We start from the raw sequence: 224,910 nt of genomic DNA, 5'->3' as shown, positions 1-224,910 counted from the left end.
GATCCATTCGTCGATGCGCAACAAGCCGCTGCCGCGCGGGCTGGTGGTCTTTGGCGAAGTCGGCCTGGCCGGCGAAATCCGGCCCAGCCCGCGCGGCCAGGAACGGCTGAAGGAAGCGGCCAAGCTGGGGTTCACGCTGGCCGTGATCCCCAAGGCCAATGCGCCCAAGCAGAAGATCGACGGCCTGGAAGTGATCGCGGTGGAGCGCATCGAGCAGGCAATCGACCGGGTGCGCCACCTGGACTGAGGCATGGGCGCCGGCGGCTTGCTTATGGAAACTCGCGCAGGCGTTGCGCAGCCGATGTGGCGTCCAAGGCGGGGGCGGAAAAATCGGTAATAATGCGCAGCAATGCCGCGCCCCCGAACTAAACACACCTGACGGCACCCGTTTGCCGGATCACCCCGGATCACCACGGATCACCATTTATCACCGCTATGCAAGCCAATTCCCGCGCCTATTTCCTGCTGATCGCCCTGGTTTCCTTCGGCCTGGTCGGCGTTGCGCTCTACCTGCAGTTTGAAAAGGGCTACCAGCCCTGTCCGCTTTGCGTGATGCAGCGCTTTGCGTTTATCGGCATCGGCATCTTCTCGCTGCTCGCCGTGGTGGCGCAGAACACGCGCTCTTTGTGGCAGGGCCTGGGCATGCTGTCCGGCATCGCCGGCATTGCCGTGGCGGTGTATCACGTGTCGCTGTTGCTCAACCCGAAGGCGACCTGCGGCATCGATCCGCTGGAGAACTGGGTCAACGCGCTGCCGACCGCCAAGGTGCTGCCGCAGGTGTTCTACGCCGATGGCCTGTGCGCGGCGCCGCTGCCGCCGGTGCTGGGCCTGTCGGTGCCGGCGTGGTCGCTGATCTGGCTGTTTATCCTGACGCTGACGCTGGCGGTGGGGTTGATCCGGCGGGAGAAGAATTTCCGTTGAGTGGTAAGGGCAAACAAAAACCGGCCTAAGGCGCTGCGCTAAGGCGCCGTTTTTTTACTACGGGAAGGTTGAAGTCCAGCGGGTTTGCTGCCCTCTCCCACTTCGCGGGAGAGGGCAGCGTCCGCAAGGGGTGTAAGGCTATGCAGGCGCTGTTGGCGTTGAGGGGCTCCTCACGCAATCTGCTCGATTTGCTCCTGTAACTCCAGCCACTTCTCTTCCAGCGTCTCCAGCTCGCCATTGACCTCGCCCTGGCGCTTCAGCATCTCCATCAGCTTCGCCTTGCTGGCTTCGGCATAGCTCGATTCATCGGCCATGAATCGGTCGATCTCCTCCTTGGCGGTTTGCAGCACTGCCATCCGCTTCTCGACCTTCTCCAGCTCCTTCGTCAGCGGCTTGCGCAGCGCCGACAGGCGCTGGCGCTCGTCGGCCTCGGCGCGGCGCTGGTCCTTGCGGTTGATCGTGGCGGCGCCATCGCCGCCATTCTCTGCCAGGTGCGCGGCCGCGGCGGCGTTGCGCTTGGCGGCGGCCTGCTGCAGCAGCCAGTCGCGGTAGTCGTCCAGGTCGCCGTCGAAAGGCTTGATGGTGCCGTCGGCAACCAGCATGAACTGGTCGGCGGTGGCGCGCAGCAGGTGGCGGTCGTGCGAGACCAGGATCAGCGTGCCTTCGAACTGCGCCAGCGCCATGGTCAACGCCTCGCGGGTATCGAGGTCGAGGTGGTTGGTCGGTTCGTCGAGCAGCAGCAGGTTGGGCTTCTGCCAGACGATCAGCGACAGCGCCAGCCGCGCCTTTTCGCCGCCGGAGAAAGGCTCGATCGGCGAGGTGGCCATGTCGCCGCGGAAATTGAAGCTGCCGAGGAAGTCGCGCAGCTCCTGCTCGCGCACGTCGGGCGCGAGCCGCGCGAGGTGCTGCAGCGGCGAGTCGTGGTCGCGCAGCGTCTCGAGCTGGTGCTGGGCGAAGTAGCCGATCTGCAGGCCCTTGCCCAGGCGCAGCGTGCCGGTCAGCGGATCCTGCGTGCCGGCCAGCGTCTTGACCAGCGTCGACTTGCCCTGGCCGTTGGCGCCCAGCAGGCCGATGCGCTGGCCGTTCTGGATCGACAGCGCCAGGTTGTGCAGGATGGTGACCGGCGGCTCGGCCTCGGCGTAGCCGCAATCGACGCCGTCGAGCACCATCATCGGATTGGGCGCGGCGTCGGGCTCGCGGAATTCAAAGGCAAAGCCGGCGGCGACGTGCACCGGCGCGAGCCGCTCCATCTTCTCCAGCGCCTTGACGCGGCTCTGCGCCTGGCGCGCCTTGGTCGCCTTGGCCTTGAAACGCGTAATGAACGACTCCAGGTGCGCGATTTCCTTCTGCTGGCGCACATAGGCGGACTGTTGCTGCGCCATCTGCTGCAGCCGCAGGGTCTCGAACAGCGTGTAGTTGCCGCCGTAGCGGCGCACCTGCTGGTTCTCGATATGCACGGTGACGTTGCAGATCGCATCGAGGAATTCGCGGTCGTGCGAAATCATCACCAGCGTGCCTGGGTAGCGCGCCAGCCAGTCTTCCAGCCAGACGATGGCGTCCAGGTCCAGGTGGTTGGTCGGCTCGTCGAGCAGCAGCAGGTCGGAGGGGCACATCAGCGCCTGCGCCAGGTTCAGGCGCATGCGCCAGCCGCCGGAGAACGACGATACCGGCTGCGTGACCTGGGGCAGCGTAAAGCCGAGGCCGAGCAGCAGCGCCTCGGCGCGCGCGGGGGCGGTGTAGCCGTCGGCGTCGGCATAAGCGGCGTGGGCTTCGCCTTCGGCGGTGCCGTCGCCGCTGGCCTGCGCGGCCGTGATGGCGGCTTCGATCTCGCGCAGCCGGGTGTCGCCGTCGATCACGTACTCGACCGCGCTGCGGCTGACCGCCGGCGTTTCCTGCGCCACATGCGCCACGCGCCATTGGGCCGGCACGCTGACATCCCCGCCGTCCGGATGCAATTCGCCGCGCAGCAGCGCGAACAGCGTCGACTTGCCGCTGCCGTTGGCGCCGACTAGGCCCACGCGCTCGCCCGGGTTGAGCGTCACGCTGGTGTGGTCGAACAGCACCTTGGTGCCGCGCTGGAGGACAAGCTGGTCGATTCGGATCACGTGCGGGGAAACTTCTGAACGGGGTACTGGCAACTACGCGGAAAAGCCGGCCAAGGCGGGTTGGCGGCGCTGGCCGGCATTGTAGCGTTTCCGGTGCGGGGCATGCCCGCGAATGGCGAAACACCAGAAATGCCAGGGCATTGCGCACCGCCCCGGTGCCCCGCATGGCGGCGGGTCCTAGGGATTACCCTCGAACTGCGAAAACTCTATTTTCTTTGTGGGTGGGTTGCGTGTAAATTCATTTTCATTCGTTTTTCAGGATGTAACCGGCAGCGTCGCCCATGCGCATGCCGTCCCGACCCGACATGACCCAAGGCCATTCGATCTCCGACCGCATCGCGCGCAGCCTGCCCACGCTGACGCCGGCGCACCGCCGCATGGCGGAATACGTGCTGGCCAACCTGTTCCGCGCGGCCACGATGCGCATCGACGAGTTTGCCGCGGCGGTGGACGTGTCGGTGGCCACCGCCAACCGCTTCGCGCGGGCGCTGGGCTTCGACGGCTATCCGCAATTCCGTACCGAGCTGGTGCGCGGCTTTGAGGCCACGCTGGCGCCGGTCGAGCGGCTGCGCAGCGAACTGGAGCGGCCCGCCACCGTGGCCGAAGTGTTCGCCGCCTCGCTCGAGGATGCGGCCGCCAATGCCGAAGCCACCCGGCGCGGCATCGACGCGCAGGCGTGCGAGCGCGCGGTCGCGGCGATCCTGGGTGCGCAGCGCGTCTACGTGGCGGGCTTCGGCGCCAGCGGCTTCCTGGCCGGCCTGCTGCAGCACGGGCTGGAAATGCATTGCCGCATGGTGACCTCGGTCGCCGGCGCCGGCGGCGCCTCGCACGCGGCGCGCCAGCTGTTCAAGCTGCAGCCGAGCGACCTGCTGATCGTGATTGCCTTCCCGCGCTATGTGACCGACAGCATCGAACTGGCGGAGCGCGTCAAGGCGCACGGCGGCCGGGTGCTGGCGCTGACCGACGGGCCGACCTCGCCGCTGGCGCCGCTGGCCGATATCGCGCTGTACGCGCAGGCCGCCAACCGGCTCTCGGCCAACTCCGACGCGACCGTGCTGGCGCTGATCGAAGCGCTGTGCGGCGCGGTCGCGCATCGCGCCGAGCGGCCGGTCAAGGCCGCCGCCGAAATGACCGAATTCCTGCTGCCGTGGCTCTATGGCGCGCCAGGCGCGGACCGCGCCGGCCGTGCCGGGCCAGCCGAGCCGCAGGCTACCGAAGAGCAGGCGGCGGGCACCACGCGCCGCCGCGCCTCCAACCTCAAGAAGCCCTGAGCTATCCCATGCAACAAGCAGTCATTGCCATCCACGGCGGCGCCGGCACCATCACCCGCGAGGCGATGGATCCCGCGCGCGAACGCGAATACACGGAAGCGCTGGAACACGTGCTGCGGGCCGGCCAGCGCATCCTGGCCAACGGCGGCAGCGCGCTCGACGCGGTGACCGAAGCCGTGCGCCTGCTGGAGGAATGTCCGCTGTTCAACGCGGGCAAGGGCGCCGTGCTGACCCACGCCGGCACCTATGAACTCGACGCGGCCGTGATGGACGGCGCCACCCGCGATGCCGGCGCGGTCGCCTGCGTCACGCGGCTGCGCAATCCGGTGCTGGCGGCGCGCGCGGTGCTCGACCACAGCGAGCATGTGCTGTTTGCCGGCACAGGCGCCGAAGAATTCGCCGCCGCCCAGGGGCTGGAGCTGGTGGAGCAGGACTACTACTTCACGCAGGCACGCCATGAGCAATGGCAGCGCGCCCGCGGTGCCGCCGGCATGGCGCTGCTCGACCATGATGCCGCCGCACTGGCGGCACGCAACAACCCGGCCGACCCGATCGACCCCGACAGCAAGTTCGGCACCGTCGGCGCGGTGGCATGCGACAGCCGTGGCAACCTCGCCGCGGCAACTTCCACCGGCGGCGTGACCAACAAGCGGGTGGGGCGCGTCGGCGATACCCCCGTGATCGGTGCGGGCTGCTATGCCGACGACGTGGTGGCGGTGTCGGCCACCGGCACCGGCGAGATGTTTATCCGCACCGTGGCCGCTCACGATGTCTCGGCGCAGATGCGCTATGCCGGCCTGCCGCTGGAGGAATCGGCACGGCGCGTGGTGATGGAAAAGCTGGTCGCCATCGAAGGCCGCGGCGGCCTGATTGCGGTAGACCGCGACGGCAACGTCACGCTGCCGTTCAACACCGAAGGCATGTACCGCGGCTTTGCCCGCGTGGGCGAGGCCGTCAGCGTCTCGATCTACGGCTGACCCGCGCCGCACCGGCAAGTCTCAGCACTCGCAGCAAACAAGGAGTACCTAGTGGCCACTACCCCTGCGCAATCGCGCGCTTCCGCCTCCGGCATCATCCTGCCGCCCGAGCGCGTCGTCTCGGTCGACGGCCTGAGCGTGCGCTTTGCCACGTCCGAACGTACCGTCGAGGCCGTGCGCAACCTGTCGTTCCATGTCGACCGCGGCGAGACGCTGGCGGTGGTGGGCGAGTCGGGCTCGGGCAAGTCGGTCACGTCGCTGGCGCTGATGCGGCTGGTCGAGCATGGCGGCGGCAAGATCGCCAGCGGCAGCATGCTGCTGCGCCGGCGCGGCGGCGAGGTGATCGACCTGGCGCGCGCGGATAACGCGACCCTGCGCAGCGTGCGCGGCGCCGACGTGGCGATGATCTTCCAGGAGCCGATGACCTCGCTCAACCCGGTGTTCCCGGTGGGCGAGCAGATCGCCGAATCGATCCGGCTGCACCAGGGCAAGAGCCGCGCCGCGGCGCGCGCCGAAGCGCTGCGCATGCTGGAACTGGTGCGCATCCCCGAGGCGCGCCGCGTGCTGGAGCGCTATCCGCACCAGCTCTCCGGCGGCATGCGCCAGCGCGTGATGATCGCGATGGCGCTGTCATGCAAGCCGGCGCTGCTGATCGCCGACGAGCCCACTACCGCGCTGGACGTGACCATCCAGGCCGAGATCCTGCAACTGGTGCGCAGCCTGCAGGCCGAGATGCACATGGGCGTGGTCTTCATCACCCACGACATGGGCGTGGTGGCCGAGGTGGCCGATCGCGTGCTGGTGATGTACCGCGGCGAGAAGGTGGAAGAGGGCAGTTCCGACGACGTGTTCCGCGCGCCGGCGCATCCGTATACGCGCGCACTGCTGTCGGCCGTGCCGCGCCTGGGCGCCATGAGCGGCACCGACCTCCCGGCCAAGTTCCCGCTGCTGCGGCTGGACAGCGCCAGGGCGGAGCAGGCCGCGCCGCAGGACACGGTCAAGCCCGGCATCGCGCCGATCCTGCGCGTGCAGGACCTGGTCACGCGTTTCGACGTGCCCGGCGGCCTGTTCGGCCGTGTCACGCGCCGCGTGCATGCGGTGGAGAAGGTCAGCTTCGATCTCTATCCCGGCGAAACGCTGGCACTGGTGGGCGAGTCCGGCTGCGGCAAGTCCACCACGGGGCGTTCGCTGCTGCGCCTGGTGGAAAGCCAGAGCGGCACCATCGAGTTCAACGGCCAGAACATCAGCAAGCTGGAAGGGCCGGCGCTGCAGACGCTGCGCCGCAATATCCAGTTCATCTTCCAGGACCCGTTCGCGTCGCTCGATCCGCGCGTGCCGGTGGGCTATTCGATCATGGAGCCGCTGCTGGTGCACAAGGCGGCCAGCGGCAAGGAGGCCGAGCAGCGCGTGGCCTGGCTGCTCGACAAGGTGGGGCTGGATCCGTCGCACGCGGCGCGCTATCCGCACGAGTTCTCCGGCGGCCAGCGCCAGCGCATCTGCATTGCGCGCGCGCTGGCGCTGAACCCCAAGGTGGTGGTGGCCGACGAGTCGGTGTCGGCGCTGGACGTGTCGATCCAGGCGCAGATCGTCAACCTGATGCTCGACCTGCAGCGCGAGCTGGGCATCGCCTTCCTGTTTATCTCGCACGACATGGCGGTGGTCGAGCGCGTCAGCCACCGCGTGGCGGTGATGTACCTGGGCCAGATCGTCGAGATCGGCCCGCGCCGCGCGATCTTCGAGAACCCGCAGCACCCGTACACGCGCAAGCTGATGTCGGCGGTGCCGATCGCCGATCCGGCGCGGCGCCACCTGCGGCGCGAGCCGCTGAACGATGAGATTCCCAGCCCGATCCGCGCGGTCGGCGACGAGCCGGTGGTGCAGCCGCTGGTGCAGGTCGCCGGCAGCGGCGCGCTTGGCCACTATGTCGCCCGGCATGCCGTCGGCGGCGCCTATTGAAGTCCTGGAAATAACGAAGCTACCAAGGAGAATCGACGATGTCTGCACGTATGGTTTCGCCCCGATGGATGGCCGGCGCCTTTGCCGCCGGCACGCTCGGCATGCTGGCCGCCGCGCCGGCCTTCGCGGCCAAGGATGCGGTGATGGCGGTGTATTCCACCTTCACCACGCTGGACCCGTACGACGCCAACGACACGCTGTCGCAGGCAGCCAGCAAGTCCTTCTACCAGGGCCTGTTCGGCATGGACAAGGACATGAAGCTGGTCAACGTGCTGGCCGACAGCTATGACGTCAGCAAGGATGGCCTGGTCTACACCATCAAGCTGAAGAAGGGCATCAAGTTCCACGACGGCACTACCTTCGATGCCGCCGCCGTCAAGGCCAACCTGGACCGCGTCACCAACCCGGCCAACAAGCTCAAGCGCTATACGCTGTTCAACCGTGTCGCCAAGACCGACGTGGTCGATGCCAATACCGTCAAGGTCACGCTGAAGGAGCCGTTCTCGCCGTTCATCAACGTGCTGGGGCATCCGTCGGCGGTGATGATCTCGCCGGCCGCGCTGCAGAAGTACGGCAAGGAAATTGCCTTCCATCCGGTCGGCACCGGCCCGTTCGAGTTCGTCGAATGGAAACAACCCGATCACCTGAAGGGCAAGAAGTTCGCCGGCTACTGGAAGACCGGCTACCCGAAGATCGATTCCATCACCTGGAAGCCGGTGGTCGACAACAACACCCGCGCCGCCATCATGCAGACCGGCGAGGCGGACTTTGCCTTCAGCATCCCGTTCGAGCAGGCCGCGGTGCTGAAGAGCAGCGCCAAGGTCGATCTGATCTCGTCGCCGTCGATCATCCAGCGCTACCTGAGCCTGAATACCACGGTCAAGCCGTTCAACGACCCGAAGGTGCGCCAGGCCATCAACTACGCCATCAACAAGGACGCACTCGCCAAGGTGGCGTTCGCCGGCTATGCCGTGCCGGCCGAAGGCGTGGTGCCCCCGGGCGTGGACTTTGCCGAGAAGCTGGGCCCGTGGCCGTATGACCCGGCCAAGGCGCGCGCGCTGCTGAAGGAAGCCGGCTACCCGAACGGCTTCGAGACCACGCTGTGGTCGGCGTACAACCACACCACCGCGCAGAAGGTGATCCAGTTCGTGCAGCAGCAGCTGCAGCAGGTCGGCATCAAGGCGCAGGTGCAGGCGCTGGAAGCGGGCCAGCGCGTCGAAAAGGTCGAGAGCGTGCAGAAGCCGGAAGACGCCGGCGTGCGCATCTACTACGTGGGCTGGTCGTCGTCGACCGGTGAATCGGACTGGGCGCTGCGTCCGCTGCTGGCTTCCGAGTCGATGCCGCCCAAGCTGCTGAACACCGCCTACTACAAGAACGACCAGGTCGATGCGGATATCGCCGGCGCGCTGCGCACCACCGACCGCAGCGAGAAGGCCCGCCTGTACAAGGACGCCCAGGAACGCATCTGGAAGGATGCGCCGTGGGCCTTCCTGGTGACGGAGAAGGTGCTGTTCGCGCGCAGCAAGCGGCTGACCGGGGCGTATGTGATGCCGGACGGGTCGTTTAATTTTGATGAGATTGATATCAAGCAGTGAGGGGTGTGAGGGCAGGCGCTTGCAGCACCGCGAAGCCGCGCTCTGCCACAACCCACCCAACCTAGCAGTAAAGCAGTAAGCCGATGGTGGCCGCCTGCCCGCGTCGCGGGGTCGCAGGCAGGCGGCCTGCGGCCTTTCTTCATGGTGTGCAATGCTGAACTACTTCCTCAAACGAGTGCTGGGCGTGATCCCCACGCTGCTGATCGTGGCAGTGCTGGTGTTCCTGTTCGTCCACCTGCTGCCGGGCGATCCCGCGCGGCTGGCGGCGGGCCCCGAGGCCGACTCGGCTACGGTCGAGCTGGTGCGCAAGGACCTGGGCCTGGACCGGCCGCTGCCCGAGCAGTTCGTCAACTTTTTCTCCAATGCGATCCGCGGCGAGTTCGGCAATTCGCTGCGCACCAAGCGCCCGGTGAGCGAAGAGATCGGCGACCGCTTCATGCCCACGCTGCTGCTGACGGTGGCGTCGATGGCGTGGGCGGTGGTGTTCGGCATGGTGATCGGCATCGGCTCGGCGGTATGGCGTAACCGCTGGCCGGACCGGCTGGGCATGACGCTGGCGGTCTCGGGCATCTCCTTCCCGGCCTTTGCGCTCGGCATGCTGCTGATGGAGGTGTTCTCCGTGCAGTTGGGCTGGCTGCCGTCGATCGGCGCCGACACCTGGAAACACTACGTGCTGCCGTCGATCACGCTCGGCGCCGCGGTGGCGGCGGTGATGGCGCGCTTTACCCGCGCCTCGTTCGTCGAGGTGCTGCAGGAAGACTTTATCCGCACCGCCCGCGCCAAGGGCGTGCGCGAGACGGCGGTGGTGGCCAAGCATGGCCTGCGCAACGCGATGATCCCGGTGGTGACGATGATGGGCCTGCAGTTCGGCTTCCTGCTGGGCGGCTCGATCGTGGTCGAGAAAGTGTTCAACTGGCCCGGCCTCGGCCGCCTGCTGGTCGATGCCGTCGAGATGCGCGACTACCCGGTGATCCAGGCCGAGGTGCTGCTGTTCTCGCTCGAATTCATCCTGATCAACCTGGTGGTGGACATGCTCTACACCGTGATCAATCCCACCATCCGCTACAAGTGAGGCCGGCATGACTGAGCTTTCCACGCCCGCCGCAAGCGAAGCGGCACCCGCAACGGCCCCGGTGCCGGAGGCCGTGCGCACGCCCTGGACCGAGTTCTGGCGCAAATTCCGCAAGCAGCACCTGGCGCTCGGCGCCGGCGTGTTCGTGCTGCTGCTGGTGCTGGTCGCCGTCCTGGCGCCGCATATCGTGCCATACGACCCGGAGAATTTCTTTGACTACGACGCGCTCAACGCCGGCCCGTCGGCTGCGCACTGGATGGGCGTCGATTCGCTCGGGCGCGATATCTTCAGCCGCATCCTGGCCGGGGCGCGCATCTCGCTGGCAGCGGGTTTCCTGTCGGTGATCATCGGCGCGGTGATCGGCACCGTGCTGGGCCTGCTGGCCGGCTACTACGAGGGCTGGTGGGACCGCATCGTGATGCGGATCTCCGACGTGCTGTTCGCCTTCCCGGGCATCCTGCTGGCGATCGGCATCGTCGCCATCCTCGGCAACGGCATGACCAACGTGATCTTTGCCGTGGCGATCTTCAGCATCCCGGCGTTCGCGCGGCTGGTGCGCGGCAATACGCTGATGCTGAAGCGGCTGACTTACGTCGAGGCCGCACGCAGCATCGGCGCGTCGGACTGGACCATCCTGATGCGCCATATCCTGCCGGGCACGGTGTCGTCGATCGTGGTGTATTTCTCGATGCGGATCGGCACCTCGATCATCACCGCGGCCAGCCTGTCGTTCCTGGGGCTGGGCGCGCAGCCGCCCACGCCGGAGTGGGGCGCGATGCTGAACGAGGCCCGCGCGGACATGGTGACCGCGCCGCACGTGGCGATCTTCCCGAGCCTGGCGATCTTCCTGACCGTGCTCGCGTTCAACCTGCTTGGCGACGGCCTGCGCGACGCGCTGGATCCCAAGATCGACCGCCGCTAAAGCCATGCAGACATCGACGCAGGGCGTGCCGCGCATCGGCAATCTGCCGGCGGGACCGCGCGACAGCATCGCCGACGTGCCGGGCGTGACCGTGGGCCACTGCACGCTGGCGCAGGATGCAGTGCAAACGGGCGTCACCGTGATCCGCCCGCATGGCGGCGATGTGTATCGCGACAAGGTGCCCGCTGCGGCTACCGTGCTGAACGGCTTCGGCAAGAGCGTGGGGCTGGTGCAGGTGGAGGAACTGGGCGTGCTGGAGACGCCGGTCGCGTTGACCAACACCTTCTCGGTCGGCGCCGTGGCGCAGGCGCAGATCCGCGCCGCCGTCGCCGCCAACCCGGAGATCGGGCGCGCGTGGCCGACCATCAATCCGCTGGTGTTCGAATGCAATGACGGCTACCTGAACGATATCCAGCGCATGGTGGTGGACGGCAGCCACTATGACGCGGCGCTGGCCGCTGCCGGCCAGGAGGTGGCGCAGGGTGCGATCGGCGCCGGGCGCGGCATGTCGTCGTTCGGCGTCAAGGGCGGCATCGGCACGGCCTCGCGCATGGTGTCGTGCGTCGCGTCGGGCTATTGCGTCGGCGCGCTGGTGCTGGCCAACTTCGGCACGCCGGAATCGCTGACGCTGGCGGGCAAGCTGCTCGGGCCGCAGCTGGTGCAGCGGCTGGCGCAGCCCGACGCTGGGGCACAGCCTGAAAAGGGCTCGATCATCATGGTCGTGGCCACCGACGCGCCGCTGGACGCGCGCCAGCTGCGCCGGCTGTCGCTGCGCGCGGGTGCGGGGCTGGCGCGCACGGGGTCGGTGTTCGGGCATGGCTCGGGTGATATCGCGCTGGCCTTCTCGACCGCCTATACCGTCCCGCACCAGGCGGACCGTGCGATGCCATCGGTCGCCATGCTCCACGAAACGCTGCTCGACCCGCTGTTCCGCGCCGCCGCGGACAGTGTCGAGCAGGCCATCGTCCATGCGCTCTGGCATGCGGCGACGGTGCAGGGCCGCGACGGCCATGCCCGCCGCGCCTTGCTGGAGGCCATGCCAGAACTGCGCCAGTCGGCCTGATGAAGATCCTGATTTCCACCGATATCGAAGGCGTCGCCGGCGTCTTCCACGCCGAGCAGACCCGCCCCGGCAACGGCGAGTACGAACGCGCCCGCGCCTGGATGACCGCCGAGGCCAATGCCGCCGTCGCCGGCGCCTTTGCCGGCGGCGCCACCGAAGTGCTGGTCAACGACTCGCATGGCGGCTTCCGCAACCTGTTGCCAGACCAGCTCGACCCGCGCGCGCGGCTGGTGCTCGGCAAGCCGCGCTACCTCGGCATGATGGCCGGCATCGAGGACGGCGCCGACGGCGTGCTGATGATCGGCTACCACGGCCGCGCGCAGAGCCGCGGCGTGCTGGCGCACACCATCAACAGCAGCGCCTTTGCCCGGGTCTGGCTCAACGGCATGGAACTGGGCGAGGCGGGACTCTACGGCGCGATGGCCGGGGAGCTGGGCGTGCCGGTGCTGATGGCCAGCGGCGACGATGTCTTCGTGCACGAGACCCGGCCGCTGATGCCGTGGGTGCGCTTTGCCGAGACCAAGCGCGCCGGCGGCTTCGGCAGCGGCACCACGCTGTCGCCGGCGGCGGCGCGCGAGGCGATCCAGGCGGCCGCGGCCGACGGCGTGCGCGCCGCGGCACAGGCGCAATGCCTGCGGCTCGACACGCCGGCCGACGCGCGGGTGAGTGCCCGGCTGCAGACCCTGACGCCGGCGCATGCCGACCTGTTTTGCCAGTGGCCGACGCTGGAGCGCCTGGACGGCGTGACCCTGGGCTTCCACGCCGATTCCGTGCAGGCCGCCGTGCGCATGCTCAACTGCCTGTCGGCGATGTCGTTCATGCTGAAGTAGCGCCTGCTCGGCAGCGGATCGTGCGGATCGCGCGGATCGGCGACAATAGCGGGTCCGCAGCCAACCCAGCCAACCGGCGCTACGCATTCGCATGACCCAGGCACACGACGGGGGCTGGATCCCCGTACGCAAGGACTTCGTCGACGTGGACACCCGCTGCCAGGCGCGCGGCAACAGCCGCCGGCACCACGGTTTCCCGCACGGGCAGGCCTATATCCTGCGCGACGCCGCCGGGCACGAGTACCCGTTCGGCGAGGACTGCGCCCGCGCCGCGGTGGCGCATCCCGGGTTGCTGCTGCAGGTGCCGGACTACACCGAGCGCGACGTGGTGCCCCGCACAGCCTTGCCCGATCCTGTCCCCGCCGGCGCCCGGCGCGGAGGGGGCGGACGGCGCAGCGCGGCGGAAACCGCGGCGGCCGAGCGCCTGGCCGCCATCCGCTACCTCGTGCTGCGCATGGAAAAAGTGGCCGCCGTGCCTCGCGTGCAGCCCACCGTGCGCTTTCCCGCGCTGGACCCCGTCTACGAGCAATACCTGCGCACCGGCGACGTGGCCACCGCGCAGGTGCGCCGGATCCTGGCAATCGAGCGTGCGCCCAGCACGCCGCCGCGGCTGCGCGCCACCAACCTGCTCGACGTCTATACCGCCCACGTCAAGCTGGAGCGCCTGATCGCCGCGTCCAACAGCGTCGACAACATCCGCTTCCTGCGCGGCCTGCACGACTGGCTGGCGCGCCACCTGGTGCTGACCGCCGGCCAGCTGGCCGCGGCAGGGATCGAGATGCATCCGCAGGCCTTCACCTCGCCCGGCATCTGGGGCGCGGGGACGGAAGCGGCCGGCCCGGCAGTCCCGGCACACTCGGCGCCGGCCGACCCGAACGGCTCGCTGTTCTAGCCACGGCTGGCAGAACCGGCGGAAAAGGCGTCTAATCTCCAGCATCGCCATCCGCCGGTGACGCCATGAGCCCTTTTTCGCGCAGCTACGCCGAAGCCCGCCAGAAATTCCTCGATGCCGCGCGCGCGGCCGGGGCCGACCTGGCGCAGTTCCCGCATCCGACCCGCCGCGGCAGCGCCGGCGAGGACCTGGCGATCGACGTGGCGCAGGTGGGCGCGCCCGGTGCGCGGCAGTGCCTGATGGTGACGTCCGGCACCCATGGCGCCGAGGGCTTCGCCGGCTCCGGCGCGCAGATTGCGATGCTGAACGACACCGCGCTGCTGGCCGATTGCGCCGCGGCCGGCACCAGCCTGCTGCTGGTCCATGCCATCAATCCCTACGGTTTCTCGCACCTGCGCCGGGTCAACGAAGACAACGTCGACCTGAACCGCAACTTCATGGATTTCTCGCAGCCGCTGCCGCACAACGGGCCCTATGCGGAGATCGCGCCGCTGCTGCTGCCGGCGCAATGGCCGCCGTCGGACGCCGACCAGGCGCAGCTGATGAAGACCGTCGCCGAGCGCGGCATGGCGTGGTACCAGGCCGCGCTGAGCGGCGGCCAGTACCAGGACCCGGACGGCATGTTCTTCGGCGGCAACAAGGCGACCTGGAGCAACTACACGCTGTGCCGCATCCTGGCGCGCTTCGGCGCCGGGCGCGGGGCGCTGCGCTGGATCGACGTGCACACCGGCCTGGGGCCGTGGGGCTACGGCGAGCCGATCCACATGGGCCCGGACACGCCCGAGTCGCTGACGCGCACGCGCGCGATCTGGGGCAGCCGGGTGACGTCGATCTATGATGGCTCGTCGACCTCGGCCAACCTGACCGGGCTGGCCTGGCATGCGGTGCCGCAGACGCTGCCGGGGATCGACTATGCCGGCATCGCGCTGGAGTTCGGCACGCTGCCGGTGGGCGAGGTGCTGGACGCGCTGCGCGGCGACCACTGGCTGCACCAGCACCCCGAGGCGGACGAGAACCAGCGCGCGCTGGTGCGCCGGGCGATGTGGCAGGCCTTCTACGGCGATGCCGACGACTGGCGCGACGGCGTGGTGGCGCAGGTGACCGACGCCGTGCGCAGCACGCTGGCCGCGGCTTGATCGTGGCTAGAGCGCGGCCGGATGGCACTCAGCCTGCGCATTCGAAATCCTTCACTACAGGGCGTAAGCCGCTTCTGGTAATGTCTCGGACTTGGCTGTAGAGTGCCGCCAAAGGCACCGCTGGCGGGTCGCGTCAGCGCGGGCCGGGCAGTCACGACGAAACGCCACAAGAAACGCCACAAGAACAAGACGGAAGGGGTTCCCGGCCTGCCAGCGGCGCCGCTTCCGGCATCAGCTCGGCGGGAGGCCGGCGCGATGACGCTCTACGAACTCAAGCCCAGGTTCCAGGCATGGCTGCGCCCGGTGGTGCAGGACCTGGCCGATCGCGGCGCCACCGCCAACCAGGTCACGGTCGCCGCGGCCGCCGGTTCCCTCGCGGTCGGCGTGCTGGCCGCCATCGGCATGCTGGTGAGCGAGAGCCCGGCGCTGTTCCTGCTGTTTCCCCTCTGGCTGTTCCTGCGCATGGCGCTCAATGCCATCGACGGCATGCTCGCGCGCGAGCACGGCCAGCAGAGCGCGCTCGGTGCCTACCTCAACGAACTCGGTGACATCGTCTCGGACCTGGCGCTGATCCTGCCGCTGGCGGCGCTGCCGGACTTCGGGCTGGCGCAGGTCGGCACCTTTGCGCTGCTGGCGGTGATGGTCGAGGCCGCCGGCCTGGTCGGCCCGCTTGCCGGCGCCAGCCGGCGCTACGACGGCCCGCTCGGCAAGAGCGACCGTGCCTTCGCGGTCGGGGCCATCGCGCTGTGGGCGGGGCTCGGCCTGGGTTTCGGCGGTGCCGCTTCGTGGCTGTGGCTCGCGCTGTCCTTGCTGTCGCTGTACACCATCACCAATCGCGTGCGCCGCGGCGTTGCCGAGGCGCGTGCCCGCACCGCAGGCTGAGCCCATGGACCGAGCCGCTATCCGCCAGCCGCAGGAGCGGCATTTCCAGACCCATGACGGCCAGGCGCTGTTCTACCGCCACTGGCCGGCGGTGGAGGGCCCGGCGCGCGGCGCCGTGGTGCTGTTCCACCGCGGCCACGAGCATTCCGGCCGGGTCGCCCACCTGGCCGACGAGCTGAACCTGCCGGGCTACGACATCTTTGCCTGGGACGCGCGCGGCCACGGCCGCTCGCCAGGCGAGCGTGGCTACAGCCCCAGCCTGGCGGACTCGGTGCGCGACATCCAGACATTTACCCACCATATCGCCGAGGCGCACGGCATCCCGCTGGAGCGCACCGCGGTCATCGCGCAAAGCGTCGGTGCAGTGCTGGCCGCCACCTGGGTGCACGATTACGCGCCGCCGATCCGCGCGCTGGTGCTGGCCTCGCCGGCGTTCAAGGTCAAGCTGTACGTGCCGTTCGCGCGGCCGGGGCTGAAGCTGATGCACCGGCTGCGCGGCAGGTTCTTTGTCAACAGCTACGTCAAGGCGAAGTTCCTGACGCACGATCCCGAACGCATCGCCAGCTACGACACCGACCCGCTGATCACACGGCCGATCGCGGTCAATATCCTGCTCGACCTGTACGAGACCGCCGAGCGCATCGTCGCCGATGCCGCCGCGATCACGGTGCCGACGCAGCTGCTGATCTCCGGCGCGGACTGGGTGGTGCACCACGGGCCGCAGGACCGCTTCTACGAGCGGCTGGGCGCGCGCACCAAGGAACGCATCGTGCTGGACGGGTTCTTCCACGACACGCTGGGCGAGCGCGACCGCAAGCTGGCGGTGGACGCGGCGCGGCGATTTATCGTGCGCGAGTTCGACACGCCGTCGGCGCCGCGCTCGCTGCTCGATGCCGACCAGATCGGCCCGTTCCGGGAGGAGTCGGACCGGCTGGCGTCGGCGCCGGGCGGGCTGGCGGCGTGGTACTGGCGCGCGGCGCGCGCCAGCCTGAAGCTCGGCGGGATGCTGTCGGACGGCGTGCGGCTTGGGCACGAGACCGGTTTCGACTCGGGCTCGACGCTCGACTACGTTTACCGCAATACGCCGTCGGGACGCGGCCCACTGGGCCGGCTGGCCGACGAGCAATACCTCGGCGCCATCGGCTGGCGCGGGATCCGCCAGCGCAAGGTCCACGCCGAAGCGCTGATCGCCCAGGCTGTGCGGCGGCTGCATGCGGCCGGCATGCCGGTGCGCATGGTCGACATCGCCGCCGGGCACGGTCGCTATGTGCTGGAGGCGCTGGGCGCGCTGGACGGCGGTGCGGCCGAGGTGGAATCGATCCTGCTGCGCGACTACAGCCAGCTCAACGTCGACCAGGGCAGGGCGCTGATCGCGGCCAAGGGACTGCAGGGAGTCGCCCGCTTCGAACAGGGCGATGCCTTCGACGGCGACGGCCTGGCCGCGCTGACGCCGGCACCGACGCTGGCCGTGGTATCGGGCCTGTACGAGCTGTTCCCGGAAAACGCGATGGTGCGCCGCTCGCTGGAAGGCCTGGCGCGCGCGTTGCCGCCGGGCGGCTATCTGGTCTACACCGGCCAGCCCTGGCATCCGCAGCTTGAATTCATCGCCCGCGCGCTGACCAGCCACCGCGGCGGCGCAGCGTGGGTGATGCGGCGCCGCTCGCAGGCCGAGATGGACGAACTGGTGCGCGCCGCCGGCTTCGACAAGGTGACCCAGCGTATCGACCCGTGGGGCATCTTCACCGTCAGCCTGGCGCGCAGGCGCGCAGCATGAGCACGCTGCCCGCTGGCGCGGCTGAGGCGGCTGCCGCGGCATCCCGCGGCGAACGTCCGTGGCGGCTGGCCTGCCTGCTGCTGGCGCTGGCCGGCGCGTTTTTCTTTTCCAGCTACGGCTTTGCCAACTGGCTTGCGAGCCAGCGCGCGCAGGTGCCGTCAGTCTATTTCGGCTGGGAGCGCGGCATCCCGTTCCTGCCGTGGACCATCATCCCGTATTGGTCGATCGATCTGCTGTACGGCATCTCCTTTTTCCTGTGGCGCACGCGCGCTGCGCTGGTCGTGCACGTCAGGCGGCTGGTGCTGGCGCAGCTGGTCTCGGTGGCGTGCTTTATCGCGTTCCCGCTGCGCTTCAGCTTCGAGCGGCCGCAGGCGGAGGGGCTGCCGGGGCAGCTGTTCGCGCTGCTGGGCGGCTTCGACCTGCCGTTCAACCAGGCGCCGTCGCTGCATATCAGCCTGCTGGTGATCCTGTGGGTCGCGTACGCGGCGCACCTGCGCGGCGGCTGGCGCTGGCTGCTCCATGGCTGGTTCGCGCTGATCGGCGTGTCGGTGCTGACCACGTGGCAGCACCACGTGATCGACGTGCCGACCGGGGCGCTGGCCGGCTGGCTGTGCGTTTACCTGTTCCCGATGCGGCTGCCGGGCGTTGCGATGGGAGTGCCCGATGCGCGCACGCGCCAGCTTTCGCGGCGCTATGGGATTGGCGCAGTCATGGCACTGCTGTGCGCGGTGCTGGCGGTGGGAGCCTCCGTGATGCTGGCGTTCCTGCTGCTGTGGGCGGCGCTGGCGCTGGCCTGCGTTGCCCGCATCTACGCGCTGGCCGCGCCGGCCTGGTTCCAGAAGCATGCCGACGGCACGATGGCGCAGGCGGCATGCTGGGTGCTGGCGCCATACCTGCTCGGCGCGTTCCTGAATTCGCGCTGGTGGACGCGGCGCGCGCCGCAGGCCAGCCGCATCGCAGACGGCGTCTGGGTCGGCCGCTTCCCGACCGATGCCGAACTTCGCGCACTGGGCGCTGACGCCGTGCTGGACCTGAGCGCCGAATTGCCGCGCGCCGCAACCGAGCCGGGGCTGGCCTATCGCTGCGTGCCGGTGCTGGACCTGACCGTGCCGACCGCGCAGCAACTGGAGCAGGCCGTGGCGCAACTCGACGCGTGGCACGCGCAAGCGCGCCGGATACTGGTGAGCTGTGCGCTGGGCTATTCGCGCAGCGCGCTGGTGGCGGCTGCATGGATGGCGCGCCGGCAGGGACTGCGCGGCGCCCCGGCGGCACTGGCCGCATTACGTGCACACCGACCCGCGGTGGTGCTGGGGCGCGAGCACGCCGAGGCGCTGCAGGCGTGGCTCGACCAATATCCGACCCCGGAGGCTGCCGATGGCCACTGACGCCGCACACAGTGGTTCCTCCGAGGCCTGGATCGCGCACGCCGTCACCGGCGCGCTGTCCGGTGCGCTATGGATCGGCGTGGCCGGACTGGCCTTCGCGCTGGCTTCCGCCTGGCTGTCTGCCGGCCCCGCACTGTCTGCACTGCCGTTGCTGGTGGCACCGGCCCAACTCTGGCTGCTGCTGCGCGTGGCGATCGACCGGCGCCTGTTCGATGCGCTGGCCGCTTCGGCCGACCGCGAGGGCCAGGCGGACCTGGCCGGACTCGACGGCGCGCTGACCGGACTGGGCTGGATCACACCCGGCCGCACTGGCCGTTCGCTGCCCGAACGCGCGCGCGGCGCGATGCGGCTGGTGCGCGCCAGCGTGGCACTGGCCGCAGTCCAGCTGTGCCTGTCCCTGCTGATCTTGCTGCTGAGGTAAACAACACCATGTGGATCGCCCGCGCCACCGCGCGCGCCATCATCGCTTTCGCCCGCCTGCTGACCGGCATGCGCGCCAACTGGCAGGGCTGCTTTCCCGCCGCGGTGCAACGCGTGTACTTTGCCAACCACAGCAGCCATGGCGACTTCGTGCTGATCTGGGGCTGCCTGCCGCCCGACCTGCGCGCCGGCACGCGGCCCGTGGCCGGCGCCGACTATTGGGACTGTTCGCCGCTGCGGCGCTTTATCGGCCGCGACGTATTCCGCGCGCTGCTGATCGACCGCACGCACAGTGATCCCGGCAGCGATCCGGTGGCACTGATGCGCGGCGCACTGGAAGGCGGCGATTCGCTGATCCTGTTCCCCGAGGGCACGCGCAATACCACCGATGCACGGCTGCTGCCGTTCAAGAGCGGCATCTACCACCTGGCGCGCGCGTGCCCGGCGGTGGAGTTCGTGCCGGTCTGGATCGACAACCTCAACCGCGTGATGCCCAAGGGCGAAGTGGTGCCGGTGCCGCTGCTGTGCACCGTGACTTTCGGCCAGCCGCTGCTGGTGGCCGACGGCGAGGACAAGGAGAGCTTCCTGTCCCGCTGCCGCGACGGCCTGCTCGCGCTAGCCCCCGAACTGGACTGATGACCATGCCGACCACGCCAACGTTGCATTGGAGCCATGAAACCTGGCTGCTGTTCGGCGGCCTGTTTGCGGTGCTGCTGCTCGCCTCCACCGTGACCGCGCTGCTGCGCTGGCGCGTGGCCGGCGGCGGGCAGCACGCGGTGATCGACAACCTCGCGCAGCGCGTCAATGCCTGGTGGTGGATGATCGGCGTCATGGGGGCGGCCTTCGCGCTGGGCCGCACCGCGGTGATCGTGCTGTTCTTCCTGCTGTCGTTCTTCGCGCTGCGCGAGTTCGTCACCATCACCACCACGCGCCGCGGCGACCATCGCGCCATCGCCGCCGCCTTCTTCGTGTTCCTGCCGCTGCAGTACGTGCTGGTCTACACCGGCTGGTATGGCATGTTCTCGATCCTGATCCCGGTCTATGCCTTCCTGTTCCTGCCGATCCTGGCGGCGCTGTCGTCCGAGACCACGCGCTTCCTGGAGCGCTGCGCCGGGGTGCAGTGGGCGGTGATGATCTGCGTGTTCTGCATCTCGCACGTGCCGGCGCTGCTGACGCTGCCGATCCCGGGCTTCGAGGGCCGCAACCTGCTGCTGATCGCCTTCCTGGTGATCGTGGTGCAGGGCAGCGACGTGCTGCAGTACGTGTGGGGCAAGCTGTGCGGCAAGCGCAAGATCGCGCCGCTGCTGTCGCCGTCAAAGACGGTGGAAGGGTTTGTCGGCGGCGTGGCCAGCGCCACCGCACTGGGCGCGGCGCTGTGGTGGATCACGCCGTTCACGCCGTGGCAGGCCGGGCTGATCGCGCTGGCGATCGCGCTGATGGGGTTCCTGGGCGGGCTGGTGATGTCGGCGATCAAGCGCGACCGCGGCATCAAGGACTGGGGCCACATGATCCAGGGCCACGGCGGCATGCTCGACCGGCTCGACTCGGTGGTGTTCGCCGCGCCGGTGTTCTTCCATATCACCCGCTACTGGTGGGTGCCCTGAGCCGCGCCTTCAGATCTCCATTTCCTCGCACCACTTGACCACCGCGTCGCGGAAGTCCTGGCAGATCGGCGACAGGTAGCCGCCGGCGCGCCACAGCACCGCCAGTTCATGCTGCCACGACATGCCCGGCCCGGCGATCGCCTGCAATCCCTGTCCCTCGGCCTGCTTCAGGATGCGCGGCGGCATGATGCCGAGCAGGTCCGAGTGCCGCAGCAACTCGCCGAACGCGACCGGCGAGGCCGTGCTTTCCACCGCGACGCGCGGCGGCGGCAGGCCCACCGAGGTGAATCGTTCTTCCAGCCACTGGCGCAGGTACAGCGAACTGGCCGGCACGGCCCAGCGCTCTTCGGTCAGGTCGGCCAGCGTACGGAAGCTGTCGCGGCGCGGATGCGCCGCGCGGCAGACGATCTGCATGGTCAGCGGCCCCAGTGGCAGCCAGTCGATGTCCTCAGGCACGCTGGCCGGGCGCGCGGCCAGGATCAGGTCCGCGTCACCGTTCTGCAGCACCGCCATCAGGCGCGCGCTCAGGTGTGTCTCGATCGAGAACACCGCCAGCGGGCGGCTGACGAAGAACTGCGCCAGCAGCGGCGACAGCAGCGACGGCACCAGGTACGGGATGGCGCCGAGCCGCACGGTGCCGGCGCGCGCCAGGCGTTGCTCGGCCAGTTCGTTGCGCAGGTCGGTCGCCGCCAGCGAAATCTTGCGCGCATGGGCCAGCAGCGTCTTGCCGACGCTGGTCGGCACCAGCCCGCGCGGAGTGCGCTCGAACAGCGGCATGCCGGCCTCGGCCTCCAGCCGCGCCAGCGTCTTGGACAGGCCGGACTGGGTCATGCCGAGCGTGTCGGCCGCGCGATGCAGGTTGCCGTGTTCGCTGACTACCAGGAAGGCTTCTAGATCCTCGAATCGCATGGGATAGGTGCCGGCCTGGCAGCGTGCGGAGAGTGCCGGCCATTGTAGCGCGGCGAGGGGGCCGCGCCGCGGCATTGACGCACTGCGCCATGCCTGGCAGGACTCGAACTGTGCCGCGCAGGAATCGATCGTGCCGCGCTGGTGCCCTAGACTGCGCTGGCATCCCTCGCATCGCCAGCGGCTGGCGGGCAACACAGAAGGGAGCCACGACAGGAGACACCGACCATGCCGACTCTTCGCTCGCGGCTGCGCGCCGCCATGCCCGCCATCGTGCTGGCCACGTTCGCAGTCTCTGCGCACGCGGCCGATGCACCCGATGCCGATCCCTATCCGTCGCGGCCGCTGACCATCGTCGTGCCGTCCGTGGCCGGCAATGTGAACGATGCCGTGGCGCGGCTGATTGGCCAGGAGCTGACCAGGACCTGGGGCCAGCCGGTCATCGTCGACAACAAGCCGGGCGCGGGCACCACCACCGGCACCAAGCACGTCGCGCGCGCCGCGAAGGACGGCTATACCGCGCTGCTGACCTTCACCGCGCACGTGCAGAACCCGTCGCTGTACCCGCGCATCGGCTATGACCCGATCACCGATTTCACGCCAGTCAGCGAGGTCGCGATCTCGTCGACCATCCTCGCCGTGTCGCCGGATTTCCCGGCGCGCACGCTGCCGGAGCTGGTGGCGCTGGTCAAGGCCAATCCCAACAAGTACCCGTACGGCTCGTACGGTGCCGGCACCACTGGCCATATCCTGGGCGAACTGTTCAAGCGCGAGGCCGGGCTGCAGATGGATCACGTGGCCTACAAGGGCGGTGTGCCGCTGGTCACGGACCTGGCCGCCGGGCATGTGAAGATCGGCTTTGTGCCGGTGGGCACGGCGATGGCGCTGCTGCAGGGCGGCAAGCTGATCCCGGTGGCCATGGCCGGGGCCGAACGTTCGGCGCTGCTGCCCGGGGTGCCGACCTTCCGCGAGGCGGGCTACAAGGGCTTCGAGCCGGATGCGTGGATGGGCCTGCTGTTCCCGGCGGGCGTGCCGAAGGCGCGGGTCGAGGCGCTGTCGCGCGAAGTGGCGCGCATCGTGCGCATGCCGGAGATCGCAAAGAAAATGCAGGACCTGAACCTGGTGCCGGTCGGCGGCACGCCGGAAGCCTTTGCCACGGTGCTGAAGAGCGACCGCGACAAATGGAGCCGCATCATCCGCGATGTCGGCATTACGCTGGAATGACAGGACTGACGATGCAAGAGGACGATTACCTGGGGCTGGTCTGCTCGCGCTGGTGCCACTGGAGCGAACTCGAACTGCAGCGCATCCCGCGCCGGCCGCTCGGGCGGGGGCAGGTGCGCATCCGCGTGCGGCATGCGGGCGTCGGGTTTGCGCTGAGCCTGTTCGTGTCGGGCAAGTACCAGCGCAAGCCGCCGCTGCCGTTCACGCCGGGCACCGAGGCGGCGGGCGAGATCCTGGAGGTGGCGCCGGACGTGACGCGGCTGCGCGTGGGCCAGCGCGTGGCGGCGGCGCTGGACTGGGGCGGCTTTGCCGAAGAAGTGGTGACGACTGCCGACACGGTCTATCCGGTGCCGGACGGGCTTGAACTGGCGCACGCCGCGGCGTTGCCGGTCACCTACGGCACAGTGTGGGCCGCGCTGGCGTGGCGCGCCGCGTTGCACCCCGGCGAGACCATGCTGGTGCACGGCGCCAGCGGCGCGCTCGGCACGGCTGCCGTGCAGGTGGGCAAGCTGATGGGCGCGCGCGTGATTGCCACCGCCAGCACCGATGCCAAGCGCGAGGCGGCACTGGCCAACGGCGCGGCGCACGCGCTGCCTGCCGATGCGGCCACGCTGGCGGCCTCGGTCAAGGCGCTGTGCCCGGCGGGCGGGGCCGACGTGGTGTTCGATCCGGTCGGCGGCGACCTGTTCGATGCCTCGCTGCGCTGCGCGGCACCGGGCGCGCGGCTGCTGTCGATCGGCTATGCCAGCGGTCGCATCCCGGAAGTGCCTGCGAACCTGCTGCTGGTCAAGAACCTGTCGATGATCGGCTTCAACTACGGCTACTACATCGGCTGGGGACTGACCGACGAGCGCCAGCGCTTCGCGCCGCGCGTGCAGCAGGTGGTCGAACAGATCATGCAGGCGGTGGCGAGCGGCAAGCTGGCGCCGCCGGTGCTGCAGCACTTCCCGCTGCGCGACTGGCTGGCGGCGGTCGACACCACGATGTCGCGCCGCGCCATCGGCAAGGTCATGCTGGATATCTGAAACGCGGAGGAAGGACCAGATGCAATCCGAACAAGACGCCGCGCTGCTCGACGGCCTGACGGTGCTCGACCTGAGCCAGGGGATCGCCGGGCCGTATTGCGGGCTGGTGCTGCGCCAGCAGGGCGCGCGCGTGATCAAGGTGGAACCGCCGGGCGGCGACTGGTCGCGCAATATGGGCCGCATCCGCGCCGGCCAGACCGCGATCGCGGTCGCGTGCAATGCCGGCAAGCAAAGCGTGCTGCTGGATGCGCGCACCGACAGCGGCCGCGCCGCCATCGCACGGCTGGCCGCACGTGCCGACGTGGTGATCCAGAACTTCCGCCCCGGCGTGGCCGAGCGCATGGGCGTGGGCTACGAGGCGCTGGCGGCGCGCAACCCGGCGCTGGTCTATGTGTCGATCACCGGCTACGGCCATGCCGGCCCGATGGCGGCGCTGCCCGCGGTCGATACCACCGTGCAGGCGGTCAGCGGACTGATGCACCTGAACCGCGACGGCGCGGGCCAGCCGCGCCGTATCCCGTTCTTCCTGATCGATCTCAGCACCGGGCTCTATGCCGCCCAGCATGCCTGCGCGGCATTGTTCAGGGCCGCGCGCCATGGCAAGGGACGCCATGTGAAGCTGTCGCTGCTGGAGACCAGCGCTGCGCTTCAGTCGTACCTGCTGGTGGACGATGCCATGTTTCCCGACGCGGAAATGGCCGCGGCCAATGCGCCGACGGGATTGTTCGCCGCAACGGACGGCATGCTCTATATCAGCATGCTCAACGACGCGATGTTCGTGCGGCTGGCACGCCTGCTGGGCTTTGACGACTGGCTCGGCGATGCCGCGCTGCGCACCTGTGCCGGCCGGTTGCCGCGCGCGGCGGAACTGAACCGGCGCGTGGCGCAGGCGGTGGCCGCGCAGCCGCTCGCGCACTGGGAAGCGCAGCTGACCGAGCATGACGTGCTGTTCGGCCGCGTCAGCCACGCCAGCGATTTCCTGGGGAGCGAGCAATGCCGGCAGGCAGGGGTCTTCGGCCGCCTGGCGCTAGAGGGGATTGGCGAGGTGCCCTGGGCCAACCTGCCGGGGATGGCAGGCATGGTGCGGCCCGAGGGCAATGCGCCCACGCTGGGGCAGCACACCGAAGCGGTGCTGGCGGAGTTCGGCATCAGCGCCTGAACCTCAGCGACTGACATTGCCGCGCGGAAAAAGAAAAACGGACGGTGCGCGATTGCGTACCGTCCGTTTCCTTTGTGCGTTGGTAGGCTCGATTGGACTCGAACCAACGACCCCCACCATGTCAAGGTGGTGCTCTAACCAGCTGAGCTACGAGCCTAGCGAAGCCGCAGATTATAGGTATGCCTCCGCGATTGCGCAAGCACCTTCGCAAACTTTCTGCGATTGTGCTGCGCGCACCGCGTCAGCATGCTTTGCATCGAGAGCTCAGGCCTGCGTCAGCCGGTCGCGCAATTCGCGCTTGAGCACCTTGCCGATGGCACTGCGCGGCAGGCTGTCGACCACGTGCAGTTCGGCCAGCCGCTGGGTCTTGCCCAGCCGCTCGTTGGCCCAGGCCAGCACGTCCTGCGCCGTGGCGCCGCTGCCCGCGCGCAGCGCGACGAAGCCCACCGGCGTCTCGCCCCAGCGCTCCGACGGCACGCCGACCACCGACACCTCGGCGACCGCCGGGTGCTCGCGCACCACCGCCTCGATATCGCTGGGATAGATATTGAAGCCGCCCGAGATGATCATGTCCTTCTTGCGGTCGAGCAGCACCAGGAAGCCGTCTTCATCGAAGCGGCCGATATCGCCGGTGCGGATAAAGCGATTGCCCTGCGCATCGTGCCATTCGGTCTCGGCGGTCTTTTCCGGCTGGTTGTGGTAGCCGTTCATCATCGCCGGCGAACGGCCGACCACTTCGCCGGTGCTGCCCGGCGGCAGCTCGCGGCCTTCGTCGTCGATGATGCGGATGTCGGCGTTCGGCGCAGGGCGGCCCACCGTGTGCAGCTTGTCGGGGAACTGGTGCGCGTGCAGCAGGCAGCTGCCGCCGCCTTCGGTCATGCCGTACAGCTCGGTCAGCCCGCCGGGCCAGCGGCGCAGCACCTCGGCCTTCAGCGCCGGGCTGAACGGCGCGCTGGTGCAGAACTTCTGCCGGAAGGACGACAGGTCGTGGCGGTCGAAGTCCGGATGCGCCAGCAGGCGCTGGTACTGCACCGGCACCAGCATGGTGTGCGTGACGCGGTGCTGCTGCGCCAGCGCCAGGTACTTGCCCGCATCGAACTTGGCCATCAGGATCGCCGTGCCGCCCAGGCCGATGGTCGGGAAGAAGCTGGCCAGCGTGGTGTTGGAGTACAGCGGCGTCGACAGCAGCGTGACCGCGTCGGTGCCGTAGCCCGTGGCCGCGCCGCGCGACACGTGCGCCCAGCGCATGCCGTGCGACTGCACGATGCCCTTGGGCTTGCCGGTGGTGCCGGACGAATAGATGATGTTCAGCGGCATTTCCGCGCGGATCTCGGGCTCCTGCACCGGCGTGCCGGCGGGGGCGAGCCAGTCCGCATACGGCTGGCCGCCATCGCTGCCATCGAGCGTGACGAGGGGCGTGCCCGCCAGTTGCGCGCGTACCGGCTGCAACGCGGCAGCGACCGCGGCATCGGTGAAGAGGATGCGCGCGCCGGAGTCCGCGACCATGCCGGCCAGGCTCTCCGCCGTGGACGATGGCGCCAGCGGTGCCACCACCACGCCTGCGCGCACCGCGCCGAGATAGACCGCGGCGTATTCGATCGACGAGTTCGCGCAGATCGCGATGGCCTCGCCCGGGCGCACGTTGTCGCGCGCCAGCGCCGCGGCGATGCGGTCCATGGCGGCGTCCAGCCCGGCGTAGTCGAGCACGCGCCCGTCATGCATCAGCGCGCGCTGCGTGGGGCGTTCGGTGGCATGCTCGCGCACGAGCACGGACATGGTGGTGAAGGGGCGGGCAAGCGGCGCGGGCTGGGTGGGCTGCGTGGGCTGGTTGGGCGTCTGGGTCATGTCGGCAAGTTCATGTCGCAAGAACGGAGCGGGCGCCGGCATCGCGGCGCCCGCCGGGAAGCGGTTACTGTATCTGCGCGCCGGAGTCCTTTACCACTTTGCTCCAGCGGTTGATCTCGGCATCGATATGCGTGCGCAGCGCCGCCGGCGTGGAGCCGACCGGTTCATAGCCATTGGTTGCCAGCGAGGCCTTCAGTTCGGGCTGGCGCAGCACGGTGGCGATCTCGGTGCTGAGGCGGTCGACCACCGGCTGCGGCGTGCCGGCCGGCGCCAGTACCGCATACCAGCCGGTGATGCTGATGCCCGGCACGCCGGCTTCGGCCAGCGTCGGCACGTCGGGCGCGACCGCGGCGCGCTGGCTGCCGGTCACCGCCAGCGCGCGCAGCTTGCCGCTCTTCACGTGCGGCAGCGTGGTGGAGATGCTGTCGAAGGTCAGCTGGACCTCGCCCGACAGCATCGCCGTCACCACCTGGGCGCTGCCCTTGTACGGGACATGGGTCATCTTGATGCCCGCGACGGAATCGAACAACTCGCCCGCCAGGTGCCCGGTGTTGCCGTTGCCGGCCGAAGCAAAGGTCAGCTTGCCGGGGTTGGCCCTGGCCTCCGCGATCAGCTCCTGCACGTTGTTCGCGCGCAGCGACGAGCTGCCGGCCAGGATCATCGGCAGGTTGGCCACCAGCGACACCGGCGCGAAGTCCTTGCGGGTGTCGTACGGCAGCTTGGGATAGAGGCTGGCATTGATGGCATGCGCGGCCAGGACCATGATCAGCGTGTACCCGTCCGGCTTGGCGCGCGCCAGCGCCTGCGTGGCGATGGTGCCGCCGGCGCCGGGCCGGTAGTCGAGCACCACCGGCTGGCCCAGCTTTTCCTGCAGCCTGGCGGCCACCGGGCGCGCCAGCAGGTCGGCGCTGCCGCCGGGCGGGTAGGGGATCAGCAGCTGGATCGGTCGCGCGGGCCAGGTCTCGGCGCCGGCGGTGAACGGCACGGCCAGCGAGCCGGCGGCCAGCATGCCGGCCAGGCCTTGCACGAGCCATGCACGGCGGCCCCGGACGGGGCGCAGGGATGATGCCATCGATGTGTCTCCTTGTTGTGCGGCCGCGGGCGCGGCCGCCGTCCCATGTTGCGGGCTGGGACGCCGGTGTCACAAACGGTAAAGCGGGATGCGCGGCAGCGGAATTCTTAAATTGATAAGTCTGGCTTTTTGTAGGCGAAGCCCGGGGCGATCGTCCTGGTGATCCGCGCGCCGCGCGGCTGCATCAAGGACGCCGTACGACATGGCGCTCAGTTGGTCGGATGCGGCGGACTGAAGAAATACGGGATCAGCGACACCGCGACCAGCACCGCCGCGGACACAAAGATCGCCGCATAAGTCGATGCCACCGGCCATTGCCGCACATGCCCCGCATTGGCGATCAGCCCGAACGCCCACGATGTCAGCGCCGAGCCGAGGAACACGAAGGTATTGAGCAGCCCCAGCCCGCGCCCGCGCTGCGATGGCGGGATCAGGCCGCGGCCCTGCGCCATTACCAGCGGATGCAGCATGCCAATGGTCGACAGCAGCGCCATCATCGCCACGGCGTAGCCGATGCCGGTGTCCGGCCACAGCGCCAGCAGGATCGCCCCCGACATGGCAAAGCAGGACCAGCCGGCGATGGCGGTCTTGAGCGTGCTGCGGCGGACCAGCACCGGCAGCAGGAATGCCGTCAGGAAGCCGGCCAGGCTCAGCAGCGTCAGCGCCACGCCGCGCGGTGCCGAGCCCAGGCCGAATACCTCGGCCAGGTAGGGCCCGCTCCAGGCATTGCGGAAGGCGGTGCCGGCGGCCATGGCCACGCACAGCGGGATCAGCGTCCACAGCGGCGCCAGTTTCAGCAGCTGCGTGCTTTCCGACAGCATCGCCGGCCACGAGGCGCCGCGGGCCTCGGCATGGCCATGGTCGCGCACGAAGCGCCACACGCCATAGCAGGCCGCAACCATGCCCAGCGCCGATACCGCCATCGACGGCCGCCAGCCGATCAGCGAGATGGCCCAGCCCAGCGGCGCGGTCGCGCACAGCGAGCCGATCATGCCGGTGGCGTTGGAGCGGCTGACCACGCGGGTGTAATCGCGCTCCGAGAGCTGTTCCGAGGCGAAATGCAGCAGGCCCATGAACACGGGCGCGCACGCCAGCCCCAGCCCCACCTGCGCCAGCGTGGCTGCGGTGCCGTTGGGCGCCAGCACGAATACGATCGACGACAGCGCGCCCACGGCCAGCAGCAGCGCGGTCGGGCGGCCGACACCGTAGCGGTCGAACGCAATGCCCACGGGGATCTGCGCCACGGCGAAGGCCAGGAAGAACGACGAAGAGAGTGCGCCGTACCCCGCCGGCGACAGGCCGAAATCGTGCTGCAGCTCCGGCGCCATCACTGCCAGGCAGGAGCGGAAAAACTGGCTGAGCGCGAACGCGAAGGTCAGGATGGCAATGCCGCGCACGGCGTGCGTGGTTGCGGCCCGGGCGGGCAGGGCGTTGGCACCGGGTGGGGACCCGGGGAGGGGGGAGTTGCTGGCGGTCACGGCGTCAGTGGCGCAATATCTGCAGCGAGTGTAGAGCCTGCGCGCGTTGCCTGATCAACGGGTGGCCGGTGTTCGCCCAGATTGCGCGGGTGTCCCGTGCCGAATGTGTGCTCCCTCTCCCGCTTGCGGGAGAGGGAGCACACATTTGGTGAGCTGATTTACCCCGGCAGCGCGTCGTATGTCAGCAAGAACACCTGCTCCTCGCCCGCGCTGACCGGCAGCCAGACGATTTCCAGGTCAGGGAAGGCGGCCTCCACATTGGCATGCTCGTTGCCGATTTCGACCACCAGCACGCCACCGGGATTCAGCCGCGCCTTGGCCCCGGCGATGATCCGCCGCACCACGTCCATGCCATCGTCACCGCCGGCCAGCGCGATGCGCGGCTCGGCCTGGTATTCCGCCGGCAGTGCCTGCATCGAGGCCTCGTTGACGTACGGCGGGTTGGTCAGGATCACGTCGTAGGTCGCGCCATGCGGCAGCGGCGCGTACAGGTCGCCTTCGTAGAGACGGATGCGGTCGTCCATCTTGTAGTCGGCGACGTTGCGGCGCGCCACGGCCAGCGCATCGGGCGAGATGTCGACGGTATCGATCTTCGCATTCGGCCACACGTGCGCGGCCAGGATCGGCAGGCAGCCCGAGCCGGTGCACAGCTCCAGCACCGGGCCGATCTGTCCGGTCTCGCCGACCCACGGCTCCAGCCCTTCCTGCAGCAGTTCGCCGATAAAGCTGCGCGGCACGATCACGCGCGAGTCCACGTAGAAGCGCAGGCCATGCATATAGGCTTCGTGCGTGATGTACGCGGCCGGCACGCGCTCGTTGACGCGGCGGTCGATCACCTTCAGCACGGCGTCGATTTCCTCGGGCAGCAGGCGCGCGTCGAGGAACGGGTCGAGCGTGTCGAGCGGCAGGTTCAGCGTGTGCAGCACCAGGTAGGCCGCCTCGTCATAGGCGTTGGCGCTGCCGTGGCCGAAGGACAGGCGCGCGGCGGTAAAGCGCGAGACCGCGAGGCGCAGCAGGTCGCGCACGGTGCGCAAGGGAGAGGGTGTTGCCATGTCAGTGTCTTTCGGCGAAAAAAATCAGGCGATCAGGCGTTCCAGCACGCCGCGATAAACATTCTTCAGCGGGTCGATGAAGCGCACCTCGACGTGCTCGTCGATCTTGTGGATGCTGGCATTGGGCGGGCCGAACTCGATCACCTGCGGGCAGATCTTGGCGATAAAGCGGCCGTCGGACGTGCCGCCGGTGGTCGACAGCTCGGTGTCGAAGCCGGTTTCTGCCTTGATTGCGGACGACAGCGCGTCGGACAGGTCGCCGCGCGGCGTCAGGAAGGGCTCTCCGCCCAGGGTCCAGTCCAGCGTGTATTCGAGGCTGTGGTGATCCAGGATCGCATGCACGCGCGCCTTCAGGCCTTCGGGCGTGCTCGCGGTCGAGAAGCGGAAATTGAAGTCGATGGTGACGTGGCCCGGGATCACGTTGGTGGCGCCGGTGCCGCCGTGGATATTCGACATCTGCCAGCTGGTCGGCGGGAAGTACTCGTTGCCTTCGTCCCAGACTTCGGCGGCGAGTGCGGCCAGCGCCGGGGCGGCGTCATGGATCGGGTTGCGGCCCAGGTGCGGGTAGGCGATATGGCACTGGATGCCCTTGACCGTCAGCTTGCCCGACAGCGAGCCGCGGCGGCCGTTCTTGACCATGTCGCCGAGCGCGTTGACCGAGGTCGGCTCGCCGATCACGCAGTAGTCCAGGCGCTCGCCGCGCGCGGTCAGCGCTTCGACGACCTTGATGGTGCCGTCATGCGCCGGGCCCTCTTCGTCGCTGGTGATCAGGAAACCGATCGAGCCGGCATGCGCGGGATGCGCCTTGACGAATTCCTCCACCGCCACCACGAAGCCGGCGATCGAGGTCTTCATGTCGGCCGCGCCGCGGCCGTACAGCTTGCCGTCGCGATGGGTCGGCTCGAACGGGTCGGAGTGCCACTGCTCCAGCGGGCCGGTCGGCACCACGTCGGTATGGCCGGCGAACACCAGCAGCTTGCCCGCCGTGCCCTGCGTGCCGCGCCGGACCGCCCACAGGTTGGTCACGCGGAAATCGTCCGGACCGCTGACGATGGCTTCGCAGTCGAAGCCAAGCGCCTTCAGGCGGGTTTCCAGGATGGCCTGGCAGCCTTCGTCGGCGGGCGTGACGGAGCGGCGGCGGATCAGGTCTTCGGTGAGGGCGAGGGTGGCGGTCATGTGACGGCGGCGAAAATCAGGGAAATCGGCAGGGGAATCGGGGGAAATCAGAACTGGCTGGCGTACTGGTCGGCGGAGAAACCCACCATCACCTTGCCAGCATGGGCCAGCACCGGTCGCTTGATCAGCGACGGGCTCTGCTGCATCAGCGCGATCGCGCCGGCTTCTTCCTCGGCGCGGGCCTTGTCCGCATCCGACAGCGCCCGATACGTGGTGCCCTTGCGGTTCAGCAGCGTGGCCAGCGGCACGTGCCTGAGCCAGCCGCGCAGCATGGCTTCATCCACGCCCTGCTTCTTGAAGTCGTGGAAGGTGTAGGCCACGCCGTTGGCGTCCAGCCAGGTGCGGGCTTTCTTGACGGTATCGCAGTTGGGAATGCCGTAGAGCAGGACGGTCATGGCTTGGTCTTTGTTGAATTCGGGCTCAGCGGAACAGCAGGTTCAGCGCAATCACCAGGCTGCCCAGGCCGAGCGCCACGCCACCCATGGCAACGGCGGTCATCAGGCGCAGGCGGCGGTCCAGCCGCGCGGCTTCCTTGCGCAGCGCTTCGATGGTGATGGCGTGCTGCTCGGCCAGCAGCTTGACCGCTTCGGCCTGCTGCACGGCGGCGGCTTCCAGTTCGGCAATGCGGGCGGCGGGATCGCGCGTCTCGGCCACGGCGCCTTCCGGCGCATCGTCCTTGCGCTTGCCTTTCTTGATCTTCTCGATGGTCTTGTTGGCCTGCTCGAGAATGGTGGGCAACAGGGAGAGCACGGTACTGACGGTGGCGGGATCCAGGGCCATGAGTCGCTTGCGGAGGGAAGGCATGTTGAGCCTGGCCAGGCGGGAGGTGACAGCGGGAACAGCGGTAACACGGGTATTGCGGTCCCGGGGACCGGCCCCGGGACGGGCTGGCGCAGCGAGGCCGCGCCAGCGCGGTCAGACCGATCAGACGCGATCAGACGCGATCAGTCACGCAGCAGGTCGTTCAGGCTGGTCTTGGCGCGGGTCTGCGCGTCGACCTTCTTCACGATCACGGCGCAGTACAGGCTGTACTTGCCATCCTTGGACGGCAGGTTGCCCGCCACCACCACCGAACCGGCCGGCACGCGGCCATAGTGGATCTCGCCGGTTTCGCGGTCGTAGATCTTGGTCGATTGGCCCAGGTACACGCCCATCGAGATCACCGAGTTCTCTTCGACGATCACGCCTTCCACGACTTCCGAACGGGCGCCGATGAAGCAGTTGTCTTCGATGATGACCGGGTTGGCCTGCAGCGGCTCCAGCACGCCACCGATGCCAACGCCGCCCGACAGGTGCACGTTCTTGCCGATCTGCGCGCACGAACCGACGGTGGCCCAGGTGTCGACCATGGTGCCCTCATCGACATAGGCGCCGATGTTGACGTACGACGGCATCAGCACCGCGTTCTTCGCGATGAACGAACCGCGGCGGGCCACTGCGGGCGGCACCACGCGGAAGCCAGCCTTGGCGAAGTCGTCGCCGCTCCAGTTGGCGAACTTGGTCGGCACCTTGTCGTAGAACTGGGCGAAGCCGCCGGCGCTCATCGGCGCGTTGTCTTCCAGGCGGAACGACAGCAGCACGGCCTTCTTGACCCACTGGTTGACGATCCAGTCCTTGCCTTGCTTCTCGGCCACGCGCAGCGTGCCGGCATCCAGCTGGGCGATGACGTTGGCAACGGCTTCGCGGATATCGTTGGGGGCGGACTTGGGCGACAGGCTGGTGCGGTCTTCCCAGGCCTGGTCGATCAGGGCTTGCAGTGCTTGCGTCATGTTCGTTTTCTCAGGGTTGAATATTGATGCTTGGGTCTGGCCAATGCGGCGGGCGAGGCAGCGCCTCAGCCCAGCGACTTGCAGAATTCGACGATGCGGCGCGCGCCTTCGAGGCATTCCTCCGGCGTAGCCACCAGCGCCATGCGCACGCGGTTGGCACCCGGGTTGATGCCGTCGGCTTCGCGCGCCAGGTAGCTGCCGGGCAGCACGGTCACGTTCTGCCCGGCCAGCAGGCGCGCGGCGAACTCGGTATCGCTCAGGCCGGTGCGCGAGACATCGGCCCACAGGTAGAAGCCGGCGTCGGGCAGCGCCACATCCAGCACCTCGGCCAGCATCGGCGTCACTTCGCTGAACTTGCGCACGTAGGCCGCGCGGTTCTCGCGCACGTGACCCTCATCGTTCCAGGCGGCGATGCTGGCGCTCTGCACCGCCGGGTTCATCGCGCCGCCGTGGTAGGTACGGTATAGCAGGAATTTCTTCAGCAGCGCGGCGTCGCCGGCGACAAAGCCGGAGCGCAGCCCCGGCACGTTGGAGCGCTTGGACAGGCTGGAGAACATCACCAATCGCTCGAAGCTCCGGCCAAGCCTGTGCGCGGCTTCCAGTGCACCCAGCGGCGCGCGGCCTTCGTCGAAATAGATCTCCGAGTAGCACTCGTCCGACGCGATCACGAAGCCGTAGCGGTCCGACAGCGCGAACAGCTGCTGCCAGTCATCCAGCGACAGCACGGCGCCGGTCGGGTTGCCCGGGGTGCAGACGAACAGCAGCTGGACCTTCTTCCAGACGTCGTCGCTAATACGGCCGAACGCCGGGGCGAAGTTGCGCGCCGGGTCGCTGTTGGCGAACACGGGCGTGGCGCCGGCCAGCAGCGCGCCGCCTTCATAGATCTGGTAGAACGGGTTCGGGCACATCACCAGCGCGCCCGGCCGGGTGCCATCGACCACGGTCTGGGCGAAGGCGAACAGTGCCTCGCGCGAGCCGGTCACCGGCAGCACCTCGGTGGCGGCATTGACCTTGGGCAGCCCGTAGCGGCGTTCCAGCCAGCCGGCGATGCACTGTCGGAGTGCATCGGAACCAGCGGTGGTGGGATAATTCGCCAGCCCCGAAAGCGACTCGGCCAGCGCTTGCTTGATGAATTCGGGCGTCGGGTGCTTGGGTTCGCCGATGCCGAAGCTGATCGCCGGCTTGTCCGCCGCAGGCGTCACCTGCGAAAAGAGTACCCGCAGTTTCTCGAACGGGTAGGGCTGGAGCAGGTCGAGGCGCGGATTCACGGTAGCAGTCGGGGCCGGTTAAAACGACGCATTATAGAGGAACGGCGCGGGTTACCGTGCACCGGAGCCGCCCGCGCGGCCGGCCGGGGCGCGGATGGCGGGAATCACTTCGCAGTGATGCCGCCGGCGCCGTCCGGACTTGTCTGCTCGCCCGTCTCCGCATTACGGCAGCAGGCGCCGGCTCGCCTCAAACAGAATTCCCTTCATGAGCACGAAAACCATTACACCCATTACGGCGCAGGCTGCGCCGGCCGACCGCCATGCGGTCAAGGCGTCTCTTTCCATCCTGCTGGGGGCCTCGGTCTGGGGCATCGCCTGGTTTCCGTACCGCGTGCTGGCCGGCTGGGGGCTGGGTGGCATGCACGCCGCCGCGCTGGTCAGCGCGGTCGCCGCGGTGCTGTCGCTGCTGGCATTCCGCCGCCAGCTGGCCGGGCTGCGCCCGCACTGGCTCTTTGTCGCGGTCGGGCTGGCAGCCGGCGTGACCAACGCCGGCTTTGTCTGGGGCAGCGTCAACGGCCATGTCATGCGCGTGCTGCTCCTGTTCTACCTGACGCCAGTCTGGACCGCGCTGTTCGCCCGGCTGTTCCTGGGCGAGCGGCTCTCGCCGGCGGGGCTGGGCCTGGTGGCGCTGGCCCTGTTTGGCGCCGGGCTGATGCTGTGGACGCCCGAAGTCGGCGTGCCGCTGCCGGGCAACGCCGCGGAATGGTCGGGGCTGATCGGCGGCATTGGCTTTGCCGTCAACAACGTGCTGTCGCGCCGGGCCGGCCAGCGCTTTCCCGACATGGATGCGCGCGTGCGTACCGTGGTGGTGTACCTCGGCTGCACCGTGATCGGCGTGCCGGCGGCACTGTTGCTTGACGGTACCTCGGTGGCGATCGTGCCGGGCGCGCAGGTCAGCGTCGCCATGCTGGTGCTGGGCCTGGCCGCGGTGCTGGTGGTCAGCAACTCGGTGGTGCAATACGGCCTGCAGCGGCTGCCGGCCAACCGGGTGTCGCTGCTGATGCTGTTCGAGGTCGTGATCGCGGCGGTATCGGCGTGGTGGCTGGCGACCGAGGTGCTGAGCTGGAAGGAAGCGGCCGGCGGGCTGTGCATCATCGCTGCCGGCGCCCTGTCGGGGCTGGTGCACCGCAGCCGGCCGGCGCGTGCTTCGGCAGTGGCTGACGCCGGGCTGGCAGCTTAAGCCGTCGCCTTTGCGGCGTATGAATCACTTGCGCACGCGTGCTTTCAGATAGGCGGCAGTCAGCAGCGGCACGTCGAACGGCGGCAGGAACTGTCCGCGTACCGTGGCATCCGGCCCGACCAGGATCAGCGACCCGGGATAGGCTGCGTTGGCGGCAGGCGGCACGCCCGGCCTGGCGCCGAGATCGTCGATCATTCGCGCCAGCGTCTGCGGGCTGCCGGTGGCGCCCATGAAGCGGGCGTCGTACGGGGCAAGGTAGCGCCGCAGGGCGCCCGGGGTATCGCGCTGCGGGTCCAGCGAGATGAACAGCACCTGCGTGGTGGCAAGCTTCTGCGTCGTGCTGATGCGCTGGTACAACCCGGTCAGCGCCGTCAGCGCAGCGCCGCACGGTGCTCCGCAATGGGTGTCGCCCAGCAGCACGAGGGTCCAGCGGCCTTGCAGCTGCGCCTGGGTAAATGCGCGGCCATTCTGGTCGGTGAGGCTGAAATCGCCCACCGGCCAGCCGCGCGACGACAGGTCGGTGTGCTGGGTCTCGTTGTGCGTGGCCGGCGCAAGGCCCGGCAGTGCGACGGCGAAAAGGCACGCGGCCAGCCTGGCCAGCCATCGGTTCATGGTGAAACTCCCTGTCCGGATCGCAATGCAGCGGGATGGCCCGGTGCCGTGGCGCCTGCGCGCTCGGCAGTGCCTGCATTCGCTTCGGCAGTTGCGCTGGCACGCCACGAGCGCATCGCCACGAGCACGCTGGAACCGGCCATCAGCACCGCCGCGAGCACCGGTTGCAGCAGCCCGCCGGCGGCCAGCGCCAGCGCGATCGCGTTGTAGCCGAAGGCCCAGGCCAGGTTGGCCCGGACCGTGCGGCGTACCTGGCGCGCCTGCTGCAACAGCCACGGCAGGCTGGCCAGGCCCGAGCGCGGCAGCACGACGTCCGCGCTTTCGCGCGCCAGGTCGGAGGCGTTGCCCACGGCGATGCCGACGGAGGCAGCCGCCAGCACCGGGCTGTCGTTAAGGCCATCGCCGACCATGGCGACCAGCCCTGTGCCGGCAGCCCAGTCGCGCAGGGCAAGCACCTTGTCCTGCGGCAGCAGCCTGGCCCGCCACGCATCGATATGCAAATCGCCGGCCAGTGCCGCCACCGCGTGCGGATTGTCGCCGCTCAGCAGCAGCGTGCCCAGGCCCTGGCGCTGCATTTCGCCGATCACGTCGCCAACATGCGGCATCGGCAGCGTGCGCAGCGCGATCAGTCCGTGCGCCTGGCCCTCCCAGCCAACCAGTACCAGCGTGCATCCCAGTGGCGCCGTAGCCAGCAGGGCAGGTGGCACGTGCCAACCGAGCGTGCCGAGGAACGCGGGCGATCCCAGCGCGCAGTCCATGCCATCGAATCGACCGCACAGGCCCTCGCCGGCATTGGCCTCGACTTCGTTGGAGGCCACGGGCGGCGATGCCGCGGCGCGGGCCATGGCGGCAATCGCGCGGGCCGCCGGATGGTCCGAAGCCTGCGCCAGCGCAGCCGCCACGCGCAGGACTTCCGCATGGCTGGCGCCTGCTGTCTGCATGCCGACAGGGTGCAGCGTGTCGGCCGTCAGCGTGCCGGTCTTGTCGAAGGCAATGCCCTTGAGCCGTGCCAGCCGTTCCAGCACGTCGCCGCCGCGCACGAGAATGCCGCGTTGTGCAGCCAGTCCGATCGCCAACGCATGCGTGAGGGGGGCTGCGAGTCCCAGCGAGCACGGGCACGCGACCACCAGCACGGCCAGTCCGGCCAGCATCGCGGCGTCCGCCACCTGCGCCGGAGCGCCTGCCCGGCTGCCCCAGAACCACGCGCTGGCCGCGGCCAGCGCCAGCACGCCCGGGATGAACACGGCAATGGTGCGGTCGACGGTGTCGCCCGCCAGCGATTTGCGCACCAGCGCTTCACGCACCTGCCGGCCGATCTGCTGCCACCGGGTCTGCGAGCCGGCCACCGTGGCACGGACCAGCAGCGGGCGGCTGCCGTTGATGCTGCCGGCGTGCACCAGCGCCCCCGGTGGCTTGAACTGCGGCTCGCTCTGCCCGGTCAGGACGGCTTCGTCGCACTCCGAGCGGCCATCGACGACGATGCCGTCGACGGGCACGCGTTCGCCCGGCAGTATCCGCACCAGTTCGCCCGGCCGGATGTCGACGACGGCGCGCCAGCCTTCGGTGCCGCCCTCGACCACGCGCGCCTCGGCGCGTTCAGCCGCCAGCATCGGCGCGAGGCGGCGCGCGGTGCGTACGCGCACCTGCGCCTCAAGCAGGCGGCCCAGCGTAAACAGCAGCAGCACCATGGCGGCGGTGTCGAAATAGACAAGGCTCGAACCGCGCGATACCTGCCAACCTGAGTAGCAGTAGGCGGCGAGCACGCCGATGCAGACCAGGGTGTCGGTCGACAGCCGTCCCTGCCGCATGGCCTGCCACGCGCCTTCGGCAAATGGCCGCCCGAGCAGCAGCACCAGCGGCGTCGCCAGCGCCCACAGCAGCCAGTGAACCGGGCCACGCAGCCACGCTTCGTCGCCGGTAAACGCATCGGCGTAGAGCAGCCAGCTGAACAACATGACGTTCATGGCGAGAAACCCGCCGACGCCGAACCGGATCAGCGCGGCGGCGGCCTGCGGTTCCTCGTGCTCGCCATGGTGAACCTGATAAGCCAGGCAGCAGCCATAGCAGCAGAACCAGTGCGCTTCACCGTCCAGCTCGCGCAGCTGGCCCAGCCGTCCGACCGGCAACTGGCAGTGACTGCAGGCGTGCGAGGTTTCGATGGGCATAGGCGGCCTGTCTAATGCAGGTGGGCGCTCATCGGCACCACGCCGCGCGCGAGCGTGATCAGGCCGAGCAGGACGATGAACGCGCCGGCGGCGCGCACACCCTGCATGCGCCAGCCCGGGCGCGCCGCAGGCGCAGGCAGGAAGCTGGCGATGACGGGCTGCACCGGGATGCCCGCAGGCCGATGCCGCGCGCGCCACCAGAGCCCGAGGCCACCCATCGCCAGCATGGTGGGCAAGGTGCCGAGCCCGAACGCGAGCATGATCTGCAGGCCGCCCAGTGCGGTTCCGCTGGCCGCCGCCTGCGCGGCAAAGGCGTAGACCAGCGGGCAGGGGAGAAAGCCGTTCAGCACGCCAAATGCCAGCGGCGCGCCAGGTCCGGGCCGGCGCAGCAAGGTGCGCAGCGATTGCGCCAGCCACTGCGCGCCCCCACCGCCCAGCGCATGGCCGCCTCGGCCAATGAGCCCGGCCAGGTTCAGCCCGATCAGCAGCATCAGCAGCCCGGACAGGATGGCCAGCCCGCGCTGCACCATGCTGGCCATGCTGCTTTCACCGGAGTGCCCGACGAGCAGCATGCCGAGATAGCCGGCCAGCGTGCCAAGGAACGCATAGCTGCCGATGCGGCCCAGGTTGTAGCCCAGGTGCCGCAGCAAGGTGGCAACGCGTCCGCCGGGCGCGGGGCCCAGGCCGCAGGCAAAGCCGCCGCACATGCCGGCGCAGTGCATGCTGCCGGCGACGCCTGCCAGGAAGACCAGCCACAGGTCGCTCATGGCCTCTCCCGCTACTTGCGTAACGCCAGGTAGGCCACCCAGGCAAAGAAGCCAACCGTCATGATGACGAAGATCCAGAAGGCGATCGCTTCGGCAAGGGTCATGACCGGCTCCGCTTATAGGAACTGCAGGCCGAGCACGTTCAGCGCGAGTTCGCCGAACAGGAAGGCCAGGTTCAGCAGGGCCAGCGCGAGCAGCAGTCTCGGTATCATGGTCGGCTCCGATGGTATGGCGGACGGTCGGCGGGCGGTTGGCTTAGCGCGTCAGGTCCAGCCCTGGCCCGAGCCCGCCCCAGTAGGCATAGCCGTAGTACAACGCCCAGACGAACAACACCAGGTAGACCACCAGCAGCCACACATTGATGCGGCCATGCCGCGCCTGGATATGGCCGCCGCCGTAGTCTTGGGTCTGCCGGTGATGCGGCTCTTCCGGCACGGCGGGCGGGCTGTCGCGTTCATCATTCATGGCCGGATGCCTCCGCTTCGTCGTCCTTGACTTCGGCCCGGTAGGCCTTGTACTTGATGGCTTCGACGTCTTCGAACAGCCCCGACAGCACGGCCCAGATAAACACGCAGACCGCGCCGAGGCTCATGAAGAAGGCCACCACGAATTGCAGCAAGGTGAGTTCTGCCATGCTCGTTCCCTCTGGCTAGCGCTCGTCGGCAAATGCGAAACCATGCCGCCTGGCCCACGCCTCGCCGGCATAGGTGCTTGGCTGGCCGGGCTGTCCCGGTTGGCCCGCCGCCGGCGCGCGATAGGCGTGGCGCGATTCGTCGGCGCGCAGGCCGGGGTCGTTCAGCGCGGCTTTCTGCCCGGGCGGGATCGGCAGCGGCTGGCCGGTCAGGGGATCGGTGTAGGCCGACAGCGACAGGACAAAGTAGGCCAACGCCCAGCGATCGTCTTCGGACACCGTGTCGCTGAACGACGGCATCGGCGTGCCGGACAGCCCCGTGCTCATGGTGCGGAAGATGTCCTTCACCGATGCCCCGGACTTGAACTGCCCGGTGGTCAGGTTGGCCGGCGGGATCGGGAAGCCGAAATCGTCCTCGAGTCCGGCCGCCTTTTCGCCATCGCCCTTGCCGGTGCGCCCGTGGCATTCCCAGCATTTGGCGCGGTCCCAGGCCTGCTTGCCGCGCTGGATCATTTCGGCCGAGGGCTTGGGCGGCACGCCGATAAAGATCGGCGCGAGCGGCGGCTCTTCGAGGAAGTAGAAGTAGGGCTTGTCGGGATTGCTGCGGTCGGCCGCCAGTACGTACTTGATGTACTGGATCACCGCCAGCCGGTCTTTTTCCGGAAGTTCGTGCCAGCTCGGCATCGCGGTGCCGCGCACGCCGCGCGTGATGGTGCGCAGCAGGTCGCCGTCATCCGGCATGGAGCCCGACGGCGTGAGGCGGAACTTGAACACGCCCAGCGTGAAATTGCGCGGGCGGTCCTTCTGCATGAACGCGGCGGCCGGTCCGTTGCCATCGCCCTTGACGCCATGGCAGCCCAGGCAGCGACGCTCATACACGTTCTTGCCGTGCGCGATCCACTCCTCCGAACGCGGGATGCTCGTCTGCGAGGCCTCCATCTGCTGCGGCTCGAAGCGGTCGCGCCACTTGCCGCGGTTGGTGCCCAGCTTTTGCAGGTAGGCCACCAGCGCGCGCAGGTCTTCCGTGTCGGCGATCAGGATCACGGTCTCGCCTGTGAATTCCTTGTTGGGGGTCAGGATCACGGGGTACTTCCCCCGCTCCGGGACATAGAGCAGGCCGGCCTGGTTGGGCGTCAGCGTGATGGTCTCGCTGCTGCCGAAATCGAACAGCTGCCGGGTCGCGGGCGTGTTCTCGACGGTGCGGCGCCCCTGCTGGTCGGTCACCAGCCGTGCGGTGTGCGGCTCGGAGAACAGCGCGGTGAAGCGCGGCATGATCGAGTCGGGCGACAACATGCGCGGATCCCAGAAGTGCGCCAGGTGCCAGGCATCGCTGAACTTCAGGCCGACGCGCGAGAGATCCGGGCCGATGCGCCGCGTCGAGAACAGGTGCGGCAGGTCAAACGCGTATTCGCCGGCCTGGGAGACCGGGCCCCAGCGCCGGGTCTCGCCGGTGACCGGGCGCACGAACTGCGAGTGGCAGTACCAGCAGCCTTCGCGCGTATAGACCTCGCGGCCCCGCAACTGCAGCGGCGTGTAGTCGGTGGCGCGTGCTTCCGTCCATTTCAGTTCGCCCAGGTCGGTGCGCACCACCTGGGTGACCTTGTCGGTGCGCGACTGCGGCTCCAGCATCGGCAGCACGCCCTGCACGAAGGCGGCCAGCGAGAGGCAGCCGAACCCCGCGATCAGTGCATAGAAGCGCAGGCCATAGCGGCCATCGGGGCGGCGCGGGGTCATGTTGACGCTCCGCGTGCGGCGCCCGTGGCGCTCGGTGCCGTGGCGGGCTCGGCCGCCATCACGGTGCGCATCAGGTTGTAGACCAGCAGCGACATGCCGATGTCCATCGAGATGCCGGCAGTCGTGCGCACCAGCCAGTAGGGCCGGATGGCTACCAGCGAGTCCAGCCATTCCACGCCCGCCATCAGCATGTAGCCCTGCTGCAGGCCGGCCATGGTCAGGTCCAGTCCCATCAGGCTGATGCCGAAGGTGATCAGCCAGAACGACCAGTTGCCGAGCCGCGCCGACCATAGCGGCCGCGCCACCAGCCTGGGTATCACGTAGACCGTGCCGCCGATGGCCCACACCACGAAGGTGCCGAATACCGTCAGGTGCGAGTGCGAGATGACGAAATCGCTGAAATGCGTTGGCTGCTGGATCGCGCGCAGGGCCTCGGTCGAGCCCTGGAAGCAGCCCGCGAGGTACATCAGCGAACCCATGATCAGGAATTTGGCGGTCAGGTTCTGGGTAAAGGTGTGCCAGCGGCCCATCATGGTGCCGAAGAAATTCTGCAATACCGTCCAGACCGGCACGATCAGCAGCATCGAGGTGATGATCGCCAGCGTCTCGGCCCAGTCGGCGATGGGGCTGTACAGGTAATGGTGGATGCCGACGAAGGGATAGAACAGCGCCAGCGACCAGAACCCCACCAGCGACAGCTTGTGGCTGTAGACCGGGTTCTGCACGCTCGCCGGCAGGAAATAGTAGATCAGCACGTAGCCGGCAGGCGTGATCCACAGCCCCACGATGTAGTGGATGAACAGGCCGTGGAAGGCGGCGCTGTTGATGCCGGTGATGGTGTACGGCAGGATAAAGCTGCCGAGTACCAGGTTCATCACGGTCCAGACAAAGGCGCCGATCAGGTACCACACTGCCACATAGAGTTGCGGCTCGCGCCGGTGCGCGATCGTCATCAGGAACTGCACGGTGGTGACCGTCACCACGAAGAAGATGATGGCGTCGATCGCAAGCGGGAATTCGCCGGCCTCCAGGCCCTGGTTGTAGCCGAGCATCAGCGACGCCATGCCGGCAACCAGGCCCAGGTTCCACACCCATACCAGCCAGTGTCCCCACCGGCCTTTCCATACCGGCACGCCGCACAGGCGCGGCAGCAGGTAGTAGCACAAGCCGATGAACAGCGTGGAGAAGGCGCCGAAGATCACGCCATTGACATGCATCGGCCGCAAGCGGCCGAAAGTCAGGTATTGCGAGGTCCCCAGGTAGTCTGGGAAGTTGAACAGGCTGGAGATGGTCACGCCGATGCTGGGCGTGAACATCAGCCAGAACAATCCCCAGTAGAGCCACTTGAGAATAAGCCCGCGGTCGATCAGCGAATCCAGGTCAGGAAATGCTTCGGATGGGTCCGATGTCGCGCGGGCGGCAGTCATATGCTTTTATCTCCCTTCGTTATCGCAGCCGGCCACGCGCTCAGTGCCTGCCTGGATCGAGCTTGCTGTTGCGGTTCGAGTAGTAGATGTACGCCTCGAGCGCTTTCATGGCGGGCCCGTTGGGGTCGATCTTCTCGCCTTCGTTGGGTTTCTCGATGCACCAGTTGATCATGTCCCGCAGCGTGGCGAACTCGTTCATCTGTTCCTGGAACTTGGGAAACTCATGCGGATGGGTGTCCGACGCATACGGGTGGCACATGGCGCAGGCAACACCGGTGTTCGACAGCTTGACGTTCAGCCGCTGCTGCGCACCGGAATCGCCGTGGAACAGCTGGTCGCCGACCTTCACCTGTTCCATGAACACCTCTTCAAACGCTTTCAGCTGATCTGCCGTGTGGGGTTCCTTGTGCGCCATCGGCTGGTCGCTGTCGTAGCCGAGCAGCAGCAACACGGCTACCCCAGCCGCCAGGGCCCGGGCATGCCATTTGTCGTTCTTCATCATTCGCTCCTCACGCATTTCTGCGCCGGATCAGGGGTGCCGGCCGGGCTAGATCCGGTCGGCCACGCGCGGGCTGAGCACCTGGTTGCGGTTGTCCTCAGTGCCGGAATCCGCCGGCTGGTCGGCGAAGACCGTCTTGCGCCACATCTTGTATTCGTTCTCCACCCGTCCCTGCGGGGTCATGGTCAGCGTGCTCCAGCCCACGCCGTCGAAGTGATCGCCCGGATCGGCGCGAATCATCGGCTTGGTCAGCAGCGGCACGCCTTCCGGCGCGTAGGGCCATGGCCACGACGTGGCCAGCATGCCGATCGAGCGCACCTTGCCGATCTCGTTGTAGAGCACCTGGTGCGTATGACCGTGGATATTGGTGACGTTGGCGTAGGGCTTGAGGATTTCATGCGCCTCGCGCCAGTCGCGGATCCAGAAATTCCAAGGCGGGTAGTACTCGTACAGCGGCGTATGCGTGAACAGGATGACCGGGCTGCTCTTGGGCCAGTTCGACAGCGTGCTGTTGAGCCAGCGCATTTGCTTTTCGCCGATCGCCGACCAGGCACCACCCAGAGTGCCGTCGAGCGTGGCCATATGTCCCATGCGCTCTTTCGGCGTCATCTTGCGTGCCGTCCAGAAGTCAGGTGCGGCAGCGACCGTATTCAGGCCGATCACGCGCACGCCTTTGTGGTCGAAGGTCCAGGGCGTGTTGCCGAAGGTCTTGTTCCAGGTCGACCCCATGTCGAGGTACCAGTCGTGCTCGCCCGGGATGAAGACCTTGCGGACCTTCACTTCCTTCAGCAGTTCGGCGCCGAGTTGCAGCTCGACAGGATCGCCCAGCTGCGCCAGGTCGCCGCCGAAGATCATGAAGTCAGCCGGCGGATTCATCGCCTGCACTTCCTTGAAGGCGCGCACCGTCTTTTCCACGAAGCGGGAGTTGAGCTCCCTCGGATAAAGGTGCGTGTCGGAGACCCAGGCAAAGCGGAAGCTCTGCCCGGTTTGCCCGTAGGCCACCTCAAGAGTGTTCAGGAGCGGGAAGAACCCGCATGCGGCGGCGCCCGCAACGCCTTTGAGCAGCGCCTGGTGCAGGAATGTGCGGCGCGTCCATACTGCTGCGCCTTCCGGGCGATCGCCCGGACCGGCCAGGGTCCGGTGCAACTCGCGTCGTTCGAGTTGGAATGAGTTCATCTGGCGGTCCTCCGCCCCCCGGGGGATGATGAAGTTGGCAGCGGCGAAACTGAACGCGCTATTTCTTTTTCAGTTCGATCGAGAGTTTCGCGGTCTGGCCGCCGGCTACCGTGACTGGCGTCTCGGTATCGCCGGTGTAGTACTGCGTGGCAACCAGGGTGTAATTGCCTGGTGGAACGTCGTCGATGCGGAAGCTGCCGTCTTCGCCGGTCAGCGCGTAGTACGGGCTATCGGCGACATAGATGTGGGCCAGCATCCAGCCGTGCGCGTCGCACTCGACCCGGACCAGCCCGGGCCGCGGAAGTTCGCGCGTGATCTTGACCCCTTTCTCGGGTAGCGCAAGGTTGAATGCCGTGCGCTGTCCGTAGAAGCCGTGGGTATTGTGCAGTATCGGATCAGAGCTGGTGACTTCAAGCTTGCCGGCTCGGATCACCTGCACGGCAGGCTTGAAAATGCAGTGTTCCTGGTCGAGCACCGGGATCTTGTCGGGGGTACCCCAGGCCTTCCCTTTGGGCACTTCCTTCAGGTACACGACGGCATCCTGGACGCCTTTGCCGGCGCCCACGCGGATCTGTGGTTCATCGCGCGGGCCGCCGCAGACTTCGCGGTCCTTGGTGGGGATGATCTTGCGGATCGGGACGGTGCCCTGGAAAGTGACCTTGCCTTCGATCTTGCCGCCCCCGCTGACCGGGGCGACTTCATAGGCAAAGGTGGGGACGCTGAACAGGCTGAGTACTGCCAGTTGCATGCAGCAAGCTTTGCGAAGAAAGAAACACATGCTGTTTCCCCGCCTTTCAGCGCCATGCGGTGCGCTCACTCTTGTTGTTCCCCCCGGACATGCAAGGCGCAGCAGGATGCTATGGGTTGTCGCTGAAGCATAGTACGCAGGCTGCCCAATGCAAAGCGCAACGGACATTTGGTGCGGCAGCACGTGATGGGACGGACGCAGCCAGCCAGCGTGCGCTTGACAGTGCGTACTACCGTGGCCCGCTGTAGCTGCTGCAAGTCGCGTACAGCCACCTCAAGGCCTACGAGGCCCATCGGAGCCACTTTCGATAAACGAGGCAGACACCAGCAGGGTAGAACAGGCGGCGGTCACCGCGGACGCGCTCTAGCTCGATTGCCGGTTATTGATGTCGCTGATGGACCACGCCCGGGCGGCCGCCGACAGTTCACGCATGCTTGGTCCTCCTGGAAATTGCCGCAAGGGCAGGGCTTCGGGGGGGGCTTTCATGGTGCGCGGCTCCCGGAGCGAATCCGGGATCACGCCGACAGTGCAGAGACTAGCATTTACCCTAATTAGTTTCCCGGCCACGTCACAGGCGTGCCGGCCGGGCACGCCGCCGATGAATGCCAAAGTGCTTGCGGAATCCCCTGTAAGGGACGGAAAAGCAAGGGAAATCGGGGTAGGAATATGGCGCCGGGGCAACCGCCAAACGGGCCGGCGAAGGCATCTGCGATGGTATGATTAGCCCCAATTCTCGGGCCCGGGGGGTATTTTGAGGCGCAGGCGGCACGCCGCGCCGGCTCCCGCGCAGCCCGGCTTCTGAACATTGCTATAGCCCCGATACCAGGCTGCGCGCGGTACCCAAGACGGACCGCTGGCGGCCGATACCACACGAGAAACCGTGCGACTATCCTCGATCAAGCTGGCGGGCTTCAAGTCATTCGTCGATCCCACCAATTTCCAGGTGCCGGGCCAACTGGTCGGCATCGTCGGTCCCAACGGCTGCGGCAAATCCAACATCATCGACGCGGTGCGCTGGGTGCTGGGCGAGTCACGCGCTTCGGAGCTGCGCGGCGAGTCCATGCAGGACGTGATCTTCAACGGTTCCACCGCGCGCAAGCAGGCCGGCCGGGCCAGCGTCGAACTGGTGTTCGACAACGCCGAAGGCCGCGCCGCCGGCCAGTGGAGCCAGTACGCCGAAGTGGCGGTCAAGCGCGTGCTGACCCGCGACGGCACCTCGTCCTACTACATCAACAACCAGCCGGTGCGCCGGCGCGACATCCAGGACATTTTCCTGGGCACGGGCCTGGGCCCGCGCGCCTACGCCATCATCGGGCAGGGCATGATCTCGCGCATCATCGAGGCCAAGCCCGATGACATGCGCATCTTCCTGGAAGAAGCCGCGGGGGTGTCCAAGTACAAGGAGCGCCGGCGCGAGACCGAGAACCGCCTGTCCGACACGCGCGAAAACCTGACCCGCGTCGAGGACATCCTGCGCGAACTCGGCACCAACCTGGAAAAGCTGGAAGGCCAGGCCGAAGTCGCCCAGCGCTTCAAGACGCTGCAGTCCGATGGCGAAGAAAAGCAGCACCTGCTGTGGCTGCTGCGCAAGCGCGAGGCGCAGGTCGAGCAGGAACGCCACCAGCGCGCCATCGAGCAGGCCCAGATCGACCTGGAAGCGCAGACCGCGCAGCTGCGCCATGTCGAGGCCGAGCTGGAAACCATGCGCGCCGCGCACTATGCCGCATCCGACGGCATGCATGCGGCGCAGGGCGCGCTGTACGAAGCCAATGCCGAGGTCAGCAAGCTCGAGGCCGAGATCCGCTACGTGGTGGAGTCGCGCAACCGCGTGCAGGCCCAGATTGCCGCGCTGACGGCGCAACGCGAGCAGTGGCAGGGCAAGGCCGAGCAGGCCACCGACGAACTGGCGCAGGCCGAAGAGAACCTGGCCGTGGCCGAGGGCCGCACGGTCGAGGCGCAGGAGGCGGTGGCGCACAAAAACGACGAGCTGCCGACGCTGGAAGGCCTGTGGCGCGATGCCCAGCAGCTGCTCAACGAGCAGCGCGCCGGCATCATGCAGGCCGAGCAGGCGCTCAAGCTCGAAGCCGCGCAGCAGCGCAGCGCCGACCAGATGCTGCAGCAGCTGGAGCAGCGCCGCGAGCGCCTGTCGGCCGAGGAAAAGGGCCTGGACCGTCCGGATGAAACCCGGCTGGAACAGGGCCGCGCCGAGCTGGCCGAGCAGGAGGCGCTGGTCGAGGAAGCCCAGGCCGTGCTGGCCGATGCCGAAGAAAGCGTGCCGCGCCTCGATGAAGAGCGCCGCGCCGCGCAGGCGCGCGTGCATAGTGAAGCCGCCGCGATCGCGTCGCTGGAAGCGCGCCTGCATGCGCTGCGCCAGCTGCAGGAGAACGTGCAGACCGACGGCAAGGTGCAGCCCTGGCTGGCGAAGCACGAGCTGGCCGAGCTGCCGCGCCTGTGGAAGAAGGTCCATATCGAGGCGGGCTGGGAAAACGCGCTGGAATCCGTGCTGCGCGAGAAGCTGAACGCGCTGGAAATTTCCAACCTGGACTGGGTCAAGGCCTTCCTGACCGACGCGCCGCCGGCCAAGCTCGCGTTCTACTCGCCCCCGGCCGCGGCCCGTCCGCTCGAAACGCCGGCGGGGCTGCGTCCGCTGATGTCGCTGGTGCAGATCACCGAGCCGGGCATCCGCGCAGTGATGCAGGACTGGCTGGCCGATATCTTCGTCGCCACCGACATGGCGCAGGCGCTGGCCACGCGCGGCACGCTGCCCGAAGGCGCGTCGTTCGTGGTGGCCCAAGGCCACCTGGTGGGCCGCAACGCGATCCAGATCTACGCCGCCGATTCCGAACAGGCCGGCATGCTGGCGCGCGAGCAGGAAATCGAAAACCTGCAGAAGCAGGCGCGTGCGCAGGCGCTGCTGTCTGACGAAGCCAAGACCCAGGCAGTACGTGCCGAGGCTGCGTACACGCAGGCCAGCCAGGCGCTGGGCGAGGCCCGCACGCGCGCCGAGCAGGCCACGCGCCGCGTGCATGCGCTGCAGATGGACGTGCTCAAGCTGTCGCAGGCGATGGAGCGCTATTCCGCGCGCAGCGGCCAGATCCGCGAGGAGCTGGAAGAAATCCACGCGCAGATCGAAGAGCAGCGCGCGATCCGTGCAGAATCCGAAGCCAGCTTCGAGCAGCACGACGCCGCGCTGGCCGAGATGCAGGCCTCGCACGAAGACCAGCAGATGGCCTTCGAGGCGCTGGACAGCAAGCTGTCGGCCGCGCGCCACCAGCTGCGTGACTTCGAGCGCGCGGCGCAGGAAGCGCTCTTTGCCGAGCGCAACCTGTCCAGCCGCATCGACGAACTGCGCCGCAATATCCAGGTCGCGGCGGACCAGGCCGAGCGCATCGCCGAATCGCTGGAGAACGCCCGCGCCGAGCTTGAAACCATCAACGAGCAGACCGCGCATACCGGCCTGCAGGATGCGCTGGAACTGCGCGCCGAGAAGGAAGCCAGGCTCACCGTCGCGCGCACCGAACTCGATGCGCTGTCGGCGCAGCTGCGCCAGTTCGACGAGCAGCGCCTGGCCGCCGAGCGCAGCCTGCAGCCGCTGCGCGACCGCATCACCGAGCTGCAGCTCAAGGAGCAGGCCGCGCGCCTGAACCAGGAGCAGTTCAGCGAGCAGCTGACCACGGCGCAGGTCGACGAAGCCGGGCTGGCGCACAAGCTCACCGGCGACCTGAAGCCGTCGTACCTGCAGGGCGAAGTCACGCGCATCAACAACGCCATCAACGCGCTGGGCCCGGTCAACATGGCCGCGCTCGAGGAACTGGCGGCGGCGCGCGAGCGCAAGACCTTCCTCGATGCGCAGTCGGCCGACCTGAACGACGCCATCAACACGCTGGAAGACGCGATCGCCAAGATCGACCAGGAAACCCGTGCGTTGCTGCAGGGCACCTTCGACCAGGTCAACCACCATTTCGGCGAGCTGTTCCCGTCGCTGTTCGGTGGCGGCCAGGCGCGCCTGATCATGACCGGCGAGGAAATCCTCGACGCCGGCGTGCAGGTGATGGCGCAGCCCCCGGGCAAGAAGAACTCGACCATCCACCTGCTGTCGGGCGGCGAGAAGGCGCTGACCGCGATTGCGCTGGTGTTTGCGATGTTCCAGCTCAACCCGGCGCCGTTCTGCCTGCTGGACGAGGTGGACGCGCCGCTGGACGATGCCAACACCGAGCGCTACGCCAACATGGTGGCGCGCATGTCGGACAAGACTCAATTCGTTTTCATCTCACATAACAAGATCGCCATGGAAATGGCTCATCAACTCATTGGCGTGACCATGCAGGAGCAAGGCGTTTCGCGGATCGTGGCCGTGGATATGGACGCGGCGGTTTCGATGGCGGAGGCAGCATGAGCCGTAAGCAGGAGCCCCGAGACCACAATGCTGTGACCAACATGGGCGCTTTGGAGATTGCAGCATGAAGCTGAACATGGACCTGCAGACCGCGCTGATCGTCGCGGGTTTGGTATTCCTGGTGCTGCTGTTTGGCTACAACCAGTGGCAGATCCGCAAGGCGCGCCGTCCGCGCGAGCTGAGCCCCGAGGACGACCTGCCGCCGATGCGCGAGCCGGTGGTCGGCCAGGCCACTGCCCCGGAGACCGCGGCGCGGCTGCACGAGGCCAACGCCGAGTCGGTGCAGCGGCGCGAGCCGACGCTGGCGCCGGGCACGCCGGCAGCATCGTCGCAGCCCAACCACGTGGCCGCCGCGGCCGCGGCCGCGGCCAGCACCGCCGATGCTGACGAGGCCGTGGCCGAGGAAGTCGCGGTGGCTGCCGGCGTGGTGCAGGCCGAGCCCGGCGCCGCGGCCGGCGACGCCGAGGCCGAATCCGCCCCGGCGACGGGCCCCGCGGTGGCCGATGCGCCGGCACCCGCTGCGGCGCCCGTACCCGCCCCAGCGCCGGCACCGATCCCGGCCCCGGTTCCGGCCCCGCTCGCCGCCGTTCCCGACGGCCAGCCCGCGCCGGCCGTGGTCGATCCGCTGATCGACTGCATCGTGCCGCTGCACCTGGAGCGCAAGGCCTCCGGCGACCGCATCCTGCCGCTGACCGGGCGGCTGCGCCGTGCCGGCACCAAGCAGGTCCATATCGAGGGTCTGCGCGCCGAAGCCAATGCCTGGGAACCGGTCACCGCCGGCCACCAGTACGAAGACCTGCAGGTCGGCGTGCAGCTGGCCAACCGCAGCGGCCCGCTCAATGCGCTGGAGTTCTCCGAGTTCATCACCGCGGTGGAATCGCTGGCCGAGGCGCTCGACGCCTCCGCCGACCTGCCCGACATGAGCGAGACCGTGGCCAACGCGCGCGAACTGGATGGCTTTGCCGCCGGCAGCGACGTGCAGCTGGGCGTCAATGTGATTTCCGACGGCGCGCCGTGGTCGGCCGCCTACGTGCAGAACGTGGCCACGCAGGACGGGCTGGTGCTGTCGCGCGACGGCACGCGCTTTATCCGCTATCAGGCCAATGCCGAAGGCGTGCAGCGCCCGCTGTTCACGCTGCAGTTCGGCGATACCAACTTCCTGCGCGACGACCTGACCGTCAAGTCCGGGCGCCAGATCACGCTGCTGCTCGACGTGCCGCTGGCGGACCAGGGCGCCAGGCCGTTCAAGACGGTTTGCGAATACGGCAACACGCTGGCCCAGCGCATGGGCGCGCAACTGGTCGACGACAATATGCGCCCGCTGACCGAAGCCTCGTTCATCGCCATCTTCAGCCAGCTGGAAACGCTGTACCAGAAGCTGGAAGCGCGCGGCATGCCGGCCGGCTCGCCGGTGGCGCTGCGCTTGTTCAGCGTCTAGCCGGAGCCTGCCATGACCGCAAAACCACGCGGCGCGCAGGCTGAAGCCTCCGCGCCCGCCGGCGGCTTGCCGCCCGAAGCCGCGGCCAGGCGCGTCGCCTGGCTGCACGACGAGCTCAACCGCCACAGCTACCAGTACTACGTGCTGGACGCGCCCACCATCCCGGATGCCGAGTACGACGCGCTGTTCGCCGAACTGATGGCGCTCGAGCTGGAGCATCCCGAGCTGCAGTCGCCGGATTCGCCCACGCAGCGCGTCGGCGGCGAGGCGCTGGCCGCCTTCGACACGGTGCGCCACCGCGTGCCGATGCTGTCGCTGAACAACGGGTTCGCCGACGACGACGTGCTCAACTTCGACCGCCGCTGCGCGCAGGGCCTGGGCCGCACCGCACCCGCGGCGGGCGAGGCCGACCTGTTCAGCGCGGCTGACGCGGTGGAGTACTCCTGCGAGCTGAAGTTCGACGGGCTGGCCATGTCGCTGCGCTATGAAGACGGCCGGCTGGTGCAGGCCGCCACCCGCGGCGACGGCGAGACCGGCGAGGACGTGACCGTCAACGTGCGCACCATCAAGGCGATCCCGCTGAAGCTGCGCGGCCAGGCGCCGGCGGTACTGGAAGTGCGCGGCGAGGTCTTCATGTATCGCCGCGATTTCGCCAAGCTCAACGCGCGCCAGGCGGAAGCCGGCGAAAAGACCTTCGTCAATCCGCGCAACGCCGCTGCCGGCAGCCTGCGCCAGCTCGATCCGCGCATCACCGCGAAGCGGCCGCTGTCGTTCTTCGCCTATGGCCTGGGCGAGCTGCAGGGCGTGGACCGCCCGCCCACGCACAGCGCCATGCTCGACGGCTTCGATGCGCTGGGCCTGCCGGTGTGCAAGGAACGCGCCGTGGTCAAGGGGGCGCAGGGATTGCTCGGTTTCTACCGCGATATCGGCGAGCGCCGTGATGACCTGCCATACGATATCGACGGCGTGGTCTACAAGGTCAACGCGCTGGCCGAGCAGGACCGGCTGGGCTTTGTCTCGCGCGCGCCGCGCTTTGCGCTGGCGCACAAGTTCCCGGCGCAGGAAATGACCACCATCGTCGAGGACATCGAGGTGCAGGTCGGCCGTACCGGCGCGATCACGCCGGTGGCGCGGCTGCAGCCGGTGTTCGTCGGCGGCGTGACCGTGACCAATGCCACGCTGCATAACGAGGACGAGATCCGCCGCAAGGATGTCCATATCGGCGATACCGTGATCGTGCGCCGCGCCGGTGACGTGATCCCGGAGGTGGTGGCGGTGGTTGTTGAGCGCCGTCCGGCGGATGCGCGCGCCTTCGTGATGCCGACGGCCTGCCCGGTGTGCGGTTCGCATATCGAGCGGCTGGAAGACGAGGCGATCGCGCGCTGCACCGGCGGCCTGATCTGCGCGGCACAGCGCAAACAGGCGCTGCTGCATTTTGCGCAGCGCCGTGCCATGGATATCGAAGGGCTGGGCGACAAGGTGGTCGAGCAGCTGGTGGACCAGGGCATCGTGCGCACGCCGGCCGACCTGTACAAGCTTGGCGTGGCCAAGCTGGCGGCGCTGGAGCGCATGGCCGACAAGTCGGCGACCAACCTCGTCGCGGCGATCGAGGCGTCGCGCGAGACGACGCTGAACCGCTTTATCTTCGCGCTCGGCATCCGCCACGTGGGCGAGGCCACCGCCAAGGATCTCGCCAGGCATTTCGGCAAGCTCGACGGGCTGATGGCCGCCGACGAAGCCGCGCTGCTCGAGGTCAACGACGTCGGCCCGGTGGTGGCGCAGTCGATCGCGCACTTCTTTGGCGAGCCGCATAACGTCGAGGTCATCGAACAACTGCGCGCCGCAGGCGTACACTGGCCGGAGAGCGAGCCGGCCGCCAGGACGCCGGCGCCGCTGTCGGGCAAGACCTTCGTGCTGACCGGCACGCTGCCGACGATGTCGCGCGAGGACGCCAAGGAATTGCTAGAGGCCGCGGGCGCCAAGGTGGCGGGCTCGGTGTCGAAGAAGACCGACTATGTGGTCGCTGGCGCCGAAGCCGGCAGCAAGCTGGACAAGGCCGAGGCGCTGGGCGTGCCGGTGCTGGACGAGGCCGGCATGCTCGCGTTGCTGGCAGAAGCGGGCGCCGCGCCCGCGCAGGATTAGACCGGGGAAACAGCCATGATCCGCGAGATTCTCAAGATGGGCGATCCGCGCCTGCTGCAGGTGGCGCGGAAGGTCGAGCGTTTCAATACGCCCGAACTGCGCACGCTGATCGAAGACATGTTCGACACCATGGACCACGCCAACGGCGCGGGGCTGGCCGCGCCGCAGATCGGCGTGGACCTGCAGGTGGTGATCTTCGGCTTCGACCGCAACCCGCGCTATCCGGATGCGCCGATGGTGCCCAAGACGGTGCTGATGAACCCTGTGCTGGAGATGCTGTCGGACGAGCTGGAAGACGGCTGGGAAGGGTGCCTGTCGGTGCCCGGCCTGCGCGGGGTGGTGCCGCGGCATGTGCGGCTGAAATACAGCGGGTACGACCTCATGGGCAACCGGATCGAGCGGGTTGCCGAGGGCTTCCATGCGCGCGTGGTGCAGCATGAGTGCGACCACCTGCAGGGCATTCTTTACCCGATGCGGATCCGGGATTTTTCGCGGTTTGGGTTTACCGAGACCCTGTTTCCGGATTTGCCGGCCAATAGCGACGAGTGATCGCCTGCTGCCGGTTTGCTCCCTCTCCCGCAAGCGGGAGAGGGAGCACGCAATCGGTACAGACATGAGGCTGTGGCAATTTGCCAAAGTCTGTCAAAAAAAGCGGCCATCGCGGCCGCTTTTTTCACATCAGAACTTCTCGAACTGCCCCAGGAACCGCCACTTCCCCGGCGGCAGGTCGCCCAGCACCACGCGGCCCATGCGCACGCGCTTCAGGCCAACCACTTCCAGCCCGACCTGCTCGCACATCCGGCGGATCTGGCGCTTGCGGCCCTCGCGCAGCACGAAGCGCAGCTGTTCTTCGTTCTGCCAGCTGACCTTGGCCGGCTTGAGCAGCACGCCGTCCAGCGACAGGCCGTGGCGCAGCAGCTCGAGCTGGTCGGCGGGGAATGCCTCGCTGACATTGCGCTCGACCGCACCTTGCGGGCCGTGCCAGACCACGCGCACCAGGTACTCCTTCTCGACGTTCGAATCCTCGCCGATCAGCGCGCGCGCGACGCGGCCATCCTGCGTCAGCACCAGCAGGCCGGTTGAGTCGATATCGAGGCGGCCGGCGGGCGCCAGGCTCTTGCGTTGCCACGGCGCGAAACGCTTGCGCGACGGGTCGCCTTCCCACTGGTTCTCGGCGGTGAACAGCACCGCGGCGGGCTCGTAGCCGTCCTCGGCCTGGCCGGAGACGTATCCCACCGGCTTGTGCAGCAGCACGGTGACGCGCTCGCCCTGTTCGGAGCGCGCTTCCTGCAGGATCTCGATTTCGGCATCCGGGCGGATGCGGCTGCCCAGCTCGGTCACCGGCTTGCCGTCGACCAGCACCCAGCCGCGCGGAATCCATTCATCGGCTTCGCGGCGCGAGCACAAGCCGAGTTCGGACATGCGCTTGGACAGGCGCACCAGGCCGTCGTCATGGGTAGCCTCGGGCGCGGCATCGGCGCGGGCGGGCTGCTGCGGGCGCGGGGCCGGTGCCTGCGGCCGGGAGGTGCCGGCGGTGCGGATGCGGTCCGCGGCATCGCTGAAGCGGCGCGCCGGCGCCGAGCCTTCGTGGCGGCGTTCGCCGGTGGGGGCAGGGCGACGGGGACGGTTTTCGTCGTCGCCGTAGCGCCGCGGACGGTTGTCGTCATCGCCAAAGCGCCGCGGCGGACGCGACTCATTGCCTTCGAAGCGACGCGGGCGGGCTTCGCCGCGGTCGTCGCCATAGCGGCGCGGACGGTTGTCGTCGTCGCCGAAGCGCCGCGGCGGACGCGATTCATTGCCTTCGAAGCGGCGCGGGCGGGCTTCGCCGCGATCGTCGCCATAGCGGCGCGGACGGTTGTCGTCGTCGCCGAAGCGCCGCGGCGGACGCGATTCATTGCCTTCGAAGCGGCGCGGGCGGGCTTCGCCGCGATCGTCGCCATAGCGGCGCGGACGGTTGTCGTCGTCGCCGAAGCGCCGCGGCGGACGCGATTCATTGCCTTCGAAGCGGCGCGGGCGGGCTTCGCCGCGATCGTCGCCATAGCGGCGCGGACGGTTGTCGTCGTCGCCGAAGCGCCGCGGCGGACGCGATTCATTGCCTTCGAAGCGGCGCGGGCGCGCCTCGCCACGATCGTCGCCATAGCGGCGTGGACGTTTGTCGTCGTCGCCAAATCGCCGCGGCGGACGCGACTCATTGCCTTCGAAGCGGCGCGGACGAGCCTCACCACGATCGTCGCCGTAGCGGCGCGGACGATTGTCGTCGTCGCCAAAACGTCGAGGCGGGCGCGCTTCGCCTTCGGCACGGCGCGGCCGTGCCTGGCGCTCGCCGTCAGCGGGCCGCGGCGGACGCGGCTTGCGCACGTCGCCGCCCGATTGCGCTTCGCCTGGCGCGCGGCGGCCGGCACTCTTGCCGCCGTCATTCTGCTGCGCACGCTTGATGCCTTCGGTCACGGCCCGCACGCGGTTGCGGTTCAGGTCCGAAACCCGCACCGGGCGGTTGCCGGTCTTGCGCGCGGCCGTGCCGGTATCGCTTGCGGCCTTGATGCCTAGCGTCTTGCGCTTCGGCGAATTGCTGTCGGTCATATCGTTGATGCTGTCCGCCGCCTCAGATTGCGAGGGCGGCGAGCAAGTCCTGTTCAAGCTGAATCTGCAATCGGTTGTCGGCGGCCAGGCGGCTGCCGTCTACCAGGAACACGTCTTCGACGCGTTCGCCCAGGGTGTTGATGCGTGCCGAATGCACGGACACGCGATGCCGTGCCAGTACGCGGGCGATGGCGTACAGCAGGCCGGTGCGGTCGTTGGCGGAAAGCGACAGCAGGTAATACTGGCCGCGCTCGTCCGCGCGCAGGTCCACGCGCGGCTTGATCGGGAAGCTGCGCGACTGGCGCGACAGGCGTCCCTGCGTGGGCTCGGGCAGGGCGTCCTGCTGGCGCAGCTTTTCGCAAAGCTCGTGCTCCACCAGCGCGATGATGTCGCGGTAGTTGCCACGGTAGTTGTCATTTCCTGCCATGCCGGGGTCCGTGACCTGGAACGTGTCCAGCGCGTAGCCGTGCCGGGTGGTGTGGATCTTGGCGTCCTGGATCGAAAACGCCTTGCGCTCGAAATAGCCGCAGATGCGCGCGAACAGGTCGGGCTGGTCCTGCACGTAGACAGCCACCTGCAGGCCTTCGCCCGCAGGCGAGATGCGTGCCTTCACTACGGGTGCGGGGCTGTCGACCTTGTCGTACAGGTGCCGCGTGAGCCAGGCGATATCGCGCGCATCGTGGCGCAGGAAGAAGGCCACGTCGAGCTGCGCCCACAGCCGCTTGCCGAGCTCGGGATCGAACGCCTTGAGCCGCAGCGTCGAGATGGTTTCTTCCTTGCGCTGCGCCCACAGCGAGTGCGAATCGACCCTGGCGCCGCCGAGCACGCGCAGCGTGATCCGGTACAGGTCTTCCAGCAGCTTGCCCTTCCACGCGTTCCAGACCTTGGGGCTGGTGCCGCGGATATCGGCCACCGTCAGCAGGAACAGCGCGGTCAGGTAGCGTTCGCTGCCGACCACGCGCGCGAAGGCATGAACCACTTCCGGATCGGTCAGGTCCTGCTTCTGCGCCACGTGGCTCATGGTCAGGTGGTGCTCGACCAGCCAGCTGATCAGGTCGGCATCTTCGCGCGCGATGCCATGCTGCTTGCAGAAGCGGCGCGCGTCCTGCGTGCCGAGCTTGGAATGGTCGCCGCCGCGGCCCTTGGCGATGTCATGGAACAGCGCCGCCACCCACAGCACCCACGGCTTGTCGAAGCTCGCCATCAGCTGGCTGCAGAACGGGAACTCGTGCGTGTGCTCGACGATGGCGAAGCGGCGCATGTTGCGCACTACCATCAGGATGTGCTGGTCCACGGTGTAGACGTGGAACAGGTCGTGCTGCATCTGCCCGACGATGCGGCGGAAGTTGATCAGGTAGCGCCCCAGCACGCTGGTCTGGTTCATCAGCCGCAGCGCGTGAGTGATGCCTTGCGGCTCCTGCATGATGGCCAGGAACAGGCGGCGGTTTTCCGGGTCGTTGCGCCAGCTTGCGGTCATCACGGTGCGGGCGTTGTACAGCCCGCGCAGCGTGCGCGGCGACAGGCCCTTCACGCCGGGCGTGCGCTGGTACAGCAGGAAGGTTTCCAGGATCGCGTGCGGATCGCGCTCATACACGTCGTCGCTGGTGATCTCCAGCATGCCCTGGCGCTCGACAAAGCGTTCGTTGAGCACGCGCGTGACCTGCGACTCGCTCGGGAACAGCATCGCCTCGATGTTCAGCAGCAGCACGCTGTTGAGCTGCGTGACTGCCTTCGCCGCCCAGTAGTAGCGCCGCATCAGCTGCTCGCTGGCGCGCTTGTTGGTGGTCTGGCGGTAGCCGAAGGATTCCGCCAGCGCGGTCTGCAGGTCGAACACCAGCACGTCCTGGCGCCGGCCCGCCACCAGGTGCAGGCGCGCGCGGATGGTCTTGAGCAGGCGCTCGTTGCGCGCCAGTTCCTGCGCTTCGCGCTGCGTCAGCAGGCCGCGCTCGAACAGTTCTTTCCAGCTGTCGCCCAGGCCCGCGGCCTTGGTCATCCACAGGATCACCTGCAGGTCGCGCAGGCCGCCCGGGCTTTCCTTGCAGTTGGGCTCGAGCGCGTAGGGCGTGTCCTGGTACTTGGCGTGGCGCTGGCGCATTTCCAGCAGTTTGGCCTGGAAGAACGCGGCCGGGTCCAGGTCGGCGAGGTAGCGCGTGCGCATCGACTCGAACAGCTTGCGGCTCCCGGTCACCAGCCGCGCCTCCAGCAGCGAGGTCCGGATGGTGATGTCCTGGCGCGACTCGCCGATGCAATCGTCCACGGTGCGTACCGACGAGCCGATCTCCAGCCCCAGGTCCCAGCACAGGCCGATAAAGCGCTCCAGCCGCCCGGTGGTGTCCTGGTCGGGATCGGCGGGCAGCAGCAGCAGCACGTCGACGTCCGAATAGGGCAGCAGCTCGCCGCGGCCGTAGCCGCCCACCGCCACCAGCGCCGCACCCGCGGGCATCTGCAGCCCGCGCCACGCCTCTACCAGCGCGGCGTCGACGGCGCGGCGCAGCCGCGTGATCAGCGTGCCGACGTTGGCACTGGTATTGAAGTCGGCAAACAGGACCTGCTTGTCGGCTTTGAGCTGTTCGCGCACGCGCGTGGCCAGCAGAAGTTCCGGCGTGGTGTCCATGGAGAGGGCGGGGTGGTTCGTGGGCACGGCTGGAAAAATAAGGGCGCCGCTCAGGCGCCCTGGCTGGTGTGCGACCTCAGGCCGCGACGGATTCCGTAATGAAGGCCGGCGGCGCCGGTGTGCCGGCGGAGACCGTCAGCACTTCATACCCGGTCTCGGTGACCAGCACGGTGTGCTCCCACTGCGCCGACAGGCTGCGGTCGCGGGTCTTGACCGTCCACTGGTCGGGCATGGTGCGGATATCGCGCTTGCCGGCGTTGATCATCGGCTCCACGGTGAAGATCATGCCGGCCTTGATCTCGGCGCCGGTGCCGGCTCGGCCGTAGTGCAGGATCTGCGGGTCTTCGTGGAAGTTCTTGCCGATGCCGTGGCCGCAGTATTCGCGCACCACGCTGTAGCCGGCGGCTTCGGCGTGCACCTGGATGGCATGGCCGATGTCGCCGAGGCGCGCGCCATGGCGTACCTGGGCGATGCCCTTCCACATGCATTCGTATGTCACCTGCGCCAGGCGCTTGGCCAGGATCGAGCCCTCGCCGGCGATGAACATGCGGCTGGTGTCGCCGTAGTAGCCTTCCTTGGTGATGACGGTGATGTCCAGGTTGACCGCGTCGCCGCTCTTGAGCACGCGCTCGCCGGGAATGCCATGGCAGATCACGTCGTTGACCGAGGTGCAGATCGCGCCGGGGAAGGGCGGGTAGCCGGGGGGCGCATAGTTCAGTGGCGCCGGCACGGTGCCTTGCACGTCACGCATGTAGGCGTGGCACAGGCGGTCCAGCTCGCCCGTGGTGACGCCCGGCTGGACGAAGGGCGTGATGTAGTCGAGGACTTCGGAGGCAAGGCGGCAAGCCACGCGCATCTGGGCGATGTCTTCGGCGGTGTTCAGGTAAATGCTCATGCTGCGTCGCCAAAAGTGATGGCGGGGCCACTGGCCGCGCCGAATTCGAAAGGTCAATGTCGGATTATCGCACCATCGGAGCCTGATAGCAGCCTGTGCCGAGGCGCTTTTGGACGGCGCCTCTCCAACGCGGGTGCTGCGGTTGCGATCCGGGCGGCTTGAGCGCCCGATGCTTTTCTTGCTAGAATAGCGGGCTGACTTGATTGCGGCGCAGCATTGCATCCGCCAGGCCGGTATTTTGCAGCATCTGCTGCACGGTTTCTTGGAAATCGTTTTTGGAAATCGCTGGCCCGCCTATCCGGGGTGTTCCTTTTCAGGAATGTCGGGGCGGGCTTCAGACCTAACCCTTTGGAGAATCACATGTCCGTTACCATGCGCGAAATGCTGGAAGCCGGTTGCCACTTCGGCCACCAGACCCGCTTCTGGAACCCGAAGATGGCCCCCTTCATCTTCGGCCATCGCAACAAGATCCACATCATCAACCTCGAAAAGACGTTGCCGATGTTCCAGGACGCCATGAAGTACGTGCGTCAGCTGGCAGCCAATCGCGGCACCATCCTTTTCGTGGGCACCAAGCGCCAGTCGCGCGAAATCCTGGCTGAAGAAGCAGGCCGCGCCGGCATGCCCTACGTCGACGCCCGCTGGCTCGGCGGCATGCTGACCAACTTCAAGACGGTCAAGACCTCGATCAAGCGCCTGAAGGACATGGAAGCCGCCAAGGAAGCCGGCGCGCTGGAAACCATGAGCAAGAAGGAAGCGCTGATGTTCGAGCGCGAGATGATCAAGCTGGAAAAGTCGATCGGCGGCATCAAGGACATGGGCGGCGTGCCTGACGCCATCTTCGTGGTCGACGTCGGCTACCACAAGATTGCCGTGACCGAAGCCAACAAGCTGGGCATCCCCGTGATCGGCGTGGTCGATACCAACCACTCGCCGGACGGCATCGACTACGTGATCCCGGGCAACGACGACTCGAGCAAGGCTGTGGCCCTGTACGTGCGCGGCGTGGCTGACGCGATCCTGGAAGGCCGTGCCAACGCGGTGCAGGAAGTCGTTGAAGCCGCCCGCGGCGACGACGAATTCGTCGAAGTGCAGGAAGGCTGATAGCCTCCGGCCCGCTGTTTGAAAGGAACCCGATAGCGCGCACGTCAACATAAGACAGCAAGCATCGCTTGCCGCCCGGCATGCCGGGCAGCGCGCAGGGCGCAAGCCGGGGTACTTCGGCAGCAGGGCAAAAAAAGGGGGCACATCTGGCGCCCCCTTTTTTCGAATTTGAATTGTTGTCATCCGCCGCAGGCAATATCTGCCGCGGGTGCGCTGTAGACCCACCGACCGGGTGCCGCGGGCGACTGCCGGGGCCCGGCGCGAACCATTCAAGGAGTGACAAATGGCGGCAATTACCGCAAGCATGGTTGCAGAACTGCGCGCGAAGACCGACGCGCCGATGATGGAATGCAAGAAGGCCCTGACCGAGGCCGACGGCGACCTGAACAAGGCCGAAGAGCTGCTGCGCGTCAAGCTGGGCAACAAGGCCAGCAAGGCCGCATCGCGCGTGACCGCTGAAGGCGTGGTCGGTTCGTTCATCGACGGCACCACCGGCGCCCTGGTCGAACTGAACTGCGAGACCGATTTTGTCTCCAAGAACGACGACTTCCTGGCGTTCACGGCCAAGGTTGCCGAGCTGATCGCCAAGCAGAACCCGGCCGACGTGGCTGCGCTGTCGGCGCTGGAAATCGACGGCGTGAGCGTGGAAGCCACCCGTGCCGCCCTGATCGGCAAGATCGGCGAGAACATGACGATCCGCCGCTTTGTCCGTTACGCCAACGGCGGCAAGCTGGTTTCGTACCTGCACGGCACCCGTATCGGCGTGATGGTCGAGTTCGACGGCGACGAAGCCGCCGCCAAGGACGTGGCCATGCACGTGGCCGCCATGAAGCCGGTGTCGCTGTCGGCCGAGCAGGTCCCCGCCGACCTGATCGCCAAGGAGCGCAGCATCGCCGAGCAGAAGGCTGCCGAGTCGGGCAAGCCGGCCGAGATCGCCGCCAAGATGGTCGAGGGCTCGGTGCAGAAGTACCTGAAGGAGGTGTCGCTGTTCAACCAGCCGTTCGTGAAGAACGACAAGCAGACCGTCGAGCAGATGCTCAAGGCTGCCAACACGACCGTGAAGGGCTTCACCCTGTACGTCGTGGGCGAAGGCATCGAGAAGAAGCAGGACGACTTCGCCGCTGAAGTGGCCGCCCAGGTGGCCGCTGCCCAGAAGGGCTGATGTCAGGGGCGCGCCGGCCGGCCCTTATGGGACGGTCCGGGCGCCTATAATGCCGCAGGGGCGCCGCAAGGTGCCCCTCTGCATAAGTAGCGCAGTGATGCGTATTGCACTTTGCAGCACGTTGACTGCAGCAGTCAGTTTTCGCGGTCGTCTTCCTGTCGCCTGCCGCCAGGGCGGGGCGACCCCGAAAACCGGCTTTCTCCCGCCGGTGGCGCGCGATCCGCGCCGCCGGTGTCAAAAAATCAATCGTCTCATTTGTGTTCAGTCCCAAACGAGCGACTTGCTCCTGCCCGAGGGTAAACATGCCAGCCTACAAGCGCGTCCTTCTGAAACTGTCCGGTGAAGCCCTGATGGGCGACGATGCCTTTGGCATCAACCGCTCCACCATCGAGGCGATGGTGAACGACATTGCCGAGATCGTGAAGCTCGGCGTCCAGGTCGCGGTGGTCATCGGCGGCGGCAATATCTTCCGCGGTGTCGCGGGCGGCGCGGCCGGCATGGATCGCGCCACGGCCGACTACATGGGCATGCTGGCCACCATGATGAACGCGCTGGCCCTGCAGGACGCGATGCGCCACGCCAATATCGAAGGCCGCGTACAGTCCGCGCTGCGCATGGACCAGGTGGTCGAGCCGTACATCCGCCCGCGCGCGATTCGCCAGCTGGAAGAGGGCAAGGTGGTGATCTTCGCCGCCGGCACCGGCAACCCGTTCTTCACCACTGATACCGCCGCCGCGCTGCGCGGCTCGGAAATCGGTGCCGAGGTTGTGCTCAAGGCGACCAAGGTGGACGGCGTCTACACCGCCGACCCCAAGAAGGACCCGAGCGCCACGCGCTACACCACCATCAGCTTCGACGAGGCGATCTCGAAGAACCTGCAGGTGATGGACGCTACCGCCTTCGCCCTGTGCCGCGACCAGAAGCTGCCGATCCGCGTGTTCTCGATCGTCAAGCCGGGCGCGCTCAAGCGCGTGATCCTGGGCGAAGACGAGGGTACCCTGGTCCACGTCTGAGTCCGGCGCCCCCCGATGCCGCGCCACGGCGCTGGTGTCTGGCCGGGCAAAGAGTAGAATGATTCATTTTCGATCCCGCCCGGCGGGATCATGGTTGGCTGATTTCCGGAGGTTAACATGAGCGTCGCCGACACAAAGAAGAGCGTCGAGCAGAAAATGCAGAAGTCGATCGAAGCCTTCAAGGCCGATCTGGCGAAGATCCGCACTGGCCGTGCCCACACCGGCCTGCTCGACCACGTTCAGGTGGATTACTACGGTTCGATGGTGCCGATCAGCCAGGTCGCCAGCGTCGGCCTGGCCGATGCGCGTACGATCACGGTGCAGCCGTGGGAAAAGAAGATGGTGGGGGCGGTCGAGAAGGCCATCCGCGATTGCGACCTGGGCCTGAACCCGGCCACCATGGGCGACGTGATCCGCGTGCCGATGCCCGCGCTGACCGAAGAGCGCCGCAAGGAGCTGACCAAGGTCGTCAAGGGCGAGGCCGAGGGCGCCAAGGTTGCGGTGCGCAACCTGCGCCGCGATGCCAATGAGCAGTTCAAGAAGCTGGTCAAGGACAAGGCCATCTCGGAGGACGACGAGCGCCGCGGCCAGGACGAGGTGCAGAAGCTGACCGACAAGTACGTGGCCGAGATCGACAAGATGGTCGCCGAAAAAGAGAAGGAGATCATGACGGTCTGACGCCGTCCCGGCATTTGCCGGGGCTGCCGCGACCGTCTGCCATCATGCAGCACATCAGTTCAACACTCGCCGTACCCGATACCTCCTACGTGCCCGGTCACGTTGCCATCATCATGGACGGCAACGGCCGCTGGGCGACCCAGCGGCACCTGCCGCGCGTTGCCGGGCACTCCCGGGGGCTGGATGCTGTGCGCGCGGTGGTGGAAGCCTGCGCCGCGCGCGGCGTGCAGTACCTGACGCTGTTCGCGTTCAGTTCCGAGAACTGGCGCCGGCCGGCGGACGAGGTGTCGTTCCTGATGCGGCTGTTCATGATGTCGCTGCGGCGCGAAGTGGTGAAGATGCACGCCAACAACATCCGCCTGCGGGTGGTTGGCGATCTGGCCCGCTTCAGCCCGCGCATCCAGAAACTGATCAAGGACGCCGAGGCCCGCACCGCAGGCAACACCGGCCTGACCGTGACCATCGCCGCCAACTACGGTGGCCGCTGGGACCTGCTGCAGGCCATGCGCAAGATGCTGGCGCGCTCGCCGATGCTCGATCCGGAGTCGATCGACGAATCGATGCTCGCCCCGCACCTGGCCATGGCCTATGCGCCGGAGCCCGACCTGTTCATCCGCACCGGCGGCGAACAGCGCATCAGCAATTTCCTGTTGTGGCAGCTCGCGTATTCCGAGCTGTATTTCACCGACGTGTACTGGCCGGATTTCGACGCCGCCGAGCTGGACAAGGCCTTTGCCTCGTACCGCCAGCGCGAACGCCGTTTCGGCCGCACCAGCGCGCAACTGGTTGCGCCGGGACTATCGGGCACCGCCTGACACCCTGGCCGATCCGGGCTACTCCAATAACTACCACGGGACCGCAGCGCATGCTCCTCACCCGCGTCATCACCGCCCTGTGCCTGTTGCTGCTGATTCTTCCGATCCTGTTCCTGGCGCCGCCGGCCGGCCTGGCGGGCCTGCTCGGGGTGATCGTGCTGCTGGCGGGCTGGGAATTCGGACGCCTGATCGGACTGCGCGGGCCCTGGCCCTATGTCTATGCGCTGGCCTGCCTGATCGCCACCATCACCTGGCATGACATGCCGCTGCGCCACGCCACCACCTGGCTGCTGGAAGCGGCGGTGGTGTGCTGGGGCGTGGCGCTGGTCTTGCTGGCGCGCGGCGTGCGCACCGCCACGCCGGGCTTTGCCGTGCTGGGGGCCATACTGGGCCTGGTCATGCTGCCCGCGTTTGCCCATGCCACGATGATCCTGCGCGGCGCCGGCATCGGCGTGCTGCTGACGGCGGCCGTGCTGGTGTGGGCGGCCGACATCGGCGCCTATTTCACCGGCAAGGCCATCGGCCGGCGCAAGCTGGCACCGTCCATCAGCCCGGGCAAGTCCTGGGAGGGCGCCATCGGCGGCTGGCTGCTGGCGCTCGTCATCGGCCTGGCGCTGGCCGCCACCCATGCCTTCGCGCCGACGTGGTTCTCGGTGCTGGGCGACCGCGGCGGCCTGGGCTACGTGGCCGCGCTGACCACGCTGCTGGTCGCGGCGAGCGTGATCGGCGATCTGTTCGAGTCGCTGCTCAAGCGGCAGGTCGGCATGAAGGACAGCAGCCGGCTGCTGCCGGGCCATGGCGGCGTGCTGGACCGGATCGATGCCTTGCTGCCGGTGTTCCCGCTGGCGGCACTGATGCTGATTTTTCTCTGAAGCCTTCTCTGAAGCGGTCTGATATGCAGCGCATTACCATCCTTGGCGCCACCGGCTCGATCGGCGAAAGCACGCTCGATGTCGTCCGCCGCCATCCCGACCGCTACACCGTGCACGCGCTGACGGCGCATCGGCAAGTGCGCAAGCTGGCCGAGCAATGCATTGCGTTCCGCCCGGCCCGCGCCGTGGTAGGCAGTGCCGAGGCGGCCGGCGAGCTGCAGGCGCTGCTGCGCGATGCCGGTGTCGATACCGAAGTCAGCCACGGCGAGGCCGAGCTGGAATCGGTCGCCGCCGACGCGCAGACGGACGCCGTGATGGCCGCGATCGTCGGCGCCGCCGGCCTGCGCCCGACGCTGGCCGCTGCGCGTGCCGGCAAGCGCGTGCTGCTGGCCAACAAGGAAGCGCTGGTGATGTCCGGCCGCATCTTCATGGACGCGGTGCGCGAGCATGGCGCCACGCTGCTGCCGATCGACAGCGAGCACAACGCCATCTTCCAGTGCCTGCCTGCCGACGACCCGCGCTATGGCCGTGGCGTGGCCAAGGTGCTGCTGACCGCGTCGGGCGGGCCGTTCCGCACCCGCGATCCCGACACGCTGCATGACATTTCGCCGGACGAGGCCTGCGCCCACCCGAACTGGGTCATGGGCCGCAAGATCTCGGTCGACTCGGCCACCATGATGAACAAGGGCCTCGAGGTCATCGAGGCGCACTGGCTGTTCGGCGCGCCGGCCGAGCGCATCGAGGTGCTGATCCACCCGCAGAGCATCGTGCATTCGATGGTGGCCTACCACGACGGCTCGGTGCTGGCGCAGCTGGGCAACCCGGACATGCGCACGCCGATCGCCTACGGCCTCGCCTATCCCGAGCGCATCGATGCCGGCGTGACGCCGCTCGACCTGACGCTGGCCGGCGGGCTGCATTTCGAGAAGCCGGACCTGCAGCGCTTCCCGTGCCTGGGGCTGGCCTTCGACGCGCTGCGCGCCGGTGGCGTGGCGCCGACCGTGCTCAATGCCGCCAACGAGGTGGCGGTCGAAGCATTCCTGGGCGGAAAAGTGCGCTTCACGGACATTTCGCGTTTGGTGGCTCAGGTGCTCCAGGCGGCACCGGCCGGCGCGGCGGACACGCTAGACGCCATCCTCGATGCCGACCGCATGGCGCGCGCGGCTGCGCGCGCGGCCGTTGCCGGGCTGGCGCTGCGCCACTGATCCGACGGACCGGCCCGCCGCATCTGCGACAATAGCGGTTGCGGCGGCCCCGGACATGCCGGTACCCCCGGATCCGGCGCGCCAGTCCAGCCACTGTTACTGACGTCCCGACGCCATGCAAACCGTACTCGCTTTCATTGTTGCCTTGTGCGTACTCATCTACGTGCACGAGATGGGGCATTACCTCGCCGCGCGCGCCTGCGGCGTGAAGGTGTTGCGCTTTTCGATCGGCTTCGGGCGGCCGCTGCTACGCTGGATCTCGAAGAGCCGCGACCGCACCGAATGGACGGTGGCGGCCATCCCGCTGGGCGGCTACGTGAAGATGCTGGACGAGCGCGAGTTCGACCCCGAGCGCGACGCCCGGATCGATCCGGCCGACCTGCCGCGCGCGTTCAACCGCCAGCCGGTCGGCAAGCGCTTCATCATTGTCGCGGCCGGGCCGCTGGCCAATTTCCTGCTGGCGATCGTGCTGTACTTCGCGCTGTTCGCCGGCGGCATGCGCGAACCCGCGCCGATCGTCGCCGCGCCGGCGGCCGGCACCATGGCGCAGCAGGCCGGCGTGCGCGAAGGCGACCGGGTGCTGTCGCTGACCGCCAACGGCCATACCGAAGCGGTGCGTTCCTGGAACGACCTGCGCATGGCGGTCTTCGCCGGGGGCTTCGGCGATGCGCGCGCCGTGCTGCGCGTGCGCGCCGCCGATGGCACCGAGCGCGACGTCACGCTGGCGCGCCTGCCCAATACCGGCGGCAACCCGGAGCAGGATCCGCTCAGCACGCTGGGCCTGAATCTGAAAGGCGGGCCGGTCACGATCACCGAGGTATTGCCGGACTCGGCCGCCGAGCGCGCCGGGCTGAAGAAGGGCGACCGCATCGTCGCCTGGCAGGGCACCCCGATGACCCAGGCCAGCGCGCTGATCAAGGCGGTGCGCAGCCAGCCGGGCCAGACCGTGACGCTCGGCATCGAGCGCGACGGCAAGCGGCTGGACGTGCCGGTGACGCTGGACGCTGCCGCCCCGCGCGACGGCGAGAAGGATGCCAGCGGCGCGCCGGCGCCGCCCGCAGGCAAGCTGGGCGCGGCGCTCAGCCAGGCGGTGGAGATGGAGACGGTGCGCTACCGTCCGGACGAGGCGCTGGCGCGCGCGTTCGGCCAGGTGTGGGACACCAGCGCGCTGTCGCTGAAGCTGCTGGGCAAGATGCTGGTGGGGCAGGCGTCGCTGCAGAACCTGAGCGGACCGCTGACAGTGGCGGACTACGCCGGGCGTGCCGCAAACCTCGGCCTGCAGGCTTTTGTCAGCTTCCTGGCGCTGGTCAGCGTCAGCCTCGGTGTACTGAATTTGTTACCTATTCCGGTTCTGGATGGGGGGCATTTGCTGTATTATTGCGTGGAATTTTTGACTGGCCGGCCCGTACCAGACCACTGGCAGGCAATGCTGCAGAAGGTTGGCATTGCCTGCATCCTGCTCCTGACCTCGCTCGCTTTGTTCAATGACGTCAGCCGAATGTTTCTGGCGAACGGCTAGAAACGCTTGTCGGCAAGGGGGCGGTCGTGTCGTCGGACACCGTCGCCAGGGGGCGCCATTGCCATGCGCAGTCCCACGAGGCATGGAAAATCCTGGATGGAATCAAAGAGGGGATCAACATTGATCAGACATAAGCGCATTTCGCTGGGCTTGCTGGCGAGTGCCGTTATTGCAGCCTGGAGCCCGGCGGGCTGGGCTGCCGATCCGTTCGTCGTCAGGGACATCCGCGTTGAGGGCCTGCAGCGCGTCGAGCCGGGTACGGTGTTTGGCTACCTCCCCGTGCGCGTCGGTGAAACGTTCACCGACGACAAGGGCGCCGATGCGATCCGTGCCCTCTACAATACCGGCTTCTTCAAGGACGTGCAGATCCGCGCCGAAGACGGCGTGCTGGTCGTGCAGGTGGAAGAACGCCCGGCGATCTCGCAACTGGAATTCGTCGGCATCAAGGAATTCGACAAGGACACGCTGCGCCGCTCGCTGCGCGCGGTCGGCGTCGCCGAAGCGCGCTACTATGACAAGGCGCTGATCGACAAGGCGGAGCAGGAGCTCAAGCGCCAGTATGTCGCGCGCGGCTACTATGCCGCCGACGTGCAGACCACGGTTACGCCGGTGGACCGCAACCGCGTCTCGGTCGTGTTCAACGTCGAGGAAGGCCCGGTCGCCAAGATCCGCCAGATCAATATCGTCGGCAACAAGGCGTTCAAGGAAAGCACGCTGCGCGACGAGATGCAGCTGTCCACGCCGAACTGGCTGTCGTGGTACACCAAGAATGACCTGTACTCGAAGCAGAAGCTGACCGCCGACCTGGAGGCGCTGCGTTCCTACTACCTGAACCGCGGCTACCTCGAGTTCGCGATCGAATCGACCCAGGTCTCGATCACGCCGGACAAAAAGGACATCTACCTGACGCTGAACATCAAGGAAGGCGAGCAGTACAAGGTGTCCGACATCCGCCTGGCCGGCGAACTGCTGGGCAAGCAGGAGGAAATGGAAAAACTGCTGCAGCTGAAGAAGGGCGACATCTTCTCGTCCGAAAAGCTGACCGCCAGCACCAAGGCCATTACCGACCTGCTCGGCACCTATGGCTACGCCTTCACCACGATCAACCCGCAGCCGAACATCGACCAGGAAAAGCGCGAGGTCGCGCTGACGCTGATGGTCGACCCGGGACGGCGCGTCTATGTGCGCCGCGTCAACGTGGTGGGCAACAGCAAGACCCGCGACGAAGTGGTGCGCCGCGAGATGCGCCAAATGGAAAGCTCGTGGTTCGACAGCGAGAAGCTGCAGCAGTCGCAGGCGCGTATCAACCGGACCGGCTACTTCACCGACACCAACATCACCACCGAGGACGTGGCCGGCGCGCCCGACCAGGTCGATGTGAACGTCAACGTGACCGAAAAACCGACCGGGCAGATCAGCCTGGGCGTGGGCTTCTCGTCCACCGACAAGCTGGTGCTGCAGGCCGGCCTGCGCCAGGACAACGTGTTCGGCTCCGGTACCAGCCTGGGCCTGGACGTGAACACCGCCAAGTCGTTCCGTACCATCGCGCTGACGCAGTACGACCCGTATTTCACGGTGGACGGTATCAGCCGCTCGACCGATATCTACTACCGCACTTCGCGTCCGCTGTACTACACCGGCGACCAGGACTACAAGATCGTCTCCGCCGGCGGCGGCTTCAAGTTCGGCGTGCCGTTCTCGGAAGTCGACACCGTGTTCTTCGGTATCGGCTACGAGCGCACCCAGGTCTATACCTCGGTCAACACGCCGAGCCAGTACACGGCGTGGCTGAACGCGATCGGCAAGAACAGCGGCGACGGCATCAACAACTTCCCGTTTACGATCGGCTGGGCACGTGACCGCCGCGACAGCGCGCTGGTCCCGACCAAGGGCCCGTACACCCAGGCCAACCTGGAAGTGGGCCTGCCGGGCGGCGATACGCAGTACTACCGCGCCAGCGTGCAGCAGCAGTACTTCTATCCGATCTCGAAGTCGTTCACGCTGGCGCTGAACGGTGAAGTCGCTTACGGCCACGGCTACGGCAACACGCCGTTCCCGGTGTTCAAGTACTTCTACGCCGGCGGTATCGGCTCGGTGCGCGGCTACCAGACCAGCACGCTGGGTCCTAAGGACCAGAACGGCAACCCGGTGGGCGGTGCATCCAAGATGATCGGTAACGTGGAATTCATCTTCCCGCTGCCGGGCTCGGGTGTCGACCGCACGCTGCGCCTGTTCACGTTCTTCGACTTCGGTAACGTCTACCAGGAAGGCGCGCCGATTTCGTTCAGCGACCTCAAGTACTCGACCGGCTTCGGCATGTCGTGGCTGTCGCCGATCGGCCCGCTGAAGATCAGCATGGGCTTCCCGCTCAACCGGGAAGAAACTGACAAGGTCCAGCGCTTCCAGTTCCAGATCGGGACGGCATTCTGATTCTGTAAAAGGATCTGTTTTCATGATGACAATATCCAAACTGGTCAAATCCCTGGGCGCCGCCGCATTCGCCACCGCCGCGCTGTGCACCGCGATGCCGGCCATGGCCCAGGAGGCGCGCATTGCCGCCGTCAATTCCGAGCGCATCCTGCGCGATTCGCAGCCGGCCAAGCAGGCCCAGGTGAAGCTCGAGCAGGAGTTCTCCAAGCGCGACCGCGAGCTGCAGGACATGGCCCAGAAGATCAAGGGCATGGCCGACAAGCTCGACAAGGACACCGCCGTGCTGGCCGACTCCGACCGCCAGCGCCGCCAGCGCGAGGTGGCCGACCTCGATCGCGAGTTCCAGCGCAAGCAGCGCGAGTTCCGCGAGGACCTGAACCAGCGCCGTAATGAAGAGCTGGCGCAGGTGCTCGAGCGCGCCAACCGCGTGATCCGCCAGCTGGCGGAGCAGCGCAAGTACGACCTGATCGTGCAGGAAGCCGTGTACGTGAACCCGCGTATCGACATCACCGACGACGTGATGAAGGCGCTGAACGCCGGCGCCCGCTAAGCCGCCGCTGTTCGTTTCGTCCCTTTTTTCAGGAAGTACCGCCATGCAGACACCCACACTGGGTCAGCTCGCCACCGAGAACGGCGCGCAGGTTGTGGGTGATCCCGACCTGGCGATCGTTGGCCTGGCTCCCCTTGACCAGGCTTCGGCGGGCGAGCTCTCGTTCCTGTCCAATCCGCTCTACCTGCAGCAGGCGCTGGATTCGCAAGCCGGCGCCGTGATCGTGTCGCCGGCCGACCTCGAGCGCATCCGCGCCGAGGGCCGGGCCGACGGCCGCAACTGGCTGGTGGCGCGCAATCCCTACGTCTGCTTTGCCCGCGTGGCGCAGCGCTTCGATCGCGAAGCCAACCACGATCCCCGCGTCGGCATCGACCCGCGTGCCAGCGTGTCGCCCGACGCGGTGGTGCCGGCGTCGTGCTTCATCGGCCCGAACGTGGTGATCGAGCGCGGCGCGCGGCTGGGCGAGCGCGTCCGCATCCTGGCCAACGGCTACGTCGGTGCCGGTGCCGAGATCGGCGACGATTCGCTGCTGTACGCCAATGTTTCGATCTACCACCACTGCGTGGTCGGCGCGCGCGCCATCCTGCACAGCGGCGTGGTGATCGGCGCCGATGGCTTCGGTTTCGCTCCCGATATCAGCGCCACCGGCGTCGAATACGTGAAGATCCCGCAAACGGGACGCGCGGTGCTGGGTCATGACGTGGAGGTCGGCGCCAATACGGCGATCGATCGCGGCGCCATGGCCGACACCGTGGTCGAGGACGGCTGCAAGATCGACAACCAGGTCCAGATCGCGCACAACGTACGGGTCGGCGCCCATACGGTCATTGCCGGCTGCGCCGCGGTATCGGGCAGCACGCGCATCGGCCGCTTCTGCGTGATCGGGGGCGCCGCCAATTTTGCCGGCCACCTGACCATCGCCGACCGGACCACAGTGTCCGGCGGTACGTCGATTACCAAATCCATTACCAAGCCCGGGGGCCATTTCACCAGCGTCTTCCCGTTCCTGCCGCACGGCGAGTGGGAACGCAACGCAGCCATCGTGCGCGGCCTGAGCAAGCTGCGCGAACGCGTGGTGGCGCTGGAACGTCGCCTGCGCGGCCAGTCCGCCGGGTCCCAACCCACACAAGACTAAGAGAAATCATCATGAGCGCGGCCGAAATCGATATCCGCAAGATCCTCAAGCTGCTGCCGCACCGGTACCCGTTCCTGCTGGTCGACCGCGTGCTGGAGTTCGAAGCGCAGAAGCGGATCAAGACGCTGAAGAACGTCACCATCAACGAGCCTTACTTCCAGGGCCATTTCCCGGAACAGCCGGTGATGCCGGGCGTGATGATCCTGGAAGCGCTGGCGCAGTCGGCCGGCCTGCTGACCTTCGGCGCCGACATGGAGCGCAAGGAAGGCGCGCTGTACTACTTTGTCGGCATCGACGGCGCCCGCTTCAAGCAGGTGGTGTACCCGGGCGACCAGCTGCACATGAATGTGACGGTCGAGCGCTATATCCGCGGCATCTGGAAATTCAAGGCGTTCGCCACCGTGGACGACAAGGTCGCCTGCGAGGCGGAACTGATGTGCACCGTGAAGCAGGCCGAGTGAGGCCGGCTGCCGCGCTCCCGGACGGGCGCGCGGCGCGGACGGGAACCTTTGCCGCGCGCAGGGGCCCATTCTTCACCAGACACACCACAGGACAGGACGTATGACGCAAATCCACCCCACCGCCCTGGTTGACCCGAAGGCAGAGCTTGCAGCCGACGTGACCGTCGGGCCGTTCTCCATCGTCGGCCCCAATGTGCGGATCGGCAGCGGCACCCGGATCGGCTCGCATACGACGGTCGAGGGCCATACCACGATCGGCGAGGGCAACAACATCGGTCCCTATGCCTCGGTCGGCGGCGTGCCGCAGGACATGAAGTACCGCAACGAGCCGACCCGGCTCGAGATCGGCGACCGCAACACCATCCGCGAATTCACCACGATCCACACCGGCACGGTGCAGGACCGCGGCCTGACCAGCATCGGCAGCGACAACTGGATCATGGCCTACGTGCATATCGCGCATGACTGCTCGGTCGGCAACCACACCGTGTTTTCCAGCAACGCGCAGATCGCCGGCCACGTCGACGTGGGCGACTGGGCCATCCTGGGCGGCATGAGCGGCGTGCACCAGTTCGTGCGCATCGGTGCCCACGCGATGCTGGGCGGTGCCTCGGCGCTGGTGCAGGACGTGCCGCCGTTCGTGATCGCCGCCAGCGACAAGGGCGGCAACAAGGCGACGCCGCATGGCGTCAACGTGGAGGGGCTGCGCCGCCGCGGCTTCGATGCGGCCCAGATCGCCGCGCTGCGCCAGGCCTACAAGCTGCTTTACAAGTCCGACCTCAGCTTCGACGAGGCCCGCAACGAGATCGCCGCCTTGCTGGCCCAGTCGGATGCCGGCACCGCGGCGCCGCTGCAGTCGTTCGTCGACTTCCTTGCCGCCACCCAGCGCGGCATCGTGCGCTGAGACCGGGCTGCACATGGTCGACGCCGCGATTCGGGGTGGCCTGCCCACGGGCAACGGTTCTGCCGCCGCCAGGCGCGGCACCATCGCCATGGTGGCCGGAGAGGCCTCCGGCGACCTGCTGGCATCGCTGATGATGGGCGGGCTCAAGGCCCGCCTGGGCGATACCATGGCGTACGCCGGGATCGGCGGCAAGCGCATGATGGCGCAGGGCTTCGTCTCGCGCTGGCCGATGGAAACGCTGTCGGTCAACGGCTATGTCGAGGTGCTGGGCTCGCTGCGCGAGATCCTGCGCACCCGGCGCGAGGTGCGAGACTGGCTGCTGGCCGAGCCGCCGCAGTGCTTTATCGGGGTCGACGCCCCGGATTTCAATTTCGGCCTGGAAGTGCCGCTGCGCCGCGCCGGCATCCCGGTGGTGCATTTCGTCAGCCCGTCGATCTGGGCCTGGCGCGGCGGGCGCATCCGCACCATCGCGCGCGCGGTGGACCACATCCTGTGCCTGTTCCCGTTTGAGCCCGAGATCTACGCCAAGGCCGGCATTCCCGCCACCTACGTCGGGCACCCGCTCGCCGACGTGATCCCGATGGTGCCTGACGTGGCCGGCGCGCGCGCCGAGCTGGGGCTGCCTGCCGGCCACCGCGTGGTCGCGGTGCTGCCTGGCAGCCGGCAGTCCGAGGTGCGCAACCTTGGCGCCACCTTCTTTGCCGCGATGGCGCAGATGCAGCGCATGGACCCGAACCTGGCGTTCGTGCTGCCGGCGGCAAGCGCGCCGCTGCGCGCCATCGTCGAAGACCTGCACCGGCAGTATCCGGAACTGCGCCTGACCATTGTCGACGGCAAGTCGCACCAGGCCATGGAAGCCGCTGACGTGGTGCTGCTGGCCAGCGGTACCGCGACGCTGGAGGCGGCGCTGTACAAGAAGCCGATGGTGATCTCGTACAAGGTGCCCTGGCTGACCGCGCAGATCATGAAGCGGCAGGGTTACCTGCCGTACGTGGGATTGCCTAATATCCTTTCAGGGCGCTTTGTCGTGCCCGAGCTGCTGCAGGACGATGCCACGCCCGAGGCGCTGGCCCGCGAAACGCTGCTGCAGCTCAACGACGAGGGCAATACCGCCTTCCTGTACGAGCATTTCACCCGCATGCACGAGACGCTCAAGTGCAACACCGCGCAGATTGCCGCCGATGTGGTGGTCGATTTGATGCATAGCCGGGGCAAAGTCTGATGGCCCGCCGCAATGCCGTATCCCTGCAGATGGGACTGGACCTGGCTCCTTCCGCATCCGCTGTGCAACGTTTGTGCGGCGTGGACGAGGCGGGCAGGGGGCCGTTGGCAGGCCCGGTCTATGCCGCCGCCGTGGTGCTGGACCCCAAGCGCCAGATCCGCGGGCTGGCCGATTCCAAGATCCTGACCGCCGCCAAGCGCGAGGCGCTGTACGAGAAGATCTGCGAGCGAGCGCTGGGTTGGCATATCGCCTTCGCCACGGTCGAGGAAATCGACACCATCAATATCTTCCACGCCAGCATGCTGGCGATGCAGCGCGCCGTGCAGGGCCTGGCCGCCAAGGGAATCGTGCCGGACCTGGTGCAGGTCGATGGCAACCGCTGCCCGCAGGTGCCGTTCCCGGTCGAGGCCATCGTCAAGGGCGACGCGCTGGTCAAGGCGATTTCCGCAGCGTCGATCCTGGCCAAGGTGGCGCGCGACCGTGCCCTGATGGAGCTGCACGCAACCTACCCGCAGTACGGCTTCGACTCGCACGTCGGCTACGCCACGCCGCAGCACATGGCCGCGCTGGCCGAGTTCGGCGCCACGCCGCATCACCGCCGCTCGTTCGCGCCGGTGCGCGAGGCGCTGGCACAGCGTCCGCTGTTTACCGCGGTGACGGCAGTTGCTGCCGGGGGCATTGACGGCATCGAAGTCGCCGAACTCACCACCCCGATCCAGGCCGCGCCCCCAGGCACCCTGCAAACCGACGCACCGTGAAGCACGTCACCTCGCGCGACAACGCGCTGTTCAAGCACCTGAAGGCGCTGGCCACCTCCACCCACCAGCGCCGCAAGGCCGGGCAGTCGCTGCTCGACGGCGTGCACCTGGCCCAGGCCTATGTGGATGCACTGGGCCAGCCAGTCACCTGCGTGGTGTCCGAGCGCCACTACGACCATGCCGAGGTTGCGCCGCTGCTGGCGCGCGTCGACGCGGAGCGGCTGGTAGTGCTGGCCGATACGCTGTTCACGCAGATTTCCGGCGTGGTCAACGGCATCGACCTGATGCTGGTGATCGAAACGCCTGCTGGCCACCTGCCGGCGCGCATCGAAGAGGACTGCATCATCCTCGACGGCGTGCAGGACGCCGGCAATGTCGGCTCGATCCTGCGCAGCGCCGCCGCGGCGGGCATTCGCCATGCCTTCCTGGCAACGGGATGCGCGTTCGCCTGGTCGGTGAAGACGCTGCGCGCCAGCATGGGCGCCAACTTCCACCTGAACATCGTCGAGCACTGCACCGTGGAGTCGCTGGCACCGCGGCTGGCGCTGCCATTGCTGGCGACGTCGTCGCATGCCGACGCCGCGGTGTTCGATACGGACCTGCGCGCGCCGGTGGCCTGGGTGGTCGGCAATGAAGGCGCCGGCGTCAGCGACGCGTGGATGCAGCACGTCAAGCGCAAGGTCGGCATTCCACAGCCGGGCGGCCTGGAGTCGCTGAACGTGGCGGCCGCCACCGCGATCTGCCTGTTCGAGGCGGTGCGGCAGCGGCGATGAAAAAAGCGGCCGGGCGGCCGCTTTTTGTTTGTGCCTAGTAGTTGTCGCGATCGACCTTGATCTCCTGCAGGATCGTGGTCGCAATCTCTTCGATCGACTTGTGCGTCGACGACAGCCACTTGATGCCTTCGCGCCGCATCATCGCCTCGGCCTCATTGACCTCGTAGCGGCAGTTCTCCACCGCCGCGTACTTGCTGCCGGGGCGGCGCTCGTTGCGGATCTCGGTCAGGCGCTGCGGGTCGATCGACAGCCCGAAGATCTTGCTCTTGAACGCGTACAGCGCCGACGGCAGCTTGCCGCGCTCGAAATCGTCCGGGATCAGCGGGTAATTGGCCGCCTTCAGCCCGTATTGCATCGCCAGGTAGAGGCTGGTCGGGGTCTTGCCGCTGCGCGACACGCCCACCAGGATCACATCGGCTTCTTCGAGGTTCTTGTGCGACTGGCCGTCGTCGTGCGCCAGCGAGAAGTTGATCGCCTCGATCCGGTTCTTGTACGCCTCGGTATCGGCATTCTGGTGGAAGCGGCCGATGGCGTGGGTGGACTTGAGCCCCAGTTCCTTCTCGAGCGGCTCGATGAAGGTCTGGAACATGTCCAGGATCATCGCCTTGGCACGGCGCAGTGCCTTGTTCGCTTCCTGGTTGACCAGCGTGGTGAAGACGATCGGCGGCACGCCTTCGTTGTGGAAGGCCTCGTTGATCTTGCCGACCGCGATATGTGCCTTTTCCGGGGTATCGACGAAGGGCATCCGCACCTTGCGGAAGCGCATTTCGAACTGCGCCAGGATCGAGTGACTGAACGTTTCCGCAGTGATCCCGGTGCCATCCGAGACGATAAAGACGGTACGCACCGGCGGCCGGTCGCCGGTCTGGGCGGCTGCAGCGGGCGTTATCGCAGGTCTTGTCGCGGTCGCTTGGGTGGACGGGGAGGCGGGCTGCGTTCCAGGCTGGGTCCCGGAATCCGCTGTACCGGGCGCTTCTGGCTGGGACATGGGGTTGCGCAAATAAATAGATTCAATCTTCCGCAGAAAAGTGCGGCGCAGCACGGTAGAATAGCGGCGATCTTTTCGCTAAGCAATTCCGCGAGGGGCCCGCTTTGCATCAATCCAGGCCCGGAATTGTCGACAATGTGCGCTGCGCGATGAGAGCCGTAGCGCCGTGTCCGCAACATTGCAGCACCATGAGCATGGGGTTGCTTAGCCAAGCGATCGGTCCGGGAACAGAACGCGAACAACATACCGGGCATGCGCAACAAGTTTTCTACTTTGTTTTGAGGCTCTCATGACTAACCAGGCAGATAACGGCGCCTACGTGTTGCCGTTCGAGCAGTTGCGCATGGCTGACGTGGAAATCGTCGGCGGCAAGAATTCGTCGCTGGGCGAGATGATCTCCCAGCTGGCGGAGGCCGGCGTGCGCGTTCCCGGCGGTTTTGCCACCACCGCGCTTGCCTTCCGCGACTTCCTCGCCCACAACAACCTGACCGAGCGCATCTCCCAGCGCCTGAAGACGCTCGACGTCGACGACGTCAAGGCCCTGGCCGAGGCCGGTGCCGAGATCCGCGACTGGGTCGCCACCGCTCCGTTCCAGCCGCGCCTGGAACAGGAAATCCGTGAGTTCTATGCCCGCGTGTCCGAGCGCGAAGGCGCCGAGGCTTCGTTCGCGGTGCGTTCGTCGGCCACGGCCGAAGACCTGCCCGACGCCTCGTTCGCCGGCCAGCAGGAGTCCTACCTGAACGTCAGCGGCATCGACGACGTGCTGGACAAGATCAAGCACGTGTTCGCCTCGCTGTACAACGACCGCGCTATCTCCTACCGCGTGCACAAGGGTTTTGCCCATGACGTGGTGGCACTGTCCGCCGGTATCCAGCGCATGGTCCGTTCGGACCTGGCCGCTTCCGGCGTGATGTTCACCATCGACACCGAATCCGGCTTCCCCGACGTGGTTTTTATTACCTCCAGCTACGGCCTGGGCGAAACGGTGGTGCAGGGCGCGGTCAACCCGGACGAGTTCTACGTCTTCAAGCCGACGCTGCAAGCCGGCCAGTACCCGATCATCCGCCGCTCGATCGGCTCCAAGCTGATCAAGATGGAATTCACCAAGCCGGGCGAAGCCGGCCGCGTGAAGACCGTCGATGTGCCGGCCGAGCTGCGCAACCGCTACTCGATCACCGACGAAGACGTGACCGAGCTGGCCCGGTACGCGGTGATCATCGAGAAGCACTATGGCCGCCCGATGGACATCGAGTGGGGCAAGGACGGCAAGGACGGCAAGATCTACATCCTGCAGGCCCGCCCGGAAACGGTGAAGAGCCAGTCGGCCGGCAAGGCCGAGCAGCGCTTCAAGCTCAAGGGCACCGCCCCCGTGCTGACCAGCGGCCGCGCCATCGGCCAGAAGATCGGCACCGGCCCGGTCCGCGTCATCAACGATCCGTCCGAGATGGAACGCGTGCAGCCCGGCGACGTGCTGGTCGCCGACATGACCGACCCGAACTGGGAGCCGGTGATGAAGCGCGCTTCGGCGATCGTCACCAACCGTGGCGGCCGTACCTGCCACGCGGCCATCATCGCGCGTGAACTGGGCGTGCCGGCCGTGGTCGGCTGCGGCGATGCCACCGACATCCTGAAGGATGGCACGCTGGTAACCGTGTCGTGCGCCGAGGGCGACGAAGGCCGCATCTACGACGGCCTGCTCGAAACGGAAGTGACCGAAGTCCAGCGTGGCGACATGCCGGAAATCGACGTCAAGCTGATGATGAACGTGGGCAACCCGCAGCTGGCCTTCGACTTCGCGCAGATCCCGAACTGCGGCGTCGGACTGGCCCGCCTGGAATTCATCATCAACAACAACATCGGGGTCCACCCGAAGGCCATCCTCGACTATCCGCAGGTCGATGCCGACCTGAAGAAGGCCGTGGAAAGCGTGGCCCGCGGCCACGCCAGCCCGCGCGCGTTCTACGTTGACAAGCTGGCCGAGGGCATCGCCACCATCGGCGCGGCCTTCTACCCGAAGCCCGTGATCGTGCGCCTGTCGGACTTCAAGTCCAACGAGTACAAGAAGCTGATCGGCGGTTCGCGCTACGAGCCGGACGAGGAAAACCCGATGCTGGGCTTCCGCGGCGCCTCGCGCTACATCGCCGAAGACTTCGCCGAAGCGTTCGAGATGGAATGCAAGGCCATGAAGCGCGTGCGCGATGAAATGGGCCTGACCAACGTCGAGATCATGGTGCCGTTCGTGCGTACGCTGGGCCAGGCCGAGAAGGTCATCGGCCTGCTGGCCAAGCACGGCCTGAAGCGCGGCGAGAATGGCCTGCGCATCATCATGATGTGCGAAGTGCCGTCCAACGCGATCCTGGCCGAAGAGTTCCTGCAGTACTTCGACGGCTTCTCGATCGGCTCGAACGACCTGACGCAGCTGACGCTGGGCCTGGACCGCGACTCGGGCATGGAGCTGCTGGCCAAGGACTTCGACGAACGCGATCCGGCGGTGTGCTTCATGCTGTCGCGCGCCATTTCGGCGTGCATCCGCCTGGACAAGTACGTCGGCATCTGCGGCCAGGGTCCTTCGGACCACCCGGACTTTGCCGAATGGCTGACCAGGGAAGGCATCAAGTCGATCTCGCTGAACCCCGATTCGGTGGTCGACACCTGGCAGAAGCTGGCTTCCTGAGGCTTTTGACGTCACAATAACGACATTCGCCGGCGCGCCTTCGGCAGCCGGCTGGCACCGGCCCCTGCGTCAGGTGTTGCATCGGCCCCGCAGGCGCCCCTGGCGCTGCGGGGTTTTTGTTTTTCGGGAATCGATTCCGGGCATTCGCTGCCGGGAACCGATCGGACGGGGGGATTTCGGATGGCGTACTACATCTGGTTCGTGGCGGCGGTCGCGCTGGTGATCGTCGAACTGAATACCGGCACGTTCTACCTGCTGATGGTGGCCGTCGGGCTGGCCGCCGGCGGCGTCGCGGCCTTGCTGGGCCTGTCGCCCGCCGCGCAGACGGTGACCGCGGCGCTGGTCGCCGCGGTGCTGATCGCCGGGCTGCGCCGTACCCGTTTCGGCAAGCTGCGGCGCGGCAATGCCGCCGCCGATCCCAACGTCAATCTCGACATCGGCCAGGAACTCGACGTTGCAGCGTGGGACGCCAACGGCCGTGCGCGCGTGCCGTACCGGGGCGCAGACTGGACCGTCGAGCTTGCGCCGAACTGCGCCGCGGCGCCGGGCCGCTACCGTATCGTCGAAGTGCGCGGCAGCACGCTGGTGGTTTCGCCGCGCTGAGCCGCATCCAAGGGTTGCCCGGTGCCAGCCGCGCAACCATCCGCCTGCCGCCGTTCCGGCGGCGCCGTACCGCTGTTTCCTGACCGGAGGGTTGTTACATGCTCGCTTTTCAGCTTGGCCTGTTGCCGCTGATCATCCTTATTGCCGTGATCGTGCTGATCGCCAGGGGCATCAAGATCGTGCCGCAGCAGCACGCCTGGGTGCTGGAGCGCCTGGGCCGCTACCATGCGACGCTGACGCCGGGGCTGTCGATCGTGGTGCCGTTCGTCGACCGCGTTGCCTACAAGCACGTGCTCAAGGAAATCCCGCTGGACGTGCCCAGCCAGGTCTGCATCACCAAGGACAATACGCAGCTGCAGGTGGACGGCGTGCTGTACTTCCAGGTGACCGACCCGATGAAGGCGTCCTACGGCTCGAGCAACTTCGTGGTGGCGATCACGCAGCTGTCGCAGACCACGCTGCGCTCGGTGATCGGCAAGCTTGAGCTGGACAAGACCTTCGAGGAGCGCGAGTTCATCAACCACAGCGTGGTGAACGCGCTCGATGAGGCCGCCGCCAACTGGGGCGTCAAGGTGCTGCGCTACGAGATCAAGGACCTGACGCCGCCGAAGGAAATCCTGCATGCGATGCAGGCGCAGATCACCGCCGAGCGCGAGAAGCGCGCGCTGATCGCCGCGTCGGAGGGCAAGCGCCAGGAACAGATCAACCTGGCCACGGGTGCGCGGGAAGCGGCCATCCAGAAGTCGGAAGGCGAGAAACAGGCCGCCATCAACAAGGCGCAGGGCGAGGCGGCGGCGATCCTGGCGGTGGCGGACGCCAATGCCCAGGCGATCCAGAAGGTGGGCAACGCGATCCGCACCGAAGGCGGCATGGACGCGGTCAACCTGAAGGTGGCCGAGGAATACGTGGCTGCGTTCGGCAACCTGGCCAAGCAGGGCAATACGCTGATCGTGCCCGGGAATATGAGCGAGATGAGCAGCATGATCGCGTCAGCGCTGCAGATCGTGAAGGGGCAGAAGGCCGGCGCCTGAGCACGCAGGCGCCGCCGGGCGGCATTATCCCTTGGTGTCGCCCTTCATGATGCGCGCCTTCTCGCGCTGCCAGTCGCGCTGCTTTTCGGTCTCGCGCTTGTCGAACTGCTTCTTGCCCTTGGCCAGGCCGATCTCGCATTTCACTCTGCCACGCGTGTAATGCAGGTTCAGCGGCACCAGCGTGTAGCCGCGCTGCTCGACCTTGCCGATCAGCTTCTTGATCTCGTCGGCCTTCAGCAGCAGCTTGCGCGTGCGCACCGGATCGGGGTTGACGTGGGTGGAGGCGCTCTGCAGCGGGCTGATATGGGCGCCGATCAGGAACATCTCGGCGTCGCGCACCACCACGTAGCCTTCCTTGATCTGTACTCGGTTCGCGCGGATCGCCTTCACTTCCCAGCCTTCCAGCACGATCCCGGCCTCATATCGCTCTTCGATGAAGTAGTCGAAAAAGGCCTTCTTGTTGTCTGCGATGGTCATGCGTGCGGGTAGGGGAACAATGTGGTGAAAGCGGGCCGGATCGCTGCAGCGCCGCATGGCGAAGTGCCGCCAGCGACCAGCGTCGGCTAAAATTGGGATTTTAGCAAACCAGCCCCGGTACCGGCTTGTGTCCTGGCGCAATGCGCCAGGCATGGCCGGGAGCCAGATTTTCCAATACATGGCAGACGTCCATAAATCCGTGCTGCTCGGCTATTCCGCCGCGCAGATGTACGACCTGGTCACGCGCGTGGAGGACTATCCCAAGTTCCTGCCATGGTGCGGCGGCGTGGAGGTGTTCGAGCAGACCGAAACCACGCTCGACGCCAAGATCCATATCCATTTCAAGGGGATCCAGCAGTTCTTCCACACCCGCAATACGCAGGAGCGCCCGACCCGCATCGACATGACCTTCGCCGACGGGCCCTTCAAGACCTTTAATGGCGCGTGGCGCTTTACGCCGCTGCGCGTGGACGCCTGCAAGATCGAATTCCACCTGCACTATGAGTTTTCGAGCCTGCTGCTGGAAAAGCTCATCGGCCCGGTGTTCAGCATGATCGCGAATACCTTCGTCGATGCCTTCGTCAAGCGCGCCGAGGTGGTCTATGGCGCCAGTTGAAGGCGCGGGCACCGTGCATGTCACGGTGTGCTATGCGCGGCCCGATGCGGTATTCCTGAAGGAGATCGACGTGCCCGCGGGCACCACGATCGCTGCGGCCATCGTCGGCTCGGGGCTGCAGCAGGCGTGCCCGGAAGTGGATCCGTCGACCATGCGGGTGGGCATCTTCGGCAAGCTCAAGACGCCCGATACCGTGGTGCGCGAGGGCGACCGCGTGGAGGTGTACCGGCCGCTGACTGCCGACCCTAAGCAGGCGCGGCGCAAGCGCGTGCAGAAGCTGCGCGAGGGCGGGGCGCGGGAAGGCCAGAAATGGCTGCGTGGCAATGGCTGAGCCGCAAGGCTTGCGCCACCGGCCGCAGCACTGACCGCGAAACGGGGCGTGATGCCCCGTTTTTGCTTATGTTCAGTTGCAGTTCTTTTCGAGGCTGGCGCTGGTCTTGACCAGTTCGGCCTGGCGCTGCTCGCTGTTCAGGTGCTGCAGCGAGCCGTCCTGACCCGCTACCGCCGCGCGCATCCCTTGCTGCAGGCCGGTGGCGTAGTTGCGCAGCTGGGCGCAGCGGGCCTCGCGGTCGGCAGCCTCGGCTTCCTTGCGCGCCTCTTCCGCGGCGGCTTTCAGGCGCGAGTCGCGGCGCTTCTGGAAGGCCTCTTCGGCCGTGGGCGGCGGGGCCTCCTTCGCCTTGCCCGCGGCCCTGGCAGGGGCCGGTGCAGCCACGGGGGCGTTGGCGGTCTCCGCGTTGGCGGCCTCCACCGGCTGGTACTCGCCGGCGCTGCGGCCAGGGGCACGCAGCACCCTGGCGGCGGCGCCGGAGGGCGGCACGTCGCTGTAGACCATGCGGCCGTTGGCATCGCGCCATTGCCAGTAGGCATGGGCGTGGGCCGAGGCGGCAGCGGTGACGGCAGCGGCAAGCAGGCACAGCACGGACGATCGTTTCATGGCGCGGCGTCTCAAAGTGGCTGGTAAGGAACGGATGCGGCTGGAGAACTGCTGGGCCGCCGGCTGCGCGCGAGGCAATGCCGCGGCAGGCCTGCCGCGGGCGATGGCTTGGCGCCAGGGCATGGCGCCGGTTTGACCCTGGTACTTCAGTTCTGATGTGGCGCGTGTGACCCCCGCGCCATCGTCCGCTAGTCTACGCAGACTTGTCGCTGGCGTGCAAGCGCACCGACCAGGCCACGCCGACCATCAGCAACACAATGGCGGCAATTTCCAGCGGCCGCGGCCAGCGGTGGTCGAAGACAAAGCCGTATGCCAGCGCGAACAGCGTCTCGAACACGATCATCTGGCCCGACAGCGTCAGCGGCAGGCGCCGGCTGGCGATGTTCCACAGGTTATTGCCGATCAGCGACGCGCCCAGCGCCACCGCGGCGTTGACCATCCAGAACCACTGCCAGTCGCGGCCGCTGTCGCCGGAAGTGAGGGCATCGCCCGCCACCAGCCAGCCGACTATGGCCAGCACGGCCGATACCGCGCCGGTCGACAGCCCATAGAGCGCCGACCATTCATTGCCGCTGTAGTGCGGGTTGCGCTGCAGGTAGCGCGCGTTGTCGACCGCATAGAGCGTCCAGCAGACCAGCGCGCCGGCGGCACAGCAGACGCCGGCAATCTTCTGCCAGACCGGCCGCACGGCGTCACCGGCCGCGGCGGCGTGTGCGCTCTGGCCGCCGCCGAACAGGTCGATGTTGATGCAGGCGATGCCCGCGGCCACCACCACCAGCGGCCACAGCAGCCGCGACAGCGGCACCGCACCGTGGTCGCGCCGGCCCATGATGGTGACCGTGATCGGCAGGATGCCGATAATCAGCGAAGTCGGCCCGACCCCGGCCAGCTGCACGCCGAAGGCCAGCAGCACGTAGTAGAGCAGGTTGCCGGTAAAGGCCTGGCGCAGCAGCGCCACGCAATCGGCGCGGGTCAGCTTGCGGGCGATGCGCTTGATCAGCGGCAGGGCGGCAACCAGCGCGACCAGGCCATACGCCAGGTAGCGCCCGATCGCCAGCTCCCACGGCGAGAACACGGGCAGCAGCTTGGGCGCGATAAAGACCATGCCCCAGAACGCGCCCGCCAGCAGCCCGCACAATACGCCGATCCCCATGCTTTTCAACGCCCGGTTAAAAGGACGACGAGCATAGCAGACGACACGCCGGAAAACCCGTTGCCGTTCATCAGCCAGCCGCGCATTCCTGTATAATTCGCTTTTGCGCCTAGAGGATTTGCTATGCGTCTTGTCCAGAAAGCACTCACATTCGATGACGTGCTGCTCGTCCCGGCCTATTCGGCCGTCCTTCCCCGGGATGTTTCCCTCCGCACTCGCCTGTCCCGTTCGATCGAACTGAACATTCCGCTGGTGTCCGCTGCCATGGACACGGTGACGGAGGCGCGCCTGGCGATCTCCATGGCGCAAGCCGGTGGCATCGGCATCGTCCACAAGAACCTGAAGCCCGCCGACCAGGCCCGCGAAGTGTCGCGCGTCAAGCGCTACGAGTCGGGCGTGCTGCGTGATCCGATCACCATTTCGCCGGACGCGAAGATCCGCGATGTGATCGCGCTGTCGCAGCAGCATGGCATTTCGGGCTTCCCGGTGCTGGAAGGCAAGATCGTCGTCGGCATCATCACCAACCGCGACCTGCGCTTCGAGGAAGAACTCGACGCCCCGGTGCGCGCCAAGATGACCCCGCGCGAGAAGCTGGTGACGGTGGCCGAAGGCGCGCCGCTGGAAGAAGCCAAGCGCCTGATGAACCGCCACCGCCTGGAGCGCGTGCTGGTGGTCAACCAGGCCTTCGAGCTGCGCGGCCTGATCACGGTGAAGGACATCCAGAAGGCGGTCGAGAACCCGCTGGCGAGCAAGGATGACCACGGCCAGCTGCGCGTAGGCGCCGCGGTCGGCGTGGGTCCGGACAACGACGAGCGTGTCGAGCTGCTGGTCAAGGCCGGCGTCGACGTGATTGTGGTCGATACGGCGCATGGCCACAGCCAGGGCGTGCTGGATCGCGTGCGCTGGGTCAAGCAGAACTTCCCGCAAGTGCAGGTGATCGGCGGCAATATCGCCACCGGCGACGCCGCCCGTGCGCTGGTCGAGCATGGCGCCGACGGCGTCAAGGTCGGCATCGGCCCCGGCTCGATCTGCACCACCCGTATCGTGGCTGGCGTGGGCGTGCCGCAGATCACCGCCGTTTCCAACGTGGCCGAGGCGCTCAAGGGCACCGGCGTGCCGCTGATCGCCGACGGCGGCATCCGCTATTCGGGTGACGTGGCCAAGGCCCTGGCGGCCGGCGCCCACACCGTGATGATGGGCGGGATGTTCTCAGGCACCGAAGAAGCGCCGGGCGAAGTGTTCCTGTACCAGGGCCGCTCGTTCAAGAGCTACCGCGGCATGGGTTCGGTAGGCGCGATGAAGGACGGCGCGGCTGACCGCTACTTCCAGGAAGACAACACCGCCAACGTCGACAAGCTGGTCCCCGAGGGGATTGAAGGCCGCGTGCCGTACAAGGGTTCGGTGATGGCCATCATCCACCAGCTGACGGGCGGCGTGCGTGCCTCGATGGGCTACTGCGGCAGCAAGTCGATCGCCGACTGGCATGAGAGTGCCCAGTTCGTCCAGATCACGGCAGCCGGCATGCGTGAATCGCACGTGCACGACGTGCAGATCACCAAGGAAGCGCCGAACTACCATATCGACTGACGCGCAGCGGTCGCGCCCGCCGTCCGCAGTGGCGGCGGTGCGCTACCCGCGATCAGCGGGACGAGGGCGTGCGAGGTTTGGTGCGAGGTGCGCAGCGCCGCCCTGGTCCGACCGGATTCCAATCCGGCCCCGACCGTGGCCCCGGCCGCGCGCCACGCCGGTGTTGCCTGTCCCGGCGTGCCTTGCTGCCAGCCGCATCACCGGCGGGGCCCAGACGAGGAGCGCCAATGAAGGTGTTGCTGCGAGCCGTGCTGTTTTTCGATGCCCTGGTGGACCTGCTGCTGGGCGTCCTGCTGTTGATGTCCCCATTCACCACGCTGTACGCGGCGCTGCAATTGCCGCAGCCACAACCCGCGCTGTTCGGGCAACTGCTGGGCGTGGCGCTGGCCGGCCTGTCGGTGCTGCTGTGGCAGGCCGCGTTCAACGGCCAGCTGACGGTACCGGTGGCACGCACGGCCGGCTATGTGAACCTCGCCAGCGCGATGCTGATCATTGCCTGGATGGTGTTCCTTGAGCTGCCGCTCGAAGGCGCCGGCAAGATCTGGCTGCCGACCATGGCCGTGGTGCTGCTGTTTTTTGCCGCGGTGCAGATCCCCGCGGCGAAACGCGTGCGCGTGCGCGAGCAGCAGCTGAAGATGGAACGCGCGCTGAAGGAGCAGGAAACCCGGAAGGAACCCGGCGTCGCCCCCGCGGCACGCCCAACGAATACCCCAGAATACCGGCGCGAGCCGGTCATCACGCCGCCGCCGGGCTATGGCCCCGGCACGGAAGTGACCGAGCCCGCAACGGAAGACACGCCATCGGCCCATCATGCACGACAAAATCCTCATTCTTGATTTCGGCTCGCAGGTCACGCAGCTGATCGCCCGCCGCGTCCGCGAGGCGCACGTCTACTGCGAAATCCACCCGAACGACGTCTCCGACGACTTCGTGCGCGAGTACGCGCCCAAGGCCGTCATCCTGTCGGGCAGCCACGCCAGCACCTATGAAGACCACCAGCTGCGCGCGCCGCAGGCGGTGTGGGACCTCGGCGTGCCGGTGCTCGGCATCTGCTACGGCATGCAGACCATGGCCGTGCAGCTCGGCGGCAAGGTCGAGTGGAGCGACCAGCGCGAGTTCGGCTACGCCGAGATGCGCGCCCACGGCCATACCGCGCTACTCAAGGACATCGAGGATTTCCGCACCGCGGAAGGCCACGGCATGCTCAAGGTCTGGATGAGCCACGGCGACAAGGTCACCGGCCTGCCGCCGGGCTTCAAGCTGATGGCGTCCACCCCGAGCTGCCCGATCGCCGGCATGGCCGACGAAGCGCGCGGCTACTATGCCGTGCAGTTCCATCCCGAGGTCACGCATACCGTCAAGGGCCGGCAGATGCTCGAGCGCTTCGTGCTCGGGATCGCCGGCTGCAAGGCAGACTGGGTCATGCGCGACCACATCGAAGAAGCCGTCGCCAAGATCCGCGAACAGGTCGGCGACGAAGAGGTGATCCTGGGCCTGTCGGGCGGCGTCGATTCGTCGGTGGCCGCGGCGCTGATCCACCGCGCCATCGGCGACCAGCTCACCTGCGTCTTCGTCGACCACGGCCTGCTGCGCCTCGACGAAGGCAAGATGGTAATGGAAATGTTCGCCGGCCGCCTGCACGCCAAGGTCGTGCACATCGACGCTTCCGAGCAGTTCCTCGGCCACCTGGCCGGCGTGACCGACCCCGAGCAGAAGCGCAAGATCATCGGCCGCGAGTTCGTCGAGGTGTTCCAGGCCGAGGCGAAGAAACTGAGCAAGGCCAAGTGGCTGGCGCAGGGCACGATCTACCCCGACGTGGTGGAATCGGGCGGCACCAAGACCAAGAAGGCCACCACCATCAAGAGCCACCACAACGTCGGCGGCCTGCCCGAAACGCTGGGCCTGAAGCTGCTCGAGCCGCTGCGCGACCTGTTCAAGGACGAAGTGCGCGAACTCGGCGTGGAACTGGGCCTGCCGCCGGAAATGGTCTACCGCCATCCGTTCCCGGGCCCGGGCCTGGGCGTGCGCATCCTCGGCGAAGTCAAGCGCGACTATGCCGACCTGCTGCGCCGTGCCGATGCCATCTTCATTGAAGAACTGCGCAAGACCATCGCCACCGAGCAGGACGCTGCCGCTGGCCTGTGCGAGCCGAACCAGGTCGGCAAGAGCTGGTACGACCTGACCAGCCAGGCATTTGCCGTGTTCCTGCCGGTCAAGTCGGTGGGCGTGATGGGCGACGGCCGCACCTACGACTACGTCGTGGCGCTGCGCGCTGTGCAGACCACCGACTTCATGACGGCGCATTGGGCGCACCTGCCGTACGCGCTGCTCGGCCGCTGCTCGAACCGCATCATCAACGAAGTGCGCGGCCTGAATCGGGTGGTGTATGACGTGTCGGGCAAGCCGCCGGCGACGATCGAGTGGGAGTGATTTGACGTCCTCCGAAGTCTATCGCTGACGATCGGAAATCTCCCGGAAACCCGCGCCGCTGCGCGGGTTTCGTGTTTTTGGCTATCGATGGCTATCGACTGAAATCGGACTCTGGGGTCGGTAGCAAGGCCGCCAGTGTGGCCGTTCCTATCAACTTCGGGATGGCTCTACCGGGCGATTCGGGATCAAATGCAGCGCCCCACGTGATAGACCTCTTTCGCGGTGTTCCTCACCATGACCATCCCTTGCGGACTGCGCTAGAGAAAAAAACTGGAGACAGGCGAAGGTGGTTTCCATGCCGTTCGCCAGCACGACAAATCCGGCAAGCGGCAAATGGTGCTAGTCTTTCACGTTCTGTCCCTGACAGTGCCCCAATGCTTGCAATGCCGCCGGCTAGCTAAACGTGTGAGTCATAGATGCGACTACCCCGCAAGCACCTTCAAACAGCTTTATTGCTGGCCGCTCAACTGGCCGGATTCCTTGCCGCAGTTCCCGTGATGGGCCAGACGACTGCGGCGACTTACCCGAGTCACGCTGTCGAACTGGTGGTGCCAAGCTCAGCGGGCGGTGGTACTGATACGGTTGCGCGAGCCTTCAGCGAAGCCATGCGAAAGTACCTGCCGCAGCCGCTGACCGTGGTGAACAAGCCAGGCGCCAGTGGCGCAATCGGCATGACGGAAGTGGCCCGCGCCAGGCCGGATGGCTACAAGCTCGGCATAATCATCGCGGAAGCCGTGATCGTCCCGCATGTCGGGCCGACCACGTTCGACCCCGCCCAGCTGGTGCCGATCGCACGCCTGAATGCCGATCCGTCCGCGATCACGGTGAGGGCCGATTCGCGCTGGAATACCATCGAGGCGTTCCTGGCATTCGCCAAGGCGCACCCCGGTGAGGTGCAGCTCGGGAATTCCGGTCCGGGTTCGATCTGGCACCTGGCGGCGACGGCGTTGGAGGACAAGTCGCACGTCAAGTTTAATCACGTGCCGTTCACCGGCGCGGCGCCGGCGTTGGTGGCGTTGATGGGCGGGCATATCGACGCGGTGGCTGTCAGTCCCGCGGAGGTATCGGCCTATGTGGCCGCGGGCAAGGTGAAGACGCTCGCGGTGATGGCCGACCAGCGTGTCAGCGGTTTCGAGAATGTGCCGACGCTTCGTGAGCGGGGTATCGCCCTCTCGATCGGCACATGGCGCGGGCTGGCCGCGCCCAAAGGCACGCCACCCGAGGTGCTCGAAACCCTTGCGGCCGCCAGCCGCAAGGCGGTGGCGGATCCAGTCTTTGTGGCGGCGCTGAGCCGGCAGAACCTGGGCATTGCCTATGCCGACGCAGCGACCTTCAAGGCGATGATCGCGGCTGACAACGCGGTGATGAAGGCGCTGGTGGCCAGGACCAACCTGAAGAAGTGAGGCAGCGCATTCGCTGGTCCCGATGATGCTGACGGGGGCTTATGACAGGCGGGCAATCTCCTCAAGCAGCGCCGCCTCCATCGCCTCGATCGGCGCGCGCGCGCAGCCGGTGTAGAACTCGACCTGGGCGCACGCCTGGTGCAGCATCATGCGCGTGCCGTCGATGGTGCGGCAGCCGAGCGCTGCGGCATCGCGGATCAGCTTGCTCCTGACCGGGATGAAGGCGGCGTCCATGACGATCAGGTGCGCGGCGAGCTGTCCGGCGACCGGGTTGACATCGGGGGCGCGAAAGCCCGCCGCGGTCGCGTTGGCGAGCATGTCGAAATCCGCCGCGCGGAAGTCCGTCAACCCGCCGCCAAAGCGCAGGCCGAGCGAGCCGGCCAGTTCTTCGCCGCGCGCCGCGGTGCGGTTGAACACGGTCACGCTGGCGCCGGCCTCGCGCAAGCCATAGGCCATCGCCCGCGCCGCGCCGCCCGCGCCCAGCAGCGCAATGCGCTGGCCGGCCACACCCGTCACCTCCTGGAACGCCCGGACGGCGCCGATGCAGTCGGTGTTGTAGCCGGTCAGCACGCCATCGAGATTGTTGATGGTGTTGACCGCGCCGATGGCGCGCGCGGTCTCGTCGAGATGGTCGAGGTGGGGGATCACGGCCTGCTTGTGCGGCATCGAGACATTCATGCCGCGCACGCCGAGCGTGCGGATCGACTGCACGGCGCCGGGCACGTCCTGCACCCCGAAGCACACAAAGGTGTAGTCGATCCCGAGCGCCCGATAGGCGGCATTGTGGATGCGCACATTGAAGGTGAAGGGCTCGCCCATGATCGAGCCGCACAGCGTGGGAATGGAACCGGGCATTGCGGGGTGTCCTTGCGAGGAAAATCAGGCGGCTGCCTGGGCGGCAAAGGCCGCCAGGTCGAAGCGCGCGGCAGGTTGCCGCCCGGCGAGCGCGTCCAGCAGGTTGCGCGTGGCCAGTTCGGCCATGGCACGACGGGTCTCATGCGTGGCCGAGCCGATATGGGGCAGGGCGGTCACCCTGGGATGGCGGCGCAGCGGCGAATCCTGAGGCAGCGGCTCGGTGGCGAAGACGTCCAGCCCGGCCGCGCGCAGGTGGCCGCTTGCCAGCGCCGCGAGCAGCGCGTCTTCCTGCACGATCTGGCCGCGCGCGCCATTGACGAAGATGGCGCCCGGCTTCATCAGCGCGAACTCGCGCGGGCCCATCAGGCCTCGGGTGCTGTCTGTCAGGGGCAGCGTGATGGCGACGATATCGGCGCGGCGCAAGGCGTCGTCGAGTTCCGTCCGGGTGGCGCGCCCCACCAGGTCGGGCGGCTCCATGGCAGTCTCGTTGACGTAGAGCACCTCCATGCCGAAGCCGAGCGCCGCGCGCCGCGCCACGGCCTGGCCGATACGCCCGAAACCCAGGATCGCCAGCGTCTTGCCGTGCACGTCCCAGCCGAACAGGCTGTCGCCGATATTGGCGGTCCAGCGGCCTTCGCTGACGTGGGCCGCCAGCTCGATCAGGCGGCGGCTCGTGGCCATGATGAGGGCGAAGACGGTGTCGGCCGTGGTCTCGGTAAGTACGCCCGGCGTATGGCACAGCGTGATGCCGCGCTGGTGCAGGCAGGGGAGGTCATAGTTGTCGACGCCCACCGAAATACTCGAGATCACTTCCAGCCGGCCGGCTTCGGCCAGTTCCGCCGCGCCCAGCTTCACGCTGGAGCCGATCAGGCCGTGGGCGGATGCCAGCGCGGCGCGGAAGGCCGGCCGTTGTGCCGGCTGGCGCGGGTCAGCCACGATCACGTCATGCTCCGACTCGATCCTGGCGAGCAGGTCGTCAGGAATCGGCCGGAACACCAGTACATTCTTGCGCATGGGTAGTCCTTGCTGCGGCTTCACAGGCTGGCGGCCGCCAGCTGGGCATGGGTCGGCAGGCCTTCGGTATCGCCGCGCACCTGCACCGCCCGGGCGCCGATCCAGGCACCGCGCCGGACGGCTTCGCCCACCGGGCGGCCCTCCAGCAGCGCGCTGATCACGCCCACGGCAAAGCCGTCGCCGGCGCCAACGGTATCGACGACGCGCTCGACGCTGAAGGCCTCGACATGGCCGCTGCCGGCCTCGCCATCGAAGTAGGCGCCGTCGGCACCGAGCTTCACCACCACCAGCTTCGCGCCGCGGGCACGGTAGAAGGCGGCAATGCGTTCCGGCTCGGCGTGGCCGGTGAGGAAGCGGCCTTCCTCGATGCCGGGCAGTACCCAGTCGCTTTGCTGCGCGAGGTCGTTCAGCGTCTCCCGCATCAGCTCGGGCGTGGCCCACAGCGTGGGCCGAAGGTTGGGATCGAACGAGATCGTGCGGCCGGCGGCGCGCATGGTGGCGATGGCCTGGCGCGTGGCGGCCTGCGTGCCTGCCGCCAGCGCGGGGAACACGCCGGTGACGTGCAGGTGCCGCGAGCGCCGCAGCCATTTGTCGTCCAGGTGCTCCGGGTTCATGCGGCTCGCCGCCGAGCCGCGGCGGTGGTATTCGACGGGCGGATCGCTGCCGTCGTCGACCCGGCCCTTGAACTGGAAGCCGGTGCGCTCGCCGGGCTCGCATACCACCTGGCTGCAATCCACGCCTTCGCGCTGCATTTCGCCGAGCAGGTAGCGGGCCATCGAGTCGTCGCCCAGCCGGCTGGCCCAGCCGACCTTCAGGCCCAGGCGCGACAGGCCGATGGCCACGTTGGTCTCGGCGCCGGCGGTGCGCTTGTGGAAGGTCTGCGCGCCTTCGAGCGGCCCGGCTTCGCCGGCGACCAGCATCAGCATGGCCTCGCCCAGCGTGACCACGTCAAGATCGGGACTCATGCGGGGACCTCCACCGAACGCAGCAGTTCGACATGATGGCGCGTGACCTGTACCAGGTCTTCGCCTTGCAGCGGGAATTCGATCGCACGCGCAACTTGCGTGGGCAGGCGGCGCAAGACGCCGCGCCAGGGTGCCGCCGACTGGTCGAGCGGTACCGCGATCCATTTGGCGGGCGTGCGCTGCACGCCCTTGCAGTGCACGTAGCCGACGTTGGCGCCGAAGACTTGCGCGGCGTCGAGCGGGTCTTCGCCGGTCCAGTGCCAGTTGCCCATGTCGAAGGTCATCGGCACGGTCTCGCCGAGCGCCGCGATACGCGCGAAGAAGTCGCGCAGCGGCGGTACGGTGCCGGCGCGGGCGGTCTGGTCGTTTTCCACGACGAGTTCGATGCCGTCGTGCCGCAGCCAGGGAAGCAGCGCTGCCAGTGCCGTGCCTGCCCGATAGCCGCCAAGCGACATCTTGACCCGGCTCGCACCGAGCGCCAGCGCGGTCGTGAAGGCACGGTCGAGCGCGGCGGCATCGAGGCTGCCTGCGTCATTCCAGAGGCCTTCCGGGCTGGACCAGACCACGTCCAGTCCATGCTCCCCAGCAACCTCGCGCTGTTCGATGACTTCCTCCTTGTGCCCGCGCTGGAGTTCGCCGCGGAATTCCACGCCATCCGCGCCCGCTGCCGCGGCAATCCGCGCCAGCGCCGCCTGGCCGTCGCGCAGCGCGAGGTCGGCACCATAGGCGGTCAGCGAGATAAGGACCGGCGGGCGCGAGGCTCCATTTGCGCCTTCTGGTTGCCACTGGCTCATTTCAGTGCTCCCGCGCTGAGGAATTGCTGCAGTTCCGGCGTCCGTGGCTGCGCGAACAGCGCCTTCGACGGGCCCGCCTCGTGGACCTTGCCCTGGTGCATGAAGATGGTGGTATGCGCCATGCGGCGCGCGAATTCCATCTCATGCGTGACCAGCACCATGGTCATGCCGGAGGCAGCGAGGTTCTCCATGACACGAAGCACTTCCGCCGTCAGCTCGGGGTCGAGCGCAGAGGTGACTTCGTCGAACAGCATCACCTTGGGTTCCATCGCCAGCGAACGGGCGATGGCCACGCGCTGCTGCTGGCCGCCCGAGAGTTGCTCGGGGTAGCAGTCCTTCTTGTCGAGCAGGCCGACCTGGGTCAGCACCTGGGCGACGATGCCGTCGATCCGGCTTGCGGCCATCTTCTTCACGATGGCCGGCGCCAGCGCGATGTTCTGGCCCACGGTCAGGTGCGGAAACAGGTTGTAGCTCTGGAACACCATGCCCACGTCGCGGCGCAGGTCGAGCAAGCGCTTGCGGTCGTGATCCAGCTTGTGGCCGGCGACGGTGATATTGCCGGCATTGATCGTCTCCAGTCCGTTCAGGCAGCGCAGCATGGTGCTCTTGCCGGAGCCGCTGCGGCCGATGATGGCGACTACCTGGCCCGGCTCGATGGCAAACGACACGCCTTTCAGGACTTCGACGCAGCCATACGATTTGTGCACGCCTTGTGCTTCAACGATTGACATGGAGCCTCCTTTCCATGCGCCGGGCCGCCGCGGACAGCGGGAAGCAGAGCGCGAAGTAGATAAGTGCGACGACGACAAAGACCGCAAAGGGCTGGAAGGTCGCGTTGTTGATCAGTTGGCCGGCGCGGGTCAGCTCGATGACGCCGATGATGGAAGTGATCGAGGTGTTCTTGACCAGCTGGACCGAGAACCCCACGGTGGGCGGCAAGGCCAGCCGCACCGCCTGCGGCAGCACCACGTAGCGCAGCTGCTGCCAGCGGGTGAGGGCAAGCGCCTCGCTGGCTTCCCACTGTCCTTGCGGCACGGCCTCGATGCAGCCGCGCCAGATCTCGCCAAGATAGGCGCTGGCGTAGATCGACATCGCCAGCATGGCCGCGACCATCGGCGACAGCTTGAGCCCGAGCACGGACAGGCCGTAGTAGCTCAGGAACAGCACGATCAGCACCGGCGTGCCTTGCACGACCTGGATATAGACCGTGCTGGCCAGGCGCAGCAGCGGGCTTCTGGAGGTACGCGCCAGCGCGACCAGGAAACCGGCCAGCGTGCCGCCGACGAAGGCCAGCAAGGTCACCCACAGCGTCCAGCGTGCGGCCAGCAGCAGGATTTCAAGATGATTCCAGGAAAACTCGGTGATCATTTCGTGCTCCCAGCAACCGCTGCCGTCAGTTCGGCGCGCGCCAGCGGCACGACCGGCGCCGTGCGGGCCAGCTTTCGTGCGCGCGCCACCACGCGGCGCCGCTTGAACACCAGGTTGCCGATCAGGGCGAACATGGCGCGCAGCAGTAGTGCCAGCCCGATATAGAGGAACATGACGAGGATGTAGCTCTCGAAGGTGCGGAAGGTCTGCGAATCGACCTGGCTGGCGACCGCCGTCAGCTCTTCCACCGAGATCGTCGACACCACGCTCGAGGTCAGCATCATCAGCGTGAACTGGCTGGTCAGGGCGGGATAGACCTTTTCGAAGGCCGGTACCAGCGCGACGTGGCGGATCAGCTGCCAGCGCGTCATGCCCAGCGCGGCGGCGGCTTCGAGCTGCGAGCGGTGTACCGCCTGCAATCCGGCACGGATGATTTCAGTCGAGTAGGCGCCGAGGTTGACGGTCATCGCAATCACCGCGGCAGTGACGGCATCGATCTGCAGGCCCACGGTCGGCAAGCCGAAGAAGATGATGAAGAGCTGGATCAGGAAGGGCGTGTTGCGGATCGCCTCGACATAGGCCCTGGTGACGCGCTGCAGCCACGGGCCGCCAAAAGCGGCGGCAATGGCGCCGGCGGTGCCGATCAGGGTGCCAAGCAGGATCGAGCCGAAGCTGAGTGCCAGCGTCATCGCGGCGCCTTCCGCGAAGCGATCCAGCTGCGACAGCACCGGGGTCCATTCGAATTGGTAGTGCATGCGGGTCTCCTGGCACGCCGGCGGGGCGCCGGCGCGCAACCTCAGACGGCCTGGTTCAGAACGTTTGCAGCGCGGGCAGCGCCTTGCCGGTCCACTTCTGCGCAATGGCATCGAGTTCGCCATTGAGCTTGACGTAGGAGATGGTGGTGTTGAGCCACTGGCGCAGCTCGAAGGCGTCGCGGCGCACGGCCATCGAATTCGGCTGCACCGAGAACGCGAACTTGGCGTCGAACTTGCCGGCGCCGCGCGCCTTCATGATTTCGTTGCCGGTGGTGTTGGGCAGCGCAATGGCGTCGACCTGGTTGCTGATCAGCGCCTGCGCGCAGGTGGCATCGTCCTCGAAGCGGACGATATTCATGCCGGGCACCGCCAGGCGGGTCAGCGCGGTGTCCTGCGTGGTGCCGCGCGTCACGCCCACCTTCTTCTTGCCGAGCTCAGTCAGCTTGGCGTACTTGGCAGCGGTAGGCGCAAAGATGGTCAGCTCGAATGCGCTGTAGGGCGAGCTGAACATGATGGCACGCGCCCGCTCCGGCGTCGGCGCCAGCGTCGCGACCAGGAAGTCGACCTTGCCCGCTTCCAGCGCCGGAATCCGGCTGGGCGAGGTGAGCGGAACGATATCGACCGGCACGCCCAGGTACTTGCCGAGCAGGTTGGCCACGTCGACGTCATAGCCGGCGGGTTTGCCGGTGGCGTCCGCGGTGCCGAAAGGCGGAGCACCGGTCACCACGCCGATGGTGACCTTGCCCTTCTTGACGATCTCGGCGACGGTCTGGGCTTGGGCGGTAACAGCGGCGCTGGCCAGGATCAGCAAAGCCAGTACGGGCGTGGCAAAGCGGCGCAACAGGTGTTGGGCGTTCATTGGATGTCTCCTGCACGGATATGAAAGGTGTCGCTGGCGGCAGCGATCTGCATGCCGGATTTGAAACCGGTTTCAGGATTATAGGAAACCGGTTTCAGAGATACAGCAGTGGAAACCCTTACGGGCGCGCCGAGGTTGTTCCGACGGGGAAATGGGTGCGCTTGCGCACCCGCTACGCTGGTGCGGCGGCTCTATGCGTGGCTTGCGCGCGCACGCCGGACGGCGGCGGGGGAGTGATCAGCCGCGGCGGGTGGAACCGCGTGTGACCAGCGTGCCGGGCAACAGCACCCGCCGCGGCGGCAGCTGGCCGCCTTGCAGGCGCTCGATCAGGCAATTGGTGGCAACGCGCCCGATATCGTCGGTCGGCTGGGAAATGGCGCTGAGGCCCGGGCCGACCAACGCGGCCCATTCGGGGTCATCGAAGCCTATCAGGCCAAGGTCGGTACCGAGTTGCCACCCCAGTCGGGCGGCCGACGCGGCCACGCGCAGCGAGATCACTGCGTTGGCTGCCAGCACGGCAACGGGCGCCTGGCCGGCACGCCGGCGCAGCTCGCGCAGCGCTTCATCGAGGGCATCGTCGTCACCTCTGTGGGCTTCAAAAGCAGATCCGCTGACCGTGTCCGCGTGTTCGGCGATAAAGCTTCGAAATGCGCGGGCGCGCTCGTTGCGCGAGCTGATGGCCTTGATCGGCTCGCTGATAAAGAGGATGTGCCGATAACCGGCTTCGACAAGGTGGCCGGCCGCTTCATGGACGGCAGTCAGGTTGTCCAGGGCGACAAGATCGACTTCCGCATCGCCGACCTTGCGATCAACCAGGACGACGGGCTTGCCCAGCTGCGCGGCATCGGTCAGGGCACCGGCGTCGTGGCCCAGTGTATGCAGAATGAAACCCTCCACGCGGTAAGCCGAGAGCGAGCGAATGGCTTCGCGCTCCAGTTGCTCGTCGTTGCCCAGGTTGAACAGCATCACCATATAGCCGGCATCGCGACAGGCCTTCTCAACGCCACGCAGCACTGCTACCGAGAACGAATTGGACACGTCCGCCACCACCAGCCCAATCAGGCGAGACTTGCCGCGTTTGAGTCCCTGCGCCATGGGACTGGGACTATAGCCAAGTGTGCGGATGGCCGATGCCACGCGCTCCTCCACCTCCGTGGACAATTGCTGGCCACCCCGGTTCAGGTAGCGCGATACCGTTGCCTTGGAAACGCCCGCATAGTCGGCTACATCCTGGATGGTGAGCTTTTCTGCGGGATTCGGGTTGGACTTCGGTCGGGTCACGGGCGGCGGCATAAAGTTGGATGAAACCAGTTTCACGATTATGCCTCGCGACTGCCACGATCGCCAGCACGCCGGGCTCAGTAGTGTAGTAGTGCACAAGTCGTCACTTAACGGCAGGGACGATGGGCACTGGACGGCCCTGAGGAGTGGGAAGCGCAGGTACGGCATCACCCCCGCTACATCACCGACGATATGACGGCGTTGTGTCGAGCGGCAAGGCATGGCGTAGGTATCGTTCAGTTATCGAGTATGTGTTTTTGTCTTTAGCTTTGTCATCACAGAATGCGATGGCACGATAACTATTGATTGCTTTACACGGCCGGAAAGGAGGTAGTAGTCGGCCATGCCGGCTCCGGTCGGGGCGGTGTTAAGCGAGAGAACAAAGGAATCGCGCCCCGTCGTGGCGCGGGGCGCGTGGCGCATGAAGTTGGGGGCGGGCATGCCGGCCCGCCCGCATCTCAGGTGCGGTCGTAGGAGAACTGGATGCCAGCCGTGCCGCCGGTCTGGATGAAGAGATCCATGAAGGCCGGGACGGTGTCGCTGCGGGCCCAGTCGCGCTGCAGTTCGCAGAACAGCTGAGCCACGCTGATCAGCTTGCCGCCAGCCTGTTCGATGCGGCGCAGCGCGGCCTCGTGCGCCGCCACGGAAGTACCGCCTACGGCGTCGGCCACGACATAGACCTCATAGCCTTCCTTGAGCGCGTCCAGCGCCGGGAAGGTCAGGCACGCTTCCGTCCACAGGGCAGTCATGATCAGCTTCTTGCGCCCCGTCGCCTCCACTGCCGCGCGGAACTCCACGTCTTCCCAGGAGTTGATCGAGGTGCGGTCATAGGTGGGGAAGTCGCCCAGCACCTTCTGCAGCTGCGGGATTGGCGGCTTGTTCAGGCCCGTCTTCACATTGACCGTGGAATGCACGATCGGCAGCTTGTACGCAACCGCGGCACGCGAAACGCCGACGATGTTATTGATCAGCAACTGCCGGTCCATGGAGGCGATGGAGTTCACCTGGACCGGTTGGTAGTCGATGATCACGAAGGCTGCGTTCTGCGGAGTCAGCAGGTGGTCGTTTGCGGGATCGCGAATGGGTTCGCTCGCCATGGTTATCTCCAGAACAATGGGTGGGTTTCTGCTACTCGGCGTTCCCGGGCCGGCGCTGCATGTACTGTGCGCGACGCTGGCCCGACTGCCCCGCGACGGTACCGGCATTGCCGGACACTGCAAACCGGAAATGCGGTTCTGATGCCGTCCCGCATGCGTTGCGGTCGGCCGTCGCAACGAGCCTTTGCAGCATAAGCCATGCATTGGGGCGAGCGTGATAGCCATCTGCCAAACATGCTGTTCGCGCTGATAGAACGATCCGCGCGCCCTCCGTGTCCTGCTTGCTTGCGCCGTGGTATTTGCCTAGTCTTTGCTGACACCATATGTGCGGAGGACACGAACGATGGACGATTTCTATGTGCTGGTGATCCTGTATGCCAAGCCCGGGCGCGAGGCGGAGCTACGGGAAAAACTGCGGGCCGTGGTGGCGCCTTCCCGCCGCGATGCCGGCAACCTGCGCTACGAGATGTTCGAGCAACAGGATGATCCGCGGCGCTTTGTCTTCGTCGAGCACTGGGACAGTCCCGCCGCGCAGGAGGCGCACCATACGCAGACCGAGCACATCCGCCGCTTCCAGGAAGATGGCAGCGATGCGGTGGAAAGGATGGAGTTGTTCTACCGGATGAAGCTTGTGGCCTGAGTGGCAGCGTTCTTCATGCAGGGAGGCTATGGCGGCGATAACGACCACGGCGTGGAAAAGTATGAAATCGCCGCGCGCTGGGACGACATCGTGCAATGGCAGCTGTCCAGCCGCTTCACGCTCTCGCTGGATGGGGAGGTCAATGTCGCGAACTGGCGCGCATTGTCTAACCGGCCGTCCAGCCAGCTGATGGAGTACGGCATCTCGCCAATCTTTCGCCTGGGTTATGCCGCGGAATTTGCCACGCCGTTTATCGAGGCGTCAGTGGGTTTGCGCGTGCTCAGCCACACCGAGATCGCCGGCGGCCACCGCATGGGATCGGCGTTCCAGTTCTCAGACATGGTCGGCGTCGGGGTTGCCTTCGGCGAGGCGCGGCGCCTGACCATCGGCTACCGCTTCCAGCACCTGTCCAACGCCGGCATTCAGGAGCCGAATCCGGGCGTCAACTTCAGCATGGGCTACATCCGCTATCGCTTCTGACGCGCTTCTGAGGGCGTGCCGGCATCAAGGGCCGGCACGATCACCGCGATCGCGTCGCGGACCAGCGCATCGATCTCGGCGTCGTCCGGACGGACGCCGGTAGCCAGCGCACGGTGCAGGACGCTGGCCAGCACCATGCCGTGGAACAGCCTGGCACTGACCTCAGGGCTTGCCGAGAGCCGCGTGCCTCTCGCCTGCTGGCTGCCAAGGAAGGCCGCAACATAGGCGCAGGTCGCCGCCGGGCCGCGCGTATACCAGGCGTTCCCCAACGCGGGGAAGCGCCGCGATTCCGCGAAGATCAGCCGCAGGAACGCCAGGTGGCGTTCCTCCAGCAGCGACTGCAGAAAACTGTGCGCGATCTTGCCGAGTCCCTGCGCCGCATCGCAGCGCGACACATCCACGCCCTTCTCGGTCTTTTCCAGGAAGCGGTCGCACAGCCGCTCCACCACCGCCACGAACAAACCGTCCTTGCCGCCGAAATAGCTGTAGACGTTGGTCTTGGAGCCCCCGCACGCCTTGACGATGTCGTCCAGGCTGACGCCGTCATAGCCGTGCTCGAGGAACATGTCGGCGGCGGTGCTCAGGATCAGGGCGCGCTTCTCTTCGCCACGGCGTGTGATGCGCTGCGGCGGGCGGTGCAGGGGAGTGTCGGTAACGCTCACGGGTGATGCCATCGGTAGCGAGGAGTAACAGGGGACAAGGGGCGCTGGCGCCCCGCGCAGTCTACCAAATGCTTGCGTGATCCAAGTGGCAGCCCAGGCGTCGCCCCTTTCTTCAAAAAATTCGAGTGAGGTTTTTCAATTTATTTAGTACCATACGGTACGGTTTGATCATATTTGGATCGTGAGACGTGCGGGGCAGATTGCCCCGGTCGACACAAGGTTCTTCCTGGTAGGAAAGGAGCAAGTGATGAAAAAGGCATCGATTGGCGCAATACTGATGGTGGTGATGGCGGCCGGGGCGCAAGCCGCGGTGCGCCCCGCGGACGTCTATACAGACGGGGCGCATGTTGCCGAGGCCCTGCAGCGTTCGCAATCCGGCCGCCTGGCCGATGAGCAATTCCGCCGGATTGCCGTGCGCAAGGCGGATCCGTTCACCGACGGCGGACTGCGGCAGGTAGATCTGTTCACCGACGGCGCACTGCGCCAGGTGGATCCGTTCGCCGACGGCGCACTCGCGAGAATTGGGAGTGCCGACCGGTTCACGGATGGCGTCTGAACGGCAAGCCGGTCCTGCGCCACATGCAGTGCCGGCCGCAAGTTGACGTCGGGGTGCGGGTTTACCGTTCTTGCAGAGGCTCGCACCCCCACCTAAAATAATTCGCATATCGCATTAGATTGCGCGTAGCGCAAAAACGGAGACAACGTGACGGAAGCGAAACACCCCCGGGCTGCCGGTCAGACCAGCATCGCGCATGTGGATATCCACGGCGTGTCGGTGCATGGCAAAGACCTGAGCGAGGCCTTGATCGGCAAGGCCGGCTTCACCGCCTACTTCCTGTTCCTGCTGACCGGCCGCGAGCCCGGCGCAAAGCTGGTGGCGATCACCGATGCCTGCCTCGTGGCGATCGCGGAGCATGGCCTGGTCCCCTCGGTGCAGGCAGCGCGCATGACGCTGGCCGCCGCGCCGGATGCGTTGCAAGGCGCCGTGGCGGCTGGCGTGCTGGGTTGCGGCTCGGTGATCCTGGGCGCATCGGAAACCGCGGGCCAGCTGCTGGCGGAAGTGCTCGCCGGGCGGGAACACGGCACGCTGGCCGAGAGCGCGAACTCGGTGGTCCGGGCCGTGCGGCAGGCGCGCAAGCCACTGCCAGGCTTTGGCCATCCCACGCACAAGCTGGGGGATCCGCGCGCGCACCGGCTGCTGGCCATCGCGCGGGAGCTGGGCGTTGCCGGCGACCACGTGGCCGCGCTGGAAGCGGTAGCCGCCGCAGTGCCCGAGCATTACAGCAAGCCCTTGCCGCTGAACGTTTCGGGCGCAATCCCCGCCGTCCTGCTCGACGCTGGCTATCCCGCCACCGCGCTCAAGGGGGTGCCGCTGCTGGCGCGCGTGGCGAGCCTGATCGCCCACCTGCAGGAGGAACGCCGCCAGCCGATTGGCTTCATCCTGGCCGATGCCGCCGAACAGGCCATCGCCTACAGCGCCGCGCCGGCGCAAGCATCATGAGCGCGCCGGCCACCTGCACCGGCACGATGGCGCCGCTCGACGTGCTCAGGCAGTATCCGGCGCATGACTTCACGCTGACCGGTTTCCTCGCGGCCCGCGTGGCGGCGCATCCGGACAAGCCGGCGTTGCTTTTCGAGGGCGAGACCTGGAGCTATCGCGAGCTCGAGGGACGGATCGCGCAAGCCGCGCAATGGCTGGCGCAGGCCATGCACGTGCGCCGCGGCGACCGCGTCGGCGTGCTGTCCCCCAACCATCCGTCCACGGTCGTGCTGATGTTTGCGCTGGCGCGCATCGGCGCGACCATGGTGCCGGCCAACCCGGAATACCGGCTGGACGAGGCGCTGTACGTGTTCGACCATGCGCAGGTGTGCGGGCTGGTATGTGCGCCGGCCACGCTGGAAACCGGTGCGGCCATCGCACGGGCGCTCGGCGGCGGGGTCTGGCTGCGCGCCAACGAGCCTGGCGACCACGGTGTGCCGACGCTGGAGCAGTCGATGGCGGCGGCCACCGGTGAGTTTGCCAACGAATCTGCCAACGATGGCGGCGACCGGGATACCGCGCTGATCATCTACACGTCCGGCACCACGGGCTTTCCCAAGGGCGCGATGCACAGCCACCGCGGCTACGTGCTGACTGCCGAAGCCTTCGTCGGCCGGCTCCAGCTGCAGCCGGACGAGCGTGTGATGTGCGTGATGCCGCTGTTCCATATCAATGCGCTGATGTATTCGGTGGGCGGGTCGCTGGCTTGCGGCGGCTGCCTGGTGCTGATGCGCAGGTTCTCGGCGTCGTCGTTCTGGCGGTTCGCCGCCGAGACCGGTGCCACGGAGGTGAACCTGGTGGCGGCGGCCGGCAGCATCCTGGCCCGGCGCCCGCGTGCGGAGTTCGTGCCTGGCCACCGCATCACCAAGATGTTCATCGCGCCGCAGACCCAGGAAATGGTGCGTGTGATGAAGCAGGAGTTCCACGTGCCGCGGCTGATCGAATGCTATGGCATGACGGAAATCCCGGGCGTGATTGCCAACCCGTTCGACGGCCCGCACAAGCTTGGCACCATGGGCCTGATCTCGCCCCACCCGGATCCGGCGGTGCCGGTGCCGCAGGCCCGCATCGTCGACGACGAAGGCAGCGACGTGGCCCCGGGCGGCGAGGGCGAACTGCTGATCCGCACGCCTACGCTGATGCAAGGCTACTACCGTGACCCGGCCCAGACCGAGGCGGCGTTCCGCGACGGCTGGTTCGCCACCGGCGACCTGGTGCGCCAGGACGAGGACGGCTACTACGTCTTTGTTGCGCGCAAGAAAGATGTGATCCGGCGCAAGGGCGAGAACGTGTCGGGCGCCGAGCTCGATCGCATCTTCGGCGAACACCCGGCGGTGGAAGAAGCGGCGGCCATCGGCGTGCCCGCGGAACTTGGCGAGGAGGAAATCCTGCTGGCGGTGCAGTTCCGCGCGGGCCAGTCGGCCGATGCGGCCGAGCTGCTCGCCTGGGCGCGCGGCCGCCTGGCCGTGCACAAGCTGCCGCGTTATATCGCCACCGTCGACGCAATCCCGCACACACCGACGCACAAGCCTGCCAAGCACAAGCTGAAGGCTGACCGGACACTGCTGGCGCGCGCGGTCGACCTGTCGGCCGCCAGCCAATAAGCCAGAACAAAAGGAGACAACCATGAGCACCCAGGACAACTACACCCTCCAGCGCGCGCTGGACGCCATGTGCGCCGGCGCACCCGGCTCGGACGAGACCTTGCAGGCGCAATTCGGCGTGGCGCTGCGGCATTTCCACGCCATGCTGGACGAGCTGCAGCTGACCGATGCGCAGCTCTATCGCATTGCCGCCTGGCTGGGCCGGGTGGCCGCGCAGGATGAACTGATCATGCTGTGCGACATGATGGGCCTGACCATGCGCGCGCTGGACCTGGCGCGCACCGGCGAGCAAGCCACGCCGCAGAACGTGACCGGCCCGTTCCCCAAGGACCAGGTGGCCGAAGGCAGCAACCCCTGCCACCTGGCGACGGCGGAGGAGCCCGGGCAGCGGCTCGAGGTGCGCGGCCGCGTGCTGGATGCGCGCACGGGCCAGCCGGTGCCGGGCGCAACGCTGATCGTGTGGCAGCCCAACCAGTTCGGCCGCTACGAGAACGAAGACGACTCCCAGTCCGAAGACAACCTGCGCGGCAAGCTGCGCTGCGATGTGGAGGGCGGCTTCCAGATCTTTACGGTGCGGCCGGGCGGCTACATCATCGGGCGCGAGGACACGGAGGTGGGCGTGCTGATGAGGCGCCTGGGCCGCAACCGCCAGCGCGCGCCGCATATCCACTACCGGGTGGTGCAGCCGGGATACCGCACGCTGACCTCTCAGATCTATTTCAAGGGCGACCCCGCCAACCCGGTCGACTGCATCTTCTCGACCATCGATGACCACATCGTCGAGGTGGGGCCACATCCGCAGCGTGACGGCTACCAGCTGCTGACGCTGGATGTGGTGATCGAGCCCGAGGCGGCGCCAGTGGCGGCCTGAGCCCCGCGCAGCTCAGGAGGCCGCCAGGATCGAATGCGCCAGCGTGGGCGCCCGCCGGATGGCGGCCTCGATCATCGCGGCCGCCTCGCGCAGTGCCGGCAGCCGTGTGGCGACAAGTTCTTCGGGGCTGGCGCGCTCGGTCTCGGTGGAGCAGTTGATGGCGGCGATCACGCGCTGCTGGGGGTCGCGCACGGGCACGGCGATAGACAGGACGTTGAGCTCGAGCTGGCCGTGCTGGATCGCATAGCCCTGTTCAAGCGTGCGTGCCAGCGCGGCGCGCAGCGCATCAGCATCGCTGAGCGTCATCGGCGTGAATTTCTGGAACGGTGCCTTGTCCAGGACCTTGTTCTGCTGGGCCTTGGTCGCATGCGCCAGCAAGGCGAGGCCGAGCGAGGTGCAATGCACCGGCAGCCGGTAGCCGACCGAGGCGCGGAACGCGATGCGCCGCTGGCTGGGCACATGCGCGAGGTAGACCACACTGTCGCCGTCGAGGATGGCGAGCGAGACCGAATCGCGGAAGCGCTCGGCCACTTCCTGCAGGAAGGGCTGGACGATGTCGCGCAGGTTCATCGAGCTGAGGAATGCGGCGCCCAGCGACAGGACCTTGGGCAGCAGCACGAAGCGCCGCCCGTTGGCGCCGATGTAGCCCAGCGCCTGCAGCGTCAGCAAGGCACGGCGCGCGGTGGCGGGCGTCATGCCGGTGGCCTGGGCGACTTCGCTCAGCGTCATTTCCGGCGTGGTGTCGGTGAACGCCTGGATCACCGCCAGGCCGCGCGCCAGCGCCGCGACGTAGTCGCGGTGGCCTTCTTCGAGCTTGGGCGGGGCGTCCTGGTCGACGGGGGCGGTGGGTTTGGCGGCGGAGGTCATGCACGCATTTTATCCGCAACGCCCAGGCTGGAACAGAAAGGAGGGCGCCATGGCCGGCGCCCGGGAGACATAGCAACATGAGACTCGATCCTACCTCGCTGCGGCTCTTTGTCTGCGTGGCGGAAGAGGGCTCCATCGCAGCCGCCGCCGAGCGTGCGCACCTGGCCGCCGCCGCGGTCAGCAAGCGCATCAGCGAGCTGGAGCAAGGCCTGGGCACGGCCCTGCTCCGGCGCAGCAACAAGGGCGTGGAGCCGACCACGGCCGGCATCGAGCTGGTGCACCTGGCGCGCGGCGTGCTGCACGACCTTGACGACATCGTGACGCGCATGCGCGACTTCGGCGGAGGCCTGCGCGGCCAGGTCAGGGTATTCGCCAACGTCTCCGCCATTACGCAGTTCCTGCCGGCGCAGCTCAAGTCGTTCCTGGCGGACTATCCGCGTGTCGACGTGCGCCTTGATGAGCGCGTCTCCACCGCCATCGTGCGCGCCGTGGCCGAGAACGCCGCGGATATCGGCATCTTCACCGCGTGCGCGGTAGGGGCGGAACTCGAGACCTTTCCCTACCGGTGCGACGAACTGGTGGTGGCGGTGCCAGACGGCCACCCGCTGGCAGCGCGGCAGTCGGTGTCGATCCGCGAGGCGCTGGACTTTGATCTGGTCAGCATGCATGCCGGCAGCCAGATTCATCTGCAGCTGGTGCGGGCCGCCAGCGAGGCCGGCCTCGTGTTCAAGCCGCGCATACACGTGCCTGGCTATGACGCGCTGTGCCTGATGGTGCAGGCGGGGATGGGGCTGGGCATCCTGCCGAGGTCCAGCGCGGCGCCTTACCAGGACACCCTCGGCATCCGTACCGTCAGGCTGGACGAGCCCTGGGCCGCGCGGCAACTGGTGATCGGCGTGCGCGCCTACGACAGCCTCTCGGCGGTGGCGCGGCTGCTGGTCGACCGCCTGCTCGACGCCGCGTAGCACAGACGCGCCTGCCATCGCGCTATGCGATGGCAGGCTCGCCAATCACTGCTTTACCACGCGCGCCGGTTCTTCCAATCTTGCATGGCAGTCACCGTATTTCGACAGGAGCAGCAAACCGTCATGGTCAACGAAGCGAACAAGGAAAAGATGCCGCTGCAAGGCGTGCGCGTGTTGGAGCTGGGATCGCTGATCGCCGGCCCGTATGCCGGCGGCCTGCTCGCCCAGTTCGGCGCCGAGGTGCTGAAGATCGAAGCGCCGGGCGAAGGCGATCCGCTGCGCAAATGGCGCAAGCTGTATGAGGGCACCTCGCTGTGGTGGTATAGCCAGAGCCGCAACAAGAAGTCGCTGACGCTGGACCTGCGCAGCCCGGAAGGCCAGGACATCGTGCGCAAGCTGGTCGCCGGCGCCGATATCGTGATCGAGAACTTCCGCCCCGGCACGCTGGAGAAATGGGGCCTGGGCTGGGAAGACCTGCGCAAGGTGAGTCCGGCCCTGGTCATGGTGCGCATTTCCGGCTATGGCCAGACCGGCCCCTACAAGGACCGCCCGGGGTTTGCCGCGATCGCGGAATCGATGGGCGGGCTGCGCTATGTCAGCGGCTACCCCGACCGGCCGCCGGTGCGGTCCGGCGTGAGCATCGGCGACACGCTGGCGTCGCTGTACGGCGTGATCGGCGCGCTGCTGGCCATGCACCACCTGCGCAACAACAACGGCGAAGGGCAGTATGTGGACGTGGCCCTGTACGAGTCCGTCTTTGCCGTGATGGAGAGCCTGGTGCCGGAGTTCGACAAGTTCGGCCACGTGCGCGAGCGTTCCGGCGCCAGCCTGCCCGGCATTTCGCCGTCGAACACGTATCCCTGCAAGGACGGGCAGTACGTGATCATCGCGGGCAACGGCGACGCCATCTTCCGGCGCTTCATGACGGCGATCGGCCGCGACGACCTCGGCCAGGATCCGCGCCTGGCTCACAACGATGGCCGCGTGCAGCACAACACCATGCTCGACGACGCCATCGCCGCATGGACCGCCGCGCACGACCTCGACACCGTGCTGGCGACGCTGGAAGCCGCGGCGGTGCCTTGCGGGCGCATCTACACCGCTCAGGACATCTGCAGCGACCCCCACTACAGTGCGCGCGGCATGATCGAGCCGCACCAGCTTCCCGATGGCTCGCCGCTGGCGCTGTCGGGCATCGTGCCCAGGCTCAGCGCCACCCCGGGGCGAACCAACTGGATCGGGCCGGCGCTGGGCGAGCACACCGAAGAGATCCTGGCGGGCATCGGCATTGCCGGCGCCGAATTCCGCGCGCTGCGCGAGGCCGGCGTGGTCTGAGCCCGCGGCGCCAAACCGAAGGACAGAAAATGAACACGACCATGTGGCTTCCCCATGCCCCGCGGCGAGTCCGCATCAATGAAGTGTCCGTGCGCGACGGCTTCCAGATCGAGCCGGAATTCGTCCCCACCGAAGAGAAGATCGCGTTGATCGACCGGTTATCCGAAACCGGGCTCGCCCGGATCGAGATCACCTCGTTCGTGTCGCCCAAGGCGATTCCGAACCTGCGCGATGCCGAAGCCGTGGCCAGGCAGATCCGCCGCCATCCCGAGGTCATCTATACGGCCCTGGTGCCGAACGTGCGCGGATGCGAGCGCGCGCTCGAGTGCGACCTGGATGAGATCAACCTCGTCATGTCCGCCAGCGAGACCCACAACCTGGCAAACATGCGCATGACGTGCGAGCAGTCGCTGGCGCAGTTCCGCGATGTGACGGCGCTGGCCCGCTCCGGTGACCTGGTCGTCAGCGGCTGCGTGGCGACGGCGTTCGGCTGCCCGTTCGAAGGCGCGGTGGCGCCAGAGCGCGTGCGGTGGGCCGCGGGGCGATACCTGGCGCTGGGCATGGACAGCATCACGCTGGCCGACACCACCGGCATGGCAGACCCGCGCCAGGTGAGCGACCTGGTCGAGACCTTCCGCCAGTGGTTCCCGGGCGTGCCGCTGACACTGCATTTCCACAACACCCGCGGCATGGGCCTGGCCAACGTGCTGGCTGCGCTGGCCGCGGGCGTGGACAGCTTCGATGCCTCGCTGGGCGGGCTCGGCGGCTGCCCGTTCGCGCCCGGCGCCACCGGCAACATCTGCACGGAGGACCTGGTGCACATGCTCGAGTCGGCCGGCATCGACACCGGCGTTGACCTGGACCGGCTGCTGGGCGCCGCGCGCGACCTGCCGGCGCTGGTCGGGCACGATATTTCCGGGCAGGTCGTCAAGGCGGGCAAGCGCACCGAACTGTATCCGGTGCCGGAATGGGTGGGCGCGCGCCAGCACTGAAGCAAAGCATAAGCAAGGAGACATCATCATGACCGAGCCTAACCGCCCCGCGAGCCTGCTCGACAAGCTCTGGGCCAGCCACGTGATCCACCAGGAGACCGACGGCCCCGCGCTGATCTATATCGATCGCCACTTGGTCAACGAAGTGACCAGCCCGCAGGCCTTCGAAGGGCTGCGCCTGAACGGGCGCAAGGTGTGGCGTGCCGCCTCGGTGCTGGCCACTGCCGACCACAATGTGCCCACCACCGCGCGCAGCCAGGGCATCGCAGATCCGGTGAGCCGCGCGCAGGTTGACGCGCTCGACCGCAACTGCGAAGAGAACGGCATCGTCAATTTCGGCATGGACGATCCGCGCCAGGGCATCCTGCACGTGGTGGGGCCGGAGCGCGGCGCGACCTTGCCCGGCATGACCATTGCCTGCGGCGATTCGCATACCTCCACGCACGGCGCGTTCGCGGCGTTCGCATTCGGCATCGGTACCTCGGAAGTGGAGCAGGTGCTGGCCGCGCAATGCCTGTGGATGAAGAAGCCCAAGTCGATGCTGGTACGCGTTGAGGGCGAGCTGGGCAGGGGCGTTGCCGCCAAGGACATTGCGCTCGCGCTGATCGGGCGCATCGGCACGGCTGGCGCGACCGGCCACGTGATCGAGTTCGCCGGCAGCACCATCCGCGGCCTGAGCATGGAGGCGCGCATGACCGTGTGCAACATGGCGATCGAGGCCGGTGCGCGCACGGGCATGGTGGCCGTTGACGAGACCACGCTGGAATATCTGGGAGGACGGCCGCAGGCGCCGCAGGGCCGGATGTGGGACGTGGCCGTCGAATACTGGCGCACGCTGCACAGCGATCCGGGCGCGACCTTCGATGCCGTGGTGGACCTCGACGCCGCGACCATCCGCCCGCACGTGACCTGGGGGACGTCGCCGGAGATGGTGGTGCCCGTCGGCGAGCGCATTCCCGATCCGCGGGACGAGCGCGACCCGGTGCGGCGCAAGAGCATCGAGGCGGCGCTGCGCTACATGGGCCTGCTGCCGAATACGCCGATCGAAGCGGTCGCGGTCGACAAGGTCTTTATCGGGTCATGCACCAACGCGCGCATCGAAGACCTGCGCGCCGCGGCGGAGGTCGTGCGCGGCCGGCATGTCTCGCCGCGCATCCGGCAGGCACTGGTGGTGCCGGGCTCGGGCCTGGTCAAGTCCCAGGCCGAGGCCGAGGGCCTTGACCAGGTATTTATCGCGGCCGGCTTCGAATGGCGCGAGCCCGGCTGCTCGATGTGCCTGGGGATGAACGACGACCGCCTCGCGGCGGGCGAACGCTGCGCATCCACGTCCAACCGCAATTTCGAAGGCAGGCAGGGACCGGGCGGGCGTACCCACCTGGTGAGCCCGCAGATGGCAGCCGCGGCCGCCGTGGCGGGGCACTTCGTCGATGTCCGCGCGTTGTAACACCGGAGGAAGCCGAGCAATGAAAGCCTTTACCACCCTGGATGGACTGGTCGCGCCGCTGGATCGCGCCAATGTCGATACCGATGCCATCCTGCCCAAGCAGTTCCTGAAATCCATCCGGCGCAGCGGCTTCGGCCCCTACCTGTTCGACGAATGGCGCTACCTTGACCATGGCGAGCCCGGGCAGGACTGCAGCACCCGGCCGCTGAACCCGGACTTCGTGCTGAACCAGCCGCGCTACCGCGGCGCGTCGATCCTGCTGGCGCGCGAGAACTTCGGCTGCGGCTCCTCGCGCGAGCATGCGCCGTGGGCGCTGGAAGACTTCGGCCTGCGCGCGCTGATCGCGCCAGGTTTCGCGGACATCTTTTACAACAACTGCCTGAAGAACGGCCTGCTGCCGATCGTGGCGGCGCCGGAGGTGGCCGACCGCCTGTTTGCCGAGGTCGCTGCCACGCCGGGCTACCGGCTGCAGGTGGACCTGGCCGCGCAGCAGGTGGTCACGCCGGCCGGGGAGGTGATCGCTTTCACGCTCGACCCGTTCAAGCAGCATTGCCTGCTCAACGGGCTGGACGATATCGCGCTGGCACTGCGCCACGCCGCGCAGATAGACGCCTACGAACAAGTGCGGCGGCAGCGCGAACCCTGGTTGTTCAACTGACTGGACATCCGGCCGCACGAGCCGGAAAGCCCGACAACGATAGATGGAGACATGATGGACTGGAACACTCACACCCCTCGCGCGCTGTGTGCCGCGGCGCTCGGCCTGGCCTGCTTTGCCGGCGCAAGCGCCGCCCTGGCACAAGCCTATCCCGCACAACCGATCCGCATGGTGGTGCCGTACGCACCCGGCGGCACGACCGACATCATCGCCCGGCAACTGGCCCAGCGCATGTCCGAGAAGCTGCACCAGCCGGTGGTGGTGGAGAACAAGAGCGGCGCCAACACCGTGATCGGGGCCGACGCGGTTGCCAAGGCGCAGCCCGACGGCTACACGCTGCTGCTGACCAACGACGCCACGTTCGTGCTCAATCCGGTGGTGCTGCCATCGGTGTCCTACAACGTCGCGCGCGACTTTGCGCCGGTGGCGGCGATCGGCTATGTGCCGCTGGTCATGGCGGTATCGGGCAGCCTGCCGGTGGACAGCGTCAAGGACCTGGCGGCCTATGCGAAAGCCCGCCCGCAGGCGCTCAGCTACGGTTCGTTCGGCGCTGGCAGCCAGCCGCACCTGATGGGCGCGCTGTTCAACAAGCTGGCCGGCACCGACCTCGTGCACGTGCCCTACAAGGGCTCGGCGCCTGCCGTGGCCGATGTCGTCGGCGGGCAGATCCTGATGACCTTCCCGGCGCTGCCGACGATCCAGAGCTTTGTCACAGCGAAGAAGCTCAAGGTGCTGGCGGTCAGCGGCGACAAGCGCACGCGCGCATTGCCCCAGGTCCCGACCTTCGAAGAGGCCGGCTACAAGGAAATGAATATTTCGGCGGTCTACGGTGTGCTGGCGCCGGCCAAGGTGCCGCGCGCGGTGGTCGACAAGCTCAATGCCACGATCCGCGAGATCCTCGACGAACAGGACTTTGTCGAGAAGCACTTTGCGGCGCAGGGCATGGTGCCGATGAAGCTGACGCCGGAACAGTTTGCGCGCTACATCGAAACGCAGACGCAGCAGACACGCAAGGTCGTTGCGCTGTCGGGCGTCAAGGTCGAGTAGGCCGGAAGGCAAGGACATGAAAGACGTGAATCACGAACGCACCTCGTCATCGCCGCGCATCGGCTGGATCGGAATCGGCGCCATGGGCAGGCCGATGTGCCTGAACCTGCTGAAGGCCGGCCACGCGCTGACGGTGTTCGACAAGGTGCCCACCCAGTGCGAGCCGGTCGTTGCCGCGGGTGCCCACGCCGGGCCGTCCGCGCGGGATGCGGTAGCGCAATCCGATGTGGTGTTCTCTACCGTCTTCGATGACAGCAGCTTGCGCGCGCTGTTCCTGTCCGACGGCGGCATTGCCGCTGCGGCGGCTGCGGGCCAGGTCTTTGTCGACATGAGCACGGTATCGCCGGAAGCCTCGGCTGAGGTGGCCGAGGCACTGGCACAGCGCGGCGCCAGCTGGCTGCGCGCGCCGGTGTCCGGCACGGTGTCGCTGGCCGCGAGTGCGCAGCTGAGTTGCTTTGTGTCCGGGCCACGCGAGGCGTTCGCCGCGGTGCAGCCGCTGCTGGCCTGCCTGACCGCGCGCCAGTCTTATGTCGGCGGCGCCGACGAGGCGCGCGTGATCAAGCTGATGATCAACATGATGGTGTTCATGAGCACCGCGGTCATCGGCGAAGGGCTGGCCTTCGGCGAGCGCGCCGGGCTGGACCGCGCGCTGATGGTCGATGCGATCAACGACAGCATCGTCGGCAGCGCGCACTACCGCACCAAGGCCGACAAGCTCAAGCAGCGCGAATACGGCGCCGCGGGGCCGATCTCGCTGGTGGTGAAGGACCTGGACCTGGCACTTGCCGTGGCGCGCGACAACGCCGTGGCGCTGCCGATCTCGTCGCTGGTGCGGCAGTACCTGGCGATGATGCAGCAGCGCGACCTGGGCCATCTCGACATTGCCGCGCTGGCCGATGTGCCGGCCTGGAGCAGTGCGCCGGGCGGGGAGGTGCGCTAGCCGCCGTCAACTGAGGCGCGCCGCGAGAGCGCGCCCAAGACCCATGAACCATGACAAAAAGGATGGAGACATGAACCTCAAGCAAATCATCCGGACGCCGCACGGCGTCCTGTGCGCGGCTGTCGCCGGAGTGATGTTCGGGCTGGCGCAGCAGCCGGTGCTGGCCCAGGCCAGGCCCGGCGCGGAGCCGGTGCGCATCGGCGGCCTGTTTTCAACCACCGGCGGCCTCGCCGCCGTGGGGCTGGCCGAGCGCGAAGGCGCGCTGCTGGCGCAGAAAGTCATCAATGCCGGCGGCGGCATCGGCGGGCGGCCGCTGGAGCTGGTCGTCGAGGACGACGGCTCCAGCCCGGATACCGCCGTGGCCAAGGCCAACGCACTGCTGCACACGCACAGGGTGCGCGCCATCGTCGGCCCGTCCGGGATCGCGCAGACCGTGGCCATCGGCGGCATCACGCAGGCGCAGAAGGTGCCGCTGTTTGCGTTCTCCGGACTCGGGCCGGCGGTGGAACGCGAGCGTACCTGCGTCTTCCACCTGACGCCCTCGCAGGAACTGAATGCGCGCGCGGTGCTGTCCTATGCGCGCGACAACGGGCTCAAGCGCATCGGCGTGCTGCACGATTCGGGCTACGGGCAGGTGGTGTGGAGCAGCATGAAGACGCTGGACCGCCAATACGGCGTCACCTTCGTGCAGGTCGAGAAATTCGAGATCGCCGCCACCGACGTCACCACGCAGGCTGCCAAGCTCAAGGCCGCCACGCCGGACGCGATCGTCGTCATCTCTACCTCGCCCGCGCCGTTCCGCAATGTGCGCCAGCTGAAGGTCGGCGCACCGATCATCTCAGTGCACGGCACCGCCACCTACGAGACCGTCAAGGGCATGGGCGAGGCCGCCGACAACATCATCCATCCCGAGTTCATCGTTTCCGAGGATCCGCTGCCGGGGCAGAAGGAGTTTGTCGAGGCTTACCGCAAGGAGTACGGCAAGCTGCCCAAGCATTTCGCCGCCGTGGGCTGGGATGCGGTGATGGCGCTGGCCAGCGGCCTGAAGGCGGCGGGCGCCGATGTGGCCGGCGACAAGCTCTGCAGCGCGCTGCGCCGGCCTTACCAGGGCGTCACGATGGGCTATGACTTTTCTGCGCCCGATATGGGCGGCATGACGCTGGCCGGCTTTACTTACTCGAAGCTGCAGAAGGGCCAGTTCGTGCGGCTGGACTACAAGGCCCGGCCCTAGCCGGTGTAGCGGCAAAACGCATCGGCAAAAGGATCGGCAATGTCTGACACCCTAGTTATCCAGGCGGTCCTGTCCGGGATCACCAACGGCTTCGTCTACGCGCTGATCGGCGTGGGCATATCGATCATCTTCAAGGGCACGCGCATCGTCAATGCGATGCAGGGAGAGTTCGCGGTAATCGGCGCGCTGGTTGCGGTATTCGCGCTCAAGACGCTGGGCCTGCCTTATCCGGTGGCGATTGCCGGCGGCATTGCCGCCGGCGCCGCCAGCGGCCTGGCCATCGACACGTTGTTCGTACGCCCGATGATGCGGCGCGGCGCCGGCGAAGAGAGCTTCCTGCTGCTGACCATCGGCCTGGCGTTCGCGCTGTCCGCCGCGGCACTGTACTTCGGCGGGCGCGATTCGCACCTGCTGCCGGCCATCGGCGGCGAGGGTGTGGTGGAGCTGCTGGGGGCGACCGCGCCCGTGCACGCACTGGCGCTGGTGGTCATTGCGGTGCTGCTGGTGGCGGCGTTGCGGTTGTTCTACACGAAGACCCTGGTCGGTCTGGCCATGACGGCGGCGTCGCTGGACCCCGACGGGGCCACCACCACCGGCATCAACGTGCGCCGCATGCGCACGCTGACGTTCCTGCTCGGCGGCGGCTTCGGCGCGGTAGCGGGGGTGCTGGTGACACCGCTGCTGTCGATGAACTACCAGATGGGTATCGGCCTGACGCTGAAGGGCTTTGCCGCGGCCATCCTCGGCGGGCTGGGCAATCCGCTGGGCGCGGTGGTGGGCGGGTTGCTGCTGGGCCTGACCGAATCGCTGGCGGTGGTGGGCTTTCCGTCGGGCTATCGCGACGTGGTCGCGCTGTCGATCCTGGTCGTCATCATGATTCTGCTCCCCAACGGCGTGCTGGGCCGCGCGGGGCGCAAGGGAGGATAAGCATGAATGCATCATCCAACGCCACGCGCTGGCTGGTGGTGGCCGCGGTGGTAGTGTGGGCGCTGGCCGGGCAACTGCTGTCGCGCCACCACATCGACCTGCTCAACTTCGCCGCCATCCTGGCCGTGGGCGGCCTGGGCGTCGGCCTGCTGCTGGGGCAGTGCGGCATCGTCAACCTGGCGCAGGCCTCGTTCTACGGCATCGGCGCCTATGCCTCGGCCTACTGCACCACGGTGCTGGGATGGCCGGCGCTGGCCGGTGCCGCGGCGGGCCTGCTGGCCAGCGCGGCGCTGGCGGCGGCGATCGGCGTGCCGGTGCTGCGCCTGGGCGGCTTCTTCCTGGCGCTGGCGACGCTGGCGGTCGGCAGCATCGCCAATGTGCTGTTCTTCGAATGGGACTGGCTGACCGGCGGCACGCTGGGCATCGGTGGCATCCCCAAGCTGTCGCTGTTCGGTTTCCTGCTGGATACGCCGGAGCGCTATTACTACTTTGCCTGGCCGCTGGTAGGGCTGCTGCTCTGGCTGGTGGACAACCTGGTCAAGGGCCGCCCCGGCCTGGCCATGCGGGCCATGCGCGACGCGGCGCCGGCAGCGCAGGTGCTCGGCATCGACATGCACCGGCTGAAGACCGCGATGTTCGTGCTGTCGGCCATGCTCGGCTCGCTGGCGGGAAGCCTGTTTGCGCACTACGTGTCGTTCGTCAGCGTGCAGAGCTTTACGGTGGAGCGCTCGATCGTATTCCTGCTGGTGCCGGTGGTGGCAGGCGCGCGCTCCACCTGCGGCGTGGTGATCGGCGCATTGTTTGTGTCGCTGGTGCCGGAGCTGCTGAGCGGATTGGGGGATTTCCACCAGGTGTTGTTTGGCGCGGTGCTGGTGCTGGTGGTCACGTTGATGCCCGGCGGGATCATGGGTGGGCTCGCGGGCATGGTTGGCCGCATGCATCGGCGCACGTTCGGCCGCACGCAGAACCCCGCATTGAAGGAGGTCCGATGAAATCCGCCATCGCTGAATCCGGCACCAGTGCCGCGGGCGCGGCAGGCGCGCAGGCCCTGCTGCGGGTCGAAGCGGTCGCGCACAGCTTTGGCGGCCTTGACGTGCTGCGCAATGTTGCGTTCGATGTGCCGGCCGGCGGCATCGTCGGCCTGATCGGCCCCAACGGCAGTGGCAAGACCACCTGCTTCAACATCATCTCCGGCTTTCTGCGGCCCAAGGGCGGCAAGGTGCTGCTGGCGGGGCGCGACATCACCGCCGACAGCGTGCAGCAGCGCAGCCGCGCCGGGCTGGTGCGCACATTCCAGACGCCACAGGTGTTCGAGCACATGACGGTGCTGGAAAACCTGATGGCCGGCAGCCACAAGGCCACGCGCTCGGGCGTGGTGCATGCGATGCTGCGTTCGCCGCTGTCGCGGCGCGAGCTGCAGTCGATGCACGAAGCCGCGCTGGGATGCGCACGGAAGTTCGGTCTGGAAGGCCTGCTGCAGCACCGCGCCGGCGCGCTGCCCGCGGGCCAGCGCCGCATCGTCGAGCTGGCGCGCGCCTGCATCGGCGAACCCCGCCTGCTGTTGCTCGATGAACCGTCCTCGGGGCTGAACAGCGAGGAAATCGAACTGCTGCGCGCGTGGATCCTGCGCCTGAACGGCGAAGGCATGACCATCCTGCTGGTGTCGCACGACATGGGGCTGATGACGATCTGCGGCACCGCCCACGTGCTGTATTACGGGGAAATCATTGCCAGCGGCACGCTGCAAGCCGTGCAGGCGGATCCGCGCGTGCGCGAAGCCTATATGGGAGTCTGACCATGCTGAAAGTGAAAGGCCTGTATGCCGGCTACAGCCCGGTGCCGGTGCTGCATGATATCGACATGGAGGTCGGGCCGGGCGAGGCGGTGGCCGTGGTCGGCGCCAACGGCGCGGGCAAGACCGCGCTGGTGCGCACGCTGTCGGGGCTGGTGCGGCCGATGGCGGGCAGCATCGTCAAGGACGGGGTGGAAATCGGCCACGTGCCGGGGCATCGCCGCTTCGAGCATGGCATTGCCGTAGTGCTGGAGAACCGCAACCTGTTCGGCGAGCTGTCGGTGCGCGACAACCTGCGGCTGGCCGAGCAGGCCGGCAGGCGCGCGCGCGGCGGCGCGATGCGCTTCACGCACGACGAAGTCTGCGAACTGTTCCCGCTGCTGCGCGAGCGCGGCAGCGGCCAGGTTGGCCTGCTCTCGGGCGGGCAGCAGCAGATGGTGGCGATCGCCCGCGCGCTGCTGCTGCAGCCCGACCTGCTGATCATGGACGAGCTGACCACGGGCCTGGCGCCGCGCATTGTCAAGGAAATCCTGGCCGTGCTCAACCGGCTGCGCGAGCGCGGGCTGAGCATCGTGCTGGTGGAACAGAGCGTGGCGATTGCCGCGGAGATGACCGACCGCGCCTATGTGCTTTCGGTGGGACGGGTGATCCACGAAGTGCGGCGCGGAGAGTGGCAGGCGCTGCTGAACGACAAGACGCTGGTGAAAGCGTATCTGCATGGCTGAGGGCACCGGCATGGGCAAAACGGACACAAAGACCGGAGGGTATATGGAAGATCTCGCTGCGCTCAGGCAGGCGGATGCCGCGCGATACCGCGCGATGCTCGCCGCCGATATTGCGGGGCTGGAAGGCCTGCTTGCGGATGAACTCAGCTATACCCACTCCTCGGCGTTGCGCGAAGACAAGCAGGCATACCTGGCATCGCTGCGCAGCGGACGGGTGCGCTACCTGCAGGCGTCGGTACGAGAGGTTGGGCAGGAAATCTACAACGACATCGCCGTGATGCAGGGCAAGGGCCTGCTGGTTGCCGTGGTCGACGGCGTGGAACGCACGCTGGACAACCGCTTCCTCAGCGTGTGGAAGCGGCGGGAGGGCGCGTGGCAGATGCTGGCGTGGGCCTCGACGCCGATCCCCGCGCCGGCTGCTGCTGTCCCAGGCCAGGCATTTCAATAGATATATTGATATGGACTTCATCATTCATTGCCTTGACCACGCCGATGCGCAGCAGCGCCGGCTCGACAGCTACGACGCACATCGCGCCTACCTGGCTGCCGCGGAGGTCCGGTGCGTCATGTGCGGGCCGTTGATGTCCGATGACGGCGACCGCATGATCGGCAGCCTGTTCCTGGTGCGTGCGCTGGACAAGCGGCAGGTCATCGACTTCACCACGGGCGATCCCTTCCAGCAGGCCGGTGTGTGGAAGGAGGTGCAGATTCATCCGTTCCTGCTGCGGGTAGACAACCGCGATCCCGACTGAACGGACGCGATGATAACTGCATCAGCTATGACCCGACCTTTGCCTACGAGCTCGCCGTGATCATCCAGGACGGCCTGCGCCGCATGATGCAGGAGCAGGAGGATGTGTACTACCTCACGGTGATGAATGACCGCGGCTCAACCGTGCCGCAGCAGGGGCGCCGGCTCAGGCACCTGGCTGCCGCCCGCGGCGCGGGCCTCCCACGGCGGCGGTGACATTGCCTGCTGCAGGTATTGCACCAGCGTCCGCACTTTCTGCGAGGTGAAGTTGCTGCGCGGATAGATCGCGAAGATGCCGTCGTCGAGCGGAACCTCGTGCGGCAGCACCTGGACCAGGCGGCCCGCCGCCAGGTCCGCCGAGATAATGAACAAGGGCAATACCGTAATGCCATGGCCGGCCAGCGCCGCGTCGCGCAGCACTTCGCCGTTGTTGGCGGTGAAGACCCCGCGCGGGGCGATGACCTTCGGCGCGGCCTGCGGGGTCGCGCCACGGAACGCCCACACCTGGCCGGGCGCGGAGTTGCTGTACGACAGGCAGGCATGCTGCGAGATGTCGGCGAGGCTGGCCGGCAGCCCGGCGCGCGCAGCGTAGGCCGGGCTGCAGCATGCGATGCGCCGGCTCACCGCCAGCCGGCGCGCGATCAGCGCGCTGTCGCCCAGCCGGGTGATGCGGATGGCAACGTCGTAGCGCTCATGGCCGGTATCGGCCAAGCGGTCATCCAGCTCCATCACGACATGCAGGCGCGGGTGGGCGCTGGCAAACTCGGCGATCAGCGGCGACAGCCAGAGCGTGCCGAAGCTCATCGGCGCCAGGATGCGCAACTCGCCGCATAGCTGCTGCGATGTCTCGGAAATGCTTTCCGCCGCATGCGTCAGTTGCGCCATCGCAGCACGGGCCTGTTCGTAGAAATGCCTGCCGCTTTCGGTGGGCTGCACGCTGCGCGTGGAACGCTGCAGCAAGGTCACGCCAAGGCTGCGCTCCAGGTCGCTGATACGTTTGCTGACAACGGACTTCGACAGTGCCAGGTGGCGCGCGGCACCGCTCACGCTCCCTGACTCCACCACCAGCAGGTATGCCTCGATCTCCTCGGTCTTGAGTTGCATGCTGGTCTTCCATATTTCGTTGCTCTCGGCACGAAGGATACCGGGCGGTACTGTACAGGAGCAATGGTTGGAAGCCTTGTCAGGGCCCTTCCAGTTGGCGGGAGTACAAAGCCCCATATCCGCTTGCCGCTTATGCCGTTCCGCTAGGCTCGAACGGGGGCGAAAACTATCCTGGCTTCGCGCCCGAGCCGATGATGAGTTCAAGCTCGGTCTTGAAGCCTTCACCGACGTCGAACTGCTTTAGGCATTCATGAACATCGTTCCAGGCCCTCACCCTGGCCGCGACGTCGAGGTCCGCTACCACCGCCCGGTATGCCCCGGCGGCTTCCTGCATCAGTTGCAGCGCATCGGACGCGCTCGGCAAGACGAGCTGCGCTCGGACGTGGCGTGTTCTCACATCGCCAAGACCGCTGTCGTGCATCAGGCGTTCCAGCACGCCATCGCCTCCCAGTGCAAAGATTCCGGGTTGTCCGGGCGCGGGAGGAGACTTGCCCGCGTGGCGTAGAAGGATCGCCATCGGCTGAGCCATAAAGGGATTGGCGGCCGGCGTCGTGAAGACCAGCGCCGCGAAGCGCGCGCCAGGCTTGAGTGCGCGCTGGACAGATTTCAATGCCTCACCAGGTGACGGAAAAAGCATCAATCCCAATCGGCACATCGCCGCGTCGAACGGGGCCAGTGTCTCGACCAATTCGTCTGCTGCGCATTCCAGCGTTTCGATATTCTGAAGGCCGGCACGGGCGGCATTTCGGCGGACATGCTCCAGCATGGTGCCCGATATATCACTGGCGACCACTTCGCCGTCGGCACCCACTCGCATCGCTGCCTGGATGCTCTGGCTGCCGGCACCGCAAGCCAGATCGAGAACGCGCATGCCCGGCCGGACACCGGCCATATCAATGAGCGTGTCCGTGGCGCCAGAAAGAGTGGTGGCGAACACATTCTCCCACTTCGCCCAGCCGGGTGCTGCCGACTCCCACGTATTGCGAAGACTGGATTTCACTCTGTTGTCGGTCATCTGGAGACTCCCTCAGGTTCCACCGCCGCCTGTACAGAAGCATTGTATTTCCATCACTCATGAGCCGACGGATCCTTGTCATAAAGAGAAAAGTTAAAGGCACGCAAGGGAAAGCGGAAAGCGGCGCCAGGCTCGATGATTCGGTCATGCAAAGTGCACTCGGACATCAACCCGTCTGAGTCACACCAGCACCGGCTTGTCCATTTTGTCCATCGGCGAGCCCAGGCGGCAAGCCCCAGGCAAGCCGTGACATCTACTCAAGAACAGGAGACCACATGGCGAAAGTCGTTAAGATTTACGAGACAGGCGGACCCGACGTCCTTCGTTTTGAGGACGCGCATGTGGGTGATCCGGGGCCAGGGGAGGTTCGCGTCCGTCACGTGGCCGTAGGTCTGAATTTTGCCGACACTTACTTCCGCAGCGGTACCTATAAGGTCCCGCTGCCCAGCGGCATCGGCAACGAAGCCGCCGGCGTTATCCAGGCCGTCGGTGCCGGCGTCACCCATCTGGCGGTCGGCGACCGTGTGACCTATACGGGCTTTACCAACACGCTGGGCGCCTACAGCACGGAGCGGTTGATCTCCGCCGCACCGCTGATCAAGCTGCCGGAGACGATCAGTTGCGAAATCGCGGCTGCCATGACCATGCGGGGCCTGTCAGCGGCCTACCTGATGCGCCGGATCTACCCCTTCAAGGCGGGCGACTCCATCCTGCTGCATGCCGCGGCAGGCGGTGTCGGCCTGATCATTTCGCAATGGGCCAAGCTGCAGGGACTGACGGTGATCGGAACGGTTTCTACCGATGCCAAGGCCGAAATCGCGCGCGCCCATGGCTGCGACCACACGATCAATTACAGCCATGAGGACGTGGCCACGCGCGTGCGGGAGTTGACGGATGGCGTGGGCGTGAACGTGGTCTTCGACAGCGTGGGCAAGGACACCTTCATGGCCTCGCTGGACTCCCTCAAGCGCCGCGGCCTGCTGGTGTGCGTGGGTTTCGCCTCCGGCCCGGTCACCGGGTTCGATCCTGCGATCCTGGCCCGCAAAGGCTCGGCATTCCTGACGCGCCCGGGCCTGGCCGACTATATCGCCGATCCTGCCGAGAAGGCGGAACTGGTGAGCGAGCTGTTCGGCCACGTGGCGGCGGGCCGCATCCACATCGGGATCAATCAGCGCTATGCCCTGGAAGATGCCACGCAGGCACATCGGGACCTCGAGTCCCGAAAGACCACCGGCTCGTCCATTTTCGTGATTTGACAGCGCGAAGCAGCCTTCCCATCTAGTTCGACGTTCCCAAGATTCAAACCTCAACCCGGAGATCCATCGATATGAACTTCCTTGACGGCCACCTGTATCCCGAGAACCAGCAGCCCCTGATCATCACCGCCGCTCCCTATGCGCCAGGCTGGATCCCGTCAGACTTCCCGGAAGACATCCCTGTCACCATGGCGGATCAGATTCAGAAGGCGGTGGATTGCTACGAAGCTGGTGCGAGAGTGCTGCATCTGCACGTGCGCGAAGAGGATGGCAAGGGCAGCAAGCGGCTGTCCAAGTTCAACGAACTGATCGCCGGCGTGCGCAAGGCCTGTCCGGAAATGGTCATCCAGGTGGGCGGCTCTATCAGCTTCGCGCCTGAAGAGGGACAGGCCGCCAAATGGCTTAGCGATGACACGCGGCACATGCTGGCCGAACTTGATCCGAAGCCGGACCAGGTGACGGTGACCGTCAACACTTCGCAGATGAATGTGACGGAGCACGCCAGTGTGGATGATTTCAAGGGAGTTTCGCGGGGGTTCGCGCACCTCTACGAAACCTACAAGGACATGGTCGTTCCCTCGAATCCCAGCTGGTTCGAGGAGCACGTTCGACGCCTGACGGCCGCCGGTATTCAAAGCGAGTTTCAATGCTACAACATCAACAGCTTTGAAACGATTGAGCGGATGATTCGCCGCGGTGTCTACAAGGGCCCGCTGGTGATGAACTGGGTGGCGATCAGCGGCGGCATGGATCAGGCGAACATCTACAACCTGGCCAACATTCTGCGTGCCGTGCCGGACGGAGCCGTGGTAACGGTGGAGAGTTCGGTGCTGAACGTGCTGCCCATCAACATGATCGGCATGGCTTTGGGCCTGCATGTGCGGTGCGGCATCGAGGACGTACTCTGGAACCAGACCCGCACCGGAAAGATGAGCACGGTCGAGCAGATCAAGCAATTGGTGCGTATTGCCGGCGAATTTGGTCGGCCCATCGCGACCGCGCAGCAGACCCGCGAGATCTTGCAGCTTGGGGTCTTCTACGACACGGTGGAAGAGACGCTGCAGAAGAATGGCTTTGCCCCCAATCGTAACGGTGGCCACCAGGGCTTCCTGCGCAAGGCCGAATGCATGTAAGTAGCCCTTGGGGGAACTTGACAGCATTTGCGGTATTGGCGATGCCAGCGTTGCTCATGCCGCCATGTGCGTCGCGCCTGCTGCCAGGGCGACGCACATGGAAGGCGCGCAGCTTGACCAATCGTCAACAAAACAAGTACATGGAGGTAGACAATGGCATTGCGAATTCAAAAGCTGGTTGCGGTCACGCTGGGCACCGCAGCGCTTCTGGCGTTGTGCGCTTCAGGGCAGGCGCAGGAAGCCTGGCCCGCGCGCCCGATTCAGATGATCGTGGCCTCGTCGGCAGGATCAGGAACCGATGCCCTGGCACGGGTGATGGCGCAACGCCTGTCGGCATCCCTGAAGCAGCCAGTCGTTGTTGAAAACCGGCCGGGCGGCAGTGGAGTCATTGGGACAAGCGCTGTAGTCAAGGCGCCGGCCGACGGATACACGATTCTTTACACCACGGCATCGAACCAGGTCATCGCCCCGGCCGTTCTGAAGACCATCCCGTATGATCCTAAGAAGAGCCTTGTCCCAATCGCCGAGACGGCCGAGGGTGGCGTGATGTTGCTGGTGAGCAATGATCTGCCGGTCCACAACCTGCAGGAGCTTATCCAGTTGGTGAAGGCGAATCCGGACAAATACAGCTACGCTTCCTGGGCCACCGGCTCTTCAGGGCAGCTGACGATGGAATGGCTCAAGAAGCAGACCGGCATGAAGACCGATCACGTCGCATATCGGACCTCGAATCAGCTATTGACTGACCTTTCCTCAGGTGTCGTGAAAATCGGCTGGACCGATCCGGCCGCGCCCGTTCCCTTCCTGCGTTCCGGAAAGGTCCGCGCCATTGCCATTACCGGCAATGTGCGTGCGCCGCAGCTGCCTGATGTCAAGACCATGGGTGAACAGGGCTATAAGTTCGATATGGTGGGGTGGTTCGGCATGTTTGCGCCAGCGGGAACCAACCCGGCGATCGTGAAGAGGCTGGCCGATGAAGTCAACAAGGTGCAGGCGTCCCCTGATCTCGCAGCGATGATGAAGAGCATGAACTTTGGGCCGCCGCCGGTGAAGACCTCGGTGCAGTTCGGCGAGACTGTCAGCAACGATCTACAAGCCTGGTCGAAGATCGCGGTCGATGCAAAGATCCGGCTCGATGAATGAAACGTGTTGTGACCGGGGGCGTTCTCACTTTGCCGGTGGCGAGGCAAGGCTGCAGCAGGTGAGGCTCCCCCGGGATCCGTGCCAGGTCGGAATCATGAACAAATCCGGTCGGCAGCGCTTGCCTGCGAAGGGGCTGCCTGTCGGCGCACGCTGCCGCTTGCGGCCCGGCTCTCCTTGGGGCTGCAACCGAATTGCACGTGATACCAGCGCGAGAATCCGCTTAGCGCGGAAAAGCCGAGCAGTGTCGCCACTTCAGTCAACGGACGATCGCTCTCGATGACATGACGGGTCGCGAGCTCCGTGCGGACTTCGTTCACGATCGACGAGAAGCTCTGACCCTCTTCCGCCAGCCGGCGCTGGACCGTGCGGCACACCACGCCCAGGCTATCAGCTACCCGTTCGATGCTGCAGCGCCCACTGGGCAATAGCAGCAGGATGGTGCGCCGCACGTCCTCATGCATTGTCGCCCGATGCGGCATGGCGGACTTGTCGACCAGCTGCTGCGCATAGCGCACCATGGCCGGATCGGCCCACGGATTGCGCGCATCGAGGTCGGCCCGCGCGCAGAGGATCCCGTTGAAGTCACAATCGAATTCGATGCGAGGGCCAAAAAACCGCTGGTGTGCGCTCAGGTCGCGCGGCGCCGGGTGCTCGAAGCATACGCGCTGCGGCTGCCAGTCGGGCTTGAGAAGCTGGCGTATCAACCGCACCATGACCCCCAGGGCCAGTTCAACCCTTTGGCGGGTTGGCTGATGCGCGCTGCCGGCGATCAGCGCCTCGCGGATGATGACCAGTTCGCCGCATTCCTCGACTGCCAGTGACTGCGCACCGTTGAGCATCGGCTGGTAGCGCATCAGCGTGCCAAGCGAGTCGCGCAGCGTCGCCTGGTCGCGGATCAGCATGCCTACCGCCCCGAGATTGGACAACTGGCGTGACTCGGCCATGCACAACCCGAAACTCTCGTTGCCCGACAGGTCTGCGGAGGCCTGGAGCAGGCGTCCGAAACGCTCGACTGGAATCATGAGGTCCGGCTCGCGAAGTACGCTCGGACTAATTCCTGCGTCAGACATCAGCCGCACAGGATCCAGTCCGGCGGCACGAGCGACCTCGCTGTAGTTGGTCAGGGCTGCAGCGCGGACAAGTAACGACATCGGGAAATGAGGCTGAAAATGGACAGCTCATGATAAATCGCTGTCACGTACTGTCAAGCGAGAATGACCCGCGACGTTCATCCTCTCAAGGTTGCGGAGAAGCGTTGAATCCTCTGGCTTCCTGTGCAATCGGATGGTTGTCGTCAATTGCCAAGTTCAAGGCGCGCAAGGCAAAGCGGGAAGTGTCGCCAGGCACGATGATATGCGTCAGCGGTCATTATCGAGAATTGTCACGTGAACGCGACTTGACTTCCTTCGCGACGGCGCCGCCGGAAAGCCTGGAACGCCGGATGCTCATCCGCAAGCAGCCGGACTCTGAACCCGTTCGCAGATTCATCCACCTGCAGGAGACGTAGAAATAATGAAGATCAGGCAAATCACCCCCGCCATCGGGGCCGAGATTTCTGGCGTCAACCTTGGCGAGGCGGCGCGCGATCCTGCGCGCTTCGCCGAGATCCGCGCGGCGCTGCTCAAGCACAGAGTGCTCTTCTTTCGCAAGCAGGAGATCACGCGCGCCGATCACGTGGCCTTCGCCAGCGGCTTCGGCAAGCTGGAAGACCATCCGGTGGTCGGCAGTGTTCCCGGGTATCCGGGCCTCGTGAAGGTCTACCGCAGCGACAACCCGCACAGCTACGAGAACAGCTACCACTGCGACGGCCTGTGGCGTCCCAATCCGGCCATGGGCGCAGTCCTGCGCTGCATCGAATGCCCGGAGATCGGCGGCGACACCATCTGGGTCAACATGGTCAAGGCATACGAAGAGCTGCCGGAGGAGATCAAAAGGAAGATCGACGGCCTGCGCGCCAGGGCCAGCATCGAGCACAGCTTCGGTGCGGTCATGACCCCGGAAGACCGCGCAAAGCTGGCCCAGGATCATCCGCCGGTGGAGCATCCGGTGGTACGCACCCACCCTGAGACCGGCGAGAAGATCCTGTTCGTCGGCGCCTCGTTCACGACGCACTTCACCAATTACAGCACCCCGGACAACGTGCGCTACGGCATCGACAAGTCGCCCGGCGCCTCGCTGCTGCTCAATTACCTGACCAGCCGCGCCACCATTCCCGAATACCAGGTGCGCTGGGCATGGCAGGAGGGCGACGTTGCGGTCTGGGACAACCGCAGCACGCAGCACTACGCCGTCAACGACTACTACCCGGCACCGCGCAAGCTCGAGCGCGCCGGCATCGTGGGCGATATCCCCTGCTAAGCCGCAAGCGGGCCGGGAGAATCACTTCCGACCATCGGCCGTACTCGCCGACGGACCAGGCTGCGCTGGCGAATCATCAAATCAAGCGAGGAGAATGAATCCCATGACATCCGGAAATCAGCCAACGGTTGTGATCGTTCCCGGTTTTCGCGATCACATGCCGGAGCACTGGCAATCGCTGCTGGCAGAGCGTTTGCAGCAGCAGGGACGAGCGGTGCGCATTGTGCCCCAGATTGATCAGGACAAGCGGTTGCGCAGTGCCAGGGTGGCCAACCTTGACCGTGTCGTAAGCAGCATTGCAGGGCCGGTCATCCTGGTTGCACATAGTGTTGGCTGCCTGATCACGGTTCACTGGGCACAGGAGACGGCGCGCGCCGTGCAGGGCGTGCTACTTGCCGGGCCGACCGACTACGACAGTCCGTTGCCGGCCGGATACAAGGATCCGCAGGCGCTGGCAGAGGAAGGATGGATCCCTATCCCGCGGCGGCCTCTGCAATTCCCGAGCATCGTAGTGGCGAGCCAAAATGATCCGCTCGGGAAGTTCGAACGAATCCGCGACCTGGCGCAGGCCTGGGGCAGCCGTTTCGTCGATGCCGGGGAAGTGGGCCATCTCGGACCGGCAGATGGCTATGGACCGTGGCCGCTGGCAGAGGAACTGATTCAGCAACTCTGAGTGGCTACGTCTCCTGCCGGCTTCCACGCATATCTTGCCGGAACATCTACTTTCCAATTGGCGACATTCAGGGCGTGGTCACAGCCGGCGACGGCAAAGTTCCCGAGCATTTGCGGCGTCGCATGAAGCAGTTCATTCCCCAGCCAGAGAACGAAGGAAATCTACCATGGCAGCTCCCCAGAGCAAGGTTATTGTCACGTGCGCCGTGACCGGTGGCATCCACACTCCGACGATGTCGCCTTATCTCCCCATTACCGCGCAGGAAATCGAAGACGAGGCTGTTGCCGCGGCCGAGGCAGGCGCCTCGATCGTCCATCTGCATGCCCGCAAGCCGGAGAATGGCCAGCCGTCCCAGGACCCCGCGCTCTTTCGTGAATTCCTTCCGCGCATCGCGGCGCGCTCCGACGTGGTGATCAACCTCACGACCGGCGGCGCCCCCAACATGCTGGTCGAGGAGCGCCTCCAGCCGGCGTTGCAGCTCAAGCCGGAAGTGGCCTCGCTGAACATGGGTTCAATGAACTTCGGCTTGTACCCGATGCTCGCCCGGCACAAGGAGTTCAAGCACGACTGGGAGCGTCCTTACCTGGAGGGTTCCGAGGACCGCGTCTTCCGCAACACGTTCAAGGAGATCCGCTACATCCTGGAGTCGTGCGCCGACAATGGCACTCGCTTCGAAGTCGAATGCTACGACACCAGTCATCTCTATACCGCCGCCCACTTCGCTGACCGCGGCATACTCAAGGCGCCGTTCTTCATCCAGTCGGTGTTCGGCCTGCTCGGCGGCATCGGCTCGCATCCCGAGGACGTCATGCACATGCGCCGCACCGCCGAGCGGCTGTTCGGCAAGGACTACTACTGGTCGGTGCTCGGCGCCGGCCGCAGCCAGATGCCGATTGCCTCGATGGCCGCCGCCATGGGCGGAAACGTCCGCGTGGGGCTGGAGGACTCGCTCTGGGACGGCCCGGGCCGCCTGTCGAAGAGCAATGCCGACCAGGTCAGGCGCGTCGTTGGTGTTCTGGAATCGCTGAACCTCGAGGTGGCTACGCCGGACGAGGCGCGTGACATGCTTCAACTGAAGGGCAGGAACGCTGTCGCATTCTGACAGTGCGAATGTTGTGCCGGCCAGTTGAGCATCCGGGCATGCGCGCGTCTTGAACATCTTCCCCAGGCTCTCGAATAGCTCCTCTTCACTCCCCCGAAGGAAATTCTCATGTCTCATGCTGTTGTCTTGATTACCGGTGCGACGGCAGGCATCGGCCGCGCGACGGCGCTTGCCTTTGCAGCCAAAGGTGCACGACTGGTCTGCTCGGGTCGGAACGCCGCTGCCGGAGATGCCCTCATCTCGGAACTTCGGCAGATGGGCGCGGAAGCGGACTTCGTCGCGGCCGATATCAGCCGTGAAGACGATGTCATCCGTCTTGTCGGCCATGCCGTCGAGCGCTTTGGATGCCTTGATATCGCAGTGAACAGTGCCGGAACGGAAGGAACCCCGGGATCGATCGTCGAGCAGACCGTCGAGTCGTACACGACGATTTTCGATGCGAATGTCCTTGGGACATTCCTTTGCATGAAGCACGAGCTGCGCGCGATGATCTCGCAGAAGCGTGGGGCGGTCGTCAACCTCTCTTCCACGATGGGCAGCCGCGGTAACCCGCGCAATCCCATGTATGTGGCAAGCAAGCACGCGATCGAGGGCTTCACCAAGTCGGCGGCGCTGGATGCCATCAAATCGAATGTCCGCGTCAACGCCGTGGCGCCGGGCCCGATTGAAACGGAAATGCTCGGACGCATTGCCGGCGGCGCGGATCGGGTCGCAGCCGTCGCCGCAACGATCCCAGCCGGACGCGTCGGCACACCGGAAGAAGTCGCTGAGGCGATCATCTTCCTGGCATCCGGCCAGTCCACGTACATCACGGGCCAGATCCTTCACGTGAACGGCGGGAAGACAGCCGCGTAGCTTTCATGGCATTCCTGCGCTCCCCCAGGCGCGGCTGTAGTCGCGCCACTTGATCCGGTTCAGGCGCGGGAGGGGGGCGACAGGGGGGCGACGTGCCACCCATCACTTCGACAGAAGCATGACACGTCGCCACTATGCGGGCCTCAGAAGACGTGACGGATACCCACGGCAACGCCAAACATCGAGGTCTGGCCATTGGGGAGCGCGTAACTATTCAACGTAAGGCTGGTGGCGAAATTGCTTGCCGCCGATTCCATGGCCAGGCCAGCGTTCTTTGAATAGGCCGTGGTCAGGTAGATGTCGGTACGCTTGGAGAGCACGTAGTCTGCAATCAGCGCAATCTGCCAGGGGTTGGCAATGTGAGTGTTCCCTCCCAGGTTCTTCACGTCCTGGTAGTTGTACTCGAGCGTGAAATCGAGAGTCGGTGAGAACCGGTATTGACCGCCAATCCAGTAGAAATCGTCACGTTGAATCAACGTGCCATTTTGATTCTTGTTCTGACCCCAGCGATAACCGCCCATTACCTTCGCCGTTCCATTGAGAGCGTAGCTGGCCATGACAGCAGCCTTCTTATAGGTACCGTGGCCAGTGCCGATCGTCGGATTCCATTGGTCATAGCCGACGCCCACCCCGAAAGGCCCGGCAAGATAGTTCAGCCCTGCTCCATAGCTTGTGTCCCGGCGGAACTGCCCTGGCACTTCACCGTTGCCACCAGCAGTCGGGAGGGCGGGAGCGACTTGCGGAAGTGTTGTGCCCACGCCAAACGACCAGTTTGCCATGGCCGTGAGCCCCCCGAACACGCCGGTGTACTTCACCGCGTTGTCCTGGCGGAAGTTGGCACCGGCAATCACGCCGGTAGGCTCATACTGGCTGGCATATCGCGCCGGGACAAAGTTGGCTAGCGTGGAGAACAACGAATGGTATTGCCGGCCGAAAGTAATCTGGCCATATGGCGACTCAACGCCAACAAAGGCCTGGCGGCCAAATATCCGGCCACCCTGTTGCAGGGTACCGGTATCGCTCGAGAAGCCGCTCTCCAGAACGAAAACCGATTTCAGCCCGCCGCCCAGGTCTTCCTTGCCGCGAAGGCCCCAGCGCGAGCCGGAGTAGCCGCCGGCGTCCTGTCTGAATGCTTTGCCGCCCGTGCCCGGATTGAATCCGTTACTCGCCTGCGGCACGGCACCAACGTGATTAACGTACTCGACGTTCACGTCCATCACGCCGTAGAGCGTTACGCTGGATTGCGCTTTGACTGCGCCACACGCAACCATCGCGGCGAGGGCGATCATCGTTCTTTTCATCTACTCGTTCCTCCTTGGCCCATGTTCTGGTTTCATTCTTGTGATGCTCGGCAACCCTGACATGCAGGATCAGGGTGCTGGGCGAGTGTCTGATGCCTTGGGCGCGTCGCGCTTGTGTTGCTGCGACTTTGAATTGCTGATTGGCGACACGTTGGGGCATACCCCTACCCGGCAAGCGGCAGACGTTGCGGACGCTGATGCGGGGCGTGTGACTGGCGAGTTCACAAGGGCCTGGCGCTGACGCATAATCCCAGGGCATACGGATAGCACGGCAGCGGCGGTTGAAGCCGCGCCGCATCGAATCCGGCCCCGGCGAAGCGCCGGGATAACAAGAAATCGGAGTCGCCTTGTCAGAAGATCAGGTGCAACGGGGTCCTGACGGGAACTGGATAGTTCCTATCCCCGGTCACAGTCCTTACACGTTCACCCGCATGAAATGCGGTTTCGATGCCCCCGACTCGCGCCACAAGGTGGTCGTGATCAACCTGGCGAAACTGCTCGCCTGCGCCGACCGCGATACCACGGACTATGTCCTTCAGGCTGCGCAGTACTGGCATGCGGGCATGGTGCGCGGCATTTGCGAGTTCCTGGCGCCCGGCCAGGAGCGGATTCCGGAAGTCCCCTATGTAACGTTCACAACCCGGCGCCGCCGTACGCTATCCGGGCTGATCGGCATTGCCAGTGAAGGCGTGGTGTCGTTTCGAAACGGCCAGCATCGCGCCCGCTATCTGGCGTTTGCCGGCGCAAGCAGCCTGCCGGTTGAAGTCCATGAAACCGAGGCGGAACTGCTCGAGCGATTCTGCGGGTGGGGTCGTTAGCCAGCGCCTGGATGCCTGGCGGGCGCGTAAGCCTTGCCGTGGATGAAATTGTGCGGTAAATGGCATTTGCCGGTTACCCGGTCTGATCGCTCGGGGATCCGGTCCGCCCGGGAAGCTACAGTAGTAACATCGTCCTACCCACGCGCCAAGGAGCAGGGCATGCAGTTTCTCTGGCCGCAAATGCTATGGCTGCTGCTCTTGCTCCCACTGCTGGCAGCCGCCTACCTGTACCTGCTTGCGCGGCGCAAGAAAATCGCCCTGTTGTATTCCAGCCTTGCGCTGCCGCGCGCCGCGCTGGGCCGCAGGCAACGGCTGCGGCGTCATATCCCGCCGCTGCTCTTCCTGCTCGCGCTGGGCGCGGCGCTGCTGGCTTGCGCCCGTCCTACGGCGACCGTCACGCTGCCGTCCGACACCATCACCCTGGTGCTGGCCATGGATACTTCCCGCAGCATGGAGGCCACCGATGTCGCGCCCACCCGGATCAGCGCGGCCCAGCAGGCTGCGCGGGATCTTATCGTCGGGCTGCCGGCCAGCGTGCGCCTGGGCATTGTCTCTTTTGCCGCCACGGCGACCGTGGTGCTGCCCCCGACCGACAACCGGCAGGACATGATCGACGCGATCGACCGCTTCCAGCTCCAGCGCGGCACGGCGACAGGCAGCGGGCTGATCCAGGCGCTGGCGATGCTGTTTCCCGACGATGGCATCGACCTGGAAGCGATCCTCTTCAGTGGCGAGTCGCTCGCCCCCGGGCCGGGTGGCAGATCGATGACAGAGGCCGCGGCGGCGGACGCCGTCCGCAAGCGCGACCTGGAGCAGCCGGCGGCGCTGCCGGGCTCTTACCGGCACGGTGCGGTGATCCTCCTCAGCGACGGCCGCCGCACCACCGGCCCGGACCCCCTGGACGCCGCGCGCATGGCGGCCCAGCGCGGCGTTCGCGTCTACACCGTGGGCTTCGGCATGCCGCAGGACGGGGGTGCGGCAGTGTCTGGCCTGTCTTTCTACATGCAGCTGGACGAGCCCACCTTGCGCGCGGTCGCGGCGCTCACTGACGGCGAGTACTTCCAGGCAGGCTCGGCCGCGGACCTGACGCAGGTGTATCGCCGGCTGAGCGCCCGTTTCGTGCTCGAGCGCAGGGCAATCGAGATCGGCGCCTTGCTGGCGGCGGCCTCGGCCGTGCTGCTGGCGGCGGCGTGCGGGCTGTCGCTGCTGTGGTTCCGGCGCTGAACTGAAAGACCTCTGCCGGCGCCGGGATGGCGCCGGGGCGACAACAGCGGTCGTGGACGACTTCGTTGGGCGGCATCGGCACCCGCTACCAGTGGGCGCATCAGGCCCAGGCCAGATCAGGACCTGACAGCGATTTTGTATGTCTTTGTATTGCGCAGCCGGGGCGATACGCTTGGTGACAGCATCGGCCTCCCTGCACTACACGCGCGATACACCGGTCTCCTTAAATACGTTCCGTGGCCCGGCGCCGAAATCCAGCGAAAGCAAGCACCGGGCGCTCACAGTTCAACGTCGATTCTTGAGGAAACCAATCATGACTACCAACATCGCCCGCCGTTTCGTACTGGCCATCGCCTTGACCGCCGCAGCGGCAGGTGCCCAGGCCGCGAGCCTGTCCCATGTGGGCGCGCGTGACCCGTACACCGACGGCGCCCGCTCGGTGCTGGATGCGCGCGACCCGTACAGCGAAGGGGCGCGTTCGGTGCAGGAGCCGCGCAGCGCGTACAGCGACGGCGCCCGCAGCTTCGATCCCTTCACCGATGGCGCACGGATGCTGGCCGGCCTGGACCGCACCGGCGTCTCCGCGGCACCGGCGCGCAGTGCCGACCCCTATCTCGACGGCGCACACGCCTGACCCACGCCATCACCGTCTATCAAGGAGCAAATCATGACCCGCATCGAAAATGTGCTGTACACCGGCAAGGTCCATATCACCGCGGGTGGCCGCAACGGCGAAGCCCGTAGCGATGACGGCCGCCTGAACCTGCAGTTGTCGTCGCCGGGGTCCAGCGGATCCGGCACGAACCCGGAGCAATTGCTGGCGACGGGATGGTCGGCATGCTTTATCGGCGCGATCGGACTGGCTGCCGGCAAGATGAAGGTCAGGCTGCCGTCGGACCTGTCCGTCGACGCGGAAGTCGACCTGGGCACGGCCGGCGAAGCCTACCTGCTGCAGGCCCGCCTCAATGTCCGGATTCCCGGCATCGAGCGCGACGTGGCCCAGGCACTGGTGGATACCGCGCACCAGACTTGCCCGTATTCGAAGGCCCTGCGCGGCAACATCCATGTCGAAACCAAACTGATCTGAAGACCCGGGGATCCGCCTGCGTTCGCCAGGCGGTCCCACTCACCGAAGGAGGAAATCCATGTCGAACACCAGCACTCCTGCCGCCATGGCAATTTCGCCGGGCACGTTCCATGGCATTACGCTGGTCGGGGCCGTGGTGGCCGCAGTGACAACTTTCGTGACGCTTGCCGCGGCGTTGCCGGCCTGGGCCATGTTCCTTGGCTGGGTCGGCTACAACTCGCGCGGCCAGACGGTGCGCGAAGGCCTGGCGAATCTTGTGGCACTCCTGCTCGGCATCGTGTTTGGCGCCGGGACGGCACTGCTGATCGGATGGCTGTCCCCGCACGTCGGGAACCTTGCTACGCCGCTTGCTGTATTCGCCGATGTGGTGCTCGTGCTCAGCTTGCGGGCCTTGCCCGGCATCAACAACCCGCTTGCCTACTTTCTGGGGCTGATCAGCTTCTTTGCCGCGAGCCAGCCTCCGACTCCGTCGTTGCTGGCCGGACTGGTCGCGGCGGGGGTGCTCGGCGCGCTGGGCGGTGGCATCAGCAATGTGCTGCAGGGACGCCTGGCGCGCTAGCGCTGCTACCCGCAATCACGGCGAGTGCGGAAATGCCGTGATGGCATCGCAATCGCATCCGATCGTATCCGGTTTGCGCCGGATGCGGTCGCGTGCGCCTTCCGGCCGGCTACGCCGTTGCCGGGCGGGCCCATGATATATTCGCATGCGAACAAATTCACAATGCCGCCGAACACATGGAACCTCGCCTCGTCTACCTGTTGAACGTGGGCCAGCGGCGCCTGCAGCGGTGGTCTCAAGCGCGCATTGCCTCCGGTGGCGTGACATCCGCCCAGGCCGGGCTGCTGTTCTTTCTGGGCAGGAATGATGGCGCGCTGATGAGCGAGGCCGCCGCGGCACTCGATCTGGGCGCACCCGGGATGAGCGGGCTGGCCGACCGGACCGAACGGGCCGGCCTGATCGAGCGCCGGCCGGACGATAGCGATCGCCGTGCATCGCGCCTGTGGCTGACGGAAGCGGGGCGCAAGGCGCGCCTGCGCTCCAAGGCCAGCATGAAGGTATTGAATGCCAGGCTGACCGAGGGCTTCACCCCGGACGAGATCGACGTAGTGGCGCGCTGGCTGGGCAGTTTGCAGACGAAATTTCCGGCCGCCGACGAGCATCAGGAGTAACCCGGGGCAGCGGCGCCGAATCGAGGACGCGAGGCAGCCGGCTTACTGCCCGTCGAGCCTGGTGAAGTCCGGCTTGCGCTTTTCGGCGAAAGCCTGGAAGGCTTCCCTGGCTTCCGCACTGGCCAGCCGCTCCTCGAACCTGGCGCTTTCGCTGTGCATCTGCGACACCAGTTTTTCCGCATCGCGCATCAATTTTTTCATGGCGCTCAGCGAGCCCGGCGGCCGGGTGGCAAGCTTCTCGGCCATGCGGCGCGCCTCCGGCCGCAACTGGTCATTGCCGACGACCTTGTTCGCGATGCCCCAGGCCACCGCGGTCTGCGCGTCGAGCGGCTCGCCCAGCGCGAACATCTCGAAGGCCCTGACGTGGCCGATCCGCAGCGGGAGCAGATGGCTCGATGCCGCCTCGGGAACCAGCGCCAGGTTGACGAAAGGCGTGATCAACTGCGAATCCTGGCCGAGCACGACGTAGTCGCAATGCAGCAGCATGGTAGTTCCGACGCCGACGGCCTTGCCGTTGACGGCGGCGACAGTCGGTACCGTCGAGTTGGCAAGGGCGTGCAGGAAGCGATGCACGTGGCGTTCGCCGCCGTGCTTTCCCGCCGCGATCGCGGCGAATTCGCCGATGTCGTTGCCGGCGGTGAACATGTCCCCGTCTCCCTGGACCAGCAGGACCCGGATACGCCGGTCCTGTTGCGCCTGCTCGATCGTGTCGGCGAGTGCGCCATACATGTCGTTCGTCAGGGCGTTCTTCTTGTCGGGCCGGGCAAGCGTCATGGTCAGCACGCCGCCGGTGAGGTCAATGCGGATTTCGGGGGTCATTGGTCGGTCTCCGGGTGAGTTGCGGGATGGCAGGATGCCGTGCAAGCATCGGAATGAAGTTCGCGTGCGAAGTATATATATAATTCGCATGCGAAGTAAACGGATGAAGGATAGGTGCGCTGTCCATAACCGCAAGCCCTGGGCGCCGTGCGTCGCAGGCTCACCGAGCCGTGGCGGTCGCCTGTTCGGCCTGAAGGCGCTGATACAGCGCGAGGCGCTTCTGATACTCGGCGTTTTCGAAGTTGGAAGCGCGGTCGCCAAGCCGGTACTCCGACAGCCCGGCGCGGTGCCAGGCTTCGAGATCGGCGCGCACGGCTTCGCGGGTCAGGGCGCGGCTGGTGGCGTTCGTATCGGCTGCTTGCGCATGCGTCGGGAAAGCGAGGCTCGAAGCCATCAGCGCTGCAGCGAGCAAAGAAATCGTGATGAGTTTCATAGCATTTGAGACCTGTTCAAACGTACCGGGCGTCGCCTGTGACACCCGCCTCCAGCCTTCTCAGCCGGGGAGCGCCGATCCGGCGCCCCGGGATAACTGCCAGAGAACTGCCAGTGAACTACCGCGCCACGCCGTACCGGGCCGCGGGCCGGTCACGTGACAGATTGGGACCGAGCGCGGCACGTGCAGCCTCGAACGCCTTCCAGTCCGCGTCGTCGGGCAGCGATGGCACGGTAATCACTTCACCCAGGTCAAGCCCGGCCAGCGCGGCATCGACCAGGTCGTCGCCGCTCATCACGATGCCTTGCGGCAGGTTTTCGACCGAATGGCCGGCGGTGTCCCAGAACTCGGTCCGCGTGGCGCCGGGAAGCACGGCCTGCACGCGCACGCCCTTGCCGGCAAGCTCATGCTGCAACGACTGGGTAAAGGCCAGCACGAACGCTTTCGTGCCGCCATAGACGCCATTCAGGATCTCGGGCGCCACCGCGACGATCGACGCGATATTGATGATGGTGCCTTCGCCGCGCGCCACGAATGCCGGCGCGGCGGCATAAGTCAGGCGGGTCAGGGCCGTGACGTTGAGCTCGATCATCGCCTGCATCTTGTCGACGTCCGAGACCTCCAGCGGTGCCGCGGCGCCGACGCCGGCATTGTTGACCAGGGTGGTGATGCTGGCATCGCTGCGCAACAGTTCTTCGATGCGGCGGACATCGGCAGCCTGGCCAAGGTCCGCGGTCACGATCTCGACCGAGCGGCCGGTATCGTCGCTGATGCGGCGGGCCAGCGCTTCGAGGCGGGAGCGATTGCGCGCCACCAGGATGAGATCGTGGCCGCGGCGCGCGAGGCGATCCGCATAGATCGCGCCGATGCCGGACGAGGCGCCGGTGATGACGGCGGTGCCGGCGTGGATGTGAGTCGTCATGTCTGAGCTCCGGGGTGCTGGGGAGGAGGGTGGAAGCCGTGGCCGGAATGGCCGGCTGCGTGAACTGAAGAGTAGGGGCACAATGGCATGGCGCCAATGTCGTAGATGCAACCTTTTCTGCCATCGCCACCGGCGGCGCGCTCATGCAGGGAGGGAGGGTGCGGTACGGGAGGCAACGGGATATGTACCGGATTGTGGCGTGTGCTGCGCCGGATACAGTGAGATACACGGAGAATTGCCGCCACCCATACAATGGCGTCGACGCAGACTGGCGGTTCACCTGACTTTTCTGAGGGGATAGAGATGGATGCACACGTCGACCATGTCCTGGTTGTCGATGACGACCGGGAAATCCGCGAGCTGGTATCGACCTACCTGACCAAGAATGGCCTGCGCGTGACCGTAGCGCAGGATGGCCGGCAAATGCGCTCGATCCTGGAAGCCAACGCCGTCGACCTGATCGTGCTGGACGTGATGATGCCCGGCGACGATGGCCTGGTGCTGTGTCGTGAACTGCGAGCCGGCAAGCACAAGACCACCCCGATCCTGATGCTGACCGCGCGCAGCGACGAGACCGATCGCATTCTCGGCCTCGAAATGGGTGCCGACGACTATCTCCCCAAGCCTTTCGCGGCGCGCGAGTTGCTGGCCCGCATCAAGGCGGTGCTGCGCAGGACGCGCATGCTGCCGCCCAACCTGCAGATCACCGAAGCGGGCCAGCTGCTGGCGTTCGGCGACTGGCAGCTGGACACCACGGCGCGGCACTTGATCGACCGCGATGGCATCATCGTCGCGCTCAGTGGCGCGGAATACCGCTTGCTGCGCGTGTTTGTCGACCATCCGCAGCGCGTGCTCAACCGCGACCAGCTGCTCAGCCTCACGCAAGGCCGCGAGGCGGAAATGTTCGAACGCTCGGTCGACCTGCTGGTCAGCCGCTTGCGCCAGCATCTCCGGGACGATGCGCGCGAGCCCCGCTACATCAAGACCGTGCGCAGCGAGGGCTACGTGTTCTCGGTGCCGGTCGAGATCCGGGAGGCCCGGCAGTGAATCTCCGCGCCTTGCCGTGGCCCCGCACGCTGGGCTCGCGGCTGTTCCTGATCTTGCTGGCCGGGCTCGTGGTGGCCCATGGGCTGTCGTTCGGCGTGCTGTTTGGGGAGCGCTACATCACCGCGCGCCAGGTGATGCTCGGCACGCTGGAAACCGACGTGTCCACGTCGATCGCCATCCTCGACCGCTTGCCCGCGGCGGAGCGGCCGCAGTGGCTACGGTACGTCAATCGCGGCAACTACCAATATGTGTTGGGGCCGGGTCTGCCAGGCATGCCGGAGATGAGCGAGCAGGCCCAGGAGATCGCCGATCGCATCACCGAGGCGAGCGGCGGCCGCTTTCCCGTCAGGGTCGAGTCGATCCCGGGGCAAGGCAAACGCCTGCAGGCGCACCTCACCCTCAGCGATGGCAGCCCCCTGACCATCGACGTGCATCCGAAGCCGCCACCCGTCGCGCAATGGCTGCCCTATGTGCTGGTGCTGCAGCTCTTGCTGCTGGTGCTGTGCTGCTGGCTGGCCGTACGGCTGTCGCTGCGTCCCGTGGTGGCGCTGGCCAATGCCGCCGACGCGCTCGACCCGAACGCCGCGGGCAAGCCGCTGGCCGAGACCGGTCCGACGGAACTGGTGCGTGCGGCGCGCGCGTTCAACGCCATGCGCGAGCGCATCGCACGCTTTGTCGAGGAACGCGTGCAGATCCTGGCGGCGATCTCGCACGACCTGCAGACGCCGATCACGCGCATGAGGCTGCGCGCCGAGATGGCGGAGGACTCCGAAGACAAGCGCAAGCTGGTGCACGACCTCGCCGAGATCGAGACGCTGGTGAAAGAGGGGCTGGCCTATGCGCGCGCCATGCATGGCGACGGCGAGAAGGCATCGCGGATCGACATCGGGTCATTTGTCGAGAGCCTGGTCTACGACTACCAGGACACCGGCAAGGCCGTCACGATCCTGCAGAACATCGGCGGCGCCATCATGACGCGGCCGCATGCGCTGCGCCGCATCCTGACCAACCTGACCGACAACGCGATCAAGTTCGGCGGGGCGGCGGAGCTGAGCGTGCGGCGCGATGGCGCGGTGGTGGTGATCGGCGTGCTCGATCGCGGCCCCGGCATCCCGGCGGAGAAGCTTGAATCCGTGGTGCAGCCGTTTGTCAGGCTCGAGGAATCGCGCAACCGCGAGACCGGCGGCACCGGCCTGGGCCTGGCCATTGCGCACCAGCTGGCGCTGGCGATCGGCGGTTCGCTGACGCTGCGCAATCGCGAGGGCGGCGGGCTGGAGGCGCAGCTCAGGCTCGGCTGAGGCGGTGAGGCCGGGACATGCAAACTACCAGCCGCCACCCAGCGCGCGGAACGTTGCCACCGCCGCGCGGGCATTGTCGGCGCGCACACGCGCCTGCTGGTCGCGCGCGGCCAGCAGCAGGCGATCTTCTTCGAGCACTTCGAACAGGCTGACGGCGCCGCCCTTGTAGGCATCCTCGGCCGCGCCGCGGGCGCGCGCGTGCGCGGCCACTTCCACGGCTAGGTCCTTGCTCTGCAATTCCAGCTGGGTCAGGGCGATGATCGCGTTTTCCACGTCCTCGGTGGCGCGCAGCATCGCCTTGCGGTAGGTGGCCAGCGCCTCGGCGTTGGCGCCCCTGGCCTGCGCTACCTCGGCGTCCACCCGCCCGAAGTCGAACAGCCGCCAGCGCAGCCCCGCGGCAGCGGCAGGCTGGAACGCGGCGGCGGTGAACAGCTTGCCGGCGGAAAGGCTTTCGAACCCGAGCAGCGCCGACAGCGACAGCTTCGGGTAGTACTCGGCAGTGGCCACGCCGATGCGGGCGCTCGATGCTGCCAGCCGGCGTTCGGCGGCAATCACGTCGGGGCGGCGTTGCAGCAGGTTGGCGGGGCCTTGCGCCACGGAAATCTGCGGGACCGTGGCGCGTTCGACGGGCGCGAGCAGTTCGGCTGCATACGTGCCCGGATGCGCGCCCATCAGTACGTCGAGGCGGTTCAGCTGCGTCTCCAGCTCGATCTGCAGCGGCGGGATGGTCACGCGGGTCTGTGCGAGCTGTGCTTCGGCCTGCGCTCGTTCGCGTTCCGCGCCAACGCCGTCGGCGAGACGGAACTGCACCAGTTCCAGCAGCCTGGCATTGGTCCGCACCTGCTGCTGCGCGATCGCGATGCGCTGCTGCGCGCCGCGCACGCGGAAGTACGCATCGGCGGCTTCCGCGGCCACCAGCACGCGCACGCCCATGTGCTCGGCTTCGGCGGCCTGCGCTTCCGCGCTGGCCGCCTCGGCGCCGCGCCGCAGGCCGCCCGCCACATCGATCTCCCAGCTCGCACCGGCGCCCACGCTGTACACCGTGCTGTTGCGGTCAAAGCCCGGCCGGCTGTTGGCAAGGCTGCCCAGCGGTCCTTCCAGCGATTGGTGCTGTTTGACAACGCTGCCCGACAGCGACCCTTCGGGCAGCAGCGCGGCGCCGGCGTACTGCGCCGCCGCGCGCGCCTGGTCGACGCGCGCGATGGCGGCTGCCAGGTCGAGGTTCTGTTCCAGCGCACGCCGGATCACCCGGGTCAGCGCGGGGTCGTCAAAGCCCTGCCACCAACTGTCGAGCGCCGGCGCTTCGCGGGTGGCTTCGCGGGCTTCCAATGCCGCGGCGTGCGGGTAGGCGGCCGGCAGATCCGACGACGGAGTCTGGTAGTCGGGCCCCACCGCGCAGGCGGCGAGCGCGGCCGCCAGCAGCAGCGGCACGGCGCGGGGGGCGATGCCGGCGCCGGGGCGCTGCAGACGGGAGCGCGTGGTGGGATGGAGGGCAGAACGGGAGGGATCTTGCGGCATTGCTAACACCTTTCAACGGCGACCTTCAACGACTCGACAGCGGCGGATACTGCACAACCGAAAAACTAACTTGCATGATGATAGTGACTACTCTAGACTAACTTTCAAATTGAAAGCAACTAGATTCTCAGAGGACGCCGATCATGCCGAAAAAGCCCCTTGATCAAATGCCATGTCCCATTGCACGCACCGTGGCCCGCGTTGCCGACAGCTGGAGCGTGCTGATCCTGCGCGAGGCCTTCTATGGCGTGACCCGTTTTGACGAGTTCCAGCAGAACCTGGCGATCGCTCCCAATATGCTCACGCGCCGGCTGAACTCGCTGGTCGAGGAAGGGATGCTGGAGCGTCGCCAGTACTGCGACCGGCCGCCGCGTTCCGAATACATCCTGACCGAACGCGGGCGTGATTTCCGCCAGGTGCTGCTGGCCATGCTGGCGTGGGGTAACAAGCATCTCGCGCCCGAAGGCGAAAGCGTGCAGCTGGCGGACCGGCGCACCGGCGCTCGCGTGGAACCGGTGCTGGTGGACCCTGCCACCGGCAGCCCGGTCACCGGCGCCGACTACCACATCACGCCCGGCCCCGCCGCCAGCGAGCGCGTGCGCCAGCGGCTGTGCCGCTCGGCCGAAGCCTGATCCCGTTTTCCTTTCCAGATTTACCGACCACCCGATTTCCCGACCCAGCCGCGCCACAGGCGGCGCAGATCCCCGAAAGCCAAGCGCAGCAAGCAGAAAGGAAGTGCCATGAGTAGCAATACGCTGACCGAACGGACAGGTACCGAACCCGTTCCCCAGTCGAAATCCAGGACCAGTCCCAAACGGCTGCTGGTGGCCGGCGCGCTGGTTGTCGCGGGCCTGGCGGCCATCGGCTATGGCCACCACTGGTGGACGTCGGGCCGTTACCTGCAAAGCACCGACGATGCCTACGTCGGCGGCGATGTCACGGTGATCGGTGCCAAGGTCGGCGGCTACATCGCCGAAGTCGCGGTGACCGACAACCAGTCGGTCCACGCCGGCGACGTGCTGGTGCGCATCGACGACCGCGACTATCGCGCGGCGCTGGCCAGGGCCGAAGGCGCCGTGGCAGCACAGAAGGCGCTGCTGGCTAACCTGGATGCCACCGCGCGGCTGCAGGAGGCGGTGATCGCGCAGGCCAGGGCGGGCATCACGGCGGCCAATGCCGACACGGTGCGGGCGCACGACGACCAGGTCCGCTACGCCAGCCTGGTGGCCAAGGCAGCCGTCTCGATCCAGAGCTCGCAGAAAGCCGACTCCGACTACAAGCAGGCGCAGGCCAATGGCGACAAGGCGCGCGCTGCGCTGCTGGCGGCCCAGCGCCAGCTTGAGGTCATCGGCACGCAGAAGCAGCAGGCCGAGGCCGCGCTGGCGCAGGCGAGCGCCGAGCGCGATATCGCCAGGCTCAATCTCAGCTATACGGAGCTGCGCGCCCCGGTGGACGGCACCGTCGGCAACCGCCGCGCACGTGTCGGTGCCTTTGCCGGTGCGGGCAGCCAGCTGCTTTCCATCGTTCCGGCCAACGGGCTGTGGGTGGACGCGAACTTCAAGGAAGGGCAGCTGGCCCATATGCGCCCTGGCATGCCGGTCGAAGTGGAGGCCGATATCCTGCCCGGACGCGTCTTCCATGGCCGGGTCGCGAGCCTGGCGCCCGCCACCGGAGCGCAGTTCAGCGTGCTGCCGGCGGAGAACGCTACGGGCAACTTCACCAAGATCGTCCAGCGCGTACCGGTGCGGATCCGCCTCGACGACCAGGACGCCCGGCTGGGGGTCTTGCGCCCGGGCCTGTCGGTCATCGCGCAGGTCGATACCAATCCCGCCAATCCCGCCACGCAGACCACCCCGCGGGTGCAGTGATGACGACGGCCAGCGTGACCACCCCTGCGGCCGCCGTGGCGACGACGCCGGACGCGATGTCCACCGGCGCCAAGGTCTTCGCCTTCGGCACCATGTGCGTGGGCATGTTTATCGCCTTGCTGGACATCCAGATCGTTTCCGCGTCGCTGCGCGATATCGGCGGCGCGTTGTCGGCCGGCGCCGATGAAACGGTATGGGTGCAGACCAGCTACCTGATCGCCGAGATCATCGTCATTCCGCTGTCCGGCTGGCTGTCGCGCGTGATGTCGACGCGCTGGCTGTTCGCCGCCTCGGCGGCCGGCTTCACCGTGACCAGCCTGCTGTGCGGGGTGGCGTGGGATATCCACAGCATGATCGTGTTCCGCGCGTTGCAGGGGTTCCTGGGCGGCTCGATGATCCCGATGGTGTTCACCACGGCTTTCGCGTTCTTCACCGGCCCGCAGCGCGTGATCGCCGCGGCCACCGTCGGCGGGCTGGCTTCGCTGGCGCCCACGCTCGGGCCCACGGTGGGCGGCTGGATCACCGATCATTTCTCGTGGCACTGGCTGTTCTTCATCAACCTGGTGCCGGGCATCTTCGTCACCATCGCGGTGCCGCTGCTGGTCAAGGTCGACCGGCCGAACTGGTCGCTGGTGCGCGGAGCCGATTACCTTGGCATCGTGATGATGGCGCTGTTCCTGGGCTGCCTGGAATACACGCTGGAGGAAGGCCCGCGCTGGGACTGGTTCGACGATGACGTGATCCTGACGACGGCGTGGATCGCCGGCGTGTCGGGCGTGGCCTTCATCTGGCGCACGCTGACCTACGCCAACCCGATCGTCGACCTGCGGGCGCTCAAGGATCGCAACTTCGCACTTGGCTGCTTCTTTTCCTTCGTTACCGGCATCGGCATCTTTGCCACCATCTACCTGACGCCGCTGTTCCTGGGGCGGGTGCGCGGCTTCAGCGCGCTGGACATCGGGCTGGCGGTGTTCTCCACCGGCGTGTTCCAGATGGCTTCGATCCCGTTCTATGCCTTCCTCGCCAACCGCGTCGACCTGCGCTGGCTGATGATGGCCGGGCTGGCGATGTTCGCGGTATCGATGTGGTTCTTTGCGCCCATCACCCACGACTGGGGCGCCGCGCAGCTACTGCTGCCGCAGGCGCTGCGCGGCATGGCACAGCAATTTGCCGTGGCGCCCACCGTGACCCTGACGCTGGGCAGCCTGCCGCCGGAGCGGCTCAAGCTGGCCTCCGGCCTGTTCAACCTGATGCGCAACCTGGGCGGCGCCATCGGCATCGCGGCGTGCGCGACCGTGCTCAACGACCGCGGCAACATGCATTTCCTGCGCGAGGCGGAGCACCTGAATATCCGCAATGAAGCCATGGGCAGCGTGCTGCAAGGGCTCACCGACCAGTTCGTGGCGGCCGGGCACGACGCCCTCGATGCGCATACCGCCGCGCTCAGGCAACTGTGGGGGCTGGCCTGGCGCGAGGCCCAGACGCAGACCTTCGGCGATGCGTTCCTGGTGATCCTGGTCTGCTTCGTCATCGCCACGGCGATGGTGCCGCTGATGCGCAAGGTCGGGGCGCCGAAGGGCCCGTCGGCGGATGCGCATTGATGGGGGCAGCGATGAAAGCCGTTCTGTTCAGACGAGTGCTGTGTGCCGCGCTGATCGCGGGCGGGGCGACGTTGGCCTACGCTGGCAATGAGCGCCCGCGTGACACCGGCGTGGCCTGTTCGCGGGCAGGCAATACGTATTGCAACCTTCAGGAGCCGGCCGCCGGGCGTTTGCCGCAGGGCGCCACGACTGAAGCGCGTGTGACCGATTGATCATTGGTTTTTTGGCAGGGAGAAAGCAATGCATGCAAGAGATGTCGTGCTGTGTCAGCCGGTGCGGACCGCCATTGGCGCCTACAACGGCTCATTGAAGTCCATTGCGGCAACCGAACTCGGCGCCGCGGCGATCCGGGCCAGCGTGGAACGCGCGGGTATCGATCCGGGCGAGGTCGGCAGCGTGGTGTTCGGCAATGTGATCCAGGCCGGCAACCGGATGAATCCGGCACGGCAGGCCGCCATCGGCGCGGGGCTGCCGGTGTCGGTTCCGGCGATGACCGTGAACCGCGTCTGCGGCTCGGGCGCGCAGGCGATCGCCACGGCCGCCGACGAGGTGCGCCTCGGCTATGTCGACATCGCCGTCGCCGGCGGCATGGAGAACATGGACCGCGCGCCTTACCTGATGACGTCCGGCCGCTGGGGCCAGCGCATGGGCGATGCCGTGCTGCGTGACAGCATGCTGTACGACGGACTGCACGACGCCTTCTCGGGCGAGCATTCCGGATGGCATACCGAGGACCTTGCCGCCCGCTATGAGCTCAGCCGCGAGGCGCAGGATCGCTGGGCCGAACGTTCGCAGCGCAATTTCGCGCGGGCACAGGCGAACGGCCGGTTCGCCGGCCAGATCGCCGGCGTGGCGGTCAAGGGCAAGGGCGGTACGACGTCTTTCGAGGTGGATGAAGCCAACCGGCCCGATACCACGCTGGAGGCGCTCGGCCGGCTCAAGCCGGCGTTCCGCCCCGACGGCACCATCACCGCCGGCAATGCTCCCGGGCTCAACAGCGGCGCCGCGGCCATGATCGTGGCGGAGCGTTCGCTGGCCGAAGCCCGCGGGCTGGAGCCGCTTGGCCGGCTGGTGGCCTACGGGGTCGGCGCCGTCGAGCCCGGCATGTTCGGCCTGGGTCCCGTCCCGGCGGTGCGGCAGGCGTTGCAGCGCGCCGGCTGGGCGCTGGGCGACATCGAGCGCATCGAGATCAACGAAGCCTTTGCCGCCGTGCCGCTGGCCGTGGCGGCGGAACTGGGCTTGCCCCACGACATTATCAATGTCGACGGCGGCGCGATCGCCCACGGCCACCCGATCGGCGCGACCGGCGCGGTGCTGACGACGCGCCTGCTGCATGCGATGCGCGCGGACGGCATCCGGCGCGGCATCGTCACGCTGTGCATCGGCGGAGGACAAGGAATCGCGCTGGCGCTCGAGGCCCTGGCCTGATCCGTCGGTTGCCGTCGCAATCAACACCTGGAGGAGCAAACCATGAACATCCAATTTATCGAGGATCTGGCGCCAGGCCAGAAATATGGTTCGGGGCGGCTGACCGTCGAGCCCGAGCGGATCAAGTCCTTCGCTGCCGAGTTCGACCCGCAGCCGTTCCACCTCGATGAAGCCGCTGCCCGCGACACGCTGTTCCGCGGCCTGGCCGCGAGCGGCTGGCACACGGCGGCGCTGACCATGCGCCTGCTGGTCGACGGCGAGCTCCGGCCCGCGGGCGGCATCATCGGCGCGGGCTTCGAGGAGCTGCGCTGGCCCAGGCCGGTGCGGCCCGGCGATGCACTGCGTGTCGAGAGCGAGATCCTGGAGGTGCGGACGTCCAAATCGCGTCCTGACCAGGGCATCGTCAAGGTGCGCATCACGACCTTCAACCAGCATGACGAAGCGGTGCAGGCCGGCGTCGTCAACCTGGTGGTGCAGTGCCGTCCCGGCGGCACGGCGTAGTCGGGAGGCACCATGAAGATACTGGTACTCGGCGCCGGCGCCATGGGCGGCTACTACGGCGCGCGGCTGATCGAGGCGGGCGCGGACGTCACCTTCCTGGTGCGGCCCGGCCGCGCACAGGCGCTGGAACGCCACGGCCTTGCCATACGCAGCGAACTCGGCGACTTCCATCGCCCGGTCAGGACCGCGCTGGCGGGCCAGGTAGACGCGCAGTACGACCTCATCCTGCTGGCATGCAAGACCTACGACCTGGCCGACGCGATCCGGGCGGTCAGTCCCGCCGTGGGCCGGGACACCGCGGTGCTGCCCTTGCTCAACGGGCTCGGCGCCTATGACTCGCTCGACCAGTGCTTTGGCAGGGAACGCGTGCTGGGTGGGGTCGCCTACATTGCGACCACGCTGGCGGCGGACGGAACCGTCATGCACGCCGGCCGCATGGACCGGCTCGTGATCGGGTCGCGTGCCGCGCAGGCGTCGGCAATTGCCGCGGAATTCCACGCGCTGCTGTCGCGAGCGGCGGGCACGCGTGAAATATCGGGCGCCATCGGGCAGGAACTCTGGAACAAATGGGCCATGATCGCCGCCGGGGCAGTGATGACATGCCTGATGCGCGGCTCGGTGGCGGACATCATGAAGACGCAGGATGGCCGCCGGCTGATGCTCGATGCAATGGCCGAATGCCGCACGGTGGCGCGACTGTGCGGCCATGCCATTCCCGAACCCGTTGCGGCCGCCATGCAGTCACGGCTGCTGGACGAAACCTCGACCTGGGCCGCGTCGATGATGCGGGACATTGCGCAGGGCGCGCCACGCATCGAAGCCGACGCCATCGTCGGCGACCTGATCCGGCGCGCCGCCGCCCACGGGAACGAGCTGCCGTTGAGCCGCACGGCCTATTGCCACCTCCAGGTCTACGAGCGCCAGCGCGCTGCCAGCCAGGCTACTGCCTGAACCGCGTCCGCCCACTCAAGCCATCAAGAATCACGACATGACGAATTTTTCCTCCCTGTTGCAACGCACCGAAGGCAGCGTGCGCGTGCTCACCATCAACAATCCGGGCAAGCGCAACGCCATCGCGGCGGATCTTTATGACAACATCCGCGCCGCTCTGGCCGCCGCCGCGGACGATCCGGCGATCGGCGCTATCGTGCTGACCGGCGCCGGCGACTACTTCTGTGCGGGCGGCGACCTGACATTGATCAGCAAGCGGCGCGAACTGACTTACGACGAGCGCATCGCGAAGCTGGGGCACCTGCACGACGTCGTATGCAAGCTGCGCGACTTTCCCAAGCCGATCGTCGCAGCGGTGGAGGGCGGCGCGGCGGGCGCGGGCTTCTCGCTGGCACTGGCCTGCGACCTGCTGGTGGCATCCGCCGGCGCGGCCTTCTCGATTGCCTATGTAAAAGTGGGGCTGACACCCGATGGCGGCATCACGGGCCTGCTGGCGCAGAGCCTGTCGCGGCAGGTGCTGACGCAGCTCGCGTTGAGCGGCGACCGGATCACGGCCGAGCAGTTGCAGCAGTTCGGCGTGGTCAACCAGCTGGTGGAGGCGGGGCAGGCCGGCGCGGCGGCGATCGCGCTGGCGGCGCGGCTTGCCCAGGGCCCGCAGCAGGCGCTGGCTTCGATCAAGGCGCTGTGCCGGCATGCGCACGAACGCACGCTCGATGACCAGCTCGAAGCGGAACGGGTATCGATGGCCGTGGCCCAGGGCGGCGCAGAAGCCGCGGAGGGCATCGCCGCCTTCCTGGAGAAGCGTCCCGTGGACTTTGCCCGCTTGCGCCGCGGCGATCCGGCATAGCCGCGGCGCGCGGCTGCCCGGCATTGCCGCCGGGCATTACTGTCCGACCTACTGGCCGGCGAGCTTCAGGCTCCTGGCGATACGGGTCAGCTTGGCGTGTTCGGTGCTCAGGAAGGCTTGTGCCTGCGCCATCGTCATCGGCTCGATCGCGCGCTGCAGGTTGACGGAGCGCCGGGTGCGGTTTTCCGGGCTGCCCACCCAGGCATTCATGGCTTCCACCAGCCGTGCCGCCACGGGGTCCGGGGTGTCCGGCGGCGCCAGCACCCCTGCCCACTGGCTGTACTCGAAGTCGGCAAGTCCGCTGGTTTCGGCTAGCGCCGGCACATCGGGCAGCGACGGATGCCGTGCCTTGCTGGCGACGCCGATCGGCCGGAAGCGGCCGGACTTGATCATGCCGTAGGTCGGGCCGCCCATCGGAATGAAGGTCAGGTCTACCTGCGCACCCGCGATATCGCTGGTGACCGGTGCCGCGCCCTTGTACGGGACTTCCAGGAAGCGCACGCCGGTACGGGCCTGGAAGTCGGCGCCGACCAGGTGGGGTGCCGAGCCTGGGCCCCAGTGCGCCAGTGACAACGGGCGGTTCTTCGGGTTCTTCGCGTAGGCGATGACCTCGTCGACGTTTTTGAACGACAACGTGGGATTCGACACCAGGATGAAGTCGGAAATCCCGCTGAAGCCCGCCAGCTTGAACTTCTCCGGCGCATACCTGGCCGATGCGATGGTCAGCGGCGCGACCAGGAAGTCGATGCCGGTCGTTCCCAGCAGGGTGTAGCCGTCGTTGGCGGCGCGCAGCACGTTCATGGCACAGATAGAGCCGCTCGCCCCCGGCAGGTTGTCGGCAATGACGTTCTGCCCAAGGCTTCGCTTCATCACGACGGCTGCCGCGCGGATCGACTCATCGGCCGGCCCGCCGGCGGGAAATGCGACCTTGACCACAACCGGCTTGCCCGGATAGGTCCCTTCGGCGCGCAGCCAGGATGGCGCGAGCATGGCCGGCACGGCGCCGCAGGCCGTTTGCAGCAGGCGCCGGCGCGATAGCTGGATAGTCATGGTTGTCTCCTCTATGGATTGTGCTGGCCGGCAGCGCATCCCGCGATGGGGCGGCTGCCGGCAGGCACTGCTTCTGGTGAGAGCTGCCGGGCGGACTGCGGACTATTCGTAGACCACCGCGTACTTGATCGTCAGCGTCGTGAAGGCCTTGTCGATGCTCGCGACCGCGGCCTCCCGCTCTTCGGCGCTCAGCGCGGACGGCAGCACCAGCGTGGACAGCAGCCCCTGATCGCCCCGGTCGTCGATGCGGATATCGACAAGCGGCACGGGCGACTGCGCATTGACCTCGGCAAGCATCTGCCGTTGCGCCCGCAGCACGGCGTCGCTGCGCAGCGCATTCTTCTGGATCTTGCCGACCGCGGTCTTGGGAATGGCATCGACCAGGTAGAACTGCTTGGGCACGGCGGCGCGTTCCGGGATCACCTCATAGGCGTAGTGCTTGATCCGGCCGAGCGGGTAGGTGCTGCCCGGCTTGAGCGCGACATACGCCACCGGCAGCTCCCCGGCGTGTGCGTCAGGCAGGCCGACCGCGGCGGCATCGAAGACCTCGGGATGGCGATACAGCGCCTCTTCGATCATGCGCGGGTCGATATTGTTGCCCCCGCGGATGATCAGGTCCTTGGCCCGCCCGGTCAGCCAGAAGTAGCCGTCCTCGTCCGCATAACCCAGGTCGCCGGTATTGAACCAGCCGCCGTCGAACCAGATGCCCTTGTTCTGCTCGGGATTCAGGTAGCCCGCGAAGATGTTGGGACCGCGCACCACCACGATACCGGGTTCCCCCGGCGCGCAGTCGCGCTGGATGCGCCCGTCCACCACCTTGACGACCTTCATCTCCTGGTAGGCCATCGGCAGGCCGATGGAGCCGATGCGGCGCTGGCCATAGCGCGGGTTGGTGGCGCTGAGCGCGGTCCCTTCGGTCAGGCCGTAGCCCTCGAAGATCAGCGCGCCGGTCAGTCGTTCGAAGGCTTCGGCAACGGCCACCGACAACGGCGCGGTGCCGCAGCTGGCCGCCTTGAGCGAGCTGATGTCGGCGTCGCCGACCGGGATATTCAGCGCCATGTTGACCACGCTCGGCACCATGCCGAGCGCGGTGACGCCGAAGTGCTCGACGATCTGCCAGAGGTTGCGGATGACAGAGGGATCGCGCCAGCCGCTGGACGTCAGCATCACCACCGAGGCGCCGCGGGCCAGCGGCATCAGGCAATTGGTCAGCACGCCGGTGACGTGGAACATCGGCACGCCGCAGACGCGGACATCCTCGGGCTGCACGTCGATCTGCATCGCGCTGATCCACGCCATCGCCACTTCATTGCCATGGGTGTGCAGCGCCAGCTTGGGCGTGCCGGTGGTGCCGCCGGTATGGAACATCGAAGCGGTGTCGCCCGGGGAGAACACGCGCTGGCTGTCGAGCGACTCGGCGTCGAAGCGCTCGAGCGCGGCGTCCAGGTCGACGATGCCCGGCTCGCTCGCCTTGCCGCCGCCCGCCTTGATCCAGTGCTGCACGCCGGGCAATTCGCGGCGCACCAGCATGGCCTTGTTCCAGGCTTCGATATCCGGGTCGGGACCGTAGGCGATCACCGCCTTGGCGCCGGCGTTGCGCAGCAGCGCCGCGATGATCTCGGGCTCGAGCATCCAGTTGACCGGGCAGGCAATGCCGGTGGCCTCGCTGCCCCAGATCGCGTACTGCGATTCCGGCGTCACCGGCATCAGCACCCCGATCACGTCACCGGCGCCGAGGCCGAGCGAGTGCAGCAGGTTGGCGGTCTGCGTGATGCGCCCGAACATCTGCGCATGGGTGATGGTGACCGACTTCGCCAGTTCGTCGCCGGAGGTGAAATAGTGCAGGGCGGGCGCCTCCGGCGCGCGGTCGCGCGCCAGCCGCAGCAACTCATAGGTGCTGTCGGGCAGGCGGCGCTCGGCCAGCGGTGTCTGCTCGAAGCGGCGGATATCGGCAAGCGCCGTCACCGTCAGCCTCGGCCGGTAGGGGTCTGGCTGCACCAGGTCGGCGGCTGCCTGCACGCGTGTAGTGAGCTGCGTCATGATCAGACTCCGCGATAGACCGGACGGCGCTTGTTGAGGAATGCTTCGCCGCCTTCATGCATGTCTTCGGTGCTGAACAGCGTGGCAAAGGCCAGCTGTTCCAGCATCAGCGCGGTATCCAGCGTGGCGTCCTGGCCGTTGTTGATCATCAGCTTGGCCATCGCGATCGAGTGCGGCGACTTCTCGGCAATGCGGTGCACGTAGGCTTTGGCTTCCGCCAGCAGTTCGTCCGCGGGCACCACCTTGTTGACCAGGCCGATGCGGTAGGCCTCGTCGGGCTTGATGATTTCGCCGGTAAAGATCATTTCCTTGGCGCGTGTCGCGCCGACCAGCCGGGTCAGCCGCTGCGTGCCCCCACGCCCCGGGATCAGGCCGACGTTGGTTTCGGTCTGGCCCATCAGGGCATTGTCCGCGGCGACGCGCAGGTCGCACGCCATCGCGAGCTCCAGGCCGCCGCCAAAGCACGGTCCGGCGATGGCCGCGATCACGGGGATGGTGCTGTGATGGATCAGCGCCCACAGGTCGGGCGCGCCGCTGGTCGGCACGAAGGCTTCGATCGGCCGGCGCGCGAGCATTTCGGGAATGTCGCCGCCCGCCACGAAGGCCTTGGTGCCGCCCCAGAGGACGATGCCGCGGACCGTCCGGTCCGCCATCAGCGACGACAGTGCCGCGTAAAGGTCGCTGCGCAGTCCCGTGTTCAGCGCGTTGTACTTCTCCAGCCGGTTCATGGTGACGACGGCGCAGGGGCCGTCGCGGTCGATGAAGACGGTGTCGTACTCGGTGATGTCGGTCATCGGTGTCTCCGTTATTGCTATGGGGTGCTTAGTGGATGAACTCGAACAGGCCGGCTGCGCCCATGCCGCCGGCGGCGCACATGGTCACCACGCCATACCTGGCCTTGCGGCGGCGGCCTTCGAGCAGGATGTGGCCGGTCTGGCGCGCGCCGGTCATGCCATAGGGGTGGCCGATGGCGATGGCGCCGCCATTGACGTTGACGCGCTCCAGCGGCAGGCCGAGCTTGTCGATGCAGTACAGCGCCTGGCAGGCAAAGGCTTCGTTGAGCTCCCACAGGTCGATGTCGTCGATGGAAAGCTCGTTGCGCTCCAGCAGGCGCGGCACCGCGCGCACCGGGCCGACGCCCATTTCGTCCGGTTCCACGCCGGCGGTGGCCAGGCTGACAAAGTAGCCGAGCGGTTCCAGGCCGCGGCGTTCGGCCTCACGCTCGGACATCACCACCAGCGCCGCGGCGCCGTCGGACAGCTGGCTGGAGTTGCCGGCCGTCACCTGGTAGCCCTCGCCCTTCACGGCGGGCAGCGCACCCAGGCCCGCCACCGTGGTGTCGGGACGGACCCCTTCGTCGGCCTCGAGCAGGCATTCCACCGTCGACGTCTCGCCGGTCACCTTGTCCTTCACCGCCTTCACCGTTGCCAGCGGGACGATTTCGTCGGCGTAGCGGCCTGCCTTTTGTGCTTCGACGGTGAGCCGCTGGCTGCGCAGGGCGAACTCGTCGGAGCGCTCGCGCGACATGCCATAGCGCTCGGCCAGGATTTCGGCCGTATCGATCATATGCAGGTAGACGTCGGGGCGATGCTTCGCCAGCCACGCCTCCTGCTGGGCGACCTTCAGCGTGACCGGCTGCGACAGGCTGATGGATTCGACGCCGCCCGCCACCATCACCGGCACCTTGTCGATCAGCACGCGCTGCGCGGCAAACGCGACCGCCTGCAGGCCGGAGGCGCAGAAGCGGGTCAGGGTGGTGCCGCTGACGGAGACCGGCAGGCCGGCGCGGATGCCGCCTTGCCGGGCAACGTTGCCGCCGGTTGCGGCGATGGGCTGGCCGCAGCCGAAGATGATGTCCTCGACTTCAGCGCCGTCGATTCCCGCGCGCTGGACGGCATGCTGGATGGCATGGCCCGCCATGGTTGCGCCATGGGTCATGTTGAATGCGCCCCGGGTGGCTTTGCCGATCGGGGTGCGGGCAAACGAAACGATCACTGCACGCGACATGGATTCTCCTTTGGAGTGGATGGAAGGGGGCGTTGACGGCCCGCCGGATCGAATATAGACAGTGGATAGATTTAGGCGCCTGTGGTTGCGTCGGACCGCAATCGGAAGCGTGAGAGGCCGGATGCTTCGCTTGCCTGGTTGCGCCAGTGCGGTCAGGCGCGGGCACCCAGTGTATCCACTGTCTACATCCTAGGATTGCCGTTGCAACGGCGTCAAGGAGTCGTTGGGCAAGGTCGGGTTTACCACCCCGTCAAAGCGTTGGCATCGCGGCGCCAGCCGATTGGGAGCGCTAGGGGTTAGCACTAGGGGCAAATGGCGTCCCGTTCCTTGACGCTGGCCGATGCGCTCCCTACGATATAGACGCTGGATACATTGAGCGTCCGGCCATGCGGTGACGACATCGCAGCAGCCGAAAGGAGCAGATATTGGAGTTCACTGGCACACAGGTAATCAATGCTTCCAGGGCAGAGGTCTGGAAGCGGTTGAATGATCCCGCGACGTTGCAGCAGTGCCTGCCGGGATGCGAGCAGTACGGGCAAGCGGAGGATGGCAGCTATGACGCGGTCATCGTCGCGGCAGTCGGGCCGATCAAGGCCCGCTTCAAGGGAACCGTCCGCTTTTCCGGCCACGAAGAAGGCATCGGCTATCACATCGAAGGCAACGGCAGCGGTGGCGTCGCGGGATACGGCAAGCTGGGCGCCGATGTCCGGCTGGAAGACGCCGATGGCGGGACCTCGCTGCACTACGTGGCCGTCGCCCAGATCGGCGGAAAGCTCGCACAGATCGGATCCCGCCTGGTGGGTTCCGTGGCGAACAAGTTCCTCGCGGAGTTCTTTTCCCGCTTTGAGCGGCTGGTCACGCAGGAGATGGAGCGAAGTGCCTCCCTTGAAGCGTCTTCCTGAGCAAGCTTCCGGATGGAGCGTAGTGCACCAAAAATTTTTTGACCTTTAGTATGATGATCGTAATACTATACGCATCGCGTCGACTGATGCTGAAGGTGATAACGGAGACACAGAGGCGACCGTGAAAATTGAAAACACCATCAATGGCGTGACCGGTGTGACCGAGATCGAGCCAAGGCGGCTGCTGGTGCATATGCTGCGGGACCAGAAGCACCTGACCGGCGTCCATATCGGTTGCGATACGTCGCAATGCGGCGCCTGCACGGTCCTGCTGGACGGCTCGACCGTGAAGTCATGCACGGTGCTGGCCGCGCAAACCGACGGCTGTGAACTGCGCACGATCGAGGGAATGGAGCATGACCGCACGACCGACGCCCTCAAGCAGGCCTTCAACGAACTGCATGGCTTGCAGTGCGGTTTCTGCACGCCGGGAATGCTGCTGGCGGCGCGCGCGCTGCTCGGGCACCAGCCGGAGCCGGCCGAGGCCGATGTCAGGGAGGCGCTGCATGGCAACCTGTGCCGCTGCACCGGGTACCAGAACATCGTCGATGCGGTGCTGCTCGCCGCGACCAGGCTGCGGGAAGCGCAGGCCGTGATGCAAGCGGAGGCCTCCAGATGAGCGAAGCACTGAACGGCAGCACGACCCGGTATATCGGCAAGTCGGTCACGCGACGGGAAGACAAGCGGCTGATGAGTGGCCAGGGCAGGTTTACCGACGACCACCGGTTCCCTGGCATGGTCTACGCCGCCTTTGTCAGGTCGCCATATGCCCACGCCAGCGTCACCGGCATCGACACCTCGGCCGCGCGCGCGCTTCCCGGCGTGGTTGGCGTGCTGACCTACGCGGATATCGAGGGCAAGGTCGGCGACATCCGGCCGAACTGGGTGGTGGGCAATTCCAGGGTGCCGCCTCATCCGGCCCTCGCGGCGGAGCGCGTGCGGTACGTCGGCGAAGCCGTGGCGATGGTGGTTGCCGGGAGCCGGGAAATCGCGGCGGATGCGGCCGAACTCGTCTCGGTGAGCTACGAGGAATTGCCGCCGGTCGTCGATGCGGAAGCCGCGCTGGCGGACTCCGCGCCCCAGCTCCACGATAACGTGCCGGGCAATCACATCGGCACTTTCCGGCTCAAGGGCGGCAGCTACGAGGACGCATTGAAACGGGCCGACCGCGTCGTATCGATCCGGCTGGTCAACCAGCGGCTGATACCCAGCCCGCTCGAACCCCGCGCCCTGTGCGCAAACTTCGACCCGGCCGACGAGCGCCTCACGTTTATCGTCCCGACCCAGGTCCCGCACATGTCGCGACGCTGGCTGGCGGAAACCCTGCGCTGGCCCGAGCACCGGGTCCGGATCGTGGCACCCGATATCGGCGGCGGATTCGGCGCGAAGATGCACTTCTATGCGGAAGAGGTGCTGGTGGCGTTCGCTTCCAGGCATTTCGGGCTCCCGGTGAGCTGGACCGAGACGCGCAGCGAGAACTTCGTCGCGACCACCCATGGCCGTGCGCATACCGAGTATGTGGAAGCCCCCGTCACCAGCGACGGCAAGGTGCTGGGGATCCGCTTGCGCTCGTACGCCAACCTCGGCGCCTACCTGTCGAACATGGCGACGGGCATCCCTACCGTCAACACGGCCAACTACATCACGGGAAACTACCGGATTACCTCGGTCGACGTGGAAGTGAACCTGGTGACGACCAATACCACGCCGGTCGACGCCTACCGCGGCGCCGGCCGGCCGGAAGCCGCATACATCATCGAGCGGCTGATGGACGCCGTGGCGGGCGAACTGGACCTGGACCCGGTCGAGCTGCGGCGCCGCAACCTGGTGCAACCCGACCAGTTCCCATATCTGCCGCACGACGGCGCGCGCGGCAAATGGGACTCCGGCGATTACGAAGCCTGCCTGAACCAGGCAACCGAGCTGATCGGCTACCGGCGCTGGCGCGAGCAGCAGGCGGCGCTGCGCGAGCAGGGCAGATATATCGGCATTGGCGTGATCTGCTATCTGGAGCTGGTCGGCATGGGCATTTCGCCGATGCTGGAAAAGGTCGGGTTCAACCGCGGCGGCTGGGAAAGCGCGCATATCCGCGTGCACTCCGATGGCAAGGTCACGCTGTTCAGCGGCTCGATGCCGCAGGGCCACGGCCATGCCACCAGTTTCGCGCAGATCGTCGCGGATGCCTTGCAGCTGCCGATGGCAGATATCGACGTCGTGCAGGGCGACACCGACCGCGTGCTGGCTGGCCACGGCACGTTCAACTCACGCTCGATGCCCGTGGGCGGCAGTGCCGCCTACATGGCAGCGGGCAAGATCCTGGCCAGGGCCAGGCGCATCGCCGCCTTCATGCTGGAAGTCCCGGAAGAGGAAGTGAACTATGCAGATGGCCGTTTCTCGAGCGCAGCCAATCCCACCGTTATCCCGTTCTCGCAGGTTGCAAGAATGGCATACCTTGCGCACAAGCTGCCCCGCGATTTTGAAGCAGGGCTGGATGAACGCGTCTTCTATGAGCCGGTCGCCCTGGGAGCGCCGAATGGCTGCCATGCCGTGGTTGTGGAAGTCGATGCCGAGACGGGCGTCGTGACGATCCTCGACTATGTGGCGGTCGACGACGTCGGGGTCCTGATCAATCCGATGCTTTGCCACGGCCAGATGCACGGCGGCATCGCACAGGGTATCGGCCAGGCGCTGTATGAGGAAGCCAGCTACGACGATGCCGGGCAGTTGCTGTCCGGTTCGCTGCTCGACTACGGCTTTCCGCGCATCGAGCAGATCCCCCGCATGCGCACCGGCTTCCATGTCTCGCCGGCGCCGTCGAATCCGATCGGCGTCAAGGGCATCGGCGAGGCGGGCTGCGTCGGTGCGCCGCCCGCGGTGGTGGCGGCGGTTTGCGATGCACTGAAGCCATTCGGCATATCCCATCTCGATATGCCGCTGACGCCGCCGAAGGTCTGGCGTGCCATCCAACAAAGCCGGAGCGCGACATGATTCCCTACGAAGTCGAATACCTCAGGGCCGGCAGCGTGCAGCAGGCACTCTCCCTGCTGGTCCAGAATCCCGAGGCGAAGATCCTGGCCGGAGGCCACACGCTGCTGCCGATGATGAAGCTCAGGCTGGCGCGGCCCGCACTGCTGGTGGACATCGGCCGACTGCCCGAGCTGCGTGGGATCGCGGTCCATGAGGAAACCATTTCCATCGGCAGCGCCACGACGCACGCCGAACTCGAGGCGAGCGCGGAACTGAAGCAGCTGGCGCCGTTGTTCCCGCTGGCCGCCGCGGTGATAGCCGATCCGACCGTCAGGAACCGCGGCACCATCGGCGGCGCGCTGGTGCACGCGGATCCGTCGGCGGACTGGCCGGCTGTCGTGCTTGCCATGGACGCCGAGATGGAAGTCGTCGGCGCACACGGGAGCCGGCGCATTCCGGCGCCGGAGTTCTTTGCCGGCTTCATGGCGACTGCGGTCGCGCCGGACGAAATCCTGACGCGCATCCATGTGCCATTGCCGGCGCCGGCACGGGTTGGCTACCGCAAATTCCGCCATCCGTCGTCGGGCTATGCGGTGGCCGCGGCGGCCGTTGCGATCAACATCGGCAAGGACGGCTATACCTGGGGGAGGATTGCCATCACCGGCGTTGCCGATACCGCATTCCGCGCCTGGGAGGCCGGGGCGTTGCTGGAAGGCAGCTTCGCGGACCTGCCGGACAAGGTCGACGACATCGTCGAAGCCGCGTTCGCCAACGTGCCCCCGCTGGAGGACAACTTTGCCGATGGGGCATACCGGCTGCAACTGGGCCGGGTGATGCTGAAGCGCGCGCTTGCCGATGCGCTGAAGGCGCCGGGCACAACCTGAGTCTCCCGAGGGAGAGGTCACGTCTGCGCGGCGCTGCGTGACCTCGCCTTCGGTTTGCTTGCGGCGGCCTCGTCGGCCGCCGCGGCTTTTTTCTTATGGCCCGCTGCCAGCAGGCCGGTCAGCACGAACTGCTGCACGCTCTGCCGCCATTGGGCCAGCGCCACGCGCGGGCGCGGGCTGGGCCCCGTTGGCCTGGCACTGAAGAACATGCTGACGCCATGCATGGCCGACCAGGCGCAGCGCACCATCATGTCGTCGAACTGCTCGGCAAGACCGTTCTCGCGGAAGTAGTCCTGGACGGCTCCCGACAACAACTGGTAAGAAGCGCTGCCTGCTTCCAGCAGTTCCGGATACCGCTCCTTATCCTCGATCTGCGGCCCGAACATCAGGTAGAACAGCGCGGGATGCTTGACGGCGAACTCGATGTAGCCATCCATGATCGTCAGCAGCCGGGCCTCGGCGCCCATCTCGGGCGACAGGCGGGCGCGCCGCACCGCGACCAGCTCCCGGAACCCTTCTGTAGCGATCGCGGCCAGCAGGCCCTCCTTGTCGGAAAACTGGTTGCGCGGCGCGCCGTGCGAGACCCCGGCGAGCTTGGCCGCGGAGCGAAGCGTCAATCCATGGACGCCCTGGCTGGCGAGGATCTCGCGGCCGCAACGGATCATTTCTTCCCGCAGGTTGCCATGGTGATAGCTCTGGCGGGCCGGGCGCTTGGTGGTGGTGGTCATGAAAATGCGGGTCGCGGTTTCGTCAGGCCTCAATATTAGCGCCAACCCGTCGCGTGTTCGCTTGTTGCGGCGCGCAGGCGTGCCAGCTACCGGGCGGGCTGCAAAAGGACCGCAGAGGGGCCGCTAACGTACCTGGGCGTCGATGACCTGGATGTCATCGAAGACGATCGGCGAGCCATCGGCGCGCGACAACGGCGGCGCCACGATCTCGCTGCCGGTCTGCTTGTCGACGAAGCGCTTGGCGCGCCGCTTGGGTTCCGCGACCCATCGCTCCGCCCACGCCTTGAGGCTCAGGTACGTCGGCAGGAAATCGCGCGCGCTGTCGGTCAGGAAATAGGCGCAACGCGTGCTGCCCTCGAGCCTCCTGCGCTCCAGCAGGCCATGATCGGTCATCGCCTGCAGCCTGGCGCTCAGGATGTTGGAAGCGATGCCGAGCCGGCGCTGGAACTCCTCGAACCGTGTCGACCCGTAATACGCTTCGCGCAGGATCAGGATGACCCAGCGCTCGCCCAATACTGCCGATGCATGTGCCACGGGACAGGGCATCGCGAGGAAGCGGGCTTGGCTCATGTCGGCTCGGGTGCTGTAGGCGCTCGCCTACAGGCCGGCGTGGAGCCCGGCCTGGACTGCATCCAGGATTTCGCCGGACAGCGCTTGCGACCTGACCGAACGCGCCAGCACCATCCCGCCGACCATGGCCGCCAGCGTAACGATGGCGTCCTTGCGCGCAGCTTCGTCATCGCTCCCGGCGATGGCATCGACCAGCGCTGTCACGCGCGCCTCGAAGCGCTTGCGCGTCTTCGCGTCAAGCCGCGACACATCGGCACCGAGTGCCGCGATGGCGCAGCCCGCTCCGGGGTTGTCGCGGTGCTTCCTGTTCACATACGCCTGGACGACGGCTTGCCTGCGCTGCCGGGAAGAGGCCACCGAGGTCGCATCCTTCAGGAAATCCATGGTCTGGTCGAAGGCCGCGTCGATGGCCTCGGCCACCAGCGCGTCCTTGGATTCGAAGTGCGCGTAGAAGCCGCCATGCGTGAGGCCGGCGCTTTTCATCAGCTGCGCAACGCCGATGCCGTTGACGCCATGCTTGCGGAATTGCGTCGAGGCGGCCTTCACGATGTGCTTGTGGGTTTCAGCTTTCTGGTCGAGCGAGTAGCGCATGATCGGGAGACGGCAACGGCAGGTGAGTCTCTGCAATATATAGCATTACGATCGTCATTGCATCGGGCGCTTCCCGAAGTCTGCCCGCCGCGCCGGGAAATGTGGCTGCCGAGGGACTCACGCCACCTCCTTCACTAGGGATAGCACCAACGCCGTGGCGGGGTGATCGTCCTTGACCCTGCCGCATCGCCTGACTAGCATGTAGACGCTGGATACATCAGCGGGGGCATTGCAGGAATCGCGCGGCGAGCGGCGTGGGGAACGTCATGGCCGCTGCGATCGTTCGCCCTTTGATATGACGATCATCATTGCATGACAGACAATGGAGACAACGCGCATGAAACCACAGCAATCCAGCTCGCCGGGGACGGTTGACGTCCAGGCGTTCATCGACAGCCAGAGATTCTCTCCCTACCAATGGATGATTCTTATCGTCTGCTTCCTGGTGGTGGTGGCGGATGGCTTCGACACCGCCGCGATCGGCTATGTGGCGCCGTCGCTGACCAGGGAGTGGGGCGTTTCAAAGCTGGCGATGGGCAATGTGCTGAGCGCTTCGCTGGTTGGGCTTGCGCTTGGCGCGCTGATCGCCGGGCCCTTTGCCGACCGGTTCGGGCGCAAGCCCGTGCTGGGCGTATCGGTGGCGGTCTTCGGCCTGTTCAGCCTGGCCACCGCGACGGCGGCTTCCGCGGTCGAGCTGTCCGGCTGGCGCTTCCTGACGGGCATGGGGCTGGGCGCAGCCATTCCCAACGCGACGACACTGCTGGCCGAATATGCGCCCGCCAGGCGCCGCGCATTCCTGGTGAACAGCATGTTTTGCGGGTTCACGCTGGGTGCTGCGGGCGGCGGCTTCCTTGCCGCGGTGATGATTCCGGAATTCGGCTGGCGCAGCGTCTTTGTCGTTGGCGGCGTGGTGCCGCTGGTCCTTGCCGTCATGGTGCTGGCGTTGCCGGAATCGATCCGGTTCATGGTGCTGCGCGACTGGCCGGCGCAGCGCATCGGTTCGGTGTTGCGGCGCATCGCAGGTTCCGCGCAATTCCAGGCATCGCGCTTCACCTTGCCGGATGACCACGCCGACAAGCTGCGCTCGCCGCTCGGGCTGATCCTGTCGCAGAAATACCGGATGGGCACCTTCATGCTCTGGACGACCTATTTCATGGGCGTGCTGGTCTTCTACCTGGTGACGAGCTGGATGCCGACGCTGGTCAACGAAACCGGCGCGACCCCGGCCGAGGCGGCGCTGATCGCGGCACTGTTTCCGCTGGGTGGCACGCTGGGCGCCATGGCATGTGGCTGGCTGATGGACCGCATCGATCCGCACCGCGTGATCGGTGTGGCCTATTTTTTTGCCGGCGTGTTTACGCTGGCAATGGGCCACGCCAGCAGTGGCTCATACCTGACGATGCTGACGCCGGTCGCCGGGCTGTTCATGGGGGCGGGCCTGGTTTCGATGCCGGCGCTGGCCGCCTCGTTCTATCCAACGCAGGGCCGCGCCTGCGGCGTCGGCTGGATGCTCGGCATCGGGCGCTTTGGCGGCATCCTCGGCGCCGTTGCCGGCGGCACGCTGTTGCAGCTGGGCCTGGGCATGAGCGCGATCCTGAGCATCCTGGCCGTGCCATCCGTGCTCGCGGCCATCGCCGTCGCGGCCAAGGGCATGGCGGCGGACGCGAAGCCATCGCAGCAGGCGGCTGTTGCCAACGAGGCATGACCCATCTGTTGGCCCCCGGGTATTGATCCAGGCATGACAGACATGGGCCTGCCCCGCTTGCCCGGGGGCGGCGGGCGCGGGCTCCCGGCCCTGCGGCCGCGCCATGACGGTCGCGGCCGCCCGGGTCATGCGGTGCTCGCGGGAGTGCCCGCGCCACCGTCGTCAGTATCCGCGCGATGCAGCGCGATCGCAGGCTTGCCGGGATCCCTCTCGCTGGCATCGGCAGGCACCCTGATCCGGTACCAGATGGCATACATCGCCGGCAGGAACACCAGCGTCAGCGCCGTGCCGGCAAAGGTGCCGCCGATCAGCGTGTAGGCCAGCGTTCCCCAGAACACCGACTGGGTCAGCGGAATGAAGGCCAGGATTGCGGCCAGCGCGGTCAAAAGCACCGGACGGGTACGCTGCACCGTCGCTTCGACGACCGCGTCGAACGGCGCCATGCCCGCCTGCTTGTTCTGGTGGATCTGTCCGATCAGGATCAGCGTGTTGCGCATCAGGATGCCGGACAGCGCGATCAGCCCCACCAGGGCGTTGATCCCGAACGGCTGCCGGAACAGCAGCAAGGTCGGCACGACGCCGATCAGTCCGAGCGGGCTGGTGGCAAGCACCATGACCATGGCGGAGATCGAACGCACCTGCAGGATGATGATCAGCAAGGTCAGGGCCAGCATGATGGGGAACAGCGGCAGCAACGCCTTGGTGGCCTTGTCGGATTCCTCGATGGCGCCTGCCTGCTCGATCCGGTAGCCTGCCGGCAGCTTTGCGAGGATCGGCTCCAGTTGCTGCCGGATCGACGCGGACACATCGGGCGGCTGCAATCCCTCGGCGATATCGCCGCGTACCGTGATCGTCGGCGTACGGTCGCGGCGGCGCAGGATCGGATCTTCCATGCGCACGTCGACGGTGCCAACCTGGGACAGCGGAATGCGCTGTCCTGCCGCGCCGGTCAGCGTGAAGCCGGAGATCTTCGCCGGATCCAGGCGTATGTCTCCCGCGGCGCGCGCCAGCACCTGCACCGAGCGGATGTCCTCGCGCACTTCAGTGACCGGCAAGCCGTTGAGGAGAAGCTGCAATTGCTGCGCGACGCCGCTGGAAGTCAGGCCTACGGCCTGCAAGCGATCCTGCTGCAGCGTGAAGTGCAAGGCCGGCGCACGCGATCCCCAGTCGGTATTGACGGTTCTCATCTGCGGACTGTTCTCCATCACGCGGCGCACGTCCGCCGCAATCGCACGCAGCTTGTCCGGATCCGGCCCTGCGACGCGGAATGCCACCGGGAAGGGCGAGTAAGGGCCGAATACCAACTGGCTGACGCGCACGCGCGCCTCGGGGGCCAGCCCGTCGGCAATGGCCTGGCGCAGGCGGGCCTTCAGCGCTTCGCGTTCGGCCTGGCTGTCGGTCCGCACCACGAGCTTTGCAAAGGAGGGATCCGGCAGTTCCGGCGACATGGCGAGATAGAAGCGGGGCGCGCCCTGGCCCACGTAGGCCGTCACGATCTTCGCCTCCGGCTGGCGGGCGAGCCAGGCTTCCACCTTGGCCGTGGCCGCGCTGGTCCGGGCAATCGCGCTGCCATAGGGCATCTGTACTTCGACCAGCACCTCGGGGCGGTCGGAGGTCGGGAAGAACTGTTTCTTCACGATGTCCATGCCCAGCACCGACACTACGAAGCCGCCCACCACCACCGCGGCCACGATCCACTTGCGCCGGATGACGCGCCCCAGCAGGCGCCGGAAACGGTTGTAGTTCGGCGTGCCATAGATGGCATCGTGGCCGCCTTCGGCCTTGCCGATCTCGGGCAGCAGCTTGACGCCCAGGTAGGGCGTAAAGGCGACGGCGACGATCCAGGACACGACCAGGGCAATGCCCACGATCCAGAACATGTTGCTGGTGTATTCGCCGGCCGTGGAGCGCGCAAAGCCGTTGGGCATGAAGCCCACCGCCGTGACCAGCGTGCCGGACAGCATCGGCGCGGCGGTGTGGCTCCAGGCATAGGCGGAGGCGGCAATGCGGCTGTAGCCTTCCTCCATCTTGACCACCATCATCTCGATCGCGATGATGGCGTCGTCCACCAGCAGGCCCAGCGCCAGGATCAGCGCGCCCAGGGTAATGCGGTCGAAGTTCTTGCCCGTGGCCGCCATGACGACGAACACCGCGGCCAGCGTCAGCGGCACGGCGGCCGCCACGACGATGCCGACGCGCCAGCCCATGCTCGCGAAGCACACTACCAGCACCACCAGCAGCGCGACGAAGAACTTGACCATGAACTCGTCGACCGATGCGCTGATGTTGACGGACTGGTCGGTCACCTTGGCCAGGCTCATGCCCAGCGGCAAGGCTTCATTGATCGCCGACACTTCCGCATCCAGCGCCTTGCCGAGGTCCAGGCCGTTCCAGCCGTCGCGCATCACGACGCCCAGCAGCAGCGCGGGTTCGCCGTTGTTGCGGACGAGGAAGGTCGCCGGGTCCTCATAGCCGCGTTCCACCGTGGCGACATCCGAAAGCTTGAGGGTGCGGCCCTGCGCCACCACCGGCGTGTCGCGGATCTTCTGCAGCTTGTCGAAGGCGCCGTCGAGGCGGATGAAGACCTGCGGACCCGCGGTGTCGATCGACCCGGCGGGGGTAAGCGCGTTCTGGCTGTTCAGCGCCGCGAAGATGTCCTGCGGCGAGATGCCCAGCGTGGCCAGGCGGTCATGGGAAAAGCTGACGAAGATGCGCTCGGACTGTTCGCCGATGATGTTCACCTTCTTCACGCCCGCGACATGCAGCAGGCGCTGGCGCAAGGCTTCGGCGTCGCGCACCAGGGCCCGCTGCGGTTCGCCCTTCGCCTTCAATGCGAACAGCGCGAAGGTCACGTCCGAATATTCGTCGTTGACGAGCGGGCCGATCACGCCGGCAGGCAGTGCGGCTGACTCATCCCGGATTTTCTTGCGCGCCTGGTAAAACTCTTCCTGGACCTCCGCTGGCGGGGTGCTGTCGAGCAGCGTTACGGTGGTGAACGCCAGGCCGGGCCGCGTGTAGGTCTCCGTGCGGTCGTACCAGCGCAATTCCTGCATGCGCTTTTCCAGCCGTTCGGCCACCTGGTCCTGCATCTCCTGCGCCGTCGCTCCCGGCCACGCCGTGATGACGGTCATGGTCTTCACCGTGAAGGCGGGATCTTCCGCGCGGCCGAGCTGGAAAAAGGCGATGACGCCTGCCACCGACACAAGGATGATCAGGAACAGCGTGACCGATCGCTCGCGCACCGCGAGCGCAGAAAGGTTGAAGCCACTCATTGCTGCGCTCCCTCGCCCGAAGCCTGCGTGGCGCGGGGCCCGATTGCCGCGATCCGTACCTGCTCGCCCTCGCGCAGCAGGTGGGCACCCAGCGCAATGATCCGGTCGCCAGCCCGGAGGTCGCCCGCCACGCGCGCGGCATCGTCGTCCAGGCTGCGTACCTTGACCGGGCGCCAGCTGACGCGATTGGACTTTCCGTTCAGCACCCACACGCCCGGGCCCTTGCCCGGATCGAAGATCGCGCCGATCGGTACCTGCAGGTCGGCCTGCGTCGCAGCGCGGCGGACTTCCGGGATCCGGAGGATCACGGTCGCTCCGAGCGGGGCCTCGGCCAGCGCGCCTTCGAGCACGTACCTCGCTTCGTAGGTGCGGGTTTGCCGGTCCGCCGCGCTGGAAAGCTGCCGCAGCCTTGCCGGCACCGTCAGCGTGTCATTGCCGTAGAGGGTCGCCTCGCCGACCGAGCCCACCGGCGGCAGCAGGGTTTCCGGGAGGTGGACGACGGCCTCGCGCCGCCCCGCATGCGCCACGCGCACCACCACCTGGCCGGCATTGACGACCTGCCCGGCATCGGCCAGCGTTTCCACGACAACGCCGTCGGCGTCAGCGGCCAGGACCGCGTAGCCGGTGGCATTCCTTGCCACGTCGGCCTGGGCTTCCGCTGCCTTGAGCTGGGCCTTGGCCGATTCCGCCGCGGCCCTGATCTGGTCGTAGGCCGAGGCCGATACCGCGCCGGTCCCGACCAGGTCGCGATAGCGGGCTTCGTCCTCCGCCGTTTGCCTGGCCCGTGCGCGCGCGGCAACTACCGTCTCCTGCTGCGCGTGTGCTGCCAGCTTCAGGTCGTTCGGGTCGATGCGCATCAGCGGCTGGCCGCGCTTGACGGCCTGACCCGTATCGACAAGCCGCTCCAGGACTTTGCCGGAGACTCGAAAGCCCAGGTCGCCCTGGACCCGCGCGGCAACGGTCCCGGTGAAAGAACGCGTCGCGGCGGCCGGGTCCTGGACGACTCCGACCCGGACCAGCGGGGGCTGGACGCGGGGATCGGGCGCCGGCGGCCCGCCGCAAGCAGCTAGAACAAGTGGCAACACGCACGCGGCGGCGGATGAAGCGATTCGGCGCTGAAGCATAAGGTCCTCTCTACGCGAGACTGGACCTGAATTATTGGTCGTGTGACCATTTTAGTCAATGGTCACAAAGCGGTCGCAATGATGGAGCGGCGACGACGCCGCTTGGGGAGTTTTTTTTACGCCACTTACGGAGCCAGGCTGCGCAGTATCAGGCTGGAAAGCTGCGCGTGAGCCTCTGCGGCAACGTCGAGGTTGTGCTGCAGCAGCAGCGGATCGATGTAGGGACGCATGACGAGGTAGATGCCGTTGACGGTCTCGTCCAGCGGTGTCTTGCGCTCGAACTCCCCGGATTTCCGCCCCTCCAGGATGATCCGCATCACGAGAGCCCGGATGTGGTCCTCATAGGCGAGAACCGGCTGCCACCGCTCCTGCGCGGCCGCCGCGGCAATCGCGTAGAGCTTGCGGTCCTGGAAGAACAGGCGCACGCCGGCATCGACCAGCGTCTTGAACAGCCGCCGCAAGCATTCCGACGCTGTCGGCACGGCAGCAAGGGTCTCGTCGACCTCGGTGGTGATCGCGCCCAGGCAGTTGGCGCAGATCACTTCACCGATCGCCTGCTTGGAACCGAAGAACTTGTAGATGTATGCCTTGGAGAACCCGATCGCCTTGGCGAGGTCGGAAACCGTCGTCTTCTCGTAGCCATAGAGGCTGAAGTGCTCGGTAGCCGCCTCAAGGATCTGGGAGCGGACATTGTGGTCTGCGGGGCCGCGGGAAGGCAGGGCAGAGGGTGTGGTTTCGGTCATTCGGTCAGCTTACCGTGGCAGATCATCATTGACAACTAGTGACCATTTTATAATATAGTCACACATCCGATCGTTTCCGAGTACTCAACCTCCATGCTTTTTCCTCGCTCTCTAACCCTGCTGCTGAGTGCCGGCGTCATGGCGGGTTGCGCTGTCGGCCCTGACTATAGAAAGCCGGACGTGCCGGTTTCGGAACGCTACCTGGGAAAGCCCGGCGTCGAACAGAGGCAGGCCTCGCCGCCGGCCGAGCTGACGACGTGGTGGGAAGGTTTCGGCGACCCCGTGCTGACCCGCCTGGTGTCGCTGGCGTTAGCGCAGAACCTGGACCTGGCGCAGGCGTCGGCGCGCGTCGCCCAGGCACGCGCGGGACTCGGCACGGCCACTGCGGCCTTGCTGCCGTCCGGCAGCGTCAGCGCGCAGGCGGGGCGGAGCTACCAGTCGGTCGAGACGCCGCTTGGCAAGCTGCTGAATGCCACGCCGGGCTTTGACAGGTATGGCAACCTCTACGAGGCAAACCTCGGCGCCGGCTGGGAACTGGACGTCTTCGGCGGACTGCGCCGCGGGCGCGAAGCCGCGCTGGCGGAGTACCAGGCCTCGACCGCGGGCGCGGCCGCGACGCGCCTCGCGGTAGCCGCGCAGACGGCGGATCTCTACATCACTGTGCGTGGATTGCAGACCCGTCTCGGCATCGCCAGGCGGCAAATGGAGACCCAGCAGAAATTGCTCTCCACGGTTGGGCTGCTGTTCGGCAAGGGCCTTGCCGCCGAGCTGGAAGTCCGGCAGGCCGAAGGCGCGCTGGCCCAGGTCAGCGCCACCGTGCCGGTGCTGGAAACAGGGCTCGATGCGGCGTTGAACGCGCTCGACGTGATGCTGGGTGTTCCGCCGGGCACGTACCGCGCCGAACTCGGCGGTGCCGGAACGATTCCCGCAGCGCCGCAGCTCGCCGGTACGGGTTCGCCGGCGGACCTGCTGCGACGCAGGCCGGATCTCATTGTCGCGGAGCGCCGGCTGGCGGCGGCCAACGCTCGCATCGGTGTCGCCATTGCCGAGTACTACCCCAAGTTCTCGCTCAGCGCCCTGTTGGGCAGCGCCACGACCGTGGCCGGCGGCAACCTGTTTTCCGCGGGCGCCAGCCAGGCGGCGGGCGTGCTGGGCTTGCGCTGGCGCCTGTTCGATTTCGGCCGCATCAACGCCCAGATCGACCTGGCCCGCGGCCAGGAGGCGGAAGCGCTGGCGGCATACCGGCAGGCCGTGCTGCGTGCGACCGAAGATGTCGAAAATGCCTTCTCCGCCCTGGTCAGGCGTGAAGACCAGGCCGGCACGCTGGCGCAGGGCGAAGCCTCGCTGACGCAGGCGCGAAACGCCTCGCTTGCCGCCTACCAGAAGGGTGTCGTACGCCTGATCGAGGTGCTGCTAGCCGACGAGAGCCTGCTGCGGACGTCCGATGCCAGGGCGCAGGCGCAGACCGAATCCGCCCGCGCCGCCGTGGCGGCATTCAAGGCGCTGGGCGGCGGTTGGGAGCCGGCAACCGCCTTGTAAGGCATAACTGCAGCACGGATTCCGGCAAGCAGGCAACGCCTGGGATTCCTGAATTAACAACATAATAAAAAGCCCCGGCGAAATCATTAATACGGCCGCTAGTGAGAAGCCGGACTCGCGCCCTCAGTTTCACGCAACTTTTGCAAGGACCTGGTCAGCCTGGCGCCATGCCCGCTGTCCGCGGCCAGCAGCAGCGTTTCGATGCTCGACTCGAGGTCTGCCAGTTCAGTAGCTCCCGGCCTGGCGGCCTTCATCTCCTGAAACTCCTTGCAGATCCGCTTGGCCAGTTTGTGGACAAACTCGGGGTCAAGATCACCTTGCCCCACGGCATGCCTGATGTGCTCGATTAATCTCGCCAGGCCTTCTGGCGTGGTCTCGCTCGCATATGATATTTCCTGTGTCATTGGCAACTCCATTGGGCAGGTCGGATTATTCTAGGACGAGGCTGCTGCGCAGGGATTGCATTTTTCGCGAACGCCAGAATCAGAATCGCGCCGATATGCGCGATACGCCAGCTAGAATCTGGAAAGAACTCTCTTCGGCACGGAATCATGAAACGCGAATCCAGCTTCATGCAGCACGGATCGCCGGGTGCTCGGGGCGCGGGGCGCCCGGGCCCTCTGGTGGATGAGGAGAGCTTGCCCAATGGCAATGAGTTCTATATCAACCGCGAACTCAGCCAGCTGGAATTTTTCAGCCGCGTCCTGCAACAGGCGGCTGATCCCGCCATTCCGCTGCTCGAGCGCCTGCGTGCGCTGTGCACCTTCAGCAGCAACCTGGATGAGTTCTACGAAATCCGCGTGGCGGGCCTGAAGGAACAGTGCGCGCTTCAGTCGCCGGTAGTCGGCCCCGACGGGCTTACGCCGCAGGTCGTCTATGCCGCGGTCAACCAGCGGGTGCGTGAATTGGTCGATCAGCAGTATCGCCTATTCAATGACGTGTTGATCCCAGCCATGGCAGAGCAGCAGATCTGCTTTTTGCGACGGCCATCGTGGAACGCCGTGCAGCAGGCCTGGATTCGCGATTTCTTCTTCGCCGAGCTGATGCCGGTCCTGACACCCATCGGGCTGGATCCCGCGCATCCGTTCCCGCGCATTCTCAACAAGAGCCTGAACTTCGCGGTTGAGCTGGAGGGCAAGGATGCGTTCGGCCGCAACTCCGGCAATGCGATCGTGCAGGCGCCACGGGCGCTGCCACGTGTCATCGCACTGCCCGCTGACGTTTCGGGGTGCGAGCATGGCTTCGTCTTTCTCTCGTCCATCCTTCACGCCCATGTCGGCGAGCTTTTCAGCGGTATGTCGATACGGGGCTGCTATCAGTTCCGTGTGACCCGGAACAGCGAATTGTTCGTGGACGAGGAAGAAGTCAAGAACCTGCGCGAGGCGCTGCAAGGCGAACTGCCGCACCGCCATCTTGGCGACGCGGTCCGGCTGGAAGTCGCGGACAACTGCACCCCGGCAATGACGACATTCCTGCAGGAACAGTTCGGGCTGGCGCCGGGCGAAGTATTTTCGGTCAACGGGCCGGTCAACCTGGTTCGCCTGATGCAGGTGCCGGACCAGGTCGACAGGCCGGAGCTGAAATACACGCCTTTCCGGCCCGGCGTGCCGAAGATATTGAGGGAGCATGCCGACGTCTTCCGCGCCATGCGCGACGGCGACATCCTGCTGCACCATCCGTTCCAGTCATTTGCACCGGTTGTCGATTTCGTCAGGCAGGCGGCACAGGATCCCGATGTCGTGGCGATCAGCCACACCGTGTATCGCGCCGGGCACGACTCGGTCCTGTTGTCGGCACTCATCGAGGCTGCGCGCAACGGCAAGGAAGTCACCGCCGTGGTGGAATTGCTGGCCCGCTTCGACGAGGAGGCGAATATCGGCTGGGCGGCTCAACTGGAGGCAGTCGGCGCGCATGTCGTCTATGGCGTCGTCGGTTTCAAGGCACACGCCAAGATGGTCATGGTGTTGCGCCGGGAGGGGGGGAAGCTCAGGCGCTATGTCCATCTCGGCACGGGAAACTATCACCTCGAGACCTCGCGCGCTTATACGGATTTTGGATTGCTGACCTGCAACGAAGCGCTGACGCAGGACGTGGCACAAGTCTTCAGCCAGCTGACCGGGCGCGGGCAGACGCACAGCATGACCCATATCTGGCAATCGCCGTTTACCATGAAGAAGCAGTTGCTGGCGGCGATCCGATGCGAAGCCGAGCACGCCAAGGCCGGGCGCAAGGGAAGGATTATCGCCAAGATGAATGCACTGCTGGAGCCGGAACTGATCCAGGCGCTATACGATGCCTCGCGTGAAGGCGTGCGTATCGACCTGATCGTCAGGGGCGCCTGCGCACTGCGGCCGGGCGTTGCCGGCCTGTCGGAGCACATCGCAGTGAAATCGGTCATGGGCCGGTTTCTCGAGCACTCGCGCATCTTCTACTTTCACGACGGCGGGGCGGAGAAGGTCATGCTGTCCAGCGGCGAATGGATGGAACGAAGCCTGTCCCGGCGGATCGAGATCTGTTTTCCCATCCTGGATCCCCGGCTGAAGGGGAGGGTCATTGCCGAAGGGCTGAAGCCGTACCTTTCCGACCGGCGCGACACGTGGGTGATGACGCCTGGCGGGACCTATGAACGTCAGCTTGCACAGGACGGCGAGGCAGCGCAGAACATGTTGCTGTCGGCGCTGACCTGAGTGCCCCTTCGACGGTTCGACGAACAGGGCGGGGTGAAATGGGGCGTCCCGCGCGCTTCAGGCCCCACCCAGCAGGTCGTGCGCATCGACGATCGCATAGGCGATCTCCGGATGCTGCTCCATGCTGCGCCGGATGGCCGCGGGAATGGACTGGCGGATCTTGCGGCACAGGCCCGGCTGTTCCTGCACCTGGATATTGATGCCGCGCACCGTCTTTACGCCGCGCGCGCTGGGCGTGATCGTCAGCACGATATTCAGCTGGGCCTGCATCAGGCCCTCCATGCGGCGCAGTTCGGCCAGGCTGGTCAGGTTCTCGAGCCGCTCGACCAGGCGCTTTTCCTCGGCGCGGGTGAGCCGCAGCACGCGCAGGTCGGCGCCGGGATCACTCAACAGCGCTTCGCGCCCGCAGATGCAGGCGCCCGGCGGGCACTCCGTGCGAAGGGGGAACGACGCGTTCATGGGGGCGCGGCGGTGGCTCCGCCGGATTCCGGGGCGATGGCCAGATATGTTAAATCAGGTTGCCCGCCTGCGGCGCTCGAACCGTTGCGTTGCCCTCGGATGCGGCAAGAGACGCCGGCACTGCTGCAAGAATCGGTGGCAGGTTCTGCGGCAAAGGCCAATCCGTTCTATGCTCGCGGCAGGTTGCCAGGACAGCCTGCCGACCCCCGGCAATCACTACAACCGCGACCACACACGCCACACCAGGAGACCCCATGGCACTTTCGATGTACGACGTATCGATCCCGCCGTTTATCCGCGCCCTCGGCAACCTTGCCGCGATCCTCGACAAGGGCGCCGCGCACGCGCAGGCGCAGGGCATGGATCCGGCCGACTTGATCCAGACCCGGCTGATCGCCGACATGGATCCGCTGTCGGCGCAGGTCCAGCGCGCCAGCGACGCCGCCAAGGGAGCCGCGGCGCGGCTGGCGGGGATCGAGGTGCCATCGTTCGCCGACACCGAAACCTCGTTCGCCGAGCTGCAGGACCGCATCGCGCGCACCATCGTGTTCCTGGAGCAGATCACGCCGGCGCAGCTCGAGGGCAGCGAACAGCGCGTGATCGAACTGAAATTGCGGCAGGGGCCGGTGACGTTCGACGGCAAGTCGTACCTGCTGGGGTTTGCGCTGCCCAACTTCTATTTCCACGTGACCACGGGCTACGACATCCTGCGCCACAAGGGCGTGCAGATCGGCAAGCGCGACTACCTCGGGCTCAAGTAAGGTGCGGCCGGCGGGCGACGCGCGCGTCACGCCGGCCCTAGGCAAAAACCCTTAGCCCTCTGGTATACTTAGATGTTGTCCGAGCCGTGTCCGGAGCGGCCGGACGCAGCCTGCGACAGGCCACGGGGCGGATTCGACCCCTGCGCCGGAACCCGGTGCTTCCCGCCCGCGCTGCCAGCGATAGCCACGATCGTGCGCCCGCCCTGGACGGCATCGGTCCCGCCGATCGATCCGCCAAGACTGGCCCCTGGCCGAGCCCAACCATACCAATACACCCGGCCAGCCCGAAGGCTGCCGATATTCCGCTGCCATAATCCGTTTACGGTCCCAGAGAGACCTCACGCATGACTTACGCCGTCAAGGAAATCTTCTATACGCTGCAGGGCGAGGGCGCCAACGCCGGCCGCGCCGCGGTGTTCTGCCGCTTTGCCGGCTGCAACCTGTGGAGCGGCCGCGAAGAGGATCGCGCCAGCGCGGTATGCCAGTTCTGCGACACCGATTTCGTCGGCACCGATGGCACCCGCGGCGGCAAGTACCGCACCGCCGGGGAACTGGCCGCGGTGGTCGCCTCGGAATGGCCGCAGGGCGCTGGTGGCAAGCCGCTGGGCAAGCCGCTGGTGGTGTGCACCGGGGGCGAGCCGCTGCTGCAGCTCGACGCGCCGCTGATCGATGCGCTGCATGAGCAGGGCTTCGAGATCGCGATCGAGACCAACGGCACCATCGCCGTGCCGCCCGGCATCGACTGGGTTTGCGTGAGTCCCAAGATGGGTTCCGAGCTGGTGGTCAGGGGCGGTGACGAGCTCAAGGTCGTGATCCCGCAGGCGGGCCAGGACTTTGCCGCATACGAGCAGCTTGATTTCGAGCATTTCCTGGTGCAGCCCATGGACGGCCCGCTGCAGCGCGAAAATACGGCCGCCGCGGTGGACTTCTGCCAGCGCCATCCGCGCTGGCGGCTGTCGTTGCAGACCCACAAGCTGCTGGGCATTCGTTGAGCGCGGCTCCGGGGTTTTGCCCCGGGTTTTGCTCAACGCTGGGCAAACGTACACAATAGAGGCTTCGGGCGCACGCGCGGCGCCCGTCCAACGCAGGCGGCCTGGACCACGGAAAGGGCGCCGCTACACATGAGCAAACAAGTTTCCATTACCCGCCGGCTGGAGTTCGACTCCGGCCACCGCATCCCGAACCACGGCGGCCAGTGCCGCAATATCCACGGCCACCGCTACCGGCTGGACCTGACGCTGTCGGGCGAGGTGCTGCATCGCGAAGGTGCCTCGGATGACGGCATGATCCTGGACTTCGGCGATATCAAGGCGCTCGCCAACGAGCACCTGGTCAACAAGTGGGACCACGCCTTCCTGATCTACCGCGGCGACACCGCGCTGCTGAACTTCCTGCAATCGATGGAAGGGCACAAGACAGTGGTGCTGGATGCCATCCCCACCGTCGAGAACCTGGCCCAGGTCGCCTTCGATATCCTGGCGCCGGTGTTCAAGGATTGCTTCGGCCACCACCTGCAGTTGACCAGGCTGGTGCTGTTCGAAACCCCCAATTGCTGGGCCGAAGTCAGCGCCCCGGCAGTGCTGCCGGCGCAAGACTGAGCCAGCCGATGCCAGAGACGCCGCCGCTGCCGCCGATGCCACTGAGGGCCCCGCGCGCGCTGCCGGACGATCCGGCCGAGGCTGCCGCGCGCGATGCCCGCTACATGCGCGCCGCGCTGGAGGAGGCGCGCCTGGCCGAGGCCGCCGGCGAAGTGCCGGTCGGCGCGGTGGTGGTCTGGAACGACACCATCATCGCGCGCGGCCACAACCTGCCGATCCGCTCGGTCGATCCTTCCGCGCATGCCGAAATGCAGGCGCTGCGCGCCGCCGCGCAGGTGATCGGCAACTACCGCATGCCCGAGTGCGAGCTATACGTGACGCTGGAACCGTGCGCGATGTGCAGCGGCGCGATCCTGCATGCGCGGCTGCGCCACGTGGTATTCGGCGCCACGGATCCGAAGACCGGTGCCGCCGGCAGCGTGCTCAACCTGTTCGAGCACGCGCAGCTCAACCACCAGACCACCATCACGGGCGGCGTGCTGGCCGACACCTGCGGGCAGATGCTGAAGGATTTCTTCGGGGCCAGGCGCCGCGCACAGAGGGCTGCCCGCGGTGTTGCCGGCGGTGTCGGCGCCGATGTCGAGGCAGGCAGCGAGGCCGGAACCGACGCAGCCTGCGCCTGTCCGACCCGTCCCGAACCGAATACACAGAACAAAGCCAACGACGCATGAGCACGCCGAACAGCAGGCCGCCGCATACCGAAGTCCGACTGATTGCCTCGTCCGGCTATCCGCACGACGTCGCCGTTGCCGCGCGCGGCGTTGCCTGGCTCAAGCAGCACGGCTACCACACCACCAACCCCGACGTGCTGGCCCGGCGCTACCTGCGCTTCGGCGGCACCGACGCGGAGCGGCTGGCCGACCTGCATGCCATCGGCACCGGCGCGCCGCATGAGCTGACGCTGGCGGTGCGCGGCGGCTACGGCATCGCCCGGCTGCTGGCGCAGGTGGACTTCGCGCGCATCGCCGAACAGGCGCGCGCCAGCGCCACGCCCATCGTCGGGCACAGCGACTTCACGGCGTTCCAGCTCGCTTACCTGGCCGCGGCCGGCGGCATCAGCTTTTCCGGACCGATGCTGCTGGCGGACTTTGGCGCGGACAGCGTCGATCCGTACATGTGGGAGCACTTCGAAGGCATCCTGCGCGATCCGGCCTACCGGGTCGACGTGGCGGCGCCGCAGGCCGGCGGGCAGCCGTTCAGCGGCGAAGTGTCCGGCACGCTGTGGGGCGGCAACCTGGCCATGCTGTGCAGCCTGCTCGGCACGCCCTTCATGCCGCGGGTCGAGGGCGGGGTGCTGTTCCTGGAAGACATCAACGAGCCGCCGTACCGGGTCGAACGCATGCTGCTCCAGTTGCAGCAGGCCGGCGTGCTCGACACCCAGCGCGCCATCGTGCTGGGCGACTTCTCCAACTATCGCGTCACCGACTACGACAACGGCTACGACATGGACGCCGTGGTGGCCTACCTGCGCGACCAGCTGCCGATGCCGGTGCTGACCGGCCTGCCGTTCGGCCATTGCGCGCGCAAGCTGACGCTGCCGGTGGGCGCGCAGGTGCGGCTGGCCGCACGTGCCGACGGGTTTTCGATGGCGTTTTCCGGCTATCCGGTGCTGCCGCCGGTGGCCTGAGCGCTGCACGCGAAGCGCGGCCGCCACATGCAGGCCGCCAGGCGTTCATCGTCCCGCCTACGGATGCAAGGAACGCATCCGGATGGTAGAATATGCGGTTATTTCCTGACTTCCTGCCGGGTTCTCGCAAGAACCGGGCGCGGTCCCTGCCGCATCGCCAGCCATGGCTCCGGAATGCTCCGGACGGCGCGATGCCTGCCGGCAGGGCCGGCCCCTGAACGGCATGGGGTGCACCCCGGTGCAACAACCTGCGCAAGGCGGCCAGTGCCGCGGCGCCACATTCTCCAGACAAGGTTCCAGACGTGCTTTCTACCGCAAACATCACCATGCAGTTCGGCCCCAAGCCGTTGTTCGAGAATATCTCGGTCAAGTTCGGCGAGGGCAACCGCTACGGCCTGATCGGCGCGAACGGCTGCGGCAAGTCCACCTTCATGAAGATCCTGGGCGGCGACCTCGAGCCGTCGTCGGGCAACGTCATGCTGGAGCCCGGCATCCGCCTGGGCAAGCTGCGCCAGGACCAGTTCGCCTATGAAGACATGCGCGTGCTGGACGTGGTGATGATGGGCCACACCGAGATGTGGGCCGCCGCGCAGGAGCGCGACGCCATCTACGCCAACCCGGAAGCGACCGACGAAGACTACATGAAGGCCGCCGAGCTGGAAGCCAAGTACGCCGAGTACGACGGCTACACCGCCGAGGCGCGCGCCGGCGAACTGCTGCTGGGCGTGGGCATCCCCACCGCGCAGCACCAGGGCCCGATGAGCGACGTCGCACCGGGCTGGAAGCTGCGCGTGCTGCTGGCGCAGGCACTGTTCTCGAACCCGGACGTGCTGCTGCTGGACGAACCGACCAACAACCTGGACATCAACACGATCCGCTGGCTGGAGACCGTGCTCAACGAGCGCAACTCCACCATGATCATCATCTCGCACGATCGCCACTTCCTGAACTCGGTCTGCACGCACATGGCCGACATGGACTACGGCACGCTCAAGGTCTACCCGGGCAACTACGACGACTACATGGAAGCGTCGATGCAGGCCCGCGAGCGCCAGATGGCCGCCAACGCGCGCGCCAAGGAGCGCATCTCCGAACTGCAGGACTTCGTGCGCCGCTTCTCGGCCAACAAGTCCAAGGCACGCCAGGCCACCTCGCGGGCCAAGCAGATCGAGAAGATCAAGGTCGAGGACATCAAGCCGTCGTCGCGCCAGAACCCGTTCATCCGCTTCGAGTTCGAGAAGAAGCTGCACAACCTGGCGGTCGAGGTGGAGAACGTCACCAAGAGCTACGACCGCAAGATCATCGACAGCCTGTCGATGGCGATCCAGGCCGGCGAGCGCGTGGCGATCATCGGCGAAAACGGTGCGGGCAAGACCACGCTGCTGCGCAGCCTGCTCAACGGCGCGGTGCAGACCGGCGTGCAGCGTGGCGTCGAGGTGGATCGCGGCTCGGTCAAGTGGGCCGAGAACGCCAATGTCGGCTACATGCCGCAGGACACGTACGAGGAATTCCCGGCGGATCGCGACGTGATGGACTGGATGAGCCAGTGGACGCAGGCCGGCGATGACGAAACCTCGCTGCGCGGCACGCTGGGCCGGCTGCTGTTCTCCGCCGACGACATCAAGAAGAACGTCAAGGTGCTGTCCGGCGGCGAGAAGGGCCGCATGATCTGGGGCAAGCTGATGCTGGGCCGCCATAACGTGCTGGCGCTGGACGAGCCGACCAACCACATGGACATGGAGTCGATCGAGTCGATGCAGATCGCGCTGGACAAGTTCCAGGGCACGCTGATCTTCGTGTCGCACGACCGCGAGTTCGTGAGCGGCCTGGCGACGCGCGTGATCGAAGTGCGCACCGACGGCACGCTGACCGACTACCTGGGCACGTATGACGAGTACCTGCAGTCGCAGGGGATCGACGGCTGAGTCTGCCTCATGCCGATGAAGAAGGGCCGCCTTCCGAGGCGGCCTTTTTGCTGTCTGGCGCGGGGATCGCCGCTTATCCGGCCACTGCCGGGAGGTCCTGTGCGATGGAGTCCAGCTCACGCAGGATCGCATGCGCCGTGATTTCGCCTTTGGCCCTGAGCAGCGCCGCGTGCAGCGGCTCGCGCAGGGTCAGCAGCGCGGGCAGGTCCTGCGCTTTTTCCACCTTTACCTGCAGCATGTAGCCGCGCAGGCCCAGGTGCTGGCCGATGACGTCGGTATAGAAGTGGTAGAGGCGCTGGAACGCGTCGATCTCGGCGGCAGAGTGCGTCGGATGGGTCGTCTGTGCCGCGTCGGGCGTTGCCGCCGGCCCGTGCCGCATGGCGTACACCGAAAACAGGTTGGTATCCGCCGCCGCGGCCGAAGTGCGTGCCGGGGCATCCGGCGCCGCAGCTGCAGCCGCTAGCGCCGGTGCCGCCTCATGCACTGGCTCGACCAGCCCCTGGGCGGCCAGCATGTCGAGGGCATCGGGCCCGACCCCCATGCCTGCCACCTGCGCCAGCAGGTCCTGCCCGCGGCGCTCACCGTTGACCATTAACAGCAGCGCGCGCAGCTTGTGGTCCAGCTTGCGCGCGCGCGTCCTGATCTCGTCCTGTCCCGCATCCGTCTTGCGGTAGATCGGATCGACCATGTGTCTCGCTCCCTTGTTATGCCGGCCGTCCGTGCGAGCATCCCGTATCCGGGTGCGGCCGATTATCGCCATTTGAAGAGACGCGCCCGGCGCGGGGGCTGCCAGGGCTGGAAACATAGTCTCCAAACCGCTCTACAATGTGCGTGCACCATAAAAGTAACAAAAAATTGCGGTTGCTCATCCGTCAAACTCAGCACCAACCGAGAACTGTGGCCATGCAACAACGAGACAAACTGTTTATCAACGGCAAGTGGGTCGTGCCCCACGGTACCGGCACCATCGACGTCATTCATTCCAGCACCGAAGCGGTGATGGGGACCATTCCCGAAGGCTCGCCGCGCGACGCGGAAGACGCCATCCAGGCCGCGCGCGCTGCCTTTGACGGCTGGGCGTCGACGCCCGCGTCGGTGCGCGCTGGCTATATCGCCAAAATCGCCGAAGGGCTGAAGGCGCGCAGCGAAGAACTGGCCCAGATGATCGCCGGCGAAGTCGGCATGCCGATCAAGCTGGCGCGCGCGATCCAGGTGGGCGGCCCGGTCTACAACTGGGGGCAGGCCGCCAAGCTGCTCGATACCTTCCCCTTCGAGGAAGAAGTCGGCAATTCGCTGGTGGTGCGCGAGCCGGTGGGCGTGGTGGCGGCGATCACGCCGTGGAACTACCCGCTCAACCAGATCACGCTGAAGGTTGCGCCGGCGCTGGCCGCGGGCTGCACGGTGGTGCTCAAGCCGTCGGAAGTGGCGCCGCTGAACGCCTTCGTGCTGGCCGAGGTGATCGAGGCCGCGGGCCTGCCGCCGGGTGTGTTCAACCTGGTGACGGGGTTTGGCCCGGTGGTGGGCGAGGTGCTGGCGAGCTATCCGGAGGTCGACATGGTGTCGTTCACCGGTTCGACCCGCGCCGGCAAGCGCGTGTCGGAGCTGGCGTCGCAGACGGTCAAGCGCGTTGCGCTGGAGCTGGGCGGCAAGTCTGCCTCGGTGGTGCTGGACGATGCCGACCTGCCGGCGGCGGTCAAGGGCACGATCAGCGCCTGCTTCCTCAACTCCGGCCAGACCTGCTCGGCGCATACCCGCATGCTGGTACCGCGCGCCCGCTACGACGAAGTGAAAGCGATCGCGCAGAAGGTGGTGGCCGGCTTTACCGTGGGCGATCCGCTGCAGGAAACCACCAGGCTCGGACCGCTGATTTCCGCCGTGCAGAAGGAGCGCGTCACCGGCTATATCCGCCGCGGGCTGGAAGAGGGCGCCGAACTGGTGGCCGGCGGCCCCGAGGCGCCGGAAGGGCTGGACCAGGGCTTCTTCGTCAAGCCGACCGTGCTCGGCAATGTCGAGCCGCGTGCCACCGTGGCGCAGGAGGAGATCTTCGGGCCGGTGCTGACGATCATCTGCTACGACACCGAGGAAGACGCGGTCCGCATTGCCAACGACAGCATCTATGGGCTGGGCGGCGGCGTCTGGTCCGGCGACGAGGCGCGTGCGATCCGCGTGGCGCGGCGCATCCGCACCGGCCAGGTCGACATCAACGGCGGGCCGTTCAACATGGCCGCTCCGTTCGGCGGCTACAAGCAGTCCGGCAACGGGCGCGAAGCCGGCAAGTACGGGCTGGAGGAATTCCTCGAATACAAGGCCCTGCAGTTGAGGAAGCCGGCCTGAGGCCTGCGCGACATGGGAAAATGCCCGGCCGGTCCGGGCATTTTTTGCATTGCCGCCGGGGTCACGCAACGATAACGATAAGAGGGGAGCAACATGCGCTGGTTCGGTCGTCTGGCCAGGCTTGTGGGATGGCTGCTGGTGCTGGCGCTAGCCGGCACGGCGGGGGCCTTCATCTGGTATCGCCAGGCGGCCCAGCCGCCCGCATCCGGCACGGTCGCGCTGCCCGGCCTGCGTGGCCAGGTCACGGTGGTGCGCGATGGCAACGGCGTGCCGCAGATCCGTGCCGCCAGCAAGGCCGACGCATGGTTCGCGCTGGGCTATGTCCACGCGCAGGACCGGCTGTGGCAGATGCAGATGAACAAGCGCGTGGTGGCCGGCCGGCTCGCCGAGATCCTGGGGCCCTCCGCGCTCGATACCGACAGGTTCCTGCGCACGCTGGGCGTGAGGCGCAATGCCGAAGCGATCCTTGCGCAGGCCTCGCCGGAGACGCGGGCGGCACTGCAGGCGTACGCCGACGGCGTCAATGCGTGGATCGACCATCGGCAGGGACCGCTGCCGCCTGAATTCCTGTTGCTGCGCACGCAGCCGGAGCAATGGGAGCCGGCCGATACGCTCGGCTGGCAGACCATGATGGCCTGGGACCTGGGCGGCAACTGGAACCAGGAGACGCTGCGCATGCGACTGGCGCAGGTGCTGCCGGTGGCGCGCATCAGCGAACTGCTGGCGCCGTACCCGGACGAGCAGCCGGTGCGCACCATGGACTACGGCCACCTGTACAAGCAACTGGCGCCGCTGGCGAATGCCATGGCCAGCGTCGGCGACAAGGCGCCGCCGGGCTATGTCGAGGGCATGGGCTCGAACAACTGGGTGGTCTCCGGCGCGCACACGCAATCAGGCAAGCCGATGCTGGCCAACGATCCGCACCTCGGCTTGCAGGCGCCGGCGCTGTGGTACTTCGCCCGCATGACCGCCCCGGGGCTCGACGTGGCCGGCGCCACGCTGCCCGGCATCCCGGTGGTCGTGCTCGGGCACAACGACCGCATCGCCTGGGGCCTGACCAATACCGCGCCGGACGTGCAGGACCTGTTTATCGAACGGCTGCGCCCCGGCAGCGAAACCCAGTACCAGACGCCGGACGGCTGGGCCACCTTCGAGACCCGCACCGAGACCATCCGCGTCAAGGGCGCGCCCGACGTGACGCTGAAGGTCCGCAGCACGCGCCACGGGCCGGTCATCTCGGACGTGGCCGAGCCGCTGTCCGCCGCGGCCGGGCCGCTTGGCGCGCAATACGTGGTTGCGTTCCAGTGGACCGCGCTGCGTCCGGACGACCGCACCTTCCAGGCCGGCATGAAGATGAACGAGGCGCGCGACTGGGCCAGCTTCACCGCCGCGCTGCGCGACTTCCATTCTCCGCAGCAGAACATCGTCTACGCCGATGTCGACGGCAATATCGGCTTTTTCGCGCCGGGCCGGGTGCCGCTGCGCCGCGCCGACAACGACCTGAAGGGCCTGGCGCCCGCGCCGGGCTGGGATGCGCGCTATGACTGGGCCGGCTTTATCCCGTTCGAGTCGCTGCCGCAGCGCTACAACCCGGCGGAAGGCGTGATCGTGACCGCCAACCAGCGCATCGTGCCGCCGGACTACCCCTACTTCATCACCAGCGAATGGACGGTGCCGTACCGCCATGACCGCATCCAGGCGTTGCTGGCGGCCACGCCCAGGCACACGTTCGACACCTTCGCCGGGATCCAGAAAGACGTGCTGTCGCTGGCGGTGCGCGACGTCTTGCCGCTGCTGCTGGCCGCACCGGTCAGCCACGACGGCGCACGGCCGGAGCGCGAGCGCGCGCTGCTCGATGCGCTGCGCAAGTGGGACGGCACCATGGACGCCGATCGCGCCGAGCCGCTGGTGGTCACCGCATGGCTGCGCGAGCTGTCGCGGCGGCTGTTCGAGGAAAAGGTCGGCGAAGCGATCTTTGTCCGGCTGTGGGACCAGCGCAACGTGCAACAGCCGATGATGAATATCCTGCGCGATCCCGGCAAGCTCGGGGCGTTCTGGTGCGACCGTCCGCATACGGGCCCCGCGGAAAGCTGCAACGACGCGATTGCCGATGCCTGGACCCAGGCGATGGCCGACCTGTCGCGCCGCTATGGCGAGGACCCGAAACGCTGGCGCTGGGGCGAAGCGCATACGGCCCGCTCCGAGCACAAGCCGTTCGGCAAGGTTGCGTACCTGTCGCCGCTGTTCAACCTGCGCGTGCCGACCGGCGGCGACACGTATACCGTCAATGTCGGCCGCCACAACCTGCGCGACGAGAAGGCGCCGTTCGAGAATACCCATGCCGCCAGCGTGCGGGCGCTATACGACCTGGCCGACCTGCCGGGATCGCGCTTCATGGATTCGACCGGGCAGTCCGGCAACGCGTTGCTGCCGCGCTACCGCGACTGGACCGGCAAATGGGCGGCGGTGGAGTACGTGACCATGCCCCTGGCACCCGCGCAGGCCGGCGCCCTGACACTGGTCCCGGCTGCGACAAATTAGCGCACGGTGGCGGCATGCCGTGCCGGGATGCCGCCCCGACAGGCAGTAAGCCGCCGTGGATTTCTCGCGGCGTAGCCATTGGCGCTACCATGGGGGCCCTTTTCGATCGGCAGGAGCCGCCCATGGCCACGCGCACCACCCATGTAATCCAGCACCTAGCGTTCGAGCATGCGGGCGTGATCGGCAACGCGCTGCGCGCGCGCGGCCATGCGCTGCGGGCATTCCAGGCGGGCGTCGACGACCTGCGCCCCATCGTCGATGACCCGGCCGACCTGCTGCTGATCCTGGGCGGCCCGATCGGCGTCTATGAGACCGACGCCTATCCGTGGCTGGAAGGCGAAATCGCGCTGATCCGCCAGCGGCTGGCCGCCGGCGGCAAGATGATCGGGGTTTGCCTGGGAGCGCAGCTGATTGCGCGTGCCGCCGGTGCGCGCGTGTATCCCGGCACGCGCGAAATCGGCTGGGCGCCGATCGTGCCGACGCCGGCCGGACGGGATTCGGTGCTTGGCGAACTGGTTGGGGCCAACTGGGAAGTGCTGCACTGGCACGGCGATACCTTCGACCTGCCGCCCGGCGCCGAACTGCTGGCGTCCACCGCCGCGGTAGCTAACCAGGCGTATGCCATCGGCAACCAGGTGCTGGCGCTGCAGTTCCATCCCGAAGTGATGCCGGCGGACATCGAGGCCTGGCTGGTCGGCCATACCGTCGAACTCGGCAAGGCCGGCATCGACCCGCGCACCATCCGTGCGCGAACGGCGGAAGTCGGCGCAAAGGTGGCGGCGGCGGGCGAACGGATGTTTGCCCGCTGGCTGGAGCAGGCGGGGCTATGAGCACGGCAGCATTGCCGGTGCCGCCTGTGTGCCGGCCGTGATCGGCGCGGTGCTTGTCGCGAAGCGCGGCCGCCCCGGGGAGGTACGTTTCAGCCCTGCCGGAAGCGGCGGGCCGTGCCCTCGCGCGTGATGCGCTCCCACACCACCTGCTTTTCCTCATCGCTGAAGAAAACCCAGTTGCTGACCTCGGCCGCGGTGCGCCCGCAGCCCTGGCAGATCTCGTCGAACAGCGTGGAGCAGATGCCGATGCATGGGCTGTCCGGGCGGTCGGACAACGTGGAATCCGTGGCGCCGGTGTCCGGTTGGGGGCGGAACGGGGCGGATTCGGGAGACTGCGGCATGTTAACGGGCGGGTTGGGCTCAAACGGGGGGACATTATACGGGGTGGGACCGGCCGCCACCGGTCCCACCGTCCAATCCCGCAGCCCGTCAGTGGCTATCGCGCAGTCCCAGCACGTTCGCGCCGATCTTCGGGTCGATGCCGCGTTCCAGTTGCTGCGGATAAGCCGTCACCGTCACTTCCAGTGATCCGGTGCCGACCTCCATCGACAGGATATGGCCGCCGTACGTGTCGAAGCTGCTGTCACCGGCCACGCCATGCGCATGGATCGACGGCTTGCCTTCCTTCCACGCCAGGCTGCCGACGATGCTGGCCATCTCCACGTTGCGGAAGGTGCGCGGGTTGAACTGCTTCTTCGCGGCATCCCAGAAGCCGAACGTGACATTGGCGAAGCCGATCGCGGACAGGCTCGCGCTGGGCACCTTCTCGCAGATGGCAAAGGCTTCGATCTGCTCGAACACGTTGTCGCCCATGCGCAGCACCAGCAGGTAGCCGGTGGGGGTCTTGATGTAGCGCGGCACGCTGTCGCGGGGGTAGTTGGGGTTCTGGGCACGGGCGTCCAGTGCCGCCTTGCATTCGGCGGATGGCGCGGGCTGCGCCGCGGCTGCCGCGGGCATCAGGGCGACGGCGCCGACGGCGGTGGCTGCTGCGAACGTGGCGAGCGCCTGGCGGGCGCGCAGGGTTTTGCGAAGGATCATCATCTGTTGTCTCCTGTCTGGTTTGATTGCGTCTGGGTTTGTGGCTACGGCAAGAAAACTACGAGGCGGGCGGATGCGGCGGCAGCAGGATGTCCGTGCCGACCGCGCGGATGTCGGTGTGGCCGCAGAAGGCCATGGTCAGGTCGAGTTCCTTGCGGATGATCTCAAGCGCCCGCGTCACGCCGGCCTGTCCCATGGCGCCCAGCCCATACAGCATCGGCCGGCCGATATAGACGCCCCGGGCGCCGAGCGCGACCGCCTTCAGCACGTCCTGCCCGGAGCGGATGCCGCCGTCCATATGGACTTCGATGCGCTCGCCCACGGCTTGCGCGATGGCGGGCAGGGCGCGGATCGATGCCGGCGCGCCGTCGAGCTGCCGGCCGCCGTGGTTTGACACGATCAGCGCGTCCGCGCCCGACTGGCACGCGAGCCGCGCATCCTCGACATCCTGGATGCCCTTGAGCACCAGCTTGCCGGGCCAGCGGCGGCGGATCCACGCCACGTCGTCCCAGTCCAGCGTCGGGTCGTACTGGCGGCTCGACCAGTCGGCCAGCGAGGTCATGTCGTCGACGCCCTGCACATGGCCGATGATGTTGCCGAAGCTGCGGCGGCGCGTGCCCAGCATGCCCAGGCACCAGCGCGGCTTGCCCATCATGTCGAGCAGGTTCCACGGCGTCAGGCGCGGCGGAGCCGACAGGCCGTTGCGCAGGTCCTTGTGGCGTTGCGCGCTGACCGGCAGGTCCAGCGTCAGCACCAGCGCCGGGCAGCCCGCGGCGCGGGCGCGGTCCATCAGGCGTTCGACGAAGGCGCGGTCGCGCATCACATAGAGCTGGAACCAGAACGGATGCCCGCCGGTGGCCTCGGCCACGTCTTCGATCGAACAGATGCTGACCGTGGGCAGCGTGAACGGCACGCCGAAATCGCGCGCGGCGCGGGCGGCCAGGATCTCGCCGTCGGCGTGCTGCATGCCGGCCAGCCCGGTCGGGGCGATCGCCACCGGCATGGCGACGTCCTGGTCCAGCATGCGTGTGGCGACGCGGCGCTCGCCGATATCCACGGCCACGCGCTGGCGCAGCAGGATGTTGCCGAACTCGCGCTGGTTGGCGCGGTACGTGGACTCGGTCCACGAACCGGAGTCGGCGTATTCATAGAACATGCGCGGCACCCGCTGCCGGGCGAGCCGGCGCAGGTCCTCGATCTCGTTGATGGATGGCATCTTGTGTCCTGCAAGGAAGAAAGATGGAGCGCGCCTGGCCTTAGTGCAGCCATGCGGCCGGCACCAGGATCAGCTGCGGGAACAGCACGAACAGGAACATCAGCGCGGTCAGGCTCAGCAGGAACGGCCAGACGCCGCCGATCACGCTGTCCAGGCTGCAGCGCGAAGTGCCCGCCACGACGTTGAGCACCGTGCCCACCGGCGGCGTCAGCAGGCCGATGGCGTTGTTGAGCACGAACATCACGCCGAAGTACACCGGGTCGATGCCCGCCTTGGTGATCACCGGCATCAGGATCGGGGTCATGATCAGCACCGTCGGCATCAGGTCGAGCGCGGTGCCCACCACGATCACCAGGATCATGATGACGAACATCAGCAGGATCTTGTTGTCGATGAAGGGTTCGAGCAGGTCGGTCACCTGCGCCGGGATATTGGCGATGGTGATCAGCCATGCCGACACCAGCGCGCAGGCCACCAGGAACAGCACCGTGGCGGAGGTCTTGGCCGCGGTGACGATCAGTTCCGGCAGCGCGCGCAGCTTCAGTTCGCCGTAGACGAAGCGGCCGACCACCATGGCGTAGACCACGGCGACCACCGCCGCTTCGGTCGGCGTGAACGCGCCGATCTTCATGCCGCCGATGATCACCACCGGCAGCACCAGGGCCCAGATGCCGTCGAGCGCGGCCCTGGCCAGGCGGCGGGCATTGAAGGGCTCGGTGGGCGCGAGCTTTTCCTTGCGCGCACAGAAGTGCCAGGTGACGGCGAGGGTCAGGGCCATCATCGCGCCCGGCGCGATGCCGGCGAGGAACAGCTTGGTGATCGACACCTGCGCGACCACGCCAAACACCACGATGGCGATCGACGGCGGGATCACCGGCGCGATGATGCCACCCGCCGCGATCAGTCCCGCCGCGCGCGGCACGTTGTAGCCGGCGTTGCGCATCATCGGGATCAGCAGCGCGGCGACCGCGGCGGTATCGGCCACGGCCGAGCCGGAGATGCTGGCCACCACCGTCGCCGCGATGATCGCCACGTAGCCCAGCCCGCCACGGACGTGCCCGACCGCCGCGTCGGCGACGCGCACGATGCGCCGCGACAGGCCGCCGGCGTTCATCAGCTCGCCCGCCAGCATGAAGAACGGCACCGCCATCAGCGGATAGTTGTTGACGCCCTCGAGCATGTTCTGCGCGAGGATCTGCGTATCGAAGTTACCCAGGTGCAGCATCAGCGCGACCCCGGAAGCCAGCAGCGCAAAACAGATGGGCATGCCGAGCGACATTGCGCCCAGCAGCGAGCCGACAAAGACAAAGATGGTCATGGCAGGCTCCTTGCGCTTATTCGCCGGAGGCGCCGGACTGCGGCACCAGTTCATGCTGCGCCATGCGGCCGCTGGCGAGGCGCCACAGCCCGTGCAGCAGCATCGCCGCCATGCCGACGCTGCACACCAGCAGGCAGGCATAGACCACGCCCAGCGGCACGCCGGTGACGGGTGCGCGGTCGTCCATGCCGATCGCCACCAGCTGCCAGGCGCCATGGGCCAGCAGCAGGCAGCAGCCCAGCGCGCCCGCGTCGGCGAGAAGGCGGCAGGCACGCTGCCCGGTCTCGCCCAGCCGCGATACCACGGTGGACATCCCCAGGTGGGCCTTGTCATGCATCACCAGCAGGGCGCCGGTCAGCGTCAGCCACATGAAGATGAAGCGCGAGGCTTCCTCGGAGAAGGCAATGCCGGAATTGAAGACGTAGCGCAGCACCACGTTGCCAAAGACCAGCACGATCATGGCGGCCATCATGGCGACCATCGCGCCCTGGATCAGGCGCAGCGTAATTCGGTTCATGATTGAGGACTCCTGGGTGGACGGGGGTCAGCGCAGGCGTCGCGCGGTTGCCCCGATCCGGTAAAAGCGCATGGCGTTGTCGTGCCAAACCGCCTGCGCGGCGGCGTCGGGCAGGCCTTCCAGCGCCGCGGCGACGGTATTGACGATTTCATGCAGCGATGCGCGCAGCCCCGACACGGGCAGGTTGCTGGCGAACATGCAGCGCTGCCAGCCGAAGATCTCCAGCGCCTGGCGGATGACGCCGACATTGCCGGCGCGATCCCATGCCGCGCCCGGCAAGCCGAACTCGGACAGCTTCAGGTGCACCCCGGGCAGGCTGGCCAGCGCCGCCAGCCCGCGGCGCCAGCCGGACAGGCCCGCTTCAGTGCGGTCCCACGGCAGGCCGGTGTGTTCCACCACCACGGCAAGCCCCGGCACCGCGGCGATCGCCTCGGCGGCTTCCTCCAGATGCCACCACGGCACCCGCAGGTCCCACGCCAGGCCATGCCCGGCCAGCCGCTGCAGCCCGGAGAGCCAGCGCGGGTCCTGCAGCGTGCCGGGCTGGCCGCGCACGCTGGCATCCGCTGACTGGCTGGTGCGCGGCTTGCACCGCACGCCCCGCACCAGCGGGAAGGCCTGGTGCGCGCGCAGCTGTGCCGCCAGCGTGTCGCTGTTGAAGTCGGCATGCGCGACTACCGCATTGGGAAAGCCGTGGCGCGCGTGGACCTGATGCAGCCACGCGGTCTCGGCCACCGATTCGTCGGCATGCCGCTCGGCTTCCACGTGGACGCTGGCGGCCAGGGGCAGGCCGTCCCACTGGCGCAGGTAGTCGGCCGGTTCGAAGTCCTGCCGCAGCGCGGCGTAGTCGCCAAGAAAAAACGCTGCGGCGTCGTACCGCTCCTGCAGCCAGGGATAGCGTGCCGGGCCGAGCCGCCACAGGTGGTGGTGGGCGTCGACGATGGCAGCTGGCAATGCGGACATGGCCGGCCTCCTAGCGCTGGGCGTCCATGGCGCGCAGCACGGCGTCGCCGTTCTTCTGCACGAACAGCTGGCGCGTCTCCTCGCGCACCACCTTGCGGATGCCGGCGTTGTCGGGATGCTCGTTGACCTGCACGCCCCTGGCACGCAGCGTGGCGATAGCCGCAGCCTCGTTGTCGGCGTTGAGCTTGCGCTGGTAGGTGGCGGCGGCAGCGGCCTCTTCCAGCAGCACCTTCTGGTACTCGGGCCTGAGCCCGTCGAACTTCGCCTTGTTCATCAGCACCACCAGCGCGGTATAGGCGTGGCGCGTCATCGACACGTACTTCTGCACCTCGTACATCTTGGCCGAGACCATCAGCGTGGGCGGATTCTCCTGGCCGTCGACCGCGCCGGATTCCAGCGCGCCGAAGACCTCGGCGAACGGCATCGGCTGCGGGCTCGCGCCCAGCAGCTGGAAGGCCTTGATATGCGACGGGTTGGGCGTGGTGCGGATCTTCAGGCCGCGGATGTCCTCGGCCTTGCTGACCGGTCGCTTGTTGTTGCCCAGGCTGCGGAAGCCGATCTCCCAGAAGGCCAGGCCCTTGATGCGGTGGGCGCCCAGTTCTTCCAGCAATGAACGGCCGACCGGGCCGTCCAGCACCTTGTAGGCCGAGGGGCCGTCCTCGAACTGGTAGGGCAGGTCGAGCACGTTCAGGCGTGGCGCCAGGCCGGTGACAAAGGGATTGCCGGTGGCGCCGATATCGATGGTGCCGCTGCGCACGCCGGTGACCAGGGTGGTGTCGTTGCCGAGCTGGCTGTTGGCAAAGACCTGGATCTCGACGCCGCCCTGGGTGCGCTCCCTGACCTTCTTGCTGAAGGCGAGTGCGGCCAGGTGCTGCGAATCGGTTTCCGGAACGGTATGGGCGAAGCGCAGCTTTACCGGTGCCGGTGTCTGTGCGTGTGCCTGTGCCACGCCGGCAACGGACAATAGCGCTGCCAGCACGATATGCGGGATAACGTGTTTCATGGTGTCTCCTGGGTTTTGTGATGCGGCCTGGTCGATGTGCGCCGGGCTCTCGGTGCCCCCATACAGGGGCGGATCAGGGGCGGGAGGCGATCAGGGCGGCGGATGCAGCAGGCCACGCCGGGCGAGGCTGTCCATCAGCGCGCCGATGCCGAAGGTCCACGGCGGCAGCGCGTCGCTGGTGCGGACCCAGTTCACCAGGCCGCCGAAGTGCGCCGCCGAAATGCTGACGCGGTCGCCCGGGTGATGGGTAAAGCCGGCGCCAGCTGCGTCGCGATCCTGCACCGGCGCGAACAGCGTGCCGCAGAACAGCATCATGCCGTCGGGGTATTGGTGGTGCGCGCCCATCGCATGCGCCACCAGTTCCTGCGGCGAACGGCTGATCTGCGTCATCGCGCTGGCGCCATGCAGCACGAAGCCATCCTCGCCTTCGATGGTCAGGCCGATCTCGGTCCGCGCGATCTCGTCGATGCCGAAATGCGCATCGCACAGCCGGATCCACGGGCCGATGCCGCAGGACGCGTTGTTGTCCTTGGCCTTGCCCAGCAGCAGTGCGCTGCGGCCTTCGAAGTCGCGCAGGTTGACGTCGTTGCCCAGCGCCGCGCCGACGATCTCGCCGCGCGGCGAGACCGCCAGCACCACCTCCGGCTCGGGGTTGTTCCAGGTCGATGCCGGATGCAGGCCCACATCCACGCCGGTGCCCACCGATGACAGCGGCGCGGCCTTGGTGAAGATCTCCGCGTCCGGGCCGATGCCGACTTCCAGGTATTGCGACCACAACCCCTGCGCGACCAGCACATCCTTGATGCGCATGGCTTCGGGCGAACCCGGGCGAATGGCGGCAAGGCCCGTGCCGATGATGGCGCTGACGCTCTCGCGCACCGCGGCGGCGCTGGCCGCGTCGCCGCGCGCGCGCTCCTCGATCACGCGCTCGACCAGGCTGGCGGCAAAGGTCACGCCGGCGGCCTTGACCACCTGCAGGTCGTTCGGCGCCAGCAGGTGGCGATGCTCCGGGTCCGGCCCGTGCGCGCAGGTCGAGTCGAGCCAGTCCTGCAGCAGCCCCAGCGAAGGCCCGGTGGCCTGCCGCACGCGTTCGGCGCAGTCAGGCAGCGCCAGCAGGCCGGCAATCGTGGGCGCGGTGGCCGTGATATCGAACAATTCCGCGCCGCGCACGACTACCGTCACGGGGCCCCCGCGCGGGCCGGGCAGCCACGCGCGTCCCACCAGCAAGGCGTGGTCCGCGTCGCGCGGCAGGGTTTCCTCAACCGAGATGCGTCGTGTCATGTCACACCTTCACGTTAGCGTCCTTGACCACGCGCGCCCACTTGGCGCGCTCCGTGGCGATGAACTGCGCGAAGCGCGCCGCGCTGCCGCCGCCGTCCTCGGCACCGAAGCCGGCGAGCTTGCCCGCCACGTCGGGCATCGCCAGCACCTTGTTCAGGTCCGCGTTCATGCGCTGGACCATGGGCGCGGGCAGCCCGGCGGGGCCGACCAGCCCGTACCAGGTGCCGGCATCGAAGCCGGGAAAGCCCGATTCCGCCAGCGTCGGCACATTGGGATAACTGGCCGCGCGGCGCGTGCGCGTCTGCGCGATCGCCACCACCTTGCCGCCCTGGATCTGCGGCGTGGCGGAAGTCATGGTTTCGAAGCTGAAGTCGATCTGGCCGCCGATCAGGTCGGTCAGCATCGGCGCCGAGCCGCGATACGGCACGTGCAGCGCATCCACGCCGGCGCGCAGCTTGAACATCTCCAGCGCCAGGTGCTGCGCCGCGCCGGCGCCGGACGAGCCAAAGGTGATCTTGCCCGGCTGGCTGCGGCACAGCGCGACCACGTCGGCCACCGAGCGCGCGCGCCCGCCGGTATGGCAGATCAGCAGGTTGGGCGTGACGCCGACCAGCATGACCGGCGTGAAGTCCTTCTCCACCGAGTAGCCCAGCTTCGGGTACAGGCTGGGTGCGATGGCATGGTTGCTGATATTGGTCATCAGCAGCGTGGTGCCGTCCGGCGCCTGGCGCGCGGTGTACTCGGCGGCGACCACGCCGGCGGCGCCTGGCCGGTTCTCGACGATGACCGGCACCCGCCACAGCGCCGAGAGCTGCTGCGCGATCACGCGCGCCATCACGTCGGTGCCGCCGCCGGGCGGGAATCCCACGATGATGCGGATCGGGCCGGTCGGCAGTGCCTGGGACCAGGCTGCCAGCGGCGTGGCCAAGGCGGCCGCGCCCGCGCACAGCAATGTGCGACGTCGCATGCGTTGTCTCCTGATGTTGTTGTTGGTGTAGGGAAGTGCCGGCGCCTTACAAGGACGCCTGCAGCAGCGCCAGGTAGTCCTGGGCGCTGGCCTCGCGCGGGTTGGTCTTGTGGCAGTGGTCGGCCAGCGCGTAGTCGATGACGCGCGGGAACAGCGCCGCATCGACGCCCATCTCGCGCAGGCCCGCGGGCAGGCCCAGGCGCCGGTTCATGCCGGTGATGGCCGGGGCGACGGCGCTGGCATCGGGGAGTCCCATGGCCTGCGCGATGCGCCCAAGCTTGTCATCGGCCTGCATCGACGGCGCGTCGGCGTTGAAGCGGATCACCGCCGGCAGGAGTACGGCGTTCAGGGTGCCGTGGTGCAGCGTCGGCATCAGCCCGCCCAGCGCATGGCTCAGGCTGTGCACGCAGCCCAGCCCCTTCTGGAACGCGAGCGCGCCCTGCATCGATGCGCTCATCATGGCCAGGCGCGCGGCACGGTCCTGCGGATCGCGGCGCGCGCGCTCGATATGCAGCCAGGCGCGGCGCAGGCCATCGAGCGCGATGCCGTCGGCGGGCGGGTTGAAGGCCGGCGCCATGAACGTTTCCAGGCAATGCGCAATGGCATCCATGCCGGTGGCCGCCGTCAGCATCGGCGGCAGGCCCAGCGTCAGTTCCGGATCGCAGATCGCCACGCGCGGCACCAGGTAGGGCGACAGCACGCCGACCTTGCGTCCGTCGTCGAGGATCAGCACGGCGCCGCGGCCGACTTCGCTGCCGGTGCCGGCCGTGGTGGGGATCGCGATCACCGGTGCGGTGGACGCCGTGATCCGCGCCACGCCGCCCTCGATCGCGGCGAACTGGCGCAGCGGGCCGTCGTGGGTGGCGCAGACCGCCACTCCCTTGGCCAGGTCGATCGGCGAGCCGCCGCCCACCGCGATGATGCCGTCGCAACGGTACTCGCCATAGAGGCGCATGGCCTCGCGCATGGCGGCTTCGGTCGGGTTGGACGGCGTGCCGTCGTAGATCACCGCCTCGCAGCCGGGGCGCAGCTGCTCCAGCACGCGCTGCACGATGCCGGCGGCCTTGACGCCGGCGTCGGTGACCACCAGCGGGCGCGTGATGCCGATGCGTTCGCATTCCTGGGCCAGCAGCCCGATCGCGCCGAAGTCGATCTGGATCTGGGTGATGTAGTGGATCAGGGCCATCTTGTCTCCATGCTGTGTGGGGTGGGCCGGACGCTGCGGGGCGGGCCGGCTGCATTGGTGACGAAGTCTAGGAACAAGGCGCGCGGGTCACAACGTGGATTTACTTGAAGCAACCCCAAGAAAAACTCACAGCACCGGACGCCTAGTTTTTCTTGAAGCGGCGCTGAGATTTTCTCGTTTTGCGGCGCGCGGCGCGGGCCCTAGACTGGCGCAGACCAGCCGGATTCCGGACCACCGCCCGCACCCGACGGGCCTCCTCCACACCAACGACAACCATGAGACAACCCATCCTGATCGAGCGCGACGCGCAGGTCGCCACCATCACGCTGAACAATCCGGACAAGCTCAATGCCATGGACCTGTCCATGTGGCAGGGCCTGACCGAAGCCATCCAGGGCCTGTCGGCCGACGACACGCTGCGCTGCGTGGTGCTGCGCGGCGCCGGCGACAAGGCCTTCGCCGCCGGCGCCGACATCGCCGAGTTCGACACCATGCGCGCCAACGCCGCGCAGGCGCAGCAGTACGGCGTGATCACCAACGCCACCATGCGCGCCATCGCCGAATGCCGGCACCCGACCATCGCGCTGATCCAGGGCGCCTGCGTCGGCGGCGGGCTGGAAATCGCGTCGATGTGCGACCTGCGCATCTGCGGCAGGTCGAGCCGCTTCGGCGTGCCGGTCAACCGGCTCGGGCTGGTGATGTCGTATGGCGAACTCGGCGGGCTGGTGGCGCTGGCGGGACCGGCGACCGCGCTGGAAATCGTCCTGGAGGGCCGCGTATTCGATGCCGACGAGGCCCTGCACAAGCGCCTGGTCAACCGCGTGGTGGCAGACGAGGCCGTGCCGGACGAAGCCTACGCGGCGGCACGGCGCATTGCCGCCGGCGCGCCGCTGGTGGCGCGCTGGCACAAGCAGTTCGTGCGCAGGCTGCTCGACCCCACGCCGCTGCGTCCGGAAGAGCATGCCGAGTCCTATGCCTGCTTCGATACCGAGGATTTCCGCATCGGCCACCGCGCCTTCATCGACAAGACCCGGCCGCAGTTCGTGGGCCGTTGAAAACACCTTCACTCCAAGCACCGCGGCGCCGCCATTTCCATGCGGCCGCTCCAACCTCAGGTGGTATCCATGAATTTGCCGTTATCGAAAATCAAGGTCCTGGACGTCAGCCAGATCATGGCGGGTCCGTTCTGCTGCATGCTGCTGGGCGACATGGGCGCCGACGTCATCAAGGTCGAAGCGCCGGGCGCCGGCGACCAGACCCGCAAGTCGATGGGCTTCCGGCTCAAGGGCGACGACAGCGGCGGCTTCCTGGCGCTGAACCGCAACAAGCGCAGTGTCGAGATCGACCTGAAGAACCCGGCCGGCCTCGAGGCCTTCTATGAACTGGTGCGCGGCGCCGACGTGCTGGTGGAGAACAACCGTCCGGGCGTGGCCGCTCGCCTGAAGATCGACTATGCGGTGCTGCGCGAGATCAACCCGCGCCTGGTCTATGCCAGCATCTCCGGCTTCGGCCAGACCGGGCCGTGGTCGCGGCGCCCGGGGCTGGACCTGATCGCGCAGGCCATGTCCGGCGTGATGAGCGTGATGGGCCACCCGGACGCGCCGCCGGTCAAGGCCAGCGTGCCGATCGCCGACCTGGGGGCCGGTCTGTTCACCGCCTATGGCGTGCTCAGCGCGCTGATGGGGCGCGAGCATACCGGGCAGGGGCAATACGTGGATGCATCGCTGTTCGAGACGGCGCTGGGGCTGTCGGTGTGGGAGTCGGCCGAGTTCTGGGGCACCGGCGACGTGCCGGTGCCGATCGGCAGCGCCAACCGCATGAGCGCGCCGTACCAGGCGGTGCGGGCCGCCGACCGGCATTTTGTCATCGGCGCGGCCAATCCCAAGCTGTGGGCCGCGCTGTGCGAGGTGATCGAGCGGCCCGACCTGCTTGCCGACCCGCGCTTTACCGACAACGCCGCCCGCATCCGCAACCGCGCCGCGCTGATCCCTGAAATTGAGGCAGAATTCGCGCGCAAGCCGGCGGCGCAGTGGGTCGATGCGCTGCTCGCGGCCGGTGTGCCGGCGGCGCCGATCTTCACCTACGACGAAGCGCTGGCCAGCGAACAGGCGGTGGCGCGGGACATGGTGCTGGAGATCGACCACCCGGTCGAAGGGCGGGTCAAGGCGCTGGGCTTTCCGGTCAAGCTGAGCGGCACGCCGCAGCAGGTGCGCTATCCGGCGCCGCTGCTGGGCCAGCATACCGATGAAGTGCTGGGGGAGTTCGGCCTGGACGCCGCCACCGTCACGCGGCTGCGGGCGCAGGGGGCGTTCGGCGCACCGGCCCGCGCACAGGAACTGGAACGCGGCGCCGCCTGAGCGCACCGCGGCCATCATCCATACCGATCATCTATACCGATAAAAGACAGGAGACAACCATGACGATTTCACGTTCGCTGATGCGGCGCTGGGCGATGCCCGTGGCCGTGGTGCTGGGGCTGCCGGCCCTGTTGGGCGGCGCGGCCACGGCGAGTGCGGAAACCTACCCCAGCCGGCGCATCGAGCTGATCGTGCCGTGGCAGGCAGGCGGCGGGGCGGACGTGGTAGCGCGCGCGCTGTCCGCCGCGGCCGCGAAACACCTGCCGCAGCCGATCGTCGTCATCAACAAGCCGGGTGCTACCGGCTCGGTAGGCCTGGGCGAAGTGGTCCACGCGAAGCCGGACGGCTACAAGCTGGTGCTGTCGTCCAGCGAGCTGACCTTCCTGAACTACCTCGGGCTGGCCAAGTTCACTTACCAGGACCTGGTCCCCATCGCACGCCTGAACGCGGACCCGGCCGCCGTGGCGGTCCGGGCCGAGGCGCCGTGGAGCACGATCGAGCAGTTTGTCGCCGATGCGCGCAAGCCGGACGCCAATATCCGCGTGGGTAATGCCGGGCAGGGCTCCGCATGGCATATGGCAGCCGCCGCGCTGGCAGACAAGACCGGCGCGAAGTTCAACCATATCCCCTATGCCGGCGGTGCTCCCGCCACGCTCGCGCTGCTGGGCGGGCATATCGACGCGGTCACGGTCAGCACGGCGGAGGTCTTCACGCATGTCGCCGCGGGCAAGCTCAAGGTGCTGGCGGTGATGGCCGACAAGCGGGTCAGCGGCTTCGAGAACGTGCCCACGCTGAAGGAGCGCAATATCGACCTGTCGATGGGGATCTGGCGCGGCATCTCGGCACCGAAGGGCACGCCGCCGGAGGTGATCGCGGTACTGAAGACGGCGATCGCGAAATCCGTGCAGGAGCCGGTGATGCGCCAGACGCTGGAGAAGCTGCATTTCAGCACCGATACCTATGCCGATGACGTGACGCTGCAGGCGGCCATGGTGAAGGAGTCGGCGCAGTTCAAGCAGCTCGCTAGCCGCATCAGCGTCAAGGAGTAGGCCCATGCGCGACACACCCGCGGCGGGCGCGGCGTCCGTCGAGCCCTTTATCGACGCGCACCAGCATTTCTGGAACCTGGCGATCAACCCGTACCCGTGGCTGCAGGGCGAAACGGTGCCGAACTTCCGCTATGGCGACTATTCGGCGCTGCGCAGGAGCTACCTTCCCGAGGATCTCGCCCGCGATACGGCTGGCTGCGCGCCGGTGAAGACGGTGCATGTCGAAGCCGAATGGGCGCGCGCCAATCCCGTCGACGAGACCGCCTGGCTGACGCAGCTCGCCGCGCAGACGGGACGGCCAACGGTGATCGTCGGCCATGCCCAGCTTGACCGCGGCGATGTCGAGGAAGTGCTGGCAGGCCATGCCGCCTGCGCGATGATGCGCGGCATCCGCAACAAGCCGGTGACCGCGGCGCGGCGCGAGGATGCGCGGCGCGGCGTGCCGGGCTCGATGGACGATGAGCGCTGGCGGCGTGGCTATGCGTTGCTGGCCCGGCATGGCATGTCCTTCGACCTGCAGGCGCCGTGGTGGGACCTGGATCAGGCGGCTGCGCTGGCACGGGATTTCCCGGGCACGCAGCTGATCCTGAACCATACCGGGCTGCCGGCCGACCGCACTGAAGCCGGCCTGGCCGGCTGGCGTGCCGCGATGGCCGAGCTGGCCGGGCAGCCCAATGTCGCCGTGAAGATCTCGGGCCTGGGATTGCCGGGAAAACCCTGGACGCAGGCCGACAATGTGCCGGTGATCCGCGACGCCATCGCCATCTTCGGCGCGCAACGCTGCATGTTCGCCAGCAACTATCCGGTGGACAGCCTGGTGGCAAGCTACGACACCATCGTGGCAGGCTTCCGCGCCGCCATCGCCATCTATCCGCCCGAACAGCAGCGCGCGCTGTGGCACGACAACGCCGCGCGCTGCTATCGCCTGTAGCCATGCAGTGCAAGGATCCGCCACCCGCACGGCTCGCGCCTTGGCGGCGCGGGCGGATTCGTCCCTACACTTGAAAGGACCACTTATGAAGAACGGATTGGAACCGGGCGCGACCTGCGCGCGCACGCTGACGGTCGACCGCCAGCGCACCATCGATTTCCTCGGCGAAAGCCTGCGCATCTACGCCACGCCCGAGCTGGTACGCGATATCGAACAGACTTGCCTCCATTTCCTGCAAGGCTTTCTCGATGACGGCGAAAGCTCGGTGGGCGCGGAAGTGTCGGTGCAACACACCGGGGCCACGCCGCTGGGCGGCGAGGTGCGCATCCACGCCGAGATCACGGCCATCGATGGCCGCAGTGTCACCTTCAGCGTGACCGCCGACGATGCGGTGGAGCGGGTTTGCAGCGGCACGCATCGCCGCTTCGTGGTCGATGTCGAGCGCCTGCGCGCACGCGTGCAGAAGAAGGCGGCATCGATGCCCGCCGCGGCCTGACCTCGCGCGGCCAGGCGCGTGCAGCTTGCGGGACGCGCCCCGCAAGCTGTGCTCAGACGGGGGCCGGCTGCTGCTGGTCCGCCGACACTTCCGCGCGGATCCAGTCGGTGAAGCTGCGGATGCGGCGATCCTCCAGCCGCTCCTTCGGGAACACCACGAAGTAAGAGAACTCGACCGGCAGCCGGATCGATTCGAACAGGCGCACCAGGCGGCCTTCAGCCAGGTCCTGCTCGATCCAGTTCTTCTTCACCAGCGCCACGCCCAGGCCATTGAGCGCGGCGTTGATGACCAGGTGGCTCGGCCAGAACGACGGCCCGCGGCTGGCGTCGACATCGGTCACGCCGGCGTGCTCCAGCCACATCGCCCAGTCAGGGTTGCTCACGTCCGTATACGTGCTGTCGTCGTGCAGCAGCGTATGGTGCTTCAGGTCGGACGGTGTCTCGAGCGGCTGCGAACCTTGCAGCAGCGCCGGACTGCACACGGGAATGACTTCGACCGCCATGCACAGCTCGCAGTGCAGGCCGGGGTAATCGCCGCGGCCATAGCGGATCGCCATGTCGAAATCGTCGCGCTCGAAGTCGATGCGATGGTTCGAGGTGGACACCTTCAGGTCGATGTCCGGGTGCGCCTTCATGAAGCGGTCCATGCGCGGGATCAGCCATTTGACCGCGAACGTAGGCGGCATGTTGACCTTCAGCGCCGGGCGGTCCTTGCTGTGCAGGCGGTGCGTGGCATCGGCGAGTTGCTTGAAGGCCAGCTGCACGCTGGGCAGGTAGGCGTTGCCGGCCGGTGTCAGCACCAGCGCCTTGGCCTCGCGGATAAACAGCTGCACGCCCAGGCTTTCTTCCAGTGCCTTGATCTGGTGGCTGACCGCCGACGGTGTGACGAACAATTCCTCCGCGGCCCGCGTGAAGCTCAGATGCCGGGCAGCCACTTCGAATGCCCTGAGCGGGTTGAGTGGGGGAATCTGTCTCGACATAGCGGGGGTACGCAATCCTGTAGATGCCTTGCCGGCATGCGGGGTGCTGAGGCACCGGCAAGCCGCTGCACGATAGCATTCGTGCCCGGGCATGGGAATAGGGGCCTGTCCCCGTGTAGGTGTATTCACAGCCGCTGCGTTTTCATCCGGCCGCGTAGCGGGGCAAATGCCCGGATCTGGCCGCTCCGTGATGTGCGCGATATGAGCCATGCTGCGCATCGGCGGCGCCATTGCCGCACAACTATGTGCGACGTAATTGAGCCGCTCGCAGCATTCCCCTACGCTGGCTGGCATAGCCTCGATCACTGACCACCTGAAGGAGCGCCCCATGCCGCAAGCCATCGCCACTCTCGCACCGTCGCGCCGCGATGCCATCGTCGACCCCCGCATGCACGCGATGATCGACAACATCCTGCTTGGCTCTCCGGTCGCGCGGGCGCTGGGCGTGCGGCTGGCGAGCCTGGCGCCTGAACACGTTGAGCTGGAGATGCCGTTCTTGCCGACCAACGTGACCCATGGCAGCACCGTGCACGGCGGGGTGATCGCCACGCTGATCGATATTGCCGGCGCGGCGGCGGCAGCGTCCGGCGCCAGTGCCGACGAAGTGAAGGGTGGGGCGACCAGTTCGCTGTCGATCCAGTACCTTGCGCCGGCGCAGGGGGCGGCATTGCGCGCCGTGGCAACCGTGGTGCGGCGCGGCCGGCGGCAGGTGGCGACAGAGGTGTCGGTCTACGCCGAGGCCGCTGACGAAGGCGTGCTGGTGGCTAAAGCGTTGATGAGCAGCGCCATGTTCTGAGTCGCCGGGCCAGCGCAAGAGCGCTGGCGCCTCCTTCAAAAACGCAATTAACCGCCAGAACTACTACTCCACACCAAGGCGCGCCAGTGCGCTGGCGCGATCCGCTTCCATCAAAAGCGGGCGGCTTGTGGAGGAATCGCTGCAGAGCAAGGCCCTGTCCCGCAAGCAGGAAAGGGCTCGCCGGAGAGGGCGGGGCGCGTAGGGTATCGACCCGGCCACGCCCACGCCGCCATCAATACTTCCAGAAAATCTGCTGCAGCGCCTTCGCGTCGTTAGTCTTGGTCAGCGCCAGCGCCATCAGGATGCGCGCCTTCTGCGGCAGCTGGTCGTCGGTGACGATCCAGTCGTACTTGTCGTCCGGCTGCTCCGCATTGCGGACCACCACGCCGCTGCCGGTGCGGGAGGCACGCACGATCTGCACGCCCTTGGCGCGCGCCGCCTTGAGCGGCTCGACCATGTAGTCGCCGACGCTGCCGTTGCCGGTGGCGGCGTAGACGATGGCCTTGGCGCCGTTCTTCACCGCGGCGTCGATGCTGGCCGGGTTGACGTTGCCGTAGGCGTAGACCACGGCCACTTCAGGCAGCTTGTCGATCTTGTCGATATCCCACTCGGTCTGCAGCGTGTGCGGGCGCGCCGGCAGGCGGTAGAACAGCGAGCGGCCTTCCACCACGTAGCCCAGCGGGCCGAACTGCGAGCGGAACGTCTCGGCCTTGAAGGTATTGCTCTTGGTGACGTCGCGGCCCGTGTGGATCTCGTCGTTCAGCACCACCAGCGTGCCCTTGCCCTTCGATGCCGGATTGGAGGCCACCAGCACCGCGTCATACAGGTTGAGCGCGCCGTCCGCGCCCAACGCCGTACCCGGGCGCATCGAGCCGACCACCACCACCGGCTTGTCGCTCTTCAGCGTCAGGTTGAGGAAGTACGCGGTTTCCTCGATGGTATCGGTGCCGTGCGTGATGACGATGCCGTCGACGTCAGGCTGCTTGAGCAGCTCCGACACGCGCTTGCCCAGCTTCAGCAGGCGTTCGTTGTTGAAGCTTTCCGAGCCGATCTGGAAGATCTGCTCGCCCTTGACGTTGGCGACCTTGGAGACTTCCGGGACCGAGGCGATGATCTTGTCGACCGGCACCACGGCGGACTGGTAGGCCGCGGTATTGATGGCCGAGGCGCCGGCGCCGGCAATGGTGCCGCCGGTACCGATGATGACGATATTGGCCTTGCGGGCTTCGGCCTGGGCCGTGGCCGGCGCGGCGGCCGTTGCCGGCTGTGCATGGGCCGTAGCGGTGATCAGGCTGGCGGAAAGCAGGGCAGCGGCCAGCGTAGTGGCGCGGGCAAAGTTCTTCATGGTTCTCCTCGGATGTTATACGGACGTGTAGGCACGTACAGGCACGATCGGAACGGCACTGCAGACCTTGTGGGTGGTGCGGTGCGGTCCGTCTTCCTTCGACGGCTTGCCGCCGCGGGCGCGAGAGCGCCGGGCGGGCAGCGGCTGAGACTATACGTTAGGAGAATCTTCAGGGGTTATGCCGATTCGGCATGAAACACCGTACCCGATAACCTAAATCGCATACATATCGAGGTAGTCGTTCACGGCTATCGCCTCCAAGCGAGCCTGGTCCAGCGATACCGCCAGGATCGCCTGCTGCTGCTTCGGCGGGAAACGCCGCGCCAGGTTGGTGCGGAATTTCTCCACCAGCAGCGGGATGCCTTCGGCGCGCCGGCGCTTGTGCCCGAGGGGATATTCGACCAGCACTTCGTCCAGCACGGTGCCGTCGTTCAGCGTGACGGTCAGTGCATTGGCGATCGAGCGCTTGTCCGGGTCGTGGTAGTCATGCGTCAGCGCGGGGTCTTCCCGGCAGACGATCCTGCCGCGCAGCGCGTCGATGCGCGGATCGGCCGCGACGTCATCCTCATAGTCCGCGGCGGTCAGGCGGCCGAACAGCAATGGCACCGCCACCATGTACTGGATGCAATGGTCGCGGTCGGCGGGATTGCTGAGCGGGCCCTTCTTGTCGATGATGCGCAGGCAGGCCTCGTGGGTGCGGATGGTGATGGCTGCAATATCCGCCGCCGAGCGCCCTGCGCGCGCGAGCGCCCCATGCAGCTGCATGGCGGCTTCCACCGCCGTCTGTGCATGAAACTCGGCGGGGAACGAGATCTTGAACAGCACGTTCTCCATCACGTACGAGCCGTAGGGCCGCTGGAACCTGAACGGCTGGCCCTTGAACAGCACGTCATAGAAGCCCCAGGTCTTTGCCGTCAGCGCCGACGGGTAGCCCATTTCCCCGGTGCGCGCGATCAGCGCCAGACGCACCGCGCGGCTGGTGGCATCGCCCGCGGCCCAGCTCTTGCGGCTGCCGGTATTGGGCGCATGGCGATAGGTGCGCAGGCTCTGGCCATCGACCCAGGCCAGCGAGACCGCATTGATGATCTCGTCGCGCGTCAGCCCCAGCATCTGCGCGACCACGGCAGTGGAGGCCACCTTGACCAGCACCACGTGGTCCAGCCCCACTTGGTTGAACGAGTTCTCCAGCGCGATGCAGCCCTGGATCTCATGCGCCTTGATCATGGCCGTGAGCACGGCCTTCATCGTCAGCGGCTTGCGGCCGGCGGCGAGGTTATTGCGCGAGATCCAGTCGGCGGTGGCCAGGATGCCGCCGAGGTTGTCGGACGGATGGCCCCATTCGGCCGCCAGCCAGGTGTCGTTGAAATCCAGCCAGCGGATCATCGTGCCGAGGTTGAACGCGGCCTGGACCGGGTCGAGCTGGAACTGGGTGCCGGGCACGCGCGCGCCGTTGGGCACGATCGTGCCCGGGACGATGGGGCCGAGCAGCTTGGTGCAGGCCGGGTAGGACAGGGCTTCGAGCCCGCAACCGAGCGTGTCGATCAGGCAGTTGCGGGCGGTATCGTAGGCGAGGCCGCTCTTGATCTCGTAGCGGGTGACATAGTCGGCGATGTCGACCAGCACCTGGTCCGGATCGGGGCGTTGCGCGGATGGCGTGCCGGTGGACATGAACGGCCTCGCGGGAGGGGCTCAGCTCAGAACGCGTCGCCCGGCACGCGCACCCAGCCTTCCATCAGCACGCGCGCGCTGCGGCTCATGATGGCCTTCTTTACGACCCATTCGCCATCGGCCTGCTGCGCCTCGGCGCCCACGCGCAGCGTGCCGGACGGGTGCCCGAAACGCACCGCGTTGCGTTCGCCACCGCCGGCAGCCAGGTTGACCAGCGTGCCGGGGATGGCCGCCGCGGTGCCGATGGCAACGGCTGCCGTGCCCATCATTGCGTGGTGCAGCTTGCCCATGGAGAGCGCGCGCACCAGCAGGTCCACGTCGGCCGCTGCCACCTTCTTGCCGCTGGAGGCGGTGTAGTCCACCGGCCTGGCCACGAAGGCCACCTTGGGCGTGTGCTGGCGCTTGGCGGCCTCGTCCACGTCCTTGATCAGGCCCATGCGCAGCGCGCCGTAGGCACGGATGGTCTCGAACATCGCCAGCGCCCTGGTGTCGCTGTTGATGGCGTCCTGCAGTTCGGTGCCCGTATAGCCGATGCTCTCCGCATTGACGAAGATGGTCGGGATGCCGGCGTTGATCATGGTCGCCTTGAGCGTGCCGACGCCCGGCACCTCCAGGTCGTCGACCACGTTGCCGGTCGGGAACATCGCGCCGCCGGCGCCTTCTTCCTCGGCGGCGGGGTCCATGAACTCGAGCTGCACTTCGGCGGCGGGGAAGGTCACGCCGTCGAGCTCGAAGTCACCGGTTTCCTGCACTTCACCGTTGGTGATGGGCACGTGGCCGATGATGGTCTTGCCGATATTGGCTTGCCAGATGCGCACGACAGCGATGCCATTCTGCGGGATGCGGCTGGGGTCGACCAGGCCGGCGCTGATGGCGAACGGGCCGACCGCTGCGGACAGGTTGCCGCAGTTGCCGCTCCAGTCGACGAAGGACTGGTCGATCGAGACCTGGCCGAACAGGTAGTCGACATCGTGGTCCGGGCGCGTGCTCTTCGACACGATCACGGTCTTGCTGGTGCTGGAGGTGGCACCGCCCATGCCGTCGATCTGCTTGCCGTACGGGTCGGGGCTGCCGATCACGCGCATCAGCAGCGCGTCGCGGGCAGGGCCGGGGACCTGCGCGGTCTCGGGCAGGTCTTGCAGGCGGAAGAACACGCCCTTGCTGGTGCCGCCACGGATGTAGGTGGCGGGGATCTTGATCTGGGGTACGTGGGCCATGGAGTCTTTAGTCCTGGTTAGGCCGGGGGCCTTTGCACAGCTTACGAATCGAATGCGGGGAAGCAAAGCGTAGCGCTTGTTTTCTCCCCTCTCCCGCAAGCGGGAGAGGGGAGAAAACCGGCAGCAGTGGTTTACGCCGCCGCCTTGCTCGACTCCAAAAAGTCCTGCGCAAACCGCTGCAGCACACCGCCAGCCTCATAGATCGACACTTCCTCGTCGCTGTCGAGACGGCACGTCACCGGCACTTCGATGCGCTCGCCATTCTTGCGATGCACCACCAGCGTCAGCGTGGCGCGCGGCTGGCGTTCGCCGATCACGTCATAGGTCTCGGTGCCGTCCAGCCCCAGCGTCAGGCGGTTCACGCCCGGCTTGAACTCCAGCGGCAGCACGCCCATGCCGATCAGGTTGGTGCGGTGGATGCGCTCGAAGCCCTCGGCCACGATCACTTCCACGCCGGCCAGGCGCACGCCCTTGGCGGCCCAGTCGCGCGACGAGCCCTGGCCATAGTCCGCGCCGGCGATGATGATCAGCGGCTGCTTGCGGTCCATGTAGGTCTCGATGGCTTCCCACATGCGCACGACCTTGCCTTCCGGCTCGATGCGCGCCAGCGAACCCTTCTTGACCTGGCCATCGACCACGGCCATTTCATTGATCAGCGTCGGGTTGGCGAAGGTGGCGCGCTGCGCGGTCAGGTGGTCGCCGCGGTGCGTCGCGTACGAGTTGAAGTCCTCTTCCGGCAGGCCCATCCTGGCCAGGTACTCGCCAGCCGCGCTGTTCAGCAGGATCGCGTTCGACGGCGACAGGTGGTCGGTGGTGATGTTGTCGCCCAGCACCGCCAGCGGACGCAGGCCCTGCAGCGTGCGCTCGCCGGCCAGCGCGCCTTCCCAGTACGGCGGGCGGCGGATATAGGTGCTTTGCGGGCGCCAGTCATACAGCGGCGCGGCGCTCTCGCCGGTTTCCGCGGTCAGCGCGAACATCGGCTCGTAGACCTTGCGGAACTGCTCGGGCTTGACGCTCTGCCTGACGATCGCGTCGATCTCTTCGTCGGTCGGCCAGATGTCCTTCAGGTAGACCGGCTTGCCGTCCTGGTCCGTGCCCAGCACATCCTTTTCGATATCGAAGCGGATGGTGCCGGCGATGGCGTAGGCGACCACCAGCGGCGGCGAGGCCAGGAAGGCCTGCTTGGCGTACGGGTGGATGCGGCCGTCGAAGTTGCGGTTGCCGGACAGCACCGCGGTGGCATACAGGTCGCGGTCGATGATTTCCTGCTGGATCTTCGGGTCGAGCGCGCCGGACATGCCGTTACAGGTGGTGCAGGCGAAGGCGACGATGCCGAAGCCGAGCTTTTCCAGGTCAGGCAGCAGGTTGGCTTCTTCCAGGTACAGCTCGACCGCCTTGGAGCCAGGCGCCAGCGACGACTTGACCCACGGCTTGCGCGTCAGGCCGCGCGCGTTGGCGTTACGTGCCAGCAGCGCGGCGGCGATCACGTTGCGCGGGTTGCTGGTGTTGGTGCAGCTGGTGATGGCGGCGATGATCACCGCGCCATCGGGCATCAGCCCTTCGGCTTCCTGCGCGCGGGCCTTGTCCAGGTCCACGGCGATGCCGCGCTCGGCCAGCGCCGAGGTCGGCAGGCGCTTGTGCGGGTTGGACGGGCCGGCCATGTTGCGCACCACGCTCGACAGGTCGAACTTCAGCACGCGCTCGTATTCGGCGTTCTGCAGCGAATCCGCCCACAGGCCCGCGGCCCTGGCGTACGTTTCGACCAGCTTGAGCTGCTCGTCGGTGCGGCCGGTCAGGCGCAGGTATTCGATGGTCTGCTCGTCGATGAAGAACATCGCCGCGGTGGCGCCGTATTCCGGCGCCATGTTGGAGATGGTGGCGCGGTCGCCGAGCGTCAGGCTGGAGGCGCCTTCGCCGCGGAATTCCAGGTAGGCGCCGACCACCTTTTCCTTGCGCAGGAATTCGGTCAGGGCCAGCACGATGTCGGTGGCGGTGATGCCGGGCTGGCGCTTGCCGGTCAGCTCGACGCCGACGATATCCGGCAGGCGCATCCACGAGGCGCGGCCGAGCATCACGTTCTCGGCTTCCAGGCCGCCCACGCCAATGGCGATCACGCCCAGCGCATCGACGTGCGGGGTGTGGCTGTCGGTGCCGACGCAGGTATCCGGATAGGCCACGCCATTGTCAGCGTGGATCACCGGCGACATCTTCTCCAGGTTGATCTGGTGCATGATGCCGTTGCCCGGCGGGATCACATCGACGTTCTTGAACGCCTTCTTGGTCCAGTCGATGAAATGGAAGCGGTCTTCGTTGCGGCGGTCTTCGATGGCGCGGTTCTTCTCGAACGCCTGCGGGTCGAAGCCACCGCATTCCACCGCCAGCGAGTGGTCGACGATCAGCTGCACCGGAACCACCGGGTTGACCTTGGCGGGGTCGCCGCCCTGGTCGGCAATGGCGTCGCGCAGGCCGGCCAGGTCCACCAGCGCGGTCTGGCCCAGGATGTCGTGGCACACCACGCGCGCCGGGAACCACGGGAAGTCGAGGTCGCGCTTGCGCTCGATCAGTTGCTTGAGCGAATCCGTCAGCGTGGCGGGGTCGCAGCGGCGCACCAGGTTTTCTGCCAGCACGCGCGACGTGTACGGCAGCTTGTCGTAGGCACCCGGCTGGATGGCCTCGACCGCGGCGCGCGCGTCGAAGTAATCCAGCTTGGTGCCCGGTAGCGGTTTGCGGTTTGCAGAATTCATGGTGTAGGGAAATCTATATAAGTATGAAAAAGGGGTAGTGGTCCCGTGTCAGCGACCAACTACCCCCTTTGCCCGCAGGCCCGGATCAATGCAACCCGACGCAGGGCAAACCGGCAGCCGGTCTTACTTGCGGTCCTTGATCGGCACGAACTTCAGGTTCTCCGGACCGGTGTAGTTGGCGCTCGGGCGGATGATCTTGTTGTCGATGCGTTGCTCGATGATGTGCGCGGCCCAGCCCGAGGTGCGCGCGATCACGAACAGCGGCGTGAACATCGCCGTCGGCACGCCCATCATGTGGTAGCTCACCGCGCTGAACCAGTCCAGGTTCGGGAACATCTTCTTGATGTCCCACATCACGGTTTCCAGGCGCTCGGCGATGTCGAACATCTTCATCGAGCCGGCATCCTTCGACAGCTTCTTCGCCACTTCCTTGATCACCTGGTTGCGCGGGTCGCTGATGGTATACACCGGGTGGCCAAAGCCGATCACGACTTCCTTGTTCTCGACGCGGCGGGTGATGTCGGCCTGGGCCTCGTCGGCGTTGTCGTAGCGCTTCTGGATTTCAAAAGCGACTTCGTTGGCGCCGCCGTGCTTGGGGCCGCGCAGCGCACCGATCGCGCCGGCGATCGACGAGTACATGTCCGAGCCCGTGCCGGCGATCACGCGCGCGGTGAAGGTCGAGGCGTTGAATTCGTGCTCGGCGTACAGGTTGAGCGACGTGTTCATGGCGCTTACCCACAGCGCCGACGGCTTTTCGCCGTGCAGCAGGTGCAGGAAGTGGCCGCCGATGGAGTCATCGTCGGTTTCCACTTCGATGCGCTTGCCGTTGTGGCTGTAGTGGTACCAGTACAGCAGCATCGAACCGAGGCTGGCCATCAGGCGGTCGGCGATATCGCGCGCGCCCGGGGTGTTGTGGTCGTCCTTTTCCGGCAGCACGGTGCCCAGCACCGACACGCCGGTGCGCATCACGTCCATCGGGTGGGCGCTGGCGGGGACCCACTCCAGCGCGGCCTTGACGTTGGCGGGCAGGCCGCGCAGGGACTTCAGCTTGGCCTTGTAGGCGGACAGTTCGGACTTGGTCGGCAGCTTGCCGTGCACCAGCAGGTGGGCGATTTCTTCGAACTCGCAGGTCTCGGCGATATCGAGGATGTCATAGCCGCGGTAGTGCAGGTCGTTGCCGGTACGGCCAACGGTGCACAGCGCGGTATTGCCGGCGGCAACGCCGGACAGCGCGACGGATTTCTTGGGCTTGGGAGTGACGAGCGGTTGCGCTTCGGACATCTGGGTCTCCTTGGTGTGATGCCTGGTGTTGCCTGTCTTTGTCAGGCGAACGGCCGGGAGGGGATCTGCCCCGGCCCGGCCGCGCCTGCCTCTATGGTGTCTTACTTGCCCTTGCCTTGTGCGAACAGGGCGTCGAGCTTCTGCTCGAAGTCATGGTAGCCGATGCTCTCGTAGAGCTCCGAGCGGGTCTGCATGGTATCGACCACGTTCTTCTGCGTGCCGTCGCGGCGGATGGCCGCGTACACGTTCTCCGCGGCCTTGTTCATGGCGCGGAAGGCCGACAGCGGGTACAGTACCATCGACACGCCGGCACCGCCCAGTTCGTCGGTGGTGAACAGCGGCGTGGCGCCGAACTCGGTGATGTTGGCCAGCACCGGCACCTTCACCGCGTCGACAAACTTGCGATACATGCCGAGGTCGGTCATGGCTTCCGGGAAGATGGCGTCGGCGCCGGCTTCCACGCAGGCCACGGCGCGCTCGATGGCGCTGTCCAGGCCTTCCACGGCCAGCGCGTCGGTGCGGGCCATGATGACGAAGTTCTCGTCGGTGCGGGCGTCGACGGCGGCCTTGATGCGGTCGACCATTTCACCCTGGGTGACGATTTCCTTGTTGGGGCGGTGGCCGCAGCGCTTGGCGCCGACCTGGTCCTCGATATGCATGGCCGCGGCGCCGAACTTGATCAGCGACTTGGTGGTGCGGGCCACGTTGAAGGCCGAAGCGCCGAAACCGGTGTCGACGTCCACCAGCAGCGGCGTGTCGCACACGTCGGTGATGCGGCGGATATCGGTCAGGACGTCGTCCAGGCTGGAGATGCCCAGGTCGGGCAGGCCGAGCGAGCCGGCCGCGACACCGCCGCCGGACAGATAGATGGCCCGGTAGCCGGCACGCTTGGCCAGCAGGGCGTGGTTGGCGTTGATGGTGCCGACCACCTGAAGCGGATGCTCTTCGGCAAGCGCCTGGCGGAAACGGGCGCCTGCGGAGCGCGCGAGGTCGGAAGCGGAGTAGGTCATGGCGTTTGCGTTTGAGGTGAACAAGACGGAGCCATAAGCGCAAGGGGTGTGCCAGCCTTTGCGGGCACGTCGCTGGAATCGCCGTAAAGCCTTGTCAGGACTGGCCTCGCGGGCAGCAGCGTGAAATCTTGCCGATGCCGGATGTCCTCATTTCAGCACATTTGAATTTCACATTCGCAAATCGCGAATTCAAAGTTGAAATCGGGGCTGGCATGACCGACAATGTGCCAGCACTCTACGCCTGTTCCGACGGGGTTTCACCCGCTCCCCAAGCCGCACCGCACCATGAGTCCTCCCGCCTCCACGCCCGCCCGCCCGCGCATCTGGGCCATCGGCATCAGCCGCCTGGCACGTGCCTTTGCCGACCTGATCCCGTCCTATGCCGCGCGCGCGGAATTCCGCATCGTCGGCAAGGGCTTCGAGGCCGCCGCCAGCGCGGTATCGCGTGAAGTGCGCGAAGGCCGGCTCGATGTGGTGGTCGCCGGCGGCTCCAACGGCGCCTACCTGCGGCAGCATGTGGACGTGCCGGTGGTGCTGGTCAAGGTGACGGGCTTCGACGTCATGAGCGCACTCGCCACCGCGCGCCGCATCTCGCCCCGGGTCGCGCTGGTCACGCATGCCTCCACCTATGCCGAGGTCGATGAATTCGTGCGCGCGTTCTCGCTGGCGATCCCGGCCTATACCTACCTGACCGAGGACGATGCCGTGGCGCGGGTCAAGGCGCTCAAGCAGGAGGGCATCCAGGTGGTGGTCGGCCCAGGGCTGGTCACCGACCTGGCCGACCGCTACGGCCTGACCGGCGTGTTCCTGTATTCAGGCAACTCGGTGCGCATGGCGCTGGAAGACGCGATCGAGGCCGCACGGCTGCGCCGCATTGAATCGACCCGGCGCGACTATGTCAACACTATCCTGGCGCACCTGAACGAGGGCGTGGCCGCCGTCGATGCGGAAGGGCGGATCCAGTCGTTCAATCCGGCCATGGAGCGATTCCTCGGTACCTCGGCCGCGGCCGCTGTGGGCCGCAAGCTGCAGACGCTGGCGCCCAACCTGTCGCTTGAAGGCGTGATGCAGAGCGGCGACAAGGAGCTGGAAGCGATCCACAAGCTCGGCGACAAGATGGTGGTGGTCAACCGCATCCCGATCGCCAGCGAAGCCGGCACCCTCGGCGCGGTGCTCACCATCCAGGACGCCAGCGCGATCCAGCGCGTCGACCGCAACCTGCGCTCGCGCAGCCGCGCCCGGCCCGCGGGCGTGCGCTACAGCCTCGACGACCTCGCCGGCACCTCCGCGGTGATGACCGAACTGCGCACGCTGGCGCGGCGCTACGCCGTGGTCGATTCCACCGTGCTGATCGGCGGCGAGAGCGGCACCGGCAAGGAAGTGCTGGCGCAGGGCATGCACGACGCCAGCCCGCGCCGCGCGTTCCCGTTCGTGGCGGTCAACTGCGCCGCGTTTCCGGAAGCGCTGCTGGAGAGCGAGCTGTTCGGCTACGAAGAGGGCGCCTTCACCGGCGCGCGCCGCGGGGGCAAGGCCGGCCTGTTCGAGTCGGCGCACAACGGGACACTGTTCCTCGACGAAGTGGGCGACATGCCGCCGACGCTGCAGACGCGCCTGCTGCGCGTGCTGCAGGAAAAACAGGTGCTGCCGATCGGCGGCCTCGACGCCGTGCCCGTCAACGTGCGCGTGATCGCGGCCACCCACCGCGACCTGCCCGCGATGGTGCGCGACGGCGGCTTCCGCCAGGACCTGTACTACCGCCTCAATATCCTGCGCATCGAGATGCCGCCGTTGCGCGAGCGCGCCGAAGACCTGGCCGAGCTCGCCGAGCTGCTGTACCGCCGCGCGCAGGAGCGCCTGGGCACCGAGCGTGCGCAGCGCTTGCCGGCCGTGGCGCGCTCGCGCCTGGCGCGCTACGCATGGCCGGGCAATATCCGCGAGCTGGAAAATGTCACGGAGCGCATCGCGGTGCTGGTGGCCGGCCGCAAGCTGGAAGCCGATGCACTGCTCCGAGAACTGCAGGCCGCCGTGCCGGAACTTTTTGGCGGCGAGGGCGTGGCGATGGCCGTGGCGGAAGCCCCAACGGAACCGGCCGCGCGCGCTGCAACGGCCGGCAGGCCCGGCCATTCGCTGGCGCGCGTCAAGCAGTCGAGCGAAGTCGAGCATATCCGCCGCGTGCTCGCCGAATGCGGCGGCGACCGGACCGCCGCGTGCCACATCCTGGGCATCAGCCCGACCACGCTGTGGCGGCGGCTGAAGGCGGCGTAGCCGCCGGCCGTGCCTATACCCCCGGGCCGACGCGCCGGAACGGAATCGGCTGCAGGTTCTTGCCGGCCAGCCACGCCTCGTTGAAGAGCCGGCCCATGTACAGGTCGCCGCGGTCGCAGAGCAGGGTCACGATGGTGTGGCCCGGTCCCATCTCGCGGGCCAGCGCCACGGCGGCGCCGACATTGATTCCTGAAGAGCCACCCAGGAACAGCCCTTCCTCGCGCAGCATCCGGTAGACCATGTCGACGCAGGTCTGGTCGTCGACCTGCACCGCATCGTCGATCGGCGTGTCCTGCAGGTTGGCGGTGACGCGGCTGGTGCCGATGCCTTCGGTGATCGAACTGCCCTCGGCCTTGAGTTCGCGGTGCTTGACGAAGTTATAGAGGGCGCTGCCGTGCGGGTCGGCCAGCACGATGCGCACGGCCGGCTTGTGCTCCTTCAGGCAACGCGCGATGCCCGCCAGCGACCCGCCGGTGCCGGTGGAGCAGGTGAAGGCATCGATGCGGCCAGCCGTGGCGTGCCAGATCTCGGGGCCGGTGGTTTCGTAGTGGGCCTGCCGGTTGGCGAGGTTGTCGAATTGGTTGGCCCAGATCGCATTATCGGTTTCCTCGGCCAGCCGGCAAGCGATCTTCTGGTAGTTGCCGGGATCGGCATAAGGCTTGGCGGGAACCGGCCGCACCTCGGCGCCGAGCATGCGCAGCCGTTCCATCTTCTCCGGCGACTGCGTGTCGGGGATCACCACGATGCAGCGATAGCCGCGCGCCGCGCACAGGTGGGCCAGGCCGATGCCGGTATTGCCCGCCGTGCCTTCGATCACGGTGCCGCCGGGCTTCAGCACGCCGCGGCGCTCGGCGTCGCGGATGATGTAGAGCGCGGCGCGGTCCTTGACCGAGCCGCCCGGGTTCAGGAATTCGGCCTTGCCGTAGATATCGCAGCCGGTCTCGGCGCTCAGCCCCGCCAACCGGATCAGCGGGGTGTGTCCGATGGTGCCGGCAAATCCGTCCCTGACTTCCATGATGCACTCCTGCCAGGCCGCGGCGGCCCGAGATGAGGGTCAATCTGATTGATAGACCGGGGCGGCGGGAATGACAAGCGGGGGGAAGAAGGCCGTGGGGCCGCGGAAGTGGCGCCGGTAACGCCTGGCGCGGTGGCTGGCCGTGTCAGGCTGCGTCAGGCCGCATTCAGCCAGCGGAAACTGAAGTCGCCTTCGACGAATTCCCGCCGCGACGCGTGGAAATCGCGCATATACGGCCGGTTCAGGTGCGATTCCAGCGCGTTCTTCGAGTCCCAGACCATATAGATCACGAAGACCTGAGCGTCCTCGGCATCCTGCCCGACATGGTAGTCCAGGCAGCCGGGCTCCTTCAGCCCGCGCGTTTGCAGCGTGGTGAGCTGGGATACCAGCGCCTCGCGGCGATGGGACTTGGCACGGGCGATGCCGACTAGCGTGTACGTTCCGGACATGGTTGAACGGGGGCGACTGGCTGGCGTCTGGTGAGCTCTGGGCGCGCCATTGTAGCGCCGGCGCCGGGGCCGCCTGGAATGCCTGACGGCGCCGTCCGGGCATTTGGCGCCCCCTTGACAACGCCGGCGCGGTTCCGGCGGGCAAAAAACAGGCCTCAAGTCTGGCGCCGGCCTGCCGATAGCCATTCCGACAAGAAAAAAACCAGCGTCCGGGGGACATCTCATGCTGAGACGAATCGGGTCGGAACAATTGCAGGTCGGGATGTTTGTCGCCAGGCTGGGTGGGCCGTGGATCAGCCACCCGTTCTGGCGCGCGAAGTTTCTGGTCAGCCACGAAGACCAGATTCGGCAGATCCAGTCCGCGGGCGTCCGCGAAGTCTGGATCGATATCCTCAAGGGGCGCAACCTGCCCGCACCAGCCGTGCCCGAGGCGCCGCCAGTGCCGGTTGCCGAGGCCGAGCCACCGGCGTGGGAGCCTGCGGCCGAGCAGCCGGTCGCTTCGCTCGAAGCCGAGCTCGGCCGGGCGCGCGACCTGCTCCAGTCCGGCAAGGCGGTGATCGGCTCCATGTTCGCCGACATCCGCATGGGCCGCGCGCTGGAGGTCGGACGCGCGCTGCCGCTGGTCGACGCCGCGTCGCGCTCGCTGTCGCGCCACGGGCAGGCGCTGCTGGCGCTGGCGCGGCTCAAGGCGCGCGACGACTACAGCTACCTGCACGCCTTTGCCGTCTGCGCGCTGATGATCGCGGTCGGGCGGACGCTGAGCCTGCCGGAGGACGAGGTGCGCGAACTCGGCCTCGCCGGCCTGGTGCACGACATCGGCAAGCTGACGTTGCCCGAATCCGTGCAGCACAAGGCCGTCGCACGCACGCCCGAGGAAGAGGAAAGCTACCGCCGCCATCCGTCGGCGGGCTACCGCATCCTCAACGAGGCGCGGCTGGTCTCCAATATCCCGCTCGATGTCTGTGTCCACCACCACGAACGCGTGGACGGCCGCGGCTACCCGTTCGGGCTGGCCGGCCACGAACTGAGCATCCACGCCAGGATTGCCGCGATCTGCGACGCCTACGATGCGCTGACCTCGGACCGTCCGGGCCACCAGCAATGGTCGCCGGCGCGCGCCATGGAATACATGGCCGTGCGCGTCGACACGCTGTTCGACCGCCGGGTGTTCAAGGCCTTCACGCGCACCGTCGGCATCTACCCGCTGGGCACCGTGCTGCGGCTGCGCTCCAACCGGCTGGCGGTGGTTTGCGGCCAGAACGAAGCCGACCCCTTGCGGCCGCTGGTGATGGCGTTCTATTCGGTGTCGCAGTCACGCCCGGTACCGACGGAACTGATCGACCTGCGGCACAGCGAGGAGACGGTGGTGGCGTTCGAGAATGCCGCCGAATGGGGTTACACGGACGAGCAACTGATGGCGATGTATACGAATACGAAAGCTTCATAGCGCCGGCGCCGGCTTCAGCCAGGGCGACGCACTGAGCCTGGCGTAGAGAAAGTCGTTGAACGCCCGGACCCGCGCGCTATGGCGCAGGTCGGGATGGGTCAGGATCCACAGCGGCGTGCCGAGCGCGGGGTCGGGCCGGGCCAGACGGACCAGGCCTGCGTCGTGCTCGGCCAGCAGGCACAGCAGCATGCCGATACCCATGCCATGCCTGACGGCATCGACCATGGCCACCAGGCTGTCTACGCTCACCAGCCGGCGCGCCGGCGGCACGTGCTCGGCCACCCAGCGAGCCTGCGCGAGATGCGCGAGCGCGTCGTCCGGGACCACCCAGTCGTGGCCGGCCCAGTCAGGCGCTGCGGTTCCACGGGCCGGGGCGTTGCCGGTTTGCGCCAGGTAGTCGCGCGATGCGTACGGCGCAGTTTCCAGCATCCCGACCTGGCGCCCGACCAGGTATTCCGGCGGCGCGCTGGCCGGACGTACCGCCACATCCGCCTCGCGCCGGCTCAGGCTCAGGAAGCTGTTGTTGACCACGATCTGCAACTGGATCCGCGGATGCAGCGCGCGAAATTCCGCGAACAGCGGCATCAGCAGCCCGGCCAGCAGCGTGTCCGTAGTGGTGACCCGCAGCGGCCCGCTCAGCTGGCTGTCCAGGCCGGACAACTGGCGTTGCGCGGCATCGATCTGTTCGCCGACGCCGGCAAGCCGCTGGGCCAGCGCTTCGCCCGCTGTGGTGAGGGCGTAGCCCGCCGGATGGCGCTCGAAGAGCAGGGTGCCCAGCACCTCTTCCAGCCGGGCGAGCCGGCGCAGCACGGTGGAGTGGTTGACGTGCAGCGTCCGGGCAGCGCCGGCCAGCGAGCCTGACTGGCTGACGGCAAGGAAGTACTTCAGGTCGTCCCAGTCCGCTTCCTGCATGTTTGCATAGCCCCTTTGCGAAAATAGCCAGTTCTCGTGCCGATTCGCACAGCCTACATTGGCCTGGCGGGCCCGGCAATGGTCGCCGGGCGGCAATCAGGGAACAGGAAAAGGCAATGGCGTGGATGCTGCTGGTGCTGGCGGGGCTGATCGAGATCGTGATGGCGCTCGCCTTGAAGTACACGGACGGATGGACGCGGCCGGGGCCGACGGTGCTGGGGATCGGGGCCGCCCTGGCCAGCATCTTCCTGCTCAGTGCGGCCTTGCGGCACCTGCCGGTGGGAACGGCGTACGCGGTATGGACCGGGATCGGGGCGATCGGGGTCACCGTGATCGGGATCCTGTTCCTTGGGGAGAGCGCCGCGCCGATGCGCCTGGCGCTGATCGCGCTGATTTTTGTCGGGATCGGGGGGCTGAAGCTGCTGCCTGCCTGAGCGAGGGCAGGGCCGCGGGACACAGGGGGGCCTGGTGGGTCCTGGTGGGTCCTGGGATCGCAGTTTTACGAAGGGGCGTGCACGTTTTGTACACTATCCGGCCGAACCACTGGCTTGACTTCGCCCCTTATGAGTTTCGATGCCCTGCTGGAGCTGTTCCAGCAACGTATTCCGGCCCATCCCTGGGCGCAGATCACGCTGTACCTGGTGGTGCTGGTGCTGATCGCGCTGGTCGCGCAATGGCTGTTCGGCCATGTGATGTCGCGCATCGCCCATCGCGTGCTGACGGTCTGGGGCAAGGGGCCCTGGAGCAAGGCGCTGACGCGCCATCGCGCGTACCGGCGCTTCGGCTATGCGGTGGGTTTTGCGGTGATCACCGTCGGCATCGGCGAGGTGCCGCACATGGGCCGCTATGCGCTGCTGGTGGAGCGCCTGGCCCATTCCAGCCTGTGGGTCTGCTTCTTCCTGATGCTGGGCGGCGTGCTGGGCGCGTGGCAGGACGTTTACGCCGGCAGCCGCCGCGCGCAGACGCGCTCGATCAAGGGTTATATCCAGGTGGGGCGGCTCGGGCTGGGGCTGGTGTGCGCGGTGCTGGTGCTGTCGATCCTGATCAACCGTTCGCCGCTGTGGATGCTGTCCGGCCTGGGGGCGTTGTCGGCGGTGCTGCTGCTGGTGTTCAAGGACACGCTGCTGTCGCTGGTGGCCAGCACGCAGCTGACCTCGAACGACATGCTGCGCATCGGCGACTGGATCGAAATGCCGCAATGCAATGCCGATGGCTACGTCAAGGACATCGCGCTGCATACGGTCAAGGTGCAGAACTGGGACAACACCGTGACCACGGTGCCGACCTACAAGCTGTTTTCGGAGAGCTACCGCAACTACCGCCAGATGTTCGAGTCCGGCGCGCGCCGTATCAAGCGGACGTTGCGCATCGACGCGAGCAGCGTGCGCTTCCTGGAAGACGACGAAGTGCATGCGCTGATGCGGTACCAGTTGCTGCACGACTACCTGGCCGAGAAGCAGGCCAAGGTCGACGAGGCCAACCGGCTGCTGATTGCCGCCGGCAATGACCCGGTGAACCGGCGGCGGCTGACCAATGTCGGCACCTTCCGCGCGTATGGCATCGCCTACCTGAAGGCGCATCCCGAAATCCACCACGACCTGCTGCTCAACGTGCGCATGATGGAGCCCGATTCGCAGGGCATCCCGGTGGAAATCTATTGCTTTACCGCGCTGACGGCGTGGATGGACTACGAGCGCATCCAGGGCGATGTGTTCGACCACCTGCTGGCGATCCTGCCGGAACTGGGCCTGCGGCTGTACCAGGCCCCGTCCGGTGCCGACCTGAGCGGCGTGCGCATGGCGCCGGTGCTGGCCGCGGCGCACGCTGCCGCGCAGGTGGCGGCACCGCACCCGCCCGCCCATGCCGCCGCGGGCAGTCACGTGCTGTAACGCCTTCCGCTCCTTCAGGTATCAGCCCACCGCGCGCGGACGCACGCGGCTTGCGGCTTCCTTGGCGCGGGTGCGGGCGGTGTCAACATCGTCCGCATAGGCCAGCGCCACGCCCATGCGGCGCTTGGTAAAGCTCTCGGGCTTGCCGAACAGGCGCACCTCGGTCTGCGGCACGCTCAGCGCCTGGTCCACGCCGTCGAACACCACGCCCTGCGCGTCCACGCCGCCGTAGATCACCGCGCTGGCGCCGGGGCTGCGCAGCGAGGTATCGACCGGCAGGCCAAGGATGGCACGCGCATGCAACTCGAATTCGTTCTGGTGCTGCGTGGCCATGGTCACCATGCCGGTATCGTGCGGGCGCGGGCTGACCTCGCTGAACCAGACCTGCTCGCCCTTGACGAACAGTTCCACGCCGAACAGGCCCATGCCGCCCAGGTCGGCGGTGACGGCCTGCGCGATCTGCTGGGCCTTCTGCAGCGCGGCGGGGTGCATCGGCTGCGGCTGCCAGCTTTCCACGTAGTCGCCGCTGACCTGGACGTGCCCGATCGGCGCGCAGAACTGCGTCTCGACCTGGCCGCTGGCGCCGATGGCGCGCACCGTCAGCAGCGTGATCTCGTAGTCGAAGTCGATAAAGCCTTCCACGATGATGCGGCCGTGGCTGACGCGGCCGCCGGCCATGGCGTAGTCCCACGCGGCCTGCACGCCCTCGGGGCCGTCGATCTTGCTCTGGCCCTTGCCGGAGCTGCTCATCACCGGCTTGACCACGCACGGATAGCCGATGCCGCCATCGATGGCGGCCTGCAGTTCTTCCAGCGAATCGCAGAACTTGTACGGGCTGGTGGGCAGGCCGAGCGACTCGGCGGCGAGGCGCCGGATGCCTTCGCGGTCCATGGTCAGGCGCGCGGCGCGCGCGGTGGGGATCACGCGCACGGTGCCGGCGGCTTCCAGCGTTTCCAGCATGGGGGTGGCGATGGCTTCGATCTCGGGCACCACCAGGTGAGGCTTCTCCGCTTCGATCAGCGCCCTGAGCTGGTCCGGGTCGCTCATGGCAATGGTGCGCGCGTGGTGGGCCACCTGCTGGCCCGGCGCATTGTCATAGCGGTCGACGGCGATGGTCTCGACGCCCAGGCGCTGCAGTGCGATCAGCACTTCCTTGCCCAGCTCGCCGGAGCCGAGCAGCATCACTTTGGTTGCAGAGGGGGAAAGGGGCGTTCCGAGGGTGGTCATGGCAGCAGGGCGGCGGGGCGAAGGGAAAACCAGGATTGTACGTGGTGCCGCCCGCCGTGGCGTCGCCCTGGCCTAGTCTTCGGCGTCGCGCGAGCCGGGGTGGCGCCGTGTCGCCTCGTCCTTGCGGTCGGCCGCCTCCGCCTCTGCCGGAGTGGACGCGACCCCGTACATGCCGTGGCGCGGCGTGCCTTCCGGCAGGTTGCCGAGATCAGTGGCCTGGTAAGGGTGCGGACCCGGCGGCGGCTGCGAGGTGTCGCTCGACGGATGCGCGCGGCCGGTCAGCTTCTCGTCCTGGGTCGCGCTGTGGCCGCCGTAGTGATAGTCGGTCAGCGATCCTCCATGCGCGGGGGCCGACGGTGCCGGCGCCCCGGAGATATCGGTCACGCGCACCGGAATCGACGGATAGACCTGCTGGGCGCCGGCGATGGCCATGTCGGGCGAATCGAACTCGCCGGCGAGCCGCTCCGGTGCGGCGTTGCCGGTGCGCATTTCGAGGTGCCAGCGGCCGTTTTCCGGGCCGCACACCAGGATTTCCTGTTCGGTCGAGATCATGGCAGGGCTCCTTGTGCAGGTTCCAGGGGGCCGGCACGCCATACCGGCCGCGTGGGCCGGCCGTGTGGTCGGTCCCCAGGCAGACAGGCAAGTTGCATTCCAGCGCCTCCGCGCTGGAACGGAACCTGCTGCTCCTGCGGGATTACGCCGTTAACTCTAAAAGAGGTTCGCCATGCACCCGACCCGACCGCTTACTGTTGTCATCACCGGCGCTTCCAGCGGCATCGGGCTGGCCACCGCGCTGGCGTTCGCGCGTGCCCAGGCGCGCGTGGTGCTGTGCGCGCGCGGCGAGGCGCCGCTGGCGCGCGCCGCCGCGGCGTGCCGCGAACTGGGCGCGCGGGCACTGGCCGTCCCGGGCGACGTCACGCAGCCGGCGGCCATGCACCGGCTGGCCGAGCGTGCGGCGGAGTTCGGCGACGGCGGCATCGATGTCTGGGTCAACAATGCCGGTGTCGGCGCGGTTGGGCTGTTCGACGAAACACCGGTGGCCGCGCATGAGCAGGTGGTACGCATCAACCTGCTGGGCTACCTGCACGGCGCGCATGCGGTGCTGCCGTTCTTCAAGGCGGCGCGCAAGGGCGTGCTGGTCAATATCGTGTCGCTGGGCGCATGGGCGCCGTCGCCATATGGCGTGTCGTATACGGCAAGCAAGTTCGGGCTGCGCGGCTTTTCGGAGGCGTTGCGCGCGGAGCTGGTCGACTATCCGCAGATCCGCATCTGCGACATCTTCCCGGCCACCGCCGACACGCCGGGCATGCGCCACAGTGCCAACTACACCGGCAAGGCACTGCGTCCGCCGCGGCCGCTGGTCGACGCCGGCGCGGTCGCGCGTGCGGTGCTGCGCGCGGTGCTGCGCGCGGTCGCGGCGCCGGCCTCGCAGGCGGTGACGGTAGGCGTGGTCGCAAGGCTGGCGCGCGTTGCCAACCTGCTGGCGCCAGGCCTGCTGCAACGGGCGTACGGCCGCATCCTGCATCGGCATTTCAGCGGGGCGCACGAGATACCGGTCACCGACGGCAACCTGTTCCATGCCTCGCTGGGACATATGGACGTCCAGGGCGGCTGGACCTCGCCGGAACAGATGCGCCAGCTTCGCATTGCCGGCGCGGCGGTGGCGGCCGGACTGGCCGGCCTCGCGCTGTGGCATTGGCGCCGCCACGCCCGCTGAGTGCCGGCAGGCACTGACAGGCAGACTGGCAGGCAGATTTACAACCGCGGGCGATTCTTACCTGCGCCGCGTGCGGCTGCCGGCCCATATAGAAAAAGGCCCGCGCGAACGCGGGCCGCAAAGGCCTGAGGATCCGCTAGAGGACCGCTCGGTATTTATCCTAATTGCCCGGCAGCGGCTGCACATCCCCCGTTCGGGGTGCAGGCCGCATTCGTGCGTGATCCCGCCTCGATACGGCGGCGGACGGAGCGGTGCCCTCAGGACGTCGCCATCAAAGGTGGCCGACGCTGCGTCGCCACCGCAAACACGATCTGCGCGATCCCGGCCGCCAGCCCCATCGCCACGCCCGCCTGCCAGGCTACGGTGTACGAGCCCAGCGCGTCATAGACCACCCCGCCGCCGAAGGCACCGGTAAAGCTGCCGATCTGGTGGCTGAAGAAGGCCACGCCGCCCAGCATCGCCTGCCAGCGCAGGCCGAAGGTCTCGGCGATCCAGCCCGACACCAGCGGCGCCACGCCCAGCCACAGGAAGCCCATCACCGCGGCAAACACCAGCGTGCTGCCCGGCGTGGGCGCCGACGAGAAATACCAGGTCAGCGCCAGCGAGCGCACGGTATAGATGCCGCCCAGCAGCATCAGCTTGTTGAAGCGCCCGCCGGCCCAGCCGAAGAAGATGCTGCCGAGCACGTTGAACCCGCCGATCACGCCCAGCGCCTGTGCGCTGAGCATCGGGTCCATGCCGCAGATGTCCAGGTACGACGGCAGGTGCGTGGTCAGGAAGACCAGTTGCATGCCGCAGACGAAATACGCCAGCGCCATGACGATGAACGGCGCGTGCCGCAGCGCCGTGCCCAGCGCCTGCCGCGCATTGCTCTGGTCGGCGCCGCCGAACGCGGGCAACGGCAGCTTGTCCACGCGCCCCGCCATCCAGGCCGCCGGCAGCATCACCAGCGCCAGCAGCACGAACGCGGCCAGCCCGGCGCGCCAGCCGTAAGCCTGCGTCACCATTTGCCCGATCGGCGCGGCCAGCAGCGCGCCGAGCGAGCCGGCCCCCGACACCAGCCCCAGCACCGTGCTGCGCAGCGCCGCCGGCACCGGCCGTGCCGCCACCGCCATCGCCAGCGCGCTGCCGGTGCAGGCCATCGAAGCGCCGATCGCCACGCCCGCGCCCAGTGTGACGCCGATCATGCCTTGCGCGGTCGCCAGCAGCACCAGCCCGGCCACATACGACAGCGAGCCGGCCAGCATCAGGGGCCGGAAGCCGATCCGCGTGGCCCATGCGCCAGCCAGCGGCTGCAGCAGGCCCCAGGCCAGGTTCTGCACGGCGATGGCGACCGTGAAGTCGGAGACCGAGATGCCGATGTCCCGCGTCAGCGGCGGCATGAAGATGCCCAGGCTCTGGCGCAGGCCCATGGCCAGACTGAGCATCAGGGAGGCGCCAAGCAGGATCGGCAGGGCCGGGCGGAGGCTTTCCAGGCGGGAAGGCGCGGTGGAGGCAGGCACGATGGTCGTCTCGCGGGATTGTCATTATCGTTATGTGCCCGCGGCGGCGCCTGGCATGTTAAGCATGCGCTGAATATACCGCAGGGTAGGCCGAGGGTAAGCGGCAGCCTGCATCGTGTCAATTTGGCTTTGGGCCGGGCCGCCTTCCGCTTTGCCGAAGGCGGCCCGGCGCCGCGCTAGTCCAGGCTGACCCGCCGGCTTGCGGCCGGCCGTCCAGGCGAAAGGCGCGACGACGGCATGGCTTGCTCCCGCCTTACTTGCCGGTCCACACCGGCTTGCGCTTCTCCGCAAACGCCGCGGCGCCTTCGCGCGCATCGGCCGAGGTGAACACCGGCGCCATCAGCGGGCGCTGGCGCTCGAACATCTCCTCGTTGCTCCAGTCCGCCGACTCGGCCACGATCTGCTTGCTCACCGCCACCGCCAGCGGGCCGTTGGCCCCGATTTCCCCGGCCAGCGCCAGCGCGCCCTGCAGCGCTTCGCCCGGTTCGGTCAGGCGGTTGATCAGGCCGTAGGCATGCGCCTGCTCGGCGCCCAGCATGTTGCCGGTCAGCGCATATTCCATGGCGATGTGGTACGGCACGCGGCGTGGCAGGCGCATCAGGCCGCCGGCACCGGCAACCAGGCCGCGCTTGACTTCGGGCAGGCCGAATTTGGCCGCCTTCGACGAGACGATCAGGTCGCAGGCCAGCGCCAGTTCGAAGCCGCCGGCGAGCGCATAGCCCTCCACCGCGGCGATCAGCACCTTGCGCGGCGGCTTCTCGGTCAGCCCGCCGAAGCCCCGGCCGGGCAGGCTGGGGCGCTTGCCTTCCAGGAAGCCCTTCAGGTCCATGCCCGAGCAGAAGGTGCCGCCGGCGCCGGTCAGGATGGCGACGGCGAGGTCGTCACGGCTTTCCAGCTGGTCGATCGCGGCGGCCAGCGCGGTCGCGGTCTCGAAGTCCATGGCGTTGCGCGCCTGGGGCCGGTTCATGGTGATCAGCAGCGTATTGCCGCGGGTCTCTAGTTGCAGCGTGTCGCTCATGCAGATGTCCTGGTCAAGAAGGCCATTGGGGAGTGCTGGATGGTGATCGAGGGCGGCTCAGCGCGGGGCCATGCGGATGGCGCCGTCCAGGCGGATGGTCTCGCCGTTGAGCATCGGGTTCTCCAGGATGTGCAGCGCGGTCGAGGCGTACTCGTCCGGCGCGCCCAGGCGTGCCGGGTGCGGCACCATCGCGCCCAGCGAGGTGCGCACGTTCTCCGGCAGCTTCGCCAGCAGTGGCGTGTCGAACAGGCCCGGGGCGATGGTGCAGACGCGGATGGCGCGCTGCGCCAGGTCGCGCGCGGCCACCAGCGTCATGCCGACGATGCCGGCCTTGGCCGAGCTGTAGGGGATCTGGCCGATCTGGCCTTCATAGGCGGCCACCGAGGCGGTCAGCACGCAGGCGCCGCGTTCGCCGTCCACCATTTCGTTCCTGGCCATGCGCGCGGCACCCAAACGCAGCGCGTTGAAGGTGCCGATCAGGTTGATGCGCACCACCGACTCGTACTTTTCCAGCGAGCCCGGCGAGCCGTCCTTTTCGACCACGCGCACCGGCGCGCCCAGGCCGGCGCAGTGGATCAGCGCGCGCAGCGGGGCGATGGCCTCGGCGGCGTCGTAGACCGCGTTCATCTGCTCTGTGTCGGTGACGTCGGCCTTGACGAAGCGGACCTTGCCGCCGAACTCGTCCACCACCGCGTTGCCGCGCTCTTCGTTCAGGTCGGCGATGACCACGCCGACGCCGCGCTCCACCAGGCGGCGGGTGCAGGCCAGGCCCAGGCCGGAAGCGCCGCCGGTGACGACGGCGGACATGTTTTCGAGTTTCATGGGTGTCTCCTAGGAAAAAGTCACTGGGTTCCCGCCTGCGCGGGAACGACGCAGGCGGTTACAGGCGTTCGATGATGGTGGCGTTGGCCATGCCGCCTGCCTCGCACATCGACTGCAGGCCGTAGCGCTGGCCGCTGTCTTCCAGCGCATGCAGCATGGTGGTCATCAGGCGCACGCCCGACGCACCCAGCGGATGGCCCAGCGCGATCGCGCCACCGCGCGGGTTCAGGCGCGCCGGGTCGGCGCCCAGCGCCTTCTGCCAGGCGAGCGGCACGCAGGCGAAGGCTTCGTTGATTTCGTAGTGGTCGATCTGGTCCAGCGCCAGGCCGCTCTTCCTGATGGCGCGCTGGCTGGCCGCGATCGGGGCAGTCAGCATCATCACCGGATCGTCGCCGCAGACGTCGAACGCGACAAAGCGCGCGCGCGGCTTCAGGCCCAGGCGCTGCGCCATGGCTTCGCTCATCAGCAGCATGGCCGAGGCGCCGTCACTGATCTGCGAGGCATTGCCCGCGGTGACGTTCCAGCCGATCTGCGGGAAGCGCTCGCTCAGTTCGTCGTTGCGGAACGAGGCCTGCAGCGTGCCGAGTTTTTCCACCGAGGTGCCGGGGCGGATGGTTTCGTCATGCTCGACCACGCCGTTGGGCGTGCTGATCGGCAGGATCTCGCGGCGGAAGGCGCCGCTCTCGCGGGCCGCGGCAGCCAGTTCGTGCGAGCGGGCCGAGTAGTTGTCCATGTCCTGGCGCGACAGCTCGTACTTGGCCGCGACCAGCTCCGCAGCAACGCCCTGCGACACCAGACCCGGCGCGTAGCGCGCTTCCATCGACGGGCCATATGGGTTCTGGCCGATGCGCGCCGAGCCCATCGGCACCCGGCTCATCGACTCGATGCCGCAGGCGATGACGATGTCGTAGGCGCCGGCCATGATGCCCTGCGCGGCAAAGTGCACCGCCTGCTGGCTCGAACCGCACTTGCGGTCGATGGTGGTGGCAGGCACGTGGTCGGGGAAGCCGGCCGCCAGCCAGGCCACGCGGCCCGGCCCGGCTGACTGCTCGCCCGCCTGCGTCACGCAACCGGTGATGACGTCGTCCACCAGGCCGGGATCGAGCTGGTTGCGTTCGACCAGGCCCCTGAGCACCTGGGCCAGCAGTTCGGTGGCATGCAGCTCGGTAAAGGCCGATCCCGGCTTGGAGCGGCCCATCGGGCTGCGGATGGCGTCGACGATGACGGCTTGTTGCATGAGGGTGTCTCCTGGTGCAGCGGTTGCGAGTCGTTGATGAATCGTTGAGTTGGGATATTGAGACGTCGGTTTCAAAAAGTGATCGTCCAATACGATGAATCGGAATTCTCGCGTCGGAAATTCGCCATGTAAACTCAAAATCCTGTGTTTGACTTCGGAATCAACGAAGGGCAACATCCGGGTTTTGAGACGCTGGTATCAAAAAAATCCAGACGAAGGCCCGGTTATGACCAATGAAGCACATGCCTCCCTGACCCCGCCGGCCGCCGATGCCGATGGCGAGTCGCGCCTCGTCAGCGCGCTGGCGCGGGGCGTTTCGATCCTCAACTGCTTCTCGCCAACGGTGCAGGAGCTGAGCAGCCGCGAGCTGATGGAGCGCACCGGGCTGGCCAAGCCGACGCTGTTCCGCCTGCTCGACACCCTGTGCGAACTGGGCCTGCTGCACTATTCGGATCGCCTGTCGCGCTACGTGCCGGGGGTCGGGCTGGTCAACCTGGCCGCGCCCGCGCTGGCGCGAATGACGGTGCGCCAGCTGGCGCGGCCGGCCATGCAGGAGCTGGCCGACCACATCGCCGGACAGGTCGAGCTGATCGTCGGCAACGGCAACGCCATGACCTACGTCGAGATCGCCCAGGGCGTGGGCAGCCATGTGTTCCGGCCCGAGGTCGGTACCCGGGTCTCGATCTCGCGCACCGGTTCGGGCCGCGGCTACCTGTTGCTGATGCCCGAGCCCGAGCGCGAGGCGTATCTGGCCCAGCTGCGCGCCGCCGATCCGGCCCGCGCTGACTGGCTGCAGCAGCGCCTAAAGGATGCCGCGCGCGACCTCCAGGAGCACGGCTTCTGCCGCGGCCATCGCGACCTGCATCGCGAGGTGGAATCCGTTGCCGTGCCGATGCGCGCACGGCGCGATGGCGAAGCGTGGATCTTTGCCGCGTCGGTGCCGGTGTTCAGCCCGC

The 224,910-nt window shown here is 67.1% G+C and carries 210 protein-coding genes, 1 tRNA gene and 1 pseudogene (2 of these 212 cut by a window edge); 124 read left to right on the top strand and 88 right to left on the bottom strand.

The features are described 5' to 3' along the window. Positions 1-247 carry the 3' portion of a DNA repair protein RadA gene (radA, locus tag E0W60_RS20215; RefSeq protein ID WP_135705402.1) on the top strand. Its footprint begins 1,115 nt before the window's first position, so 247 of the gene's 1,362 nt are visible here — the last part of the coding sequence; the start codon falls outside the window, past its left edge; its stop codon occupies positions 245-247. A gap of 188 nt (positions 248-435) precedes the next feature. Further along, on the top strand, positions 436-921 hold the full coding sequence (locus E0W60_RS20210) for a disulfide bond formation protein B (protein WP_029045809.1): 486 nt from the start codon (positions 436-438) through the stop codon (positions 919-921). A 170-nt stretch (positions 922-1,091) separates the two neighbouring features. Here E0W60_RS20210 and E0W60_RS20205 read toward each other — a convergent pair whose 3' ends face one another. Next, positions 1,092-3,026: an ATP-binding cassette domain-containing protein gene (locus E0W60_RS20205; protein WP_135705401.1), complete on the bottom strand. Its 1,935-nt coding sequence runs from the start codon at positions 3,024-3,026 to the stop codon at positions 1,092-1,094. Between the two features lie 305 nt (positions 3,027-3,331). Here E0W60_RS20205 and E0W60_RS20200 point away from each other — a divergent pair, with 305 nt between their 5' ends. The 16 genes from E0W60_RS20200 to E0W60_RS20125 all read left to right on the top strand — a co-directional run bounded on the left by E0W60_RS20200 (position 3,332) and on the right by E0W60_RS20125 (position 20,805). Beyond that, positions 3,332-4,297 carry a MurR/RpiR family transcriptional regulator gene (locus tag E0W60_RS20200; RefSeq protein WP_133096352.1) on the top strand — a complete coding sequence of 322 codons (966 nt, stop codon included), beginning with the start codon at positions 3,332-3,334 and terminating at the stop codon, positions 4,295-4,297. An 8-nt stretch (positions 4,298-4,305) separates the two neighbouring features. Beyond that, positions 4,306-5,274 carry an isoaspartyl peptidase/L-asparaginase family protein gene (locus E0W60_RS20195; RefSeq protein WP_135705400.1) on the top strand — a complete coding sequence of 323 codons (969 nt, stop codon included), beginning with the start codon at positions 4,306-4,308 and terminating at the stop codon, positions 5,272-5,274. A gap of 51 nt (positions 5,275-5,325) precedes the next feature. After that, positions 5,326-7,230, top strand: a complete 1,905-nt coding sequence (locus E0W60_RS20190; RefSeq protein ID WP_135705399.1) for a dipeptide ABC transporter ATP-binding protein — start codon at positions 5,326-5,328, stop codon at positions 7,228-7,230. A 38-nt stretch (positions 7,231-7,268) separates the two neighbouring features. After that, entirely contained in the window at positions 7,269-8,825 is a 1,557-nt protein-coding gene (gene gsiB / locus E0W60_RS20185) for a glutathione ABC transporter substrate-binding protein GsiB (protein WP_133096349.1), read from the top strand. Positions 8,826-8,976: 151 nt separating this feature from the next. Then, a complete protein-coding gene (gsiC, locus tag E0W60_RS20180; RefSeq protein WP_133096348.1) occupies positions 8,977-9,897 on the top strand; it encodes a glutathione ABC transporter permease GsiC in 921 nt (306 codons plus the stop codon). Positions 9,898-9,904: 7 nt separating this feature from the next. Then, complete coding sequence (gsiD, locus tag E0W60_RS20175) at positions 9,905-10,819, top strand: glutathione ABC transporter permease GsiD (RefSeq protein ID WP_063237910.1); 915 nt, start codon at positions 9,905-9,907, stop codon at positions 10,817-10,819. Positions 10,820-10,823: 4 nt separating this feature from the next. Next, a complete protein-coding gene (locus E0W60_RS20170) occupies positions 10,824-11,882 on the top strand; it encodes a P1 family peptidase (protein WP_135705398.1) in 1,059 nt (352 codons plus the stop codon). Then, positions 11,882-12,712 (top strand): M55 family metallopeptidase, encoded by an 831-nt coding sequence (locus tag E0W60_RS20165; RefSeq protein WP_135705397.1) that lies wholly within the window; start codon positions 11,882-11,884, stop codon positions 12,710-12,712. The genes E0W60_RS20170 and E0W60_RS20165 overlap by 1 nt, the downstream gene beginning before the upstream one ends. A gap of 91 nt (positions 12,713-12,803) precedes the next feature. Then, a complete protein-coding gene (locus E0W60_RS20160) occupies positions 12,804-13,604 on the top strand; it encodes a hypothetical protein (protein WP_135705396.1) in 801 nt (266 codons plus the stop codon). A gap of 65 nt (positions 13,605-13,669) precedes the next feature. Continuing rightward, a complete protein-coding gene (locus E0W60_RS20155; protein ID WP_135705395.1) occupies positions 13,670-14,740 on the top strand; it encodes a M14 family metallopeptidase in 1,071 nt (356 codons plus the stop codon). Positions 14,741-14,995: 255 nt separating this feature from the next. Continuing rightward, on the top strand, positions 14,996-15,622 hold the full coding sequence (locus E0W60_RS20150) for a CDP-alcohol phosphatidyltransferase family protein (protein ID WP_133096343.1): 627 nt from the start codon (positions 14,996-14,998) through the stop codon (positions 15,620-15,622). Positions 15,623-15,626: 4 nt separating this feature from the next. Continuing rightward, on the top strand, positions 15,627-17,396 hold the full coding sequence (locus E0W60_RS20145; protein ID WP_135705394.1) for a bifunctional alpha/beta hydrolase/class I SAM-dependent methyltransferase: 1,770 nt from the start codon (positions 15,627-15,629) through the stop codon (positions 17,394-17,396). Further along, positions 17,393-18,781 carry a phosphatase PAP2/dual specificity phosphatase family protein gene (locus tag E0W60_RS20140; protein ID WP_135705393.1) on the top strand — a complete coding sequence of 463 codons (1,389 nt, stop codon included), beginning with the start codon at positions 17,393-17,395 and terminating at the stop codon, positions 18,779-18,781. The genes E0W60_RS20145 and E0W60_RS20140 overlap by 4 nt, the downstream gene beginning before the upstream one ends. Next, positions 18,771-19,202: a hypothetical protein gene (locus tag E0W60_RS20135; RefSeq protein WP_135705392.1), complete on the top strand. Its 432-nt coding sequence runs from the start codon at positions 18,771-18,773 to the stop codon at positions 19,200-19,202. The genes E0W60_RS20140 and E0W60_RS20135 overlap by 11 nt, the downstream gene beginning before the upstream one ends. Before the next feature lie 8 nt (positions 19,203-19,210). Then, positions 19,211-19,837: a lysophospholipid acyltransferase family protein gene (locus tag E0W60_RS20130; RefSeq protein WP_133096339.1), complete on the top strand. Its 627-nt coding sequence runs from the start codon at positions 19,211-19,213 to the stop codon at positions 19,835-19,837. 5 nt (positions 19,838-19,842) lie between these two features. Continuing rightward, positions 19,843-20,805, top strand: coding sequence for a phosphatidate cytidylyltransferase (locus E0W60_RS20125; protein ID WP_135705391.1), 963 nt, complete (start codon positions 19,843-19,845; stop codon positions 20,803-20,805). Positions 20,806-20,814: 9 nt separating this feature from the next. Here the strand turns inward: E0W60_RS20125 and E0W60_RS20120 are convergent, their stop codons facing one another. Continuing rightward, positions 20,815-21,714, bottom strand: a complete 900-nt coding sequence (locus tag E0W60_RS20120) for a LysR family transcriptional regulator (protein WP_133096337.1) — start codon at positions 21,712-21,714, stop codon at positions 20,815-20,817. Positions 21,715-21,939: 225 nt separating this feature from the next. Between E0W60_RS20120 and E0W60_RS20115 the strand changes: the two genes are divergently transcribed. Genes E0W60_RS20115 through E0W60_RS20105 form a run of 3 tightly spaced genes read left to right on the top strand, consistent with a single transcriptional unit; the run spans position 21,940 to position 25,119 of the window. Further along, a complete protein-coding gene (locus E0W60_RS20115) occupies positions 21,940-22,935 on the top strand; it encodes a tripartite tricarboxylate transporter substrate binding protein (RefSeq protein WP_135705390.1) in 996 nt (331 codons plus the stop codon). Between the two features lie 11 nt (positions 22,936-22,946). Then, on the top strand, positions 22,947-23,960 hold the full coding sequence (locus E0W60_RS20110) for an NADPH:quinone oxidoreductase family protein (RefSeq protein WP_133096335.1): 1,014 nt from the start codon (positions 22,947-22,949) through the stop codon (positions 23,958-23,960). Positions 23,961-23,979: 19 nt separating this feature from the next. Further along, complete coding sequence (locus tag E0W60_RS20105) at positions 23,980-25,119, top strand: CaiB/BaiF CoA transferase family protein (RefSeq protein ID WP_135705389.1); 1,140 nt, start codon at positions 23,980-23,982, stop codon at positions 25,117-25,119. Between the two features lie 80 nt (positions 25,120-25,199). Here the strand turns inward: E0W60_RS20105 and E0W60_RS20100 are convergent. From E0W60_RS20100 to dapC, 10 genes are all read right to left on the bottom strand, one after another. Then, positions 25,200-25,276: transfer RNA gene (locus tag E0W60_RS20100), tRNA-Val, on the bottom strand. Between the two features lie 107 nt (positions 25,277-25,383). After that, entirely contained in the window at positions 25,384-26,964 is a 1,581-nt protein-coding gene (locus tag E0W60_RS20095; protein WP_135705388.1) for a class I adenylate-forming enzyme family protein, read from the bottom strand. Positions 26,965-27,028: 64 nt separating this feature from the next. Then, positions 27,029-28,036, bottom strand: coding sequence for a tripartite tricarboxylate transporter substrate binding protein (locus E0W60_RS20090; protein ID WP_135705387.1), 1,008 nt, complete (start codon positions 28,034-28,036; stop codon positions 27,029-27,031). A 209-nt stretch (positions 28,037-28,245) separates the two neighbouring features. Further along, positions 28,246-29,514 carry an MFS transporter gene (locus E0W60_RS20085; protein ID WP_135705386.1) on the bottom strand — a complete coding sequence of 423 codons (1,269 nt, stop codon included), beginning with the start codon at positions 29,512-29,514 and terminating at the stop codon, positions 28,246-28,248. Between the two features lie 158 nt (positions 29,515-29,672). Next, positions 29,673-30,566 (bottom strand): 50S ribosomal protein L3 N(5)-glutamine methyltransferase, encoded by an 894-nt coding sequence (gene prmB / locus E0W60_RS20080; RefSeq protein ID WP_135705385.1) that lies wholly within the window; start codon positions 30,564-30,566, stop codon positions 29,673-29,675. A gap of 24 nt (positions 30,567-30,590) precedes the next feature. Continuing rightward, positions 30,591-31,742, bottom strand: coding sequence for a succinyl-diaminopimelate desuccinylase (dapE, locus tag E0W60_RS20075; RefSeq protein ID WP_133096329.1), 1,152 nt, complete (start codon positions 31,740-31,742; stop codon positions 30,591-30,593). 47 nt (positions 31,743-31,789) lie between these two features. Then, a complete protein-coding gene (locus tag E0W60_RS20070) occupies positions 31,790-32,137 on the bottom strand; it encodes an arsenate reductase (RefSeq protein WP_133096328.1) in 348 nt (115 codons plus the stop codon). Positions 32,138-32,162: 25 nt separating this feature from the next. Beyond that, on the bottom strand, positions 32,163-32,522 hold the full coding sequence (locus E0W60_RS20065) for a hypothetical protein (protein WP_240745875.1): 360 nt from the start codon (positions 32,520-32,522) through the stop codon (positions 32,163-32,165). 164 nt (positions 32,523-32,686) lie between these two features. Further along, positions 32,687-33,511, bottom strand: coding sequence for a 2,3,4,5-tetrahydropyridine-2,6-dicarboxylate N-succinyltransferase (gene dapD / locus E0W60_RS20060; RefSeq protein ID WP_135705384.1), 825 nt, complete (start codon positions 33,509-33,511; stop codon positions 32,687-32,689). A gap of 65 nt (positions 33,512-33,576) precedes the next feature. Further along, on the bottom strand, positions 33,577-34,779 hold the full coding sequence (gene dapC, locus E0W60_RS20055; RefSeq protein WP_135705383.1) for a succinyldiaminopimelate transaminase: 1,203 nt from the start codon (positions 34,777-34,779) through the stop codon (positions 33,577-33,579). A gap of 205 nt (positions 34,780-34,984) precedes the next feature. Between dapC and E0W60_RS20050 the strand changes: the two genes are divergently transcribed. Beyond that, entirely contained in the window at positions 34,985-35,959 is a 975-nt protein-coding gene (locus E0W60_RS20050) for a DMT family transporter (RefSeq protein ID WP_135705382.1), read from the top strand. A 24-nt stretch (positions 35,960-35,983) separates the two neighbouring features. On the opposite strand, the gene E0W60_RS20045 is transcribed toward E0W60_RS20050, so the two are convergent. The 10 genes from E0W60_RS20045 to E0W60_RS20000 form a co-directional block, all read right to left on the bottom strand. Continuing rightward, positions 35,984-36,571: an SCO family protein gene (locus E0W60_RS20045; protein WP_135705381.1), complete on the bottom strand. Its 588-nt coding sequence runs from the start codon at positions 36,569-36,571 to the stop codon at positions 35,984-35,986. Further along, positions 36,568-38,736 (bottom strand): heavy metal translocating P-type ATPase, encoded by a 2,169-nt coding sequence (locus E0W60_RS20040; protein WP_135705380.1) that lies wholly within the window; start codon positions 38,734-38,736, stop codon positions 36,568-36,570. The genes E0W60_RS20045 and E0W60_RS20040 overlap by 4 nt, the downstream gene beginning before the upstream one ends. A gap of 11 nt (positions 38,737-38,747) precedes the next feature. Beyond that, positions 38,748-39,503, bottom strand: coding sequence for a sulfite exporter TauE/SafE family protein (locus E0W60_RS20035; RefSeq protein ID WP_135705379.1), 756 nt, complete (start codon positions 39,501-39,503; stop codon positions 38,748-38,750). A gap of 255 nt (positions 39,504-39,758) precedes the next feature. Continuing rightward, complete coding sequence (locus tag E0W60_RS20030; protein WP_133096321.1) at positions 39,759-39,968, bottom strand: hypothetical protein; 210 nt, start codon at positions 39,966-39,968, stop codon at positions 39,759-39,761. Next, entirely contained in the window at positions 39,961-40,137 is a 177-nt protein-coding gene (gene ccoS / locus E0W60_RS20025) for a cbb3-type cytochrome oxidase assembly protein CcoS (protein WP_133096320.1), read from the bottom strand. Before ccoS ends, E0W60_RS20030 begins: the two co-directional genes overlap by 8 nt. Positions 40,138-40,152: 15 nt before the next feature. Then, positions 40,153-41,868 carry a cbb3-type cytochrome c oxidase subunit II gene (locus tag E0W60_RS20020; protein ID WP_135705378.1) on the bottom strand — a complete coding sequence of 572 codons (1,716 nt, stop codon included), beginning with the start codon at positions 41,866-41,868 and terminating at the stop codon, positions 40,153-40,155. Continuing rightward, positions 41,865-43,295 (bottom strand): cbb3-type cytochrome c oxidase subunit I, encoded by a 1,431-nt coding sequence (locus E0W60_RS20015; RefSeq protein ID WP_135705377.1) that lies wholly within the window; start codon positions 43,293-43,295, stop codon positions 41,865-41,867. Before E0W60_RS20015 ends, E0W60_RS20020 begins: the two co-directional genes overlap by 4 nt. Positions 43,296-43,335: 40 nt before the next feature. Beyond that, complete coding sequence (locus E0W60_RS20010; protein ID WP_205751633.1) at positions 43,336-43,797, bottom strand: hypothetical protein; 462 nt, start codon at positions 43,795-43,797, stop codon at positions 43,336-43,338. Positions 43,798-43,842: 45 nt separating this feature from the next. Beyond that, the gene (locus E0W60_RS20005; RefSeq protein ID WP_133096317.1) at positions 43,843-44,970 is read right to left on the bottom strand and encodes a metallophosphoesterase family protein; all 1,128 of its coding nucleotides are present in this window, start codon (positions 44,968-44,970) and stop codon (positions 43,843-43,845) included. A gap of 58 nt (positions 44,971-45,028) precedes the next feature. Continuing rightward, on the bottom strand, positions 45,029-45,718 hold the full coding sequence (locus E0W60_RS20000; protein ID WP_205751632.1) for a carboxypeptidase regulatory-like domain-containing protein: 690 nt from the start codon (positions 45,716-45,718) through the stop codon (positions 45,029-45,031). A gap of 880 nt (positions 45,719-46,598) precedes the next feature. On the opposite strand from E0W60_RS20000, the gene smc reads away from it, so the two are divergent. The 4 genes from smc (at position 46,599) to def (ending at position 54,243) form a co-directional block, all read left to right on the top strand. Then, a complete protein-coding gene (smc, locus tag E0W60_RS19995) occupies positions 46,599-50,114 on the top strand; it encodes a chromosome segregation protein SMC (protein WP_135705376.1) in 3,516 nt (1,171 codons plus the stop codon). Positions 50,115-50,178: 64 nt separating this feature from the next. Next, the gene (locus E0W60_RS19990; protein ID WP_135705375.1) at positions 50,179-51,552 is read left to right on the top strand and encodes a cell division protein ZipA C-terminal FtsZ-binding domain-containing protein; all 1,374 of its coding nucleotides are present in this window, start codon (positions 50,179-50,181) and stop codon (positions 51,550-51,552) included. 12 nt (positions 51,553-51,564) lie between these two features. Then, positions 51,565-53,694 (top strand): NAD-dependent DNA ligase LigA, encoded by a 2,130-nt coding sequence (gene ligA / locus E0W60_RS19985; protein ID WP_135705374.1) that lies wholly within the window; start codon positions 51,565-51,567, stop codon positions 53,692-53,694. A gap of 15 nt (positions 53,695-53,709) precedes the next feature. Next, on the top strand, positions 53,710-54,243 hold the full coding sequence (gene def, locus E0W60_RS19980; RefSeq protein ID WP_135705373.1) for a peptide deformylase: 534 nt from the start codon (positions 53,710-53,712) through the stop codon (positions 54,241-54,243). A gap of 129 nt (positions 54,244-54,372) precedes the next feature. On the opposite strand, the gene E0W60_RS19975 is transcribed toward def, so the two are convergent. From E0W60_RS19975 to map, 3 genes are all read right to left on the bottom strand, one after another. Beyond that, a complete protein-coding gene (locus E0W60_RS19975; RefSeq protein WP_135705372.1) occupies positions 54,373-56,274 on the bottom strand; it encodes a pseudouridine synthase in 1,902 nt (633 codons plus the stop codon). A 22-nt stretch (positions 56,275-56,296) separates the two neighbouring features. Next, complete coding sequence (locus E0W60_RS19970) at positions 56,297-58,888, bottom strand: [protein-PII] uridylyltransferase (RefSeq protein WP_135705371.1); 2,592 nt, start codon at positions 58,886-58,888, stop codon at positions 56,297-56,299. Positions 58,889-58,964: 76 nt separating this feature from the next. After that, positions 58,965-59,783, bottom strand: a complete 819-nt coding sequence (map, locus tag E0W60_RS19965) for a type I methionyl aminopeptidase (protein WP_133096309.1) — start codon at positions 59,781-59,783, stop codon at positions 58,965-58,967. Positions 59,784-60,143: 360 nt separating this feature from the next. On the opposite strand from map, the gene rpsB reads away from it, so the two are divergent. From rpsB to E0W60_RS19885, 16 genes are all read left to right on the top strand, one after another. Continuing rightward, the gene (gene rpsB / locus E0W60_RS19960; RefSeq protein WP_029045850.1) at positions 60,144-60,887 is read left to right on the top strand and encodes a 30S ribosomal protein S2; all 744 of its coding nucleotides are present in this window, start codon (positions 60,144-60,146) and stop codon (positions 60,885-60,887) included. Between the two features lie 283 nt (positions 60,888-61,170). Next, entirely contained in the window at positions 61,171-62,049 is an 879-nt protein-coding gene (gene tsf, locus E0W60_RS19955) for a translation elongation factor Ts (RefSeq protein WP_133096308.1), read from the top strand. A gap of 302 nt (positions 62,050-62,351) precedes the next feature. Then, positions 62,352-63,062: a UMP kinase gene (pyrH, locus tag E0W60_RS19950; protein ID WP_063237869.1), complete on the top strand. Its 711-nt coding sequence runs from the start codon at positions 62,352-62,354 to the stop codon at positions 63,060-63,062. A 117-nt stretch (positions 63,063-63,179) separates the two neighbouring features. Beyond that, positions 63,180-63,740 carry a ribosome recycling factor gene (frr, locus tag E0W60_RS19945; protein ID WP_133096307.1) on the top strand — a complete coding sequence of 187 codons (561 nt, stop codon included), beginning with the start codon at positions 63,180-63,182 and terminating at the stop codon, positions 63,738-63,740. A 44-nt stretch (positions 63,741-63,784) separates the two neighbouring features. After that, positions 63,785-64,555, top strand: a complete 771-nt coding sequence (locus E0W60_RS19940; RefSeq protein ID WP_135705370.1) for an isoprenyl transferase — start codon at positions 63,785-63,787, stop codon at positions 64,553-64,555. Between the two features lie 50 nt (positions 64,556-64,605). Further along, the gene (locus E0W60_RS19935) at positions 64,606-65,427 is read left to right on the top strand and encodes a phosphatidate cytidylyltransferase (protein ID WP_133096305.1); all 822 of its coding nucleotides are present in this window, start codon (positions 64,606-64,608) and stop codon (positions 65,425-65,427) included. 23 nt (positions 65,428-65,450) lie between these two features. Next, positions 65,451-66,632 carry a 1-deoxy-D-xylulose-5-phosphate reductoisomerase gene (gene ispC, locus E0W60_RS19930; RefSeq protein WP_133096304.1) on the top strand — a complete coding sequence of 394 codons (1,182 nt, stop codon included), beginning with the start codon at positions 65,451-65,453 and terminating at the stop codon, positions 66,630-66,632. 115 nt (positions 66,633-66,747) lie between these two features. After that, positions 66,748-68,151 (top strand): RIP metalloprotease RseP, encoded by a 1,404-nt coding sequence (gene rseP, locus E0W60_RS19925; protein WP_135705369.1) that lies wholly within the window; start codon positions 66,748-66,750, stop codon positions 68,149-68,151. A gap of 96 nt (positions 68,152-68,247) precedes the next feature. Then, positions 68,248-70,581 carry an outer membrane protein assembly factor BamA gene (gene bamA / locus E0W60_RS19920; protein ID WP_240745874.1) on the top strand — a complete coding sequence of 778 codons (2,334 nt, stop codon included), beginning with the start codon at positions 68,248-68,250 and terminating at the stop codon, positions 70,579-70,581. 22 nt (positions 70,582-70,603) lie between these two features. Continuing rightward, on the top strand, positions 70,604-71,131 hold the full coding sequence (locus E0W60_RS19915; protein ID WP_135705368.1) for an OmpH family outer membrane protein: 528 nt from the start codon (positions 70,604-70,606) through the stop codon (positions 71,129-71,131). Between the two features lie 43 nt (positions 71,132-71,174). Then, positions 71,175-72,266: a UDP-3-O-(3-hydroxymyristoyl)glucosamine N-acyltransferase gene (gene lpxD, locus E0W60_RS19910; protein WP_135705367.1), complete on the top strand. Its 1,092-nt coding sequence runs from the start codon at positions 71,175-71,177 to the stop codon at positions 72,264-72,266. 11 nt (positions 72,267-72,277) lie between these two features. After that, positions 72,278-72,727, top strand: a complete 450-nt coding sequence (gene fabZ / locus E0W60_RS19905; protein ID WP_010809590.1) for a 3-hydroxyacyl-ACP dehydratase FabZ — start codon at positions 72,278-72,280, stop codon at positions 72,725-72,727. Between the two features lie 100 nt (positions 72,728-72,827). Further along, positions 72,828-73,631 carry an acyl-ACP--UDP-N-acetylglucosamine O-acyltransferase gene (gene lpxA, locus E0W60_RS19900; protein WP_133096299.1) on the top strand — a complete coding sequence of 268 codons (804 nt, stop codon included), beginning with the start codon at positions 72,828-72,830 and terminating at the stop codon, positions 73,629-73,631. Positions 73,632-73,644: 13 nt separating this feature from the next. Further along, positions 73,645-74,853, top strand: a complete 1,209-nt coding sequence (gene lpxB, locus E0W60_RS19895; protein WP_133096298.1) for a lipid-A-disaccharide synthase — start codon at positions 73,645-73,647, stop codon at positions 74,851-74,853. After that, positions 74,853-75,611: a ribonuclease HII gene (rnhB, locus tag E0W60_RS19890; protein ID WP_133096297.1), complete on the top strand. Its 759-nt coding sequence runs from the start codon at positions 74,853-74,855 to the stop codon at positions 75,609-75,611. Before lpxB ends, rnhB begins: the two co-directional genes overlap by 1 nt. Then, on the top strand, positions 75,608-76,384 hold the full coding sequence (locus E0W60_RS19885; protein ID WP_115703349.1) for a TrmH family RNA methyltransferase: 777 nt from the start codon (positions 75,608-75,610) through the stop codon (positions 76,382-76,384). The genes rnhB and E0W60_RS19885 overlap by 4 nt, the downstream gene beginning before the upstream one ends. A gap of 34 nt (positions 76,385-76,418) precedes the next feature. Here E0W60_RS19885 and ppsR read toward each other — a convergent pair whose 3' ends face one another. Further along, entirely contained in the window at positions 76,419-77,372 is a 954-nt protein-coding gene (ppsR, locus tag E0W60_RS19880) for a posphoenolpyruvate synthetase regulatory kinase/phosphorylase PpsR (RefSeq protein WP_218959498.1), read from the bottom strand. Positions 77,373-77,661: 289 nt separating this feature from the next. Between ppsR and ppsA the strand changes: the two genes are divergently transcribed. The 3 genes from ppsA to E0W60_RS19865 all read left to right on the top strand — a co-directional run bounded on the left by ppsA (position 77,662) and on the right by E0W60_RS19865 (position 81,680). Further along, positions 77,662-80,046, top strand: a complete 2,385-nt coding sequence (ppsA, locus tag E0W60_RS19875) for a phosphoenolpyruvate synthase (protein WP_135705366.1) — start codon at positions 77,662-77,664, stop codon at positions 80,044-80,046. 180 nt (positions 80,047-80,226) lie between these two features. Next, positions 80,227-80,649, top strand: a complete 423-nt coding sequence (locus tag E0W60_RS19870) for an NfeD family protein (RefSeq protein WP_135705365.1) — start codon at positions 80,227-80,229, stop codon at positions 80,647-80,649. 98 nt (positions 80,650-80,747) lie between these two features. Beyond that, positions 80,748-81,680, top strand: coding sequence for an SPFH domain-containing protein (locus E0W60_RS19865; protein ID WP_029045868.1), 933 nt, complete (start codon positions 80,748-80,750; stop codon positions 81,678-81,680). 24 nt (positions 81,681-81,704) lie between these two features. Here the strand turns inward: E0W60_RS19865 and smpB are convergent, their stop codons facing one another. Then, positions 81,705-82,157 carry an SsrA-binding protein SmpB gene (gene smpB, locus E0W60_RS19860; RefSeq protein ID WP_133096294.1) on the bottom strand — a complete coding sequence of 151 codons (453 nt, stop codon included), beginning with the start codon at positions 82,155-82,157 and terminating at the stop codon, positions 81,705-81,707. 178 nt (positions 82,158-82,335) lie between these two features. Here smpB and E0W60_RS19855 point away from each other — a divergent pair, with 178 nt between their 5' ends. Together E0W60_RS19855 and E0W60_RS19850 are read left to right on the top strand one after the other, a co-directional pair. Beyond that, positions 82,336-82,773 (top strand): type II toxin-antitoxin system RatA family toxin, encoded by a 438-nt coding sequence (locus tag E0W60_RS19855; protein WP_135705364.1) that lies wholly within the window; start codon positions 82,336-82,338, stop codon positions 82,771-82,773. Further along, complete coding sequence (locus tag E0W60_RS19850; protein WP_135705363.1) at positions 82,760-83,104, top strand: RnfH family protein; 345 nt, start codon at positions 82,760-82,762, stop codon at positions 83,102-83,104. Before E0W60_RS19855 ends, E0W60_RS19850 begins: the two co-directional genes overlap by 14 nt. A gap of 72 nt (positions 83,105-83,176) precedes the next feature. Here E0W60_RS19850 and E0W60_RS19845 read toward each other — a convergent pair whose 3' ends face one another. Together E0W60_RS19845 and E0W60_RS19840 are read right to left on the bottom strand one after the other, a co-directional pair. Then, positions 83,177-83,707, bottom strand: a complete 531-nt coding sequence (locus tag E0W60_RS19845) for a DUF4124 domain-containing protein (protein ID WP_133096291.1) — start codon at positions 83,705-83,707, stop codon at positions 83,177-83,179. Between the two features lie 193 nt (positions 83,708-83,900). After that, entirely contained in the window at positions 83,901-84,860 is a 960-nt protein-coding gene (locus E0W60_RS19840) for a DMT family transporter (RefSeq protein ID WP_135705362.1), read from the bottom strand. Positions 84,861-84,983: 123 nt separating this feature from the next. Here E0W60_RS19840 and guaB point away from each other — a divergent pair, with 123 nt between their 5' ends. The 4 genes from guaB (at position 84,984) to E0W60_RS19820 (ending at position 90,280) form a co-directional block, all read left to right on the top strand. Further along, positions 84,984-86,447, top strand: coding sequence for an IMP dehydrogenase (gene guaB, locus E0W60_RS19835; RefSeq protein ID WP_133096289.1), 1,464 nt, complete (start codon positions 84,984-84,986; stop codon positions 86,445-86,447). Positions 86,448-86,674: 227 nt separating this feature from the next. Then, the gene (locus tag E0W60_RS19830; protein WP_133096288.1) at positions 86,675-87,283 is read left to right on the top strand and encodes a hypothetical protein; all 609 of its coding nucleotides are present in this window, start codon (positions 86,675-86,677) and stop codon (positions 87,281-87,283) included. Continuing rightward, positions 87,258-88,877, top strand: a complete 1,620-nt coding sequence (gene guaA, locus E0W60_RS19825) for a glutamine-hydrolyzing GMP synthase (RefSeq protein ID WP_135705361.1) — start codon at positions 87,258-87,260, stop codon at positions 88,875-88,877. The genes E0W60_RS19830 and guaA overlap by 26 nt, the downstream gene beginning before the upstream one ends. Before the next feature lie 416 nt (positions 88,878-89,293). Beyond that, positions 89,294-90,280: a tripartite tricarboxylate transporter substrate binding protein gene (locus tag E0W60_RS19820; RefSeq protein ID WP_276609569.1), complete on the top strand. Its 987-nt coding sequence runs from the start codon at positions 89,294-89,296 to the stop codon at positions 90,278-90,280. A gap of 39 nt (positions 90,281-90,319) precedes the next feature. On the opposite strand, the gene E0W60_RS19815 is transcribed toward E0W60_RS19820, so the two are convergent. The 10 genes from E0W60_RS19815 to E0W60_RS19765 all read right to left on the bottom strand — a co-directional run bounded on the left by E0W60_RS19815 (position 90,320) and on the right by E0W60_RS19765 (position 99,268). Next, on the bottom strand, positions 90,320-91,135 hold the full coding sequence (locus E0W60_RS19815) for a shikimate dehydrogenase family protein (RefSeq protein WP_135705359.1): 816 nt from the start codon (positions 91,133-91,135) through the stop codon (positions 90,320-90,322). 24 nt (positions 91,136-91,159) lie between these two features. Beyond that, positions 91,160-92,149: a 2-hydroxyacid dehydrogenase gene (locus tag E0W60_RS19810; RefSeq protein ID WP_135705358.1), complete on the bottom strand. Its 990-nt coding sequence runs from the start codon at positions 92,147-92,149 to the stop codon at positions 91,160-91,162. A gap of 20 nt (positions 92,150-92,169) precedes the next feature. Beyond that, complete coding sequence (locus tag E0W60_RS19805; RefSeq protein ID WP_135705357.1) at positions 92,170-93,114, bottom strand: sugar kinase; 945 nt, start codon at positions 93,112-93,114, stop codon at positions 92,170-92,172. Further along, positions 93,111-93,908: a sugar phosphate isomerase/epimerase family protein gene (locus E0W60_RS19800; RefSeq protein ID WP_135705356.1), complete on the bottom strand. Its 798-nt coding sequence runs from the start codon at positions 93,906-93,908 to the stop codon at positions 93,111-93,113. The genes E0W60_RS19805 and E0W60_RS19800 overlap by 4 nt, the downstream gene beginning before the upstream one ends. Beyond that, positions 93,905-94,639, bottom strand: a complete 735-nt coding sequence (locus E0W60_RS19795) for an amino acid ABC transporter ATP-binding protein (RefSeq protein ID WP_133096281.1) — start codon at positions 94,637-94,639, stop codon at positions 93,905-93,907. Before E0W60_RS19795 ends, E0W60_RS19800 begins: the two co-directional genes overlap by 4 nt. Further along, entirely contained in the window at positions 94,626-95,276 is a 651-nt protein-coding gene (locus E0W60_RS19790; RefSeq protein WP_042879405.1) for an amino acid ABC transporter permease, read from the bottom strand. The genes E0W60_RS19795 and E0W60_RS19790 overlap by 14 nt, the downstream gene beginning before the upstream one ends. Next, the gene (locus E0W60_RS19785; RefSeq protein ID WP_135705355.1) at positions 95,273-96,031 is read right to left on the bottom strand and encodes an amino acid ABC transporter permease; all 759 of its coding nucleotides are present in this window, start codon (positions 96,029-96,031) and stop codon (positions 95,273-95,275) included. Before E0W60_RS19785 ends, E0W60_RS19790 begins: the two co-directional genes overlap by 4 nt. Positions 96,032-96,086: 55 nt before the next feature. Then, on the bottom strand, positions 96,087-96,890 hold the full coding sequence (locus tag E0W60_RS19780) for a transporter substrate-binding domain-containing protein (protein WP_135705354.1): 804 nt from the start codon (positions 96,888-96,890) through the stop codon (positions 96,087-96,089). Positions 96,891-97,127: 237 nt separating this feature from the next. Further along, on the bottom strand, positions 97,128-98,183 hold the full coding sequence (locus tag E0W60_RS19775; protein WP_135706280.1) for a LacI family DNA-binding transcriptional regulator: 1,056 nt from the start codon (positions 98,181-98,183) through the stop codon (positions 97,128-97,130). Between the two features lie 446 nt (positions 98,184-98,629). After that, positions 98,630-99,268, bottom strand: a complete 639-nt coding sequence (locus tag E0W60_RS19765) for a hydrolase (RefSeq protein ID WP_135705353.1) — start codon at positions 99,266-99,268, stop codon at positions 98,630-98,632. A 343-nt stretch (positions 99,269-99,611) separates the two neighbouring features. On the opposite strand from E0W60_RS19765, the gene E0W60_RS19760 reads away from it, so the two are divergent. Then, on the top strand, positions 99,612-99,908 hold the full coding sequence (locus E0W60_RS19760) for a putative quinol monooxygenase (protein ID WP_135705352.1): 297 nt from the start codon (positions 99,612-99,614) through the stop codon (positions 99,906-99,908). Positions 99,909-99,923: 15 nt separating this feature from the next. Continuing rightward, complete coding sequence (locus E0W60_RS19755) at positions 99,924-100,388, top strand: acyloxyacyl hydrolase (protein WP_135705351.1); 465 nt, start codon at positions 99,924-99,926, stop codon at positions 100,386-100,388. Here E0W60_RS19755 and E0W60_RS19750 read toward each other — a convergent pair. After that, positions 100,376-101,050: a TetR/AcrR family transcriptional regulator gene (locus tag E0W60_RS19750; RefSeq protein WP_240745872.1), complete on the bottom strand. Its 675-nt coding sequence runs from the start codon at positions 101,048-101,050 to the stop codon at positions 100,376-100,378. The two genes, E0W60_RS19755 and E0W60_RS19750, sit on opposite strands and share 13 nt — an antisense overlap. Before the next feature lie 247 nt (positions 101,051-101,297). Between E0W60_RS19750 and E0W60_RS19745 the strand changes: the two genes are divergently transcribed. The 4 genes from E0W60_RS19745 to E0W60_RS19730 all read left to right on the top strand — a co-directional run bounded on the left by E0W60_RS19745 (position 101,298) and on the right by E0W60_RS19730 (position 105,065). After that, complete coding sequence (locus tag E0W60_RS19745; RefSeq protein ID WP_135706279.1) at positions 101,298-101,606, top strand: hypothetical protein; 309 nt, start codon at positions 101,298-101,300, stop codon at positions 101,604-101,606. A 147-nt stretch (positions 101,607-101,753) separates the two neighbouring features. Further along, positions 101,754-102,551, top strand: a complete 798-nt coding sequence (locus E0W60_RS19740) for a citryl-CoA lyase (protein ID WP_135705350.1) — start codon at positions 101,754-101,756, stop codon at positions 102,549-102,551. Next, positions 102,548-104,194, top strand: coding sequence for a class I adenylate-forming enzyme family protein (locus E0W60_RS19735; RefSeq protein ID WP_135705349.1), 1,647 nt, complete (start codon positions 102,548-102,550; stop codon positions 104,192-104,194). Before E0W60_RS19740 ends, E0W60_RS19735 begins: the two co-directional genes overlap by 4 nt. Before the next feature lie 22 nt (positions 104,195-104,216). Next, positions 104,217-105,065, top strand: a complete 849-nt coding sequence (locus tag E0W60_RS19730; RefSeq protein WP_135705348.1) for a dioxygenase — start codon at positions 104,217-104,219, stop codon at positions 105,063-105,065. A gap of 12 nt (positions 105,066-105,077) precedes the next feature. Here E0W60_RS19730 and E0W60_RS19725 read toward each other — a convergent pair whose 3' ends face one another. Further along, entirely contained in the window at positions 105,078-105,932 is an 855-nt protein-coding gene (locus tag E0W60_RS19725; protein ID WP_133096270.1) for an IclR family transcriptional regulator domain-containing protein, read from the bottom strand. A 77-nt stretch (positions 105,933-106,009) separates the two neighbouring features. Between E0W60_RS19725 and E0W60_RS19720 the strand changes: the two genes are divergently transcribed. The 15 genes and pseudogenes from E0W60_RS19720 to E0W60_RS38345 all read left to right on the top strand — a co-directional run. After that, positions 106,010-106,897 (top strand): LysR substrate-binding domain-containing protein, encoded by an 888-nt coding sequence (locus E0W60_RS19720; protein WP_135705347.1) that lies wholly within the window; start codon positions 106,010-106,012, stop codon positions 106,895-106,897. Positions 106,898-107,020: 123 nt separating this feature from the next. Further along, positions 107,021-108,232 carry a CaiB/BaiF CoA transferase family protein gene (locus tag E0W60_RS19715; protein WP_135705346.1) on the top strand — a complete coding sequence of 404 codons (1,212 nt, stop codon included), beginning with the start codon at positions 107,021-107,023 and terminating at the stop codon, positions 108,230-108,232. Between the two features lie 41 nt (positions 108,233-108,273). Further along, a complete protein-coding gene (locus E0W60_RS19710; protein WP_135706278.1) occupies positions 108,274-109,224 on the top strand; it encodes a hydroxymethylglutaryl-CoA lyase in 951 nt (316 codons plus the stop codon). Positions 109,225-109,252: 28 nt separating this feature from the next. Then, entirely contained in the window at positions 109,253-110,668 is a 1,416-nt protein-coding gene (gene leuC / locus E0W60_RS19705; protein ID WP_135705345.1) for a 3-isopropylmalate dehydratase large subunit, read from the top strand. A gap of 19 nt (positions 110,669-110,687) precedes the next feature. Next, the gene (gene leuD / locus E0W60_RS19700; RefSeq protein ID WP_135705344.1) at positions 110,688-111,326 is read left to right on the top strand and encodes a 3-isopropylmalate dehydratase small subunit; all 639 of its coding nucleotides are present in this window, start codon (positions 110,688-110,690) and stop codon (positions 111,324-111,326) included. A 51-nt stretch (positions 111,327-111,377) separates the two neighbouring features. Beyond that, positions 111,378-112,373, top strand: coding sequence for a Bug family tripartite tricarboxylate transporter substrate binding protein (locus E0W60_RS19695; RefSeq protein WP_240745870.1), 996 nt, complete (start codon positions 111,378-111,380; stop codon positions 112,371-112,373). A gap of 16 nt (positions 112,374-112,389) precedes the next feature. Next, entirely contained in the window at positions 112,390-113,313 is a 924-nt protein-coding gene (locus E0W60_RS19690; RefSeq protein ID WP_135705343.1) for an NAD(P)-dependent oxidoreductase, read from the top strand. 70 nt (positions 113,314-113,383) lie between these two features. Further along, the gene (locus tag E0W60_RS19685) at positions 113,384-114,544 is read left to right on the top strand and encodes an ABC transporter substrate-binding protein (protein ID WP_135705342.1); all 1,161 of its coding nucleotides are present in this window, start codon (positions 113,384-113,386) and stop codon (positions 114,542-114,544) included. A gap of 39 nt (positions 114,545-114,583) precedes the next feature. Beyond that, the gene (locus E0W60_RS19680; RefSeq protein ID WP_133096263.1) at positions 114,584-115,471 is read left to right on the top strand and encodes a branched-chain amino acid ABC transporter permease; all 888 of its coding nucleotides are present in this window, start codon (positions 114,584-114,586) and stop codon (positions 115,469-115,471) included. Between the two features lie 2 nt (positions 115,472-115,473). Further along, a complete protein-coding gene (locus E0W60_RS19675; RefSeq protein WP_135705341.1) occupies positions 115,474-116,463 on the top strand; it encodes a branched-chain amino acid ABC transporter permease in 990 nt (329 codons plus the stop codon). Further along, positions 116,460-117,266, top strand: a complete 807-nt coding sequence (locus tag E0W60_RS19670; RefSeq protein WP_135705340.1) for an ABC transporter ATP-binding protein — start codon at positions 116,460-116,462, stop codon at positions 117,264-117,266. The genes E0W60_RS19675 and E0W60_RS19670 overlap by 4 nt, the downstream gene beginning before the upstream one ends. 2 nt (positions 117,267-117,268) lie before the next feature. Then, complete coding sequence (locus E0W60_RS19665) at positions 117,269-117,988, top strand: ABC transporter ATP-binding protein (protein ID WP_135705339.1); 720 nt, start codon at positions 117,269-117,271, stop codon at positions 117,986-117,988. A gap of 43 nt (positions 117,989-118,031) precedes the next feature. Further along, positions 118,032-118,436, top strand: coding sequence for a nuclear transport factor 2 family protein (locus E0W60_RS19660; protein ID WP_135705338.1), 405 nt, complete (start codon positions 118,032-118,034; stop codon positions 118,434-118,436). Between the two features lie 10 nt (positions 118,437-118,446). Further along, entirely contained in the window at positions 118,447-118,740 is a 294-nt protein-coding gene (locus E0W60_RS19655) for a YciI family protein (RefSeq protein ID WP_135705337.1), read from the top strand. A gap of 14 nt (positions 118,741-118,754) precedes the next feature. Beyond that, positions 118,755-118,871, top strand: a pseudogene (locus E0W60_RS38345) (hypothetical protein); the annotation flags it as partial. A gap of 6 nt (positions 118,872-118,877) precedes the next feature. Here the strand turns inward: E0W60_RS38345 and E0W60_RS19645 are convergent. Continuing rightward, complete coding sequence (locus tag E0W60_RS19645; RefSeq protein ID WP_135705335.1) at positions 118,878-119,843, bottom strand: LysR family transcriptional regulator; 966 nt, start codon at positions 119,841-119,843, stop codon at positions 118,878-118,880. Between the two features lie 166 nt (positions 119,844-120,009). Continuing rightward, positions 120,010-120,858, bottom strand: a complete 849-nt coding sequence (locus E0W60_RS19640; protein ID WP_135705334.1) for a class I SAM-dependent methyltransferase — start codon at positions 120,856-120,858, stop codon at positions 120,010-120,012. A 275-nt stretch (positions 120,859-121,133) separates the two neighbouring features. Here E0W60_RS19640 and E0W60_RS19635 point away from each other — a divergent pair, with 275 nt between their 5' ends. The 3 genes from E0W60_RS19635 to E0W60_RS19625 all read left to right on the top strand — a co-directional run bounded on the left by E0W60_RS19635 (position 121,134) and on the right by E0W60_RS19625 (position 124,390). After that, entirely contained in the window at positions 121,134-122,114 is a 981-nt protein-coding gene (locus E0W60_RS19635; protein WP_133096254.1) for a quinone oxidoreductase family protein, read from the top strand. 71 nt (positions 122,115-122,185) lie between these two features. Then, on the top strand, positions 122,186-123,247 hold the full coding sequence (locus E0W60_RS19630) for a 3-keto-5-aminohexanoate cleavage protein (protein ID WP_133096253.1): 1,062 nt from the start codon (positions 122,186-122,188) through the stop codon (positions 123,245-123,247). 153 nt (positions 123,248-123,400) lie between these two features. Next, positions 123,401-124,390, top strand: a complete 990-nt coding sequence (locus tag E0W60_RS19625) for a Bug family tripartite tricarboxylate transporter substrate binding protein (RefSeq protein WP_135705333.1) — start codon at positions 123,401-123,403, stop codon at positions 124,388-124,390. Positions 124,391-124,482: 92 nt separating this feature from the next. Here E0W60_RS19625 and E0W60_RS19620 read toward each other — a convergent pair whose 3' ends face one another. Then, positions 124,483-125,541, bottom strand: a complete 1,059-nt coding sequence (locus E0W60_RS19620) for an AraC family transcriptional regulator (protein WP_135705332.1) — start codon at positions 125,539-125,541, stop codon at positions 124,483-124,485. A 104-nt stretch (positions 125,542-125,645) separates the two neighbouring features. Here E0W60_RS19620 and E0W60_RS19615 point away from each other — a divergent pair, with 104 nt between their 5' ends. The 5 genes from E0W60_RS19615 (at position 125,646) to E0W60_RS19595 (ending at position 129,378) form a co-directional block, all read left to right on the top strand. Next, on the top strand, positions 125,646-125,897 hold the full coding sequence (locus E0W60_RS19615) for a hypothetical protein (RefSeq protein WP_135705331.1): 252 nt from the start codon (positions 125,646-125,648) through the stop codon (positions 125,895-125,897). 5 nt (positions 125,898-125,902) lie between these two features. Then, on the top strand, positions 125,903-126,748 hold the full coding sequence (locus E0W60_RS19610; RefSeq protein WP_133096250.1) for a TauD/TfdA dioxygenase family protein: 846 nt from the start codon (positions 125,903-125,905) through the stop codon (positions 126,746-126,748). Positions 126,749-126,851: 103 nt separating this feature from the next. After that, a complete protein-coding gene (locus tag E0W60_RS19605) occupies positions 126,852-127,421 on the top strand; it encodes an RBBP9/YdeN family alpha/beta hydrolase (RefSeq protein ID WP_135705330.1) in 570 nt (189 codons plus the stop codon). 166 nt (positions 127,422-127,587) lie between these two features. After that, positions 127,588-128,523 (top strand): 3-keto-5-aminohexanoate cleavage protein, encoded by a 936-nt coding sequence (locus tag E0W60_RS19600; RefSeq protein WP_133096248.1) that lies wholly within the window; start codon positions 127,588-127,590, stop codon positions 128,521-128,523. Positions 128,524-128,631: 108 nt separating this feature from the next. Continuing rightward, positions 128,632-129,378 carry an SDR family NAD(P)-dependent oxidoreductase gene (locus tag E0W60_RS19595; RefSeq protein WP_135705329.1) on the top strand — a complete coding sequence of 249 codons (747 nt, stop codon included), beginning with the start codon at positions 128,632-128,634 and terminating at the stop codon, positions 129,376-129,378. Positions 129,379-129,521: 143 nt separating this feature from the next. Here the strand turns inward: E0W60_RS19595 and E0W60_RS19590 are convergent, their stop codons facing one another. After that, positions 129,522-130,679 (bottom strand): porin, encoded by a 1,158-nt coding sequence (locus E0W60_RS19590; protein ID WP_135705328.1) that lies wholly within the window; start codon positions 130,677-130,679, stop codon positions 129,522-129,524. A gap of 347 nt (positions 130,680-131,026) precedes the next feature. Here E0W60_RS19590 and E0W60_RS19585 point away from each other — a divergent pair, with 347 nt between their 5' ends. The 6 genes from E0W60_RS19585 to E0W60_RS19560 all read left to right on the top strand — a co-directional run bounded on the left by E0W60_RS19585 (position 131,027) and on the right by E0W60_RS19560 (position 134,978). After that, positions 131,027-131,497, top strand: a complete 471-nt coding sequence (locus E0W60_RS19585) for a plasmid fertility inhibition factor family protein (RefSeq protein WP_135705327.1) — start codon at positions 131,027-131,029, stop codon at positions 131,495-131,497. A gap of 159 nt (positions 131,498-131,656) precedes the next feature. Next, positions 131,657-132,721 carry a VWA domain-containing protein gene (locus E0W60_RS19580; RefSeq protein WP_135705326.1) on the top strand — a complete coding sequence of 355 codons (1,065 nt, stop codon included), beginning with the start codon at positions 131,657-131,659 and terminating at the stop codon, positions 132,719-132,721. A 313-nt stretch (positions 132,722-133,034) separates the two neighbouring features. Continuing rightward, the gene (locus tag E0W60_RS19575) at positions 133,035-133,355 is read left to right on the top strand and encodes a hydroxyquinol 1,2-dioxygenase (protein WP_135705325.1); all 321 of its coding nucleotides are present in this window, start codon (positions 133,035-133,037) and stop codon (positions 133,353-133,355) included. Positions 133,356-133,388: 33 nt separating this feature from the next. After that, positions 133,389-133,808, top strand: coding sequence for an organic hydroperoxide resistance protein (locus E0W60_RS19570; protein ID WP_133096242.1), 420 nt, complete (start codon positions 133,389-133,391; stop codon positions 133,806-133,808). Between the two features lie 58 nt (positions 133,809-133,866). Next, a complete protein-coding gene (locus E0W60_RS19565) occupies positions 133,867-134,367 on the top strand; it encodes a DUF1097 domain-containing protein (RefSeq protein ID WP_135705324.1) in 501 nt (166 codons plus the stop codon). A gap of 176 nt (positions 134,368-134,543) precedes the next feature. After that, positions 134,544-134,978: a MarR family winged helix-turn-helix transcriptional regulator gene (locus E0W60_RS19560; RefSeq protein WP_135706276.1), complete on the top strand. Its 435-nt coding sequence runs from the start codon at positions 134,544-134,546 to the stop codon at positions 134,976-134,978. A 42-nt stretch (positions 134,979-135,020) separates the two neighbouring features. On the opposite strand, the gene E0W60_RS19555 is transcribed toward E0W60_RS19560, so the two are convergent. From E0W60_RS19555 to E0W60_RS19545, 3 genes are all read right to left on the bottom strand, one after another. After that, entirely contained in the window at positions 135,021-135,797 is a 777-nt protein-coding gene (locus tag E0W60_RS19555; RefSeq protein WP_135705323.1) for an enoyl-CoA hydratase, read from the bottom strand. A 160-nt stretch (positions 135,798-135,957) separates the two neighbouring features. After that, the gene (locus E0W60_RS19550; RefSeq protein ID WP_135705322.1) at positions 135,958-136,230 is read right to left on the bottom strand and encodes a DUF4148 domain-containing protein; all 273 of its coding nucleotides are present in this window, start codon (positions 136,228-136,230) and stop codon (positions 135,958-135,960) included. A 118-nt stretch (positions 136,231-136,348) separates the two neighbouring features. Further along, entirely contained in the window at positions 136,349-137,152 is an 804-nt protein-coding gene (locus E0W60_RS19545; protein ID WP_133096240.1) for an SDR family NAD(P)-dependent oxidoreductase, read from the bottom strand. Positions 137,153-137,455: 303 nt separating this feature from the next. Here E0W60_RS19545 and E0W60_RS19540 point away from each other — a divergent pair, with 303 nt between their 5' ends. Then, positions 137,456-138,199: a response regulator gene (locus E0W60_RS19540; RefSeq protein ID WP_133096239.1), complete on the top strand. Its 744-nt coding sequence runs from the start codon at positions 137,456-137,458 to the stop codon at positions 138,197-138,199. Then, a complete protein-coding gene (locus E0W60_RS19535) occupies positions 138,196-139,497 on the top strand; it encodes an ATP-binding protein (protein ID WP_133096238.1) in 1,302 nt (433 codons plus the stop codon). The genes E0W60_RS19540 and E0W60_RS19535 overlap by 4 nt, the downstream gene beginning before the upstream one ends. Positions 139,498-139,521: 24 nt before the next feature. Here E0W60_RS19535 and E0W60_RS19530 read toward each other — a convergent pair whose 3' ends face one another. Next, the gene (locus E0W60_RS19530; RefSeq protein ID WP_240745869.1) at positions 139,522-141,015 is read right to left on the bottom strand and encodes an efflux transporter outer membrane subunit; all 1,494 of its coding nucleotides are present in this window, start codon (positions 141,013-141,015) and stop codon (positions 139,522-139,524) included. Positions 141,016-141,158: 143 nt separating this feature from the next. Here E0W60_RS19530 and E0W60_RS19525 point away from each other — a divergent pair, with 143 nt between their 5' ends. The 8 genes from E0W60_RS19525 to E0W60_RS19490 all read left to right on the top strand — a co-directional run bounded on the left by E0W60_RS19525 (position 141,159) and on the right by E0W60_RS19490 (position 148,211). After that, the gene (locus E0W60_RS19525) at positions 141,159-141,647 is read left to right on the top strand and encodes a winged helix-turn-helix transcriptional regulator (RefSeq protein ID WP_135705321.1); all 489 of its coding nucleotides are present in this window, start codon (positions 141,159-141,161) and stop codon (positions 141,645-141,647) included. A gap of 108 nt (positions 141,648-141,755) precedes the next feature. Further along, positions 141,756-142,883, top strand: a complete 1,128-nt coding sequence (locus E0W60_RS19520) for an HlyD family secretion protein (protein WP_135705320.1) — start codon at positions 141,756-141,758, stop codon at positions 142,881-142,883. Continuing rightward, complete coding sequence (locus tag E0W60_RS19515) at positions 142,883-144,484, top strand: DHA2 family efflux MFS transporter permease subunit (protein ID WP_135705319.1); 1,602 nt, start codon at positions 142,883-142,885, stop codon at positions 144,482-144,484. The genes E0W60_RS19520 and E0W60_RS19515 overlap by 1 nt, the downstream gene beginning before the upstream one ends. A gap of 11 nt (positions 144,485-144,495) precedes the next feature. Beyond that, the gene (locus tag E0W60_RS19510; RefSeq protein WP_135705318.1) at positions 144,496-144,696 is read left to right on the top strand and encodes a hypothetical protein; all 201 of its coding nucleotides are present in this window, start codon (positions 144,496-144,498) and stop codon (positions 144,694-144,696) included. 28 nt (positions 144,697-144,724) lie between these two features. Continuing rightward, entirely contained in the window at positions 144,725-145,912 is a 1,188-nt protein-coding gene (locus E0W60_RS19505; RefSeq protein WP_135705317.1) for a thiolase family protein, read from the top strand. Positions 145,913-145,954: 42 nt separating this feature from the next. After that, positions 145,955-146,413, top strand: coding sequence for a MaoC family dehydratase (locus E0W60_RS19500; RefSeq protein WP_133096231.1), 459 nt, complete (start codon positions 145,955-145,957; stop codon positions 146,411-146,413). Positions 146,414-146,425: 12 nt separating this feature from the next. Next, complete coding sequence (locus E0W60_RS19495) at positions 146,426-147,364, top strand: 2-dehydropantoate 2-reductase (RefSeq protein WP_135705316.1); 939 nt, start codon at positions 146,426-146,428, stop codon at positions 147,362-147,364. Between the two features lie 37 nt (positions 147,365-147,401). Continuing rightward, positions 147,402-148,211: an oxepin-CoA hydrolase, alternative type gene (locus E0W60_RS19490; protein WP_135705315.1), complete on the top strand. Its 810-nt coding sequence runs from the start codon at positions 147,402-147,404 to the stop codon at positions 148,209-148,211. A 48-nt stretch (positions 148,212-148,259) separates the two neighbouring features. Here E0W60_RS19490 and E0W60_RS19485 read toward each other — a convergent pair whose 3' ends face one another. The 4 genes from E0W60_RS19485 to E0W60_RS19470 all read right to left on the bottom strand — a co-directional run bounded on the left by E0W60_RS19485 (position 148,260) and on the right by E0W60_RS19470 (position 153,308). Continuing rightward, positions 148,260-149,261 carry a tripartite tricarboxylate transporter substrate binding protein gene (locus tag E0W60_RS19485; RefSeq protein ID WP_135705314.1) on the bottom strand — a complete coding sequence of 334 codons (1,002 nt, stop codon included), beginning with the start codon at positions 149,259-149,261 and terminating at the stop codon, positions 148,260-148,262. Positions 149,262-149,363: 102 nt separating this feature from the next. After that, positions 149,364-151,301, bottom strand: coding sequence for an acyl-CoA synthetase (locus tag E0W60_RS19480; RefSeq protein WP_135705313.1), 1,938 nt, complete (start codon positions 151,299-151,301; stop codon positions 149,364-149,366). 2 nt (positions 151,302-151,303) lie between these two features. After that, positions 151,304-152,095: an enoyl-CoA hydratase/isomerase family protein gene (locus E0W60_RS19475; protein ID WP_135705312.1), complete on the bottom strand. Its 792-nt coding sequence runs from the start codon at positions 152,093-152,095 to the stop codon at positions 151,304-151,306. Between the two features lie 28 nt (positions 152,096-152,123). Continuing rightward, the gene (locus E0W60_RS19470) at positions 152,124-153,308 is read right to left on the bottom strand and encodes an acetyl-CoA C-acyltransferase (protein WP_135705311.1); all 1,185 of its coding nucleotides are present in this window, start codon (positions 153,306-153,308) and stop codon (positions 152,124-152,126) included. 425 nt (positions 153,309-153,733) lie between these two features. Between E0W60_RS19470 and E0W60_RS19465 the strand changes: the two genes are divergently transcribed. From E0W60_RS19465 to E0W60_RS19450, 4 genes are all read left to right on the top strand, one after another. Further along, a complete protein-coding gene (locus E0W60_RS19465) occupies positions 153,734-154,210 on the top strand; it encodes an SRPBCC family protein (RefSeq protein ID WP_133096224.1) in 477 nt (158 codons plus the stop codon). Positions 154,211-154,331: 121 nt separating this feature from the next. Next, on the top strand, positions 154,332-154,829 hold the full coding sequence (locus tag E0W60_RS19460) for a (2Fe-2S)-binding protein (RefSeq protein ID WP_135705310.1): 498 nt from the start codon (positions 154,332-154,334) through the stop codon (positions 154,827-154,829). Next, entirely contained in the window at positions 154,826-157,198 is a 2,373-nt protein-coding gene (locus tag E0W60_RS19455; RefSeq protein WP_135705309.1) for a xanthine dehydrogenase family protein molybdopterin-binding subunit, read from the top strand. The genes E0W60_RS19460 and E0W60_RS19455 overlap by 4 nt, the downstream gene beginning before the upstream one ends. Further along, on the top strand, positions 157,195-158,061 hold the full coding sequence (locus E0W60_RS19450) for an FAD binding domain-containing protein (RefSeq protein ID WP_133096221.1): 867 nt from the start codon (positions 157,195-157,197) through the stop codon (positions 158,059-158,061). Before E0W60_RS19455 ends, E0W60_RS19450 begins: the two co-directional genes overlap by 4 nt. A 17-nt stretch (positions 158,062-158,078) precedes the next feature. On the opposite strand, the gene E0W60_RS19445 is transcribed toward E0W60_RS19450, so the two are convergent. From E0W60_RS19445 to E0W60_RS19435, 3 genes are all read right to left on the bottom strand, one after another. Continuing rightward, positions 158,079-158,789 (bottom strand): TetR/AcrR family transcriptional regulator, encoded by a 711-nt coding sequence (locus E0W60_RS19445; protein WP_133096220.1) that lies wholly within the window; start codon positions 158,787-158,789, stop codon positions 158,079-158,081. 123 nt (positions 158,790-158,912) lie between these two features. After that, positions 158,913-159,359, bottom strand: coding sequence for a winged helix-turn-helix transcriptional regulator (locus E0W60_RS19440; protein WP_133096219.1), 447 nt, complete (start codon positions 159,357-159,359; stop codon positions 158,913-158,915). A 27-nt stretch (positions 159,360-159,386) separates the two neighbouring features. After that, positions 159,387-159,950 (bottom strand): TetR/AcrR family transcriptional regulator, encoded by a 564-nt coding sequence (locus E0W60_RS19435; protein WP_135705308.1) that lies wholly within the window; start codon positions 159,948-159,950, stop codon positions 159,387-159,389. A 337-nt stretch (positions 159,951-160,287) separates the two neighbouring features. Between E0W60_RS19435 and E0W60_RS19430 the strand changes: the two genes are divergently transcribed. Beyond that, complete coding sequence (locus tag E0W60_RS19430) at positions 160,288-161,655, top strand: MFS transporter (RefSeq protein WP_135705307.1); 1,368 nt, start codon at positions 160,288-160,290, stop codon at positions 161,653-161,655. A 125-nt stretch (positions 161,656-161,780) separates the two neighbouring features. Here the strand turns inward: E0W60_RS19430 and E0W60_RS19425 are convergent, their stop codons facing one another. The 3 genes from E0W60_RS19425 to E0W60_RS19415 all read right to left on the bottom strand — a co-directional run bounded on the left by E0W60_RS19425 (position 161,781) and on the right by E0W60_RS19415 (position 166,794). Continuing rightward, positions 161,781-164,927: an efflux RND transporter permease subunit gene (locus E0W60_RS19425; protein ID WP_240745868.1), complete on the bottom strand. Its 3,147-nt coding sequence runs from the start codon at positions 164,925-164,927 to the stop codon at positions 161,781-161,783. Beyond that, entirely contained in the window at positions 164,924-166,051 is a 1,128-nt protein-coding gene (locus tag E0W60_RS19420) for an efflux RND transporter periplasmic adaptor subunit (RefSeq protein ID WP_135705306.1), read from the bottom strand. The genes E0W60_RS19425 and E0W60_RS19420 overlap by 4 nt, the downstream gene beginning before the upstream one ends. A 125-nt stretch (positions 166,052-166,176) precedes the next feature. Further along, positions 166,177-166,794 carry a TetR/AcrR family transcriptional regulator gene (locus tag E0W60_RS19415; protein ID WP_133096215.1) on the bottom strand — a complete coding sequence of 206 codons (618 nt, stop codon included), beginning with the start codon at positions 166,792-166,794 and terminating at the stop codon, positions 166,177-166,179. A 93-nt stretch (positions 166,795-166,887) separates the two neighbouring features. Here E0W60_RS19415 and E0W60_RS19410 point away from each other — a divergent pair, with 93 nt between their 5' ends. Continuing rightward, a complete protein-coding gene (locus E0W60_RS19410; protein WP_133096214.1) occupies positions 166,888-168,333 on the top strand; it encodes an efflux transporter outer membrane subunit in 1,446 nt (481 codons plus the stop codon). A 98-nt stretch (positions 168,334-168,431) separates the two neighbouring features. Here E0W60_RS19410 and E0W60_RS19405 read toward each other — a convergent pair whose 3' ends face one another. Continuing rightward, positions 168,432-168,737 (bottom strand): hypothetical protein, encoded by a 306-nt coding sequence (locus tag E0W60_RS19405; protein WP_135705305.1) that lies wholly within the window; start codon positions 168,735-168,737, stop codon positions 168,432-168,434. A 147-nt stretch (positions 168,738-168,884) separates the two neighbouring features. Here E0W60_RS19405 and ppk1 point away from each other — a divergent pair, with 147 nt between their 5' ends. Beyond that, complete coding sequence (gene ppk1, locus E0W60_RS19400; protein ID WP_133096212.1) at positions 168,885-171,020, top strand: polyphosphate kinase 1; 2,136 nt, start codon at positions 168,885-168,887, stop codon at positions 171,018-171,020. A 57-nt stretch (positions 171,021-171,077) separates the two neighbouring features. Here ppk1 and E0W60_RS19395 read toward each other — a convergent pair whose 3' ends face one another. After that, entirely contained in the window at positions 171,078-171,479 is a 402-nt protein-coding gene (locus E0W60_RS19395) for a hypothetical protein (protein WP_135705304.1), read from the bottom strand. A gap of 254 nt (positions 171,480-171,733) precedes the next feature. Here E0W60_RS19395 and E0W60_RS19390 point away from each other — a divergent pair, with 254 nt between their 5' ends. The 6 genes from E0W60_RS19390 (at position 171,734) to E0W60_RS19365 (ending at position 177,390) form a co-directional block, all read left to right on the top strand. After that, on the top strand, positions 171,734-172,240 hold the full coding sequence (locus E0W60_RS19390) for a DUF1993 domain-containing protein (RefSeq protein ID WP_133096210.1): 507 nt from the start codon (positions 171,734-171,736) through the stop codon (positions 172,238-172,240). A 344-nt stretch (positions 172,241-172,584) separates the two neighbouring features. Further along, positions 172,585-173,232: a 7-carboxy-7-deazaguanine synthase gene (queE, locus tag E0W60_RS19385; protein WP_135705303.1), complete on the top strand. Its 648-nt coding sequence runs from the start codon at positions 172,585-172,587 to the stop codon at positions 173,230-173,232. Between the two features lie 129 nt (positions 173,233-173,361). After that, positions 173,362-173,838 (top strand): 6-carboxytetrahydropterin synthase QueD, encoded by a 477-nt coding sequence (gene queD / locus E0W60_RS19380; RefSeq protein WP_135705302.1) that lies wholly within the window; start codon positions 173,362-173,364, stop codon positions 173,836-173,838. Positions 173,839-173,846: 8 nt separating this feature from the next. Continuing rightward, the gene (gene tadA / locus E0W60_RS19375) at positions 173,847-174,509 is read left to right on the top strand and encodes a tRNA adenosine(34) deaminase TadA (RefSeq protein WP_195427664.1); all 663 of its coding nucleotides are present in this window, start codon (positions 173,847-173,849) and stop codon (positions 174,507-174,509) included. After that, entirely contained in the window at positions 174,506-175,465 is a 960-nt protein-coding gene (gene ldcA / locus E0W60_RS19370) for a muramoyltetrapeptide carboxypeptidase (protein WP_135705301.1), read from the top strand. The genes tadA and ldcA overlap by 4 nt, the downstream gene beginning before the upstream one ends. A gap of 302 nt (positions 175,466-175,767) precedes the next feature. Beyond that, a complete protein-coding gene (locus tag E0W60_RS19365) occupies positions 175,768-177,390 on the top strand; it encodes an ABC-F family ATPase (protein ID WP_133096205.1) in 1,623 nt (540 codons plus the stop codon). Positions 177,391-177,463: 73 nt separating this feature from the next. Here the strand turns inward: E0W60_RS19365 and E0W60_RS19360 are convergent, their stop codons facing one another. Continuing rightward, positions 177,464-178,078, bottom strand: coding sequence for a hypothetical protein (locus E0W60_RS19360; protein WP_135705300.1), 615 nt, complete (start codon positions 178,076-178,078; stop codon positions 177,464-177,466). Positions 178,079-178,293: 215 nt separating this feature from the next. Between E0W60_RS19360 and E0W60_RS19355 the strand changes: the two genes are divergently transcribed. From E0W60_RS19355 to E0W60_RS19345, 3 genes are all read left to right on the top strand, one after another. Next, positions 178,294-179,724, top strand: a complete 1,431-nt coding sequence (locus E0W60_RS19355; RefSeq protein WP_135705299.1) for an aldehyde dehydrogenase family protein — start codon at positions 178,294-178,296, stop codon at positions 179,722-179,724. 93 nt (positions 179,725-179,817) lie between these two features. After that, a complete protein-coding gene (locus tag E0W60_RS19350) occupies positions 179,818-182,265 on the top strand; it encodes a penicillin acylase family protein (RefSeq protein WP_135705298.1) in 2,448 nt (815 codons plus the stop codon). Positions 182,266-182,387: 122 nt separating this feature from the next. Beyond that, entirely contained in the window at positions 182,388-183,095 is a 708-nt protein-coding gene (locus E0W60_RS19345; protein ID WP_135705297.1) for a glutamine amidotransferase, read from the top strand. Between the two features lie 89 nt (positions 183,096-183,184). Here E0W60_RS19345 and E0W60_RS19340 read toward each other — a convergent pair whose 3' ends face one another. The 10 genes from E0W60_RS19340 to E0W60_RS19295 all read right to left on the bottom strand — a co-directional run bounded on the left by E0W60_RS19340 (position 183,185) and on the right by E0W60_RS19295 (position 192,581). After that, positions 183,185-183,436, bottom strand: coding sequence for a DUF1289 domain-containing protein (locus E0W60_RS19340; protein WP_135705296.1), 252 nt, complete (start codon positions 183,434-183,436; stop codon positions 183,185-183,187). Between the two features lie 88 nt (positions 183,437-183,524). After that, the gene (locus tag E0W60_RS19335; RefSeq protein ID WP_135705295.1) at positions 183,525-184,136 is read right to left on the bottom strand and encodes a PPC domain-containing DNA-binding protein; all 612 of its coding nucleotides are present in this window, start codon (positions 184,134-184,136) and stop codon (positions 183,525-183,527) included. A gap of 55 nt (positions 184,137-184,191) precedes the next feature. Then, positions 184,192-185,349, bottom strand: coding sequence for an alpha-hydroxy acid oxidase (locus E0W60_RS19330; protein WP_135705294.1), 1,158 nt, complete (start codon positions 185,347-185,349; stop codon positions 184,192-184,194). 40 nt (positions 185,350-185,389) lie between these two features. Further along, entirely contained in the window at positions 185,390-186,667 is a 1,278-nt protein-coding gene (locus tag E0W60_RS19325) for a TRAP transporter large permease (protein ID WP_135705293.1), read from the bottom strand. Positions 186,668-186,683: 16 nt separating this feature from the next. Further along, positions 186,684-187,184 (bottom strand): TRAP transporter small permease, encoded by a 501-nt coding sequence (locus E0W60_RS19320; RefSeq protein WP_116312639.1) that lies wholly within the window; start codon positions 187,182-187,184, stop codon positions 186,684-186,686. Positions 187,185-187,211: 27 nt separating this feature from the next. Continuing rightward, a complete protein-coding gene (locus E0W60_RS19315; RefSeq protein WP_135705292.1) occupies positions 187,212-188,144 on the bottom strand; it encodes an amidohydrolase family protein in 933 nt (310 codons plus the stop codon). A gap of 10 nt (positions 188,145-188,154) precedes the next feature. Next, positions 188,155-189,147, bottom strand: a complete 993-nt coding sequence (locus E0W60_RS19310; protein WP_133096196.1) for a DctP family TRAP transporter solute-binding subunit — start codon at positions 189,145-189,147, stop codon at positions 188,155-188,157. A gap of 90 nt (positions 189,148-189,237) precedes the next feature. Next, a complete protein-coding gene (locus tag E0W60_RS19305; protein WP_135705291.1) occupies positions 189,238-190,428 on the bottom strand; it encodes a fumarylacetoacetate hydrolase family protein in 1,191 nt (396 codons plus the stop codon). 1 nt (position 190,429) lies between these two features. Further along, positions 190,430-191,395, bottom strand: coding sequence for a Bug family tripartite tricarboxylate transporter substrate binding protein (locus tag E0W60_RS19300; RefSeq protein ID WP_135705290.1), 966 nt, complete (start codon positions 191,393-191,395; stop codon positions 190,430-190,432). A 46-nt stretch (positions 191,396-191,441) separates the two neighbouring features. Further along, positions 191,442-192,581 carry an iron-containing alcohol dehydrogenase gene (locus tag E0W60_RS19295; protein ID WP_135705289.1) on the bottom strand — a complete coding sequence of 380 codons (1,140 nt, stop codon included), beginning with the start codon at positions 192,579-192,581 and terminating at the stop codon, positions 191,442-191,444. 275 nt (positions 192,582-192,856) lie between these two features. On the opposite strand from E0W60_RS19295, the gene E0W60_RS19290 reads away from it, so the two are divergent. The 5 genes from E0W60_RS19290 (at position 192,857) to E0W60_RS19270 (ending at position 197,414) form a co-directional block, all read left to right on the top strand. Beyond that, a complete protein-coding gene (locus tag E0W60_RS19290) occupies positions 192,857-193,636 on the top strand; it encodes an enoyl-CoA hydratase-related protein (protein ID WP_135705288.1) in 780 nt (259 codons plus the stop codon). Positions 193,637-193,705: 69 nt separating this feature from the next. Next, positions 193,706-194,938, top strand: coding sequence for a CaiB/BaiF CoA transferase family protein (locus E0W60_RS19285; RefSeq protein ID WP_133096191.1), 1,233 nt, complete (start codon positions 193,706-193,708; stop codon positions 194,936-194,938). A gap of 59 nt (positions 194,939-194,997) precedes the next feature. Next, positions 194,998-195,987, top strand: a complete 990-nt coding sequence (locus E0W60_RS19280) for a Bug family tripartite tricarboxylate transporter substrate binding protein (protein ID WP_135705287.1) — start codon at positions 194,998-195,000, stop codon at positions 195,985-195,987. A gap of 4 nt (positions 195,988-195,991) precedes the next feature. Further along, entirely contained in the window at positions 195,992-196,918 is a 927-nt protein-coding gene (locus tag E0W60_RS19275; protein WP_135705286.1) for an amidohydrolase family protein, read from the top strand. 85 nt (positions 196,919-197,003) lie between these two features. After that, the gene (locus E0W60_RS19270; protein ID WP_135705285.1) at positions 197,004-197,414 is read left to right on the top strand and encodes a thioesterase family protein; all 411 of its coding nucleotides are present in this window, start codon (positions 197,004-197,006) and stop codon (positions 197,412-197,414) included. Between the two features lie 52 nt (positions 197,415-197,466). Here the strand turns inward: E0W60_RS19270 and E0W60_RS19265 are convergent, their stop codons facing one another. Further along, positions 197,467-198,393, bottom strand: a complete 927-nt coding sequence (locus tag E0W60_RS19265) for a transcriptional regulator GcvA (RefSeq protein WP_133096187.1) — start codon at positions 198,391-198,393, stop codon at positions 197,467-197,469. 328 nt (positions 198,394-198,721) lie between these two features. Here E0W60_RS19265 and E0W60_RS19260 point away from each other — a divergent pair, with 328 nt between their 5' ends. After that, on the top strand, positions 198,722-199,189 hold the full coding sequence (locus E0W60_RS19260; protein ID WP_133096186.1) for a PaaI family thioesterase: 468 nt from the start codon (positions 198,722-198,724) through the stop codon (positions 199,187-199,189). 232 nt (positions 199,190-199,421) lie between these two features. Here the strand turns inward: E0W60_RS19260 and E0W60_RS19255 are convergent, their stop codons facing one another. The 6 genes from E0W60_RS19255 to prpB all read right to left on the bottom strand — a co-directional run bounded on the left by E0W60_RS19255 (position 199,422) and on the right by prpB (position 208,454). Continuing rightward, positions 199,422-200,534 carry an asparaginase gene (locus E0W60_RS19255; protein WP_135705284.1) on the bottom strand — a complete coding sequence of 371 codons (1,113 nt, stop codon included), beginning with the start codon at positions 200,532-200,534 and terminating at the stop codon, positions 199,422-199,424. Between the two features lie 213 nt (positions 200,535-200,747). Next, the gene (locus E0W60_RS19250; protein ID WP_135705283.1) at positions 200,748-202,202 is read right to left on the bottom strand and encodes a bifunctional 2-methylcitrate dehydratase/aconitate hydratase; all 1,455 of its coding nucleotides are present in this window, start codon (positions 202,200-202,202) and stop codon (positions 200,748-200,750) included. A gap of 26 nt (positions 202,203-202,228) precedes the next feature. Continuing rightward, complete coding sequence (gene prpF / locus E0W60_RS19245; RefSeq protein WP_135705282.1) at positions 202,229-203,419, bottom strand: 2-methylaconitate cis-trans isomerase PrpF; 1,191 nt, start codon at positions 203,417-203,419, stop codon at positions 202,229-202,231. Between the two features lie 131 nt (positions 203,420-203,550). Continuing rightward, the gene (gene acnD / locus E0W60_RS19240; protein ID WP_135705281.1) at positions 203,551-206,163 is read right to left on the bottom strand and encodes a Fe/S-dependent 2-methylisocitrate dehydratase AcnD; all 2,613 of its coding nucleotides are present in this window, start codon (positions 206,161-206,163) and stop codon (positions 203,551-203,553) included. A 123-nt stretch (positions 206,164-206,286) separates the two neighbouring features. Continuing rightward, positions 206,287-207,444 carry a bifunctional 2-methylcitrate synthase/citrate synthase gene (gene prpC / locus E0W60_RS19235; RefSeq protein WP_135705280.1) on the bottom strand — a complete coding sequence of 386 codons (1,158 nt, stop codon included), beginning with the start codon at positions 207,442-207,444 and terminating at the stop codon, positions 206,287-206,289. 101 nt (positions 207,445-207,545) lie between these two features. Further along, positions 207,546-208,454 carry a methylisocitrate lyase gene (gene prpB / locus E0W60_RS19230; protein ID WP_135705279.1) on the bottom strand — a complete coding sequence of 303 codons (909 nt, stop codon included), beginning with the start codon at positions 208,452-208,454 and terminating at the stop codon, positions 207,546-207,548. A gap of 285 nt (positions 208,455-208,739) precedes the next feature. Here prpB and prpR point away from each other — a divergent pair, with 285 nt between their 5' ends. Next, complete coding sequence (prpR, locus tag E0W60_RS19225) at positions 208,740-210,719, top strand: propionate catabolism operon regulatory protein PrpR (RefSeq protein ID WP_135705278.1); 1,980 nt, start codon at positions 208,740-208,742, stop codon at positions 210,717-210,719. 13 nt (positions 210,720-210,732) lie between these two features. Here the strand turns inward: prpR and E0W60_RS19220 are convergent, their stop codons facing one another. Further along, positions 210,733-211,734, bottom strand: a complete 1,002-nt coding sequence (locus E0W60_RS19220) for a cysteine synthase A (protein WP_135705277.1) — start codon at positions 211,732-211,734, stop codon at positions 210,733-210,735. A gap of 155 nt (positions 211,735-211,889) precedes the next feature. Next, positions 211,890-212,183 carry a putative quinol monooxygenase gene (locus E0W60_RS19215; protein ID WP_133096177.1) on the bottom strand — a complete coding sequence of 98 codons (294 nt, stop codon included), beginning with the start codon at positions 212,181-212,183 and terminating at the stop codon, positions 211,890-211,892. Positions 212,184-212,406: 223 nt separating this feature from the next. Here E0W60_RS19215 and E0W60_RS19210 point away from each other — a divergent pair, with 223 nt between their 5' ends. Continuing rightward, complete coding sequence (locus E0W60_RS19210) at positions 212,407-213,630, top strand: HD-GYP domain-containing protein (RefSeq protein ID WP_133096176.1); 1,224 nt, start codon at positions 212,407-212,409, stop codon at positions 213,628-213,630. Here the strand turns inward: E0W60_RS19210 and E0W60_RS19205 are convergent. Further along, complete coding sequence (locus E0W60_RS19205; RefSeq protein WP_135705276.1) at positions 213,625-214,542, bottom strand: LysR family transcriptional regulator; 918 nt, start codon at positions 214,540-214,542, stop codon at positions 213,625-213,627. The two genes, E0W60_RS19210 and E0W60_RS19205, sit on opposite strands and share 6 nt — an antisense overlap. A gap of 116 nt (positions 214,543-214,658) precedes the next feature. Between E0W60_RS19205 and E0W60_RS19200 the strand changes: the two genes are divergently transcribed. Both E0W60_RS19200 and E0W60_RS19195 read left to right on the top strand, forming a co-directional pair. Continuing rightward, positions 214,659-214,976, top strand: coding sequence for a DMT family transporter (locus E0W60_RS19200; RefSeq protein ID WP_029045934.1), 318 nt, complete (start codon positions 214,659-214,661; stop codon positions 214,974-214,976). A 129-nt stretch (positions 214,977-215,105) separates the two neighbouring features. Then, the gene (locus tag E0W60_RS19195; protein WP_133096174.1) at positions 215,106-216,431 is read left to right on the top strand and encodes a mechanosensitive ion channel family protein; all 1,326 of its coding nucleotides are present in this window, start codon (positions 215,106-215,108) and stop codon (positions 216,429-216,431) included. Positions 216,432-216,452: 21 nt separating this feature from the next. Here the strand turns inward: E0W60_RS19195 and purT are convergent, their stop codons facing one another. Further along, on the bottom strand, positions 216,453-217,658 hold the full coding sequence (gene purT / locus E0W60_RS19190; RefSeq protein ID WP_133096173.1) for a formate-dependent phosphoribosylglycinamide formyltransferase: 1,206 nt from the start codon (positions 217,656-217,658) through the stop codon (positions 216,453-216,455). Positions 217,659-217,730: 72 nt separating this feature from the next. Continuing rightward, entirely contained in the window at positions 217,731-218,210 is a 480-nt protein-coding gene (locus E0W60_RS19185) for a hypothetical protein (RefSeq protein ID WP_133096172.1), read from the bottom strand. 172 nt (positions 218,211-218,382) lie between these two features. Here E0W60_RS19185 and E0W60_RS19180 point away from each other — a divergent pair, with 172 nt between their 5' ends. Continuing rightward, on the top strand, positions 218,383-219,375 hold the full coding sequence (locus E0W60_RS19180; RefSeq protein WP_135705275.1) for an SDR family oxidoreductase: 993 nt from the start codon (positions 218,383-218,385) through the stop codon (positions 219,373-219,375). A gap of 257 nt (positions 219,376-219,632) precedes the next feature. Here E0W60_RS19180 and E0W60_RS19175 read toward each other — a convergent pair whose 3' ends face one another. The 4 genes from E0W60_RS19175 to E0W60_RS19160 all read right to left on the bottom strand — a co-directional run bounded on the left by E0W60_RS19175 (position 219,633) and on the right by E0W60_RS19160 (position 223,954). Then, a complete protein-coding gene (locus E0W60_RS19175; protein ID WP_135705274.1) occupies positions 219,633-220,877 on the bottom strand; it encodes an MFS transporter in 1,245 nt (414 codons plus the stop codon). Between the two features lie 253 nt (positions 220,878-221,130). Beyond that, positions 221,131-221,895, bottom strand: a complete 765-nt coding sequence (locus E0W60_RS19170) for a crotonase/enoyl-CoA hydratase family protein (protein ID WP_135705273.1) — start codon at positions 221,893-221,895, stop codon at positions 221,131-221,133. A gap of 57 nt (positions 221,896-221,952) precedes the next feature. Beyond that, entirely contained in the window at positions 221,953-222,717 is a 765-nt protein-coding gene (locus tag E0W60_RS19165) for an SDR family NAD(P)-dependent oxidoreductase (RefSeq protein ID WP_135705272.1), read from the bottom strand. 58 nt (positions 222,718-222,775) lie between these two features. Continuing rightward, entirely contained in the window at positions 222,776-223,954 is a 1,179-nt protein-coding gene (locus E0W60_RS19160) for a thiolase family protein (RefSeq protein WP_135705271.1), read from the bottom strand. A gap of 226 nt (positions 223,955-224,180) precedes the next feature. On the opposite strand from E0W60_RS19160, the gene E0W60_RS19155 reads away from it, so the two are divergent. Further along, positions 224,181-224,910: the 5' portion of an IclR family transcriptional regulator gene (locus E0W60_RS19155; protein WP_135705270.1), read on the top strand. It continues 86 nt past the right edge of the window; 730 of the gene's 816 nt are visible here — the first part of the coding sequence; its start codon is at positions 224,181-224,183; its stop codon lies off the right edge, out of view.

Origin of the sequence: Cupriavidus oxalaticus, assembly GCF_004768545.1 — a bacterium.
Classification (GTDB): Bacteria; Pseudomonadota; Gammaproteobacteria; order Burkholderiales; family Burkholderiaceae; genus Cupriavidus; species Cupriavidus oxalaticus_A.
This window is presented reverse-complemented; position numbering and strand designations above follow the sequence as displayed.

Bases quoted from the DNA above. Each gene is read 5' to 3' on its own strand.
- E0W60_RS20210 (WP_029045809.1), top strand. From the start codon at position 436: ATGCAAGCCAATTCCCGCGCCTATTTCCTGCTGATCGCCCTGGTTTCC.
- E0W60_RS20200 (WP_133096352.1), top strand. From the start codon at position 3,332: ATGACCCAAGGCCATTCGATCTCCGACCGCATCGCGCGCAGCCTGCCC.
- E0W60_RS20195 (WP_135705400.1), top strand. From the start codon at position 4,306: ATGCAACAAGCAGTCATTGCCATCCACGGCGGCGCCGGCACCATCACC.
- gsiB (WP_133096349.1), top strand. From the start codon at position 7,269: ATGTCTGCACGTATGGTTTCGCCCCGATGGATGGCCGGCGCCTTTGCC.
- gsiC (WP_133096348.1), top strand. From the start codon at position 8,977: ATGCTGAACTACTTCCTCAAACGAGTGCTGGGCGTGATCCCCACGCTG.
- gsiD (WP_063237910.1), top strand. From the start codon at position 9,905: ATGACTGAGCTTTCCACGCCCGCCGCAAGCGAAGCGGCACCCGCAACG.
- E0W60_RS20170 (WP_135705398.1), top strand. From the start codon at position 10,824: ATGCAGACATCGACGCAGGGCGTGCCGCGCATCGGCAATCTGCCGGCG.
- E0W60_RS20165 (WP_135705397.1), top strand. From the start codon at position 11,882: ATGAAGATCCTGATTTCCACCGATATCGAAGGCGTCGCCGGCGTCTTC.
- E0W60_RS20160 (WP_135705396.1), top strand. From the start codon at position 12,804: ATGACCCAGGCACACGACGGGGGCTGGATCCCCGTACGCAAGGACTTC.
- E0W60_RS20155 (WP_135705395.1), top strand. From the start codon at position 13,670: ATGAGCCCTTTTTCGCGCAGCTACGCCGAAGCCCGCCAGAAATTCCTC.
- E0W60_RS20150 (WP_133096343.1), top strand. From the start codon at position 14,996: ATGACGCTCTACGAACTCAAGCCCAGGTTCCAGGCATGGCTGCGCCCG.
- E0W60_RS20145 (WP_135705394.1), top strand. From the start codon at position 15,627: ATGGACCGAGCCGCTATCCGCCAGCCGCAGGAGCGGCATTTCCAGACC.
- E0W60_RS20140 (WP_135705393.1), top strand. From the start codon at position 17,393: ATGAGCACGCTGCCCGCTGGCGCGGCTGAGGCGGCTGCCGCGGCATCC.
- E0W60_RS20135 (WP_135705392.1), top strand. From the start codon at position 18,771: ATGGCCACTGACGCCGCACACAGTGGTTCCTCCGAGGCCTGGATCGCG.
- E0W60_RS20130 (WP_133096339.1), top strand. From the start codon at position 19,211: ATGTGGATCGCCCGCGCCACCGCGCGCGCCATCATCGCTTTCGCCCGC.
- E0W60_RS20125 (WP_135705391.1), top strand. From the start codon at position 19,843: ATGCCGACCACGCCAACGTTGCATTGGAGCCATGAAACCTGGCTGCTG.
- E0W60_RS20120 (WP_133096337.1), bottom strand. From the start codon at position 21,714: ATGCGATTCGAGGATCTAGAAGCCTTCCTGGTAGTCAGCGAACACGGC.
- E0W60_RS20115 (WP_135705390.1), top strand. From the start codon at position 21,940: ATGCCGACTCTTCGCTCGCGGCTGCGCGCCGCCATGCCCGCCATCGTG.
- E0W60_RS20110 (WP_133096335.1), top strand. From the start codon at position 22,947: ATGCAAGAGGACGATTACCTGGGGCTGGTCTGCTCGCGCTGGTGCCAC.
- E0W60_RS20105 (WP_135705389.1), top strand. From the start codon at position 23,980: ATGCAATCCGAACAAGACGCCGCGCTGCTCGACGGCCTGACGGTGCTC.
- E0W60_RS20095 (WP_135705388.1), bottom strand. From the start codon at position 26,964: ATGACCCAGACGCCCAACCAGCCCACGCAGCCCACCCAGCCCGCGCCG.
- E0W60_RS20090 (WP_135705387.1), bottom strand. From the start codon at position 28,036: ATGGCATCATCCCTGCGCCCCGTCCGGGGCCGCCGTGCATGGCTCGTG.
- prmB (WP_135705385.1), bottom strand. From the start codon at position 30,566: ATGGCAACACCCTCTCCCTTGCGCACCGTGCGCGACCTGCTGCGCCTC.
- dapE (WP_133096329.1), bottom strand. From the start codon at position 31,742: ATGACCGCCACCCTCGCCCTCACCGAAGACCTGATCCGCCGCCGCTCC.
- E0W60_RS20070 (WP_133096328.1), bottom strand. From the start codon at position 32,137: ATGACCGTCCTGCTCTACGGCATTCCCAACTGCGATACCGTCAAGAAA.
- E0W60_RS20065 (WP_240745875.1), bottom strand. From the start codon at position 32,522: ATGGCCCTGGATCCCGCCACCGTCAGTACCGTGCTCTCCCTGTTGCCC.
- dapD (WP_135705384.1), bottom strand. From the start codon at position 33,511: ATGACGCAAGCACTGCAAGCCCTGATCGACCAGGCCTGGGAAGACCGC.
- E0W60_RS20050 (WP_135705382.1), top strand. From the start codon at position 34,985: ATGAGCACGAAAACCATTACACCCATTACGGCGCAGGCTGCGCCGGCC.
- E0W60_RS20045 (WP_135705381.1), bottom strand. From the start codon at position 36,571: ATGAACCGATGGCTGGCCAGGCTGGCCGCGTGCCTTTTCGCCGTCGCA.
- E0W60_RS20040 (WP_135705380.1), bottom strand. From the start codon at position 38,736: ATGCCCATCGAAACCTCGCACGCCTGCAGTCACTGCCAGTTGCCGGTC.
- E0W60_RS20035 (WP_135705379.1), bottom strand. From the start codon at position 39,503: ATGAGCGACCTGTGGCTGGTCTTCCTGGCAGGCGTCGCCGGCAGCATG.
- E0W60_RS20030 (WP_133096321.1), bottom strand. From the start codon at position 39,968: ATGAATGATGAACGCGACAGCCCGCCCGCCGTGCCGGAAGAGCCGCAT.
- ccoS (WP_133096320.1), bottom strand. From the start codon at position 40,137: ATGGCAGAACTCACCTTGCTGCAATTCGTGGTGGCCTTCTTCATGAGC.
- E0W60_RS20020 (WP_135705378.1), bottom strand. From the start codon at position 41,868: ATGACCCCGCGCCGCCCCGATGGCCGCTATGGCCTGCGCTTCTATGCA.
- E0W60_RS20015 (WP_135705377.1), bottom strand. From the start codon at position 43,295: ATGACTGCCGCCCGCGCGACATCGGACCCATCCGAAGCATTTCCTGAC.
- E0W60_RS20010 (WP_205751633.1), bottom strand. From the start codon at position 43,797: ATGATGAAGAACGACAAATGGCATGCCCGGGCCCTGGCGGCTGGGGTA.
- E0W60_RS20005 (WP_133096317.1), bottom strand. From the start codon at position 44,970: ATGAACTCATTCCAACTCGAACGACGCGAGTTGCACCGGACCCTGGCC.
- E0W60_RS20000 (WP_205751632.1), bottom strand. From the start codon at position 45,718: ATGCAACTGGCAGTACTCAGCCTGTTCAGCGTCCCCACCTTTGCCTAT.
- E0W60_RS19990 (WP_135705375.1), top strand. From the start codon at position 50,179: ATGAAGCTGAACATGGACCTGCAGACCGCGCTGATCGTCGCGGGTTTG.
- ligA (WP_135705374.1), top strand. From the start codon at position 51,565: ATGACCGCAAAACCACGCGGCGCGCAGGCTGAAGCCTCCGCGCCCGCC.
- def (WP_135705373.1), top strand. From the start codon at position 53,710: ATGATCCGCGAGATTCTCAAGATGGGCGATCCGCGCCTGCTGCAGGTG.
- E0W60_RS19975 (WP_135705372.1), bottom strand. From the start codon at position 56,274: ATGACCGACAGCAATTCGCCGAAGCGCAAGACGCTAGGCATCAAGGCC.
- E0W60_RS19970 (WP_135705371.1), bottom strand. From the start codon at position 58,888: ATGGACACCACGCCGGAACTTCTGCTGGCCACGCGCGTGCGCGAACAG.
- map (WP_133096309.1), bottom strand. From the start codon at position 59,783: ATGAGCATTTACCTGAACACCGCCGAAGACATCGCCCAGATGCGCGTG.
- rpsB (WP_029045850.1), top strand. From the start codon at position 60,144: ATGTCCGTTACCATGCGCGAAATGCTGGAAGCCGGTTGCCACTTCGGC.
- tsf (WP_133096308.1), top strand. From the start codon at position 61,171: ATGGCGGCAATTACCGCAAGCATGGTTGCAGAACTGCGCGCGAAGACC.
- pyrH (WP_063237869.1), top strand. From the start codon at position 62,352: ATGCCAGCCTACAAGCGCGTCCTTCTGAAACTGTCCGGTGAAGCCCTG.
- frr (WP_133096307.1), top strand. From the start codon at position 63,180: ATGAGCGTCGCCGACACAAAGAAGAGCGTCGAGCAGAAAATGCAGAAG.
- E0W60_RS19940 (WP_135705370.1), top strand. From the start codon at position 63,785: ATGCAGCACATCAGTTCAACACTCGCCGTACCCGATACCTCCTACGTG.
- E0W60_RS19935 (WP_133096305.1), top strand. From the start codon at position 64,606: ATGCTCCTCACCCGCGTCATCACCGCCCTGTGCCTGTTGCTGCTGATT.
- ispC (WP_133096304.1), top strand. From the start codon at position 65,451: ATGCAGCGCATTACCATCCTTGGCGCCACCGGCTCGATCGGCGAAAGC.
- rseP (WP_135705369.1), top strand. From the start codon at position 66,748: ATGCAAACCGTACTCGCTTTCATTGTTGCCTTGTGCGTACTCATCTAC.
- bamA (WP_240745874.1), top strand. From the start codon at position 68,248: ATGGAATCAAAGAGGGGATCAACATTGATCAGACATAAGCGCATTTCG.
- E0W60_RS19915 (WP_135705368.1), top strand. From the start codon at position 70,604: ATGATGACAATATCCAAACTGGTCAAATCCCTGGGCGCCGCCGCATTC.
- lpxD (WP_135705367.1), top strand. From the start codon at position 71,175: ATGCAGACACCCACACTGGGTCAGCTCGCCACCGAGAACGGCGCGCAG.
- fabZ (WP_010809590.1), top strand. From the start codon at position 72,278: ATGAGCGCGGCCGAAATCGATATCCGCAAGATCCTCAAGCTGCTGCCG.
- lpxA (WP_133096299.1), top strand. From the start codon at position 72,828: ATGACGCAAATCCACCCCACCGCCCTGGTTGACCCGAAGGCAGAGCTT.
- lpxB (WP_133096298.1), top strand. From the start codon at position 73,645: ATGGTCGACGCCGCGATTCGGGGTGGCCTGCCCACGGGCAACGGTTCT.
- rnhB (WP_133096297.1), top strand. From the start codon at position 74,853: ATGGCCCGCCGCAATGCCGTATCCCTGCAGATGGGACTGGACCTGGCT.
- ppsR (WP_218959498.1), bottom strand. From the start codon at position 77,372: ATGTCCCAGCCAGAAGCGCCCGGTACAGCGGATTCCGGGACCCAGCCT.
- ppsA (WP_135705366.1), top strand. From the start codon at position 77,662: ATGACTAACCAGGCAGATAACGGCGCCTACGTGTTGCCGTTCGAGCAG.
- E0W60_RS19870 (WP_135705365.1), top strand. From the start codon at position 80,227: ATGGCGTACTACATCTGGTTCGTGGCGGCGGTCGCGCTGGTGATCGTC.
- E0W60_RS19865 (WP_029045868.1), top strand. From the start codon at position 80,748: ATGCTCGCTTTTCAGCTTGGCCTGTTGCCGCTGATCATCCTTATTGCC.
- smpB (WP_133096294.1), bottom strand. From the start codon at position 82,157: ATGACCATCGCAGACAACAAGAAGGCCTTTTTCGACTACTTCATCGAA.
- E0W60_RS19855 (WP_135705364.1), top strand. From the start codon at position 82,336: ATGGCAGACGTCCATAAATCCGTGCTGCTCGGCTATTCCGCCGCGCAG.
- E0W60_RS19850 (WP_135705363.1), top strand. From the start codon at position 82,760: ATGGCGCCAGTTGAAGGCGCGGGCACCGTGCATGTCACGGTGTGCTAT.
- E0W60_RS19845 (WP_133096291.1), bottom strand. From the start codon at position 83,707: ATGAAACGATCGTCCGTGCTGTGCCTGCTTGCCGCTGCCGTCACCGCT.
- E0W60_RS19840 (WP_135705362.1), bottom strand. From the start codon at position 84,860: ATGGGGATCGGCGTATTGTGCGGGCTGCTGGCGGGCGCGTTCTGGGGC.
- guaB (WP_133096289.1), top strand. From the start codon at position 84,984: ATGCGTCTTGTCCAGAAAGCACTCACATTCGATGACGTGCTGCTCGTC.
- E0W60_RS19830 (WP_133096288.1), top strand. From the start codon at position 86,675: ATGAAGGTGTTGCTGCGAGCCGTGCTGTTTTTCGATGCCCTGGTGGAC.
- guaA (WP_135705361.1), top strand. From the start codon at position 87,258: ATGCACGACAAAATCCTCATTCTTGATTTCGGCTCGCAGGTCACGCAG.
- E0W60_RS19820 (WP_276609569.1), top strand. From the start codon at position 89,294: ATGCGACTACCCCGCAAGCACCTTCAAACAGCTTTATTGCTGGCCGCT.
- E0W60_RS19815 (WP_135705359.1), bottom strand. From the start codon at position 91,135: ATGCCCGGTTCCATTCCCACGCTGTGCGGCTCGATCATGGGCGAGCCC.
- E0W60_RS19810 (WP_135705358.1), bottom strand. From the start codon at position 92,149: ATGCGCAAGAATGTACTGGTGTTCCGGCCGATTCCTGACGACCTGCTC.
- E0W60_RS19805 (WP_135705357.1), bottom strand. From the start codon at position 93,114: ATGAGTCCCGATCTTGACGTGGTCACGCTGGGCGAGGCCATGCTGATG.
- E0W60_RS19800 (WP_135705356.1), bottom strand. From the start codon at position 93,908: ATGAGCCAGTGGCAACCAGAAGGCGCAAATGGAGCCTCGCGCCCGCCG.
- E0W60_RS19795 (WP_133096281.1), bottom strand. From the start codon at position 94,639: ATGTCAATCGTTGAAGCACAAGGCGTGCACAAATCGTATGGCTGCGTC.
- E0W60_RS19790 (WP_042879405.1), bottom strand. From the start codon at position 95,276: ATGATCACCGAGTTTTCCTGGAATCATCTTGAAATCCTGCTGCTGGCC.
- E0W60_RS19785 (WP_135705355.1), bottom strand. From the start codon at position 96,031: ATGCACTACCAATTCGAATGGACCCCGGTGCTGTCGCAGCTGGATCGC.
- E0W60_RS19780 (WP_135705354.1), bottom strand. From the start codon at position 96,890: ATGAACGCCCAACACCTGTTGCGCCGCTTTGCCACGCCCGTACTGGCT.
- E0W60_RS19775 (WP_135706280.1), bottom strand. From the start codon at position 98,183: ATGCCGCCGCCCGTGACCCGACCGAAGTCCAACCCGAATCCCGCAGAA.
- E0W60_RS19765 (WP_135705353.1), bottom strand. From the start codon at position 99,268: ATGGCGAGCGAACCCATTCGCGATCCCGCAAACGACCACCTGCTGACT.
- E0W60_RS19760 (WP_135705352.1), top strand. From the start codon at position 99,612: ATGGACGATTTCTATGTGCTGGTGATCCTGTATGCCAAGCCCGGGCGC.
- E0W60_RS19755 (WP_135705351.1), top strand. From the start codon at position 99,924: ATGCAGGGAGGCTATGGCGGCGATAACGACCACGGCGTGGAAAAGTAT.
- E0W60_RS19745 (WP_135706279.1), top strand. From the start codon at position 101,298: ATGAAAAAGGCATCGATTGGCGCAATACTGATGGTGGTGATGGCGGCC.
- E0W60_RS19735 (WP_135705349.1), top strand. From the start codon at position 102,548: ATGAGCGCGCCGGCCACCTGCACCGGCACGATGGCGCCGCTCGACGTG.
- E0W60_RS19730 (WP_135705348.1), top strand. From the start codon at position 104,217: ATGAGCACCCAGGACAACTACACCCTCCAGCGCGCGCTGGACGCCATG.
- E0W60_RS19725 (WP_133096270.1), bottom strand. From the start codon at position 105,932: ATGACCTCCGCCGCCAAACCCACCGCCCCCGTCGACCAGGACGCCCCG.
- E0W60_RS19720 (WP_135705347.1), top strand. From the start codon at position 106,010: ATGAGACTCGATCCTACCTCGCTGCGGCTCTTTGTCTGCGTGGCGGAA.
- E0W60_RS19715 (WP_135705346.1), top strand. From the start codon at position 107,021: ATGGTCAACGAAGCGAACAAGGAAAAGATGCCGCTGCAAGGCGTGCGC.
- E0W60_RS19710 (WP_135706278.1), top strand. From the start codon at position 108,274: ATGTGGCTTCCCCATGCCCCGCGGCGAGTCCGCATCAATGAAGTGTCC.
- leuC (WP_135705345.1), top strand. From the start codon at position 109,253: ATGACCGAGCCTAACCGCCCCGCGAGCCTGCTCGACAAGCTCTGGGCC.
- leuD (WP_135705344.1), top strand. From the start codon at position 110,688: ATGAAAGCCTTTACCACCCTGGATGGACTGGTCGCGCCGCTGGATCGC.
- E0W60_RS19695 (WP_240745870.1), top strand. From the start codon at position 111,378: ATGATGGACTGGAACACTCACACCCCTCGCGCGCTGTGTGCCGCGGCG.
- E0W60_RS19690 (WP_135705343.1), top strand. From the start codon at position 112,390: ATGAAAGACGTGAATCACGAACGCACCTCGTCATCGCCGCGCATCGGC.
- E0W60_RS19685 (WP_135705342.1), top strand. From the start codon at position 113,384: ATGAACCTCAAGCAAATCATCCGGACGCCGCACGGCGTCCTGTGCGCG.
- E0W60_RS19680 (WP_133096263.1), top strand. From the start codon at position 114,584: ATGTCTGACACCCTAGTTATCCAGGCGGTCCTGTCCGGGATCACCAAC.
- E0W60_RS19675 (WP_135705341.1), top strand. From the start codon at position 115,474: ATGAATGCATCATCCAACGCCACGCGCTGGCTGGTGGTGGCCGCGGTG.
- E0W60_RS19670 (WP_135705340.1), top strand. From the start codon at position 116,460: ATGAAATCCGCCATCGCTGAATCCGGCACCAGTGCCGCGGGCGCGGCA.
- E0W60_RS19665 (WP_135705339.1), top strand. From the start codon at position 117,269: ATGCTGAAAGTGAAAGGCCTGTATGCCGGCTACAGCCCGGTGCCGGTG.
- E0W60_RS19660 (WP_135705338.1), top strand. From the start codon at position 118,032: ATGGAAGATCTCGCTGCGCTCAGGCAGGCGGATGCCGCGCGATACCGC.
- E0W60_RS19655 (WP_135705337.1), top strand. From the start codon at position 118,447: ATGGACTTCATCATTCATTGCCTTGACCACGCCGATGCGCAGCAGCGC.
- E0W60_RS19645 (WP_135705335.1), bottom strand. From the start codon at position 119,843: ATGCAACTCAAGACCGAGGAGATCGAGGCATACCTGCTGGTGGTGGAG.
- E0W60_RS19640 (WP_135705334.1), bottom strand. From the start codon at position 120,858: ATGACCGACAACAGAGTGAAATCCAGTCTTCGCAATACGTGGGAGTCG.
- E0W60_RS19635 (WP_133096254.1), top strand. From the start codon at position 121,134: ATGGCGAAAGTCGTTAAGATTTACGAGACAGGCGGACCCGACGTCCTT.
- E0W60_RS19630 (WP_133096253.1), top strand. From the start codon at position 122,186: ATGAACTTCCTTGACGGCCACCTGTATCCCGAGAACCAGCAGCCCCTG.
- E0W60_RS19625 (WP_135705333.1), top strand. From the start codon at position 123,401: ATGGCATTGCGAATTCAAAAGCTGGTTGCGGTCACGCTGGGCACCGCA.
- E0W60_RS19620 (WP_135705332.1), bottom strand. From the start codon at position 125,541: ATGTCGTTACTTGTCCGCGCTGCAGCCCTGACCAACTACAGCGAGGTC.
- E0W60_RS19610 (WP_133096250.1), top strand. From the start codon at position 125,903: ATGAAGATCAGGCAAATCACCCCCGCCATCGGGGCCGAGATTTCTGGC.
- E0W60_RS19605 (WP_135705330.1), top strand. From the start codon at position 126,852: ATGACATCCGGAAATCAGCCAACGGTTGTGATCGTTCCCGGTTTTCGC.
- E0W60_RS19600 (WP_133096248.1), top strand. From the start codon at position 127,588: ATGGCAGCTCCCCAGAGCAAGGTTATTGTCACGTGCGCCGTGACCGGT.
- E0W60_RS19595 (WP_135705329.1), top strand. From the start codon at position 128,632: ATGTCTCATGCTGTTGTCTTGATTACCGGTGCGACGGCAGGCATCGGC.
- E0W60_RS19590 (WP_135705328.1), bottom strand. From the start codon at position 130,679: ATGAAAAGAACGATGATCGCCCTCGCCGCGATGGTTGCGTGTGGCGCA.
- E0W60_RS19580 (WP_135705326.1), top strand. From the start codon at position 131,657: ATGCAGTTTCTCTGGCCGCAAATGCTATGGCTGCTGCTCTTGCTCCCA.
- E0W60_RS19575 (WP_135705325.1), top strand. From the start codon at position 133,035: ATGACTACCAACATCGCCCGCCGTTTCGTACTGGCCATCGCCTTGACC.
- E0W60_RS19570 (WP_133096242.1), top strand. From the start codon at position 133,389: ATGACCCGCATCGAAAATGTGCTGTACACCGGCAAGGTCCATATCACC.
- E0W60_RS19565 (WP_135705324.1), top strand. From the start codon at position 133,867: ATGTCGAACACCAGCACTCCTGCCGCCATGGCAATTTCGCCGGGCACG.
- E0W60_RS19560 (WP_135706276.1), top strand. From the start codon at position 134,544: ATGGAACCTCGCCTCGTCTACCTGTTGAACGTGGGCCAGCGGCGCCTG.
- E0W60_RS19555 (WP_135705323.1), bottom strand. From the start codon at position 135,797: ATGACCCCCGAAATCCGCATTGACCTCACCGGCGGCGTGCTGACCATG.
- E0W60_RS19550 (WP_135705322.1), bottom strand. From the start codon at position 136,230: ATGAAACTCATCACGATTTCTTTGCTCGCTGCAGCGCTGATGGCTTCG.
- E0W60_RS19545 (WP_133096240.1), bottom strand. From the start codon at position 137,152: ATGACGACTCACATCCACGCCGGCACCGCCGTCATCACCGGCGCCTCG.
- E0W60_RS19540 (WP_133096239.1), top strand. From the start codon at position 137,456: ATGGATGCACACGTCGACCATGTCCTGGTTGTCGATGACGACCGGGAA.
- E0W60_RS19530 (WP_240745869.1), bottom strand. From the start codon at position 141,015: ATGCCGCAAGATCCCTCCCGTTCTGCCCTCCATCCCACCACGCGCTCC.
- E0W60_RS19525 (WP_135705321.1), top strand. From the start codon at position 141,159: ATGCCGAAAAAGCCCCTTGATCAAATGCCATGTCCCATTGCACGCACC.
- E0W60_RS19520 (WP_135705320.1), top strand. From the start codon at position 141,756: ATGAGTAGCAATACGCTGACCGAACGGACAGGTACCGAACCCGTTCCC.
- E0W60_RS19515 (WP_135705319.1), top strand. From the start codon at position 142,883: ATGACGACGGCCAGCGTGACCACCCCTGCGGCCGCCGTGGCGACGACG.
- E0W60_RS19510 (WP_135705318.1), top strand. From the start codon at position 144,496: ATGAAAGCCGTTCTGTTCAGACGAGTGCTGTGTGCCGCGCTGATCGCG.
- E0W60_RS19505 (WP_135705317.1), top strand. From the start codon at position 144,725: ATGCATGCAAGAGATGTCGTGCTGTGTCAGCCGGTGCGGACCGCCATT.
- E0W60_RS19500 (WP_133096231.1), top strand. From the start codon at position 145,955: ATGAACATCCAATTTATCGAGGATCTGGCGCCAGGCCAGAAATATGGT.
- E0W60_RS19495 (WP_135705316.1), top strand. From the start codon at position 146,426: ATGAAGATACTGGTACTCGGCGCCGGCGCCATGGGCGGCTACTACGGC.
- E0W60_RS19490 (WP_135705315.1), top strand. From the start codon at position 147,402: ATGACGAATTTTTCCTCCCTGTTGCAACGCACCGAAGGCAGCGTGCGC.
- E0W60_RS19485 (WP_135705314.1), bottom strand. From the start codon at position 149,261: ATGACTATCCAGCTATCGCGCCGGCGCCTGCTGCAAACGGCCTGCGGC.
- E0W60_RS19480 (WP_135705313.1), bottom strand. From the start codon at position 151,301: ATGACGCAGCTCACTACACGCGTGCAGGCAGCCGCCGACCTGGTGCAG.
- E0W60_RS19475 (WP_135705312.1), bottom strand. From the start codon at position 152,095: ATGACCGACATCACCGAGTACGACACCGTCTTCATCGACCGCGACGGC.
- E0W60_RS19470 (WP_135705311.1), bottom strand. From the start codon at position 153,308: ATGTCGCGTGCAGTGATCGTTTCGTTTGCCCGCACCCCGATCGGCAAA.
- E0W60_RS19455 (WP_135705309.1), top strand. From the start codon at position 154,826: ATGAGCGAAGCACTGAACGGCAGCACGACCCGGTATATCGGCAAGTCG.
- E0W60_RS19450 (WP_133096221.1), top strand. From the start codon at position 157,195: ATGATTCCCTACGAAGTCGAATACCTCAGGGCCGGCAGCGTGCAGCAG.
- E0W60_RS19445 (WP_133096220.1), bottom strand. From the start codon at position 158,789: ATGACCACCACCACCAAGCGCCCGGCCCGCCAGAGCTATCACCATGGC.
- E0W60_RS19440 (WP_133096219.1), bottom strand. From the start codon at position 159,359: ATGAGCCAAGCCCGCTTCCTCGCGATGCCCTGTCCCGTGGCACATGCA.
- E0W60_RS19435 (WP_135705308.1), bottom strand. From the start codon at position 159,950: ATGCGCTACTCGCTCGACCAGAAAGCTGAAACCCACAAGCACATCGTG.
- E0W60_RS19430 (WP_135705307.1), top strand. From the start codon at position 160,288: ATGAAACCACAGCAATCCAGCTCGCCGGGGACGGTTGACGTCCAGGCG.
- E0W60_RS19425 (WP_240745868.1), bottom strand. From the start codon at position 164,927: ATGAGTGGCTTCAACCTTTCTGCGCTCGCGGTGCGCGAGCGATCGGTC.
- E0W60_RS19420 (WP_135705306.1), bottom strand. From the start codon at position 166,051: ATGCTTCAGCGCCGAATCGCTTCATCCGCCGCCGCGTGCGTGTTGCCA.
- E0W60_RS19415 (WP_133096215.1), bottom strand. From the start codon at position 166,794: ATGACCGAAACCACACCCTCTGCCCTGCCTTCCCGCGGCCCCGCAGAC.
- E0W60_RS19410 (WP_133096214.1), top strand. From the start codon at position 166,888: ATGCTTTTTCCTCGCTCTCTAACCCTGCTGCTGAGTGCCGGCGTCATG.
- E0W60_RS19405 (WP_135705305.1), bottom strand. From the start codon at position 168,737: ATGACACAGGAAATATCATATGCGAGCGAGACCACGCCAGAAGGCCTG.
- ppk1 (WP_133096212.1), top strand. From the start codon at position 168,885: ATGAAACGCGAATCCAGCTTCATGCAGCACGGATCGCCGGGTGCTCGG.
- E0W60_RS19395 (WP_135705304.1), bottom strand. From the start codon at position 171,479: ATGAACGCGTCGTTCCCCCTTCGCACGGAGTGCCCGCCGGGCGCCTGC.
- E0W60_RS19390 (WP_133096210.1), top strand. From the start codon at position 171,734: ATGGCACTTTCGATGTACGACGTATCGATCCCGCCGTTTATCCGCGCC.
- queE (WP_135705303.1), top strand. From the start codon at position 172,585: ATGACTTACGCCGTCAAGGAAATCTTCTATACGCTGCAGGGCGAGGGC.
- queD (WP_135705302.1), top strand. From the start codon at position 173,362: ATGAGCAAACAAGTTTCCATTACCCGCCGGCTGGAGTTCGACTCCGGC.
- tadA (WP_195427664.1), top strand. From the start codon at position 173,847: ATGCCAGAGACGCCGCCGCTGCCGCCGATGCCACTGAGGGCCCCGCGC.
- ldcA (WP_135705301.1), top strand. From the start codon at position 174,506: ATGAGCACGCCGAACAGCAGGCCGCCGCATACCGAAGTCCGACTGATT.
- E0W60_RS19360 (WP_135705300.1), bottom strand. From the start codon at position 178,078: ATGGTCGATCCGATCTACCGCAAGACGGATGCGGGACAGGACGAGATC.
- E0W60_RS19355 (WP_135705299.1), top strand. From the start codon at position 178,294: ATGCAACAACGAGACAAACTGTTTATCAACGGCAAGTGGGTCGTGCCC.
- E0W60_RS19350 (WP_135705298.1), top strand. From the start codon at position 179,818: ATGCGCTGGTTCGGTCGTCTGGCCAGGCTTGTGGGATGGCTGCTGGTG.
- E0W60_RS19345 (WP_135705297.1), top strand. From the start codon at position 182,388: ATGGCCACGCGCACCACCCATGTAATCCAGCACCTAGCGTTCGAGCAT.
- E0W60_RS19340 (WP_135705296.1), bottom strand. From the start codon at position 183,436: ATGCCGCAGTCTCCCGAATCCGCCCCGTTCCGCCCCCAACCGGACACC.
- E0W60_RS19335 (WP_135705295.1), bottom strand. From the start codon at position 184,136: ATGATGATCCTTCGCAAAACCCTGCGCGCCCGCCAGGCGCTCGCCACG.
- E0W60_RS19330 (WP_135705294.1), bottom strand. From the start codon at position 185,349: ATGCCATCCATCAACGAGATCGAGGACCTGCGCCGGCTCGCCCGGCAG.
- E0W60_RS19325 (WP_135705293.1), bottom strand. From the start codon at position 186,667: ATGACCATCTTTGTCTTTGTCGGCTCGCTGCTGGGCGCAATGTCGCTC.
- E0W60_RS19320 (WP_116312639.1), bottom strand. From the start codon at position 187,184: ATGAACCGAATTACGCTGCGCCTGATCCAGGGCGCGATGGTCGCCATG.
- E0W60_RS19315 (WP_135705292.1), bottom strand. From the start codon at position 188,144: ATGTCCGCATTGCCAGCTGCCATCGTCGACGCCCACCACCACCTGTGG.
- E0W60_RS19310 (WP_133096196.1), bottom strand. From the start codon at position 189,147: ATGAAACACGTTATCCCGCATATCGTGCTGGCAGCGCTATTGTCCGTT.
- E0W60_RS19305 (WP_135705291.1), bottom strand. From the start codon at position 190,428: ATGACACGACGCATCTCGGTTGAGGAAACCCTGCCGCGCGACGCGGAC.
- E0W60_RS19300 (WP_135705290.1), bottom strand. From the start codon at position 191,395: ATGCGACGTCGCACATTGCTGTGCGCGGGCGCGGCCGCCTTGGCCACG.
- E0W60_RS19295 (WP_135705289.1), bottom strand. From the start codon at position 192,581: ATGGCCCTGATCCACTACATCACCCAGATCCAGATCGACTTCGGCGCG.
- E0W60_RS19290 (WP_135705288.1), top strand. From the start codon at position 192,857: ATGAGACAACCCATCCTGATCGAGCGCGACGCGCAGGTCGCCACCATC.
- E0W60_RS19285 (WP_133096191.1), top strand. From the start codon at position 193,706: ATGAATTTGCCGTTATCGAAAATCAAGGTCCTGGACGTCAGCCAGATC.
- E0W60_RS19280 (WP_135705287.1), top strand. From the start codon at position 194,998: ATGACGATTTCACGTTCGCTGATGCGGCGCTGGGCGATGCCCGTGGCC.
- E0W60_RS19275 (WP_135705286.1), top strand. From the start codon at position 195,992: ATGCGCGACACACCCGCGGCGGGCGCGGCGTCCGTCGAGCCCTTTATC.
- E0W60_RS19270 (WP_135705285.1), top strand. From the start codon at position 197,004: ATGAAGAACGGATTGGAACCGGGCGCGACCTGCGCGCGCACGCTGACG.
- E0W60_RS19265 (WP_133096187.1), bottom strand. From the start codon at position 198,393: ATGTCGAGACAGATTCCCCCACTCAACCCGCTCAGGGCATTCGAAGTG.
- E0W60_RS19260 (WP_133096186.1), top strand. From the start codon at position 198,722: ATGCCGCAAGCCATCGCCACTCTCGCACCGTCGCGCCGCGATGCCATC.
- E0W60_RS19255 (WP_135705284.1), bottom strand. From the start codon at position 200,534: ATGAAGAACTTTGCCCGCGCCACTACGCTGGCCGCTGCCCTGCTTTCC.
- E0W60_RS19250 (WP_135705283.1), bottom strand. From the start codon at position 202,202: ATGTCCACCGGCACGCCATCCGCGCAACGCCCCGATCCGGACCAGGTG.
- prpF (WP_135705282.1), bottom strand. From the start codon at position 203,419: ATGGCCCACGTACCCCAGATCAAGATCCCCGCCACCTACATCCGTGGC.
- acnD (WP_135705281.1), bottom strand. From the start codon at position 206,163: ATGAATTCTGCAAACCGCAAACCGCTACCGGGCACCAAGCTGGATTAC.
- prpC (WP_135705280.1), bottom strand. From the start codon at position 207,444: ATGTCCGAAGCGCAACCGCTCGTCACTCCCAAGCCCAAGAAATCCGTC.
- prpB (WP_135705279.1), bottom strand. From the start codon at position 208,454: ATGACCTACTCCGCTTCCGACCTCGCGCGCTCCGCAGGCGCCCGTTTC.
- prpR (WP_135705278.1), top strand. From the start codon at position 208,740: ATGAGTCCTCCCGCCTCCACGCCCGCCCGCCCGCGCATCTGGGCCATC.
- E0W60_RS19220 (WP_135705277.1), bottom strand. From the start codon at position 211,734: ATGGAAGTCAGGGACGGATTTGCCGGCACCATCGGACACACCCCGCTG.
- E0W60_RS19215 (WP_133096177.1), bottom strand. From the start codon at position 212,183: ATGTCCGGAACGTACACGCTAGTCGGCATCGCCCGTGCCAAGTCCCAT.
- E0W60_RS19210 (WP_133096176.1), top strand. From the start codon at position 212,407: ATGCTGAGACGAATCGGGTCGGAACAATTGCAGGTCGGGATGTTTGTC.
- E0W60_RS19205 (WP_135705276.1), bottom strand. From the start codon at position 214,542: ATGCAGGAAGCGGACTGGGACGACCTGAAGTACTTCCTTGCCGTCAGC.
- E0W60_RS19200 (WP_029045934.1), top strand. From the start codon at position 214,659: ATGGCGTGGATGCTGCTGGTGCTGGCGGGGCTGATCGAGATCGTGATG.
- E0W60_RS19195 (WP_133096174.1), top strand. From the start codon at position 215,106: ATGAGTTTCGATGCCCTGCTGGAGCTGTTCCAGCAACGTATTCCGGCC.
- purT (WP_133096173.1), bottom strand. From the start codon at position 217,658: ATGACCACCCTCGGAACGCCCCTTTCCCCCTCTGCAACCAAAGTGATG.
- E0W60_RS19185 (WP_133096172.1), bottom strand. From the start codon at position 218,210: ATGATCTCGACCGAACAGGAAATCCTGGTGTGCGGCCCGGAAAACGGC.
- E0W60_RS19180 (WP_135705275.1), top strand. From the start codon at position 218,383: ATGCACCCGACCCGACCGCTTACTGTTGTCATCACCGGCGCTTCCAGC.
- E0W60_RS19170 (WP_135705273.1), bottom strand. From the start codon at position 221,895: ATGAGCGACACGCTGCAACTAGAGACCCGCGGCAATACGCTGCTGATC.
- E0W60_RS19165 (WP_135705272.1), bottom strand. From the start codon at position 222,717: ATGAAACTCGAAAACATGTCCGCCGTCGTCACCGGCGGCGCTTCCGGC.
- E0W60_RS19160 (WP_135705271.1), bottom strand. From the start codon at position 223,954: ATGCAACAAGCCGTCATCGTCGACGCCATCCGCAGCCCGATGGGCCGC.